Raw genomic sequence first — 185,607 nt, 5'->3', positions numbered from 1 at the left:
ACAGCGGGCATGAGCTTCTTGCGGGCGAGGTCGCCCGTGACTCCGAAGAGCACGAGCGACGACGGTCCGGCGATCCGGTTCAGCCGGCGGTCCCGTGGATCCCGCAGCGGGTTCCCGTTCCTGCCTGCTGACCTTCTGCCGTTCAGGGTTTCTGGCATGGTTGGTTCGGTGCCTTAGCTTTCAGTGGCGGATGTGGCCTGGCCGGCAAGCGCGGAAACGATCTCCTGGAGCTGGGCCACGCCGGCTGCACGGTCGGTGAGGTGCAGGCGCAGGACGGGGCGGCCGTGTTCGCTCAGCACCTGGGCATCCCCTGCTGCCTGCGCCGAGATCAGTTCGCCGAAGGTGAACGGACGGTCCGGAATGGCAAGGTCCTGGCCGGAAGCCGCTGTCACCTGCAGGAAGACGCCGATGGCGGGGCCGCCCTTGTGGAACTGGCCGGTGGAGTGGAGGAAGCGAGGTCCCCAGCCGAAGGTGACCGGACGGCCGCTGACTGCGGCGAGTTCGTCGCGGATGCCTTCGAGGCGTGCGTAGGCCAGCCGGTCAAAGTAGGCCTGCACGCTGAGGTAGCCGTCGCTGCCCAGCTGGCCGAGCAGCGCGGAAACGGCGTCTGCCGCGGTGGCCGAGCCGCCGAGCCAGTCGCCGCCGCGCACTTCAATGGCGCCGTCAACGAAGGCCGCCGGCGTGGGTTCCGGCTGCGCGTCCAGCAGGCCGCGGGCAGCGACCTTGGCTGCTTCGACGTCGGGCTGGTCAAACGGGTTGATGCCCAGAAGCCGGCCGGCCACTGCCGTGGCAAACTCCCACACCATCATCTGGGTGGCGAGCCCGCCCGCGATGGCAACCTCGTTTTCGCCGAGTTCGACGTCGGCATCCGGGCTCACGAGCCGCACCACCACTACGTCTTCGGCTCCGGAGGTAACCTCCGGCGCCGACGGGCCGGCAACCACGGGCAGGACGCCCGTGCCGAGCTTGCCGGTGGATTCGGCGATGAGCTGCTCGGCCCAGTCGGCAAAGCCCACGATCCCCGAGCCGTCCTCGGCGATGACGATCTTGTCGCGCAGCGGGTTGGTCCCGCCGAGTGCCGTCGCCAGGGCCAGCCCGATGTTCTCGGGCGCGTCCTCGTTCAGGATTTCGGCGGCTTCCTCAGCCTCGTCCAGGAAGGACTCGATGTCGACGCCCGCCAGGCCGGAGGGCACGAGCCCGAAGGCGGTCAGGGCGGAATAGCGTCCACCCACATTCGGATCCGCGTTGAAGATGGCACGGTAGCCGGCCTCGCGGGACGCCTTGTCCAGCGGCGACCCGGGGTCGGTCACGATGATGATCCGGCTCTTGGCGTCGATGCCGGCTTCGTTGAACGCGTGCTCGAAGACCCGCCGCTGCGAGTCGGTTTCAAGGGTCGAACCAGACTTCGAAGAAACCACGATCGCGGTCTCGGCGAGACGGTCCGCGAGGGCAGCACCGACCTGTTCGGGGTCGGTGCTGTCCAGCACGGTCAGCTCGACGCCAGCGGTGCCGGCGATGACTTCAGGAGCGAGCGAGGATCCGCCCATGCCGCAAAGGACGATGCGCGTGACGCCGTCGGCCTTCAGGGCATCGCGGAGTTCCAGGATACCGGCGACGAGCGGCCGTGCGACCGTGGCAGCCTCGACCCAGCCCAGACGGACTGCGGACTCGGCTTCTGCATCGGGACCCCACAGCGTATGGTCCCTCGCGAAGATTCGGGTGGCGATCCGGTCCTCCACCAGTGCTGGCAGGTGCTGCTCAAGAGCCTTCCGGGCGGCGCCGGTGGCGTCGTAGCTGAGTGTGCTCATTGTGTACTAGGAAGCCTTCCGTGCGGTGGCGAGGGCGCCCTCAACATCGGCCAGCAGTTCCTTCCAGCTGGCGACGAACTTGTCGAGGCCTTCGGATTCGAGCACGGCCACGACCTCGTTGTACGAGACGCCCAGGGCGTCCAGCGCGTTGAGCGTAGCATTCGCATCGTCGTAGCCGTTGGTGACAGTGTCCCCGGTGACCACGCCGTGGTCGAACGTGGCGTCGAGGGTCTTCTCCGGCATGGTGTTCACGACGCCGGGTGCAACGAGTTCGGTCACGTAGAGGGTGTCAGGGTAGGCCGGATCCTTCACGCCGGTGGAGGCCCAGAGCGGACGCTGCGGCAGGGCGCCTGCCTCGGCCAGCACCGCCCAGCGCTCGGTGGAGAACTGCTCCTCGTAGACCTGGTAGGCGAGGCGGGCGTTGGCGACGCCGGCCTTGCCCTTGAGTGCCTTCGCTTCGTCGGTGCCGATGGCGTCGAGGCGCTTGTCGATCTCGCTGTCCACGCGGGAGACGAAGAACGAGGCCACCGAGTGGATCTTGGAGAGGTCGTGGCCGTTGTCCTTGGCCTGCTCCAGGCCGCTCTGGAAGGCGTTGATGACAGCGCGGTAGCGTTCCAGCGAGAAGATCAGGGTCACGTTGACGCTGATGCCCTCGGCCAGGGTAGCCGTGATGGCCTCCAGGCCTTCGAGCGTGGCGGGGATCTTGATGTGGACGTTGTCCCGGCCGACCTTCTTGTACAGGTGCTTGGCTTCGGCGATGGTTCCGGCGGTGTCCCAGGCGAGGCGGGGATCAACCTCGATCGAAACGCGGCCGTCCACGCCCTTGGTTGCCGCGGCGACGGGAGCGAAGAGGTCGCAGGCGTCCGCGACGTCCGTGGTGGTGATTTCGAAGATGGTTTCCTCGATGGACGCTCCGGCCGCGGCCTGCTTGGCGATGGTGGCGTCGTAGTCGTGGCCGGTGGTGATGGCGGCGTGGAAGATGCTGGGGTTCGTGGTGACACCCACAACGTTCTTCTCTTCGATGAGCTTCTGCAGCGTGCCCGTCTTCAGGCGGCCGCGGGAAAGGTCATCGAGCCAGATGGAAACGCCGGCGTCGGAGAGCTGCTGCGTGGGAGTGGTAGTCATGTCGTTTCTCCTTGAAACTGTAGGTGCTGTCAGGACTGGATTCCGGCGAGGGAATCCTTGGCGGCGGCGGTGACAGCTTCCGCCGTGATGCCGAATTCCTGGAAGAGGCGCTTGTAGTCGGCGGAGGCGCCGAAGTGCTCGAGGCTGATGGAGCGTCCGGCGTCGCCGACGAACTCCTTCCAGCCCAGGGCCAGACCGGCCTCGACCGAAACGCGGGCCTTGACGGCAGCGGGAAGCACTGCCTCGCGGTAGGCGGCGTCCTGCTTGTTGAACCACTCGACGCACGGCATGGAGACCACGCGGGTGGCGATGCCCTCGGCCTGCAGCGCTTCGCGGGCCTCAACGGCCAGCTGGACTTCCGAGCCGGTGCCGATCAGGATGACCTGGGCGTCGACCGTCTGGCCGTCCTTGGAGGCCTCGGCCAAGACGTATCCGCCCTTCGCGACGCCGGCGGTGGAGCCGAAGGTGTCACCCTCGGCTTCGCCCTCGCCGCGGGCATAGGTCGGAATGTTCTGGCGGGTCAGCACGATGCCGGCGGGGTTCTCGTGGTTCTCCAGCATGGTCTTCCATGCCGCGGCGACCTCGTTGGCGTCACCGGGACGGACAACGTCCAGGCCCGGGATGGCGCGCAGTGACGCAAGCTGCTCCACCGGCTGGTGGGTGGGACCGTCCTCGCCCAGACCGATGGAGTCGTGGGTCCAGACATACAGGGACGGCACGCCCATGAGCGCGCCGAGGCGGATGGCGGGACGCTGGTAGTCGCTGAAGATCAGGAACGTACCGGAGAATGCGCGGGTCTTGCCGTGCAGGGCGATGCCGTTGACGATCGACGCGGCAGCGTGCTCGCGAATGCCGAAGTGCAGGACCCGGCCGTACGGGTTACCCTTCCAGGCTTCGGTCTGCTTGGACGCCGGAACGAACGACGGCGAACCTTCGATCGTGGTGTTGTTCGACTCCGCGAGGTCTGCTGAGCCGCCCCAGAGTTCCGGCATGACCGGGCCGATGGCGTTCAGGACCTTGCCGGAGGCCGCACGGGTGGAGACGTCCTTGCCTGCGGGGAACACGGGCAGGGCCGCGTCCAGTTCGGACGGCAGTTTGCGCGCTTCCACGCGCTCCAGGAGTGCGGCCGCTTCGGGGTGGGCGGACTGCCAGGCTCCGAAGGCCTCCTCCCATTCCTTGCGTGCGTGGGCACCGCGGTCCACGACGGCGCGGGCGTGGGCCAGCACCTCTTCGTCGACCTCGAAGGTCTTCTCGGGATCGAAGCCCAGGACTTCCTTCAGTGCCGCTACTTCTTCGGAACCCAGGGCCGAGCCGTGGATCTTGCCGGTGTTCTGCTTCTTCGGCGCGGGGTAGCCGATGATGGTGCGCAGCGAAACGATGGAGGGCTTGGACGTCTCGGCCTGGGCAGCCTGGAGCGCGGCGTGCAGCTCCTGGACGTCTTCCTGGTACTCGCCCGTCTTCGTCCAGTCGACGCGCTGGACGTGCCAGCCGTAGGCCTCGTAGCGCTTCAGGACGTCCTCGGTGAAGGCGATGTCGGTGTCGTCTTCAATGGAGATGTGGTTCTCGTCGTAGATCACCACGAGGTTGCCGAGTTCCTGGTGGCCGGCGAGGGACGACGCCTCGGAGGTGACACCCTCCTGGAGGTCGCCGTCGGAGGCGATGACCCAGATGGTGTGGTCGAACGGGCTGGTGCCGGGGGCGGCATCGGCGTCGAACAGTCCGCGCTGGCGGCGCTGGGAGTAGGCGAAGCCAACCGCGGACGCGAGGCCCTGGCCGAGCGGCCCGGTGGTGATCTCCACGCCGGCGGTGTGCTTGTATTCCGGGTGGCCCGGGGTCAGCGATCCCCAGGTGCGCAGCGCCTGCAGGTCCTTCAGTTCCAGGCCGTAGCCGGAGAGGAACAGCTGGATGTAAAGCGTCAGGGACGTGTGGCCGGGGGAGAGGATAAACCGGTCGCGGCCGATCCAGTCCGGGTTCTTGGGGTCGTGGCGCATCATCTTCTGAAAGAGAAGGTATGCGGCCGGAGCCAGGCTCATTGCGGTGCCGGGGTGGCCATTGCCCACCTTTTCGACGGCGTCGGCGGCGAGGACACGGACCGTGTCAACCGCGCGCTGGTCCAAGCTGGTCCATGTCAGTTCTTGCTCTTTCAAATGTGGCACGAAAACCGGGCCCCTCTCTGTGCTAACGGCAAGCGGTACGGACAGGTCGCGGCAAGGGCACAGGTTGGTGCCCGCTGCGTTTTTGTCTACCAGCCGTTCACCATTGAAACGTTGATCTTCATTCAGTCGCCGGACGGTATGGGAATGCGGTTTCTAGCCGTCTCCCAGTGTGCGCTGATCTGCAGACAGCTTAGCTCTATTCCACACTGCGGGCAGCGAAAATCTCACCAAATGGACGCAATTTCTCTTTTGTGAATCACTCTTTCCGGGACTCTCAGGTGAGGCTGCGTTAATGTGCTCGAAGCGAGCTCGAACGAATCATTTTCAGTGATTTGCCCGAGTCGGGTGGTGCCAACGACGGATGCGGGTCCGCGGTATGATATCGGGAGGCCACCGGCGGACCAGCAGTAACCGCTCAGCGGACTGCCAAGCCCGTCCATCGCCGTTGAGGGATCAATCCGGACCCAGGATTCGGGCAGATCAGTCAGATAACACCGCCAGACAGAACAGAGTGACTGCCAACGTGAGCACAACAGATACGCCGCTGACCTCCGCCAAGGTCCACGGAAAAGCCGGACTAGCCCGCAAGGCGAAGGCGTACCTTGCTCTCACCAAACCGCGGGTCATTGAACTTCTGCTGGTCAGCACGCTCCCCACCATGATCTATGCCCAGCGCGGATTTCCGTCCCTTGGGCTCATCATTGCAACGCTGGTGGGCGGTGCGTTCGCAGCCGGCAGCGCTGGCGCCTTCAACTGCTACATCGACCGCGACATCGACAAGCTGATGCACCGTACCGAAAAGCGCCCGCTAGTCACCGGCGAGGTCACGCCGCGTGAGGCCCTCATCTTTGCCTGGTTGCTGGGCGCTGCCGCCATCGCCATCCTCTGGTTCGGCGCGAATCCGCTGTCCGCCTGGCTAGGGCTCGGGGCGATCGTCTTCTACGTGGTGATCTACACCATGATCCTGAAGCGGCGCACCGCCCAGAACATCGTCTGGGGCGGCGCGGCCGGCTGCTTCCCGGTTCTCATTGCGTGGGCCGCCGTCACCAACACCGTGGAGTGGCCGGCAGTCGTCCTGTTCATGGTGATCTTCCTGTGGACGCCGCCGCACTACTGGCCGCTGTCCATGCGCTACGGCGAGGACTACCGGAACGCCAACGTGCCCATGCTCGGCGCCATTGCCGGCGCCAAGGTGGTTTCCGTGCAGGTGGTCCTCTACGCCTGGGCCATGGTGGCGTGTTCGCTGCTCATGGTTCCCGCCGGCGGCGCTGGCTGGGTCTACACCGCGACCGCCGTTCTCGCCGGCGCCTGGTTCCTGTACGAGTCCCACGCCCTCTACAACCGGGCGCAGGGCGGGGATCTGTCGGACAAGGGTGCCATGAAGGTCTTCCACGGCTCCATCAGCTACCTGACGCTCCTCTTCATCGCCCTGGCCGTGGACCCGTTCGTGGGCTCCGCCATCATGGGCTGACCGGGCACCCCAAGACGCTCTGTCAGCTTTCGCAAGAGATTCGGTAACGCTCCTTCACACCGTGTGGAGGAGCGTTCCTAATTCTGTATTAGCGGCTCCATTTGAGCTTCCGAAGCCGCTGCCGTGTCGGGTTTCCTGACACCCTGCCCCGGTGGACTCCTATAGATTTCCTGGCCTTGGAGGCCTCGCAAAAGAGCGGCTGCCACTTGGCGGATTAGGCTCGTCTCACAGCTTTGCGTGACCTGTTCCTGTTCGCATGCCCAGCGGTTACCGGGTTGCTAGGGAGTGTCTGCGAGCTCTGCAGGGCCGCCAGGCTGATGCTCTTTGTGGTGCGAGCCCATCAAGGGGAGACCTCCCTCTAAATTGCCGAGCCTTCGAGCTCTTGATTAAGACTGAGGCCCTCTGGATGAGCCGGTGTCACGAACGGCTAGTGAGATGGCGGACCAACGAGTCCTGGAATTAGGTCGCCGCGTGCCCCGAACAGGCTCACCCATGACACGGAGAAGAGTTAGGAGCAGGAATTGAACGTGTACTGCGGCCTCGACTGGGCCGAAAATCACCATGACATCGCGCTCGTCAACGAAGCCGGCGAATTGCTGGCAAAGCAACGCATCACCGATGACGCCGCAGGCTACAAGATCCTGCTGGATCTGCTCGCGGCGCACGGCGACACCCCGCAGACCCCGATCCCCATAGCAATCGAGACCAGCCACGGACTCCTCGTAGCCACCCTGCGAACAGGAACCCGCCAGGTCTACGCCGTGAACCCGCTCTCAGCCGCCCGATACCGGGACCGGCACGCCGTTTCCGGCAAGAAATCCGACCACGGCGACGCACTCGTCCTAGCCAATATCCTGCGCACCGATATGGCAGCCCACCGGCCCCTGCCACAGGACAGCGAACTGGCCCGGGCGATCACCGTCCTCGCCCGAGCTCAACAAGACGCCGTCTGGACGCGGCAGCAAATAGCCAACCAAGTTCGCTCGCTCCTGCGCTGCTACTATCCCGCAACGCTACAGGCGTTCCTTGGCAAACAGAATGGCCTCACCCGAGAGGATGCACGCATCATCCTGCCATTGCTCCCACCCCGGCCCGGGCAGCGAAACTCACGACAACACAGCTGCAGTCAGCCCTTCGCCGATCAGGCCGCAGCAGGGGAATCGAGGCAGAAGCAGCCAGACTCAAAGAGATATTCCGCGATAACTACGCCCGACACCCCCAGCCCATCGAGGACGCCATGGGCATGCAACTATCAGCCCTGCTGCTGCAACTGGACGCCGCATGCACCGCAGCAGACCGGCTCGCCCAGGCCGTTGAAGAGGCATTCCTGCAGCACCCAGACGCACAAATTCTCCAGAGCTTCCCAGGCCTAGGCGTCCAACTCGGAGCACGAATACTGGCCGAGGTCGGCGACGACCCCACCCGATTCGTCGACGCCCGAGCGCTGAAAGCCTACGCAGAATCAGCCCCGATCACGCGCGCATCCGGGAAAAAGACCTACGTCGGCCGACGATACGTCAAAAACCACCGGCTGATGCACGCAGGATTCCTCTGGGCCTTCGCCTCCCTCAAATGCTCCAATGGCGCCAACGAACACTACCGACGGCGCCGCGCAGCCGGCGACTGGCACGCAGCTGCCCAACGCAACCTCTTCAACCGATTCCTCGGCCAGCTCTACTACTGCCTTCAAAGCCGGAACCTATTCGACGAGCATCACGCCTTCGCATCTGCCGCCTGACCAAAACCCCATCAAACAACCCAAGACTCTTCAACGGCCGGGATCGGTCGTGATGCTGTGCTGCCGCACTGCGCCTACGGCTCGCGGACGGGTACGGCACCGACTACGGTGACCGGCCTTACCGCTTCTGGCATTAGCCCAGTTCCTCCACCGACGGCACGGCCAAGCTGAATGGCTCTCCACACTCACAATCACGCGTCAGCTAGTCCCACCCCCTAGGGGGAACCCTGACCGGGCCGAAAATTGGCCTCTTCAGCACCTACTGTCCAAGGCGGCCAAGAATGGGCGTTCCAAAGGATTGCAACCCTCTGTGGGACGGTCCGCCCGCGAATCATCGCTGCCCTGAGTGAGGGCTGCCGAATCCGCGACAAAGCTGTCTCCTGAGCGGACTCGTTGGCCAAGAACAGCGGGCTGGGACCATTGGTTTATTGGTGCGCATAGTTCAGGCTTTGAGGATCTGGACAGGACGCATCAGCAGGTTTTCACTAGCGTCTTGTCTGCGTTTTGTGCTTCGGGGAAGAAGAAGACGATGAGCGGGATGGACGATCTCATGGCAGAGTCCAACGACCGTTGGGCAGACGCGATGAGAAGAGCCCAGGGCATAGAAGACAACGGCCTTGGCGAGGCCGTGAAAACCTACTACACACGCTATTTCCCAGCCGGCCTGTTCATCCTGGTCGCGGCCGGAACCATGGGCGGAATCTTGGCTTTCCGAGCCACGCTGGCGGAATGGGCGTCCTTCCTGATGTTCGGGTTTCTCCTTGCAGTGCTGGGTATCTTGATTGGGGGCCTGGTCTACAACGCGAAGAAGGTGGTGCCTGCAGCCAACTTGGGAAAGATCGACGTGCTGCTTTCTCTGGAGAGCGAAGAACAAAAGCAGGTCCGCCGTCAGATCGCAGGGAAAGCACCCATCGATCCGGAACACCTTGAGGTCACCCGGGCCGCCGCAGTGCAGCTGCGAAAGGGCCTTGCCACGCAGATGCTCCTGCAGCCGATGTTTCCGCTTGTCTTCATTCCTCAAGCGATAAACTTCGCCCTGCGCGGCGACAGTCTATTCGCATGGACACGCCGGCCCGCTTTATCACTCATGATCGCTTCTATGGCACGCCTACATCAGCTCTAAAGGCTGCCTTTAGCCAGGTTGACGAGTTTGTTAGATCCCACCCGGAACGCTTCGGAGGGGCCTACTTTAATTTCAACTATTCAGCCATCCACGTGTGGACTGTCGGCGGGTCATGGCAGGATCCCGAATTTGTACGGCTGAGGGAGACGCTGGATCCGAGTGGTGAATTCATCGCTGATGTCGGAACTGGGAAACCGCTGACGTATCTCACTGCGTTGCGGAGTCAGCTTGCGACGAGGTTCCATCCAGGCCCACAGAGCAAGATTGCCGCAGTGATGGTGGACCCGATCTATAACGCTGTCAGAGTCCAAATCAGGTACTCCGAGGGGGACGTTTCTCTGCATCGCATGCCGCTAGCCCTCCAAATTGCATCAGTAGCCCCGGAAATCGTCATTGAAAGCGTAGGGGGAAAATTCACCACCAACTAGAACAAGCGCAGCCCGCTACAGCCGCTGGACGAACCCTGCACGGCACAGTTCGATAGGTCTAGTCCACGTTTCCCCTCTTCGGCTCTTCGGCGCTTCGGCGCTTCGCATAGAATTGTTCACCGCTCCGATCTTGGCCAGGGATGTACGCCGGCTGACCCAGAAAATAGCCGGTTGGGGTTATGCAGTACTTTCCCACCCATCTCGTAATCCGGGGTTCCGGTAGGTGCTGCTGCACGCCAAACTGACTCGGACGTGATTAGCTGCCCCCGACAGAATCAAAAGCGGTAGCAAGGAAACGGCATGGCAGGTAGACGTGAGTATCGATCCGGCCGGCGATCGGCCCCGACCCGACTCCGCTTTGGACAGATACCTTTAGCATTCCTGGAAGCGGCCTTCCGGCTGCTTTCAGGGGATTGGGACTCGTCCAGCTTTACGTACTCGCCCGACCGATCACAGCTGCCTTCCCGGACGAAAGTTCCCGTCAGCTGGCGAAAATCCATAAAACTAGCATCGGAATCCAATGTGTTTTCTGAACACCGCGTGGGCCTCATAATCCGCGGACAAAAAGCCGGCAACTATATTGCTGTTCAACCCTCAAAACGTTACGGATGGGATGTCCAGATTTCTCGGAGGCGGAGCAGCCGGGGTACGAGCGACGCCTACCAACGCATGACAGATGCGCGTCTGCAAACATTGCTTGCGGACTGGGATGTCCGTTGGCTTCCCGTGGGTATTTATGCAGATGCAGTCACTCAGCGGTTCTTTCGCAAGGCAATTATGGGCGAGGACGATCTATAGCGGCGCGCCAGGGATCTGATCAGTTCCGCTGCACCGGCTGTCCCCGCACCCTGAAGCACATAAGTTTTCCGGGCTGGATGTTGGCCGCTGAGGCCGGGGCTGTCCATTGGACTGCGTACACGTTCCTTGGTCGTGAGGCTGATGTTGAATAGCCAAGGCTGGACCATACTGTTCCTATGAGACCAAGGCTTGTTGGTTGCGCGGTCGTTGCTATGTTCTCGATGGTGCTGTCAGCTTGCACCTCGCCCCGGCCACCTGCCGGCGAGCTGCCGCCAGGTCCTACGGAGCAACAGTCCACAACGGCCGCGCCTGGAGAGCTTGTGGGCCGCGGGTTGGTGCGTCAGGAGGGAAATGAGCTGCCTCGATTCTGTATGGGTGGCATCGCAACCTCCGATCCGCCCTTATGCACTGGGCCGCCTCTCCGCGGCTGGGACTGGTCAGTAGCGGACGGCGAAGTGACAGTGGCTAACGTAACCTACGGAGACTTCGTGGTTCACGGGACCTGGGACGGAACCAGTTTCACCGTCACAAGACCCCCACGAAGCATCTCGTCCAACGAATCATGGGGAGAACCGGATCCTCGACAGGATCCACGCAACCCTGGCACCGGGAGCAAAGCGCGCCTGCAGCAAATCCAACGCGAGATATGGGAGACGGAGCGACCCGCGGCAGATACACGGGTCGAAAACGGTTACCTCTTCAGGTACGTTCCCCATGACGACGGATCGCTGCAGAAGGCGATGGATAAGCGCTACGGGCCGGGGATCGTCGTGGTCCGGTCCCAGCTCCGCCCCGCCGACTAAGCCGTCCGCATCCTCAACGGTTGCTGGGACTGTTTTGGCCGCGGGACCAAATCGAATTATTGGCTTACCGAGCCAAATAGTTCAGGATGTGAGCATCAAAGTCAGCAACTCAACAGCAGGATTTTATGTTGTCGGTCCACGTAGGAGCCCCACCAAGAGGAATGGAAAAATGGGCGGAATCGAGGACCTTATGGCGGAGTCCAACGAACGTTGGGCTCAGGCCACCAAGAGAGCTCAGGGGTTGGCGGACCGTGGCCTGGGCAAAGCTGTGAAGACCTACTACACGCGATTCTGGCCAGGCGGCGTGTTCGTCTTGGTCGTAATTGGCTCCGTGGTGGCGGCCCTAGCGTTTGGGGGTTCTTTGGGTGACTGGCCATCCTACCTAGCGTTTGGCTTCATGCTGGCAGGACTAGGCACCATGATCGGAGGCCTGGTCTTCAACTCGAAGAAAGTTGTACCGGCAGCCGACTATGGAAATGTCGACGTGACCCTTTCGCTAACGAGCGATGAACGGAAACACGTTCGCCGTCAGATCGCAGGTAAGACCACAATCGTTCCGGAGCATCTCACGGTAACCCGGGGAGCGGCTGTGCAGATGCGAAAGGCCCTTGCAACGCAGCTGCTGATAATGCCGTTCTACCCCTTGGTTTTCATTCCTCAAGCCCTCAACAGCGCCGGGCGTGATGATCCATTCGGCTGGGTATTTCTAATCGCGGTGTTTCTCCTCATGATCGGGATGATATTCGTCGTACGCGATTTCAGTCGCGCTGGTCGATTCCTCGGACGGACAGCTGGACAACCTTCGGGAATGCGGTAGGGGAACAGCTGCTGGAACAAGCAGCCGGGAAAAATGGTGCCATGACGAGATATACATGCTCTGTTTGCGGATGGCCGGGTCTTACCGAACCACCTCGCTCATCTTCCGGAGGTGGGTCATACGAAATCTGTTGGAGCTGCGGCTTTGAGTTCGGAGTTACTGACGACGACCTTGGATATAGCTATGCGCAGTGGCGCGAACAGTGGATCCAGAAGGGCATGCCGTGGGATGAAGCGAATCGCCGAAACGTTGGGACCCAGTGAAGCAGCTGCGTGGGCTGCAAACGGGGTCTGGCGATTGATCGCAATCGCTTCATGGTCTGAAAGCGGGATATTCACTGGCCGTCTGCCCAAGGGTTATTGGACTCTCTCGCGGCCGCGATAATGGGCAACCTGTCGGCCGTGCCCAACTGCGGCTACGGCACTCGCGTCCCGTCATAACCCGACAGTCGCCCTATCCGCGCGAGCGAAATGTACGGTGAGTGCCATTCGATTGGTATGTCGTGCAGCCAGTCCTGGAGCTCCTCGAGGGTGTCGAACGACGGGTCATACTCGTCGTCGCCGGGACCAGCATTATCCTCATCAACCAGCCAGTAGTCGGCCGTATATGAGAAGTCGGCCGGCACGTACTCATGGTCGAGTGCAGCGTCGCCATGCACCTTGATCAAGAGGTCGTGCCCCACGTACGGCCCGCTGAGTACTCTGCCCGTGAATTCTCGGCGACCTGCGATGAGGGCTTCCCATTGCGGTCCGTATCCGTAGCCTGGCTCGGGCAGTGATTCCAGCTCCTGCACCCGGACTTTCCGAGCTTGCCACTGTCGATCTAATTTCAGACGCGCAGTCCGCCATTTCCACATCCTCCAATGATGCACCGATCCACTGAGCGGCTTAGCCTCCCGCTGGGTCCGCCACTGAGCGATTCTCCGCTTGTGGAACCCGCAGTGGACGATACAGGCCTAGCCTGGTTACTACCCTGAGATTCCGGCTTTGAACTAAGCAGAGCAAGAGCGTGAGCAAGCTGCTCCACTTTGCGGTCCATCGCAGGCAGAACTCCGTTGTATTCGGTTGTTGTCATCGATGCCCGTCATAATGCTGCTGTGAGCAACGACGACCTCTGGCGGCGGGGACCCATGGGAATGGACCCGACACTGGATGACTTTCGGTTGCCTTCCAGCGACCGCTGCTGGTGGTGCGGGGACGTAGCCACGACTGAGGAGCATCGGATCAAGCATTCCACGCTTCGACGGGTCGCCCAGTCCGAGGAAGGCAAAGTCCATCCTGGCAATGTTTTTAAGAAGAGTTCTGACTTCGAGGGGGCGCTGCACAGCATCAAAAAGGGCGCGCAAGTTCGCTGGCGTAAGAATTTGTGCGCCAACTGCAACAACGCCAGGAGCCAGCCCTTCGACCTGGCCTACGATCTCTTCGAGGCGTACCTCGTAGATCATATGGACGACATGATGCGGTGGAAGAGTCTTGACTGGCCGGCTGTGTATGGCAGTGACTGGGAGGAGAAAGCGCGGGACCTCGCGCGCTACTTCGCTAAGCAGGTCGGCTGCATGCTGGCGACGCAGCGGCTGCCTGTGCCGCAAGAGTTGGTCGCCTTTCTTAATGGAGCCGAGCGATGCCCTTCCACGTGATTCCTGCTCTATATCAATTGGCGAGGTGGCGACGCCCACGGAATGATGCGTCGACACGGCGACAAAGACGGGCTGTCTACCTTCGTTGGACTGCTCGACGCCCAGGCGTACCAAAGGCAGGGCGAATTTTCTGGAGTCAGGTACGGCTATCACATCGGCTACGTCTGGATGATCTGCGAATGGTTCGAAGGCACGGATCGGCTCTCCTGGTTTGAACATCCGTCGATCTACCTGCCGCGAATCAATGATCGTTGGAGGGATCGGCTCGGATGGCGAGCCCGCCAGTTCCTGTCGGAGAGCAAGCACTTATTGCACCACTTCGGCGGTACCAAACCTGAAGGCTGACCATTTTCACGTCTTTGCTCTGAGGCACTGGGAGAGAGTTTCGCGGTTGATGCCGATAACATGCCAAGCCTGCAGACGAAGGCTAACGCAGGCTCTCTTTGAGGAACCTCTGCCGGGACGACAGGCGCGCCGCATGCTCTAGCTCGATGGATCGGCTGCACCTCGTCCGGCTTGGACCTGGTCTAAAGCCGTCAGCAGGCCGTGGGCGTCTGGGACGTCAAAAAAGGCTACATTCTGTCCCAGGCCAAGGCTGAAGAAGTCCAGCCCCGTGTTCTGATACATGCCGAACATGCCCATGGCGCCCTGATACCCGAAAGTCACACTCACATGTTGGCCGTCCTTAGACCTGTCCACCTTGGTTGGCATAGCCCTTACGGGGGTATCAGCAACCGACCTGTTCCCTGTGCAAACGATCGCCCGACTGTCTGTGAGTCCATAGGCTGTGGCGACCTTTCGCCGTTTTTTGGCAATGAAACGGCCGAAAATAAAGTAGAGGCCCACCACGACGAATGGAATTCCCCAAATAACGAACAAAGGTGATTCGGATCTAGTGATGGCCATGATTTGCCATACGACCGCAAATCCACCCCAGAGGATGCTGAAAGGCACGAGGAACGCATCAGCGCCTGTAAAGCGAACTCTGGGGTCGGGTTGACCAACCCACAGGAGCCGTTCGCCCTGGCGAAGGAGTGGCAGAATCCGGCTTCTTGGATCGTTCATGCTGAAGTGTTACACAGCCAGTTCCTGCCTGAACAGGGCAAACCTTAGCGAGTAAGTGCCGACGGCGCCTCAATGCTGCAGCTTTTGGAGACAGGCCGAAGACGCCGGACAAGCAGAGCCGGTTTGGGGAAATTCCTGTGACTGTCATTTCAGAATGGCGGTTTTTCACAGTTCAGTTTGACGGCTCGGGTCGTTGCAAAAGAGCAGCCCATAGCGGGATGGTTGCGGCGCGAGCGCGGGAACCGTCATTGAATGAAGGACGCTAATCAGTATGCAGCCTCAAACCCACCGACCATACTAATATCGAGCTGCGCCAAGCACGGCAGTTCTTCACTTCAATCTATGCTGGGGCGGCCCGATGAAGAGCTACACGATGGAAGACAGCTTCACGGTCGCTGAAGACGCCGATCTTCTATCTGGCCGCATAGCCAACCACCTAGCTGCAGTTGGACTGCGGCCAAACCAAACTCAGAACGGTATTGAAGTCCGCGCCGGATCAGACACTCTATTTCGTCTTTTGGGCACCCTCTTGGGCTTCAGACGTTTTCCTGTCGGGCTCGAAGTGGTGGTCAGGTCGGATGAGGAAGGAACCAGGGTCATTTCTTCCGCCTACGACCGCCTCGGGTGGTACGTCACCAAAAAGCTCTTCTGGGGAGAAGACAACCTCAACGGCAGGCTCACCGACCTGCTGAATGAAGTCCGAACCGCAGCCGGGCAGCCCATGCTTTCCCAACGAACCGCAGCCTTTAATCCCACCCATGCTGACGACATGGTCAGCCGGTTCATGAAGCCGGTTGACTCCATTTGGCGCCTGATCTTGGCCTGCGTTCTCGTCTTTGCCGCGTCCTTTGGTTTGTCGCTAGTGGCCATTTGGTTGCTTCCAGCAGGAGAAGTTATTGGAAATATCCTGCGGGGCATTGCGGCCGTCATCTCTGCGCTATTGATCCTGGCATATGCCGGCAGGCAAACGTCCTCGAGTCCTGGAAAACCTCAGAAGAGTATTCGATAGCGTGGCCTCTGAGCCGCAAATCCATTGCCCAGTTCTTGCAACAGCATGTGGCATCGTTCTCCTTTAGGAAGGAACCGTGAGCGGGCAGCAATCCAAATTGTGTAGCCGTTCCCGTCGAGGAAACACTAAGGTGGCCGCATGACGCCTAGATGGCTTGGAATCGCCCTACTCTGTGTGGGTGCAGCAAACGCCCTCATCGGGACCATGTTGGTCCTTCAGTCCACAACGAAAAACATTTGGGCATATTTCATCGTGCTCGGTGGCGTCGTCCTAATGATTTGCGGCTACTTCATCGGAAAGCGCAAAAGCTGGAATTAGGCCCATGGGCACCTTGGCGGCCCAAAGCGGTCCCACGTTCAAGCCGCCGTGGTTCGGCCCGATTCGTACTGAAAGACGCCCTGGTCCTCGAGTCGGGCGTGTCTGTCGGCAACCGACTGCGATGCCTCCGGAGCAGAGGACAGATGAGTAACCAGGCCTGGGTGAAGCCGATATTCGTCCCGTCCGCATAACGTCCCCAAACAGGGTCCTCAAGCCGAAACTCCTCCACCTGACCTGAGACGTTGGAACCTGACCAGGTAAAGCATCCCGCAAGACCAGTCCGACAAACCGTCCGAGGAGGGAGCCCTGTATGCGCACTGTGTTGAACGATTTGTCCGCGGAACAAGGTTCTGTCCTCGACTGGCGCGGACCCCTCCGTCCAGGCAGTCTCAGTAAGGATTGAACATAGTCAGTTGAGGCTGGTCCAGAATCGGGCCGTCTTAGCGGTGCTGCATCACGTTGGCATAGTCAGCGGCAGGACTGGCACTTGACGCCTTGGCACCGTGAGATGTCTAATGCGTGCCGGAAGTGAGAGAGGGTCGGTGGGAAGCGTGCGGGGAGTGAGAGAGGGTCGGTAGAAAAGAGAAGCACCCGGTCGACGCGGACCGAGGTGCTTCTTCTTGTGCAGACTTCTTCTGTGACTATCTACTTCGTTGCGCGCGTGCCCGCAACCGGACGCGCCCCGCAACCGGACGCGCCCCGCTACTTGACGGGACTGTAGCGGGCGATGTCCCAGGCGTTGGTTGCGGCGCTCATCAGCAGCGCAGCGCCGAGCATGTGGGCGCCCACGAGGAGTGCCGGGATGCCGTTGTAGTACTGGGTGAAGCCGATAACGGCCTGCAGCAGGGTGACGCCGAGGAGCAGCAGCACCGCTGTGCGGAACGTACCGGAGATGCCGCGGCGGAACACCAGGTACGCGGCAAAGAGGGTGCCTGCGGTGATCAGGTAGGCGGGCACGGCGTGGATGTGGGAGAAGAGGTCCCAGTCGAGGTTATTGCGGGGCGCCTTGGCGTCGCCCGCGTGCGGGCCGGCTCCGGTCACCACGACGCCCAGCATGACCGCCACCGCGGAGAAAACAGCGACGGCGGTTGTCACCGGCCGCATGACCCCCGGCAGGGACGTCAGCGGGCGGGCAAGGAACCCGCCGGTCCGGCCGTACGCGCGGTTGACCAGCAGGGTGGCGAAGACCACCAGGGCCATCGAGACGAGGAAGTGCAGGCCCACCACCCACGGGTTCAGCCGGGTCAGCACCGTAACGCCGCCGATGATGGCCTGCGCCGGAATGCTCGCGAGCAGCCCCAGGGCCAGCAGGAAGAGGTCCTTGCGCTCCTTGCGAAGGTTCCACAGGTACACCAGCATCATTGCCGCGACGGCCGCGAGGGCGAAGGTCAGGAGTCGGTTGCCGAACTCGATGAAGCCGTGGATGCCCATTTCGGGGGTGTTGACCAGGGACTCGTTCGTGCAGCGGGGCCAGGTGGGGCAACCGAGCCCTGACGCGGTCAGCCGAACGGCACCGCCCGTCACCACCAGCAGCGTCTGCCCGATCAGGGACAGCACCGCGAGGCGGCGGACTGTTGCATCAACGGTGACCGGAAGCCTTGACGCCAGGCGGCCGACGAACTGGGGGAGGCGCGAAGCCGTGCTCACGGTATTTCTCAATTCCACTTGAACCAACGGATGGCCGCCGCGCCGGCGACAACCAGCCACAACAGCAGGATAAGGACAGCGGCACCGTCGACGGCACCGTGCAGGAAGGCATCGCGAAGCCCCTGTCCGAGGGCGCCGGAGGGCAGGAAATGCACCGCATCCTGCGCCGGGCCCGGCAGTCGCGGCGCGGGGATGACGATGCCGCCAAGCGCGCCGAGGAGGATCCACAGCAGGTTGGTGATGGCCAGCGTGGCCTCGGGCCGGACCGTTCCGGCTACCAGCAGGCCGAGGGCCGTGAACGCGGCGGCGCCCAGTATCAGCATGCCCATTCCCGGCAGCCAGCCGGCCGGATCCGGCCGCCAGCCGAGCATGAGGGCAATGCCGGCGACGATCAGGACCTGAAGGAACAGCACCGCGAGGACGGCGATGATCTTTCCGGCGATGAGTCCTGTACGCCCCAAGGGCGTGGTGGAGAGGAAGCGCAGCACGCCGTAACGGCGGTCGAATCCGGTCGAGATGCCTTGGCCCGTGAACGCCGTGGACATGGCGCACAGCGCGAGGATGCCGGGCACGGCCACGTTGATCCGGCTGTCCCCCAGGCCGTCCAGCAGCGGCGTCACGGTGAGGCCCACCAGGGCCAGCAGCGGCAGGACGATCGCAAGGATCAGCTGTTCGCCGTTCCGGAGCATCGTCATGGCCTCGTACTGACCCTGCAGGACGATCCGGCGGAGCAGGGGAGCGGGAGCGCTGCCGGTCACTGTGGTCATCGGACTTCTCTTCCGGAAATGTCGAGGAATACGTCTTCGAGGGTTCGGGCCTCCATGCTCATGGACCCCGGCATCACGCCGTGGGCCGCCCACCAGGCCGTCAGCGCGGCAAGGTCCTCGGGCGTGAGCACGCCGGTGGCCGAATAGCTGCCGGCCCGCGTTTCCCTGATCTCCACCTCGGCGGGCAGGACACCCGCAAAGTCCAGCCCGGGCAGCGCCTCGAAATGCAGCGTCCGGATATGGTCCTTCCGGGTCATGTCGGGCCGGTGCTGGAGGAGTTGGGCGACGGTGCCCTCGGCGACGTTCCTGCCGGCGTCGATGATGTACACGTAATCGGCCAGGCGCTGGGCATCGTCCATCAGATGGGTGGTCAGGATGATTCCCATCCCGCTGTTCCGAAGCTCGGAAATCAGCCCGAAAACGAGCTGGCGCGACTGCGGGTCAAGCCCTGCGCTCGGTTCGTCGAGGAAAAGCACCTCGGGATTGCCGATGAGCGCGGCGGCGAGGGCCAGCCGCTGCTTCTGGCCCCCGGAAAGCCGGCGGACAGTGGTCCGGCTGAATGCATCGATGCCGAGCCGCTGCACCAGTTCGTCGAGCGGCCGAGGATTTCGGTACATGCCGGCGATGTGGCGGAGGAGGGGAAGGGGACGGGCCGACGGCGGGAGGCCGCCGTCCTGGAGCATCACGCCAACGCGGGACCGAAGGTCCGCACCGGCGTTGCCGGGATCCTCGCCCAAGAGGGAAATGGTGCCGCCCGTGCGCTTCTGAAGCCCCTGCGCGCATTCGATGGTTGTAGTCTTGCCGGCGCCGTTGGCCCCGAGCAGCGCCGTCACCTCGCCGCGCCCGGCGACGAGCGAGACGTCGCTCACCACCCTCAGCATCCTGCCATCGAGGGTGGGCAGCGGACCAACGTCCTTAATTAACCCGTTGATGGACAGTACGGGGGATTCGGGGGATCGCACCCCAGCATTCTACGTGAAGTAGTACTGACTCCGATGTGCGCGCCCGGTGCCCCAGGTCAGCCAAGCCTTACTGGATGGGTGGAGTAAATTACGACATGATTGTGTTGTGTATTCCATGACTAAACCCACTTCCCTGCCTCTGGCCGGGCACGGCGCACCGGCTGGTGTGCTGCGCGGTGGAAAGGGCGCTGCCCCGGCGGCGGTGCCGCCGGCAGTCGACGGAGACGAGCGCACGCGCGACCGTGTCCTCAGCGCCGTGCTCGAACACGGGCCCGTGAGCGCCGCTGAACTGGGCGACCTGCTCGGCTTCACCCCGGCCGCAGTCCGCCGCCACCTGGACCATCTGTCCCGTTCCGGAGTTATTGAAGTAAAGCGCGTCGCCCGTGCAGGCGCCGGCGCGGGACGTCCGGCCCGCCGTTATGTCCTGAGTTCACAGGGCCAGTCGACGCTCGGTGACGACTACCTGAATATCGCCAGCACGGCGCTCAAGCAGCTCGAAGAAATGGCCGGCGCTGATGCGGTGCGGACGTTCGCCGTCGAGCGTTTTGCCGAGATGGAACGCCGCTACGCACCCGAAGTCGAAGCGGCCGGGACTGACATCACTGCCCGGGCGCAGGCACTTTCCGCAGCCCTGTCCCGGGACGGCTATGTGGCCTCCACCGCTTCCATCGAAGCCAAGGCGCCGCTGCCGGCAGCGCTTTCCAGCGTCCAGCTGTGCCAGGGGCATTGCCCCATCCAGCAGCTCGCAGCACAGTTCCCGGTTTTCTGCGATGCTGAAACCGAGACCTTTTCCCGGCTGGTCGGCGTCGACGTGCGGCGCCTCTCCACCCTGGCGCGCGGGGGCCATGTCTGCACTACCCACATACCTACAGGCCGTCCGGCCGCAACGGTGGCGGAAACCACCCGAGCCGTTACGGACAACCTGGACGAAGTATCCAACCATCTGCAAGAAAGGCCGTGATGACGGACCAACTATCAGAGAAGACGGTTGCTGAGACTGCTGTGATTTCGGAGATTCTGGAAAAGAATCCCGAGCTCCACGGAATCGGCACCTACGAGTACGGCTGGGCCGACAAGAACGACGTCGGCGCCAACGCACGCCGTGGCCTCAACGAGGACGTCGTACGCGACATTTCGGCCAAGAAGAGCGAGCCGGAGTGGATGCTGGACCTGCGCCTGAAGGGCCTGAAGTACTTCGGCCGTAAGCCCATGCCCACCTGGGGTGCGGACCTTTCCGGCATCGACTTCGACAACATCAAGTACTTCGTGCGCTCCACGGAGAAGCAGGCAGCTACTTGGGAAGACCTCCCCGAGGACATCCGGAACACCTACGAAAAGCTGGGTATCCCGGAAGCCGAGCGCAGCCGCCTTGTTTCCGGCGTGGCAGCCCAGTACGAATCCGAAGTTGTGTACCACCAGATCCGCGAGGACCTGGAAGCCCAGGGCGTCATCTTCCTGGACACTGACACGGCGCTGCGCGAGCACCCGGAGATCTTCCAGGAGTACTTCGGCACCATCATTCCCGTGGGCGACAACAAGTTCGCGTCGCTGAACACGGCCGTGTGGTCCGGCGGCTCCTTCGTGTACGTGCCCAAGGGCGTCCACGTGGACATTCCGCTGCAGGCCTACTTCCGCATCAACACGGAAAACATGGGCCAGTTCGAGCGCACGCTGATCATCGCGGACGAGGACTCCTACGTCCACTACATCGAGGGCTGCACCGCCCCGATCTACACCTCGGACTCGCTGCACTCCGCCGTTGTGGAAATCGTGGTCAAGAAGGGCGCCCGCGTCCGGTACACCACCATCCAGAACTGGTCCAACAACGTGTACAACCTGGTGACCAAGCGCGCGATCTGCGAAGAAGGCGCCACCATGGAATGGATCGATGGCAACATCGGCTCCAAGGTCACCATGAAGTACCCGGCTGTCTACCTCACGGGCGAGCACGCCAAGGGCGAGACCCTGTCCATCGCGTTCGCCGGCGAAGGCCAGCACCAGGACACCGGCTCCAAGATGGTCCACATCGCGCCGAACACCAAGAGCTCTATCATCTCCAAGTCCGTGGCCCGCGGCGGCGGACGCGCGGCCTACCGCGGCCTGGTCCAGATCCGCGAAGGGGCCAAGCATTCGGCCAACACCGTGCGCTGCGACGCCCTGCTGGTGGACACCATCAGCCGCTCGGACACGTACCCGTACATCGACATCCGCGAGGATGACGTCCAGCTGGGTCACGAGGCAACAGTCTCGCGCGTTTCCGAAGAGCAGCTTTTCTACCTCATGTCCCGTGGCATGCGCGAAGACGAAGCCATGGCCATGATCGTGCGCGGCTTCATCGAGCCGATCGCCCGCGAGCTGCCGATGGAATACGCCCTCGAGCTGAACCGCCTCATTGAACTCCAGATGGAAGGATCCGTCGGTTAATGACTGCCGAAATTACTACTGAGAAGGCCCGCATCGGAGCGCCTTCCATCGCAGGTTTCACCGAAGAAGGCGAGGGGCTGGTCTCCGCCAAGGTTGACCACAGCCACAATCACGGCGTGACCGTGATGTCCTCGCGTGCCGAGCGGCTCACGAGCTTCGACGTCGCCGACTTCGCGCTGCCCACCGGCCGCGAGGAAGAATGGCGCTTCAGCCCGGTCCGCGCGCTGGCCAATCTGCTCTCGGATGCCGCAACGGATCTTGATCCCGAGCCGGCCGCCGCCTTCACCGTGGATGCGCCGGAAGGCTATGTCCGCACGCCGCTGGCTCCCGGAGTCGCCCCGCGCGGAACCGTGCTGACCCCGGCCGACCGCGCCGCCGTCGTCGCCTCCGCCAACACGGACGAAGCGCTGCACGTGGTCATCCCGGCGGAAGCCGAACTGGCTGAGCCGCTGCGGATCCTGGTCCACGGCGCGGGCGCCGGCCGCCGCTCCAACGCACACTACGTGCTGGAGGCCGGGGCCAACTCGCGCAGCGTCGTGATCCTGGAGCACACCGGTGCGGCCGACCACACCGGCAACCTTGAAGTCATCGTCGGCGAGGGCGCGAAGCTCACCGTCATCTCGGTTCAGCTCTGGGAAGACGACGCCAAGCACCTGGCACAGCACGATGCGCAGGTGGGCAAGGACGCTGTGTACAAGCACATCGCCGTGTCCCTCGGCGGATCCATCGTGCGCCTGAACTCCAACGTCCGCTTCTCGGGCGAAGGCGCCGAGGCCGAGCTGCTGGGCCTCTATTTCGCCGACGCCGGGCAACACCTGGAGCACCGGTCCTTCGTTGACCACAACGAAGCCAACTGCAAGTCCAACGTGCTGTACAAGGGCGCCCTGCAGGGCAAGAACGCGCACACCGTCTGGGTGGGCGACGTCCTGATCCAGAAGCAGGCCCTGGGCACGGACTCTTACGAGAAGAACCAGAACCTCGTTCTGACGGACGGCTGCCGGGCCGACTCGGTTCCGAACCTCGAGATCGAAACCGGTCTCATCGAGGGCGCCGGACACGCGAGCTCCACCGGGCGTTTTGACGACGAGCACTTGTTCTACCTCATGGCCCGCGGCATTCCGGAAGAGGTGGCACGGCGGCTCGTCGTGCGCGGCTTCCTCAACGAGATCATCCAGCAGATCAAGGTCCCGGCTCTCGAAGAGCGCCTGACCGCGGCTGTTGAACGTGAACTCGCCGCGACCGAAAACTAAGCAGACCCGGAAAGTACAGGACAACGGATGACTGAACAGCCAAAGGGCGAGCTCGTCTGCAACGTGAACGAGATCCAGCCCAAGCAGGCCCTGCGGATCCTGATCGATGACTTCCCCGTCGCGATCGTCAAGGACTCCATGGGAGAGATCCACGCCATCGGCGACACCTGCTCGCACGCCGACATCTCCCTGTCGGAGGGCGAGGTCGAAGGCTGCGCCATCGAATGCTGGGGCCACGGTTCGCAGTTCGACCTGCGCACCGGTGAACCTCTCCAGCTGCCGGCCTACGACCCCGTGCCGGTGTTCGCAGTGGAGATCGTCGGAGACGAGGTCTACGTCGACTTCACCAACGTCATGAACGGCGCGGAAGCCCCGAACTTCAGCTAGCCCGGCCTGTACCAGAACTTAACAACTTCCAGACTAAAAGACCGCACCGCCGCCCCAACGGCACGGTGCAGAGGAGAACAAGACACATGTCTACTCTTGAGATCAAGGACCTGCACGTCAGCATCGACACCGAGCAGGGCACCAAAGAGATCCTGAAGGGCGTCAGCCTGACCGTCCGGACCGGTGAGACCCACGCCATCATGGGCCCCAACGGTTCGGGCAAGTCCACCCTGGCGTCCACCATCGCCGGCCACCCGCGCTACAAGGTCACCGGCGGCACCATCACCCTGGACGGCGAAGACGTCCTGGCGATGAGCGTTGACGAGCGTGCACGCGCCGGCCTCTTCCTGGCCATGCAGTACCCGGTGGAGGTTCCCGGCGTCACCATGACCAACTTCCTGCGGACCGCCAAGACGGCCATCGACGGCCAGGCGCCTGCGCTCCGCACGTGGACCAAGGACGTCAAGGCCGCCATGCAGCAGCTGCGCATCGATGCGGACTTCGCGCAGCGCAACGTCAACGAAGGCTTCTCCGGCGGCGAGAAGAAGCGCGTGGAGATCCTCCAGCTCGAGCTCTTCAAGCCCAAGTTCGCCGTCCTTGACGAGACCGACTCCGGCCTGGACGTCGACGCCCTGAAGATCGTCTCCGAAGGCGTCAACCGCGCTCACGCCGAGGGCAACATGGGCACCATGCTCATCACGCACTACACGCGCATCCTGCGCTACATCAAGCCTGAGTTCGTCCACGTTTTCGTGGACGGCCAGATTGTCGAAGAGGGCGGCCCGGAACTCGCTGACCGCCTTGAAGAAGAGGGCTACGACCGCTACGCCACGGGCGCCGGAGCAGCCACGATCGCTGCTGCTGCCGCAGCCCAGGCCTAGTAAGGACACGCCATGACTGAAATCGACGCAGCCCGCACCGGGCTGGAGGATGTCGAAGAGGCGCTCAAGGACGTCATCGACCCCGAGCTCGGGGTCAACATCGTGGACCTCGGGCTGCTGTACGGCCTGAAGTACTCGGAGGACGACGGCGCCCTGCTCATCGACATGACGCTCACCACGGCGGCATGCCCGCTTACCGACGTGCTCGAGGAGCAGGTCGGCAAGGCACTGGACGGCGTCGTGGACGAGTGGCGCCTGAACTGGGTGTGGATGCCGCCATGGGGCCCGGAACGGATCACCGATGACGGCAAGGACCAGATGCGCGCCCTCGGGTTCAACATCTAGAAATAGTGCCTAAAGAACGACGCCGGCGGGTCACCTTCGAGAAGGTGGCCCGCCGGCGTCGTTCCCCACCGGCCCCTAGCCTCGCAAGCTCGGCCAGGGAACCCCGCCGGCGTCGTTCCCCACCGGCCCCTAGCCTCGCAAGCTCGGCCAGGGAGCCCTGCCGGCGTGGGCCCAGCTTAGAGTGTCCGGGCGCTGAAGGTGTCGCACTGGTTGATGTCGCCGGTGCGGTAGCCCTGGTAGAACCACTTCTGCCGCTGGGCGCTTGACCCGTGGGTCCAGCCCTCGGGCGAGACGCGGCCGGTGGCGGCCTTCTGGATGCGGTCATCGCCCACGGCGGAGGCGGCCGAGAGTGCGTCGTTGAGGTCCTTTTGCGTCAGCGGCTCCAGGAAGGGCAGCCCGGACTTGGGATCCTTCTGGGTGGTGGCGTAGCGGGTCCAAAGCCCGGCATAGCAGTCTGCCTGCAGTTCCACCCGGACGGCGCCGGACTCGGGTCCCTGCGGATCCTGCTGCGCCCTGTCCAGGTCGCCCAGGACGTTCTGGACGTGGTGCCCGAACTCATGCGCCACGACGTACTCCTGGGCCAGCGGACCGCCGGAGGCTCCGAAGCGGTCCACGAGGTCCTGGAAGAAGCCGGGATCGAAGTACGCCGTAGTGTCCGCGGGGCAGTAGAACGGGCCCACTTCGGACGTCGCGGCGCCGCAGCCGGTGCGGGTGCCGCCTTCGAAGAGCACGGTCTTCGGCCGGGGGTACTTGACCTTGTAGTCGGCCAGGTACGCGGGCCAGAACGCATTGAGGCTGTTCACGGTCGCCTTGATGCGGCAATCGAGGCGCTGATCGGCGTCGGCGCCAGTCTTGCATGCCTCCGCAGCCGTGGTCTGGCTGACACCGGGCTGCTCCTGTCCCGTGCCGACCAGGCCCTCGAGCATTTGCGGATTGATGCCGAACAGCGCGGCCAGCAGGAGGACGATGCCCCCGCCGATGCCGCCGCCGATCTTCGTGCCGCGGCCCATTCCGCCGCCGCGGCGGTCTTCCACCTGGGATGGGTCTATCTCGACCCCGTCATTGAAGCTCATGCTGTCACAATAGTCTTCGCCCACGGCGAAGGGCCGGTTCCTGCCGGTAAAGTTGGTCCGATGCCTTTTCTCAACAGACTCCAGCGCTGGGCCGATGACCGCCCCGACGACACCGCCGTCGTCGTGGCAGGACAGCGGCTCACCTGGGCTGCCCTCCGCAACGCGGCGGAGGCGGCGGCCGCGGAGAACACCGCCGAAGTGACGGTGCTCGCGCAGCACAATTCCACGCGGTTCGCGATTGACTTCGCCGCGGCCGTGGCGCGGGAGCGGCAGTGTGCGGTGCTGGATCCGACGTGGCCCCGGCCGATGCGCGATGAAATAGTCGAGCGGCTGGGCGCTGCCGCTGCCGCAGTCCCCGGCGGCGCCGGGGCATCGCTGGCCGACGGGGATCCGGGGTCGTCGTTCCTGATCGGGCTGACGTCCGGCACCACCTCCGTGCCCAAGGCCTTCACCCGTTCCAGGCAGTCCTGGCAGGAGTCCTTCGAGGCCTCCATGGAGTTTTTCGGCCTGAGCCAGGCGGACAAAACCCTGGCACCGGGACCGCTCGCCGCGAGCCTGAACCTGTACGCCCTCGCCGAATGCCTCTACGCGGGATCGGAATTCCACACCCTCGAATCCTTCGACGTCGGGGACGTCCACGCCGCAATCGCCCACGACGGCATCACGCGGCTGGTGCTGGTCCCGACGATGCTGCGGCTGCTCAGCGAACGCGGCCTGACGGGCTGTGTCGACGCCTCGGGCGTGCGGACCATCATCTGTGCCGGCTCAAAGCTGGACGCCCGCACGCTTGAAGCGGCGCGCCGCTGGGCCCCGAACGCCACCATCTTCGAGTACTACGGCGCCTCGGAGCTGAGCTTCGTCTCCGGCACCGGCCTCGCCGCCGGGGAACCGCTCGACGCCGGCGGCACCGGCATCGGACGGCCCTTCCCCGGCGTGGAGGTGCGGATCCTCGATGACACCGGCGCCATGCTCCCGGACGGCACTGCCGGAAACATCAGCGTTCGCAGCGGCATGGTCAGCAACGGTTACCTGTGGGGTGACGACGGCCAGGCGCTGCGCTGCTTCGACGGGTGGTTCACCGTGGGCGACCAGGGCTACCTGGCCGATGGCGAGCTCCACATCCTGGGCCGCCGCGCGGACATGATCATCACCGCGGGCAAGAATGTCTATCCGCACGAAGTCGAGCTGGCCCTCGCATGTGTTCCCGGCGTCGCCTCCGCTGTGGCGGCCGGGATGGCCGACGACGTCCGGGGCCAGCGCGTCGTGGCGGGGATAGTCCCGTCCCACGGCGGTGTCACCGCCACCCAGCTCAAGACCGGGCTCGAGGAGATCCTGGCCCGGGACAAGCGGCCGCTGCAGTATTTCGCCCTCGCCGAGCTTCCGCTGACGGACCGCGGAAAGGTTAGCCGCAGCATCATGCTGGACTGGATCACCGCCCAGGATTCGCGGGCCCGGCGCCTTGCCTGACATGCACATGCCGACGCCGGAGGCCCTTCCTGCTGAGCGGCAGCCGGTGATCATCGCGGCCCTGCGCACGCCCATCTGCCGGGCCAACGGCCAGCTCAAGCATCTCCGAGCACACGAGCTCCTCGCGCCCGTGGTCAATGCACTTCTGGCCCAATCGGGTGCGGCGCCGTCGGAAGTGACCGACCTCGTGATCGGCAATGCGGTGGGTGGCGGTGGCAACGTGGCGCGGCTGGCGGCCCTTGAGGCCGGGCTTCCCGTGACAGTCCCGGGACTCACCGTGGACCGGCAATGCGGCTCCGGGCTGGACGCCATCGTCCTCGCGTCCCGGCTCGTCGCCGCGGGCGGCGGCGTCTATCTGGCCGGGGGAGTGGAAAGCATCAGCACCGCACCGCTGCGCGCGCACCGGAACGACGACGGCGAGCCGGCCTTTTTCGCCCGGGCGCAGTTTGCGCCCCACGGCCTGGGCGACCCGGACATGGGGGTTGCTGCCGAGAACGTCGCGGCCGAGTTCGGCATCAGCCGCTCACGGCAGGACGAATTCGCCCTCCGGAGCCACCGCCGCGCTGTTGCCGCCGCCGCGGACGGCGCCTTCGGCCGGGAAACTGTGCCGCTGCCCTCCGCCTCCGGGATGGTTTCCGCGGACGACGGCCCCCGGCCCCGGCTCACTGAAGCCCTGATGGGCAGGTTTCCCGCGGCCTTCGTCGAATCCGGAACGGTCACCGCCGGAAACTCGTGTTTCGACGCAGACGGCGCCGCCGCCGTCGTCCTCACCTCCCTGGCCCGTGCCCGGGAACTGGGCGTTCCGGATGCGCTGCTCGTACTGGGGACGGACACGGCGGGGGTGGAGCCCCGGCTCCTTGGCATCGGGGCGGCCTCGGCCGCAGAGCGCCTGCTGGCGTCGCAGGCCGTGGGGGCGGACGATGTGGAACTGGTTGAATTCAACGAGGCGTTTGCCTCGCAGACGCTCGCCTGCCTGGGCCGGCTGGGCATCGGGCCGGAGCGGGCCAACGCCGACGGCGGCGCCCTGGCGCTGGGGCACGCCTACGGTGCCTCCGGCGCCGTCCTGGTGACGAGGCTGCTGGAGCAGGCCCGGCGGACGCCGGACCGGACCAAGCTCGCCCTGGCGATGATCAGCATCGCTGGCGGCATGGGCACGGCTGCCCTGTTCCGGTACGTCCGGCTGTAGCCGAAACGTCAATCTCCCCGTCGGCGGCGCGTGCAGCCGCTGCACGCGGGCGCGGTCGTTTAGTCTGGTCGTTGCCGCCGCACACTTGAAGGACAAGAGGATCGCACGCCCTGCCACCAAAGCCCCAGCAAACAAAACGCTCGCCATTCTCACTGCCCTGCTCCTCGCCGGAGGACTTGCCGGGTGCAGCCCGGCCGCATCGGCCGCCCCCGGGGCGCTGAAGCCGGAAGCCGCAGCGGTGGCCATTGCCCAGCTCAGCACCATACCGGTGAAGGGTCGGGCCCCCAAGACGGGGTACAGCCGCGACCAGTTCGGCCCGGCGTGGGCGGACATCGACCGCAACGGCTGTGACACCCGGAACGACATTCTGGCCCGGGACCTGATCGGTGAGACGTTTAAGCCCGGGACGCGGAACTGCGTGGTGGCATCGGGCACGCTGTCCGATAAGTACACCGGCAAGACCATAGGGTTCGTTCGGGGCAATCTGACCAGTTCAGCCGTGCAGATTGATCACATCGTTCCCCTCAGCGACGCCTGGCAGAAGGGCGCCCAGAAGATCGGCGCCGAGTTGCGCAGGCAGCTCGCCAACGACCCCCTGAACCTGATGGCCGCGGACGGCCCCACAAACTCAGCCAAGTCCGACAAGGACGCGGCCACCTGGCTGCCACCGAGCAAGCCCTTCCGGTGCGAATACGTCGCCCGCCAGACGGCCGTGAAGGCCAAGTACAAGCTGTGGGTCACCCAGCCAGAACATGACGCCATAGCCAGCATCTTGAAGACCTGCTCCTGACCCTGACGGGGTTCCGCACCGCGCTTAGCACCCGACCACAAAGGGGCCTCAGTCGTCGTCCGGCTCGCCGAGGCCCCGCGCGGCCAGCGCGTCTCCGGTGTGGCGGGCGTACGCGACGGTAGTGATGAAGACCGGCAGGACCAGCGCGCGGGGGTTGCGTTCCAGGCCCCGGGCCCTGGCCGAATCCCGGACGTCCCCAAAGGCCCCGGCGATGAACGGGATGCTGCGCAGCATGATGGCGATGGTGAGGGCGAACCGCTCAGGATCGGCGCCGAAGCGCTGGAACGGGCGGGCCAGGGACACCACGCCGTCGAGCAGCCGGTGCAGCGGTGTGGTTGCCGTCAGCAGCGACGCCGCCACCACGCAGAGCAGGATGTTCAGGACGATACGGCCTGCCGTGGGCGCCCCGAGCTGCCACCACTGAAACAGCCCGACGGCCAGTAGGACGGGAAGCAGCGGCCGGACCGCCCGGAAAAGGCGGGCCGGCCCCGCACCGCTGATCAGGAACAGCGCGCACATCAGGGCGAGGGCGCCGGCCGCCAGGCGCCAGTCCACGATCAGGAATGAGGCCATGCCGCAGGCCAGCACCACCAGGAACTTGAGCCAGAGCGGCATGCGGTGGATTACCGAAGTCCCCGGTACGTAGTTGGCGAGCAGGACGCCGTTGCCCTTCACCGGGCTTCACTCCTGCCGGATGCGTCGACACTGCCAGCCACGTTACGGCCGTGCGGAACCTCAAGGCTGTTCGCGCACAGGGCGCGGTAATGCGCGACGGCGGCGGCAGCACCGCCGTCGTACGCTATCCGGCCGGCCTCGACCACCAGGACGCGGTCCATGTCGAGGGCCAGCTCAAGGTCGTGGGTCGACATGACGATCTGCTGGCGGAGCCCGGCCAGCGTCCGGCGCAGCAGTTCGCGGTTCCTGAGGTCCAGAAGCGTTGACGGCTCGTCCAGCACCAGCACGTCCGGTTCCACAGCCAGCACGGCGGCGAGGGCGAGGAGCTGGCGTTCCCCGCCCGAGAGCTCGTAGATGCTCTGGTCGGCGAGGTGGAGCAGGCCGAAGCGGCCCAGTGCGTCGTCGGCCTGGCGGCGGCGTTCCGGCCCGTTCCGCACGGAGCGCCGCAGGGACAATTCAACGTCCTCGCGGCCGGTGGGCATGACCAGCTGGGACAGGGGATCGGTGAAGACAAAGCCCACCTGCTGCCGCACGGCCCGGACATTTCGGACGGTATCGGAGCCGTTGACGGTGACCGACCCGCCGGTCGGTGCAACCAGGCCGTTGAGCAGGCGCAGGAGCGTGGACTTGCCGGATCCGTTGGCGCCGATCACGCCGATCCGCTGCTCCGTCAGGCTGAGTGTTACGTCCTGGAGCAGGACCTTGGGGTCCGGGCTGCCATCGACTGCCACCCGGACCTCAACGTCGCTGAGGGAAACGGTGCTCACTGCTGCGGTGCGCCCAGCGGCCGGACCCGGCGGACCAGCAGGTCGGGGAAGGCCTTGTGCAGGGCGAGGGCGACAGTGACGGCGAGGACGTTCTTGATGATGTCGCCGGGGTAGTAGGCGAGGTCTGCAAGGAAGGCTTTGGAAAGCTCCAGCTTGGCGTTGACCATCATGCCGAGCACACCGAGACCGTGGATCACCACGATGCTGGTGACCATCGCGGCCGCGAACAGGAACACGCCCCGGTACTTCAGTGTCCGGCGGATGACGACGGCGGCGAGCCAGCCTACCGCTGCGGCAGCCAGGGGAAACGCCACGATGTAGCCGGCCGACGGGCCGGCCAGAATGCCCAGCCCGCTGCGCCCGCCGCTGAAGATGGGAAGGCCGGCGAGGCCGAGGAGCGTGTAAAGGCCGACGGCGGCGAAGGCCCGGCCGGGGCCGAGCGCCAGTCCGGTCAGGATCACGGCGAGGGTCTGCAGCGTGATGGGGACGCCCAGCCCGCCCACCGGAATGGCCGCGACGAGGGCCGAACCGGCCACCAGCGCGGCGAAGACTGCGATGAGTCCGAGGTCGGTGGCGTTCCAGCGGCTGCGCTTGGTTTGCTGGCCAGTGCTGGCTGAATGGGTCTGGGTCATGGCAGGTCCTGTCGGAGAAGTACAAACAATTATCGGCTGATGTCGACGTTACTGGCCCCGGAATACGGCCATTTTGTAGTGGTCCTACAAGGCTGGGCCGCTTAGGCTGAGGGCACGGCACAAACGGTCGGCGGCGTCCGCAATAAATGGCGTCCGGGGCCTCCTGCGGCGTCCGGTTATGGAGCCTTGCTGCGGCCGGTAGACTTGTAGAGGCCGTTCTCCCGGCCGCACCGTCCCGGCACCCACCAGTTTCCATCCGCTGTGCCGCGGCGTTTCCCTGTTGTGAAAGGCCTTACCTGCTTTGATTACCGTCCAGGATCTTGAACTGCGCGCCGGCGCCCGGCTGCTCATGGACCAGGTGAGCTTCCGGGTCGACAAGGGAGACAAGATCGGCCTCGTGGGCCGCAACGGTGCAGGCAAGACGACGCTCACCCGCGTGCTTGCGGGCGAGGGCCTTCCAGCGGCCGGCAAGGTGACCCGCACCGGCGAGATCGGGTACCTGCCGCAGGACCCCCGCACCCCGGACATGGAGCAACTCGCGCGGGACCGGATCCTCTCTGTCCGCGGCTTGGACGTCGCCGTCGGCAAGCTCCGCGTGGCCCACGAAGAGATGGCCAGCGAGGACGCCACCGTTCAGCGCAAGGCGATGAACCGCTACGACCGCCTCGAATCCGAGTTCCTGGCCGCCGGCGGTTATGCTGCCGAAGCCGAGGCCGCAGCCATCTGCTCGAACCTCGCCCTGCCGGACCGCCTGCTGAACCAGCCCCTCAGGACCCTGTCCGGCGGCCAGCGGCGCCGCGTGGAGCTCGCCCGCATCCTGTACTCGGACGCCGAGACCATGCTCCTCGATGAGCCCACCAACCACCTCGATGCCGATTCCATCGCCTGGCTGCGTGACTTCCTCAAGAACCACCAGGGCGGACTGATCGTGATCAGCCACGATACCGAGCTGCTCGAGGCCACCGTCAACAAGGTGTTCCTGCTGGACGCCAACCGCGCCCAGATCGACTTCTACAACATGGACTGGAAGCGCTACCTGACGCAGCGCGAAACAGATGAACGCGCCCGCAAGCGGGAACGCGCCAACGCCGAAAAGAAGGCCCAGGTCCTGTTCGACCAGGCCAACAAGATGCGGGCGAAGGCCACCAAGGCCGTTGCAGCGCAGAACATGGCCAAGCGCGCCGAACGACTGCTCAGCGGGCTGGAAGCAGTGCGCGAAAACGACCGCGTGGCCGCCCTCCGCTTCCCCGACCCGTCGCCCTGCGGCAAGACCCCGCTCACCGCGGACGGGCTCAGCAAGTCCTACGGCTCACTGGAAATCTTCACCGACGTGGACCTGGCCATCGACCGTGGTTCCAAGGTTGTCATCCTGGGCCTCAACGGCGCCGGCAAGACCACCCTCCTGCGCATGCTCGCCGGCGTGGACAAGCCCGACACCGGCGAAGTCATCCCCGGCCACGGCCTGAAGGTGGGCTACTACGCCCAGGAACATGAAACGCTCGACGTCAACCGCACCGTGCTGGAGAACATGCGTTCTTCCGCTCCCGACATGAAGGACGCCGAGGTCCGCGGCATCCTGGGCTCGTTCCTGTTCTCCGGCGACGACGTCGACAAGCCCGCCGGGGTGCTGTCCGGCGGCGAAAAGACCCGCCTGGCGCTGGCCACCATCGTTGCCTCGAGCGCCAACGTGCTGCTCCTGGACGAGCCCACCAATAACCTGGACCCCGCCAGCCGCGCCGAAATCCTCGGGGCACTGCGGAACTACGCCGGTGCCGTTGTTCTGGTGAGCCACGACGAGGGCGCTGTCGAGGCATTGAATCCCGAGCGTGTTGTTTTGCTGCCCGACGGCGTCGAGGACCACTGGAACGAAGATTACCTGGACCTGATTACGCTGGCATAGCCTCATCCTTTTGGCTGAGTTTCGGCGGCAGGTTGCGTCCGCTGCGCAGCGCGCGTAATTTGCCGCGTGCTCGCTCGTTCTCCCCACCGTCTCCCTAACCTCGCAAGCTCGGCCAGGGAACCCTGACGGCGTGGGCCCACGCCTTTGACGCACGCTACGCAAATCACCCTCGCTGCTTCGCTCGCGCGTTTCTCACCAGTCAGCTTGCCGCTGCTTAGCGGACCGGCATTTCCTTGGCTGCCGTGATCCTTTGCAGGTCTTGGTAGGTGATGGAGAACATCGAGTTGTGGTCTCCGGCTCCTGCCCAGAGGAGATCGTGGTTTTTTAGGGACTCGTCCAGCAGGGTTTTGATCCTTTCTGGGTGGCCGACGGGGGCCACGCCTCCTACTTCCTGCCCTGTGTGGTGGAGGACGAAGTCCGGGGCAGCGCGGCGGATCTTTCCGCCTCCCAGCTGCGAGGCAACCAACCGAACGTCCACTTTCGCCGCGCCGCTGGCCAGGATCAGCAGGGGAGCGCCGTCGAGTTCGAACACCAGGCTGTTGGTGATGGCCGCGACGTCGCAGCCGAGCGCCGCAGCCGCGGCAGCCGCCGTCGGGACCTTGTCCGTCAGGACGGTGACGGTGTCGCGGGCACCGGCCTCGGTCAGGGCGCGCCTCACATTAGCCACGGGATCGGGAAGGATGTCCGTACTCCTGTCGTCAGTAGCCTTGGGCATCCAGGATCGCGTCTTCCTCTTCTTCCGCCGTGGGGTGCTTGCGCTTTCGCGCTACCGGCGGACGACGGCGGGCTCCCGCACTGGCGTCGGAGGGCGCACCGCCGGCGGCGGCTGCTTCGGCGTCCTCGGCATCGATGGCCGCGTTGCGTGCCTGCTGGCGGGCTGCGTAGCCGAAGCCGACAAACATCAGGATGCCGAAAGCGAACCACTGGAGCGAGTAGGACAGGTGCGTCCCCTCTTCAACCGACGGCATGGGGAACGGCTGCGGCATGTCCGCTGAGGGCGGCGTTTCGGAGGCGAGCTGCCCGTAGGCTCCCGTCATGAGCGGGTATCCCAGCTGAGCGGAGTAGGCAGGCAGGTCGATGGACGCGAGCTGGCCGTCTGGCGCACCGCGCTGCAGGGCCGGTTCGCCGTGCTTCAGCCGTACCACCGCGGTGATCTGCCCGGACGGCGGGGCCGGAATGGAGTCCGGGCGCCCCGGGTTGTTGTTGCCAATGGGCAGCCAGCCGCGGTCAATCACCACGGTTTCGCCTGAGACGAGCTTAAAGGGCACCACCACCTCGTAGCCCGGCTGGCCGTTGAGCGGACGGTTACGCACAATCCGTTGCCCCGTGACGTCGTAGCTGCCCCGGAGTTCCACTTGCGTCCACTCATTGTCCGGGTTCAACTGCCGGAAGTCGTCCCTGGCGTCGTTGAAGCTGATGGGGGTGGCCGAGTAATTGGAGGTAACGCGCTGGATTTCGGCGAGCGTTTCAGCCCGCCGGTCCATCTGCCAGCGGCCCAGGAAGACGCAACCGGCGGCAAAGATTGCGGCCAGCAGTAGGTACCCGAGCCATTTGCTCGAGAACAGGAAACGGTACATTCAGCCGATCCCGCCGGTCGCTGTTGTGGCCTGGAGCGGAACTGTTTCCCTCCACAGTCCCCGTGTCTGCAGGTAGTCCTCCAGCCATTCCTTGTGCTCGCCGCACGCTAGCCACGCCTTCCGGCGCTCCGGCGTGTGGATCTTTGGGTTGTTCCAGAGCAGCTGCCACGACGCATCTGCCCGGCAGGCCTTGCGCGAGCACACAGCCGCGGACGCCGGCCCGGCAGTCTCGCCGGTCCCGCCGCCCAAGTTGAAAAGGTTCATGAAGCTTTCTGTCCCCGGTCGTCGTCGTCTTCATCACTGATCAGCTCGCCCTGCAGCACCGTTGGCTGGTCTTCGGGATACCCGGAGTCCTCTGATTCCCCGGTCCCTGGGTCATCCTTTGCTTCCAGTTCAGCGTACGGAGTGTAGTCGAGGAGCGAGTCGCTGTGGATCTCGGCTTTGTCGGAGCCGTTGGCGATCACCACGGCAATCCACGGCAGGAATAGGGCCCCGGCCACCGCAACGAGCTTCAACCAGCCATCCACCACGAAGATCAGAATCAGGCAGACCATGCGGATTCCCATGGCCAGCGCGTACTTGATCATGCGCTCCCGCATGTCCTCGGAATGCGCTGCAGCTGCGTCCGTGATGCTGTGTACCTCCGGATGACCGGATGCGGCGTCACGCTTCTCGGGCATCGGCTGTCCGGGCTGGTGTTCAGGTGTCACGGCTGTCTCATCACGCTCCAATAGCTACCTCAATTCTCTCACCATCCCGGGGAGCCCCCCAAACGGGCGCTAAGATCGGAGGCAGTAAAAATCCAGCCACCACAGCGGAGCCATGCTTCGCGGAAATCCGGAGCACTCATGTCTGAAGCAGCAACCACGGCCCGCAGCGTCCTCATCACCGGCGGGAACCGCGGCATCGGCCTGGCCATTGCGGAGGCCTTCCTGGCCAACGGAGACAAGGTGGCCGTGACGTACCGGAGCGAATCGCAGCTGCCGGACGGCATCCTCGGGGTTAAGGCCGACGTCACCGACGAGGCGTCCGTTGACGCCGCGTTCGCCGAAGTTGAGGCTGCCCACGGTCCCGTCGAGGTGCTGGTGGCCAATGCGGGCATCACCAAGGACACCCTCCTGCTGCGCATGAGCGAGGACGATTTCACCTCGGTAATCGACACGAACCTCACCGGAGCGTTCCGGGTCATCAAGCGGGCCTCCAAGGGCATGATCCGGCTGCGCAAGGGCCGCGTGGTGCTCATCTCCTCTGTCTCCGGCCTCTACGGCGCCCCGGGCCAGATCAACTACTCCGCCTCCAAGGCCGGGCTCGTAGGCATCGCGCGCTCCCTCACCCGCGAACTCGGCTCGCGCGGCATCACCGCCAACGTGGTGGCACCGGGATTCATCAACACCGACATGACCGCCGAGCTCCCGGAAGCTACGCAGAAGGACTACCTCTCCAAGGTGCCCGCCGGGCGCTTCGCCGATGCCTCCGAGGTGGCCAACGTGGTCCGCTGGATCTCCAGCGACGAGGCCGCCTACATCTCCGGCGCCGTCATTCCGGTCGACGGCGGACTGGGCATGGGCCACTAACTGCCGCTGACTTTGCCAGCTTCGCCCGCGCGACGTCGGCGGAAAGTTCTGCCTCCCCCCGGGCGGCAAGTCCAGCCACCACGCCGTCGACGTCGGCGTCGGGCCGGTTCTGGCTGAGTTTGTTCTTTGCCTCGATCCGCGTGATGAGCAGTTCGACGCCCACGATTGCGCGCAGCTGGCCCGAGATGTAACGTTCCGGTGCGTCGTCCACGGTCCACGGCCGCTCGGAGCGTGCTTCGTGGAGGTCGGTCAGCCGCCTGACGTGCCAGCTGAGCCAGTCAGGGTCGTGATGGACCGTGAGCTTTCCGTACACGTGGGCGGTGGAGTAGTTCCAGGTCGGCACGACGCGTCCGTGTTCTGCTTTCGACGCGTACCATGAGGGCGAAATGTAGGCGTCGCCGCCCTCGATGATGACGAGTGATTCGCCCATTGCAGGCTCTGACCACTGAGGGTTGTTCCGGGCGAGGTGTCCCTGCAGCGCGCCGTGCTCGCCGACCGAGGGATCGTAGACGAAGGGCAGCAGCGTGGCGAGGATACCTTGCGGGGTTGCGGTGATGAGGTTGGCCGCTGCCGGCCTCGTAAGAAGGTCCTGAACCGCGTCGGGGCGGGCTGCGAAGTGCTCCGGGGTGTACATGGGGCTTTCCTTTGCTGGGTGAGGGATCGTTCTTGCTGGATGGAGTCCTGTGATCAGCGGATCGTCAGGAATTGTGCGTTGCTTTCGGCGGATTAGCCGGACTTAGCCGCACACGAACCGCGGCGCCGGCACAGAGGATGACCGCCAGGCCGCCGGCCATGGTGTACCAGGTCAGGGCCTCGCCCAGCAGGAGTGCGGCCCAGCAGATGCTCAGGACGGGCTGGACAAGCTGGATCTGGCTAACCTGGGCCATGGGGCCGATCGCGAGGCCGCGGTACCAGGCAAAGAACCCGAGAAACGCGCTGACGACGCCCAGGTAGGCAAGGGCAGCCCACTGCGCCGGTGTGCCGGACGGCGGTTGCTGTGCCATGGAGAGTGTTGTCAGGAACGCCATCAGGGGCGATGCGAGCACGAGCGCCCAGGATACGGTCTGCCATGCGCCGAGCTCGCGTGCAAGCAGGCCCCCTTCGGCGTACCCGACGGCCGCGGCCGCGACGGCGCCGAGGAGCAGCAGGTCCGCCCAGTGCAGCTGCCCTGGGCCACCGGACTGGGCGAAGGCAAAGATGATCGCGGCAAGGGCGCCGACGGCCGTCGCAATCCAGAAGGCCAGCCGGGGACGCTCCCGCCCGCGGAGAACGGCGGCGGTTGCAGTCGCCGCCGGGAGTAGCGCGATGACGACGGCGCCGTGGCTGGCGGGCGCGGTGGTGAGCGCGTAGGACGTGAGCAGCGGGAAGCCGACGACGATCCCGCCGCCCACCACGGCGAGCCGCACCCATTGCCCACCCTGGGGAAGGCGCTGCCGGGTGAGCGCAAGGGCGAAGGCCGCCAGCACAGCGGCCAGGACCGCGCGCGAGGATCCGATGAACAACGGCGACAGGCCTGCGACAGCCATCCGGGTGAACGGAACGGTGAACGAGAAGGCCGCTACTCCGAGGAGGCCCCACCAAAGGCCGCTGGCCTGCCGGGACCGTACAGGCGATATCGCTGGGCGAATAAGAGTAGTAGCGCTACTATTGTCTTTCATGAATAACGATAGCAGTTCGCGGATTGCGATGCGACTCCGAAAGTGGATCGCCGTGGCCGCGCCCGGAGCCCGGCTGCCGTCCACCCGGTCACTCGTTGCGGAGTACCAGGCCAGCCCCGTCACCGTGCAGAAGGCCCTGCAAACCCTGACAACGCAGGGACTGATCGAGAGCCGGCCCGGCGTCGGGACGTTCGTCCGGGCCGTGCGGACCGCGCGCCCGTCGGACTACGGCTGGCAGACGGCGGCCCTGGGTTCGCCGCGCGCACCACTTCGCTATGCTGCCGCCGCGATGCGGAGCGCCCCGAACGACGTCATCGCATTCCACTCCGGCTACCCGGACCGGGAACTCCTGCCGGAGCGACTGGTGCGGGCCGCACTCACCCGGGCGGCCCGCGGCGACGCTGCCTTATCCCGTCCACCTGCGGCCGGACTGCCGGAACTGCAGTCCTGGTTCGCGCACGAACTCGGCGCCTCGACCCCGGTCGGGGTCACCCCGCCAACGCCGAGCGACGTCATTGTGCTGCCGGGAAGCCAAAGCGGGCTGAGCTCCATTTTCAGCGCCCTTGTCGGCCGGGGGCAGCCCCTGCTCATCGAGTCCCCGACCTACTGGGGAGCCATCCTGGCGGCGGCCCAGGCCGGTGTCCGCGTCGTTCCGGTGCCCAGCGGTCCCGACGGCCCGGATCCGCAGGAGCTGTCCCGGGCATTCGAGGAGACCGGTGCCCGGATGTTCTACGCTCAGCCGAACTATGCAAACCCCACCGGAGCGCAATGGGCGCCGGGGCGGGGCGAACAGGTCCTGGACGTCGTCCGCGCGAACGGAGCATTCCTCGTGGAGGACGACTGGGCGCACGACTTCGGCATCACCACCACCCCGGTTCCCGTTGCCGCCCATGACGATTCCGGCCATGTTGTCTACCTACGGTCGCTGACCAAGAGCGTCTCCCCGGCCATCCGCATTGCCGCAGTCATCGCCCGCGGGCCGGCCCGCGAGCGCATTCTGGCCGACAGGAGTGCCGAGACGATGTATGTGAGCGGCCTGCTCCAGGCCGCGGCACTCGACGTCGTCACCCAGCCCGGCTGGCAGACGCACCTGCGCGGCCTCCGCCTGCAGCTTCAGGCGCGCCGGGACCTCCTCGTCACCAGCCTGCGAGAGCACGCGCCGCAGGCCCACATCACCCACGTGCCCAAGGGAGGGCTGAACCTCTGGGCCCGCCTTCCCGACGGGACCGACCTCGAACGGCTCGTCCGCGAGTGCGAAACCGCGGGGATCATCATCGCCGCCGGCACAGATTGGTTCCCGGCCGAACCCGCAGGTCCCTTCATCCGGCTCAATTACGCCGGGCCAAACCCGGGTGCGTTCCCGGAAGGGGCGCGCATCCTCGGCGCGGTCCTGGAGCGCGGCATCCGCTAGGTACCGAGCGCTGCCACGAGCGGTCCCTCGGCTGGTGTGTCCTTCAGCCGGCGTGGTCGTAGGCTTCCCGGAGCCACCCGGCCACCTCGGCGTCGAGGTCAGCGGCCGAGCGCAGCTCCAAATGGTGCAGCCAGAGGGTGGGGGACGTGTGGACGATTTCCTTGAAGCGGCCCGAATCGAGGCGGCGCGGCAGGACAATCGAGAGGACCGCCGGAACGTTGGATCGGATGTACCGGCCCGGATTCCAGACGTAGGCGAATCCCCGCCGGTTGCGGAAGGCGATCTGGCTCTTCGTGATTCGCTCGGAGGCAGGAACCGTCGCCGCCAGCAAGGTACTGACGGCCCGGTACAGCTCCAGTCCCTCGGCAGAACCACGGAAGACTTCCTCCGGTGTGGACGTCTCGCCGCCCGGCGGGTTCATTGCGGTGCTTCCGCCGCTCCGACGACTGTCATGGCGGGAGCGTACGCCGGGGGTGATCAGGCAACAACCCGCGGCGGGGAAACTAGCTGCCCGGACCTTCTTTGTGGCGTTCCGACAATCGGATCGGGGATTTCCGCTGGCATGATGGACTTCAGACCTACAGTGATTTAGACGTTTGGAACAAAAGGAGCTCATATGGGACTGCTGGACAACAAGACCGCCATTGTGACCGGATCCTCGCGGGGTATCGGCGCCGAAGTGGCCAAGATCCTCGCCGGCGAGGGAGCCGCCGTCGTCGTTAACTACCGCCAGAAGGCGCCGCGCGCCAATAAGGTGGTGTCCGACGTCGAGGCCGCGGGCGGCCGCGCCGTGGCCGTTGGCGCAGACCTGACCACGGATGAGGGCGTGCAGGCCCTGGCGAGCGCCGCCATGGAGAACTTCGGCTCGCTGGACGTCCTGGTGCTCAACGCGTCGGGCGGCATGGAATCGGGCATGGAAGAGGGATATGCCCTCAAGCTGAACCGGGACGCGCAGGTCAACATGCTCAACGCCGCCGTGCCCCTCATGAAGGCAGGCTCCCGCGTGGTGTTCGTTACCAGCCACCAGGCCCACTTCATCAACTCGGTGCCCACCATGCCGGAGTACGAGCCCGTCGCACGCAGCAAGCGCGCAGGCGAGGACGCGCTCCGCGAGCTCCTGCCGGCCCTGGCCGACAAAGGCATTTCGCTGGTCGTTGTGTCCGGCGACATGATCGAAGGCACCGTCACGGCTACGCTGCTGGACCGCTCCAACCCGGGCGCCATCGAGGCCCGCCGCGCCGAGGCCGGCAAGCTGTATTCCGTGGCGGAGTTCGCTGAAGTAGTTGCCAGCATGGCCACCGCCGACGTCGAGTCCGGCCACACGGAGTATGCCGGGGGCGCCGACTACTTCGGCAAGGGCGCAGAGTAGCGATTTCCCGCGCCCCGTCCGGGGCCGGTTGTCCTGGCGACAGCCTCGTTTCCAAGAGCTCCGGGCAGTTGTCCTGCCCGGAGCTCTTGGCTGTCGCGACGCCCCAAGTCGCGACGCCCAGCCCGAGCGCCCGGGGCGTTGTCCATAGGGGCAGAGCCGTTTACGGTTTTATGCATGGAACAGCATCGAGAGGTGACCCGCCGAACCTATCCGTCAGGTGTCCCATGCTGGGTGGACACTCAGCAGCCCGACGTTGAAGCCGCCATGGCCTTCTACGGCGGACTCTTCGGGTGGGAGTTCGAGGACACCGCCCCGACCGGTGCCGCCGACAGGTACGTGATAGCCACACTCGACGGCCAGGAGGCCGGCGCGATCGCGGGCACCGGAACCGGCATCCCCGCTTGGCACACCTATGTGTCCGTGGATGACGCGGATGCTGCCGCGCGCCACCTGCTTTCGATCGGCGCCACCCTGAAATCGGCTCCCGCCGACTCTGGCTCAGGAGCAGTGCATGCGGTGCTGGCGGATCCCGAAGGCGCCGAGTTCCGTATCTGGCAGGCCCGGGGGCGGCCCGGGGCGCAGGCGGTCAATCTGCCGGGCGGATGGAACTTCAGTGACCTTCACACAACAAACATCGACGCCGCGGTCGCCTTCTACACCAAGGCGTTCGACTGGCAGTTCGACAACCTCGACTTCGGAACGATGATCCGGCGCCCCGGTTATGGTGATCACCTGGAGGCCACTGTCGACGCCAACATCAGGGTTCGCCAAGCGGGCGATGCCGTCCCCCGCGGGTTCGAGGATGCCGTGGCCTGGCTTGCACCTGCGGCCCCCGGCGAGCGGCCGCACTGGCACGTGACCTTCACTGTCGCGGACCGGGACCGCGCGGCCAAGGACGCAGAGCGCCTTGGCGGCGGCATCCTCCGGCAGGACGATACCGAGTGGACGCGGACTGTCCTGATTCGCGATCCCGGGGGAGCGGTGTTCACCGCGAGCCAGTACACGCCGCCGACCGGCTGAACCGACCCGGCTGAAATGCCCCGGCTCAGACGCCGGCGATGTGCCGCACGGCGTCGAGATACGGCATGTTCACGGCGGCGTCGGCCACGGCGCGCACCGCGGGCTTGGCGTTGAACGCGACGCCGATTCCGGCGGCGCCGAGCATGTCGAGGTCGTTGGCGCCGTCGCCCACGGCTATGGTGTGCTCCATGGCAACTCCCTCGGCGGCGGCCCATTCGCGCAGGTACTTCTCTTTCGCGGCGCGGTCGACCACCGCCCCGAGCACCTTGCCGGTCAGTGCGCCGTCGACAATTTCGAGCTCGTTGGCGATCCAGTAGTCCAGGCCCAGCTCCTCGGCGATCGGGCGCAGGATCTGGTTGAAGCCACCTGACACCACGGCCACCACATGGCCTGCGGCCTTGAACGCCGCCACGAGTTCCGCTGCCCCCTCGCTGAGCTTCACTTCGGCACGGACGGAATCGACGACGGCGGCCGGCAGCCCGGCGAGCACCGCCACCCGGGCGTGAAGGCTTTGGGCGAAGTCCAGCTCGCCGCGCATGGCGGCTTCGGTGACGGCCGCGACTTCGTCGCGCTTTCCGGCGTAGGCGGCGAGGAGCTCGATGACCTCCTGCTGGATCAGTGTGGAATCCACATCCATGATGAGGAATTTGCGCTCGGCCTTCCGCAGCTCCGCGGGCACGATGGCGGTATCCACGCCGCTCCGTCCGGCGTCCTCTTTAGCTGCGGCTACGCGGTGCCGCAGCCCGGCAATGTCGGCCGCGGATCCTGACTGCACGTCAAAGTCAACGGTGCAGACGTCATAGCGGCCGTCGCCGCCGCGCGAGGCCGTTCCAAATGTCGTGCCGGAACCGGCCAGCAGGGACCGGAGGTTTTCCGGTTCCGAAGGGGACAATTTCAGGCCGTAGCTGACCGCGGTCACGTTCGAACTCATGGCTGCAATCTTAGCCAGCGCAGCGGTGCCGCCCGAATTCGTTTCGCGGACCGGCCCCGCTCCGGCGACGTTCTGACGACGCACCGGGGGGAGGCAGCGTTCCGGTTATCAGTCGCACCCCGTTTTGTCCTAGTGTCTACTTCTATGAGTGATGTTCTTGAAATGGCCGCCGTCAGCGTTGTCCGCGGAGCCAAAACGCTCCTGAGCAAGGTTGACTGGCAGGTCAAGGAAGGCGAGCGGTGGGTAATCCTCGGACCCAACGGCGCCGGCAAGACCACTCTGCTCCAGATCGCCGCCGCCAGGCTCCATCCGACGAGCGGCATGGCAGGCATCCTGGAGGAAATCCTCGGCTCGGTGGACGTCTTCGAGCTGCGGCCGCGGATCGGACTTTCCTCGGCGGCCCTCGCCAACCAGATCCCCGAGCACGAGAAGGTCCTCAACGTCGTGGTCACGGCCGCCTACGGAGTGACCGGCCGCTGGCGCGAAGGCTATGAGAAGGACGACGAACGCCGGGCCTTCGCACTGCTGAATGACTGGGGCATGGGTCCGCTGCTGAACCGCGCGTTCGCCTCGCTTTCGGAGGGTGAGCGCAAGCGTGTCCAGATCGCCAGGGCCCTCATGACCGACCCCGAACTCCTCCTGCTGGACGAGCCCGGCGCCGGGCTTGACCTTGGCGGCCGCGAGGACCTCGTGCACCGGCTCAGCCAGCTGGCCCTCGACGACACCGCTCCCGCGATCGTGCTTGTCACCCACCACCTTGAGGAAGTCCCGCCGGGCTTCACGCACGCGATGCTCATGCGCGACGGCGGGGTCGTGGCTTCCGGACCCGTCGAAGAGGTCCTCACCTCCGGCAACCTCAGCGAGACCTTCGGCCTGCCCCTTGAGGTTTCCGTCAACTCCGGCCGTTACTCCGCCACTGCCCGCCGCTAGCGGGGCGGCCCGCACAGCGTGGAGTTATTCAGCGGCATCCTTGTGTTCTTCGCCGGCCTGTGGGCCGGCACCATCAACAGCGTGGTCGGTTCGGGCACCCTGGTCACCTTCCCGGTGCTGATTGCCCTGGGACTTGCGCCGGTCACGGCGTCAATGAGCAACGCCATGGGCCTGGTGGCCGGCGGAGCGGCCGGCGCCTGGGGATACCGCCGCGAGCTGAAAGGCCGCGGCCGGCAACTCCTGAAGCTGCTCCCGGCCTCCCTCCTCGGCGGCATCTCCGGAGCGTGGCTGCTGCTCCATCTCCCCGAAGAAGTGTTCCACTATGCTGCGCCGGTGCTGATAGTGTTTGCGCTGCTCATGGTGGTCTTCCAGCCCCGGCTGCAGCGCTGGGTCCGCAACCGCGAAGAAAACCCCGAGCACGCGCTCCGGGACAAGCACCACAGCGTCCTCCTCGTGGTGCTCGTCTTCCTCGCCGGTGTCTACGGCGGTTACTTTGTGGCCGCGCAGGGGATCCTGCTGGTCGCCATCCTCGGCATCTTCATGACCGGCACCATCCAGAACGCCAATGCGATGAAGAACATCCTGGTGCTCGGCGTTAACCTCATCGCGGCGACGTCCTACCTGCTGTTCGCGTTCGGCCGGATCAACTGGACCGTGGTGGCCATCATCGCCGTCAGCTCGCTCATCGGCGGCCTCGTCGGCTCCAAGGTGGGCCGCAGGCTCTCGCCGCCCGTGCTGCGGGGCGTCATCTTCGCCCTGGGGCTGGTTGCGCTCGGCTTCATGATCGCGAATCTGCTGCAATAATCGGCCGGTGACTTTCCACTATCTCGAGTCCGCGGCCGACCCGCGGGTCTCCGACTACACGCAGTTGACCGACGTCCACCTGCGCAAGCTCCGCGAACCGGCGGAGGGCATGTATATCGCCGAATCCTCCCGGGTCCTGAGGCGGGCGCTGGCTGCGGGCCACCGGCCGCGGTCGTTCTTCCTCGCGGAAAAGTGGCTGCCGGACCTGGCCGATATTTTTGAGCAGTATCCGGACGTGCCTGCCTACATCGGCAGTGCCGGCCTGCTCGAGGAGATCACCGGCTTTCACCTGCACCGCGGGGCCATGGCCGCCATGCACCGGCCGGCTCCGGTTCCGCTGCCCGAGCTGCTGTCCGGGGCCCGCAGGGTGGCGGTCCTTGAAGACATCGTGGACCACACCAACGTCGGGGCCATCTTCCGCTCGGCGGCAGCCCTCGGCGTCGACGCGGTGCTCGTGTCCCCGCGCTGCGGGGATCCGCTGTACCGGCGCAGCGTACGCGTCAGCATGGGCACCGTTTTCCAGGTGCCATGGGCGCGGCTGGAGTCCTGGCCGGGGGACCTCGCCGTCCTCCGGGACCAGGGATTTACCGTGGCTGCCATGGAGCTCACCGGGGACGCCGTGGACCTCGACGATCTGGCCGCCCGGAATCCGGAACGGCTCGCGCTGGTGCTGGGGACGGAAGGTGCCGGCATGAGCGCGGAGACCCTTGCCGCCGTCGACCTTGCAGTGAAGATCCCGATGCGCGCCGGAGTCGACTCGCTCAACGTGGCGGCGGCGTCGGCGGTGGCGTTTTGGGAGCTGCGGCCTCGGGCATGACGGCGTTCGTCAGCCGGCCCCGGATCCGCTATTATTGATAGCTGGCTGCCCTGTGTTTCTTGCTTGCTCTTGCTAGCTCCGGACGCGGACAGCGGCCATTCCATTCATACCTGGCAGCTGGCAAAATCCAGCGCTGCGAACAAAGGTCCCACTATGAAGTCTGATATCCACCCGAAGTACGAAGCTGTTGTTTTCAACGACCTGGCTTCCGGCGTCAAGTTCCTGACCAAGTCCACCGTGTCTTCCAAGAAGACCATCGAGTGGGAAGACGGCAACACCTACCCGGTCATCGACGTCGAAATCTCCTCCGAGTCCCACCCGTTCTACACGGGCAAGCAGCGCATCATGGACTCTGCAGGCCGCGTCGAGCGCTTCAACGCTCGCTTCAAGGGCTTCGGCGGCAAGAAGTAACTTACTTCTCCCCAAGGTTCTTTGGAAAGCCCGCACCGGCAACGGTGCGGGCTTTTTGCGTTCGTGGGGCAGGATGGAACCCATGACTGGCACACCGCTTGACGTATCCGACAACGGCGCCGGGCGCCTGCACGGCGAGTACAAGGTCCCGGGCGGCAAGCTCGTGGTGGTGGACCTTGACGTCGTGGACGGCGCCTTCGCCGGCGTCTCGCTGAGCGGCGACTTCTTCCTGGAACCGGATGAGGCGCTGCTGGACATCAACTCAGCGCTCGAGGGACTCCCGGAAAGTTCGACGGCGGCTGAGATCGCCGCCGCCGTGGAGGCGTCCCTTCCGGCCGAAGCCGTGCTGTTTGGCTTCTCCGCGGGCGCCGTGGCCGTCGCCGTGCGCAGGGCGCTGTCCAAGGCAACCCACTGGAGCGACCACCACTGGAACATCATCGGGCCCACCGTCCTGCCGACGCACCTGAACGTGGCACTGGACGAGGTCCTCACCGAAGAGGTCGGCGCCGGCCGCCGCAATCCCACCCTGCGCTTCTGGGACTGGGAGGAGCCGTCCGTGGTGATCGGCAGCTTCCAGTCGGTCCGCAACGAGGTGCACCCCGACGGCGTGGCACGGCACGGGATCACGGTGGTCCGGCGCATCAGCGGCGGGGGAGCCATGTTCATGGAAGCCGGCAACTGCATCACCTACTCCCTGTACCTGCCGCAGACCCTCGTGGACGGCATCAGCTTCGCGGACTCCTACGCATTCCTGGACGCCTGGGTCATGGCCGCGCTGAAGCAGCTCGGCATCGACGCCTTCTACGTGCCACTCAATGACATCGCCACCGATCAGGGGAAGATCGGCGGCGCCGCGCAGAAGCGGCTGGCCAACGGCGGCATGCTCCACCACGTGACCATGAGCTACGACATCGATGCCGACAAGATGGTGGAGGTGCTCCGGATCGGCAAGGAAAAGCTCTCGGACAAGGGGACAGCCAGCGCCAAGAAGCGGATTGATCCGTTGCGGCGTCAGACCGGCCTGGCACGGACGGAAATCGTCTCGGCCATGATGGACGTGTTCGCGGGCATGTACGGAGCCACTCCGTCGGAGCTCACCGGCGCGGAACTGGAAACCGCCCGGCAGCGGGTGGCGTCCAAGTTCGGCACGCACGAGTGGCTGTACCGCGTGCCGTAGGAAATCCGTTCTGAGCCTTCAAAACGGCAGTTACGGAGCTACCGATGGTGTTTTCCCGGCGAGGGTCTGGGCTGTGAGTGCCTGGGCCGTGAGGGCGCGGTGCAGGTGGTCCCGCTGCTCGATGATGATCCGGCGCAACGCACGTGGCGCGTCCGGGTGGGCCAGCAGCCAGGCGTCAGTGCGGACGACCACCGGGTGATTCTCCGGGGAGCCTCCAGCCGCGGAACCGTCCGCCGGGGCAAGGTGACGGGACGCGGGGTAGAGCCCGCGGACAATCCGGCTGGCGATCTCGATGCTCCGTTCCGCCCACACTGTTTCCAGGCAGCCGAAATACGGTTCCACGAAGGGATCCAGCAGTTCCTCCGGGCCGGTGTTGAACCCGGCGATGGTGGCGCTGAGCAGCTGGTTGGACAGTTCCGTGCCGCGGACCGCCGCGTCCCAGGCGGCAGCCTTGACGGCGGCGTCCGGCCTGGCGGCGAGGGCCGTGGCGTGGCCGGCACGGCCCGACGCCGTGGTGTCGCGCGTCAGCTCGGCGTCGAGTTCGGCCTCGCCGGCGAGGCCGTGGGCCGCGAGGGCGTGCCACAGGCTCCACCGCAGCTCGGCGTCGACGGCGAGTCCGGGCACGGCGACCGTGCCGTCCAGCATGCCGCGGAGCAGGGCCAGCTGACCGGCGTCCGTTCGGCTGAGGGTCGCGAGCGTCCTGGCCCATGCCAGCTGCTGGTCGGAGCCGGGCGCGGCACTGCGCAGCTCCGTGGCCGCGGCGGACGCGAACGCCGCGCGAACCTCGTCACGCTCCTCAGCCGGCACGTAGTATTCCAATGCGGTGGACGCATTCCCGAGGACATTCAGCAGCACGCCGATTCCGGTCTCGGCCGGGGCAAAGCGGCGGACCGCCTCCACGTACAGCGACGCCGGTGTGACGCCGTCCCGGGCTGAATTCCACAGGGCAGTCCAGCACAGGGCACGGGCCATGGGGTCGCTGATCCTGTCCAGCGAGACGCGGACGGTGGCCTCGGAGCCGGGGTCGAGCCGGACCTTGGCATAACTCAGATCCTCGTCATTGACCAGCAGGAGCGCGGGCCGGTCTGCTCCCGCCAGTTCGGGAATCTCCTCCGCTGCCCCGGTCACGCCCGTCTCTACGGAACCCGTGCGGACCAGCATGCCGCCTGCGTCAAAGTTGTACAGCCCGATCCGCAAACGGTGCGGACGCAGCTCCTGCCGGCCGGAGGCGGGGTCGGGCGCGTCCTGCAGCAGGGTCACCCTGTTCAGCACACCGTCACGGGCGTCCAGCTCTACGCCCAGCGTGGAGATGCCGGATGTTTGCAGCCACTGCCGCGCCCACACCGCGAGGTCCCGTCCGGACGATGCGCTCAGCGCACTGAGCAGCTCCGCCAAGGTGGTGTTGCCGTATTGGTGGTCCCTGAAGTACTGCCGGGATCCCGCCACGAAGGCATCGAAGCCGACGTACGCCACGAGCTGCTTGAGCACCGAGGCCCCCTTGGCATAGGTGATGCCGTCGAAGTTCTGCTTGGCGGCCTCGAGGTCGGGAATGTCGGCGACGATCGGGTGGGTCGTGGGCAGCTGGTCCTGGACGTACGCCCAGGACTTGCGGTTGTTCGCGAAGTTGACCCACGCGGTGTCCCAGTCCGTGGCGCGGTCCACCCCGAGCGTTCCCATGTAGTCGGCGAAGGATTCCTTGAGCCACAGGTCATCCCACCACTGCATCGTGACGAGGTCCCCGAACCACATGTGCGCCATCTCGTGCATCAGCGTATTGGCGCGGCCCTGGTACTGCGAGTCGGCTGCCCGTGAGGTGAAGACGTAGTTCTCCGTGAACGTGACCAGGCCGGGGTTTTCCATGGCGCCCAGGTTGTATTCGGGCACGAAGGCCTGGTCATACTTGCCCCACGGATACGGGAAGTCGAACAGCCCGTTAAAGAAGTCGAGCCCCTGCTTGGTGAGTTTGAACAGCTCGCCGGTGTCAAAGGACTTCGCCAGGGAGGCCCGGCAGTAAAGGGCCAGCGGCACGTCAAGCCGCGTGCCGTCATCGAGGATTTTGCTCCATTCGTCCCGGGCCTTGAAGTACGGGCCTGCCAGGACGGTGGTGATGTAGGTGGACATAGGCAGGGTCGAGGCGAAGTCCCAGCGGCTGGCCGCGGCGTCATCGGCCAGCGGTAACCGTGCTGCCTCGGCGCCGTTGGAAGCAACCTCCCACCCGGACGGGGCAATGACGTGGAAGGTGAAGCGAGCTTTGAGGTCCGGCTGCTCGAAGTTCGCGAACACGCGGCGGGCGTCCGCAGGCTCGTACTGCGTGTACAGGTAGCACTGGCCGTCGGCGGGGTCGAAGAACCGGTGCATGCCTTCGCCGGAACTGCTGTAGAGGGCTGTCCCGGTGACGGTCACCTCATTCTCGGCCTGCAGGTTGTCCAGCCGGATCCGGGAACCGTCAACGACGTCGGAGACCGGCAGTGCCGTGCCGTTGAGGACCACGCTGCTCACATTCCGGCACATGAAGTCCAGGAACGTCGAGGCGCCGGGCTGGTCCGCCGAAAACGCGATGGTGCTTCGGCTGGCGTAGCCGGAGACGTCAGGATCCGCCGCGCTGCGGACGTCGAGGAGGACGTCGTAGCTGTGCGTGGTGATCAGGGCCGACCGTGCTGCCGCTTCATTGCGCTGGAGGTTCTCATTCGACACTCAGCTATTGAATCATGAGCAGTGCCGCTCCCAGGCCGAGGGCCGCGATCAGGAACCATGCCACGAGGGCGGCGAGCAGCGCGCGCAGCCCGGTGTGCAGCAGCGTGCGGATCCGCACGGCCGATCCGAGCCCGAAGAGCGCGGCGCCGAGCAGGATGTCCTGCAGCCCGGCCGCCGCGTCGAGCCAGCCTGCAGAGACCCAGCCGGTGGACCGGAGCGCCACCAGCGCCACGAAGCCCACGACGAACAGCGGCACCACCGGCGGCAGCGCCTCGGCAGGGGAGCCGTCTGCAGCGGACGGCTGGGCGGCGGACGTCTTAGCCGCCGACGTCTTAGCCGCCGCAAGGCGTTGCTGCAGTCCGGCCGCGGCCACCATGGGCGCCAGCAGGATCACGCGCGTCAGCTTCACCACGACCGCGATGCCCAGCGCCGCCGGCCCCGCGGTCTGCGCCGTAGCCACCACCTGTCCCACATCGTGCACAGACGCACCCGTCCACGCACCGAACACCTCGGCGCTGAGGTTCAGCGGATGGACCAGCAGCGGCAGGGCCCCGATGGCCAGCGTGCCGCACAGCGTCACCAGGGCCACCGGCAGGACGGTATCGGCGTGCCGGATCCGCCGTACGGCGGCCATCGCGCCAATAGCGGACGCACCGCAGATCGAAAATCCCGTGGCAATGAGCAGGGAGGCCTCCCGCGGAAGCCGGAACAGCCGGGAAATTCCGTAGGTCCCGGCGAAGCTGGCCAGCACCACCGCCGTAATCAGGAGCAGGGACGTCCAGCCGAGCCCCAGGACTTCGGCGACGCCGACCTTCAGCCCCAGCAGCACGATGCCGCCGCGCATCAGGTGCTTGCCGGCGAAGTCCAGCCCCGGCCGTGCGCGCCCGGCCACCCACACCGCCGTGAACGGCAGGTTGGCCGCGAGCAGGCCCAGGGCCACGGCCAGGGTCATGGCAGGCAGGGCCGGAACAGCGGCGTGGACGGCGAAGGCGAGCGCCAGCGCCACCAGGGCCGTCAGCAGGCCCGGCAGAATGCGGGTAAAGTTCTGATGCGTCACCCCGCGCAGCTGCCGCCGCATCGGCGTCGGGAATCGGAAGTCTGGCACGTCCCAACCATGCCGGACACCGGCGGCAAAAGACCAACCGGGAGGACCCCTCCAACACGCCACGGGCGGGTCCGGTAATGAATTCGCAACAAAAAGGTGGTTGGCTTATGCCCATGTCTGACCTATTCCAGGATTACTCCGAGGCGGCCGGCCGCTCCGGCGCCTACGACGAGATGTTTGCCCCTGGGCAAGTGGCCCGCAAGTCCTACGGGCAGGTGGCGGGTGCCCTTCGCGAGCTGTCGCTGGCAGACGTCAGCGCCCGTGCGGACTCCATGGCGCGTACGTTCCTGGACCGTGGCGTGACCTTCGACTTCGCGGGGGAGGAGCGTCCCTTCCCGCTCGACATCGTGCCCCGGGTGATCCCCGCCGATGAGTGGGACGTCCTGGAGCGCGGCGTGGCCCAGCGCGTCCGTGCCCTGGAGGCGTTCCTCAATGACGTCTACGGCAAGATGGCGGTGGTTTCCGACGGCGTGATCCCGCGGCAGCTGGTCACCACCAGCGCACACTTCCACCGCGCCGTGCACGGCTTCGAACCGGCGGGCGGCGTCCGGGTGCACATCTCGGGCATCGACGTCGTCCGGGACGCGGCCGGAACCTTCAGGGTCCTGGAGGACAACGTGCGTGTGCCGTCGGGGGTCAGCTACGTGCTGGAGAACCGGCGTGCCATGGCGAAGGGCCTTCCGGAGGCCTTCGGCCAGCAGCTCATCCGGCCCGTGGAGGAGTACCCGCGCAGGCTGCTGTCGGCCCTGCGGAAGACGGCGCCGACCGGCGTCGACGACCCCACCGTGGTGGTGCTGACCCCCGGTGTCTTCAACAGCGCCTACTTCGAGCACACCCTCCTCGCCGGTCTGATGGGCGTGGAGCTCGTGGAGGGCCGCGACCTCGTCTGCCGCGGCAACCGTGTGTACATGCGCACCACCGCCGGTGAACAGCGAGTTGACGTGATCTACAAGCGCATCGACGACGACTTCCTGGACCCGCTGCAGTTCCGCGCCGACTCCATGCTGGGCTGCCCGGGCCTGGTCAACGCTGCCCGCGCCGGCGGCGTGACCATCGCCAACGCTGTGGGCAACGGCGTGGCGGATGACAAGCTGGTCTACAGCTACGTGCCTGACCTGATCCGCTACTACCTCGCCGAAGAACCCGTCATCGCCAACGTGGACACGTTCCGGCTGGAGGAAAAGGAAGCCCGCGAGCACGTCCTGGACCGCCTCGACGAACTCGTGGTCAAACCGGTGGACGGCTCCGGCGGCAAGGGCCTGGTCATCGGCCCGGACGCTTCCAAGGATGAGCTGGAAGCCTTGCGCAAGCGGGTCATTGCCGATCCTCGCGGCTGGATCGCCCAGCCCGTCCTGCAGCTGTCCACCGTGCCCACGCTTAGCGGCGACAAGTTCGGCCCCCGCCACGTGGACCTCCGCCCGTTTGCGGTCAACGACGGCGACGACGTCTGGGTGCTTCCCGGCGGCCTGACCCGGGTTGCACTGAAGGAAGGCTCGCTGATCGTGAACTCCAGCCAGGGCGGCGGATCCAAGGACACCTGGGTGCTCGCGGATTCCCCGCAGGTACCGGTGGAGCGGCTGCCGCGGCAGTCCGTCACTGTCCGGGAACGCGTCTCCGTGTGGCCGGTGGAGAGCAACTGGCGCGACCGGCAGTCGGAGCAGCAGCAGTGACGCCGCACGTATTCATGCCCACATCCACCACCATGCTCGCGCAGGAGGTAGCCACACATGCTTAGCCGAATCGCCGAGTCCCTATTCTGGATCGGCCGCTACGTTGAACGGGCAGATGGCACAGCCCGCATCCTCGATGTCCACCTTGAACGGCTGAACCACCTGCCCACAGAGGAGCAGCGCAGCGTTGCCCGCGAACTGCTGGCGGTCATGGGGGCGCGCCCGCAGAGCGAGGACTTCGGTCTCGACGAGCTCCTGCATGCCCTCGCCTATGACAAGCACAGCGCAACGTCCATCGCCGGTTCGCTCGGCGCTGCCCGGGAGAACGCCCGGCGTGCCCGCGAGACGGTGTCCTCCGGACTGTGGGAGAGCCTGAACACCACGCATTACGGCCTGAACCAGCACCGCAAGGACGTGGTGGGCACTTACCGGTTCTGCCACTGGGTGCTGGAGCGGACGGCCATGGTCAGCGGCCTGGCGGACACCACTGTCAGCCACGATGACAGCTGGCTCTTCCTGGCCCTGGGCCGATCCCTGGAGCGCGCCGACATGACGGCCCGCATGCTTTCCACCCGCGATGTCCTGTCCGCGGGCATGTCCTGGGTGAACATGCTGCGCTGCGCCGGCGCCTACGAGTCCTTCCTGCGGACCCGCCGTGCCGCCTTCGGCGACCAGCATGCGGCCGAGTTCCTACTGCTGGACAGGCTCTTCCCGCGCTCCATCGTCTACGCCCTGCGCGACGCCGACGAGTGCCTGGCGAAGCTGGATCCCTCGGCCCAGCGCGTCGGCTTCATCAATGACGCCCGCCGGATCGTGGGCCAGGCCCGCACCTTCCTCGAGTTCCACCGGACTGACGACCTGATGTCGGAGCTTCCGGAACACATGGAGCGCGTGCAGAAGGCGGTTTCGCAGGCTTCGGACGCCATTTCCCGTAAGTACTTCAATCAGGCGGACGAACTGGCCTGGGTGGGAGAAGTTTCATGACCCGGCTGAGCATCATCCACAAGACCGGTTACCAGTACAACAAGCGCGTCACGCTGTCCTACAACGAGGCCCGCATGACGCCGCTGACTGATCCGCAGCAAGTGGTGCTGGAGTCGTCCATGAAGGTGTCCCCGTCCCAGGCGGCGGTCAGCAGCTACCGGGACTACTGGGGCACCCGGGTCACCGCCTTCGACATGCAGATGCCGCATGAGCACCTGGAGGTCCTGGCCACCACCACCGTCGAGGTCCACCGGGCCGTCCGGATTCCGTCAGAGGCGGACATCGTGGGCTGGGACGTCATCGCCTCGCCGGAGACGCTCAACCAGTTCAGCGATTGGGTTCCGCAGTCCCAGCTGACCGGCCCGGGGGAGGAAGTGCTCGGCATCATCCCCGGCGTCGTGGCAGGCAAAAACCCGCACGAGGCCGCCATGGCCATTTTTGAGTGGATGCGCGGTGAGATGACCTACATGAAGGGCACCACCGGCGTCACCACCAACGCCGAGGAGGCCTGGAACCAACGGCAGGGGGTATGCCAGGATTTGGCGCACCTGGCCATCGGGTCGCTGCGCAGCTGCGGCGTCCCGGCACGCTACGTCTCCGGTTACCTTCACCCGCGTTCAACGGCGGACATCGGCGAGCCGGTGGCCGGCCAGTCCCATGCGTGGCTGGAATGGTGGGACGGGGAATGGCGGAGCTGGGACCCCACCAACCACAAACCCGCCGGAGACTTCCACGTCACCGTGGCACGCGGCCGGGACTACCGGGACGTGCCTCCGCTCAAGGGCATCCTGTCCGGCGGCGGCGGCTCCACGCTCAGCGTGAGTGTGGAGATCACCCGGCTGGCCTGACGCCTTCCTGGCTGCCGGCGGCGCCCACTCGGGGAAGACCTGCCCCGAGGGCGCCGCCGACGGAGGTGCTGGAGTGCCCTGCGGTGAAGCGGTTTGCCGTCTACCAGGGGCTCGGCTTGTAGTCCTTCAGGAACACGCCGTACTGATCCTCGCCGCCTTCGCCCATGACGATGGGATCGTAGACCCGTGCTGCGCCGTCCACGAGGTCCAGGGGCGCGTGGAAGCCTTCCTCCATCAGCCGGACCTTGGTGTAGTGCGGGCGCTCGTCGGTGATCCAGCCGGTGTCAACGGCCGTCATGAGGATGCCGTCCGTGTCCAGCATTTCCTGGGCGCTGGTCCGGGTCATCATGTTCAGCGCCGCCTTGGCCATGTTGGTGTGCGGGTGCCCCGGTCCTTTGTAGGCGCGGGAGAACTGCCCTTCCATGGCCGAGACGTTCACGATGTACTTCCGGCGGGCCGTTGAGCGCTGCATGGCATCCCGGAGCCTGCTGACCAGCAGGAACGGCGCGGTGACGTTGCACAGCTGGACTTCGAGCATTTCCAGCGGATCCACCTCGTCCACTACCTGGGTCCAGCTGTTGATCGTGGCAAGGTCAGGCACGAGCCCGCCGGCGTCGATGGCGGTCCCGGTCGCGATGCGTTCCAGCGACGCAGAACCGGTGGACAGCGCCAGCGAGGTGATCGCGTCGCCCGCGAGGACCGGATGCTCGGTGACGCTGCTTGCGAGGGCCAGCGGGTGCTTGTCGTGGGCGTGGCCGAAGGTCACGAGCTCGGGCCCTCCGTTGGCGGTTTCGAGGGCCGCCGGCAAGGGCTCGTCCTCGGCGTCCACGAGCGGCTTGTAGGCGTTGCCTGAGCGGCGCACGGTCTGCGCGGCGTTATTGATGATGATGTCCAGCGGCCCTGCGGCGCTTACCGAATCGGTGAGGGCCATGACCTGCGAGGGGTCGCGGAGGTCAATGCCCACGATCTTCAGCCGGTGCAGCCAGTCGGAGCTGTCCTCCATGGCGGCGAAGCGGCGCGCGGCGTCCTTTGGGAAGCGTGTGGTGATGGTGGTGTGGGCGCCGTCGCGCAGGAGGCGCAGCGCGATGTACATGCCGATCTTCGCGCGGCCGCCGGTGAGCAGGGCACGGCGTCCGGTCAGGTCTGTCCTGGCATCACGCTTGGTGTGGCTGAATGCCGCGCATTCCGGGCAGAGCTGGTGGTAGAAGGCGTCCACCTGCGTGTAGTGCCGCTTGCAGATGTAGCACGGCCTGGATCTGATCAGGTGTCCCGCGACCTTGCCGGTAACTGACGGCGCGAGCTTATTGCCGCGGGTCTCGTCGTCGATCCGGTCCGGCGCGGCCGTGGCCGTCTGGGCGATGACGGCGCGGTCGGATTCCGCAATCAGGTCCCGCTTGGTCACGCGCCGGTGCCGCTTGACGGCCTTGAACATTTTGCCCGTGGCCCGGCGGATCGAGACGTAGTCCGGGTGCTCCTCGTCGTAGACGTGGATGGTGTTAAGGACTTTAAGGCAGGCCTGAATCTCTTCAGGCGTCAGATCGGAGGAGCTCATTGATCTGATTTTACAGCCTGCCGAGCCTCAGGCCCGCCTATGAAGCCTTATTGACCGGGACTTCAGGAGCGGCTGTTGATGGTCTGCTGCGCTGGTGCATCCACGCCGACGGCGGAGGCCTGGACCTTGCCGGCCTGCTCCACGGACTCGCGCACGTCCGGGAAGTTCTCGGTGGCGGCCTTCACTGCGTTGGGAACAAGGTGGAGGTTGGCGGCGGAGAGGGCCCGTTCGGCGTCGTCCGGCTCCGGAACGGCCTGGCCCTTCGACAGCACGGTGATCCCCGAGTCCGTGACCTTGAAGCCCCGGGCGCGGTCGAGTTCCGCGTCCAGGCCGATCGCGGCGCCGGCGGGAACCTTGACGTTTTTGTCGATAATGGCCCGGCGGACCACGGCACCCGCGCCGATCTGGACCTTGTCCATCAGCACGGAATCAACCACGCGGCTTGCGGTGCTCACGTACACGTCGTTGGAGAGGACCGAACCCTCCACGATGCCGCCCGAGATGACCACACCGCTGCCCACGATCGAGTCCAGGGCGCTGCCCACGGTGTTGTTCTCGCCGCGGACGAACTTAGCAGGCGGGGAGATGCTCTGGCGCGTGTAGATGGGCCATTCCGAGTTGTACAGGTTGAACACCGGCAGCGGCGAGATCAGGTCCATGTGGGCGTCGTAGAACGAATCGATCGTGCCGACATCCCGCCAGTACGTGCGGTCGCGTTCGGTGGAGCCGGGAATGTCGTTGAGCGTGAAGTCGTACACGTCGGCCTCGCCCTGGTTCACGAAGTAGGGAATGATGTCCCCGCCCATGTCGTGCTTGGTGTCCAGGCGTTCGGCGTCGACGTGCAGGGCGTCCACCAGGGCGTCGGCGTCGAAGACGTAGTTGCCCATGGATGCCAGGAACTGGGTGGGATCGGCGGCCAGGCCGGGCGTCGAGGACGGCTTTTCAACGAAGGCGGCGATCTTCTGGGAGTCTTCGGCGTCAACCTCGATCACGCCGAACTGGTTGGCCATGTTCAGCGGCTGGCGGACGGCGGCGACGGTTGCCTTGGCGCCGCTGCGGACGTGCTGTTCCACCATCTGGGCGAAGTCCATCCGGTACACGTGGTCCGCGCCCACCACGACGACGATGTCGGGGTTGGCGTCATGGATCAGGTTCAGGGACTGGTAGATGGCGTTTGCACTGCCGAGGAACCAGCTCTTGCCGACGCGCTGCTGCGCGGGGACGGAGGCCACATAGTTGCCAAGCTGCGTTGACATCCGCCAGGTCTCGGAAATGTGGCGGTCAAGGCTGTGGGACTTGTACTGCGTCAGGACCACGATCTGGAGGTAGCGGGAATTTACGAGGTTGGACAGCGCAAAGTCGATCAGACGGTAGCTTCCCGCAAAGGGCACGCCGGGTTTGGCCCTGTCCGCCGTCAATGGCATGAGACGGTTTCCCTCGCCACCCGCAAGGACAATGGCCAGGACTTTCTTATTCAACGGCATGTGGTCGCTCCTGTACGCCTTCGTAACTTCCCCAAAAGTCCGGCACGCCCGGACTCCTTCACACTAGAACAGTTCAACCGTAACGACTACCTTGGGTATCGTGCGAATAGACATTGTGACTAAAGAGTTCCCGCCGGAGATTTATGGTGGCGCGGGCGTCCACGTAGCCGAGCTAAGCCGGGTCCTGGCCCAGCACGTCGACCTTCAGGTGCGCGCCTTTGGTGCGCCCCGGGACGCCGACTACCACGGGGCCACGGTGACTTCCTACTCCGTGCCGGAGGATCTCGGGTCGGCCAACGCCGCGGTCCAGACGCTCGGCGTGGACCTGCGCATCGTTCCGGACATCGCCGGCGCGGATCTGGTGCATTCGCATACCTGGTACGCCAACATGGCCGGCCACCTGGCCTCGCTGCTGCACGGCATCCCCCACGTCCTGAGCGCCCACAGCCTGGAGCCGCTGCGCCCGTGGAAAGCGGAGCAGCTCGGCGGCGGCTACGCGCTGTCCTCCTGGGTGGAGAAGACAGCCTACGAGGCGGCCGCTGCCATCATTGCCGTCTCCGAGGGCATGCGCCAGGACATCCTGCGCAGCTACCCCGACGTGGACCCCGGCAAGGTCAAGGTGGTGCACAACGGCATCGACGTCAGCATGTGGAACCGCGACGAGAACGACGACGCCGTCCGCACGCTCGGCATTGACCCCGACCGCCCCAGCGTGGTGTTCGTGGGACGGAACACCCGGCAGAAGGGCGTTCCGTACCTCCTGCGGTCGGCCGCCAAGCTCCCCGACGACGTCCAGCTGGTGCTGTGCCTCGGCGCGGCGGACACCCCCGAACTGGCCGCGGAGACTGCACGGCTGATCGAAGAACTTCAGGCCCAGCGCAGCGGCGTCGTGCTCATTGAGCGGATGCTGCCGCGCAACGAGCTCGTCCAGGTGCTCAGCCACGCCACTGCCTTCGCGTGCCCGTCCATCTACGAGCCGCTCGGCATCGTGAACCTTGAGGCCATGGCCTGTGGCGCCGCCGTGGTTGCCAGCGCCACCGGCGGCATCCCCGAGGTGGTCCAGCACGGCGAGACCGGGCTCCTCGTGGAGATCGAACAGGTCACCGACGGCACCGGCACGCCGCTCGACCCGGAAAAGTTTGTCAGCGATTTCGCGGCCGCCCTGACCGAGGTAGTGTCCGATCCCGAGCGCGCCCGCGCCATGGGCGAGGCCGGGCGGAAGCGGGCGGAAGAGCACTTTTCGTGGGAGTCCATCACGGAGACCACCCTCGACGTCTACCGCTCAGTGCTTAAATAGCGCAAAGCAATCTAATGCCCGACGGCGACGCTCCCCACGCGTGGGGAGCGTCGCCGTCGCGCATTAAGCAGCAGGTTTTGGGAGCGGAAAGCTAACCCTTGGCGGACTGCGTCTTCCGCGCGAGGAGCACCTTTTCATCCACCGGGGCTTGTCCGCTGGCGCGCTGTGCGCGGTAATAGTCCCGCGCCTCGTCCTGCCGCAGCTTCTCTGCGCCCGTCGCAATGGCGGCCCGCAGGTGGTCCGGCCCGTATCCGAAGGCGTCCACCAGATCCATTGCATGCGGGCGGATCTTGGTCAGGAGCCGGTTGATGTATTCGCCCACGGTGCGCCCGCGCTGCATGGAGAGCCTGCCGTTCATCAGGTACCAGGACAGGTTCTTCTCGATCAGGGACAGCCCGAACAGGTCCCTGAGCCAGGTGAGCACCGTCTTGGTGCCCGGATCCTCGACCCCGGCGAGGGCTTCGGTGAACGCTTCCCACTGCAGCAGTTCCGCATGGGCCTGCGCTGCGTCGATGAGTTCGTCCTGATGCCGGTTGAACACCGCAGCAGCCTCTCTCTGGGGGAGTTTGCTGGCGCCCCTGAGGGCACCGCCGGCGTCCGCGACCATGGTCTGGACACGATCGGTCAGCAGCGCGCGCTGGCTCTCCTCGTCCCGCAGCGCGATGGCGGCCTTCTGGGGCAGGCCGGTGTCCGCCACGAACTGCGCCACACCGCGGAGGCCGGTCCGGTGGACGGCGTTCCCTGCAGCCTGGTTCACCACGTACCTGGCCAGGACACCGAAATTGACGCTGCGGAATTCCTTGGCGTAGTCCGCGAGCAGCCGCTTGGCCACCAACTGGAGGAGCACGGTGTTATCTCCCTCGAAGGTGACATAGACGTCGAGGTCGGCCCGCAGCGAGGCGAAGCGGTTTTCGATCAGGAACCCGGCGCCGCCGCAGGCTTCGCGGCACTCCTGCAGGGTGTCGAGGGCGTGCCAGGTGCTGAGCGGCTTGAGGGCCGCGGCCAGTGTCTCGAGGTCCTGGCGGTCCGCGTCGGAGTCGTGCGCACCGGAGAAGACGTCGTCGAACTTCTGCAGCAGCTGTTCGTGGGCGAAGCCGGCGGCGTAGGTGGTGGCCAGGCGGGTGAAGAGCCGGCGCTGATGCCGCTGGTAGTCCAGGAGAACCTCCTCCTCCGTGAGCGAGGAGGAGTTGAACTGGCGGCGTTCGGCGGCATAGGTGATGGCAGTCTTCAGCGCCAGCTTGGACGCGGCCACCGCGGCGCCGTCGAGGCTTACCCGGCCCTGCACCAACGTGCCCAGCATGGTGAAGAAGCGCCGGCCCGGGCTGGCAATCGGGGAACTGTAGTTGCCGTCCGCGTCCACGTCACCGTAACGGTTGAGCAGGTTGGTGCGGGGGATCCGGACGTCGCTGAAGTGCAGGCGTCCGTTGTCGATGCCGTTGAGGCCGCCCTTCACGCCGTCGTCCTCGCCGCCGATGCCGGGGAGGAATTCCTTGGTGGCGGGATCGCGGAGGTTGACGTAGAACGCATGGACCCCGTGGTTCACGCCGCGAGTCACCAGCTGGGCGAAAACAACGGCGCCGAGCCCGTCGATGGCGGCGTTGCCGATGTAGTCCTTCCAGGCCGCACGGAAAGGCGTGTTGAGCACGAACTCCTGCATGCCGGCGTCGTACGTGGCAGTGGTGGCGATGCTGGCGACGTCCGAGCCATGGCCGGTCTCCGTCATGGCGAAGCAGCCCGGGATGTCCAGGTTCATGATGCCGGGGAGCCATTTGCGGTGGTGCTCCCCAGTGCCCAAATGCATCACGGCCGAGCCGAAGAGTCCCCACTGTACGCCGGCCTTGATCTGCAGGGACGGGTCGGCGGTGACCAGTTCCTCGAAGCCCGCAATGTTTCCGCCGTGATCGTCCGAGCCGCCGAGGGCTGCCGGGAAGGCGCGGTGGACGGCGTCGTTCTCCACAAGGTAGCGCAGCTGGCCGAAAGTGCGCGTGCGGTGTTCGGTATGGGTCAGTCCCTCTGTCTTGTGCAGTTCGGGGCGCGCGGCAAGTTCGCGGGCCTGGCGCCGGACGTGCGCCCACTTGCCCAGCAGCTGCTCGCCGAGCGCAGCGACGTCGACGGCGGGCTGGTCCGCGGGGGCGGGACGGGAGGATGTGCCCGTGGGGCGGTCCGCTACTTCGGTCATGTCGATTCCTTCGTTGGTTCTGACAATTGAGGGGTTACTGAACGTCGGGAAGTTCGGGTGCGATGCCTACACACAGCCAGGCGGTGATCTGGCGGGCCATGGTCTCCTGGTCCGGTTTCGCCGGCGAGTCCGGGCTGGCCAGCCACTGCTCGCCCGCATTGCGGACCAGTCCGATCGCCGCGTTCGGCCAGTAGCCGATCACGGCTTCCTTGCCTTCGCCGAGATGCGCGCGCATGGGCCGGGCGATCATGTCTGCGATGGAGTCGAAGAAGTGCCCCAGCGCACCCGCCGTGGCAATGGCAGTGGGGCCGCCGTCGGGATCCCCTGCGGAATAGCGGGTCACGAAGGTGTAGACGTTGGGGCTTGTCTCGGCCATCTGAAGGTACGCGGAGACCATGGCGAACAGCCCTTCGCGCGGGGTCTGCGCGCTTTGGGCCGCTTCCCGGATGCGGCGCTGCATCTGGCTGAGCACCACTTCGCCCACGGCCTGCTGCAGCCCGGCCTTGTCCCCGAAGTACCGGTAGAAGACGGACTTTGACGTGCCGGCTGCCGTGGCGATGTCCTCCATGGAGGCGTCACTTCCCAAAGCGTGAACTGCCCGCCGGGCAGACTTTATGAGCTCCCGCCGGCGCTCCTCGCGGTGGGACTGCCACCTGGAAGCGCGGCCGTCTACGGCCGCGGGTCCGGACAGGGGGTCTCCATCAGTCTGCCTCGTATTCACGATACCCAGCGTATCAGGTACGCTGGGTATCGATAACTAGCCCGGACCCAAGGAGAACGCATGTCCATCGACGGACAGTCAGTAAATGGACCCGAGGCGCCCGCTGCGTCGCGGGCCGCTTCATCCGCACACGCCGTACGCCGCGCCGTGGTGGTGGGCGGCAACAGGATTCCGTTCGCCCGGACGGGTGGCGCCTACACCAAGTCGTCCAACCAGGACATGCTGACGGCCGCCCTAGACGGACTGATCGCCCGCTTCGGGCTGCAGGATGAGCGCATCGGCGAAGTTGCCGCCGGCGCCGTTCTGAAGCACTCGCGGGATTTCAACCTGACCCGCGAGGCCGTGCTGGGCTCTGCGCTCTCTGCTGAAACGCCGGCCTATGACCTCCAGCAGGCCTGCGCCACGGGCCTGGAAACGGTCCTGGGCCTGGCCAACAAGATCAAGCTTGGACAGATTGACTCCGCCATCGCCGGCGGTGTCGACTCGGCCTCCGACGCACCGATCGCCGTCAGCGAGGGACTCCGGGAAGTCCTCCTCGACCTCAGCCGGGCCAAGACGCTGCCGCAGCGCCTGCAGATCCTTGCCCGCCTGCGTCCGAAGGACCTGGCGCCGGACGCACCGAATACGGGCGAGCCGCGGACAGGCCTGTCCATGGGGGAGCACCAGGCCCTCACCACTGCCCAGTGGAAGATCACCCGTGAGGCCCAGGACGAGCTGGCGTACAACAGCCACCGCAACCTTGCAGCGGCCTACGACGCCGGCTTCTTCGACGACCTCCTCACCCCGTACCGCGGGCTCACCAGGGACTCCAACCTCAGGGCCGACACGAGCCTCGACAAGCTGGCGTCCCTGAAGCCGGTCTTCGGCCGGAACCTCGGATCGCAGGCCACCATGACGGCAGGCAACTCCACGCCGCTGACCGACGGCGCTTCCACCGTCCTTCTGGCATCGGAGGAGTGGGCGGACCAGCACGACTTGCCCAAGCTCGCCACCATTCTGGACGGCGTGGCCGCCGCCGTGGATTTTGTGCACGGCAAGGACGGTCTCCTGATGGCTCCGGCCTTCGCCGTGCCGCGTCTGCTGGCGCGCAACGGCCTGACGCTGGATGACATCGACTACTTCGAGATCCATGAGGCGTTTGCCGGCACTGTGCTGAGCACGCTGGCCGCCTGGGAAGACGAGGAATTCGGCCGGACCAGGCTGGGGCTGGAAGGAGCGTTCGGGAAGGTGGACCGTTCCAGGCTGAACGTCAACGGGTCCTCCCTCGCGGCTGGCCATCCGTTCGCTGCCACCGGCGGCCGCATTGTGGCCTCTCTCGCCAAGATGCTGCACGAAAAGGGCGCTCCCGACGGGCGCCCTGCCCTCGGCCTGATCTCCATCTGCGCCGCCGGCGGCCAGGGCGTCGTGGCCCTGCTGGAAGCACAGTAGGGGATCCTCATGACGGACACTTACACACGGATGGTCAGCAAGGGCCTTGGCCGGGATGTTGCAAAGAAACTCGGGCTCCCGCAGCCGGCCTTGCTTCGGCGCCACGAACCCGGCCAACCCCTGGTCAACGGCCCGTTGCTGGTTGTGGGCTCAAGCGCGGGAGCGGACGCCCTCGCCGCTGACCTTCTCGCCTGGGACCTTGACGTCCGGCGCCATGCCGTCCCCCGGGAGAAGCTCGGCGGGATCGTCCTGGTCCTCGACGACCTCGAAAAGCCCGGGGACCTTGAGGAGCCGGTCCTGAGGGCGGCGCCGTCCTTGCGCGACCTTGCTCCTAATGGACGCGTCCTCACCGTTTCGCGCGTGCCCGACGGCGGCACGCCGGCCGCCGCTGCCGCCCGGCAGGGCGTCGACGGGCTGCTCCGCTCGCTGGCCAAGGAACTCCGTGCCGGTGCCACGGGCAACGGCATCCTTCTGGCCGACGGTGTGAGCGCCACCGCTCCGGGAGCGCTGGGCGCGCTCGGGTTCTTCCTTTCCGCGCGGTCCGCGTTCGTGGACGGCCAGTTCGTGCGGGTCGGCTCTTCGGACGGCAGGCTTCCCGACGACGTGGATACGCCGCTCGCAGGAAAGGTCGCCGTCGTGACGGGGGCCGCGCGCGGGATCGGTGCCGCGATCGCCCGCACGCTCCACCGGGACGGCGCGACGGTGGTGGCGGTCGATATTCCTGCCGCAGGCGACCACCTCGCCGAGGTTGCCAACGACGTCAGGGGAACAGCCCTGCAACTGGACATCAGCCGGGAAGACGCCGGCGCCAGGATCATTGACCACGCTGTCGGACGCCACGGGCGCCTGGACATAGTGGTCCACAACGCGGGCATCACCCGGGACAAGCTTCTGGTCAACATGGACCACACCCGCTGGAGCTCTGTGATTGACGTGAATATCGCCGCCCAACTGCGCATCAACGACGTCCTCCTGGCTTCCGAGCACTTCCGGTCGTCGCCGCGCATCGTCTCCGTTGCTTCAACCAGCGGTATCGCCGGCAACCGGGGCCAGACGAATTATGCTGCCTCCAAGGGCGGGGTCATGGGCATGGTGAGGGCCACGGCGCCTCTGTTGGCCCGGCACGGCGGCTCGATCAACGCGGTGGCACCCGGCTTCATCGAAACGGAGATGACCGCCCGCATACCGTTTGCCACGCGTGAGATCGCACGGCGGCTGAATTCCCTCCAGCAGGGCGGGCGCCCCCAGGACGTTGCCGAGGCCATTGCGTTCCTCGCCAGCGACGCCGCCGGCGGCATTTCCGGCGAGGTGCTTCGGGTGTGCGGACAAAACATGGTGGGAGCATGAGCAGCGCCCAGCCCATCATTCTGGGAGAAATGCCGTCCCTCTCGAAGCTCTACGTGAATGCGGCCGCCGCGGCTGCCCGGCGCCGGATCCTGGGCTCACATAACAGCACCGCGCTGCCCCTGGTAAGCCATGAGGTCAGGGGAGTCCTGGCCGACGTCGGGAATCTCACGGCCTATCAGCACCTCCTGGGTGAAAGTGCCAGCGACGTGCTGCCCGCCGGTTTCATCCACGCGCTGGCGTTCCCGGTGGCCATGAGTGTCATGAACCGCGATGACTTTCCGTTGCCGCTGCTGGGAATGATCCATTTGCGCAACGTGGTTGAGCACCGCAGTGCGCTGAGGTTTGCCGACCCGATGGATATCACGGCCTGGACGGAAAACCTTCGGGCGCACCGCGCCGGAACCCAACTGGACATCGTGGCCGAGGTCCGCGGGGCCGGCGAAGGCACGGTCCACTGGCGTGGGGTTTCGACCTATCTGGCGAAGGGTGTTTACCTGCCCGGAATCGATAAGGCGGCGGCCGCGGCCCAGCCTGCGGCGTTCAAGGCTCCGGATCCGACTGGGCTCTGGCAGCTCGGGGTCGACGCCGGACGTGCGTATGCCGCGGTTTCCGGCGACTTCAATCCCATCCACCTCAGCGTGCTCTCAGCCAAGGCCCTGGGCCTGCGCCGTTCCATTGCGCACGGCATGTACCTCGCGTCGAGGGCGCTGGCGGACGTCGGGTCCGCCAAGGGCGAGGCCTTCCGCTGGGAGGTCAGTTTCGAGGCGCCGGTGTTCCTGCCGGCGAGGGTGGCTTTGGACATTTCCACTGTGCAGACGGACGGCGCGGCATGGTTGCGTTCCGACTACGTGGCGTGGAGCCCGCGGTCCGGCCGGAAGCACTTCAGCGGATCCGTGGTGGCGCTGTAGCGCCGTCCGGGACCGGGCAGTCTCACCGGCCGTCCGTACGAGTGACTCGCAGGATCCGGTGGAGGCTCAGCAGAATGGACTCGGCGGCGCTCGGTGCATCTGCGTCGGTGTCCTCGGAGGTGATGCGTACTTCGAGGGCACCGACCGCAGCGTGAGCCGCACGCAGCAGCTCCGCCTGCCGGCCGGCGTCGTCCTCTTCTGCCGAGCGAAGCACTTCGCTGACTGCTGCCAGGGCTTCCGCCAGCGGCTCGCTGTAAGGCAACGGGATGGTGAAGGGCATGTCCTCGCTCCAGATCACGTCCGTCAGCACCTCGGTCATGTCCTGGATGTGGAACGTGATGCGCTCCAGGTCCCGGACGTTGCGGTAGTCCAGGTCCACGTCGCGGGGATGGAAACGGCGCCGGGGGTTGGCCTCCCTGCTGGCATCCGCTTTCTCCACCGCGGCGCGGACGGACCTGGCCGATCCGGCCAGTTCTTCGGACCTGCGGGACCACTCCTGGTGCTCGGGTGGCCATTTTTCGTGCATCGCCTCTCCCATGTCGGAGAGTTGGCGGGCCAGCGCGAGGCGGAGTTCAGCCAGGCTCATCGCGGCCGCGTTGAAGTGGAGGGGCGGGAACACGAGCATGTTCACGACGATGCCAACGGCAACACCCACGCCCATCTGGAGCAGGTATCCGAACGAGAAGTCGTCCGGGTTGTGTCCGCCCACGAGCAGGACCAACAGCGCCGCCGTAGGGATCCAGTCCCGGCCGGCGCCCAGGCGGGGGAGCCCGGCCAGCAGGACACCGAGGGCCATCACCACGCCCACGGTGAGGGGAGTGGCGCCGAAGCTGATCAGGAGGAAGGCAAGGCCGATGCCCGCCGCCAGTCCCACCAGCGTCTGCACGCCTTGGCGCATGGACCCGGCGACGTTTTCGTACATCACCACCAGCGCGCCGAGCGGAGCATAGTACGGATACTGTGCCGCAGCGCCTGGCATCAGCGGAGCGATCAGGAACGCGAGGCCCGCGGCCAGGCCGGCCTTGGCGGCCAGTTGCAGCCGCGGCGCGGCAAGGGCGCGCCCCACCCTTCCTGCAGTGATCTGCCAAAGTTTCCAGGGCAGTGGATCCCGGGCCGTTGTGTCCTGCTTCGAGGTGCTCATCCGGCCCAACAGTAGGGCCGCCGCCCGTGTGCGGCAAGTGGATTAACCGTCAACGCCGGGGGCCCGGTGAGCGTGCGACGCAGGACTCTGCCTTCAGCAGGGGCCGTGTCCCGGGGCCACTTCTTCTCCTGTTTTGACGGGTCCGGGAGGCGTGCCTTCCCCGAAGGGCCGCCCGCCCAGCGCTTCGCGGCCGTGCGGTGTCAGCCACCCGGACAAATCCGGTCCTGCCGGGACGACGCCGGTGGGATTGATGTCTTCATGAACGATGTAATAGTGCTGTTTGATCTGCACGAAGTCGGTGGTGTCCCCGAATCCGGGCGTCTGGAAGAGATCGCGGGCGTAGGCCCACAGGACGGGCATCTCGCTGAGCTTGTTCCGGTTGCACTTGAAATGGCCGTGATACACGGCATCGAAGCGGGCCAGCGTCGTGAAAAGCCGGACATCAGCCTCGGTGATCGAGTCGCCCACGAGGTACCGCCGGGTGCTCAGCCGTTCTTCGAGCCAGTCCATGGCCGTCCACAGCCTGCTGTAGGCGGCGTCGTAGGCATCTTGGGAGCCGGCGAAACCGCACCGGTAAACTCCATTGTTGACCTCGGTGAAGACGCGCCTGTTGACACTGTCAATCTCCTCGCGCAGGTGTTCAGGGTAGAGCTGCGGCGCACCGGGGCGGTGGAATTCGGTCCACTCGGTGGAAAAGTCCAGCGTGATCCGCGGAAAGTCGTTGGTGACCACTGCCCCGCTCGCGACGTCCACCATTGCGGGTACCGTGATGCCGCGGGGATAGTCCGGGAAGCGGCGGAAGTACGCATCCTGCAGGCGCTCTATGCGCAGAACGGGGTCCTTGCCGTCCGGATCCAGGTCGAACGTCCAGGAACGGGCATCGTGTGTGGGGCCGGGCTGGCCCATGGAGATGACCTCTTCCAGACCCAGTAGCCTTCGCACGATCACGGCGCGGTTCGCCCACGGGCAGGCACGAGCGGCTATCAAACGGTAGCGGCCGGGCGCCACGGGCCAGCCGGGCTCGCCGTTCGGCCCCGGGGTGCCTTCCCTGGTGATACGGTCCTCGATGTAGTTGGTGTCCCGGTTGAAGTCGCCACCGGTGACATACGATCCCCTGGTGCTGTGTTGTTCGAGTGTGCTGGGCGTCTCGGTCATTGACCCAGCCTATGTCGCCGCGGCAAGAACCTGCGAGATCGGCTGCCATGCCACTAGCCAGGATGCTGCCACCAGGATGGAAAACAGCACGATCCAGACGCCCGACGGCACCGCGGTGGCACGGTAGAGGATGTAGGCGTCGGAAGTTCTCAGCTGGTCGCGGCGGCGGAGGTGGACGTTGGTGAGCTTGGCCAGGTCACGCACTGCGGCCACGAGCAGCGCCAGCCCCAGAATGATGGCCACGTGCCCGGTAAAAGCAGCGGGCACGGCAATGATCATGGCGGCCGATGCAATGACCGTCGCCAGGAGGATGAACACTCCGGCGACATTGCGAATGAACATCAGGGATGCCAGCAGTATCAGCAGTCCGGCGGACATGGCGGCGGGGCCCCACCCCGTGAAACCGGACCATACGAGGGCCGCGCCCGTGATGCCGGGAACGGGATATCCCCAAAAGCCTGACCACACTGCGGCGAGCCGGCCGCGCGTGTAGGAGGTGGTGGTGCCCGAATGGTTGAGCCGCAGCTGGATGCCGCCAAGCCGCTGGCCGCTCGTAAGGGCGGCAAACGCATGCCCCAGCTCGTGGGTCACTGTCGCGAACAACCCGAAGTACCGCCAGGTGGCGCGCGGGACCGAGAGGATTACGGCAATGACGACGACGGTCAGGAGTTCAGCAATGGATACCGCCGGAATGTCGGACTGTGCGAAGCCTGAAATCAGGCGGTCCCACCATTGTTGCGGGAGGGAAGGCGCGGCTGCTTCGAAGTAAACCATAGGAATCTAGGCTACCGCCGGACTACTTCAGGTTGAGCCGTCCGGGTTTGAGGCCGTCCGCCTTGAGGGCGGTCAATGCCTGCGCGACGCCTGCCGCGGTTCCGCAGCCGGGGTGGTTGGCGTGGGCAATGATGATGTCCCCGGCCTTGGCTGCCGCGACTTCGCCAACAACAGCCGGCGCAGGGTAGGTGGCACCGCCGTCGCCGTTAACGCTGAATGACACAGGGACCATCCCGAGTTGCCTGACGATCGCGGCGGAGGCCTCGTCGAGATAGGCAGTGCCGGGCCGGAAGTACCGGACCGGCTTCCCGGTGAGGCGGTGCAGTGCAGCCTGGTTCACCATGATTTCTTCGTAGACCTCCGACGGGCTGGCCGTGCCTTGGATTCCGTAGGCGCTGCGGCCGGAAACCGAGAGCGGGATGTGTTTGGTGCCGTGGTTGCCGACCTCGAAAAGAGGGTTTTCGGCCAGGGATTTGGCGGCCCCTGGATTTGCCTGGATCCACCGGAAATTAAGGAAGAACGTGGCCCGGGTCCGCGTACGTTGCAGCATGTCGATGAGTTCTTGGTCTACGCCGTTCCCGCCGGGACCGCCACAGCAGTCGAAGGTCAGGGCGATCCTGCGGCCGCCGCCCGTGAGCTTCGTGGCGGTCCCCGGCACGAAGAGGCCCCACGTTCCCGGAGCCTTGCCCGTGAAGTCTGCCACGATGCGGTCCTTGGCCGGCGCCCCGGGCAGCCCGGTGGCGGCAGGGGAGGGCGGGCGTTCGGTGACCGGCGGGACGGTCGGCTCCGCCGCCGGAGGAACCGGCACCCGATCCGGTGCCGGAGAGTCCGGCAGGGGACGCTCAGCGGCAGGAGGGGCCGCAGTCGGAGGTTTTGCTGGAACGGTCGCGACGGGCGGGGCCGCAGTCGACGGTGCAGCGGGTGCCGCTGCGGTTCCGGTGGCGCCGCTTCGGGCCGCAGGACCGCAGCCGTTGAGGGCCACGGCCACTGTGGCGAGCGCGAAAAGCCGGCGGCCAATTTTCGCGTTCCGGCGATTTCGGCCGTGCGGTTCCACGTTGCTCATTCCTCCCCAGACAGGGGTAGCGGCCCCCCCAAACCCCGACAACAATACCCGGAAGATTCTCCCCTTCCGGCTGCGGCATGCCGGTGAAACCGAAAGTAGTGCCGGGCCGACTTCCGCGGGCACGGCCGCTGCGGGCTGCGGGTCCTAGTTAGAACCGGCGCACGGGTACACCATTGGAATACTGAATGCTGTTGAAAGGACGAAAATCATGAGCACCCTGAAGGAACGCCTGCACGCCGACGTCGTTGCCCACATGAAGGACGGCAACCGGGTGGCGCTCACCACGGTGCGAAATGTCCTGGGCGAGATCGAAACGCGCGAAAAGTCCGGCAAGACGCCAATCGAACTGGACGATGCCCAGGTGACCGCCCTCATGCAAAAGGAAGCGGCAAAGCGCCATGACACTGCCCGCATCTACACGGAGGCCGGCCAGGAGGGACGCGCCACGGCTGAATTGGCAGAAGCCGAGGTCATCGAGGCGTTCCTGCCTCAGCCACTGACGGCCGGGGAGGTCGAAAGCATCGTTGACGAGACAATCGAAGCCCTCAGAGCCGAAGGCGCGGAGGTGTCCATCCGCCACATGGGCGCAATAATGAAGCCCGTCACGGCCAAGGTTGCCGGACGCTTCGACGGCAAAGCCGTCAGCGAGATCGTCCGCAGCCGCCTTGCGTAGCTAAGGGGAAACGCCAATTTAAGGCAGCACGACAACGAGCGGAGAACGCGAAGGGCTCCGCGAAGCACAAACCCTGCTAAGCACAGCACAGGGACGATGCCGGCGGATCACGCGCGGCGCTTTTTCCAGGCGCTGCTGTTGTGCCGGGCCAACTCCAAGAACTTGGTGAGCGCCTGTCCCTCATCTTCGTACTCTCTGTCAAAGAGCGCGACAGCCTTCTCATCCGCGTAGTAGACACGCCACCCGGAGTCCACCTTCAGGATGCCGGCCTCATATTCGTGTTGGTAGCGGTCCTCAAACCAGTTGTACTCGACGAGATTTTCTGCATCCAGGATTGCGCGAACGCCTGACCTACTTGCCGTTTGGTCCGACGGCAGCAAAGCGCCGACCGGAGGATCAATTGCTGCTGCTGGCGCAGGCCTGGTGCGTGTTCTGGCCCCGCTGAGCCAGTCGAAGAACTGTTTGAAACCCATTCCGGTGTACCCATCCTGTGCGTGATCGAACTGGCCCCACCGTACCAAGGGCTTGTTGTGGCCAACCCTCGTCCTCGGGCGGTCCGCGCTAAAACCGGCGCAGTAAGCCAGCGAGCAACCCAGTTTTTATCAACATGACAATAATCATGCTAACCTCTTAATTGTCATACTGATAATAACGAAGGGTACATGATGAACGTCTTGCTCGACTGGATGAACTCCGCGGCGATCCCCAGCCTGCTCGGCACCCCCGTGAGCTGGATCGAGATCATCGGCTTCGTCACCGGCGCCGCCTGCGTCTACGGCGTCGCCCGGCAGAAGCTGTGGAACTGGCCCATCGGCATCCTGAACAACCTGGCGTTCACCATACTGTTCCTAGGCGCCGGCCTCTATGGTGAATCTGTCCTGCAAGTCATCTTCGCCGCCGTCGCCGTCTACGGCTGGTACAACTGGGTCCGCGGCAACGCCCGGACCGCAGGCAGGAACGACCTGCCCATCCGGGACGCCTCCCGCACGGAGGCGCTCGTCGCACTTGCGGCCACCGCGCTCGGCACGGCCGGGATAGCCATGATCCTCACCCATGGCACCGACTCCCAGGTGCCCTGGCCCGATGCCTTCGTCCTGACGGCATCCCTGGTAGCCACTTACGGACAGGCCCGGAAGATCTTCCAGCACTGGTACGTGTGGATCCTCATCGACGTCATCTCCATTCCGCTCTATCTCAGCCGGGGGCTGACGCTTACCGCCATTCTCTATGTGGGGTTCTTCGCCCTATGCATCTACGGCCTCATCGACTGGAGGCGCGGCCGCGCCGAAGCGCCGGCGACCCCCCAAACTGTCACCGTCGGAGCCTGACATGTACAGGAACGCCATGGTCATCGGTAAGTTCTACCCGCCCCACGCAGGCCACGCCCACCTCATCGCCAGCGCCGCCGCGCAGTCTGAGCGGGTCTCAGTCCTCGTTCTCGGCAGCCGCTTCGAATCCGTCACGGTCGCCGAGCGGACCAAGTGGCTGCAGGAAGAGTTCGCCAACGCAGATGGAGTCCACGTCATAGGAATGCGTAACGACTGCCCTGAGGACTACCACTCCGACGAGATCTGGAAGGCACAGAACGAGCTCATGCGACTGGCGCTCAAGTCACACGGTGTCGTTAAAATCGATGCGGTCTTCAGCTCCGAGGAGTACGGCGCCCGGCTGGCCGAAGCCTTCGATGCCGAGCACGTCCTCGTCGACCTGTCCCGGACCGCGTACCCCATCAGCGGAACGCTGTGCCGCGACGACCTTGGTGTGGCCTGGCCCTGCATCATCGGCCCGGCCAGGCAGGAATTGGCCACCCGGATCATCGTCGTCGGCGCCGAATCCACGGGCACGACGAGCCTGGTCAAAGCGCTCATGGAGCACTATCGGGCTCGGTTTCCGCGGCTGGCAGACGTGCCTGAATATGGCCGCCGGTACACCTACGAGAAGTTCGACGAGCTGCGGGCCGTGAGGCCGGGCGCTCGACTGGACGAGATGGTGTGGACCGCCGCCGACTTTGCCAAGATCGGCGCCCGGCAGAACGCCCTCGAGAACGCTGCCGCCGACGTCTGCCCGCTGGTCATCGCCGACACTGACGCTCTGGCCACCACCCTGTGGGAGCGGTACTACGTTGGTGAGCGCAGCTACGGCGCGTGCAACTCCCTGGAGCACCTGCCGCGGCGCGACCTGTACCTGATCACCGATCATGAAGGTGTGGACTTCGAAGACGACGGCTGGCGTGAAGGCGAACACCGCCGCGCGGAAATGACCGAATGGTTCAAGGAAACCCTCACGGGGGAGGGCCACTCATGGGTCCTTCTTAGCGGCGATCACTTCCGGCGCATGAAAACTGCGGCTGAGATCATCGATCTCATCCTCGCCCAGCGCAGCGGCTTCACCTCCCCGCCCTGGGCCACGCGCACCGCTATTGAAGGGGTGACCGCATGACCCGCGACACGAAAGGCGAACAGGAATTCCTGGATGCCTACAAGCCGAAGGAATATCCCGCTATCGCCGTGACCGCCGATCTGGTGGTCTTCGCAGTCGGCTCGGGCGCGCTTTACACGGCACTGGTCCGCCGCGGCGGCCACCCCTTCAAAGGTGAACTGGCCCTGCCCGGCGGTTTCGTCGGATCCCGGGAATCAGCGGAACAGGCTGCGTACCGGGAGCTCGCCGAGGAAACCGGACTGGACCTGGGCCACCTGCCGGTCCACGTCGAGCAGTTGGCCACCTACAGCCACCCGGAACGGGACCCGCGCATGCGGGTCGTCTCCGTGGCGCATCTGGCCCTGCTGGCCACCGACGGACATAGCCTTCCGGAGCTGTCAGCCGGCACCGACGCCGCGGCCGCCGAATGGCACCCCGTCCACCGGGTCCTCGAGGAGCCGATGGCGTTTGATCACGCCGCGATTCTTCGCGACGGCCTGGACCGGCTGGCCGGGAAGATGGAGTACACCACCGTCGCAGCCCGGATGCTGCCCCGCGAGTTCACCATGACGCAGCTTCGTACCGTCTACGAGGCGGTCTGGAACACGACACTCGCGGCGGGCAACTTCACCCGCAAAATGACGCCCCAACTGGATGACACCGGGCGCAAGACCCAGGCCGCCGCCGGAGGCGCCCCTGCGTCGCTGTTCACTGCCTCGGACCGGCATATCCACCCACCGTTGGCCAAGCCGCGGACGGGCTGACACTGCGTCTGCTTGCCTGGCGAAGGGTGATCCAGCGATGACGAGATCACGTCACCGTGGCCCGGGCCACTGAACCTTTTCCCCAATGATTTATGGCTGTCGCCCGTCGCTGGCCCGGCTCCCGCATCGAAGAGGGTTGACGTGGCGCCTGAATCGGAAGTAATCGGTAATAGGAAGTAGCCGGCGCGGGGCGACCTCGGTGCCGGTCAACGGGATGTGGCGCAGTTTGGGCGCATCCGGCCGGGAGGGGCCGGGGGCCGCAGGTTCAAACCCTGCCATCCCGACGGTGCGGGCCGGAAACGGCAGAGAACAACCTGGATCAGTGCGCTGGCCGTGTTGGGCGCATGGCTGTTCCAAGTCATACCGGTGATCCAGGTGGCCCGCACTTCGTCCCTGTCACCAGGACGGCCTCAGACACGAAAAAGCCCCCGGAATCCTTGAATTCCGGGGGCTTTTCCCTTTGTGCGCGGAGGGGGACTTGAACCCCCACCCCCTTTCGAGGACTAGCACCTCAAGCTAGCGCGTCTGCCATTCCGCCACCCGCGCAGGTGGTATTTCGGGGACCCGTTCCGCCTTTCAGCGTTTCGCATCTCTCCGAAGCAGCGAGAAAAACTCTAACACGAACTTTGGGCAAACATGGAATCGGGCCGACTGGGTAGGCTGAACCTACGCGTTCCGGCAGCCGAAACCCGCCGCCGCCCGCTTGAATCCGCATCCCCCCGATATTAGGAGTGATCAATGTCTCAGATCCGGCCAGAGGATGAAGTCGTCACCATCTGCCAGGAGCTCATCCGCATCGATTCGTCCAACTTCGGGGACGGTTCCGGGCCGGGCGAACGCGCGGCGGCCGAATACACCGCGGGACTGATCTCCGAGGTGGGGCTGGAGGCGGAGATCTTCGAATCGGAGCCGGGCCGGGGCAGCGTGGTCACCCGGATGGCGGGGGAGGACCCCTCCGCAAGTGCCCTGGTGGTCCACGGGCATCTGGACGTGGTCCCGGCCCTCCGGGAGCAATGGTCGGTGGATCCCTTTGGCGCCGAACTGAAGGACGGGCTGATCTGGGGCCGCGGCGCCGTGGACATGAAGGACATGGACGCCATGATCCTGTCCGTGATGCGCGACTTTGCCCGCACCGGCCGCAAGCCGAAGCGCGACATCATCTTTGCCTTCTTCGCCGATGAGGAGGCAGGCGGCGTCCACGGCTCCCAGTTCGCCGTCAAGCACCGCCCGGAGCTCTTCGAAGGGGCCACGGAGGCGATCTCTGAGGTGGGCGGATTCTCCGCCACCATCGGCGGGCAGCGCACCTATCTCCTCCAGACTGCGGAGAAGGGCATTTCGTGGCTGAGGCTGGTTGCCCACGGCCGGGCTGGCCACGGCTCGCAGATCAGCACGGACAACGCCATTACTCGCCTCGCCGGGGCCGTCACGCGCATCGGGGAATACCAATGGCCCATCGAGCTGACGGCCACCACCCGTCAGTTCCTCGACGGCGTAACGGAACTCACCGGCGTCGAATTCGACCCGGACAATCCGGAGAGGCTCCTCAAGGAATTGGGCACAGTGGCCCGCTTTGTTGGCGCCACACTCCAGAACACCTCCAATCCGACCCTCCTGAGGGGCGGTTACAAGCACAACGTCATTCCCGAATCAGCTGAGGCCCTGGTGGACTGCCGGACCCTCCCCGGCCAGCAGGACCAGGTGCTGGAAATTGTGCGGGAGCTTGCCGGCAGCGGCGTGGACGTCAGCTACGTGCACAATGACGTCTCCCTCGAGGTGCCCTTCTCCGGCAACCTCGTGGATTCCATGATCGATGCCCTGCACTCGGAGGACCCCGGGGCCAAAGTCCTGCCCTACACGCTGTCCGGCGGAACGGACAACAAGGCCCTCAGCAAGCTGGGCATCACCGGGTACGGCTTCGCCCCGCTCCAGTTGCCGGACGATCTGGACTTCACGGGCATGTTCCACGGCGTGGACGAACGGGTCCCGGCCGAGTCGCTGAAGTTCGGCGCACGGGTCCTCAACACTCTCCTCACCAACTATTGAGCCATCCCGTGGATCCCGCACAGCTGCTGCCCGACGATCTGCTCGACCGCATCCGCGGAAGGGCCGCAGGCTATGACGAGAGAAATGCCTTCTTCTCCGAAGATCTTGATGAGCTCGCCGCTGCCGGCTACCTGAAGCTTTTTGTTCCGGAGTCCGACGGCGGATCCGGCTTCGGTCTCGAAGCGGCGGCCAGGTGCCAGCGGCGGCTTGCGACGGCGGCCCCGGCCACGGCGCTTGCCGTCAACATGCACCTGGTCTGGACCGGGGTGGCGCGCGTCCTGGCCGCACGGGGCGACGCGTCGCTCGACTTCGTGCTGCGCGAGGCCGCCGCCGGGGAGATCTTCGCGTTCGGGAACTCGGAAGCCGGCAACGACTCCGTCCTCTTCGATTCCCTGACGGACGCGAGACCCCTCCCTGGCGGCGGCTACTCGTTCACCGGCACCAAGATCTTCACCAGCCTCTCGCCGGCCTGGACCCGGCTGGGGATCTTCGGCAAGGACGGCGCTGCCCGCGGCGGCGAGGGGGAGCTGGTGCACGGGTTCATGGACCGCGGCGCCGCGGGGTACCGGATCCTCGATGACTGGAACACGCTGGGAATGCGGGCCAGCCAGTCCAATACCACCGTGCTGGACGGTGCCGAGGTGCCTGCCGAGCGCATCTTCCGGAAGCTGCCGGTGGGCCCAAACGCGGATCCGCTGATCTTCGCCATCTTCGCGTGCTTCGAGACGCTGTTGGCCGCTGTCTACGCCGGCATCGGCGAGCGGGCCCTTCTCTTGGGCGCCGATGCAGCCAAGCGCAGGACCTCCTTCAAGAACGGGGGACGCAGCCTGGCCCAGGATCCGGATATCCGCTGGAAGGTGGCGGAAGCTGCCATGGCCATGGAGGCCCTCTACCCCCAGCTCGCGGAAGTCGCCAGGGATGTTGACCAGCTGGTGGATCACGGAAGCCTGTGGTTCCCGAAGCTCGTCGGACTTAAAGTGCGTGCCACGGAAACGGCGCGGACTGTGGTGGATCTGGCCATCCGCGTCTCCGGAGGATCCAGCTACTTCCGAGGATCCGAACTCGAACGGCTGTACCGTGACGTGCTCGCCGGAATGTTCCATCCGTCGGACGACGAGTCGGCGCACAATACCGTAGCGAACGCGTGGCTCGGACCGCTCGAAGACTAGCGATCAGGCGCTGAGGCGGGGCCTCCGCGGCATGGATCGGCTAGACGGTCCGCTGCACCTGCGTGACCCGGCGCCGCAGCCAGAAACGCCTGCCGCCGCCCACGTACAGCCGGCTGCGCTCCAGTTCCCACTTGCCGTATTCCGAATGTTCAACCAGCCGGCGGCGTGCTTCGGGCAGTGAATCGTCAGGACTGACCGTCAGTACCAGGTACTCGTACTGCTTCACGTAGTCCCGTTCCCGTAGGACCGAGCTGGTCAGAAAATGTTCCTTCATTGCTCTCCATTTTCGTCCTTTTCCCGCTAACGTGAAGGCATGAGCATCGATCCGCGTGTCGCGCTTCAGTCCTTGACTGCCGCTTTGGAAGAACATCTGGCTGCAGCCTCAGCACGCCGGGGCGATGGTGACCCCTCCGTAGAAGCAGCTTTCTTTGCAGTTGCTGATGCTTTCGAAGTCTACGAGGACGCCCTCTATGAGGCCTACAACGAAGTGACGCCGCTGCAGGTGTTCGACGACGAGGAAGAAGACGAAGACGAAGCCGGCGCAGTGGACGACGACGAGGATCTCGAGATCCTGGAGGACTGACGAAGTCCTGAACCGGTCCAGATCCTGGACGCCTCACCAGGTCCTGGACGCCTCACCAGATCCTAGAGTGCCGGGGAGCCGCTTGAGACGTCCTCGAGCGCCCGGGCAATCTCCGCGGGCAGCGGCGTCAGCTGTGCATCCAGAATCTCCTTGAGCTGCACCGGAGTCCGGGCGCCGACGACGGCGGTGGCCACGCCGTGCCGGGTGAGCAGCCAGCTGAGCGCCACATCCAGTGAAGACCTGCCCAGGCCACGGGCGGCCATGGCAACCGCTTCAACGACGCGCGACGCCGGCTGTTCCAGGTACGGCTCCACGTAGGCGGCAAACCTGGTTCCGGCAGCCCGTGAGTCGGCGGGGACATGCCCGCGGTACTTTCCGGTCAGGACGCCGCGCCCCAGCGGTGCCCAGGCCATCAGGCCGAGCCCGGCATCCTCGACCGCTGGGATCAGCTCGGCTTCGGCGTTCCTGCGCACCAGCGAATATTCGGACTGGTTGGCCACGAGCGGGAACCCGGCCACGGCTGCGGCCTTGGCAGTCTGCCAGCCGTTGTAGTTGGAGATGCCGGCATAGCGGGCACGGCCGCTGCGGACCGCGAAGTCCAGCGCCGACAGTGTCTCGTCCAGGGGAACATTGGGGTCCCAGGCCTGGGCAAACCAGATGTCGACGTAGTCGGTCCCCAGCCGGGCAAGGCTGGCGTCGAGCCCTGAGAGCATCGCGTTCCGCGACGCGTCCACCTTCTGCCGTCCGTCCGACGGCGACACCCCAGCTTTGGTGGAAATGACCACTTCCGTGCGGGAGACGACGTCGCCGAGCAAGGCGCCCAGCAGCGCTTCCGCCTGCCCGTCCGCGTAGGAGGCTGCTGTATCAACGAGCGTGCCGCCCGCGTCCACGAAGGTCCGCAGCAGTTCCGAGGCATCCTGGTCATCCGTTTCGCGGGCCCATGTCATGGTGCCGAGGGACAGGGCCGATGATCGTAGCCCGCTGTTGCCGATGTAACGCTGCTGCATAGCAGCAAGCTTACGGGGAAACCACCATCATCATGACGTAGGGTCTTAGCGTGAACTGGATTGAAGCGGCCCTGCTGGGTCTTGTGCAGGGACTGACCGAATTCCTCCCTATTTCATCAAGCGCCCACCTCAGGATCGTGGGGTCCTTCCTGCCGAATGCGGCGGACCCCGGGGCGGCCTTCACGGCGATCACGCAGCTCGGCACCGAAACGGCCGTGATCGTCTACTTCTGGCGTGACATTGTCCGCATCGTCAAGGCCTGGTCCGGATCCCTGGCCGGGCGCGTGTCCCGGCACGACCCCGACGCCCGGATGGGCTGGCTGGTGATCCTTGGCAGCCTGCCGATCATCGTCCTGGGCCTGCTGTTCCAGGACCAGATCGAATCGGTGTTGCGCAGCTTGTGGATCGTGGCCACCACCCTCATCGTGTTCGGCCTAATCCTCGCCGTCGCGGACGCGGTCGGAAAGCAGAAGCGGGACCTGACACACCTGACGTACAAACACGGCATCCTTTACGGACTTGCGCAGGCCATGGCCCTGATTCCCGGCGTGTCCCGCTCCGGCGGGACCATCACGGCCGGCCTCCTCATGGGCTACACCCGGGAGGCGGCGGCCCGCTACTCATTCCTCCTAGCCATTCCGGCCGTGTTCGGCAGCGGCCTTTACCAGCTGTTCAAAGTGGTGACCAAGGAGGGGGTCAGCGGACCTTACGGACTGCCCGAGACGGCCTTGGCGACGCTCATTGCCTTCGTTGTGGGATACGTCATCATCGGCTGGTTCCTGAAGTTCATTTCCACGCGCAGCTACCGGCTGTTCGTCTGGTACCGCATCTTTCTCGGTCTGGCGCTCTACCTGCTGCTCGGTTTCAATGTCATCAGCGCCTAGCACTAGGCTTGGGCTGTGAAGTCCTGGATATCCCGCCCCGTTCCTGAACTGCCGGGCACAATGCCCGCCCTCCGGCTGTACGACACGGCCGCCGGCGGAGTCGTGACCCTCCAGGCCGACGGCGAGCAGTCAATGTACGTCTGCGGAATCACTCCGTATGACGCCACCCACATGGGTCACGCCGCGAGTTACGTCGCATTCGACCTGCTGAACCGGGCGTGGCGGGACGGCGGCCAGCGGGTTGCCTATGTCCAGAACGTCACTGACGTCGATGACCCGTTGCTGGAACGCGCAACCGCAACCGGCGTTGACTGGCGCGACCTTGCTGCCAGCCAGATTGAGCTGTTCCGGACCGACATGGAAGCGCTGAATGTGCTGGCCCCCGATCACTACGTCGGCGCCGTAGAGTCGATGCCGCTGATCGTCCCCGCCATCGAGCAGCTCCTCCAGGACGGTCTCGCGTATCGCGTCACCGGCACCCCCGGCGAGCCTGACGGGGACGTTTATTACGACGTCGAAGCCGCCGGCAAGCACGCCGTCACCGTCGATGCCTGGACACTGGGTGCGGTGTCCGGCCTGCCGGAGTCCGAGATGCTTGAGCTGTTCGCGGAGCGCGGCGGCGATCCCGGCCGTGCCGGCAAGCGCCAGGCCTTGGATCCTCTCCTTTGGCGCGTCGCCCGCGACGGCGAGCCCAGCTGGGAGGGCGGTCTGCTGGGCAAGGGGCGTCCCGGCTGGCACATCGAGTGCACGGTCATAGCCCAGAAGTACCTGCCGGCGCCGTTTACCGTTCAGGGCGGGGGCTCAGACCTCGTCTTCCCGCACCACGAGATGGGCGCCGGCCATGCTTACTCGCTCTCCGGAGTGCCGTTGGCGGAGCACTTTGCGCATGCCGGAATGGTCGGTCTGGACGGCGAAAAAATGAGCAAGTCCAAGGGCAACCTCGTCCTCGTGTCCAAGCTGCGGGCGGCGAGGGAGGAACCGGCGGCCATCCGGCTAGCCATCCTGGCACATCATTACCGCTCTGACTGGTCCTGGACGGATGAAGGATTTGCGCAGGCCAAGGAACGGCTCGAACACTGGCGCGGGGCGCTGGCGGTCACGCCCGCCGGGTCGGCAGCAGCCCTCATGGGGGCCATGCGCGCGGCGCTCTCCAATGACCTTGACGCGCCCTCTGCCCTGGCGGCCGTGGACGGCTGGGCGGCGCTGGCGACGGCCGGCGGGGCAGCGGCGTCGGCCGCGGACCGGGCCCTGGTGAGAGACGCCGTCAACGCGCTGCTCGGCGTCGAGCTCTAAGGCCTGACCCGCGCTCCAAGCCGAAAGCGCCCAGCAGCACGAGGCGCCGCCCGGCCTAGGGCTTGTCCTTGCCCCTTCGCTTGAGGTAGCGCTCGAATTCCCGGGCAATCGACTCGCCGCTGGCCTCGGGAAGATCGGCGGTGTCCTTCGCTTCCTCCAGCTGCCGCACGTAGGCCGCAATTTCGGGGTCTTCGGTGGCCAGTTCATTGACGCCGCGTTCCCAGGCATCGGACTCCTCGGCCAGCTCATGGGTATCCAGCGGGACCTGCAGCAGTTCCTCGATGCGGTGCAGGAGGGCCAGCTGGGCCTTGGGTGACGGGGCCTGCGCCACGTAGTGGGGCACCGCAGCCCAAAGAGACACGGTGGGAATTCCCGCAAGGAGGGACACCTCGGACAGGACTCCCACGATGCCCACCGGCCCTTCGTACTGCGAGGCCTCCAGGTTCAGCCGCTCGCGCAGGGCGCTGTCATCCGTTGATGTGCTGACCGGGATGGGCCGGCTGTGCGGCACGTCCGCCAGCAGTGCCCCTACCAGAATCACGTAGTCCACGTGGAGGGCTTCGGCGTGCACCAGCAGTTCTGCCGTGTAGGCACGCCACTTATACGACGGTTCGGTTCCCTGGATGAAAATTACGTCCACGTTGGTCCCGGGGGCGCTGGCCTTGTAGATCCGGGTGGACGGCCATTTGATCTTCCGCTCGCCGGACGCCGTACGCCGCACGGTGGGCCGCGTGAACTGGAAGTCGTAGTACTCGTCGGCGTCAATGGAGCCGACCTTCTTGCCGCCCCAGAGCTTATTCAGATAGCGCAGTGCGTCACTGGCGGCTTCCCCGGCATCGTTCCAGCCCTCGAAGGCAGCCAGCATCACCGTGATGCGCTGGCCTTCGGGAACAGGCTGCAGCAGCTGCTCCGTCTCGGGCTCGGTGCCCGGTTCGGTGGTGTCTCCGTCGTCGAAGCTATTCATCCCTTCACCCTACGTCCACAACCGTTCCCGATGCATTGAATGAACCGCCACAGATCGTGACAAGTACCGGGAAAGCGGCGCGGTCCCGAAGGCATATTCGCCGAGGGCGTAGGCCAGGGGCCCTCCCCGGGCAGGGGCAGCCTGGTGGCCCCGTAGACTGGGGACCATGCAATCTTCTGCCGATCAGCCCCTTCTCAAAGCCGTTTTATGGGACATGGACGGCACCATAGTCGACACCGAGCCGTACTGGATAGAGGCCGAACACGGCCTGGTCGAGGCCCACGGAGGAACCTGGTCCCATGAGCAGGCGATGCAGCTCGTGGGCCAATCCCTGGTGCATTCGGCCGGCGTCCTCCAGCGCGCCGGTGTGCAGCTTGAGGTCCGGGAAATCATCGACACACTCACCGCGCAGGTCATCAGCCGGGTGCGGAGCCACGTGCCGTGGCGGCCCGGTGCCCGGGAGCTGCTCGATGAACTTTTCACCGCCGGCGTGCGTTGTGCCCTTGTGACCATGTCAGAGGCGCCCCTTGCCCGGGAAATCGTGGCGAGCCTTCCGCAGCCTTACTTCGAGTTCCTGGTCACCGGCGACACCGTGACGCAGGGCAAGCCGCACCCCGAGGCGTATCTCAAGGCCGTCGAACTGCTGCGGCAGCAGGACCCCGGACTCACAGCGGCCCACTGCGTGGCGCTTGAGGACTCGGCTCCCGGCGTCGCGGCGGCAGTGGCCTCCGGAGCGGTAACAGTTGCGATTCCGCACATCGTGCCGCTGCCCGAAGATCCGCGCCGGGCCATGTGGGATTCCCTGGAAAACCGCACCGTGGCGGACCTTGAGGAGCTGGTTGCGCGCCGGCACGGGTCCGTTGCGGGTGCGTCCACTGTGCCTGCCGCTGCGCTGGACAGCCTCAACTAAGGAGCCCGGCACGTGTCTGACCCCGATACCACCGGACAGCGGCCCCCGCGCCGCAGCCTCCGCGAGGGCATCCCGCTGGGCAGGATTGCCGGCGTGCCCGTCATCCTTGCCTATTCCTGGTTTGTCATCGCCGCCTTCACCGTGGCCGCCTACGGCCCCGTACTGGCCTACAGGAACCCCGCCCTGGGAGCAGGCGCATACTATGTGGCCTTCGCCTACGCCCTGCTGCTGCTGATCTCGGTGCTGGTGCACGAGCTTGCCCACGCCCTGACGGCAAAGTTGTACGGCTGGCCCAGCGAGAAGATCGTCCTCAATCTCTGGGGCGGCCACACCCAGTTCGAGAGCTTCACGGCCACCCCGGGACGGTCCGTGCTCGTGGCGATGGCCGGGCCGGCCGCGAACTTCATGCTCGCAGGCGCTACCTGGCTGCTGGTATCGGCTGTTCACCCGACCGGTGTGGCGGACATCCTGACCAACATCTTCCTCTGGGCCAACCTCGTCATCGGCATCTTCAACGTCCTGCCCGGGCTGCCCCTGGACGGCGGCAGGCTCGTCGAATCTGCCGTCTGGAAGGTCACCGGCAGCCATGCCAAGGGCACCGTTGCGGCGGGCTGGGGCGGACGGATCATTGTCATCGCCCTAGCGCTGTGGTTCGTTGCCCTTCCCCTCCTCCGCGGAGGCGAGCCAGACACCAGCACGCTGCTCATCACCGTGCTGGTGTGCGGATTCCTGTGGATGGGCGCGTCGGGTTCCATCCAGCAGGGCCGCCTGCGCAGCAGGCTGCACCTGGTAAGCGCAGCAGCGCTGGCTGAACCGGCGGTCGGTCTTCCCGAATCGGCGACCGTTGCCGACGTCCTGCAGGTGACAGCGGGCGGAGGGCCCGCCGTCGTACTTTGCGCGCCGGACGGCAGGCCCACCAGTGTGGTTGACCCGGCTGCGCTGGCGGCCGTTCCGGCTTCGGCTGCGGCGGCCACGCCGGCCAGTGCCGTAGCCCCCGTCCTCGGGGCCGGGGCGTATGTCCCGGAATGGTCCAAGGGCCAGGAACTGCTCGAGTACCTCGCCCAGCTGGAGGGCCACGTCTACGCAGTGATTGACCACAACGGACGGGTGACCGGCCTGCTGCGTCAGTCCACGGTGGTGACAGCCATTACAGGCAAGGTACCCCGCGAAAACACGCGGCCGCAGGACCAGAACCGGTAGAGTTACGTGCCGGTCGTGAAATCGGCAGCCGAGACACGGCCCACCCCTGCCGCACCGCCACGGGGCACGGCAACACAGCTTTACAGGAGCGAGGAATCTTCATGAGCAGCGAATCTGCCGCCAACGGGACCAGTATCGGCCATTCCGACGCCGGAGCAGCCGGCGCAGGGGACCAGCCGGTCGGCGCTGCCCGGCGGCGAGGCCCCTTCCGCGAAGGAGAGCGAGTCCAGCTGACGGACGAGCGCGGGCGCATGAATACGATCAGCCTCGAAGCCGGCGGAGCCTTCCACACGCACCGCGGGTTCCTCAACCATGACGAGATCATCGGCAAAGTGGACGGCTCCGTGGTGGTCAACAACGTGGGGCAGCAGTACCAGACGCTGCGCCCCCTGCTGTCCGACTTCGTCCTGTCCATGCCCCGCGGTGCCGCCGTGGTGTATCCCAAGGATGCCGGCCAGATCGTCACCATGGCGGACATCTTCCCCGGCGCCAGGGTGGTCGAAGCGGGCGTCGGCTCCGGTGCGCTCTCCATCTCGCTGCTGCGCGCCGTCGGCGACCACGGTTACCTCCACTCCTTCGAACGCCGCGAGGAATTCGCAGCCATCGCCCGCGGCAACGTGGAAACCATCTTCGGCGGCCCCCACCCGGCCTGGAAAATCTCGCTCGGGGATTTCCAGGAGGAAGTGGTCCGCACAGAAGAGCCCGGATCCATTGACCGGGTGGTGCTGGACATGCTGGCCCCCTGGGAATGCCTCGACGCCGTGGCCACGGTCCTCGCTCCGGGCGGCGTCTGGATCAACTACGTTGCCACCGTCACCCAGCTGTCCCGCACCGCCGAGGCCATCCGGGCGGACGGCCGCTTCACGGAACCGGATGCCTGGGAATCCATGGTCCGCGGCTGGCACCTTGAGGGCCTTGCGGTGCGCCCCGACCACAGGATGGTCGCGCACACCGGCTTCCTGCTGGTTACCCGCCGGCTGGCCGACGGTGTGACCGGCATATCGGTGAAGCGGCGGCCGTCCAAGACGGACTTCAATGAGGAGGACGTCAACGCCTGGACGCCCGGCGCTGTCGGGGAACGCCTGGTTTCCGACAAGAAACTGCGGCGCGCGGCGCGGGACGCCATCGCGGGAACCAACGTCAAGGACGACCCAGAGATCACAAACTAGTCCGTATTTCGGATGTCTTCAGCAGTACCCGCCGACTTGGGGCTATGGTCTTAAGAGAAGCGCAGGAAGGAGCTGATGCATCATGGAGACGCCGAACAATGACTCCGTACCTACGCCGTCCGAGCAGGCGGCCAACGAGCTGTCTGTTGCAGACCGGCAGGTCAACATCCTCCGGGATAAGCTACGGCACATCGACCGTCAGCTGGCGGCTGCCACGCAGAACAACACCAAGCTCGTGGCGATGCTGGAAACGGCAAAGTCGGAGATCCTGAGGCTGAAGAACGCACTCGACCAGGAGGGGCAGCCGCCGTACAGCTTCGGAACCATCCTCCAGCTGAACCCCAGGCGGCAAGCCACCGCCGGCGGCAGCGGCCAGGCCGCCACCGAGGAATCGGTGGACATCTTCAACGCAGGCCGGAAAATGCGGGTGGGCATCAGCCCACTGGTCAACATGAACCAGCTTGCCGTCGGCCAGGAAGTCCTCCTCAACGAGGCACTCCTGGTGGTTGCCGGCCTCGGCTACGAACGCGCCGGGGAACTCGTCACGCTCAAGGAAATGCTGGGCCCGGACCGTGCACTGGTCCTTGGCCGGGCAGATGAAGAGCGCGTCATCCGGCTCGCCGGGCCGCTCCTGGCCCAGAAGCTCCGCGTCGGTGATGCCCTGTCCATCGATTCCCGCACGGGCTACGCCCTCGAAAAAGTCCCGCGGTCCGAGGTGGAAAACCTGGTCCTCGAAGAAGTTCCGGACATCACCTACGAGGACATCGGCGGCCTGGGTCCCCAGATCGAGCAGATCCGCGACGCCATCGAGCTGCCGTTCCTGCACCCCGACCTGTACCGCGAGCACGGGCTCAAAGCGCCCAAGGGCATCCTGCTCTACGGCCCTCCCGGCTGCGGCAAGACGCTGATCGCCAAGGCCGTGGCAAATTCGCTCGCGGCCCGCGCGGCCGAACGTTCGGGCAACATCGATCTGAAGAGCTACTTCCTCAACATCAAGGGCCCGGAACTCCTCGACAAATACGTGGGCGAAACCGAACGCCACATCAGGCTCATCTTTTCCCGCGCCCGGGAGAAGGCCTCGGACGGCAGCCCCGTCGTGGTGTTCTTCGATGAAATGGATTCCCTGTTCCGCACCCGCGGCACGGGCATCTCGTCCGACGTCGAAACCACCATCGTGCCGCAGCTCCTCAGCGAAATCGACGGCGTGGAACGGCTGGACAACGTCATCGTCATCGGCGCATCGAACCGCGAGGACATGATCGACCCCGCCATCCTGCGGCCGGGCCGCCTGGATGTGAAGGTCAAGATCCAACGTCCCGACGCCGAAGCAGCGGCCGACATCTTCAAGAAGTACATCACCCCCGACCTGCCGTTCCATGAGGATGACCTCGTCGAGCATGACGGCGACGTGCACGAGACGGTCGCTGCCATGATCCAGCGGACCGTCGAGGCCATGTACTCCACGGAAAAGTCCAACGAGTACCTCGAGGTCACCTATGCCAACGGCGATACCGAGATGCTGTACTTCAAGGACTTCAACTCGGGCGCAGTGGTGCAGAACGTTGTGGACCGTGCAAAGAAATATGCCATCAAGGATCTCCTGACCACGCAGCAGAAGGGCCTGCGGATCGACCATCTGCTCCGCGCGGTGGTTGATGAGTTCCGCGAGCACGAGGACATGCCCAACACCACCAACCCGGATGACTGGGCACGCATCTCCGGCAAGAAGGGCGAGCGCATCACATACATCCGCACCATCGTCCAGGGCAAGGCCGGACAGGAGCCAGGCAAGTCCATCGAGACGATGCCCAACACGGGCCAGTACCTGTGACAGCCGGTTCCGGGTCAGCGCCGGGGGGAGCCCTGCCCGTAGGCGGCGCCATGCGGGTGATGGGGTCGGAAACCGAATACGGCATTCATGCGCCGTCCGCTCCCGGAGCCAACGCCACCATGATGTCTGCGCGGGTGGTGCAGGCGTACGCCCAGGTCACCCGCCTCAGGGCTGCCGGCGGGGCCGAGACCCGGTGGGACTACACGGACGAGGAGCCACTCCACGACGCCCGGGGCTGGACCTTGGAACGGGGCCAGGCCCATCCGAGCCAGCTGACCGACCAGCCTCCCGTGCTCGACGCCGAAGCGGTGGCGCTGGCCTACGGGCGCGACGAGCTGGAACTTGAGGGGGAGGACGAGTCCGGCTCGCTCCTGATGAACATGGTCCTCGGCAACGGGGCACGGCTATATGTGGACCATGCCCACCCGGAGTACTCCAGCCCGGAGGTGACCAATCCGGCCGCCGCAGTTGCTTGGGATGCTGCCGGCGACCTCGTGGCGCTGTCCGCCGTCCGGCGGCTGGCCGGCGACACAGAGCTCCCGCCCGTGAACCTCTACAAGAACAACACCGACAACAAATCGGTGTCCTACGGCAGCCACGAAAACTATCTCATGCCCCGATCGGTCCCGTTCGGCGACATTGTGCGGGGACTGACACCGTTCTTCGTAACCCGTCAGATCATCTGCGGCTCGGGACGGGTGGGAATCGGCCAGGACAGCTCCCGCCCGGGCTACCAGATCAGCCAGCGGGCGGACTTCTTCGAGGCGGAAGTGGGTCTGGAGACCACCATCCGCCGCCCCATCATCAACACTCGCGACGAACCGCACGCCACAGCGGACAAGTACCGCCGCCTGCATGTGATCATTGGCGACGCCAACCTCAGCCAGGCGTCCAACTACCTCAAGTTCGGCACCACCGCGATGGTCCTGAGCCTGATCGAGGCCGGCCTCGCGCCGAAGATCGAAGTCCACGAGCCCGTGTCGGCCCTGCAGGCCATCAGCCACGACACCTCTCTGACGGCAAAGATCCGGCTGCTGGACGGCCGCCGGGTGACGGCGCTGGATCTGCAGTGGATTTACCACGAGGCCGCGGCAAAGCTGGCGCAGGACACCGGTGTTGCCGATGCCGTGGACGGTGACGGCCACACCCACGCCGTGCTGGACCGCTGGGCCGCGACGCTCACGCAGCTGGACAGCGACCGCACCGCGGCAGCCACCTCCGTGGAATGGCTGGCCAAGCTGTCCATCCTGGAGGGATACCGGCAACGCGACGGCCTCGACTGGAACGATGCCCGCTTGGGGCTGGTGGATCTGCAGTGGGCGGACATCCGGCCCGAAAAGGGTCTGTACTACCGGCTGCTGTCGAGGGGGCGCATGCAACGGATAGTGAACGACGCCGACATCGCCACCGCGGTGACGGAACCGCCGTCGGACACTCGGGCATACTTCCGCGGACGCTGCGTCAGCAGCTTCAGCAAGGACGTGGTGGGGGCTAGCTGGGACTCGGTGATCTTCGATGTGCCCGGATACGGCCGGCTGCAGCGCGTCCCCACGCGCGAGCCGCTTCGGGGCACAAAAGCGCTGACCGGGGCCCTGTTTGCGCGGCACCGTGAGGCCGGTTCCTTCCTTGCGGAACTCCTTGGATCCGCACCGGCTCCGCCACCGGCATAAAGCGTCCCGAAGAGCCGCTTTGCGTGGCACTATTGGCATACAGGATGTCCTGCCGGAAGCGGCGGGACTGTACGAAGGAGATGAAATGGCAGGGCAGGAGCAGCAGCAGCCGCAGCCACGCGACACCGAGGTCGAGGAAGAGGTCCCCGCGCCGCCGGCACCGGCCGAGGGACAGGCGTCCGCATCCACGCAGGGTGTTGACGATCTCCTGGACGAGATCGACGGCGTCCTGGAGTCCAATGCGGAAGAGTTCGTCCGGGCGTTCGTGCAAAAGGGCGGACAGTAGCCCGGCAGCGCCACCACCCCGCACCGGGCACGGAGGCCTGAGGTACCGGACAGCCGCTGAATTACGTTGAAGGAGTGCACCAGTGCAGGAGACAACAGCCAACAAGGTAGCCGCCAACGCGACGTCGTCGTTCACTGAGCATCTCCAACGCGACCGTCCGGAACTGCTTCCCTATAACCGGCCCTTCGAGTACGGCCCCTCCGCCGGTCAGCCGCTGCAGGTGCCGCACGCCACCACCATCGTCGCCATGACGTACGCCGGCGGCGTCGTCATGGCGGGTGACCGCCGTGCCACGATGGGGAACATCATCGCCAGCCGTCACATTGAAAAGGTCTTTCCTGCGGACCAGTACTCTGTGCTCGGCATCGCGGGGACGGCGGGCATCGCCATCGATCTCACCCGGCTGTTCCAGGTTGAACTGGAGCATTACGAAAAGATCGAAGGAACGCTGCTGAGCCTGGACGGCAAGGCCAACAGGCTCGGGGCTATGATCCGCGGAAACCTGCCCATGGCGCTCCAGGGGCTCGCCGTGGTGCCGCTGTTCGCCGGCTTCGACACCGCGGCCGCGGTGGGCCGCCTGTTCTCCTACGACGTGACCGGCGGCCGGTACGAGGAGCAGGAGCACCACGCCGTAGGCTCCGGCTCCATGTTCGCGCGCGGCGCGCTGAAGAAGCTCTGGCGCCCCAACCTCCTGGAGGAGGAAGCCGTGGCGGTCGCCGTCGAGTCCCTGTACGATGCGGCCGACGACGACTCTGCCACCGGCGGCCCGGACCCTGTCCGCCAGCTGTGGCCCGTGGTCTACACCGTCAACCGTGCCGGCGCGAAGCGCGTCGCCGAGCGGGAACTCGCCGCCGTGGCCGGGACCATCATCGAGTCCAGGGCAGCTGCCCGGCGGGAGGCCTGACATGACCCAGCAGTTCTATGTTTCACCTGAACAGCTGATGAAGGACCGTGCGGACTTCGCACGGAAAGGCATCGCGCGGGGCCGTTCGGTGATCGTCGTAAGCTGCGAGGACGGCATCGCCCTCGTGGCCGAAAACCCGTCGCCGTCGCTCCATAAGATCGGCGAAATCTACGACAAAATCGCCTTCGCCGCCGTCGGTAAGTACAACGAATTCGAAAGCCTGCGCCAGGCCGGGGTCCGCTATGCCGACGTCCGCGGGTACTCCTACGACCGCGACGACGTCACCGCCCGGGGCCTCGCCAGCGTCTATGCACAGAGCCTGGGCGCCGTTTTCACCGCGGAGCAGAAGCCTTTCGAGGTTGAGCTCGCCGTGGCAGAGGTTGGTGCGTCCCAGGACCGCGACCATCTCTACCGGCTGACTTTCGACGGCTCCATCGCCGATGAGCACGGCTTCATCGTGATGGGCGGGCAGGCTGACAAGGTTTCCGGAGCTGTCGAGGCCGGCTGGCAGCGTGATCTTTCGTTCGCGGCGGCCATCCGTCTCGCCGTGAAGGGCCTCGGAACTGACAACGAGTCGCCCGAGCTGCCGGCAAAGGCTTTGGAAGTGGCGGTGCTGGACCGCGCCTCGGAAAGCAGCAGGGGGACCCGCCGGGCATTCCGCAGGCTGTCCGACGTCGACGTCATGGAACTGCTGGCTGAGGAGAACTGAAATGGACAAGAGGATCTTCGGTATTGAGACCGAATTCGGCATTTCCTATTCGAGCCCCGATTCGCGCCCGCTCGCGCCCGAGGAGGTGGCACGGTACCTGTTCCGGAAAGTGGTCAGCTGGGGGCGGTCCTCGAATGTCTTCCTCACCAACGGGTCCCGCCTGTACCTGGATGTCGGCTCGCACCCGGAATACGCCACGGCTGAATGCGACGACCTCGCGCAACTGATTGCCCACGACCGTGCGGGCGAACTCATCCTGGACGACCTCGTGGACGAAGCCCAGTCCAGGCTTGCAGCCGAAGGATTCAACGGAACGGTCTACCTGTTCAAGAACAACACAGACTCCGCCGGTAACTCCTACGGCAGCCACGAGAACTACCTCATACCGCGGCGCGGCGAGTTCACTCGGCTGGCCGAAATTCTCATTCCGTTCCTTGTCACGCGGCAGCTCATCGCCGGTGCCGGCAAGATCCTCAAGACGCCCCATGGTGCCACCTACGCCTTCTCCCAGCGCGCGGACCATATCTGGGAGGGCGTCTCCTCCGCCACCACCCGCTCCCGTCCGATCATCAACACCCGGGACGAACCGCACGCGGACGCCGAGTTTTATCGCCGCCTCCATGTGATCGTCGGCGACTCGAACATGTCGGAGACCACGGCACTGCTCAAGGTCGGCACCGTTGACCTCATCCTGCGGATGATTGAGGCCGGGGTGATCATGCGGGACATGCGGATGGAAAACCCGATCCGGAGCATCCGGGAGATTTCCCACGACCTCAGCGGCAGGGCCCTGGTCCGGCTCGCCAACGGGCGCCAGCTCACCGCGCTGGAAATCCAGCAGGAGTACCTCAACAAGGTCACGGCCTTCGTCCAAGAACATGGCGCGCATAACCGGCACGTGCCGCTGATCCTGGACCTGTGGGGGAGGACACTACGCGCCATCGAAAGCGGCGACACGAGCACCATCGACACCGAAATCGACTGGGCCATCAAGAAAAAGCTCATGGACAGCTACCGCAACCGGCACGGGCTGGGGCTCGATGCTCCGCGGATCGCCCAGCTGGACCTTACGTACCATGACATTTCCCGCAGCCGCGGCCTGTACTACCTCCTGCAGGCGCGGGGCGCCGTCCGGCGGGTCACCGATGAGACAGCCATCAAGGACGCGGTGGATGCGCCGCCGCAGACCACCCGGGCGAAGCTGCGCGGTGATTTCGTGCGCAGGGCCCAGGAACTGGGACGCGATTACACGGTGGACTGGGTTCACCTGAAGCTCAACGACCGCGCCCACCAGACCATCCTGTGCAAGGATCCGTTCCGCAACGTTGACGAGCGCGTGGATGCGCTTCTGGATTCTATGGGCTGATACCCAGCTTCAGGCGTTACTCTGGAATAGGCTGTTTTGCGGCCCTGACTGCCCCGCCGTGGGTATTACCTGCCGCGGCAACGCATCCATCTTGCCCCGACGAAAGTTCTTACGTGCGCCGACTACTAGCAATTCTCCTTCCCGGACTGCTTCTGCTGACCGCCTGCGGCGGCCAGCCTGCAGCCCCGGAACCGACCAGCCAGTCCGCGGGTGAGACCGCCAAGCTGGACTCTCTCAAGCTGACGGAAAAGGGCGACAAGAAAGCCCCGGGCGTAGAGTTCACCAAGCCCCTCGACGTCGCCGAGCCCACCGTCAAGGTGGTTACGGAAGGCAGCGGCGAACGGGTCAAGGCCAACCAGGTCGCCGAGATCTCCGTGCTTGCCCTCAACGGCAAGGACGGTGCCACGCTGGACGACAGCTTCCCCCGCGACCCCGAACCGCTCGAGCTGAACGACAAGCTCAAGACCGGCAGCGAAATCGTGTACAACGCTTTTGTCGGAGCCAAGGTGGGCTCGCAGCTCGCCCTGGCCATTCCGGGCAAGGCTGCCGCTGAAGGCGCCGAAGCCCAGCCGACCCAGCTCCTGATCATCAAGGTCCTGTCCGCCAAGGACGCGCCGAAGGTGCTGGAGAAGCCGGAGGGTGACGCCGTCACGCCGCCGGCCGGACTGCCGACCGTGACCGAGAAGGACGGCATCCCGGAGATCTCCGTCAAGGGCGTCGCAGCCCCGAAGAAACTCATCGCCCAGGACCTCATCAAGGGCAAGGGCCCCGAGGTCAAGGCCACGGACACCCTGACCGTCAATTACGTGGGCGTGGCCCTGGCCAGCGGCAAGAAGTTCGATTCAAGCTTTGACCGCAAGGAGACGGCCTCGTTCGGACTGGACAAGGTCATCAAGGGCTGGACGCAGGGCCTGACCGGTAAGACGGTGGGTTCCCGTGTCCTGCTCGTCATCCCCAAGGACCTCGCCTACGGCGATGCCGGCCAGGGGGACGCCAAGGGCGACCTCGTGTTCGTCGTCGACATTCTGGGCACCAAGTAAGTTCGCCACAGCAGTTTCCCAACCAAGCAGAAGGAGCACCCATGTCATTTGGTCAGCGAGACCTCGACCGCCAGAAGCCGGAAATCGACTTCCCTGAAGGCCCGGTTCCCACCGAACTCGTCATCACCGACCTCATCGAGGGTGACGGTCCGGAGGCCAAAAAAGGCGACACCGTCTCAACCCACTACGTCGGCGTTGCCTGGTCCACCGGCGAAGAGTTCGACGCCTCATGGGGCCGCGGCGCCCCGCTGGACTTCCGGGTCGGCGTCGGCCAGGTCATCCAGGGCTGGGACCAGGGCCTGCTTGGCATGAAGGTCGGTGGCCGCCGCCGCCTCGAGATCCCCTCTGAGCTGGCCTACGGTTCCCGTGGCGCCGGCGGGGCGATCGGCCCCAATGAGGCCTTGATTTTCGTCGTCGACCTCGTAGGCGTCCGCTAGAGACTCCTCGCTGCACCGGAAGCGCGGCAACAATCGGATGGAATGTCCGCATTGTTGCCGCGCTTTCGCGGTTTTCCCCGGGCAGCTTTTGGTAACCCGGGCAGCTTTAGTAACGTAACCAGAGTGTCCGCCCAACGAACCGAGCGCTTGCTCAACCTCCTGATCGCCCTTTTGAACTCCAAGTACGGCCTCCGCCGCAGCGAACTTCGGGAGAAGATCTACCACGCCGGCACGGCCAGCGACGCCGCCTTCGGCCGGATGTTCGAGCGCGACAAGAACGACCTGCGTGAGTTCGGCTTTGACGTCGAAACGGTCATGAACCACGGCTGGAACTCCGATGACCCCGCGACCACGCGCTACCGGATCGGCAAGGAATCGAACCGGCTGCCTGATGTGCAGCTCACCCCGGACGAATGGACGGTGCTGCTGCTGGCCTCGCAGCTGTGGGAGCGGGCTGCCCTCGGCGCGGCCGCCACGAACGCCATGCGCAAACTCCAGGCTTCCGGCGGCCTGGCCGACGTTGAGCTGCCGGCCGGGGTCCAGCCCCGCATCAAGCCGGCCGGACAGGCCTTCGAAGACCTCGTTGCGGCGATGCACGCCCAGCATCCGGTCCGCTTCCGCTACCTTGCCGGCAGCACCGGCAAGGAGGAGGAGCGCGTGGTTGAGCCTTGGGGCCTCGGCAGCCGCTTTGGGCAGTGGTACCTGGTGGGTTACGACCGGGTGCGCGGCGACCAGCGGTACTTCCGGCTCTCACGGTTCACGTCGGCCGTCACGGTGCTGGAGAAGGAGGCATTCACCGCCCCTGCAGCCTTCAACGTGCGGGCGGAGCTGGCCGGCCTTCCTGAGCTGCCGCTCACGTCCGCCGTTGTGGACGTCCGGAAGGGGCGGCTGCTGGGGCTGAGGAAGCGGTCCGAACCGGCCGCCGTCGTGGCCGGAGAGGCGCCTGCCGCCGTCGTGGCCGGAGAGGCAGGGGCCGACGGCGACTGGGACCGCCTGGCGGTGCCATACCGCGACGCCGAGCTGCTGGGGGAGGAACTGGCCTCCTACGGCCCGAACGTTAGGGTGGTTGCTCCCGCTGAACTGGCCACCGCCGTGCAGCGCCGGCTGGCGAGTGCCGCCGCCTTCGCCGCCGCGCCGGTGCCGTCCTTCGACTTCGCAGACGCCGCGCCCGGCAAGCGGCCCCGCAAACGGACCTCGGAAGACCAACTCCAGCGGATGCTGCAGCTGGTTCCGTTCCTGGTCCACAACCAGGGACTGCACATTCAGGACGTCGCGGACAGGTTCGGGGTGACCCGCAAGGAACTTGAGAATGATCTGCTGATCCTGATCTGCTCCGGGCTTCCGCAGGGCTACCCCGACGAACTCCTCGACATCCAGTGGGAGGACGACCACGTCTTCATCAGCCAGTCGCTTGAATTGAACAGGCCCGTCCGCTTCACCGTGGACGAGGCCTGCGCACTGCTGACGGGGCTGGAGACGCTGAACGGCCTCCCCGAACTCGCGGAGGGAAGCGCCCTGGAATCGGTCACCCTCAAGCTCATGGCCGCTGCCGGGGAGGAAGGGCTCCGCGCCGGTGCGCTGTCCGGTCCCGAGGTAGGGCCGGACAATTCCGCGAACCTCGACCTCATCCGGAGTGCCATCGAATCCGGGTCGCAGCTGCACCTCGTCTACCTGTCCGCGCAGACGGATTCCCTGTCGGAGCGGGACGTGGACCCGCTGCGCCTCTACTCCATGGACAACACCTGGTACTTCGAGGCGTACTGCCATTCAGCCGTCGGGCTGCGGAACTTCCGCCTCGACCGCATCGAGCACCTGGCCCCGAACGGGAAGCCGGTATCCTCCCCGGTCAAGCCCGACGGCGGGTTCCCGGCAAAACTGTTCACCCCCAACGACGACGACACCCTGGTGACCGTTCAGCTCACCCCCAGGGGCGCCGGGCTTGCGGACGACTATTACGCCGAGCGGACAGCGGTTCTGCCCGACGGCGGGCTGGTTGCGGAGATCAGATTCGGCAACACGTCATGGCTGCCGATGTTCGTGGCCCAGCATGGCGGGACCGTCCGCATCCTGGCGCCCGCCGCCCTTGCCGAGGCGTCCCGGGAATGGATCGACGCGGCCCTGGCCCAGTACGCCAGCTAGACTACTCAGCATGCCTTGGTGGTCTTGGATCCTTATCTGGATTGCGCTGATAGCGCTTTCCCTTCTGTTCTTCGTAGTGATTGGCGTCAGGCTGTTCCGTCAGTTCATGGCCACGGTCAAGGAGCTCGGTGCCGCCGGTGAGAAGCTGGGGCACCTGCCCGCCCCCGTTCCGGAGGACGGCACCCCCGGCGAAGGGACGCCCCACGCCGCCGCAACCCCGCCCGGAGCCGCCGTCTTTGCCTCGCCGCACCGGATGCGACATGATTACCACGCATCCAAGTCTGCCCGCCGGGAATCGCGGCGCCAGCGCCGCGTCCAACGCAAGGCGGAACGGGGCCAGCCCCAGGCGCTGCGCGACATCGAATTCAGATAAACGTAGGATGTATCTAAACGAAAGGAACACCCACCATGAGGCTTGAAGGCTGGCATCTCATCATCATCATCGTTCTTGCTTTGGTGCTTTTCGCGGCACCGAAGCTACCCGGCATGGCCCGGAGCCTCGGCCAGTCGATGCGTATCTTTAAGTCGGAAGTCCGCGAGATGAAGAAGGACGGAAACCCTGAAGCCAAGGACGGCTCAGATCCCGTTGAAGGTAAGGTGGTGAACCACCCGCGTTCACCAATGCCGGACAACCATCCTGCAGATGGCAACGACGTTCCGCCTCCCAACCGCGCCTAGGATTACGTGGCACTAACCATGAGTCGTCGATCCAATCCTGAGGGACGGATGGCTCTGCTGGACCATCTGCGGGAACTCAGGAACCGACTGTTCAAATCCGCCATCGCGGTAGTGCTCGCCACTGCTGCGGGATTCATGGTTTACCAGCCCATGCTCGCGGCACTGATCAAGCCGATCCGGGACCTCAACGAAAACGAGGGACGGCAGGCGTCCCTCAACTTCGACGGTGTCGCTAGCTCGTTCGACCTCATGATCCAGGTCTCCGTGTTTCTCGGTGTGATCCTGGCCAGCCCCGTGTGGCTGTACCAGCTCTGGGCGTTCATCGTTCCTGGCCTGCACAAGAAAGAGCGCAGGCTCGCGTTGTCATTCGTGGCGGCTGCGGTCCCGCTCTTCGTCGGTGGCGTCACCCTGGCATGGCTGGTGCTACCGAATGCCGTGCGTGTGCTCACAGACTTCACCCCTTCGGGCGGCTCAAACTTCATCAGCGCGCAGGTCTACCTTTCGTTCGTGTTGCGGCTGCTGCTTGCCTTCGGCATCGCCTTCCTGCTTCCGGTCGTCCTTGTCGGGTTGAACCTCGCGGGACTGCTCCGGGGCGAACAGCTCGTGAAGAGCTGGCGGATTACGGTCTTCCTCGTCTGCCTGTTTGCGGCGATGGCAGCCCCCGGCGGCGACGCCATGAGCATGTTCTACCTTGCCGGGCCCATGCTGCTGCTCTTCTTCGCCGCGATCGGCCTGTGCGTCCTCAACGACCGCCGGCGCGACCGCCGCGCGGCGAAGCAGGCCGCTGAGACCGAAGCCACTGCGGACATTGCCACTCCGGGCAGTGAACTGAGGAATCTCTAGCGCCGTCCCGGCTAGGCTTGAAGCATGTCCACCACAACCGGTTCACCGTCGCCCTCCGAACGCTACCGGGCCAGCGCCGAACGGACGGCTGAATCCAAAACCCATCTGGGCTCGTTTGCCCGGACCCTGGACTTTGACCTGGATGATTTCCAGCGGCAGGCGTGCAGGTCGCTGCAGGAAGGCCGTGGGGTCCTCGTGGCCGCACCCACCGGCGCGGGCAAGACCATCGTGGGCGAGTTCGCCATCTACCTGGCGCTGGAGCGCGGGCTGAAAGCCTTCTACACCACCCCCATCAAGGCCCTGAGCAACCAGAAGTTCTCCGAGCTCACGGAGAAGTACGGCGCGCAAAACGTTGGGCTGCTGACCGGAGACACCAGCATCAACGGCGAGGCGCCCGTGGTTGTGATGACCACCGAGGTGCTGCGCAACATGCTCTACGCCGACTCCGCCTCCCTGGACGATCTTGGCTTCGTGGTCATGGACGAGGTCCACTATCTGGCTGACCGCTTCCGGGGTGCCGTGTGGGAGGAAGTCATCATCCACCTGCCCAGCGAAGTCCAGGTGGCCTCGCTGAGCGCCACCGTCTCCAACGCCGAGGAATTCGGCGCCTGGCTGGACACCGTCCGGGGGGACACCGACGTCATCGTGTCCGAGCATCGGCCCGTCCCCCTGTGGCAGCACGTGATGGTGGGCAGGGAAATTGTGGATCTGTTCGCCGGAGAGACCACCTTCGACGAAATCGCGCCCGAAGGCGACCCCGTCGCCGCCTCAGCGCTGCCCGCCTCAGCGCTGCCCGCGGCACCGAGTCCCGAAGCCGCCGGACAGCGCGGCTTCGAGGTCAACCCCGAGCTGCTGTCCATGGCCCGGGCAGAAAGCCAACTGAACTTCCAGGGACGCTTCGGCCATGGCGGCCGCAGCCAGCGGCGGCAGCACCGGCAGCGTGCCGACGACAGGTCCCAGCAGACGCCGCCCCGCACGGCCGTCAGGAAGGCCAGCCGGCCGCAGGTGATCGCCAGCCTGGACCGGCAGGACCTCCTGCCCGCAATCACGTTCATCTTTTCCCGGGCCGGCTGCGACGCCGCGGTTTCCCAGTGTGTGGCTGCAGGGCTGTGGCTCACCACCGAGAAGGAGCAGCGGATCATTGCCCAGCGCGTCGACGAGGCGGGCCAGGACATACCCTCGGACGACCTTGAGGTGCTGGGCTTCTGGAACTGGCGTGACGGGCTTCTGAGGGGCATCGCAGCGCACCATGCCGGAATGCTGCCCACCTTCAAGGAAGTCGTCGAAAAGCTCTTCGCCGAGGGCTTGGTGAAGGCCGTGTTCGCCACGGAGACCCTGGCCCTCGGGGTCAACATGCCGGCACGCTCGGTGGTCCTGGAGAAGCTCGACAAATTCAACGGTGAAGCCCACGTGGACATCACCGCGGGGGAGTACACCCAGCTGACCGGCAGGGCCGGACGGCGGGGAATCGACGTCGAAGGCCACGCCGTGGTCCTCTGGCAGCCCGGCACGGATCCCGCGGCGGTGGCCGGCCTGGCCTCACGGCGGACCTATCCGCTGAACTCCAGTTTCAGGCCCACCTACAACATGAGCATCAACCTGCTCGCCCAGTTCGGCCGCCCGCGGGCACGGGAGATCCTTGAGTCCTCCTTCGCCCAGTTCCAGGCGGACCGGTCAGTGGTAGGGCTGGCCAAGCAGGTGCGCAGCCGGGAGGAGTCGCTGGCCGGGTACGCCAAGTCCATGACCTGCCACCTGGGCGACTTCACCGAATATGCGCGGCTGCGGCGGGAGCTCTCCGACGCCGAGAACTTCACGTCACGCAGCAAGTCGAGGGCACGGAAGTCGCTCAACGAAGATTCCCTCAGCCGCCTGCTTCCGGGAGATGTTGTGGACGTCCCGGCCGGCAGGGCACCGGGGGTTGCGGTGGTACTGAGTTCGGACCACAGCTCCCGCGAGCCAAGGCCTGCCGTGCTCACGCTGGAAAGCCAGCTGCGGAGAATCGGCATCGACGACCTCGAAGGGCCCATCTCCCCGCTGACCAGGATCCGGATTCCCAAGTCCTTCAATGCGAAAGTGCCCAAGTCCCGGCGGGACCTTGCCTCCTCCGTCCGGAACGCGCTGCGGGAGAACCGTCCGCCGGTCAGGGGCAGCAGCCGCAACAACGACTTCGGCCTCGGCACGGTGCTTCCGAACCAGGAAAAGAAGATCGCCGAGCTGCGGCGTGCCTTGCGCGCCCACCCGTGCCATGGCTGCAACGAGCGTGAGGACCACGCCCGGTGGTCGGAACGCTGGTGGAAGCTCCGGAAGGAAACGGACGGGCTGGTCCGCCAGATCCAGGGCCGCACGAACACCATCGCCAAAACGTTCGACCGCGTGTGCGACGTCCTGTCCGCCTACGGATACCTGGAAACACCCGAACCTGGTAAGCACAGGATCAGCACCGACGGGCAGCGGCTGCGCCGGATCTACGGCGAGAAGGACCTCCTGATCTCACAGGCACTGCGCCAGGGCGCGTTCGACGACCTCGACGCCGTGGAAGTGGCTGCTTTCGCCAGCGTCCTCGTATACCAGGCCAAGCGGGAGGACCGCGGCCTGCGTCCGCGCATGCCCAGCGTTTCGCTCGAAACCGCCGTGGACATTGTGGTGCGGGAATGGTCGGCACTGGAGGACGTGGAGGAGCAGAACAAGCTTCCCCTCACGGGCGAGCCCGAGCTGGGCCTGATCTGGCCCATGTACAAGTGGGCCCGCGGGCGCCACCTCCAGGAAGTGCTCAACGGCACTGAGCTCGCTGCCGGAGACTTCGTCCGGTGGGTCAAACAGGTGATTGACCTGCTGGACCAGCTGGCCAAGATTCCGGGGCTGGATCCACGGCTTGCCCGGCTGTGCGCCGAAGCCATCAAACTTGTCAGGCGGGGAGTAGTGGCCTACTCCACCGTGGTCTGATTCCCGCACACGAATAACCCCCAAGGAGTTCCACCCCCATGACCGAAGCACACGCGCGCCCCCAGGCCGGTTCCGGACCGTCGAGGGTGACGATGTACCGGAACGGCTCCGTCTACACGGCGGCGGACCCTTTCGCCACCGCCATGCTCGTGGACGGTGACACCATCGCATGGGTGGGGTCCGAACAAGCCGCAACGTCGATCGCCGACAGCTCCATGGACGTGATCGATCTCCGCGGCGCGCTGCTGGCCCCGGGATTCGTGGATTCCCACGTCCACCTGACGGAGACGGGCATTGCGCTGGGCGCGCTCCAGCTGGGCAATGTCCGCTCGGCCCGGGAGCTCCTCGACGCTGTGGCCGGAGCCGGCGCGGCAGGCACCCTCCTGGGACACGGCTGGGACGAATCACAGTGGGATGACCCCACCCTTCCGGAACCCGGCGAACTGGAGCACGCCGCCGGCGGCCGGCAGGTCTACCTGTCACGGGTGGACGCCCATTCGGCGCTCGTGTCCCCGGCGTTGGCTGCCGCGGCCGGCCTGCGGGAACTCGACGGGTTCGCGCCCGGCGGTCACGTCAAAGGCGAGGCACATGCCGCGGCCCGGCTGGCCACCCGGCGCCTTTCGGCTGCCGGGTTGCAGGACCACCAGCGGCGGGCGCTGGCAGAAGCCGCGGCTAACGGCTACGTGGCACTGGCCGAAATGGGCGCACCGCACATCGGGAGCCTGCTCGATCTGCAGCTGGCAGCAGGCTGGAATGACGGGGCTGATTCCGCGCCCGTTCCCGAGGTCCTCGCCTACTGGGGTCAACCGGCGGCGTCGGCGGCGGACGCCGAGGCACTTCTCGCCGAGCTGGGCGTTCCGGTCCGGGGGCTTGCCGGTGACCTGAACATCGACGGTTCCATCGGATCCCGGACGGCTTCCCTTCGGGAGCCGTACACCGACGCCCCTGGGGAGACGGGCACAGCGTACCTTTCCGCGGAACAGGCCGCCGCGCACCTGGCCGCCTGTTCCCTGCTGGGAATCCAGGGCGGGTTCCACGTCATCGGCGACGCCGGCCTCGACGCCGCCTTGGAAGCGCTGGACCTGGCCGCCGCGGAAGTGGGGGAGCAGCGGATCCGTGCGGCCGGGCACCGCTTCGAACACGTGGAAATGGCCGACACCCAGGCTATTGCGCGCCTCGCCAAGTACTCGGTGACGGTCAGCGTCCAGCCGGCGTTTGACGCGGCATGGGGCGGCCCGGGCCGGCTCTACGGCCAGCGCCTGGGTTCCCGGAGCGAGAACATGAACCCGTTTGCGTCCTTCTATTCGGCGGGCGTTCCCATCTGCTTCGGAAGCGACAGCCCCGTGACACCGCTGCGCCCGTGGTCCAGCGTGAGGGCCTGCCTTGAGCACACCAATCCTGACCAACGGATATCCGCCCGGGCAGCATTCCTCGGTCACACGCGGGCAGGCTGGCGGGCGGCCAAGTACGCCAATCCGATGGCCGGGCAATTGGTGCCCGGTGCTCCGGCAACGTTTGCGGTCTGGGATGTCGAGGAGCTCATGGTCCAGGTGGCCGACGGCAGGGTCCAGTCCTGGAGTACCGATCCTCGCGCCAGGACGCCGCTGCTTCCGGCCTTGGACACCGGAACAGACCCGCGCTGCCTTCTGACCGTCCGGAACGGGCTGGAACTGTTCTCCGAAGGGACCCTCCGCGCCTGACAGCGGCCGCTGCAACAAACCGCCTTCCACGCATGATTCTGTGCCGGATTCCCGGCACCGAAGCCGGCGCTGACCTGCGGCGATGCGCGTAAGAGCTGGTCAGGGGCCGGTTGACAGGCAACCGGGGATCCGTAGCATTGAGGGTCAACGGACGGGTGCTTCTGGAGCAGTATCTGTCTGGCCGCCGCTCCACCTTTTGGAACGCGAAAGCCGCCTGGTGGCTCGGGCGGCGGCATTCCGGGGCAGGTCCACAACGCAGCAGAAAACAGTTCCCTTCCCGCCCATCGCGTAGTCCGGAACTGGCCCGCGGCAGTGTGGACCTGCCCGTGGCGTGGGCGGGTGCAGCCTTGGAGCTTCCGCCAGTTGCGGGGAACCGGACAACGGCGGGAATCTGGGCTTTCATGGGCCCGTATAATGGAGAGTTGCACTTTGCGAGTCGGCGGTCCCGCCGTGCTCCACGCGTGCTGACCGCTCCCATCCAGGAAAGGCCTCCCTGTGCGTGTCCTCACCATCATTCCCACCTACAACGAGCTGGAGTCGCTCCCCATAACGCTCGGCCGTCTACGTGCCGCGGTGCCGGCATCCGACGTCCTGGTTGTGGACGACAACAGCCCGGACGGCACCGGACAGCTCGCGGACAGCATCGCTGCCGAAGACAGCCAGGTTCACGTCCTGCACCGCAAGGGCAAGGAAGGGCTGGGAGCGGCCTACATCGCGGGCTTTAAATGGGGTCTCGACGCCGGGTACGACGTCCTCGTCGAAATGGATGCCGACGGATCGCACCAGCCCGAGCAGCTTCCGCAGCTCTTGGATGCAGTGGAACAGGGTGCCGACCTCGCCATGGGCTCGCGGTGGGTGCGCGGCGGAAAGGTGGTTAACTGGCCGCTGTACCGGCAGGCGATTTCCCGGATCGGGAGCACGTATTCGCGCATTATGCTCGGCGTCAAAATCAAAGACGTCACCGGCGGCTACCGCGCCTTCCGGCGCACAACCCTCGAGAAGCTGAACCTCGATCAGGTCGAGTCCGTTGGCTACGGCTTCCAGGTGGACCTTGCCTGGCGCGTCGCCAAAATGGGGCTCACCATTGTGGAACGCCCCATTACCTTCGTGGAGCGCGAGCTGGGCGCCTCTAAGATGAGCGGCATCATCGTCGTCGAGGCCATGATCAACGTCACGAAGTGGGGCCTCATGGCCCGCTGGAACAAGCTGACCGGAAAAGACCGGGCGGACAACCGGTCCTAGGCGCCGGACCGGCCAGCCCGACCGTCCCGTCCCGTCAGTAGGGGAACCAGCCGGACCGGGGAACCTACCGGTCCGCCAACTTGGCACGAAAAAGGCCGGATCGGCTGCGTTGAAGAAACGCAGCCGATCCGGCCTTTCGGCGTCTTAGCCCGGCGCTTTAGTGCCGACTACGCGGAGCGCCGTTCTCCACGGCGTTCGCGCAAAATGGTGAGGCGGTCTTCGAGGATCTGCTCAAGCTCGGGAAGGGACCGGCGTTCCAGCAGCATGTCCCAGTGCGTGCGGACGGCCTTTTCGTTGCTGGTATCGGGGCGTTCACCATCGACGAGCAGCGCTTCCTTGCCGGTCTTGGAGACCCATACAGGGGGAATTTCGGCTTCGGAGGAGAAGGTTACAAACACCTGTTCGCCGTCCTCGCACCGGTACTCAACCCGCTGACGCGGAGCCGGCTCCACACCGGATTCGGTCTCCATGCTTTGTGCGCCAAGTCGCATACCCCGCAGGCTGCGATCGCTCATGATTTCTCCCTCTGGTCGGTTCGCGGAGCCACGCTCCGCGCTAGCCGGAGGCTGAAAAAGCGGCCTCCGGACTACGGTGTGCTCTACGTAGCATCACTAGATGAAACGCTTTGCCAAGCATTGTTGTTCCGCCCGGACTGATCCGGCCGGACAAATATACTATTATACGGGTTCCCTGCACCGACGGCAACGCGGTTGATCATAGACGGCGGTACGAAGAAGGGAGGCACGCCCGGCGGCGTGCCTCCCTTCCTCTGCAACCTGAATTCTGCGGCCTAGGACGCTGGTTGTTTGCCCGCATCCGGGCCGGGCCCGAACAGATCGCCCGAGCGCGGATCCGGGTTGGTTCCGCCCAGCGCGTTGCCAATGCCCTTCAACGCTTCGCCCACTTCGCTCGGAATGATCCACAGCTTGTTGGACGAGCCTTCGGCGAGCTTGGGCAGCGTCTGGAGGTACTGGTAGGCCAGGAGCTTCTGGTCCGGGTTCCCCTTGTGGATGGCGTCGAAGACTTTCTGGATGGCCTGTGCTTCACCGTCGGCGCGGAGGATGGCCGCCTTGGCATCACCCTCGGCCTTGAGGATGGCGGCCTGCCGCTGGCCTTCGGCCGTCAGGATGGCCGACTGCTTGGTGCCTTCGGCCGTCAGGATCGCGGCCCGGCGGTCGCGTTCGGCCCGCATCTGCTTTTCCATCGAATCCTGAATGGAGTGGGGCGGATCGATCGCCTTCAGTTCCACGCGGGAAACGCGGATGCCCCAGCGGCCGGTGGCCTCGTCCAGCACGCCGCGGAGCTGGCCGTTGATCTGGTCCCGCGAAGTCAGTGCCTCCTCCAGGTTCAATCCGCCAACGACGTTGCGGAGTGTGGTGGTGGTCAGCTGTTCCACGGCCTGGATGTAGTTGGCAATTTCGTACGTGGCAGCCCGCGGGTCGGTCACCTGGAAATAGACCACGGTGTCGATGGACACCACGAGGTTGTCCTCTGTGATCACCGGTTGCGGCGGAAACGACACAACCTGCTCGCGGAGGTCCAGGAGCGGCAGCAGCCGGTCAACGAACGGGATGAGGATGGTCAGGCCGGGGTTGAGGGTCCGCTGGTATTTTCCGAGGCGTTCAACCACTCCGGCCCTGGCCTGCGGCACGATCCGTACCGACCGGACCAGCACAATGACGACAAAGACGATCAGGACCAGCATCACGACCGTGACGGCGATTCCTCCTGGGCTATCCATACTTCTCCTTCTCCCCAAATTCAGTGAAGCTCTACCTTGGCGGATCGCCCGCCGCAACTGCTGCGGCCGAAGCGGCTGCAGCAGAAAATTTGTGTTCGCGCTTGTTACTGGACCGCAGTTTCGGCCTGCGGTGCCACCACGGCCGTGGCGCCGTCAATGGCTGCGACAATGACGCGCTGGCCCTCAGTCAGGACGCCGGATTCGGAACGCGCGCTCCAGACGTCGCCGCCGATCTTGACCCGTCCACCGGTGGCGGACACCGCCTCCATGACGAGCGCGGATTCGCCAATGAGGCGATCTACGTTGGTGCGCTGTTCGGCTGGGCCTTTATGCAGGTGTTTGAGGGTGATGGGGCGGACGAAGGCGATCATGAGCAGGGACACGACGCAGAAGACCACGATCTGAAGCCAGAGCTCGGCGCCGGCGAAGTCGGCCACGAGTCCGGCCAGGGCACCCCCGCCCAGCATGATGAAGAAAAGATCGAGGGTCAGCATCTCCACGGCAGCGAAGACCAGGAATACCGTGAGCCAGAGTGCCCACCAGTTTTGGCTAAGCCATTCAAACATCCGTTCCCCCTTGATTCCGGGGGCTGCGGGGCAGTCCCTCCGTAACTTTCTTCCATCCTAGACCGAAGCAGCTGGACCTGGCAGGGAGCGGTCGCCCGGCGTTGGAACGTGGCCAAGACGTTATGGTTCTGGGGTTTTTCGGGGATGAAACATGCTGATCCGGAACTTCCCGGAGACGGCGGTGACGGCGGGAAAACCGGTGAGCCTTGCGGTGAGGGCCAGGCGGTCCGTGTGGTGACCGGCGGGGCCCATGAGCGCCAGGTTCGCCACGTCCTGCGGGGACAATTCGAGGGCCAGGTCGACGTCACGTGCGGACAGTAGCTCAAAGTGGCCCGCGAGCGCGTCGGCCAGCCGTTCATCCTTCTCGGCCTCGATTCCGAGCATGCCGGCCTGGCTGGCGATTTCCGCGAGGTGCCCCGGCCGCGGCGTCACCACTATGAGCCGACCCGAGGGCTTGAGGACCCGGGCGAATTCGGCGGCGTTGCGGGGGGCAAACACCACAGTGACGACGTCGACGGCGGCATCCGCCACCGGGAACGGCTGCCAGACGTCGCTGACCAGGTTCACTGCGTCGGGGTTGAGTTTCGCAGCCCGCCGGAGCGCGAACTTCGAAATGTCCAGGCCGATGGCGGCGATGGGACCGCCGCCGGCGGCCTGTTCCAGGACGGCCCGAAGATAGTGGCCCGTGCCTGTTCCGGAGTCAAGCACGGCAGGTTCGGCTCCCTGCAGTGCAGGGGCCGCCGCGCCGGCGACCGCGGCGGCCAGCGGCCCGTAATGCCCGGCGTCGAGGAAGGCGGCCCGGGCGGCCACCATGTCGGCCGAATCCGGCTGGAAGGCAGTTCCCTTGCCCACCAGCAGGTTGAAATATCCCTGCCGGGCGGCGTCGAAGCTGTGCCCCTCGGCGCAGGCCAGGGCGCGGGGCCGGGCCCCGGCCGCGCCGTCCCCAAAGGCGGGCGTGAGCCTCTTCCGGCAGACGGGGCACAGCAGGGAAGGCAGTCGGGGAGGCATAGCGACAATCCTAGGGCTCCTGCTCCGGCACCGCAGAAGGGGCCCCGTGAGGTGTTTCACACGCCGAGCCGGAAACGCTAGGCTCACGTGGGTGAAGCCTGAACATCTGCCGCTGCTCAAGTCCGTCTCCGCCCCTGCTGTCCATCCTGACGGCACGCGCGCCGTCGTCTCGGTCACGCGTCCCGACTTCGACGCCGACGCCTATGTGGGCCAGCTCTGGAGTGTGCCGCAGGATCCCGAAAAGCGACCGAGGCTGATAACCCGCGGCTTCCGCGACACAGCCCCGGCGTTTTCACCGGACGGGCGGGTGCTGGCCTTCCTCCGGGCCGCTGCCGGCGGCAAACCCCAGCTCCATGTGGTGGAAGCCGCCGGCGGCGAGCCCCTGGCCCTGACCGACCGGGCCCTGGGCGTGTCCTCGTTTGCCTGGTCGCCCGATTCCCAGCGGATCGTTTTCGGTTCCAGGGAGCCGGAGGCCGGACGCTACGGCACGCTGGACGGCGTGAGCTCCGGCGGCGAGGATGCCCGGCTCATCACGGAGTACAAGTACAGGATGAACGGCGTGGGCTACACGCGGGACAAGCCGCAGCAGGTTTTTATTCTGGAGGTGCCGGACCTGGGCGCGGAGCCGGCAGTCCAGCCGGCGGGGCGTGCCCTCAGGGACAGGGACAAGCCCGCGGCGGGCGCCGGGGCAAAGGTGGCCGGCCTTCCCGATGCCCGGCAGCTCACCACAGCGGCGACCGACCACACCGGCGAGTCCTTCAGCAGCGACGGAACTTCCGTGTACTTCGTCGCAGCCCTTCACGAAGCCAGCGACCAGGACCTGGTCAGCGGGATCTACCGCGTTCCGGCCGACGGCGGGGAGCCTGTCTGCGTCCAGGCCACCAACGCCGGACTCCAGACGGTCCAGGATGTCCGGGAATCATCGGACGGACAATGGCTGTTCTTCACGGCGCAGGACCTGGGCGGCTCGGGCCAGGACTTCGTGGCCAAGAACACGGTCCTGCACGTCATGCCCGCCGCGGGCGGAGAGGCGCAGGCGCTCAGCGATGCGGAACACATGGACATCGCGGCGCCGGGCGGGCTGATTGAACTCCGCGGAAGCGACGGCACCCTGGTCCTGAACAACGCGCAAGGCACGGTTGAGCTGTTGGAACTCACTGCCACCGGCGACCATGCACTCCTGGTCCACGGTGACAGGGTTGTCACGGGAGCCGCAGAGGCAGCGGGCTCGGTCTACGTCAGCGTCACTGACTCGGCCACGGCCGGTGACGTCTGTGTCCTCGAGGGCGGCCAGCTTCGGCTGTTGACCGACTTTTCATCGGCGCTACGCACCGAGGCCGGAATCATCGAACCGCAGGAGCTGACGTTCCCCTCGGCCGATGGCTACCCCGTGCACGGGTGGGTGCTGATGCCCCCGGGGAAGGGCCCGCATCCCGTGCTCCTGAACATCCACGGCGGTCCATTCGCCCAGTACACCGTCGGTCTGTTTGACGAGGCGCAGGTGTATGCCGAGGCAGGGTACGCGGTGGTGATGTGCAACCCGCGCGGATCGGCAGGCTACGGCCAGGCGCACGGCCGGTCCATCAAGGAGCGGATGGGCACCGTGGACATGCAGGACGTGCTCGCCTTCCTGGACGGTGCCCTGGAGAAGTTCTCCTCGCTCGATCAGGATGCCGTGGGAATCATGGGCGGCTCCTACGGCGGCTACCTCACTGCCTGGACCATCAGCCAGGTCCACCGTTTCAAGGCCGCCATCGTGGAGCGGGGCTTCCTGGACCCCGTCAGCTTCACCGGCTCATCGGACATCGGCTGGTTCTTCGGCGGCGAATACAACGGCCGGTCCGCAGACGTGGTGGCGGCGCAAAGTCCCATGGCAACGATTGCCGCCGTCAGGACACCCACCCTCGTGATCCATAGCGAAGACGACCTGCGCTGTCCGGTGGAACAGGGCCAGCGGTACTTCACCATGCTGAAGCAGCAGGGTGTGGAATCGGCGTTCCTTGTGTTTCCCGGGGAAGACCATGAACTCTCCCGGTCGGGCACCCCGCATCACCGCCGCCAGCGGTTCGAGCACATCCTGGCATGGTGGGCGCGGTTCCTGCCCACGGCCGGGAATCCCGCCCCTGCCGGCTAGGCTCACGCGTCCGGCGTGCCGGGCACGTCTGCCGCGCCGGGAACATCCTGGCCGCCGAGTGGCTGCCCGGCCATGAAGCCGAGTTCCTGCCGGGCAGTGCCGATGCCCGGCTCCGCCCAGCGTGCGGCGTACTCGCTGTTGGTGCTCAGTGAGCGCAGTTCGGCACGGTCAAGGTAGAGCATTCCGTGCAGATGGTCCGTTTCATGCTGCACGATCCGCGCCTGCCAGCCGGAGAAGTCCCCGCTGGCAGGCTCTCCTTCCGGTGTCACGAAGTCGAGCCGGACACGCTCCGGACGCTCCACCACGGCCTGGAGCCCCGAGACAGAGAGGCAGCCTTCGAAGAACGCCGCAGTGGTGTCTCCCAGCGGCGTATAGGACGGGTTGAGGATGGCGAAGAAGTCCAACGGTGTACGTGCCCGGGCTGCGGCGGTTTCTTCATCTATTTCAAACTGGTCTTCGAGGACCGCCAGCTGAAGCGGAATACCCAGTTGCGGCGCGGCCAGTCCGACGCCCGGTGCCTCGTGCATGACCTTCCTCATCAAGGTTATGAGCTGGCCCAGCTCACCCTGCTCCAGCTGGCCGTCGAAAAGGGCGGACCGCTGCCGCAGAACCGGATGGCCGGCCTGCACGATGGGCGGCAACGTGTCCATGGCGAGCAGTTCCTGCACGAACTCCCGGATCCTGGCCGGGCTGAAGGACGTGGGCGGCGATGCGTGGCTCATGGGGACAAGCCTAGCGGCGTGCCGCCCGCGCGCTCGTTGACCAGCCGGCCGGCTCCGCTCGCCAGGCACTGTTCGCTAGGCACTGTTCGGCGTTGTTCCGAAGGAGGCCACCAAACCGGTCCGCCGCACGGTGGGGGAGTATGTCAAGGGGGAGGGCCGGTCACTGCATGGTGAACCGTCTGGCCACGAATGCGTTGAGCGCAGCCACGGAAGCCACCCGGGCGATCGCCGTGTTTCGGGCACGCAGCACCCCGGCAGGGAGCGGCCTGCCCAGCGCCATGTTCACCTCTGCCTGCCGCCGTGCTCCCGCGGCAGCCCGGCGGCGCGTATCGTCGAAACGGCGAAGCGCAGCCCCCGTCGGCCTGCCTTGCAGGGCGGCAAGGATGACAGGTAGCAGGGCTTCGGCATCGAGCCAGCCAAGGTTCATGCCTTGCCCTCCAATGGGGCTGATTTCGTGGGCGGCGTCGCCGATGAGGGCCGTCCTGCCGGCCACCATGGTGGAGGCTAGCCGTGACCGGACGCCGAAGCTGCTGAGCATGGTGTTGCGGGAGGCGTCCACCGCCACCCCCGTCCTGGCTGCGACGAGCCCGGCGAGTTCCGCAGCGTCGGGACGGACCGGCGGTTGCTCCAGCCTGACCACCCAGCGGCGCACTCCGCCGGGCAGCGGAAAGGACTCAACAATGCCGTCTTCCTCAAGGAACAGTGCGGCGTCGCTGCCGTACGGGCTGGATTCGGGAAAATCGCCCATCAGGTAGTGGTCCGGATACCGCCGTACGCCAGCCGGCACTGAGAGGAGCCGGCGCACCGTCGAACTGGCGCCGTCCGCGCCGACCGCGAGCGCAGCGCACATGCGCGGCGGAACGCCCGCTCCGGCGAGCGAGAACGTGACCCGGCCGCCGTCGTCGTGCATGTCCGTCACCTGTGCCCCGCGGAGCAGCGCGCCGCCGTCCAGCTCGAGAAGCCGCCGCTCCAGGATTGACTCCGTGACCGGCTGGGGGACGGCGAGGACAAAGGGGTAGCGGTCGGAGACCGGCCCGAACGGCATATGCGCGATCTCGCGGCCGGCGCTGACGGCACGGCCGCGGCGAATGGGGATGCCCCGGTCGACCAGCGCCGAGGCCACCCCGATGCGGTCCAGGGCTGCGAGCGCCGGCGGATGGATGCCGATGGCCCTGGTGTGCTTGTTGCGGCCCGCCCGCTTCTCCAGGATCCGGACCGCCACCCCGTGCTGAAGCAACAGAGCACCCAGATACAGTCCCACCGGCCCGCCGCCCACGATAAGGACGTCGGTCATTCCGCGCCTGTGCGGTAGGTGAGGAGGCAATGGAAGGGGGAGTGGGGCTCCGCTGTCCAGCCTCGGGGGACGACGGCGGCGAGTTCCGGAACGGTGTAGCTGCGCCTGATGGAGGTCAGGCCGTCGCGGCGGATGTAGGAGCCCCTGAGCGGCAGCGCGGCGGCTGCGAACAGGGCGTAGGCCGGCGCGCTGCGCCGCAGGTCATTGTGAAACGCGGAGCTTAGGGCCAGCGCGGACGAGTCACTGAGGAGCGACTGCAGTTCGCTCGCGTTCAGATGGTGCAGCACATGGTTCGAAATTACGACGTCGTATACCCTGCCCTCCGCGACGAGCTCGGCGCTGGTGGCCTGGCGGAACTGCACACCCGGCGCCTGCTCGCGGCCCGCAGCAAAGCGGTAAGCCCGCCCATCCGGATCGATGCCGGTGACCCTGAGGTCGATCCCGTCCGCGGCGGCCCAGCGGGCGAACAGCAGGGCCAGGTCACCGCCGCCGCAGCCGACGTCCAGGAGGGTGGCCGGGCCCGTCGTGGAGAGGAGCGGCCGGACCCTGCTGCGATAAAGGCCATGCCAGCCGGACAGAACACGGTTGACCAGCGCAAATTGCCTGTAGGTGCGGTCCAGTCGGTCCGGATCGCAGTCCGGCCGGTCCATTTCCTCGATGGCGTGTGTGTCGCGGGCGCCCAGGATTCCCATGGCGGGTCAGGCGAGGGACGATTCGGCCTCAGCGGCAGCGGGCACCGGGGTGTCCGGCACTGGCTGCCGCACCTTGGTGAATAGTCCAGTCTCCACGGTCAGCCCGGGCCCAAACGCCATCGAGCAGATGCGTTCATCGCCATCCCGCGGCGGGAGCTCGAGGATGTGCTTGAGGACAAACAGCACCGTGGCGCTGCTCATATTGCCGAAGTTCCTCAGCGTTTCGCGGGCCGGGACCAGCTGTTCGTCCGTCAGCTCCAGCCGGGACTGCACCTTGTCCAGGATGCTCCGGCCGCCGGGATGGATGGCCCAGTGGGTGATGTCCCGGTAGGGGAGGCCCCGCAGTGAGGCGTCACGGGCAAGCAGCGGCTCCAGGGCGCCCACGATGTGGTCGTCGATGATGTGCGGCACGTAGTTGCCGAGCACCATTTCAAATCCCTCGTCGCCGATGTTCCAGGCCATTGAGTCCTCACCAACGGGAGTCAGGACGGTCTCGAAGTGGTCCAGATGGAGCAGCGCAGTCGATTCCGGAACCTCACGCGCCGTCACGACGGCGGCCGCGGCGCCGTCCGCAAACAGCGCCGACCCCATGATGGTGTCCGGATCGTTGGATGTCCGGACATGGAGCGAGCAGAGTTCCGCGCACACGACCAGGACGACGGCCTCCGGGTCCGCCTCACAGAAGGACTTAGCGGCACGGAGCGCCGGAAACGCCGCGTAGCAGCCCATGAAGCCCAGGTGGTACCGCTGCACGGCCGGGTTGAGCCCCAGGGCGCGCACGATCTTGTAGTCGGGGCCGGGGTTGAAGAAGCCGGTGCACGAGACGGTGATGAGGTGAGTTATGTCAAGCGGATCGATGCCGGCGCATTTGGCGACGGCCGCATGGGCCGCCTCGATGAAAAGCTTGGTGGCCTCGGCGGCGAAAAGGTCGTTGCGTGCCTTGGTGCTGGGGCTGCGGAGCAGGCCGGTCTCGGGGTCGAAGAATTGCGGATTCTCTGCCCGGGAATCCATAGTCAGCTCCCGCACCGCCGTGTACCGCGTATCTATGGCGGCCGAGTCGAAGCAGGTGGAAACCAGCCGTGTGCCGAGCCGCGTCAGGCCGGGCTGGGCGGCGAAAACGTCACGGGCTTCCGTCTGGATCAGCAGCGTCGGTGGGACAGCGGTTTCGAGGGCTCGCACATAGACCGTCATTGGTTCATTCTTAGCGAGACGGCAGCTTAAGACAATGGAGGCGTGCGGACCGGATGGTCCCGCTGACCAGCACGTATGGCCTGTCGGAGTGGGGTTCCTTGCGCCGCTGGGACGTGATTCGCCGCTGTCTGCGGGACGCCGGCGGCGCTAGACAACACCGGTATGACGTGGCACGATCTCTCGCATGTGACCACCCCGGAGGTGGTCCCCGCGGTGCGCTCCCGCTTACGGGCTCCGCCCGATGAAGACGAACAGCCGACGGCGAAATCGCCATCCGGGGCAATCGGGCTTTCTTCGCCCTTAGCCAAACACATTCGACCAGGCCCACGACCTCAGGAGTGATCATGACCGACTCTTCCACCCAGGGAATCAAGACCGTGTTGCATCCCGTTTCCGACCTGGCGGCGGCCACAGCGGTGTACGCCGCCCTGCTCGGCGTACCGCCGCAAACCGAGGGTCCCGACTACGTCGGCTTCGAGGCCGCCGGTCAGCACATTGGGCTGGTGCCGGGCGGCGGACCGCAGAGCATGACCTCGCCGGTGGCCTACTGGCATGTGGAGGACCTCGAGGCGAAGCTGGCCGAGGTGACCGCCGCGGGCGCCACCGTGAAGGACCCCGCGCGCGGCGTCGGCGGGGGCCGCCGGGTGGCCACGGTCACCGATCCCGACGGCAACGTGCTCGGGCTGCTCGAGGACCGATGATTCTGCGGGGTCCGGAGTCGACGCGGGTCGACGCGAAAGAAGGCCGGACCTGCTGCTCGAAGCTGGTTAGATAGAGCCAGACGACGCCGACGAAGGCCGCGAGGGCGGCCCGCCAACAGATGGAGCCACGATGAGCATTGTCACCAGGCCGGACCCGCAGTCGCCCGCGCTGCATGCTGCCGACAGCCACGATCTGATCCGGGTGCAGGGCGCGCGTGAGAACAACCTCAAGGACATCAGCGTCGAACTCCCGAAGCGCCGGCTCACGGTGTTCACTGGCGTCTCCGGCTCGGGCAAGAGCTCGCTGGTGTTCAGCACGATCGCCGCGGAGTCGCAGCGGATGATCAACGAGACGTATAGCGCCTTCGTGCAGGGATTCATGCCTAATCTGGCGCGGCCCGAGGTGGACCACCTCGAGGGGCTGACGACGGCGATCATCGTCGACCAGGAGCGGATGGGCGCCAACCCCCGCTCCACGGTGGGCACCGCCACGGACGCCAACGCCATGCTCCGGATCCTCTTCAGCCGGCTCGGTCAGCCGCACGTGGGACCGCCCACGGCGTTCTCCTTCAACGTCCCGACGCGGAAGGCCAGCGGGGTGATGAGCACCGAGAAGAGCGGCCGGGTCGAGAAAAGCGTCGTCCAGAATGCCGTCTACCTGGGCGGCATGTGTCCACGGTGCGAGGGCATGGGCTCGGTCTCCGACTTCGACCTCACTGCGCTGTACGACGACACCAAGTCGCTCGCCGAGGGTGCTCTCACGATCCCGGGCTACAGCATGGACGGCTGGTACGGCCGCATCTTCAGCGGCGCCGGTTTCAACATGGACAAGCCGATCGCGAAGTTCACCAAAAAGGAAATGCACGACCTGCTGTACAAGGAACCGACCAAAATCAAAGTCGAGGGCATCAATCTCACCTACGAGGGGCTGATCCCGAAGATCCAGAAGTCGATGCTCTCCAAGGACGTCGACGCGATGCAGCCTCACATCCGGGCCTTCGTGGAGCGCGCCATTACCTTCCAGCCCTGCCCCGAGTGCGATGGCACGCGGCTCAGCCCGGAGGCCAGGTCCTCGAAGATCCAGGGCAGGAACATTGCCGACCTGTGCGAGATGCAGATCAGCGACCTGGCCGCGTGGGTCCGCGAGCTCAATGAGCCTTCAGTCGCGCCGCTCCTCAAAGGGTTGCAGCACCTGCTCGACTCGTTCGCCGAAATCGGGCTCGGGTACCTGTCACTGGAGCGGCCTGCGGGCACCCTGTCCGGGGGAGAGGCCCAGCGCACCAAGATGATCCGGCACCTGGGCTCTTCCCTCACGGACATCACCTACGTATTTGACGAGCCGACCATTGGCCTGCACCCGCATGACATCGAACGGATGAACCAGCTGCTGCTGCAGCTGCGGGACAAAGGCAACACCGTGCTCGTCGTCGAGCACAAGCCGGAGACCATCGCCATCGCAGACCACGTCGTTGACCTCGGCCCCGGCGCAGGGACCGAGGGGGGCCGCGTCTCTTTCGAGGGAAGCGTCGAGGGGCTGCGGGGGAGTGACACCATCACCGGCCGGCACCTCGACGACCGGGCCAGGGTCAAGGAATCTGTGCGCACGTTCGCCGGCACCATGGAGGTGCGTGGAGCCTCGACGCACAACCTCAAGAACGTGGACGTCGACATTCCGCTCGGCGTGCTTTGCGTGCTCACAGGCGTCGCGGGTTCCGGCAAGAGCTCGCTGATCAACGGCTCGGTGGCCGGCCGCGACGGTGTGGTGATCATCGATCAGGGCGCCATCAAGGGGTCGCGGCGCAGCAACCCTGCCACGTACACGGGCCTGCTCGAGCCGATCCGCAAGGCGTTCGCGAAGGCCAACGGGGTGAAGCCGGCACTGTTCAGCTCCAACTCGGAAGGCGCCTGTCCCACGTGCAACGGGGCGGGCGTCATTTTCACGGAGCTGGGCGTGATGGCCACCGTCGAGTCCACGTGCGAGGACTGCGAGGGCAAGAGGTTCCAGGCGTCCGTCTTGGAATACAAGCTGGGCGGCCGCAATATCGCCGAAGTGCTGGCCATGTCGATGAGCGAGGCCGAGGCATTCTTTGACGCAGGGGAGGCCCGCACACTCGCGGCCCACAAGATCCTCAACCGGCTCGTGGATGTCGGGCTCGGCTACCTCACCCTCGGCCAGCCGCTGACCACGCTGTCCGGCGGCGAGCGGCAGCGCGTCAAGCTGGCCACCCAGATGGCGGAAAAGGGGGACATCTACGTCCTCGACGAGCCGACCACGGGCCTGCACCTCGCCGATGTCCAGAACCTGCTGGGTCTCCTGGACCGACTGGTGGAATCCGGCAAATCGGTCATCGTCATCGAACACCACCAGGCCGTCATGGCGCACGCCGACTGGATCATCGACCTCGGCCCCGGCGCCGGCCACGACGGTGGCCGCCTTGTCTTCGAGGGAACGCCCGCTGACTTGGTCGCCGCGCGTTCAACGCTCACCGGCGAGCACCTGGCGGCGTACGTCGGCAGCTGACCGGAGCCACGGCGGTCTGTGCGGCTAGTTCACTGATTGGGGTCGGCCGTGGACGTTGCGTAATCCGGGCGTCCAACAGGCAGATAAGTCTGGATGGTTATGCCCCGGGACGTGGTCCGCGAACTGACCAGATTGAGCGCGATGTCCGGACCGGAATCGGGGAACAGCCGTGTGCCTTGGCCAACGACGACGGGGTACGTGAGCAGGTCGAGCTGGTCGACCAGGCCGTTGGCGAGCAGCCATCGGACGAGGGCGCCGCTGCCGGGCACCAGCAGTTGGCCGTCTCGATGGGCTTTCAGATCACCGACGGCTGCGGCGACGTCGCCGGTCAGGACGGTCGTGCCGGCCCACTGAGGGTCTGTGAGGCTGGTCGATGCCACGTACTTGGGCCGGCTGTTCAGTGCGGCGGCGATGTGGTTCGTGCTCGGGTCGGTCATCGCGCCCCAGTAGCCGGCGAAGATCTCGTACGTCCGCCGGCCGAACAGGAACGCGGCCGCGCCGCCGTAGATCTGGTTAAGATAATCGCCGGTTTCGGTATCGAGAAGAGGTATGGCCCACCCGCCGCGGTCGAAGCCGCCGCTGCGGTCTTCGTCGGGTCCGCCCAACCCCTGCATCACGCCGTCCACCGAGACGTTGGTCGTCGTCGTCAACCTCATGCCGTGGTCACCTCGCCGAACAATCCTGATCTGCGGTTAATGGCTTCAGACAAGCACACTTGCCCTTGTTTATCCACCGTCGAATCGCTCAGCAGATGCGAGGAACCTGCCATTGCCGTTGCCGTTGCGCAACTGGCATGCACGGGAATTCTCGCAGCTACTTCTGCTATCCACTGGTTAACGCCGATAATCTACATTATGTAAAGCTGAATCGTGATGACGGCATCTGATCCAACATCGCCAGCCTCCCCCGGCCAATCAACCCTCAGATGGACGGGTCCTCTCGCGGAGCACGCCGTCCGTCGAGCGATGCGCTGCTGCTGCTCTGAGGTACCACTACGTGAACGGCGTTGCGCTCGACGGTGAAGTCGGCCGGCGTGGCAGTCGCAATCTCGCCGTCGAGGTTCACCGACAACGGCGGCACGGTGACCAGCCGGACACTTCGGCTGGTCAGATGGTACACCCGGTCGTGCTCGACGAAACTTCCGTCCTTGAACAACCGCGCGATCCTCACGTGCTCCCGCAGCGGCGCTGCCAGGATGGCGTAGATGTCAAGAGTGTGGTCGTCGATCCCCGCCGTCGGCGAGACCGTGTTGCCGCCGCCATAATGCCGGCCGTTGCCGACGGCCACCTGGAGCAGTTCCTCGAGTTCCATCGGCTCGTGGTCCCCCTCCGGGAATTCGAGACGGGCTCGGAACGCCTTGTGCCGGGCATAGGCGCCCAGGGTGGCAATGCCGTAGGCCAGCGGCCCGATATGTCGCTTCAGGCGTGGGCTGAGAGCTTCGGTAACAGCCACCGACAGGCCCACGGACGCGACGTTGAGGAACGGCTCACCGTTGGCCCGGCCCAGGTCGATGTCCACCACCTTCCCTTCTGCGACGGCAACGCACGCCTCGGCAAGATTATTCGGTATCTCCAGCGTGCGGGCGAAGTCGTTGGCGGTGCCCAGCGGAAGGACGCCGAGCATGACGTCGGTGCCGGCAACTCGACCGGCGGCGCAGGTCACCGTCCCGTCGCCGCCACCGACAACGACCAGGTCGTGCCCGTCCGCAACCACTCGATCGAGCGTCCCGGCCAGCTCGGCCCCGGACAGTACGTGGTGCACGGAGTTGATCGGCACGCCTGCCTTTCGCATATTGTCGACCGCAAGTTCGTGCGCCGCCGCCCCCCGGCGGGATCCGGCGTTAATCACCACAGCAGCAGAGCGCGCATCTCGGGCAACCTTCATGTGGGACATGTTAGGTCGATGGACCCGAGAAGTCTCTGCAAGCCGCCTCGGCACCCGGAGGACTCCCCCGGCTGCTGGTGATCCTGCTCGATAAAGTCTGGAGTGGAATCCCAAGAAGATCACCCGACGAGGGCGAGCGGTTATCCACGCACCCCGAAAGGTGGAGAAGGTTAGAGGGCCGCGGACTTCGGTGGGGCCCGTCTCCATGGTGCCAGGCTAGTCCTGGAACGCCGGCGACTGCTTTTCAAGCTGGGTCGGCGGCGGATAAAATATTCGTTGCAGACGGTAGGCAGACTCCGTCAAAGTCGTCCCAACGGATAAGGGCGCCGGGTAATCACACTGCGGTGACGGCTGCGGCACCCGAGATTTCGTTGGTCCTTACTCCCAATGACGGGGGTGGCTGTCGTGTCGTGTCGGGCCAATTCGGAAACTCCACCGCCCCACACGGAATTCCGTTTCCCGCGGCTGGATTCGTTGAAGCCTCTCTTGATTGCGTCTGCGAGTAAACGGGCAGCGGCGGTGAGGAAAACTGTCCTTCCGGCGTTCCCCGGCACCCAGCCTGAGCCGCGACATCAGCGCAGGGTACAGGGGCGGGCCCGCCAACCCGCCATTCGGCCCAAGCAAACCGCAGCACACCAGAAGGGCGCAGCCCGTCTCGCGGTGGCACCAGGTCGGTCACGTGCCCGCCCACCGCCATGAACCATCCCGCACGTGACAAGTCCGCTCTAACAGCAAGGATGCGTGATGGGCAGCGCAGTGGTTCCCAACGGAGGGCCGCAGGATTATGAAGGCAGTCCGGATCGGGTCGGTCCAGCGGATGACCTCGCTTATGACGATACTGTCGACTACCGCTATGCCGAAGACCCCGGCGCGACGCAGGCCATAGTTTCTGTTCAGGACACCAGTGGCTACGCCGAGGAAGTCAGCTACTTCGAGGAACCCGGATACGTCCAGGACACCAGCGGCTACACCGAGGAACCCGAATACGTTCAGGACACCAGCGGCTACGTCGAGGAAGTCAGCTACGTCGAGGAAGTCAGCTACGTCGAGGAACCCGAATACGTTCAGGACACCAGCGGCTACGTCGAGGAAGTCAGCTACGTCGATCACACAGGTGCTCACGGTGCTACTTTCCTTGTGGGTGGCTCGGGTGCCGTAACCAGTGAAGTCGTTGTCGCACGCCAAGAGGATCGGTTCGGTGGCATCAAGGTCGGGTCGGCCTTCTTCGGCTTGTTGTCAGCGTTAGGTATTGCAGTTCTGCTGACCGCCTGCGCTGCCATGGCGGGTGTTGCTGCCGGGCTGCTGACAGGCTGGGACGCGAACGTCTTATCCGGCTTGGCGTCTTCACAAACGATAGGAATGACCGGCACGATCGTCCTCTTGTTTATCGTTTTCATTTCCTTTTATTCGGGCGGCTACGTGGCAGGGCGGATGGCCCGCTTCAACGGCGTTGGACAAGGCCTGATGGTGTGGCTGTGGGCAGTCCTCATGGCTGGGGTCGTGGTTGCGCTCAGCATGATCATCGGCAGGAGTGCGAATGTCGGCCCCGCCAGCAACGGTTTTCCCGACGTTGCATTCTTCGGAGGGCAGGTCAGCATCAGCCATCTGATCGCAGGCATAGTCGCTGCCGCCGTAGGCCTGATAGGCGCCGTTTTGGGTGGAAATGTTGGCATGCTTTACCACCGCAGGGTAGATCGTGTGGGTTTTCAGCACCCCCGGAAAATGAGTAGCAGCTCTGGATGAAACAAGGACCCCGCCGCGCCACGCTTAAGGAGAAGTTGCGGATTCTCGGTCCGCGTAGACCTCGACGGTGCCAAGGCCTGTGTCGCGTATAGGGCAATGCGTGTCATGCTCGGTCCGGATGGGCACCACGGCTAGGGCGGCAAAGGTTGCGGGGTTGATCCATTGCGCCCGGGGCAGCGACTCCTCATGGGTTTCGGGGACCAGGAACGGGGCCGTGCCCTTGCCCAACGCTGCCCCGTCAGTGTCAAAGGGCTAAGTTGGCTGAAGACACCTCGCGGCCGCTCGGAAACCACCAGCTCCATCTTGGGCTGGGTGGCATCCCCGGCGCTCCGCCCGGGCAGTGAGGACGTTCCCTTCAACGTTCAGGTCCACGGCGTTGGGCTAGATTCCGTGCAGGTCAAACGCCACCACAAAAATACCCCGTCCTCCTGTCATGCATCCATCGGCATGGTTGCCGGACGGGCTGCTGTTCCGAAGACGCGCTGGGTAAGCCGATCCAGCTTACGGAACGGGTCCGTGCGGATAAGCGTCATTTCCCGCTCCCTTCAGCGTCTGGGTTTCACGGTGACCCACCGCCGGATATCTGTGGCAGCGGATATAGATTTCGTATAGCACTGGTGACAAACTGTTGCAAGAAGAAGATCCAAGCAAAATCGAGGAAAATGCATGGCACACCAACGCAGCAGCGGGCGCGGGCTGTACGCCATTTCGGTAGTGGCGGAACTTCTGGGGACGGGGCAATAAAACATCCGACTCTATGAACGCCGCGGCCTGCTAACCCCGGAACGGACCGAGGGAGGCACCCGCCAGTACAGTGAATCCGACCTCGCGGTGCTTCGCCGTGTCGGAGAGCTCTTGGATGAGGGGCTCAATCTGGCAGGGGTGGCCAAGGTGCTGGAACTGGAAATGGACAACGCTCGGCTGCGGCGCCAGCTAAAGCGCTCCCGCAGCGCCCGTCCGAACGACAGCGTGTGAGGCAACCAGGACACCGTCCGCGCGGCTTACGGCCGGCCGCCGGCGAGAAGACCTGCTCCATGCCTTCTCCGCCTCTAGGACAGGCCCGCAATCCCGGGTTGCTTCCAGAGCGGTTCCCGTCCGGGAATGTTTCGGCTCAGCAGGTCCAGCAGTTCCCCCTGCTCCAGGCCGGCCGCCTCGCTGACCTCGGCAAGGGTGGCATCGCCGGTGCGCAGCAGAGCCGCGGCGGATTCCCGCAGCGTCCGGCACGCCACGTCCAGAGTAGTTTCGGCGGTTGCTATGACCGCCGCCAGCGCCCGCAGCCTCTGGAGTTCTGGGTTCATTTTCGAAGCACCACCCTTCATCTGAATCCCCCGGCCGGACCGGGAGTCCGACGGAATGCCCATGCGTGCACCCGGTGGGACTCGAACCCACGACCCGAGGATTGCAAGTCCGCTGCTGTCCCGGCTGAGCTACGGGTGCCCGCCGCCCTGCGCAGTATCCGTCCGCTTCTCCCCGCTGCCTCATCTCCGATCTATATCAGCCACCAAAGATTTACTAGCACCATCGCATGGCGCGCGCAAGAGTTTTTTCGGTGTGAAAAGCGGTTAAAAACCCTTGCGCGGGGCGACGGCCGGTGCTATTAAATCTATGTCATCGGATATAGATCCGGATCGAATCTGATCAAAGGAGGTATGTCATGTTGATGCTCGATCCGTTCCGTCAGCTGAACCGCCTCGCTGAACAGGTACTGGGCACCGTGGCCCATCCCGCCGCCATGCCGATGGATGCCTGGCGGGAAGGTGATGAATACGTCATCGCACTCGATCTGCCCGGAGTCGAGATCGATTCCATTGATCTGGGCGTTGACAAGAACGTCCTGACCGTCCGTGCTGAACGCAAGGACCCGGCCGGAAAAGACACCGAGTTGGTGGCATCCGAGCGGCCCCGTGGAGTCTTCAGCCGCCAGCTCATCCTCGGGGACGCCATGGAGACAGAGAACATCAAGGCGGGCTATGACGCCGGTGTCCTGACGCTGCGTATTCCCGTCGCCGCCCAGGCAGCGCCACGGAAGATCGAAATCGAGACCAAGGGAGGCCAGCAGCCCCAGATCAACGCGGCCTAACAGACCGGAACTGGGTACCCGTTACACGCTAACGCTGCCTCTTGGGCGGCTGGCATGAGAAAGAGCGCCACCGCGCCTGATAGCGCACATGCAGCAGCTGCGCACGGGCTCCCCCAGACCGGCAGTCCCCGGCCGCCCTGCGGCCGGGGACTGTTTTCCTGCAACTCGGCCGCAGGCAGGCTCACAAATGCTGCCAATCCTTTGCACGGCCTACCCCGCGGTCTGTCCTTACGGCGGAGCTGAGTTGAGGCACGACGTTGTCAGAGGCCCGCGGGCCCGGAACCCGCCAAGCGGCCGGTGGTTGCAGGATGTAAGGATTTGCCCTTGCCGTTCCTAACACTTCAGGGCTGGCCGACCAGGCCCAGCCCTGTTAGGGGGTGCGAGCAGTGCATGATGGCATCCCAGCGGATGGCTGGCAGGGCCGGCAAATCCCGTGAACCAGATCTGTTGGATTTGCCGAAACGGTTAACTCTCGGCGAAAGCAGCATTACCGGCAGGCGGCGTGTACATCCCTTCCCCTTTGGTTCCCGTTCATTCGCCCGGGAAAGGGTTGACACGGCCGGCCACCCGCCGGCGGCAATCACTCAAGCGGAGGTTCAATTTCGTGCACCCGACCCCTAATCCCCAAACCACGCGGTTATCCATGCCCCTTCGCCTAACCGGCGCACTGGCTCTCATAGCTACCAGCGTCATGGTTGGCCCCGCCGCGACCGCCGCTCCCGCCCCGGATGAAGCCGACTGGGCCTCCTCCGCCTATCGAGGAGGCGTCGACGTCGTTAACGCCCCGGCGACGAACCAGCAGACTCTCGATGGCACCGTATTCGATGACAAGAACAGGAACTCCAACCAGGAACCTGGTGAGCCGGGCATGCCCGGAGTGACAGTCTCCAACGGCCGCGACGTCGTCACGACCGACGGCCAGGGTCGCTATGACCTGCCGGCCTTCGACAACATGACCGTCTTCGTTACCCAGCCGCGCGGCTATCAGGTGCCGGTGGACGAGGACAACATCGCCCAGTTCTTCTATCACCATCTGCCCGAAGGCTCCCCTGCGCTGAAGTACGGGGGCATTGCCCCCACCGGAGCGCTTCCGGACAAAGTGAACTTCCCGCTGGCCAAGAGCCACAGCACCCAATCCCCGGAGCAGCACTGCGCCGTCGGCGCCGACGTCCAGACCTACGACCAGAAAGAGGTGGAGTTCGCGCGCAACGGTGTCTTCGCCGACCTGGCCGCCCGCACCGACTACGCCGGCTGCGGCGCCCTGTTCATTGGCGACATCGTGGGCGACGATCTGTCTCTCTACCCGCAGACCCGCGAGCTGACCTCCATGCTCAACGGCCCAGCCCGCTTCCTGCCCGGCAACCACGACCTCGACTTCGACGCCCTCGACGGCGAGCACGAGTTCGACACCTTCCGCGCCCAGTTCGGCCCGGAGTACTACTCCTACGACGCCGGCAAGGCCCACGTCGTGGCGCTAAGCAACATCCAGTACCCGACTCAAATCCCCGCGAAGAAGAGCAGCTACGCCTACGGCCTCGGCGAACGCCAGCTCGAGTGGCTGCGCCAGGACATCGCCTCTGTGCCCAAAGACCGGGCGATCGTGATCGCCTCCCACGCCCCGCTGCACGAGTTCTACTACTCCAACAGCTACACCCACGCCCAGATCGAGGAAATCTACAAGATCCTCAAGGGCCGCGAGGTAGTCTCCCTCGCCGGACACACCCACATGTCCGAGAACCTCCGCCAAGGCGACCTGATGGCAGGCTGGACCGACACACTCGGTGACGCCGGCCTGCCATTCACCCACCTGACTGTCCCGGCAGTGTCCGGCCAGTGGTACAACGGCCGGGTGCTCGAGGAGGGCTTCCCGTCCGCCGTCCAGCGCGACGGGACCCCTCCCGGCGTACTGACCCTGGACATCAAGAACACGGAGATCCACGAGCGTTTCACCGCGACCGGCGACGACGGTTCCGACCAGATGGCCCTGGGCATCAACTCCCCCGCCTACCGTGCCTGGTTCGACGTATACAAGAACCAGCGCGGCAAGGCCCCGTCCCCGGAGAACCCGAACGCTGTGGTCCAGGGCGACCTCGGTGAGTCCTGGCTGACCACCAACTTCTGGATGGGTTCCACCGGCTCCACCGTGAAAGTATCCATCGACGGCGGCGAGACCACCGAGGCCAAGCGCACCCAGACGATGACCGCGGACGACGTCCCGCTGATCGGCGCGGAGTACACCGATCCAGCCGCCACCCTCGAGCAGTTGGTGCACGGCGGCGGCCTCCATGACCGCACCTCCCACCTGTGGCGCCTCGAGCTGCCAGCAAACCTGGCCGTCGGCGAGCACACCGCCACAGTCACCGCGACCGACGTGCACGACCGCGAGTTCACCGAGACGATCACCTTCGAGGTCGTCAAGTAGCCCTCGTCCTAGTATCCGATGGTGGGTGGCTGCGTAACGCTGCCACCCACCATCGGGCGGCTGGCCCCTCTTACCCGAGCGGCACAGCGAGGTTGCAGATTCGGAACTCTCAGCATCTGTAGACATTTTTTCTCCGTAGCCCGCATGGTTGCTTTGCACGCCAGGACGGCGTTCTGGAGGACCATGGGTCTTCCAGCGCGGCCGCGGGGAGGGGCCTCTCCGGCGCCAGATGTAGAGAAAAAGGGCCTCTAAGACCATCTTCCGCCGTCTGAAAATTTCGTTATTTATCAGTTACGCTCCGGCCGCCAAAAAATGGGGACAGGACATATATTCCCATCTATTCTTTGAACTAATGCCGCCGGCCGCGATCTGTGGTTGAGGGAGCAGACACCGCGCTTTCAAGCGCTTTCAGAGGGATTCCAGAAGATGAGTTTCAACCGCTTTGGGATTTATGGTGCAATGACTGTGGCCGGTCTTTCTATCAGCCTTATCCTTTCAGCCTGCGGACCTCAACCGGCAGAGAATGCGACTGCGGAAAGCGCGGCCCCCAGCCTGAGCGCTGCTGCGCCATCGGCGCCCACGGCCTTTGCCACCACTACCGCCACTCCCACATCGCCTGCCACGACCGTTGCCTCGTCTCCTGAGGTTCCCGCACAGCAAGCCACGGCGACCCAGCCGGCACAGACACCACCTGCCGTAACTACTGCGCCGGCTCCTAAGATTCCCGCCCAGCCGGTCGAGCCGGTCCAGCCGACAGTGAAGTCCTTCACGTTCCCCGATGGGCACATTTCCTTCTCCTACCCGGCCGCCTGGTCCGTCAGAACCGAACGGGGCCCGGGCCGGGAGGGGCCTCCGTGGCAGCCCCTGAACGCTATCGTCTCGGACGGAACCGGCGCCGACCTCTTCAGCGTCGCAAGCGGCGCCGACGGCATCGGCTGCGCGGCAGGACCGGCCAACCGCACAGTGCTCGATAGAGCAGCTGTCCCAGGAATGCGTGAAGTTGATGGCACCACGCCCATGTTCGGATTTATCGTGGAAAACGTCGTCGGTGACGACTGGTACGTCATGGCGGTCATGCACCCCCGCAACCTGCAAGAGGGTGACGTCGGGTCGCACTGCACCTTACTCAGAATGGGAAATGGCGGCGCGCAGAACTGGGTCATCTTCAACCAGACGCCGTATCCGAGCCCCAAGTCGGCATTCCCGAGCCGACAGGCGGCAAAAGCGTGGATGGCCACGGCACAGTACGCACAGCTCAAGGCCCTCATAATGAGTCTGAAGTACTCCTAGTGGCCTCGAGAGAAATGGCACCGCGGTCCGCCAAACCGGGTGATCAAGAAGGACGAACATCCTTCTCCCCGTGGATGCAGCTGACTATTAATTCCAAATCCGGCCAATGCATCGTTAGTGCGATGCCATGACAGGCATCGCGATGCGAATACTTGCGTGAACATGCTTCTGCCAATTCACCTGCGTGCCAAATAGAGGCTCATCAGAATTTCGATGTCATCTTCGATTACGGTTCGAGGCGCCCACGCCCGGGGCTGGATAGTTTTCTCGCGGGGCGAACCCCGGGCATGGGAGTGGTTCGAGGCGCCCTGCCCGGGGCTGGAGAAGTTTTCCTTGCGTTGGGCAGACCTTGGCGAAACTTGAGCCGGCATCTAAGCGAGGTACCACTCGTTGACTCCCCCGGCGGGCACCTTGCATGACGGCCTGCTGACATACTCTGACGATGGCCGTTTACTTTGAATGCACAACGCGGACAAGCATGCCCAAATCGGAGCTCTTTGATCTTGCCCGCAGTATCGACGCCCACAAGGTGTCCATGGCGCAGTCTCGTGAAGAGGCTGTAGCAGGAGTCACGTCCGGTCTCATCTCCCTGGGAGAGGAAGTGACGTGGCGGGCCTGGCACTTCGGCATTCCGCTTCGAATGACGAGCCGGATCACACGGATGGAGGAGCCAGACTATTTCGTGGATGAGCAGGTCATGGGTCCGTTCCGGAGCTTCCGGCATGTCCATGAGTTCAATCAGGATTCAGGCGGAACTACGATGGTTGACCGGATTGAGTTCGCGGCACCGTTCGGACCCATCGGGCGTCTGGTCGAGAAGCTGGTCCTGGCGCGCTATCTCCGGGAGCTAATCGAGGCGCGGAATCGCCACCTCACCGGGGATTAACACACCGATAATTTGCGCCGGAAGGTACACGTACACCCCTACGGGCATACCGCTTCGTCCGGGCTCAGCCCCTCGAGGTGTTGCCCGGGTCACATTTTCGACTATTGTTGTCCGGGGCGCCACAGCGTCGTGGCCCCCGCCTCACGGCGCCAAGACTCCCGCGGCCACCAATTCTCCGGAGCGACCGCTACGATCCTGCCGGACTGCCGATCGCACCCACCAGGCCTGGGAGGTGCCGTACTCCCTCACGAATCGAGTGATGGGGGTATCGGCGCAGTTCCTCTGCACCGAGTTTGCCAGTAAGGACTCCGACGCCGGTCACGCCCGCGTTCGCGGCAGCCTGCAGGTCGTTGGCGGTGTCGCCTGCGGCCAGAACGGCCGCGACATCCGTGACGCCGATGCGTTCCATTGCTCGGTGGATCATGTACGGTGCGGGGCGGCCGCGGGGAACCTCATCGGAGGTCACGACGGCGTCCAGCAGTTCACCGTCGCCGACCCGCCAGCCCAGCGTGGCCAACAGCGGCTCTGCGACATCCTTGGAAAAACCGGTGGTCAGTGCCACTTTGATGCCTCTGGACTTCAGCGCCCGCAAGGCATCCTCCACGCCCTCAAGGGCCACCGGTGCATTCGCTGCATACAGGGCTGCCAGAATTTCCTGGAAGCGGACATACGTGTGGGCCTGGGTCCGTTCGCTGGAGTGCTCGCCCTGATCTGCCACAACACGGGCGTCATGGGAAAGCTCTGGGCCGAAGCCATGGAGGAAAGCGACCAGGGCCCTGTCCAGGCCCTCGCCTCTGCCGGTGCCACCAAGCTGCAACAGACCTTCCATGCGAGCATTCCCCTGGTTGTCCCCCAGTTCGTGGGCCTGCTTCTCTACCGGTTCGACGTGAATGTCAGGTCCTCGCTCGTCTTGGGCCTCGTCGGCGCCGGCGGAGTGGGGCTCCTCATCAACCAGGCCATCAAGTCGTTACAGTTCGACCAGATGCTCACGCACATGATCGTGGTGCTCATCCTCATCGTCGTTGTTGACCAGGCGTCAGCCCTGATTCGGCGCAGGCTCTCGGCCTGAGCTCTTTCTGAGGAGCACATGAGTGAGTACTCGAGCAGGACTTTGCCGCCGAGCCATAGCAGCACCCCACGCGAGAAGGTACAACTGAACCATGACGACCTCGCTCCTAGTGCTCGGCCCGATGATGCGGTACGTGGATGAAACCTCAGCGAGTATCTGGGTGGAGACCCAGGGAGCTGCCCGGGTCGCGGTCCGTGCCGGGGGCAGGACGTGGGAGGCCCCCACCTTCGCAGTGCACGGCCACCATTACGCGCTGGTGGCCGTGGACGGACTGGCGGGAGGATCGGTCACGCCCTACACCCTCGAGGTCAACGGGGCGCGGGTCTGGCCCGAACCCATGTCTGAGTTCCCTCCGCCCGTGATCGCGACGCTGAAACCGGGCAAGCCGCTTCGGATGGCCTACGGCTCCTGCCGCACGAGCGTCCCGCACGACGAGTCCGGCAACCGGTCCCACGGCGTCGACTCGCTCCGTGCTTTCGCGGTGGAGATGGCCTCCGGCAACGGCCAGGCATGGCCTGATCTGGTGGCCTTCCTCGGGGACCAGGTGTACGCCGACCTGACCAGCGAGCAAATGCAGGAATTCATCCGCGCCCGCCGCGACATCAAGGCCCAGCCGGGCAAGGAGCTCAAGGACTACGAGGAATACTCCCACCTCTACCATCTGGCCTGGTCCGACCCGGCCAACAGGTGGCTGCTGTCCACCCTTCCCAGCGCCATGATCTTTGACGACCACGACATCCGCGACGACTGGAATGCCTCGCTGAGCTGGCGGAAGAAAATGGAAGCCACCTCCTGGTGGCATGAGCGGATCGTCGCCGGGCTGGCCTCGTATTGGGTCTACCAGCATCTGGGGAACCTGTCGCCGCGGGAACGGGCGGAGGATCCTATCTGGCGGCAGATCGCCGGGCACTCTGGCGAGGCCGAGCTCGACCTGAGCGGGGAACTGGACCGCTTGGCCGAACGGGCGGACCAGGAACCCACATCCTACCGGTGGAGCTTCTGCCGGGATTTCGGCGACACTCGATTGATAGTGGTGGACTCCCGTGCCGCCCGGAGCCTGGCGCCTGGCGACCGTGCCCTGCTTGACGAGGCGGAGATGACCTGGCTGGATGCCCGGATGCGGGGCGGCTTCCGCCACGTAATCGTGGCGACGTCGCTGCCATTCCTATTGCCGATGGGCCTGCACTACGTAGAATCCTGGAACGAGGCCGTTTCTGAAGGCGCATGGGGCAGGCTGGCTGCCAGTGCCGGCGAGAAGCTGCGGCAGGCGCTGGACCTTGAACACTGGGGCGCATTCGAGAAGACCTTCCGGAAGGTGGCGGACATGGTGACCGAGGTTGCCGACGGCAAACGCGGGACCGCACCCGAATCGGTCATTTTCCTCGCCGGAGACGTCCACTACTCCTACGTTTCGGAAGTGGAACGTGCTGCGGGAAGCCGGATCGTGCAGGCTGTCTGCTCCCCCATTCGCAACCCGCTACCGCGGACCATGAGGTCCTTCGCGGCCATCATGTCCTACGGCCTTGCCACGCCGGTGGGGGCCTTGGCCGCGCATTCGGCGCGCGTCCCGGACCCCCCGTTTCGCTGGTCGGGACTCAGGGGCCCGTGGTTCCACAACAACCTGGCCTGCCTTGAGGTGGCACCGGAGGGTCTGAAGCTTTGGTGGCAGACAGGCGTCGTGGACAACGGCGACCAGCAACACCCCACGCTGAAACGCGTTGCTTCCCTGACCCTGGCTCCGAGGAGCGCCGCGGCAGCCCGCAGGCCGTAGCCCTACTACCTTGGTGGTGATTTGCACATGGCGCTCGCAATAGTGATCGGGTGCACCTTTTTGCTGTTGCTCGGACTCCTCGCGGTGATCGGGTGGGGAGGCCATCCGCTTAAGGACCCCGCCCCCGCTTCTGCCTCCATTGAAGCCGGGCCGCCTCCCCCGCGGGACTCTGCAGGTCCAGCGCCGGGCGAGGTCCGCGGTGCGCCGGAGGACCCCTCGGACGCTAAGATTGCTGCGCTCCGGAAGTATCTCTGGTGGGCTAACGTTGCCACCTTCGCGGCCCTGGCCTCCGCATTGCTGGCCGCGTGGCCCGGCGGCCGGCTGATCATGAGAGTCCTCGCATTGACCTCGCCGGACTCGGCTCAGGGCCGGTTGACGGAGGCCCAGGCCAACGTCGGCTTCCCAACCCTTGAAGGGTCTTTGGCCCTGTTCTTCTTCGCCGGACTGCCTGCCGGTTACCTCGTCGCGATCCTGTACGTTGTCCTGCACCGTTGGCTGCCGGCCGGCCGGCTGGCGGGACCCTTGCTTGGGGTCCTCCTGCTCATCTGGCTTGGCGCACTGCTCGATCCCCTGCGTGCGGACAACATTGACTTCAATATCGTAGGACCGGGCTGGCTCGCCGTCGCTCTGTTCACCGGCCTCTCGATCCTGCACGGCGCCGTCGCCGCGGCCGCTGCGGGCTGGTGGAGTGAGCGGCTACCGCTGTGGGCCGACAGGACAGCCAAATACTACGCCCCACTGCTCCTGGGATTCGTGCTCTTCCCGCCTGCGGCCGTCGCCGTGGGGTTGGGTGCCCTTGTGCTCCTGACCTGGATGACGATCTTTCCAGTGGGCTCAGCGGTCGCGCGCGGGAGGGCGCGCCTACCAGCCTGGGCAGGTGCAGGCGTCCTTATTGCCGCTTCGGCTGCAGCCCTTCCAGCTTTCGTCAGCGCAGTGATTTCAATTGCGTCCCGGACAACATGAGGTGACTAGCCGCCGTCGTACGCCTTTTGAAGTTCGGCGATGTCGAGCTTCCGCATGCCCAACATGGCTTGGACGGCGCGCTGGGATCCTGCGGGATCCGGCCCGCCGATGAGCTGGCCGAGCACCGACGGCACGATCTGCCACGAAACCCCGTACCTGTCCTTGAGCCAGCCGCACTGGCTCTCGGTCCCGCCGTCGGTCAGTGCGTTCCAGTACCGGTCGACTTCATCCTGCGAGGCGCAGTCCATCACGAACGAGACCGCTTCGGTGAATGAGAACGCCGGTCCCCCATTCAGCGCCTGGAACGCCTGACCCTCGATGTCGAATTCGACGACGACGGCCTGGCCTACGGGGCCGGGTCCGCCTTCGCCGTAGCGCGAGACATTCTTGATTTTGGCGTTGTCGAACACTGACACGTAATACTCGGCGGCTTCCTCGGCCTCGGTGTCGAACCAAAGACAGGCTGTGATCTTCTGCATGCTGATGTCCATTCCCTGAGATCGACGGGACCGAACGCCGATGGCCCCGATCCGTTGCGGCTTGAGCGTATCCCCCTGCCGGCGCGGAGACAACGGTAGGGGCACGGGCGATTTGTGGTCCGCCGCCGTGCTGCATTTAGCATCGATCATGGCCATCTCCGAAGCAGTCCTTCAGTACGCGCTCGTCGCTGCCCTCCTGACCGTGATTCCGGGGATGGACACCGTTCTGGTTCTGCAAACGGCGATCAGCCGGGGCCACGGAAGGGCGTTTGCCACCGCCGCGGGCATCTGCACCGGCACCGTGCTCTGGGGAGTCGCCGCAGCACTGGGTGCGTCCGCCTTGCTGGCAGCCTCCGAAACGGCTTTCACGGCGCTGAAGGTAGCCGGCGCCTGCTACATGGCCTGGCTGGCCATCAGCATGATCGTGCGCAGCTTCCGTCCCGGCACGGTCGGCGACACAGCAGTCTCGGTCCGGCAGGGCAGTGCTCGCTCTGCATGGCTGTCGGGCATCACCACCAGCCTGCTGAACCCCAAGGTGGGCGTTTTCTACATGGCGATGATTCCGCAGTTCCTGCCGCCGGACGCCTCTCCGCTCCTGATGGGCCTCCTGCTGCCGCTGGTCCACAGCGTCGAAGGAATGGCTTGGTTCGCACTCATCATTCTTGCCACCCACCATGCGCGGCGCTGGCTCCAGTCGGACACCGTGTCGAAAGCGACGGACCGGATTGCCGGCGTCGTCCTTCTGGCCTTCGCCGCAAAGATCGCCACCAGCAAGGCCGCCTGACGGTTACGCTATCCCGGCGGCTCGCCGGCCGGCAGCTGGCTGACCAGTCCCACCGTGTTGCCTTCGCTGTCCTTGATGAAACCCATCCATTCGTCCGTTCCCGCGGGGCCCAGCCTCGAATCCTCGTGGCGGAAGATCACCTGCGGCGCGGCGACCACAGCGACTCCCCTGGCCTCAAGTTCGTCCATGAGCCGCCGGACATCCGGGACGTCCAGGTAGATCAGCGACGGCGGAGCTCCCTTCTCGAGCAGGAGGCGGACGCCGTCGAGGTTGAAGAAGAGCAGTCCCGGCGGATCGTAGACAGCCAGCGGCCGGGTTCCCAGCAGGGCCGAATAGAACTCCGCCGCCCGGTCAAGGTTCTCGGCGCGCTGTGCGACCTGTATGACTCTCACTGGTCCTCCTTCGCTGGGCGTTGCACGGGTCCTGCGAGCATCGTCGGCGATTTTCCCGGCCGAGGCAACAGCGGCCAACGCGGCGCCCGAAACCGATAGGCTCGGAGGCATGCGCTCCACAGAAGAACCCGCGACCCTGCGGTCCACTCCCCGACTCATTGCAGCAACGGCGGCCGCAGACACGGTGCTCATCCTGACGTTCGCCGCCATCGGCCGGGACGCCCATTCCCGGGGAGAACCCGTGGCGGGGGTCCTGCTCACCGCCTGGCCGTTCCTGGCCGGCGCGGCCGCTGCCTGGCTCCTGCTGCGGCTGTGGCGCCGCCCCCTGGCGCTGTGGCCGGCCGGCGTTGCGGTGTGGCTCGGCGCCGTGGGCATCGGGATGCTGCTCCGCGCGTCGACTGGCCAGGCTGTGGTGCTGCCGTTCATCATCGTGGCTCTTCTGAGCCTCGCCGTTTTTCTCCTCGGCTACCGCCTTCTCGTCGCCGGCCTGCTCCGGCTGCGGCGATCCCGGCGGCAAGGCTGATGTACTAGGCTGGCACCACATCGCACACGAGCCGGGCACCGTCACGGCACACCTGATCCGGAAGGGTTCACAGTGATCACCGCATTTGTCCTGATCAAGACCGACGCCTCGCGAATCCCGGAGACGGCCGAGGAGATTTCCGCCATCCAGGGCATCAGCGAGGTGTACTCCGTCACCGGGGAATGGGACCTGATCGCCGTGGCCCGCGTGGCGCAGCATGAGGACCTTGCAGACGTGATTGCTGACAAGCTGTCCAAGGTGCCCGCTGTGGTGCACACCACCACGCACATAGCCTTCCGCGCGTACTCGCAGCATGATCTCGATGCCGCCTTCGCGCTGGGGTTCGAGTAGCCACAGCGTGAAAGAGGGATGGCCCGGCACGTTGGTGCCGGGCCATTCCTTTTTCGGACCTAACCCTGGGTCAGACTGACCCATTTGTCGAGGACGGCGGCAGCGGCGCCGGAATCAACGGACTCGGCGGCCCGCTCCAAGGCCACGCGCATGCGCTCCGTCAGCGGCCCGGCGGCGTTAAGATCGTAGGCCACGAGCCCTGCCGCGGCGTTCAGCAGAACGGCGTCGCGGACGGGCCCGGCCACGCCCGCCAGGACGTCACGGACGACGGCGGCATTCACTTGGGCGTCACCGCCGCGTAGCTCCTCCACAGTCGCGGGACGGATGCCAAGGGCCTGCGGCGAAAACTGCTGTTCCGTCACTTCGCCGTCGCGGATTTCCCACACGGTCGAGGGGCCGGTGGTGGTCAGTTCATCCAGGCCGTCGCTGCCGCGAAACACCAGGCCGCGGCTCCCCCGCCGGGCCAGCACGCCAGCTACAAGGGGAGCCATGCGAGCATTGGCCACGCCGACGGCGGAGGCCTGGACCCCCGCCGGGTTGGTGAGGGGTCCGAGGAAGTTGAACGCCGTCGGTATGGCAAGCTCGCGGCGGGGCACGGCGGTGTGGCGGAACGACGGATGGAACACCTGGGCGAAGCAGAACGTTATTCCTGCCTCTTCGGCATTGCGGGCAACGTCCGGGATAGGAAGGTCCAGCCGCACTCCGAGGGCTTCGAGAACATCAGCTGAGCCCGACGATGAGGACGCCGCACGGTTTCCGTGCTTGACCACTCGTGCCCCGGCTCCGGCGCAGACGAGCGCCGCCATGGTGGAGATGTTGACCGTGTTGAGCTGGTCCCCGCCGGTGCCCACGATGTCGAGCTTCTCGCCGGCAATGTCTATGGGTTTCGCGTGGGCAACCATGGCGTCGACCAGGCCTGCCAGCTCCTCCACTGTCTCTCCCTTTGCGCGCAGCGCAACGAGGAAACCGGCGATCTGGGCGGGCGTCGCTTCCCCGGACATGATGGTGTCCATGGCCCATGCTGTGTTGTCCGCAGTCAGGTCCTTACCGTCCATAAGTGCGGAGATGAGCCGCGGCCAGGTGTTGCCTGCCGCCGGTGCCGATGCCTGAGAAGTCACCTCCTGATGCTATCGAGGTGCGCGTTCAGAAGACCAATGTGAACGGTGCCGGGAACTTTTCAGCGCGATTTCGCGTCTTTGTAGAAAAAGTCTCCCCAAAAGGCGGTTTGCGTTGGGCAGGACGGAGTTTTACAGACATAATGTCTATGTGACATCTGCGACCCATGCCCCCAGTACCCCGGCGCACCCCACGCTGAACCGCCCCAATATGGTTTCTGTTGGAACCGTAGTCTGGCTGTCCAGCGAGTTGATGTTCTTCGCCGGCCTCTTCGCCATGTACTTCACACTCCGGTCTACGTCCGGTCAGATGTGGGCCGAAGAGACAGCAAAGCTCAACTTCCCCTTTGCGCTCGTTAACACCATCGTCCTCGTGGCAAGTTCTTTCACCTGCCAGATGGGCGTTTTCGCCGCCGAGAGGCTCCAGCCCCGCCGCAGCGGAGGTCCGCTGCAGTTCACCCGCTGGGGCATGAACGAGTGGTTCACGCTGACGTTCCTCATGGGCGCGTTCTTCGTTGCCGGCCAGACCATGGAATACGCCATGCTGGTTTCCGAGCACGTGACGCTGTCCTCGAACGCTTACGGCTCGGCCTTCTACATGACCACGGGCTTCCACGGCCTGCACGTCATCGGCGGCCTGATCGCCTTCCTCCTCATCATGGGCCGCTCCTTCGCCGCGAAGAAGTTCGGCCACTTCGAGGCGACGTCGGCGATTGTCACCTCGTACTACTGGCACTTCGTGGACGTCGTCTGGATCGGCCTCTTCCTGGTCATCTATGTACTCCAGTAGTCACCGCTTGACTCTTTTTCTACAAGAGACAGATTTTCAAGAAGCGGCTCCCGGAGCCGACGCACGAACGAATAAAGGAACCACCACGTGAAGGCACTCTCGCAGAAGCGACGTCACCCACTGGCAGCGATTGCGCTGCTGTTGATGGGCCTCCTCCTCACTGGTGGGCTGTACGCCGTTGCCACCAGCGCCAATGAGGCCAAGGCCAGCACCGCCGACTTCAGCGCCAGCGACACCGAGGAAGGCGGCAAGCTGTTCGCCGCCAACTGTGCCACCTGCCACGGCATGGGTGCCGGCGGAACGCAGGACGGCCCCTCCCTGGTGGGTGTCGGCGCCGCCGCTGTTGACTTCCAGGTCGGCACCGGACGCATGCCCATGCAGATGAACGGCCCGCAGGCTTACGAGAAGCCCGCCCAGTTCAACGACGAACAGACCCGCCAGCTTTCCGCTTACGTCGCCTCGCTGGGGCCCGGCCCCTCGATTCCCTCCGCGGAACTCACGGACGCACAGGGCAACGCCGCCGAAGGTGGAGAGCTCTTCCGTGTGAACTGCGCCATGTGCCACAACGCTGCTGCTGCAGGCGGCGCGCTCACCCGCGGCAAGTTCGCCCCGGCCCTGACCGACGTTTCCGGCAAGCACATCTACGAAGCAATGGTGACCGGTCCGCAGAACATGCCGGTCTTCAGCGACTCCAACGTTTCCCCGGAAGGCAAGCGCGACATCATCACCTTCCTCAAGCAGATTGAGGCCAACGGCTCCCCCGGCGGCGCTGACCTCGGTGCGCTCGGCCCGGTCTCCGAAGGCCTGTTCGTATGGATCGCCGGCCTCGGCGTCATCATCGCCTTCACCATCTGGCTGACGTCCCGCACGTCCTAGCCGGACCCGGGCACTGTAAGAATGTCCTGCTGACCGTTCAGCAGGTTCGAAATTGAACATTAACTCGGCGGAAGCCGAGACGAGAGAAGGATGAGGCGAATCATGGGCAACCATAGTGACGGCAGTCCGAACCACTCGGGCACCGTAGCTACGGCTGGTCAGAATGAGGTGGAGAAGTTCCAGGATCCTGGAATTCCCCCGCATCGTTTGCGCCTGGCTGACACGGACCCGAAGGCCGCGAAGCGAGCAGAACGGCAGGTTGCCATTCTGTTCGGCACTTCGGTCGTTGGCACCGTGATCTTCCTGGTGGCGTACTTCGCCATCGATCTGGGCGATGACTCCACCATCGCCACCATCAGGCTCCAGAATGCACTGCTGGGCTTGGGAACTGCGTTCGCCATGCTCGGCATAGGCACCGGCATTGTCCACTGGGCCAAGGCCCTCATGCCGGACCACGAAGTCTCGGAGGAACGTCACCCGATCCGCACGGAAGACGACCGCCAGGCCGCAGTGCGAATCGTCGATGACATCGTCGAGGAGACGGGCATCAAGCGCCGTCCCCTGATCCGGAACACCCTGCTCGGCGCTGTGGCACTTGCACCCCTGCCGGCGCTGGCCGTCTTCGGTGACCTGGGCCCGCGGCCGGACAACAAGTTGGCACACACCATGTGGGCTCCGCAGGAAGGCAAGCTCAAGCGCCTGACCCGCGACCCCGACGGCACTCCTATCAAGGCCTCGGACGTGACCATCGGTTCCGCCTTCCACGTGATCCCGGAAGGCCTCAACGATCTGCACGAAGGCAAGCTCAACGAGAAGGCCAAGGCCGTCGTTCTGCTCATGCGCCTCGATCCTTCCTCGCTGAACCCGTCCGCGGGACGTGAGAACTGGGGCTACAACGGCATCGTTGCCTACTCGAAGATCTGCACCCACGTCGGATGCCCTGTTGCCCTTTACGAGCAGCAGACGCACCACCTGCTGTGCCCGTGCCACCAGTCAACCTTCGACCTCACCCAGGAATGCAAGGTTATCTTTGGCCCGGCCAGCCGCCCCCTCCCCCAGCTGCCCATTGCAGTCGATAATGAGGGATACCTGGTCGCTACCAGCGACTTCAAAGAACCTGTAGGACCAAGTTACTGGGAGCGTGATGAGCATGAGCGCAGCATCAACAGCTGAAGCCCCCGCGTATGTAGCCAACACCAAAGTCGGACGTGTTACTGATTTCGTTGACGAGCGTGTCGGCGGATCCGGAATCCTCCGTGAATTCGGCCGCAAAGTATTCCCGGACCACTGGTCCTTCATGTTCGGCGAGGTGGCGCTGTACTCCTTCGTCATCCTGTTATTGTCCGGGACGTTCCTGACATTCTTCTTCGATCCGTCCATGGCCGAGACGCACTACACGGGCTCCTACACGCCGCTGAAGAACGTTGAAATGTCTGTCGCTTACAGTTCGTCATTGGATATCTCCTTCGACGTGCGCGGTGGTCTGTTCATGCGCCAGGTCCACCACTGGGCCGCCCTGCTGTTCGTTGCGTCCATCGCAGTCCACATGCTGCGCGTGTTCTTCACGGGCGCCTTCCGCAAGCCCCGCGAGCTCAACTGGGTGGTGGGCGGCGTCCTACTGATCCTGGCCATGGCCGCCGGCTTCACCGGTTACTCCCTCCCCGACGACCTCCTGTCGGGTAACGGCCTGCGCATCATCGACGGCGTCATCAAGTCGATCCCCGTGATCGGTACGTACATCTCCTTCTTCCTGTTCGGCGGGGAGTTCCCGGGTACCCTCATCATCGGCCGCCTGTACATGCTGCACATCCTGCTGGTACCGGCATTGATCCTGCTGATGATCGTCCTGCACCTCTTCATGGTGGTTGTGCACAAGCACACCCAGTACCCCGGTCCGGGCCGCAATGACGGCAACGTCGTCGGCTACCCGCTCGGTCCGGTCTACGCGGCGAAGGCCGGTGGATTCTTCTTCATCGTCTTCGGTGTGATCGCCCTGATGGCCGGGTTCTTCACGATCAACCCGATCTGGAACTACGGCCCGTACGATCCCTCGCCGGTGTCCGCCGGCACCCAGCCCGACTGGTACATCGGATTCGTTGACGGTGCCCTGCGACTCATGCCGGGTGTGATCGGCAATTTTCACTTCGAATACGTGATCTTCGGCTATGTTCTGACATTGAATGTGCTGCTGCCCGCGCTGGTTCCGGCAGGCATTATCTTCACTGTTCTATTCATGTATCCGTGGATTGAGCGTTGGATCACCAAGGACAACCGCGAGCACCACGTCCTGGACCGTCCCCGCAACGCTCCGACCCGCACAGCCATCGGCATGGCCGGCTTCACCTGGTACTGCGTCATGTGGGCGGCCGCGGGGTCCGACCTCATCGCGACTCACTTCCACGTGTCTCTGAACGACGTGACCTACTGGTTGCGCACGCTGTTCTTCATCGGCCCGATCCTCGCCTTCGTCGTCACGAAGCGCGTCGCCCTGGCCCTGCAGCGCAAGGACCGCGAGATTGCCCTCCACGGCCGCGAGACCGGCCGCATCGTGCGCCTTCCGCATGGCGAGTTCATCGAAGTCCACGCACCGCTCGACGAGTACAAGCGTTACAAGCTTGTCGGCTTTGAGTCGCCGGTTCCGCTTCCGGCTGTGCCGAACGAACATGGCATCGTCACCCGCAAGGAGAACCGCCGGGCCAAGCTGTCCCAGTGGTTCTTCGAGGACAGGGTTGCTCCGGCAACTCCCGCTGAGCTCGAGGCCGGCCACGGCCACCACGAGGCAGTGGAAGCCGGCGAGGCGCAGAAGACGCTTAGCCACTAGGCCTACCAGCTAGTCCTTATCAATACGCAGAAAGGCCCGGTCCGCTTGGACCGGGCCTTTCTGTGTTCTGTTCGCTGTTCGCTGCTCGTCTGCTGTGTCTCCGACTGCTCGTCCGCCGAATGCCTTGTAGCGGCTCCCTCCAGCCGGTCCGGCTACTGGTGGCGGTAACCCGAAGCGTAGTTTCGCGCAGGCCGGGTGCCGGGACGCTGCAGCGGCACCCAGAGCTTATAGCGGTCCGCACGGTAGTAGGAGACTGAGTAGTCCACCATGGTGCGGGCAACGAATGCGTGCCGCTGGATCTTCAGCAGCGGTGACCCTATTTCAACGTTCAACAGCCTTGCGGTGGAAGGTGAGGCGGCCGTCGCTTCGATCATGTCCTCGCCCCATTCCATGACGAGGCCGAACTGCTCGCTCAGGACGTTGTACAGCGAAGTGGGCGGTTCGCCGTCCAGCAGGCCCGGAACGCGGTGCGCGGGGATGAAGTTCTCGTCCACGCTCATTGGCTCGTTATCGGCCAGCAGGAGGCGCCGGAAGCGCACCAGGGGTGTTCCCTCCTCCAGCTGCAGTTCGCGCGCGAGGAAGGCGCTTGCGGCGATCTGCTCGAAGCTGAGCACCTTGGCCGCCGGAACCATGCCGCGGCGCTGCATTTCTTCGCTGTAGGAGGTGAGCTTGACCTGGAGATCCAGTTTTGGCTTGCGCACGAACGTACCCAGCCCCACCACACGTTCGATGACCTCCTCCCCCACGAGAGCGTCAATGGCTTGCCGGACGGTCATCCGGGCCAGCCCGAAACGCTCCGCCAGGTCACGTTCCGAAGGCAGGCCCGATCCGGGCGGGCACGAAGTGGTGATGTACGTCCTGAGGATCTCGCGAAGCTGGACGTAAATGGGGGTTCCGCTTTTCCTGTCGATCTCGCCGACAATGCCGGAGGCGTTAGCGGCCACGGCAGTTACTCCTGGAATGCATGTTCACATTTCAAGGGTAGGCCATTCACCTGTCAGGTCTAGACCACGCATCGGGCGGCCGTGAGGGCCCTCCGGGGCGGATATTCTTAAGGTCAGACATGAAAGACGACGGCGCCGTTCCGTCCAAGAAGAGGAGTCCCGTTGCCAGTTCGCAAGGCAATTGTCACAGCCGCCATCGGCCTGCACGCCCGCCCAGCTGCGGTCTTCGTGCGTGCCGTGACGGAGACCGGGCTGCCGGTGACCATCAGTAAGGCCGGCATTGACGCCGTAGACGCCCGCTCGCTGCTCGAGGTCATGACAGCCGACTTCGACTGCGGCTGCGAGGTGGAGCTGGGCGTCACCGAGGCGGCTCTTCCGGCCGGCCGGAGCGTGGTGGAGGCAGAATCGGCGTTGTTGGGCCTGGCCGAGCTGCTGGAGTCCCAGAAGGCGGGCTGACACTAACCGCAGGCGGCCATTGCCGCGGCCAACAACATTAACAGCGGCAACAACAGGAAACGACGGCGGGCCCCACCAAAAGGTGGGGCCCGCCGTCGTTCAGGCTGTGTCCTGAGAGTTTAGTGCGCGTGGTCTCCGCGGCTGTACTCGTAGACCCAGCCTACGAGGGCCACAAGGGCCATGCCTGCTGCGATGAAGGTGATCCAGAAGCCAATCGCAAGGCCCAGGAAGCCGGTTGCACAGGCCAGGCCCAGCACCAGCGGCCACCAGCTCCAGGGGCTGAAGTGCCCCTGCTCGCCGGCGCCTTCGTGGATCTCGGCGTCATTGCGGTCCTCGGGACGCATGCCGACGCGCTTGCCGGTGAACCCAAGGTAGGCACCGATCATGCCGGCCAGGCCGCCCACGAGGAGAATGCCCAGGATGCCGACCCACTCACTCCAGTTGGTCAGGAATCCGTAAACGATTGAGACAGGGACGAAGAAGAAGACTCCTGCTCCAAAAATCCATGATTCGATCTTCACTGCGCGGTGTCCTTCTGATCGGCGTTACCGAGCACGGATGCTGCCGGTGCTGGTGACTCAACGGTTTGTGACTGTGACAGCTCGGGGTGGTGCAGATCCAGGGCAGGACGCTCCGAGCGGATGCGGGGCAGGGACGTGAAGTTGTGGCGCGGCGGCGGGCAGGACGTTGCCCACTCCAGCGAAGCCCCGAAGCCCCAGGGATCGTCCACCTGGACCTTCTCCGCGCTCCGTGAGGTGATGTACACGTTCCAGAGGAACGGGATCAGCGACGCGCCCAGCACGAACGAGGAGATGGTGGAGAACTGGTTCATCCAGGTGAAGTTGTCCTCCACCAGGTAGTCCGCGTAGCGGCGGGGCATGCCTTCGACACCGAGCCAGTGCTGGATCAGGAACGTGCCGTGGAAGCCGAGGAACAGGAGCCAGAAGTGGATCTTGCCGAGGCGCTCGTTGAGCATCTTGCCCGTCCACTTCGGCCACCAGAAGTAGAAGCCGGCGAACATCGCGAACACCACGGTGCCGAACACCACGTAGTGGAAGTGCGCCACCACGAAGTAGGAGTCGGAGACGTGGAAATCCAGCGGCGGGGAAGCCAGGATGATGCCGGTCAGGCCGCCGAAGAGGAACGTGATGAGGAAGCCGATGCTCCACAGCATGGGGGTCTCGAACGTGATGGAACCGCGCCACATGGTGCCGATCCAGTTGAAGAACTTCACCCCCGTGGGGACCGCGATGAGCATGGTCATGAATGCGAAGAACGGCAGCAGCACCGAGCCGGTGACGTACATGTGGTGTGCCCACACGGTCACGGAGAGCGCGGCGATGGCGATCGTGGCGTAGACCAGGCCCTTGTAGCCGAAGATCGGCTTGCGGCTGAAGACCGGGAAGATCTCCGAAACGATGCCGAAGAAAGGCAGCGCGATGATGTACACCTCGGGGTGGCCGAAGAACCAGAACAGGTGCTGCCACAGGACGGCGCCGCCGTTTTCCGGATCGAAGATGTGGGCACCGAACCGGCGGTCCGCTCCGAGGGCGAACAGCGCGGCGGCCAGCGGCGGGAAGGCCATCAGTACGAGGATCGCCGTGACCAGCGTGTTCCAGGTGAAAATGGGCATGCGCCACATGGTCATGCCCGGAGCGCGCATGCAGATGATGGTGGTGATGAAGTTGACCGCGCCCAGGATGGTGCCGAAGCCGGAGAGCGCCAGGCCGAAGACCCACAGGTCACCGCCGATGCCCGGGCTGAACGTCGTGTTGGACAGCGGGGCGTAGGCGAACCAGCCGAACGATGCCGCACCCTGCGGGGTGATGAAGCCGGACACCGCGATGGTGGAGCCGAACAGGAAGAACCAGAACGCCAGGGCATTCAGGCGCGGGAAGGCAACGTCCGGTGCGCCGATCTGCAGGGGCATGATGACGTTCGCGAACCCTGCGAACAGCGGGGTGGCGAACATGAGCAGCATGACCGTGCCGTGCATGGTGAACAGCTGGTTGTACTGCTCCTTGGTCTGCAGGACCTGCATGCCGGGTTCGAACAGCTCGGCGCGGATGAGCAGCGCCATCACGCCGCCGAGGCAGAAGAAGATAAACGAGGCGATCAGGTACATGTACCCGATGGTCTTGTGGTCCGTGGAGGTGATCCAGTTGACGACGATGCGTCCCTTGGACTTAGGAACTACGGGAGCCGCAAGGGTCCCGACAGGTGCGGATTGAGTGTAAGTAGCCACGTCGCTCCCCTTACTTTGTTTCGTTCAGGTTCGGGTTGCGGTCGTACTCTTCGCCGAGCAGGCCCGTGTTGCCGTCCTGGCGCAGCTGGGTCAGGTGAGCCTGGAATTCGGACTCGGACACCACCTTCACGCGGAACAGCATTTCGGAGTGGTATTCACCGCAGAGTTCGGCGCACTTGCCGTCGTAGGTTCCCTCTTTGGTGGGCGTGAACCGGATGTAGTTCGTCTTGCCCGGGATCATGTCCCGCTTCTGCAGGAATGCCGGAACCCAGAAGGAGTGGATGACGTCGCGGGAGTTCAGTTCGAGATCAACGGACTTGTTGACCGGCAGGTAGAGCGTGGGCAGCTTTTCCTTGTCCAGTTCCTTGCCGGTAAGGTGCGCCTGGACGCCGGCCTCGTGGACGTCTTCGGTGACGACGTCGCCCTGCTTGTAGTTGAAGTCCCAGGCCCACTGCTTGCCACGGACGTCGACAACGACGTCGGCGGGCTTGGAGCGGTCATCAATGGCCTGCTGGTCACGGTCGGTGAAGTAGAAGAACACCAGCACCATGAAGAGCGGGATGGTCAGGTAGAAGACCTCGAGGGGGAGGTTGAAGCTGGTCTGCCGCGGGAAGCCCACGGTCCCCTTGCGGCGCCGGTAGGCGACGATGCACCAGACGATGAGTCCCCAGGTGATGATGCCCACCACGAGGGCGGCAATCCATGAGTTGACCCAGAGGTCCATGATGCGGTCAGTGTGATTGGTGGTGCCACGCTCGGTGGGCAGCCACCCCTTCGTTACCTCTGGCGAACATCCAGTCAAAACCAACGCGCCGGCAATTGCCAAGCCAGAGATCGAGGTGATCGTTTTGCGTCGGCTGCCGGTTCGGTTCTGCGAACTCACAGACGGCCCTTCCTACTTGTTGCTGTTGCCAAGGCGGCATGAAGCTTCCCGGGCACACTAAAAGTTTTACTACTCGGTGTAGAGCTTACCGCCCCCCGCGGGATTTCGCCCACATGTCTGACCAGTGTGGCGGCGCCGGTTGTCACCGACGCCGCCACAACGGTCTAGAAGGGGCAAAAGTGCCCGTTAGTGGAAGGAATCACCACATGCGCAGGATCCGCCGGCATTGGGATTGTCGATGGTGAAGCCCTGCTTGGAGATGGTGTCTTCGAAGTCAATGCTGGCGCCGCTGAGGTAGGGCACGCTCATCTTGTCGACGACGACCTCGACACCGTCGTAGTCGCGAACAGCGTCTCCCTCAAGGAGGCGCTCGTCGAAGTAAAGCTGGTAAATCAGGCCGGAGCAGCCGCCCGGCTGTACGGCAACGCGGAGACGGAGGTCTGTGCGGCCTTCCTGCTCAAGGAGGCTGCGGACCTTTCCTGCTGCAACGTCGGTCAGCTGAACCTCGTGGCTCGCCAGTTCGTCACTGGCCGTACCGGTGGGTTCGGTGCTGTTTTCATTGGTCGTAGTGCTCATTGGCCTACCTTCTAACGACTGTCCTGGCGGCCCCGCTTGCACGGTGCCTGCCCCTACGGAAACGGTATGGGCTATAGCTACATGCTACGTCGATCACGCCTGTAGCTCTAACTAAAGACGTAACCGAAGCCTTCCCGGACTTGTTCCCGCGCCGTCTCCGGCGGCTCTCCGGGCGCTGCCGAAGTTCCGCGGTTTCGCCGCCGGGACCCATCCGCCGGGGCCCCGAACCGCCAGTTCCTGATGTCAGCGCATATCTTCGGCATTGAGCCGGGCCAGCAGGAGCGCTTCGGCGAGGACGGCGTTCCGGAAGTCCTCCAGGTGCAGGGATTCGTTGGCGGAGTGCGCCCGCGAATCCGGGTCCTCAACTCCCGTCACGAGAATCTGGACAGCCGGGTACACGTCTGTCAGGTCGGATATGAACGGGATGGAACCGCCGATGCCCATCTCCACGGCCGGCACCCCCCAGGCTTCCCCGAGTGCCCAGAGTGCGAACCCCGCGGCAGCGGAGCTTGTGTCCGTCTGGAACGCGTTGCCGCTCTCCCCCGGCGTGAAGACCACTTTCGCTCCGAACGGCGCGTTGCGCTCGACATGCTTCCGGACCGCCTCCATTGCCTCGGACGGGACCTGGCCGGGGGCCAGGCGCAGGCTGAACTTGGCGCGGGCCCTGGGAAGCAGTGTGTTGGAGGCGACATCCACGGCCGGCGCGTCGAAGCCGATGATGGACAGCGCCGGTTTGGTCCACAGGCGGGATGCGATGGTGCCGCTCCCGGCGAGCTGGACGCCGTCGAGCACGGAGGCGTCGGCGCGGTATTCCGCTTCGGTGAGATCGACGTCAACGTCGTCCCGGCTGACCAGCCCGGCCACGGCCACATTTCCCTCAGCGTCGTGCAGCGTGGCAATGAGCCGTGACAGCAGCGTGGGCGCATCCAGCACCGGTCCGCCGAACATTCCCGAGTGCACGGCGTGGTCGAGCACCTGCACCTCGACGGTTCCGTCGATCAGCCCGCGGAGGCTGGTGGTGAGCGCCGGAACGCCCACCTTCCAGTTGCTGGAGTCAGCCACCACGATGACGTCCGCACGGAGCAGTTCGCGGTGGGTTTCAAGAAATGTCCGGAATGTCGGCGAGCCGGCTTCTTCCTCTCCCTCGAAGAACAGGGTGACGCCGAGCCCGAAATCGTCGCCGAGCACCTGCGTCACGGCCCCGTAGGCGGCGATGTGGGCCATGATCCCGGCTTTGTCATCCGCGGCGCCGCGGCCGTACAGCCGGCCGCCACGTTCGACGGCGGTAAAGGGCTCGGAATCCCACAGCGCCTCATCCCCCGGCGGCTGGACATCATGGTGTGCATACAGCAGGATGGTCGGCTTGCCTTCCGCAGCCTCCCGGCGCGCCACCACGGCCGGTCCCCCGGGCGTGCCGTCTTCCTTGTTGCACCGCAGGATACGGACGTCGGCAATACCGGCGTTCCGGACGAGGGCAGCGACGGCCTCGGCACTGCGGTCCAGCGGCGCGGGATCGAAACTTGGCCATGCTATGCCCGGAACACTGACCAGATCCTTCAAGTGGGCAACCGTGGAATCAAAGGATGCACTGACGGCGCTGCGCAGGGCGTCGGAGTCGACGCCCGCCACTGGGTCACCGATCTCTTGCGGGGTCGCCGCTGGTGATGGAGTCATGGCCCAAACACTACCTGTGTCACACACCACAGCAAACCGCGGTTCCGGACTGCCAGGCGCCAGTCCGAGGCACGTGCTGCCTGCCCGCCGGCATGACGGTGGGCCGAGTCCTGCAAGGTATTCTGTTGTGGTGTTCGGACGTAAAAAGGAAGCGCCAACGGCGCAGGACGTAGTAGACCAGCAGGCTGCCCAGGCAGCGGCCCAGAGTGAAGCTTTGGGCAAGGGCGCCCCCACGCCCAAGCGCAAGGCTCAGGAGGCTGCCCGCAAGCGCCCCCTTGTGCCCGAGGACCGCAAGGCCTCCAAGGCGGCAGAGCGTGCTGCCATCGCGGACCAGCGCCTCAAGATGCGCCAGGCCATGGATACGGGCGACGAGAAGTTCCTGCCGATCCGTGACAAGGGGCCCCAGAAGCGCTTTGCCCGCGACTACGTGGATGCGCGCTTCAGCCTGGGCGAGTACCTCATGTTCGGCGCGCTGGTGTTCGTCATCATCTCGTTGGTGGTCCCGTCCACGAGTGAGCAGATGATCTACGTCCTCGGCGGATTCTGGGTCATGTTCCTGGCCGTCTTCGTGGACGTGTTCATCCTCTCCCGCAAGCTCCGCAAGCGGCTCACCGAAAAGTTCGGCGAGGTGGAGCGCGGCACCGTCTGGTACGGCTCGATGCGCTCCCTGCAGTTCCGGAAGCTCCGCCTGCCCAAGCCCCAAGTCCAGCGCGGGCAGTACCCGTCCTGATCAAACCGTTCCTCCAGGCTGGCCCTTTCTGAGGACCGGCCCCGGACCCTCCAGAGTGCAGCAGCCCCCGGCGTAGTTACCGCCGGGGGCTGCTGCGTTAATGCATGCTGCGTTCAGGTCCGGCCAGGTTACGCGGCGCGACGGCTCTTAGCCAGCTGCCTGTTGATGCGGGCTGCCCAGAACGGCCCCTCGTAGAGGAAGGCGGTGTAACCCTGGACCAGGGTTGCGCCGGCGTCCAGCCGGTCCTGGACATCCTCGAACGTCTCCACCCCGCCGACGGAGATCAGGGCGAGCCTGCCCGCGGTTGCCGCCTTCAGCCGGCGAAGCACTTCCAGCGAGCGGCCCTTCAAGGGCGCGCCGGACAGCCCGCCCGCACCGCAGCCCTCGACTTTTTCCGCGGATGACGAGAGCCCGGCACGTCCGATGGTGGTATTCGTGGCGATGATGCCGTCCAGGCCCAGGTCCAGCGCAAGCCGGGCTACGTCGTCGATGTCTTCATCGCTCAAGTCGGGCGCAATCTTGACCAGCAGCGGAACGTGGCGTCCGGCCGACTTGTCTGCTTCCTCCCCCACGGCCTTCAGCAGCGGCCGCAGAGTGTCCACGTTCTGCAGGAGCCGAAGCCCCGGTGTGTTCGGCGAACTGACGTTCACCACGAGATAGTCCGCAGCCGGCGCCAGGCTGCGGGCGCTGATGAGGTAGTCCTCGACGGCGTCGTCGAGCTCCACCGCCTTGCTTTTGCCGATGTTCACGCCGATCACGGGACGGACCTTGGGGTGCCGGAGCTGAAGCGCGGCGCGGGCGGACTTGAGCCGGGGCGCCACGGCGGCGGCGCCGTCGTTGTTGAATCCCATCCGGTTGATGACCGCTCGGTCCTCGGTGAGCCTGAACAGCCGGGGCTTCTCGTTACCAGGCTGGGCACGGCCCGTGATGGTTCCCACCTCGACGTGGCCGAAGCCGAGTTCGGTCAGCGCCTCGATTCCGTGCCCCTCTTTGTCGAAGCCGGCCGCGAGGCCGAATGGCGACGGAAACGTCATGCCGAGGGCAGTAGTCTGCAGCGACGCCGGAGGAGCGGTAAACCGCTCCAGCAGGCGGCCCGCGCCGGTGGTGTGGGCCAGCCGGATGCCTTTGAACCCGATTTTGTGGGCGCGTTCCGCGTCCATCCATGAAAAGGCCAGCCTGAAGAATGTGGGATATACGCGCATGCCTCTAGTTTTCCGTCTCGGGCGGTGCAGACCAAACCCGGCCCGACACAAGCGCCCGGCCACGGCACACCGCGTTGGTGGCCGTGACCCAAGCCACGGCGGCGCGGCGGAAGTCTAGGCTGGTGGCATGGAATGGCAGAGTGACATCCTCGGCGCGGACTTCCAGTCCAGCGCCTTCGCTGCCACGGGCAGTGACGGTGTCACGCGCACCGCGACGCTCGTCCGTTTCCTCCCGCGGAGGGAGGGGACCGGCTCCCGGCCGGCCGGCCGGCGCCGTGCCGTGATGTTCCTCCACGGCTGGAGCGACTACTTCTTCAATACTGAGCTGGCACGATTCTGGGACGGCCAGGGCTTCGAGTTCTTTGCCCTCGACATGCACAACCACGGACGCAGCCTTCAGCCCGATGCCCACGGCGGGTACGTTGCAGACTTGGGAAACTACGACGCCGAAATCAGCACCGCAATCGGGATGATCTCGGCGTCCGGACCGCAGGCGCCGCTGTCCCTCGCCCTGATGGGCCACTCCACGGGAGGTCTGGTTGCCGCCCTGTGGGTGAGCCGGCATCCGGGCGTCGTTTCCCAGCTGGTCCTGAACAGTCCGTGGCTGGAAATGCACGGCAGCACGTTGGTCCGCCGTGCCGCCTGGGCCATGGTGGAACCGCTTGCCCGGATACGGCCAGAGGCAGTGCTGAAGCTGCCGGAGCGGGGCTTCTACTGGCGGAGCATCAGCAGCTCGGCCGAGGGCGAATGGAGCGTGGACGACACCTACCGGCCGCCGATGGCGTTTCCGGTCCGCGCAGCCTGGCTCAGCGCCGTTCTTGCCGGCCACGCCAAGGTCGCGCGGGGCCTCGGCATCGACATCCCCATTCTGGTCCTCCTGTCCGGTGCCAGCGAAAACGGCATGATCTGGACCGAAGCAATGCGCAGCACCGACGCCGTGCTGGACGTCAATGTGATCGCCACCCGGGCCCTGTCCCTCGGCCGGAGCGTGTCCGTGGAGCGCATTGACGGCGCCCTGCATGACGTGTTCCTGTCCCGCGCCGAGGTCCGGGCAGACGCCTACCGGCGGCTGGCGAGGTGGATCCGCGGGTACGCGGCCGGCGACGGACCCGTCGGCGGGGAGCTCCCGTGACGAAGGCTGCGGATCGAAGGAACCCCTACCCTGGCTGTGTGGCGTCCACGGGTTTCGGCGCCGCGTCCACTGCGCCGCCGTAGCGACGGTCCCGCTGGGCGTACTCGAGCACGGCATCCCAGAGGGTGCGGCGGTCGACGTCGGGCCACAAGGTGTCCATGAAGACGAATTCGGCGTACGCCGACTGCCACAGCATGAAGTTGGAAAGGCGCTGTTCGCCAGAGCTGCGCAGAAAGAGGTCGACGTCGGGAAGGTCCGGTTCGTCGAGGTACTTCTGGATGGTTTTCTCCGTGATTGCGCCGGGCTTGAGCCGGCCCGCGGCCACCTCCTGCGCAATGGCGGACACCGCGTCCGCTATCTCCGCACGGCCGCCGTAGTTAACACACATGGTCAACGTGCATGTGCTATTCCCGGCGGTGTACTCCTCGGCCTCTTCCAGCTCACGGATCACCGAGCCCCACAGCTTGGGCCGGCGCCCCGACCACCGGATCCGGACGCCCCACTCGTCCAGCTGGTTGCGCTGACGCCGCAGCACGTCCTTGTTAAATCCCATCAGGAAGCGGACTTCCTCGGGAGAGCGCCGCCAGTTCTCCGTGGAAAATGCGTAGACCGTGACGTATTTGATGCCCAGCTCGATGGCCCCGGCGACGACGTCCAGGAGGGCCGGCTCCCCGGCCTTGTGCCCCTCGATGCGGGGCAGGCCGCGCTGGTTGGCCCAGCGGCCGTTTCCGTCCATCACGATGGCCACGTGTTCCGGCACAAACTCCCCTGGAATGGAGGGCGGTATGGCTCCCGAAGGATGGGGATAGGGGTGCACCACCGGATCGGTCCGGCGCCGTGCGGGGCTGGTCTTCTTTCCCAAGGCCACTGTTAGGTACGCTCCACATGTTTGAGGGATTTCAGGACACGCTCAAGATGCCACTGCAGATAACTGGCCACGAGACCCGCCGCCTCCCGCCGGTGGAGCGGAAGCGAGGAATCCGCCGTCGCCCAGTCCCCGGTGAGTAGCGCGCCCAGCAGCGTCACGGTCTCCGCGGCGGGGGCCGGGGAGCCCGGCGGGCGGCAGTCTCCGCAGACCATGCCGCCCAGGGGCGCAGAGAACGCCGTGTGCGGACCGGCCGCGCCGCACCGCGCGCAACCGGTAAAACTGGGTGCCCAGCCGCCGGTGGAGAGGGCGCGCAGCAGGTAGGAGTCCAGGATCAGTTCCGGAGTGTGGTCCCCCCGGCTCAGGGACGCGAGGGCGCCGACGAGAAGGTTGTATTGCGCTGTCCCGGCTTCGCCGTCAACGTCGGTCAGCTTTTCGGCAGTCTCGGTCATGGCAGCGGCCACTGTGTACCGGCCGTAATCGGCGGCGATATTCCCGCCGTACGCGCCCTTGGCCACAGCCTGCGTAACAATGTCCAGGGACTTTCCGGAGATCAGCTGCAAGTCCGCCACCATGAACGGCTCCAGGCGTGCACCGAAACGGCTGCTTGTGCGCCGGACGCCCTTCGCCACCGCCCTGACCTGGCCGTGATGCTTGGTCAGCAGAGTGATGATGCGGTCGGCCTCGCCCAGCTTGTGGGTGCGGAGCACTACGGCGTCATCGCGGTAGGCGCGCGCTGCAAAGGACTGTTGGACCACGCTTAATCTTCCCACTGTCTTCCGGAAAGTCCTGCTTTCCGGGATTCAGGTGCGCCGCCGGACCGTGCCGGCGGCGCACCGCTCCGAGGCTCAGGCCTGGGCGTCCCGGATGGCGCGGTTCACGGCCGAGATGACGGCCTTGAGCGAGGAAGTGCTGGTGTTGGCGTCGATCCCGACGCCCCACAGCACGCGTTCCCCGACGGCGCATTCGACGTAGGCCGCGGCGAGGGCGCTGCCGCCCTCGGACAGGGCGTGTTCGCTGTAGTCCAGCACGCGGACGTCGACGCCGTCTTCCCGCAGGATGCTCAGCAGGGCGGCGATCGGGCCGTTGCCGGTGCCTGTGCGCTGTACCTGAGTGCCGTCGATCTTGAGCGCTGCGTGCAGCGTCATGGAACCGTCTTCGTCGGTCTCGGTGCTGAACGGGCCCAGGGCGTAGCGTCCCCACTGCGCGTCGGCCGCGCCGGAAGGCAGGTATTCGTCCTGGAAGACCTGCCACAGCTGGGCTCCGCTGACTTCGCCGCCGACGGTGTCGGTCTGCTTCTGGATGACGCCCGAGAATTCGATCTGGGCGCGGCGCGGCAGGTCCAGGTTGTGCTCGCTCTTCAGCAGGTAGGCCACGCCGCCCTTGCCCGACTGGGAGTTCACCCGGATGACGGCCTCGTAGCTGCGGCCAAGGTCCTTCGGGTCGACCGGCAGGTACGGGACCTGCCAGGTGACGTCGGCAATGTCCTTGCCTGCGGCGGCGGCGTCCTTCTCCAGGGCTTCCAGGCCCTTCTTGATGGCATCCTGGTGCGAGCCGGAGAAGGCGGTGAAGACGAGGTCTCCGCCGTACGGTGCGCGCTCGGCCACGGGCAGCTGGTTGCAGTACTCCACTGTGCGGCGGACCTCATCGATGTCCGAGAAATCGATCATCGGGTCGATGCCCTGCACGAACATGTTCAGGCCCAGGGTCACCAGGTCCACGTTGCCGGTCCGCTCTCCGTTGCCGAACAGGCAGCCTTCGATCCGGTCCGCGCCGGCCAGGTAGCCCAGTTCCGCGGCTGCCACGCCGGTGCCGCGGTCGTTGTGCGGGTGCAGGGACAGGATGATGCCCTCGCGCGGGTGCAGGTTGCGGCTCATCCACTCAATGGAGTCGGCGTAGACATTGGGGGTTGCCATCTCCACCGTGGCGGGCAGGTTGATGATGACCTGGCTGTCGGCGGAGGCCTCAAACACGTCCGCGATGGCGTTGCAGACGCGGACGGCGTACTCCAGCTCGGTCCCGGTGAAGGATTCCGGTGAGTACTCGTAGGTGACGTGCGTGTCCTGCAGGGTCTCTTCGTATTTCTTGCACAACCGGGCGCCCTGAAGGGCGATATCCAGGATGCCGTCCTCGTCCTGGTTAAAGACGACCCTGCGCTGCAGGACCGACGTCGAGTTGTACAGGTGCACGATTGCCTGCTTGGCGCCGACCAGGGACTCATAGGTCCGCTCGATCAGGTGCTCGCGGGCCTGGGTCAGGACCTGGATGGTGACGTCGTCCGGGATGTGGTTGCCCTCGATCAGCTGCCGGACGAAGTCGAAGTCTGTCTGTGAGGCGGAAGGGAAACCGACTTCGATTTCCTTGTAGCCCATCCGGACCAGCAGCTGGAACATCTTCAGCTTGCGGGCGGGGCTCATCGGATCGATCAGGGCCTGGTTGCCGTCACGCAGGTCCACGGCGCACCAGCGCGGGGCCTTAGTGATGACTTTGTCCGGCCAGGTCCGGTCCGGCAGCTCAACCGTGATCTGGTCCTGGAACGGGACATAGCGGTGGACCGGCATTCCTGAGGGCTTCTGTGCGTTTCGCATTACTATCGGGGCCTTTTCTGTGATTCTGAGTGAAAGGGTGGCCGGGCAACACAAACTCCGCAGCGAGGGTGGGCCTTGCGCTAGATCGCGTCTGAGGCCTCGCCGCGGCAGCTAAGAAGGAGCAGTTCTGCGCGCACCATTTCACAGTAACACGGGTGCGTAAGATGAAGGAGCAACACCTCCAGCAACGTCCACCATGCAGACGCTGCACCGGTGCCAGCGCCGGCAGCAGCCCGTCATCGAAGGAGCCTCAGTGCCAAATTCGGGGATCGCCCTGTCAAACATCGACCACGGCGTCAGGCCGCAGGATGACCTGTACCAGCATGTGAACGGGGCCTGGCTCAAGAGCACCACGATCCCGGACGACCGCCCGCTGGAAGGAACCTTCACCGCCCTTCGAGACGGCGCGGAGCTGGCGGTCAGGGAAATCATCGAGGAAGCGGCCGGCAAGGGTGCCGAGGCCAGCGGGATTGAGCGCAAGATCGGCGATCTCTACAACAGCTTCATGGACGAGGCCGCCGTCGAAGCTAAGGGAATGGACCCGATTCGCGGGCGGTTGGCCGAGGTCTTTGCCACGGCCACGGTGGGCGAGCTGCTGGCGCTGGCCGGCAGGCTGTTCCGCGCAGACGTTTCCGGCCTGTTCTACATTTACCCTGCCCCGGACGCCGGCAACCCGGAACGCGTCCTGCTCTACACCGGCCAGGGCGGGCTGGGGCTCCCGGACGAATCGTATTACCGCGAAGAAAAGTTCGCGCCACTGGTGCAGTCCTACCGCGGGTACGTCGGCACCATGTTCGGCATGGCCGGCGTTCCGGACCCGGAAGGTGCCGCCGCCCGCGTGGTGGCCTTGGAAACGGCCCTGGCATCGCACCACTGGGACAACGTCACGCTCCGGGATCCGCAGAAGACCTACAACCTGAAGTCCGCCGACGAGGCCAGCGAACTCTTTCCGTTGCTGGACACCTGGTTCGAGGCGGCCGACATCGAGGCGGACAAGCGGCAGGAGATCGTGGTCAGCACCCCGGACTTCTTCGCCGGCGCCGCTGCCCTGCTGGTCTCGGAATCCCTGCCTGTCTGGCAGGAATGGCTGGCGCTGCGGGTCATCAATTCGGCCGCCCCGTACCTGTCCTCTGCTTTCGTTGACGCCAACTTCGCGTTCTACGGCACCACGATCAGCGGCACGCCGCGGAACAAGGACCGCTGGAAGCGCGGAGTCGCCGTCGTCGAAGCGGCCCTCGGCGAGGCCGTCGGCCAGATCTATGTGGCCCGGCACTTCCCGGAGGGCCACAAGGCCCGCATGCAGACCCTCGTCGGGAACCTGATCGAGGCGTACCGGGAGAGCATCACCGGCCTTGAGTGGATGGGCGAGGACACGAAGGCCGAGGCGCTCCGGAAACTGGGGGCGTTCCGGGCAAAGATCGGTTTCCCCGACGAGTGGATCGACTACTCGGCAGTGGTGATCGACCCCGCGGACCTGCTGGGGAACATCGAACGGGCCCACAACGCCGACGTCGACCGCCACCTTGACGAGGTGGGCAAGCCCGTTGACCACAACAAATGGCTGATGACGCCGCAGACGGTCAACGCGTATTACCACCCGATGCTCAATGAGATCGTCTTCCCGGCAGCCATCCTCCAGCCGCCGTTCTTCACCGCGGACGCGGACGACGCCGTCAACTACGGCGGAATCGGAGCAGTCATCGGCCACGAGATCGGGCACGGCTTCGATGACCAGGGCTCGCAGTTCGACGGCACCGGTGAGCTCCGCAACTGGTGGACCGAGGACGACCGCAAGGCCTTCGAGGCTCTGACCACCAGGCTCGTGGCCCAGTTTGAGGTCCTTTCTCCGTATGCGGCCCCTGGGCACAACGTCAACGGAAAACTCACCCTCGGTGAAAACATCGGCGACCTCGGCGGGCTCACCATCGCCCACAAGGCTTACCGGCTGAGCCTCAACGGGGAGGAGCCGCCGGTCCTCGACGGCCTGACCGGCGAACAGCGGTTTTTCGCGTCCTGGGCCGCGGGCTGGCGCCAGGTCATCCGTACGGAGGAGGCCATCCGGCGGCTCGCCACGGACCCCCACTCCCCCAATGAGTTCCGCACCAACGCCATCGCCAAGAACCTGGATTCCTTCCACGCCGCCTTCGGCGTCGTGGAGCAGGACGGAATGTGGATGGCGCCGGAGGAACGCGTCAGCATCTGGTGACAGCAGCAAAATGCCGGGCCAACCCTCAGGTTGGCCCGGCATTTTTGCGTTGGTCTGGCTACTGCTCCACGATCAGCTCGGGGTTGGCCTGCTGGCACACGGTGTCCCCGGCGGTCTGGTTCACGATGTCCTTCGGCACGGTGGTCTTGCCGAATTTGGTTCCGGACGTAAAGTCGGCACCGAGGTACACCTGCACGCCTGAGATTCCGGGTGACGGCGCGATCTGGCCGGCCGGGATGCCCAGCAGAGCGGCGACGTCCGCCGCCACGTCGGCGAATTCGGCACCGTAGTAGACGAAGGTCTTTGCAGCGGGGTCGGCTTCTAGCGGCACCACCTGGGTGAATCCGCCGGCGATCACCGCCTCCGCGATCTCCTGCGTCCTCGTGGGGACACCGGTCCCGTTCGCGACGGTGACCGGCTGAAGCGACTTGTCATACGGGGCGGCGGGCTTGGTGGGCTTTGGCGTTGCAGACGGCTTCGCGCTGGCCGAGGGCGTGGCAGAAGGAGAAGGCGTTGCCTTCCCTTCAGGGTCGGTGAGGTCGATGTCCTTCTTCAGGGCAGCAAACAACTGGGACGCGGCAGGCTGGGCGGGATCCAGCCGGTTCGGATCGCTGGCAGCAGGGGTCGTGGGGACGGCGACAAAGGCCACTTTCCCGACGTCGATCGTCTTGAGCCGGTTTCCGATGGTGATCATCGACGGAACGGACGCCAGCCCTTCATCGACCGTGAGGTTCTGGGTCACCACATCGGCAATGTTGAGCATCTTGGCCGGATCCGACAGGGTTCCGTCGTCTTTGATCTTCCGGGTAAGGGAGGACAGGAACCCCTGCTGGGCTTTGATGCGGCCGAGGTCGCCGCCGTCGGCGAACGCGTGGCGCGTGCGCAGGAAGGCCAGGGCCTGCTCACCCTTCACCTGCGACGTGCCCTTGGGCAGGCGGAGCCGCGAGTCGGGATCGTAGACGGCGTCGCTGATGCAGACCTCGACGCCGCCCACCGTGTTGGAGAGTTCCTTCACGGCGTTGAAGTCGGCCATCATGAAGTGGTCCACCTCCAGCCCTGTCAGCTTGTTGACCGTGTCCACGGCGCAGCCGATGCCCGCCTCGTTCATCGCTTCGTTGATCATGACGCCGGTGCGCGCGGGGTATTCCTTGCCCGTCTTTTGGTCGGTGCACTTGGGAATGTTTACCAGCAGGTCACGGGGGAAGCTGATGACGTTGACGCGCTTGTTGTCCTCGGAGATGTCCATGAGCATCATCACGTCGGAATTGCCGTAGCCCGTCGAATCGTCGGCGTTGCCGTAGGTGGCGTTCTTGCCGTCGCGGGTGTCGGAGCCGAGGATGAGGATCTGCATCCGGCCGGTGGCATCGTCAATGTTGTCCGTGCGGCCGTTTCCGGCGCCGAGTGCGGCCGTGGAGATGTTCGACTGCAGCCGGAAGTACCAGTACCCGGCGAAGGCAAGCCCGCCCAGAAGGGCCACGGAGACGACGGCGGTGGTCACCTTCAGCCATAGCGGCATGTCGCGCACGTTCAAGTGACGGGCAGCGCCCACGCGGGCATCTTCGGCATGCCGGGCAGCTGGCTCGGACCGGGTATTACCCGGCCCTTCTGCGCGGTTGTCGCGGCGTCGCACCACAGGCTGTACCTTTCCTTAAAAATGGGATCCGGCCTATTTTAGGCGCCCTATCTGGGAATTTACCGAAAATGCGGCTGTTTGACGGCGCGCCGGGGCCCGGCCACAGGCACGCAAGGGTCAGAACCCGAGCTTGACCAGTTGCTTGGGATCGCGCTGCCAGTCCTTGGCAACCTTCACGTGGAGGTCGAGATAGATGCGCGTTCCCAGCAGGGCCTCGATGCCTTTGCGTGCATTCGTTCCGACGTCGCGCAGCCTGCTTCCGCCCTTGCCGATGATGATCGCCTTCTGGGAGGGACGCTCCACGTAGAGGTTCACCCGGACATCGAGGAGTTGATTGTCTTCGGCCCGCCCCTCCCGGGGAACGATCTCGTCGACGACGACCGCCAGGGAGTGGGGCAGCTCGTCCCGCACGCCCTCCAGCGCGGCCTCACGGATGAGTTCCGCCACCATGACGGCTTCCGGCTCATCGGTCAGCTCACCGTCGGGGTAGAGCGGTGGCGACGGCGGCATGTGGCTGATCAGTACGTCTGCCACCGTGCCCACCTGGAACCCGTCGGTCGCTGAGACGGGAACGATGTCCTTCCAGCCTTCCTCGCCCAGCACTTCCCGCCCCAGCGCGGCGACGGCCAGCAGCTGTTCGGTCAGCGCCTGGCGGTCCACGAGGTCGGCCTTGGTGACAAGCGCAATGATCGGCTTCCGCCCCACGGCTGCGAGCTGGGCGGCAATGAATTTATCGCCAGGGCCGATCTTCTCGTTGGCCGGGAGGCAGAAGCCAATGGCGTCTACTTCGGCCAGCGTGTCGGCGACGAGGTCGTTGAGCCGCTTGCCCAGCAGTGTGCGCGGCCGGTGCAGTCCCGGCGTATCAACCAGGATGAGCTGGGCGTCCTCGCGGTGCACGATCCCCCGGATGGTGTGCCGCGTGGTCTGCGGTTTCGCGGAGGTAATGGCGACTTTTTTGCCCACCAGGGCGTTGGTCAGCGTCGACTTTCCGGCGTTGGGCCGGCCCACCAGGACGGAGAATCCGGCGTGGTACCCGCCGAAGGGTTCGCCGCCGTCGGCCTTATTCTGCTTGCTCACGTGGAACTCCCTGTTGCATTGATTCGGCCTCGTCGAGAAGGTCTTCAAGGTCAGTATTGTTCGGAATGGCGCCATTGGGAACGGCCGCCGCAATGATGTGGCTGAGGCGGTTTCGGCGGCCTTCAAGCCGCTCGGCCCGCAGCAATACACCATCTACTTGCACGGTGCTGCCGACGATGGGCACGCGGCCGAGCGCCTTGGCCAGCAGGCCGCCGACGGTGTCCACTTCGTCGTCGTCGAGCTCGATGTCGAAAAGCTCCCCGAGGTCGTCGATGCTCATCCGGGCGCTCACCCGGTACGTGCCGTCGTCGAGTTCGGTTGCTTCGGCACTCTCGGTGTCATACTCGTCCACGATTTCGCCGACGATCTCCTCGATGAGGTCCTCCAGGGTGACGAGCCCGGCGGTGCCGCCATACTCGTCGATGACGATCGCCACGTGCGTGGATTCCTTTTGCAGCTCCCGCAGGAGGTCGCTCACGGGCTTGGAGTCCGGCACGTACCGCACCTCGCGGGCGAGGGCGTCCACCACAGGCGGCTCTTCCTCAGGATTCAGGTCGTGAAGGACTGCGGCAACGTCCTTAAGGTAGATAATCCCGAGGATCTGGTCCGTGTTCTCCCCGATGACGGGCATCCTTGAGTAGCCGGAGCGGAGGAACAAGGACATCGCACGGTGCAGGCTTGAGCCGGCGTCGATGGTCAGGATGTCGGTCCGCGGAACCATGACCGCCCGGACCAGTGTGTCACCGAAGTCAAAGACGGACTGGATGAGCTCGGCTTCGTTGTCCTCGATCATGTCCGATTCGGTGGCCCGGTCCACGAACTCGCGGAACTCCTCTTCGCTGAAGAACGCGTCATCGCCGCCCGGCGAACCGGGGGCCACGGAGCTGCCCAGTCTGACGAGCCAGGCCGGTATGGGCCCCAGCGCCCTGGCCAGGAACCTGATGAGCGGAGCTGAAAACAGGACCACTGCCGCCGAGTGTGAACGGCCCAGCTGCCGGGGTGACACGCCAACGATCACGAAGCCAAGGACCGCCATGATCCCCGTAGCCGCGAGGCCGGCAAGCCAGACATTGCTTAGGAGGCTGTAGAGGAGGACGGCCACGGCCACTGCGGACGCGGTCTCAAACCAGATGCGCCAGAAGCGGAGCGCCCGCATGTGCGTCATGGGCTGGTCCAGGATCCTGCGGAGCGCCGTGCCGCGGGTCTTCAGGAGCGCCTGTTCCGCATCGTGCCGCGGCAGGAAGCTGAACGCGGCTTCGGCGGCCGTCAGCAGCGCGGCGGCACCAAGGAACACCAGCGCCATGCAGACGAGGAGAAAGGATGTCACTGGGTGGTCTCGGCCGGAGCTTCTTTGCCGGTGAACGCCGTGAGCAGCTCACGCTGCAGGCCGAACATTTCTGCCTTTTCTTCGGGTTCGTCATGGTCGTAGCCGAGCAGGTGCAGGATGCCGTGCGTCGTCAGCAGCAGCATCTCGTCCTGCGTGGAGTGCCCGGCGTTGCGGGCTTGGACCTCGGCAACCTGGGGACAGATTGCAATGTCGCCGAGCATCCCCTGCGGGGTGGGCTTGTCCGGGGTTCCCGGCGTCAGCTCATCCATCGGGACGGAGAGTACGTCGGTGGCGCCGGGCTCGTCCATGAGTTCCACGTGCAGCTTTTCCATGGCGGGTTCGTCCACCAGCAGAATGGACAGCTCGGCCTGGGGATGAATGTACAGCTGTTCGAAGATGAACCGGGACAGCGCCACCAGCTCGGCTTCGTCTATGTGGACGCCCGATTCGTTGTTTACTTCAATGCTCATGCGTGCTCTCCGCGCCTCTCCCGGGGCACGGAATGCTTGACCCGGTTCCGCTGTACTTCGTCCCAGATGCTGTATGCGTTGACGATGTCGCCGACCAGCCGGTGGCGCACCACGTCCGCGGAGTCCAGGAAGGAAAAATTGACGTCGTCGATGCCCTGGAGGATCTCCTCCACGATGCGGAGCCCGGAGCGGGTCCCGAACGGCAGGTCCACCTGGGTGACGTCGCCGGTCACGACCATCTTTGATCCGAAGCCCAGCCGGGTCAGGAACATCTTCATCTGTTCCGGAGTGGTGTTCTGGGCCTCGTCCAGGATGATGAAGGCGTCATTGAGCGTCCGGCCCCTCATGTACGCCAGGGGCGCCACCTCAATGGTCCCCGCCGCCATGAGCCGCGGAATGGATTCGGGGTCGATCATGTCGTGCAGCGCGTCGTACAGCGGCCGGAGATAGGGGTCGATCTTGTCGCTGAGCGTGCCGGGCAGGAACCCGAGCCGCTCGCCGGCTTCAACGGCCGGGCGCGTGAGGATGATCCGGCTGACTTCCTTCTGCTGCAGGGCCTGCACGGCCTTCGCCATCGCCAGATAGGTCTTGCCCGTGCCGGCCGGGCCGATGCCGAAAATCACCGTGTTGGCATCAATGGCGTCCACGTAGTTTTTCTGGTTCAGCGTCTTGGGGCGGATGGTCTTGCCGCGGCTGGACAGAATGTCGTGGGTCAGCACGTCAACCGGATTCTGCAGCGACTGGCTGCGGAGCAGCAGGACGAGCTGCTGGAGGACGGCGGGTGTGATCACCGTGCCCCGTGCCACCAGGCCCTGCACCTCGGTCAGCAGGCGCATGATCCGCGGTACATCGGCCGCGGGACCGCTGATGGAGAGTTCATTGCCGCGGACATGGAAGCTGACCGCCGGGAACTGGTCCTCGATGAAGCGCAGGGCTTCGTCATGGCTTCCGAGGGACTGGACCATCTGATCAGAGTTGTCGAAGATGACCACCTCCGTCCGGACACCGGGGAGAGTATGCGGGAATTCACCTGTAGTGCGGTCTCCGGTGTTGAGGCGGCGCTTTCCGTTTGCTGATTCAGTCATGGTGCCGGCCCGCAGGCCTCTTGTTCCCTCCAGTTTGAAAAATTACTCTTCAGAGTTCTTCCATCTTACGCCAGCGCCCGCCCGCACTCACCGTCCCTTTGAGGTCACTGAGGCGGCGGATTCCGTGACCGGTTCCCGCAATTAGGTATCAACTTTGTATCGGCCTCATATCGTTCCCGTTGCAGTTCGCCTGCCAGCGGGCAAAGGTGCCCACCGCTCCGGAGCCGTGTGTAATGCTGGAAATGAAGCCACAGGGCATAGGTTCGACCTGCCCGCAGCCACCGCCGCAGACACATCCAGCAGGCAGCATGCCGCTGACACGAAGGGACCACAGATATCAGGCAGCCAGGAACGTCCAGCCGGAAGGTAGCTTTGCGGATGCGCTCCGCGGTGCTGCTTGGGCTGTTCCCTGCCGGTTTGCTGCTGTCCGGCTGCATCGCCGATCAGGACCCCGCCGTCACGTCTTCGAATGTTCCCTCCACGTCCCAGCGCGCCGCGGGAGTGGACGGTGTCCCCACCACCAGCGCCCCGCTGGAGACCATGCAGTCCTCCAATAAGGCACCGGTCTACTGGATCGGCCGGAGCAACAGCAACGTGTTCCTGTACCGGGAGTTCCGCGACGTTCCAGACGAGGAGAACCCGATCACCAGGGCACTGCGCGCCATGATGTCGGAGACACCCCTCGATCCGGACTACTTCACGCCGTGGCAGAACCCCAAGAACCTCGCGACGTCGATTTCGGGCACTAACGTCATCACGGTTGACGTGTCCGCCGATGCGTTCAACAGCAATCTCGACGCCGACATGGCCCAGCGGGCCATCCAGCAGCTGGTGTACACGGCGACGGCGGCGGGCGCGAGTTCCGGCCTAATCGACGCCGGGCAGCAGATTGAAGTGGTGATCCTGGTGGACGGGCACACCGACTACGTGGCTTTTAAGCACGTCAAGCTCGGCTCGCCCACGTCACGCAGCGCCGGGATGGTGGCGCCAGTGTGGATCATCGATCCCCAGCAGGGTGTGGAGGTCGCTGACGGCCGGGTGAAAATCACCGGCCGCAGCACCGTTCCGGGCGGCAAGCTGCACTGGCAGATCCTCAAGGTCTCCGACAGCGGCGACAAGGAACGCTACCTGGCCGGCGAAACCACCGCGGCCGCCGAACCTGGGGCCTCCGGAGTCTTCAACATGGCTGTCAACCTGGGACCGGGCAGCTACGAGATCCGGGTTTCCCAGATCGATCCCGCCCGGGCCGACGACGAATTGAACGTGGACTCCCGGGGCTTCACCGTCCGCTAGCTGTACAGCTAGCTGTCACGAGGCCCGGTCTTCGGTACCCCAACTGTCGGTACGCCGGCAGCAGCGCGGCAGCTACCAGCGGCCCAGCACGTCACTTGCGACGACGACGGCGGCCGGCCCGGCGGTGGAGGACCGCAGCACGTGCGGCCCGAGCAGGGCCGTCACCGCTCCCGCCCCGCACAGCTTGGTGACCTCCCGGGAGCTGATGCCGCCCTCGGGTCCGACGATCAGGAGAATCTCCCTCGGTCCGCCGTCCAACGGCTGGCCGGCGTCACGCCACCCCTCCAGAATCCGGCGGAACGGCCTGACGGCATCCTCATGGAGTATCACGGCAAGGTCCGCGGCGGACACCGCGGCGACAAGGCCTTGGGTTTCGACGGCGGAGCGCACCTCCGGGATCCAGGCACGGCGCGCCTGCTTCGCCGCGGCCGTCACGGCGGACTGCCATTTGCCGTGGGCCTTCGCCGCGCGGTCACCCTTCCACCTGACGATGGAGCGTTCGGCCTGCCAGGGCACCACCGCATCTATGCCGAGTTCGGTTGACGTCTCGATCGCCAGTTCGTCACGGTCACCCTTTGCGAGTGCCTGCACGAGCACCAGACGCACGTCTGGCCGATCTTCAACAGTGACCGAGGCGCACTCGACCGTCAGGGCCGACGGCGCCACGCTGGACACCGTCCCGGTGAGCCTCTTGCCGGCGCCGTCGGCAATATCAACGTTCTCCCCCACCGACAGCCGCTTGACGGTGACGGCATGCCGCGCCTCGGCCCCGTCCAACGTGAAATGGGCACCGGGCACTGCCTCGTCCAGCGCTCCGGCCGTGGTGAAGAATACGGGGTTGCTCACCGCTACAGGTTACCGAGGCGGTCCCGCAGCTTGGCAAAGACGCCTCCGCTGGCTGCGAGCTTGCCTTCGGAGAACTGTTCGCCGCGAAGCTTCGCGAGCTGCCGCATGAGGTCTTCCTGCGCCGGATCGAGCTTCGACGGCGTCTCAACCTGCAGGTGTACCTTGAGGTCGCCTCGGCCGTAGCCCCGCAGGTGCGTGACGCCCAGGCCGCGGAGGGTAATGATCTCGCCGGACTGGGTGCCCGCCTTGACGTCGATCTCCTGTTTCCCGTCGAAGGTGTCCAGGCTGAGTTCGGTGCCCAGGGCCGCGGCCGTCATGGGGATGTTCAGGGTGGCATGGAGGTCGTCGCCGTCGCGGACGTAGGTGGCGTCGTTGTTGACCCGGATCTCGACGTACAGGTCGCCCGAGGGGCCGCCGGCAGGGCCGGCTTCGCCCTGCCCGGAGAGCTGGATCCGGGTGCCGGTGGCCACGCCGGCGGGAACCTTGATGGTCAGGGACCTGCGGCTGCGGATCCGGCCCTGGCCGTTGCACTCGTTGCAGGGATCCTTGATGACCGTTCCGAAGCCTTCGCAGGAACCGCACGGCGCAGCGGTCATCACCTGTCCGAGGATGGACCGCACGGCGCGCTGGACCTGGCCGCTGCCGCCGCAGATGTCGCAGCGTTCGGGGTGGCTGCCTTCGCGGCAGCATGAACCGTCGCAGGTGGGGCAGATAACCGCGGTGTCCACCTCGATCTTCTTGTTGACGCCGAACACGGCGTCGCGCAGCTCGATCCGGACGCTGATGAGGGCGTCCTGTCCCCTGCGGACCCGCGACGCCGGACCCGAGGTGCCCCCGGCGCCGAAGAAGGTGTCAAAGATGTCCTGGAACGCGAAGCCCTGCCCGGCGTAGCCGCCGCCGCCGAAGCCGTTGTCCGTGCCGTTCTCGTTGCCCGTGGTGTCGTAGACCCGGCGCTTCTGCGGATCGGACAGCACTTCGTAGGCATGCGTGACGGCCTTGAAGCGGTCCGAGGCATCCTCTCCGGGGTTAACGTCCGGGTGCAGAGTGCGGGCCAGCTTGCGGTAGGCCTTTTTGATCTCTTCTCCGGTGGCTTCCGGGGAGACTCCAAGAACGTCGTAGTGGCTGCTCAAAGTTCGTATCTCTTCCTCGTTGTACTGCTTGGGGTGCGGGGACCGCCGAGCCGTGGCATCACGGGCCCAGGATCCTCGAAAGGTAGCGGGCCACCGCGCGGACGGCGGCCATGGTTGTGGGGTAGTCCATCCGGGTGGGGCCCAGGATGCCGACCTTGGCGCTGGCATCGGGGCCGTAGCCCGTGGCCACCACCGAAGCCTCAGCGAGTCCGTCGTAGGGATTCTCCCGGCCAATGCTGACGGCCACGCCGCGGGGATCCTGCGCCATGTCACTGAGGAGCCGCAGCATGACGACTTGCTCTTCGAGTGCTTCCAGGACGGGGCCGATGCTGAGCGGGAAGTCCACGTTGGAGCGCGCGAGGTTGGCGGTGCCCGCCATCACCATCCGGTCCTCCCGGCTGCTGTGGGCGAGGGCTTCAAGCGCCCTGCTGAGGGCGAGGGCGGCCGGGCGCTGGGCGGGTCCGCAGCCGGCCAGCACTGCGGCGAGGTGCTGCGGGAGCATGATCAGGGGCGTCCCGCCGACGCCCGCGAGGAACCGCGCACGAAGGTCGGACAGGGCGTCGTCCCCCAGTTCCTGGCCGACGTCGATGACCCGCTGCTCAACCTTGCCGCTGTCCGCGATCAGGACTATGAGGACCTTGCGGGGGGCCAGCAGCACGAATTCGATGTGGCGCACTACGGCGCGGCTCAGGTGCGGGTACTGTACGACGGCGACCTGGTTGGTCAGCTGGGACAGGAGCCTTGCCGTCCGGTCCAGGACGTCGTCAAGATCCTCGGATCCTTCCAGCAGGGACTGGATAGCTCGGCGCTCCGCCTGAGACAGCGGCTTGACGGCCGAAATCTGGTCGACGAAGAGCCGGTAGCCCTTGTCGGTGGGGATCCTTCCGGCACTGGTATGCGGAGCCATGATGAGCCCCTCATCCTCCAGCGCAGCCATGTCGTTGCGGATCGTGGCGCTGGAAACGCCCAAATGGTGGCGTTCAACCAGGGCCTTCGATCCGACGGGTTCCCGGGAATGGACGTAGTCCTCGACAATGGCGCGCAGCACTTCGAGCTTGCGCGGTTCGCTCATAGTCCACCTCCGATCGACCGTTACTGGATAGTCAGGACGGGCGCCCGGCAACCCATTTGTTAGCACTCGACATGCCCAAGTGCTAACAAGTCTAATATGAGTCGGCGCGTTGTTAGCATTGGTACCGCTCCGGGCGAAACTCCGGGCACCACCCGGCCCTGCAGCAGATAGGCTGCCCGGGCGGCATCTTCCTAGTGCAAAGCGGTGTGAACGAATGCAGTACCAGACCTGGGGCCCGCAGGACATCGCAGCGCCCGCAAAGAACGAACTGCCGGAAGTGCCTGCCGAGCGCGGGATGGTGCTGGAGGATGTCCAGTCAGGCTGGGTGGGCGCGGTGACGCGCGTGGAGAAATCCGGCGGGATGCACGTCGTAGCGCTTGAGGACCGGCGCGGGAAGTCGCGGACATTCCGGCTTGGTTTCGGCTTCCTTCTTGAGGGCCAGCCGATCCGGCTGATGCCGCCTGCCCCTGCCCCTGCCGGCAAACCTCCGGGATCCGCGACGCCGGCGCGGACCGCGTCAGGTTCCGTCAGGGTGGAGGGCCAGCGGGCCCAGGTGGCCAAGGCGAGCCGGATCTGGGTCGAGGGCAAGCACGACGCCGAACTCGTGGAAAAGGTCTGGGGTGACGACCTCCGGGTGGAGGGCATCGTCGTCGAGCCTCTTCACGGGATTGACGACCTCGCCGGCGCCGTCGCCGCTTTCCGCCCGGGACCGGGCAGGAGGCTGGGCGTGCTGGTTGACCACCTGGTTCCGGACTCCAAGGAATCCAGGATCGCCGCGGCCGTCATGGCGTCTCCCGGCGCCGCCGGAAACGTGCTGATTGTGGGCCACCCGTATGTCGACGTCTGGCAGGCCATCAGGCCCTCCGTGCTCGGCATCGCGCAGTGGCCGGTAGTGCCCCGCGGAACGGACTGGAAAACGGGCATCCTCGCAGCGTTCGGCTGGCCCCACTCCACGAAGGAAGACATCGGCCTCGGCTGGCAGAAACTGCTCGGCGCGGTGCGCACGTATGCCGACCTCGAGCCCGCCCTGCTGGGCAGGGTGGAAGAGGTCATCGACTTCCTCACTGTGCCATAGGCGGGGCAAGGGGAACTTTGCCGTAGGCAGGCAAGGGAAACATGGCCGTAGGCGGGCACGGGCACTGTGCCGAACGCGCGGCACTCGTGGTGTGCCATGGGTGCAAAACGCGTGCCGTGCGGGAGATTGGTCGTCCATTCAACGCCCGACCCAGTATTCTTGGTACGGCGCCTTGTGCGCTGCCGCCGTCCGGCCCCGCGGGGCCGGTCGCGCCAGCACACCGCAGGCACCGGCAATAACGCAACAACGCAAGTTTAAGGAAGACACGTGGCAGAAGACGCTCGCGACCGCAGGGACACACCGCCCGGCCAGGACCTGCCGCAGTACCATGGCGTTCCCGCCAATGCGCTTCCGCTGACCGCCAGCGAGGACAGGCAGTGGGCCACGCTGGCGCACTTCGGTGGCATCCTGGGCTGCGTGCCGGCCTTGCTGATCTACCTGATCTTCCGTGACCGCGGGCCGTTCACGGCGCAGGAGTCCAAGGAAGCCCTGAACTTCGCGCTGCCGCCCACCATCGCGGCGGTCCTGGCGAATATCCTGGTGCTGCTTCCCGTGGTGGGCAACATCTTCGCTGTGCTTGCGACCCTCATCTGGATTGCCCTGACGTGTTTCTCGGTGTCCGCGGGCATCCACGTCAACCGTGGCCAGCCGCACCGGTACCAGTACAACCTGCGCTGGATCAAGTAACGCCCCGGCGGTCTGGTTGCAGTGCGGCTAGTCCGGTAGGATCCTGCGGACCACGGCATCGGCCAGCAGCCGGCCCTTGAGCGTGAGGACCAGGCGGCCCTGAAAGGCCTCCGCCGGTGACACAAGGCCGTCCGCAATGAGCCCTGCCACAGCGTGCCGGCCCGAGGCGGACAGCGAAGCGACGTCCAGTCCCGACGCCAGGCGGGCCTCGAGCATGACCTTCTCCACCTGGCGTGTTTCGGCGTCGAGGGTCTCGCGTCCTGCCGCCGGGGAGGCGCCCGAGGCAAGTCGGCCGGCATAGGCGGTCGGGTGCTTAACGTTCCACCAGCGCACGCCGCCGACGTGGGAGTGCGCCCCGGGCCCGATCCCCCACCAGTCGTCTCCCCGCCAGTAGGCAAGGTTGTGCCGGCAGGCCTGTTCCGGCGTCCGTGACCAGTTGCTGACTTCATACCAGCTAAGACCCGCTTCGCCGATCAGCTGGTCGGCGAGTTCGTACTTGTCGGCGTGGTCGTCGTCGTCGATGCCCGGGACTTCACCGCGGCGGATCTGGGCGGCGAGCTTGGTGCCGTCCTCAACGATCAGCGCGTAGGCGCTGATGTGGTCGGGCTGGTAGGACAGAGCGGTCTCGAGGGAGTGGCGCCAGTCGTCCAGCGACTCTCCCGGTGTCCCGTAGATCAGGTCCAGGCTCACAGCCAGTCCGGCTTCCCGTGCCCACTGCACCACCTGCGGCACGCGGCTGGGGGTGTGGGTACGGTCCAGGACCTTCAGCACATGGGGCACGGCAGACTGCATGCCGAAGGAAACCCGGGTAAAGCCGGCATCCTTGAGGACGGCAAGGGACTCCGGCGTGACGGAGTCAGGGTTGGCCTCGGTGGTGACCTCGGCGCCGGGTTCCAGGCCCCACTCGTTGATGGCAGCCCCGAGAATCCGGGCCAGATCCTCGGCCGGCAGGAGCGTGGGCGTCCCGCCGCCGAAGAACACCGTGCTCAGCGGCCGGTCCGGAATCCCTGAGTCCCGCAGGACGGCAGCCGCGAAGTCCACCTCGGAGATGGCCGTGGAGGCGTAGGCATCCTGCGACGCGCCGCCGCCCAGCTCTGTGGCCGTATAGGTGTTGAAGTCGCAGTATCCGCACCGGACGGCGCAGAACGGAATGTGCACGTACAGCCCGAAGGCCCGGCCCGCCGCACCGTCCGCTGCCTGGGCGGGCAACAGACCGTCCGACGGCGCCGGGTCGCCGAGGGGAAGAACGCTAGGCACGGGTGCGGCCTCCGGTGGTTCCGGCCACAATCATCACTACTTCTTGGCCTTGTCCTTGGACTCGTCGGTGGTCAGCGCGGCGATGAAGGCTTCCTGCGGGACCTCGACGCGGCCCACCATCTTCATGCGCTTCTTGCCTTCCTTCTGCTTTTCCAGCAGCTTGCGCTTCCGGGAAATGTCACCGCCGTAGCACTTGGCGAGGACGTCCTTCCGGATGGCGCGGATGCTTTCGCGGGCGATGATCCTGGAGCCGATGGCGGCCTGGATGGGGACCTCGAACTGCTGGCGCGGAATGAGTTCACGCAGCTTGCCGGTCATCATCACGCCGTAGGCGTAAGCCTTGTCCCGGTGGGTGATGGCGGAGAAGGCATCAACCTGCTCGCCCTGGAGCATGATGTCCACCTTCACCAGATCCGACACCTGCTCGCCGTCGGCCTTCCAGTCGAGCGATCCGTAGCCGCGGGTCTTGGACTTGAGGATGTCGAAGAAGTCGAAGACGATCTCGGCCAGCGGAAGGCGGTACCGGATTTCCACCCGGTCCTCGGAAAGATAGTCCATGCCGCCCATGACGCCGCGCCGGCTCTGGCACAGCTCCATGATGGCGCCGACGAACTCGTTCGGCGCCAGGATGGTGGCGGACACCATCGGCTCGCGGACTTCAGCGATCTTGCCCGTGGGGTATTCGCTGGGGTTCGTGACGTGGACGACCCTCTTGTCTTCCAGCGTCACTTCATATTCCACGTTGGGGGCGGTGGAAATCAGGTCCAGGTTGTATTCACGCTCCAGCCGCTCGCGGGTAATTTCCAGGTGCAGCAGGCCCAGGAATCCCACGCGGAAACCGAATCCCAGCGCGGCTGAGGTTTCGGGCTCGTACACCAGCGCGGCGTCGTTGAGCATCAGCTTCTCGAGGGCATCGCGGAGCACCGGGTAGTCCGTGCCGTCCAGCGGATACAGGCCGGAGAAGACCATCGGCTTGGCGTCGGCATAGCCGGGGAGCGAATCGGTGGCCGGCTTGGCAAGATTGGTGACGGTGTCGCCCACCTTGGACAGGCGGACGTCCTTCACGCCGGTGATGAGGTAGCCGACCTCGCCCACGCCGAGCCCCTTGGAGGGGGTGGGCTCCGGGGAGCTGACACCGATCTCCAGGAGTTCGTGGGTGGCGCGGGTGGACATCATCTGGATGCGTTCACGCGGGTGCAGCATGCCGTCCACCACACGGACGTAGGTGACGACGCCGCGGTAGGTGTCGTAGACAGAGTCGAAGATCATGGCACGTGCGGGGGCGTCCGGGTCTCCCACGGGGGCGGGAAGGTCGCGAACAATCTTGTCCAACAGCACCTCGACGCCCATGCCGGTCTTGCCGGAGACGCGTAGCACGTCGTCGGGGTCGCCGCCGATCAGGCTGGCCAGTTCCGCCGCGTACTTCTCGGGCTGCGCAGCCGGCAGGTCGATCTTGTTCAGGACCGGGATGATGGTTAGGTTGTTTTCCATCGCCAGATAGAGGTTGGCGAGGGTCTGCGCCTCGATGCCCTGGGCCGCGTCCACCAGCAGCACTGCGCCTTCGCAGGCGGCCAGGGACCGGGACACCTCGTATGTGAAGTCCACGTGGCCCGGCGTGTCAATCATGTTCAATGCGTAGCTGACGCCGTCGAGTTCCCAAGGCATGCGGACGGCCTGGGACTTGATGGTGATGCCGCGCTCTCGCTCGATATCCATGCGGTCCAGATACTGGGCCTTCATGTCGCGCGACTGCACGACGCCGGTGTACTGAAGCATGCGGTCGGCCAGGGTGGATTTGCCGTGGTCAATGTGCGCGATGATGCAGAAATTCCGAATGATGGCCGGATCTGTCGCGGCGGGCACCGGGGCGGTGCGGGCCATGGGAGACACGCAGGGTCCTTACTGTTGGCATTCCGCGGCGTTGTTCAGGCTGAATCTGGCCATCCTGCCACCTGCCGCATATCTGAGCCTCTAGTCTCCCACGTCCTGGCCCGTGGCAGTACATTCTGCGCTGCTATGCCCGGCCGGTGCGCCTCCGCGTCCGGGCCGGTGACCAACGCGGCGGTATCGTTGCGCTCATGGCCATGAACCTACGCACCATCGGCAGGGCGCTACGGGCGCCCCTCCGCTTCCTCAAGGACCTGGGGCGTCCGCAGCGCTCCCGTGCGGCGACAGCAAAGAGCGCCTCCGTCCGGACGTCCGCGCCGGCAACGTCCCGGACCGGGGTCGGCGCCGGGACCGGTGCGGGGGCGCTGACCGGGACTTACCCCGGCGACTTCCGGGGCACGGCAACCATCCGGTATTCCCCCTCCCCCGACGGACGCCCGGACCCGGGCGAAGTGGTGTGGACCTGGGTGCCGTACGAAGAAGACCATTCCCGGGGCAAGGACCGTCCGGTGCTGCTGGTCGGTAGCCACGGGCGGTACCTGCTCGGGCTGATGCTGACCAGCAAGGACCACGACGGTCATCCCCGCGGCCGCCGCGACTATGTCGATATCGGCACCGGGCCTTGGGACCGGCAGTGGCGCCCCAGCGAGGCCAAACTCGACCGCGTCCTCCAGATCCACGCCGCGGACATCCGCCGGGAGGGCGCAATCCTTGACCGGGGCCAGTTTTTCCTGGTGGCCGACGCTCTTCGTCAGCTGCGCGGCTGGAAGTAAATCGCTGGCGCGGCGCGCCTGCACCAAATGGCCACGGTTGACCGAAATCTGATACTATTCATAGCTGTGTGTCCGTGCAGGTCGACGGCCACTGATGGTTGGCCGCCATAGGTATCCCCACGCCGCTCAGTCAATGGCCAACCTGAAAGCCCTCTAGACCATTTCCGCATTAAAAAGAGAGTTCACACGTGGCAAATATCAAGTCCCAGAAGAAGCGTATCCTGACCAACGAAAAGGCTCGCCTGCGCAACAACGCAGTCAAGTCCGAGCTGAAGTCGGCCATCCGCGCCGTCACCACCGCCGTTGCGTCCACCGACAAGGATGCCGCTGCTACTGCGCTCGTTACTGCCAGCCGTAAGCTGGACAAGGCTGTCAGCAAGGGTGTTCTTCACAAGAACAACGCTGCAAACCGCAAGTCGGCGATCTCCAAGAAGGTCAACGCACTCTAAGGTTTTCCAGTTCAACTGAACTGATGCTTGTGGCCGGCACCATTGGTGCCGGCCACATCTCTTTAAGGTGTTGCTGCCAGCCGCCGCTTGGCTGGTCGGAGCCGTGTTGCCGCTTGCTGCTAGCGGCCGCGGGCGGCGGTGGCGATCACGGTCACCGCGTGTTCGACCGCGTACACAGGGTCCCGCGAGAGGCCCTTAACCTGCGCGTCGGCCTCGGCGGTCACTTGGATGGACCGGGCGAGGCCCTCGGGCGTCCACCGGCGGACGTCGCGCTGAGCCTGTTCCACGAGCCACGGCTGCATGCCGAGCTGCTTGGCAATCTGCGCCGATGACCCTTGGGCGCCGGCCACCTTGGCCACCGTTCGCAATTTCGCGGCCAGGGCCGCCACCAGGGGAACAGGGTCCTCGCCCGTGGCGAGGGCGTGGCGCAGCGTGGAGAGGGCGGCCGGTCCGTTGCCCGCCATGGCGGCATCAGCGACCTTGAAGGCAGTCGCCTCGATGCGGCCGCCGTAATAGCGTTCAACCATTTCCGCATCAACGGTTGTGGCGGCATCGGCAATGAGCTGGCTGCAGGCCGCCGCAAGCTCGGACAGATTGGAGCCGACCGCATTCACCAGGGCCTGCACAGCGTCGGGTTCGATCCGCCGCGAAGCCCCCTTGAATTCCGCCACGACAAATGCGGTCTTCTCGGCGTCCTTTTTCAGCGGCTGGCAGTCGACGACCGGCCAGCCCCCGGCCTTGACTGCGTCGAGGAGTTTCTTGCCGCGCACTCCCCCGCCGTGCCGAAGCACCAGCACGGCATCCTGTTCCGGGCGGGCAAGATATTTAAGGCCGTCGGCGAGGAAGGAGTCATTCATCGATTCGAGGCCCTCAACCTCGATCAGCTTGCTCTCGCCGAAGAGCGACGGGCTGACGTTCATGGCCAGCGACCCGGCTTCGTAGGCGCCCGCATTGAGCCGGGTGATCTCCACGTCCGGAGTTGCGGCCCGCACCTGGGATCGGACCCGGTCCATGGCCCGGATGCCGAGATATTCCTCAGGCCCGGTGATCAGCACGATTCCGGCTGGGGTCACATCCCGCCACGTGGCCGAATTGGTGGCCTGTGTCTTGGATCGTTGCGGCTGGGCAGCGGCCACTGTTGGTTCCTCCCGGGATTTGGATTGCAGACTCTAAGCCTGCCACGGCGCAACGGCTGCACCAAGCCGCGGCCGGACCTGCGGGAAGGCCCGGGCCGCATGGACTTTCCTTCCAGGATCCGGTCAAGCACACAGGCCGTCTTGCAGTGGGCGGCCAGCACGAGACGAATGGTTCCGGCGGGATGGGCCGCCGCCCATGCTGCCAGCGCAGTCAGGACGGAGAACAGCACCATGGTGAGCAATCCGAACGGACCCTCAGGCCAGGGCGGGGCCGCGCCCGGAAGGCCGGCCATGAACCTGGCGATGCCGGCCACCCCAGCCGCGAACAGCCCTGCCACGCCGATCAGGGCGGTGGCCAGCCACGGCAGGAGCGGCACCAGCGGGACCGCAGCCGTCCCCAGGATGGTGACCGGTGCCACCAGCGGGGCCACGAGCATATTGGCCAGCAACGAATATGTGGCGAACTGCGGCTGCAGCACCACGATGACGGGTCCGCACAGCAGTTGGGCGGACAGCGGCACGGCGATGCCGGCGGCCGCCCAGCGCGGGACTGCAGGTGGAATCCAGTCCATGATGTGCCGTCCCAGCACGATGATCCCCAGCGTGGCAAGGACAGACAGCAGGAATCCGAAACTGGTGCCCAGTGCAGGATCGATTAGCAGCAGGGCGATGACCGCGAGGCACAGGAAGCTCAGCCCCCTGCCGGCTCTTCCGCCGGCGAGTGATGCCAGCGCGATGGCGCCCATCAGCGAGGCCCTCAGGACACTGGCGTCCGGGCCCACCATCAGCACGAACATGCCAAGTCCGGCCAGGGCGCAAGCGGCAGCCGGCAGCCTGGCCAGGCGCAGGCTGCGGGCGGCCAGCAGCAGGGCCCCGAGGATGAGGCTGCAGTTGGCGCCGCTGACGGCCGTCAGATGAGTCAGGCCCACGGTCTTCATGGCGGCCTCGAGTTGTTCGTCCAGACCGCTGGTGTCTCCGGTCACCATGCCCGGCAGGAGCCCGCGGGCATCAGCATCCAGCCAGCCGGCCGCCGTTGCGAACTGCCGGCCTAGGGCGGCAGGCTGCTGCTGCCAGGGCGCGGCCGCCTCGAGGGTCACCGGTGGCGAAGACGCGGTGAGGACACCGGCTTCAACGTCGCCGGGATCAGGAGGCCGCAGCTTCCCTGTGGCCCGGACCAGCTGTCCTAGGACCGCATGCTCCCAGTCCGGCCCACCCATGATGACGACGGCGGCCTCCGCACGGAGTAGCCGGCCGCCGGTATTCAGCGTCTTGACCATGGCCTTCACCGCCCAACGTTGCGCCAGGGACGAACTGCCCGGCGTTTTGAGCGCTCGAGGGGCGCCGGTAATTTCCACCTCCGCCACGACGGACGCGGATGCGGCGATGGCCCCTGCCACGGGACCGTCATGCCTTTGCGCGGCGGACACCGCGGAATGGGCCGTTGCGGCAGCGGCGAGCACCATGGATGCCGCAACGGTCATCAGGAAGCTCCGCGGAATGCGGCCGCGGGCGTCTCGCCGCCGCAGCACCAGGAGGAGTAGGCATCCTGCCCCGGCGGCACACCCGCAGCACATGCCCAGCAGCCCCATGGGTGTGAGCCACGGGCCGGCGACCGTAGCGGCCCACACGAGCAGTGCCGGCGGCGCCAGACGGATGTCGACCCGCGGCCGCAGCTGGCCGGCGGCCGCCGTGTCCGGCGCATCGGGGAGAAGCCGCCGCCGGACCTTTTCGCGGAAGCTGTGCAGGCCGGCTGCTCCCGCGTGGCCGGCAGCTGCCCGGCCGGGTGCCGATCCGGTTGGCTGCGTCCTTCTGCCGGGCCGGATCTGGTGTGCTGCACCGCCGGCCGCCGGCTGACTGGCCGGACCCCGGCCGGCGGCTTCCGCATTGACCGCCGCCTCAACATACCGGTGCCACCGGCTCCTGGTTCCTTTCCGGTTGCCGTCCATTTCAGATGGTCAGCAGCGGAAGGAGCGCTTCAAGCATTTTCGGACCCACGCCGTCCACGGCGTCGACTTCCTCGACGGTCTTGAACGGCCCGTGCTCCTTGCGCCAATCGACGATGCGCTGGGCCAGCACCGGTCCGACCTTTGGGAGCTCCTCGAGTTCCTCGGCGCCGGCGCTGTTCAGATTCACCTTGCCGCCCGGAGCCGAGCCGCCGCCACCACCTGTCTCCCCGGATGTGGCCGGGCCTCCCGCTCCTCCCTCCGAGGGCGCCCCTCCCACCGCTGCTTCGGGTGACGCTGCTTCACCACGGCTGGGCACATAGATCTTCTGGCCGTCCTCCAGCACGGACGCGAGGTTGAGCCGGTTCAGGTCAGCCGCCGGAGTGGCGCCGCCCGCTGCCGCGATGGCCTGGTGGACGCGGCTGTTCCGGGACAGTTCCACGATGCCGGCCTTCTTGACCGCACCGGCGACGTGCACCACAACCGTTACTGCAGAGTCTCCCTGGCCGTCGGCGGCCGCGGCGGAGCCGTCGCCGACCGTTCCCGGGGCATCCGAGGGAGTCGTTTCTGCTGCATCGCTGGTGACAGCGCTCAGCGGCATGACTTCCGGGCCGGTGGTCGCAACCCTCCACCAGAACCAGCCTCCGGCGAGCAACGACACTACCCCCAGCAGCACCGCGGCACGGATCCCGAGCCGCCATCTGAGCCGCGCGTCCCCCGCGCCGTCGGCCGGCCCCGGGGCAGGTGCGGTTCCCGTCCCGCCGCCGTAACTGAAGCCATGGAGGTCCCCTGTGTCCAGCATTCCGGGAGCGGTGCGTCCAGACGCACGGCCACCTTGGTCGTCCGGCAGCGGCCCGAGTGTTGCCGCGAGCCGCCTCGCTGCACGCCCGTCGGCTGCCCGGCCGCCTGCTACGCGCCCCGCGTCCGATCGGCGTGCTGCAACGGCGCGCGGCAGAGTGCTGGCTGCGGTTCCAGCGCTCCGGCGTGACATACCACCACCGTAGGAGACCGGCAACGAGGCATGAAGGGCGTTCCGCCCCTATGTGGATAGCGCCGGTGGCGCGCTGCCACGTAAACCGGCCAGGTACGACTACTGCTGATACGTGATGTAGGCCTCGTACTGCACGCGCCACTTCTCGGGGGCTTTGGGATCCGGAACGGTGGTGGTGAGGAACTGGACGTGTGTCACCTGGCCTTTAAGGTACTTCAGCCATTTGGTGACTTCGCCGGCAACGTCCTTGTCGAACTGGGCGACGTGGTGCACCTGCATTCCCATGGGAGCCTCCTTGGTCGGTGACCAGACTGTACTACCACCGACCCGGCACAGCCATACCCCGGCCCAAAGCGCATTACCCCTGAGCGGGTTCCTCCGGCCGGTCCCGTTCCTCTTCGCGTCCGGCGTCCGAGGCATTGGGGGAACCGGCCAGCGATGTGCTGCTCTCACCCACGATCACGGCCAGGACGCCGAGGCCTGCGTGGGCCGCCAGCACGGCAGGCAGTGAACTGATCTGCGCCGGCGGAGTGTCCGGCAAGGCGGCCGCCAGCCGGGCCGCGAGGAGCTCGGCTTCCGCCTCGTTGCCGAAGTGGTGGATGGCCACCCTGGCCTCTCCCGGCGGCCGCGCAGCGGCGTCCGCGACCACGATCTCCTCCAGCCGTGCAACGGCTCTGGCAGCGGAACGGACCTTCTCCAGCGGAACGATCTTGCCGCCGTCGACCGCAAGAATCGGCTTGATCGAAAACATGGCCCCCACCAGGGACGCTGCCGCGCCGATCCGCCCGCCGCGGCGCAACTGCTCCAGGCTGGGCACGTAGAAGTACACCCTGGTCTTGGCGGCGCGCGATTCAGCCAGGCTGCGCACTTCGGCTGCACTGCGGCCGTCCGCCGCCGCCACCACCGCACTCTGCACCGCCAGCCCCTGGGCCATCCCCACGGTGCGCGTGTCCAGTACCTCGACAGGGATGCTCACCCGTGCGGCCGCCAGGCGGGCGGCATCCGCCGTGCCGGACAGATCACCGGAAAGATGGACGGACACCACGGACTCGAAGCCGTGCCGTTCGGCCGCCCGGTAGGCCTGTTCGAACTGCCCCGGCGACGGCCGGGACGTCTTGACCGGCGTGGCGGCCGCCAATGCCACGGCAATCGTTTCGGCGATGTCGTCCTCGCCCTCGCCATAGATTTCCGCTCCCACCATGACGGGCATCGGAATAACGGCCAGCCGGCCGTTGATGGAGAAGGCCCTCACCCAGTCGGCGGGAAGCGCCGCGGCGGAGTCGGTCACCACAGCGGTGCGGACGACGACGGCGGGCTCGCCCGAGGCGGGGGCCTGCCCCGGCCGGGTGGCCTGGCGGAGACGGACGAGGTGTTCCTTCAGCCACAGCCAGGCAGCCGGTTCGCGGTCGATCACGGCACACCTCCTGCAGTTCTGGCCGGCCGCCGGCATTGCCGGCGGCCGGAACCCGGCTAGGCCGGGACGATGTTCACCAGTTTAGGCGCACGCACAATGACCGTCCGGATGCCGCGGCCGTCGAGGGCGCGCTGGACGTTTTCCGAAGCCAGCGCAAGCTCGCGCAGCTCGTCCTCGGAAATTGCCGGCGAAACTTCCAGCCTGTCCCTGACCTTGCCCTGGACCTGGACCACAGCCGTGATGGTGTCCTGCACCAGCAGGGCCTCATCGTGGGCGGGCCAGCCTGCGTTGGCCACCGAGGCCGGGTGGCCCAGCACGTTCCACATGTCCTCGGCGGTGTACGGTGCGAACAGGCTCAGGATCACGGCCACCGCCTCGGCCGCTTCGCGGACGGCTGGATCGGCGCCGCCGGCGCCAGCGGCTGCGTCTATGGTTTTGCGGGTGGCGTTGACCAGCTCCATGAGCTTGGCCACAACAACGTTGAACTTGTTGTTGTCCAGCAGTTCCGCGGCGTCCGCGATGGTCCTGTGCGTGACGGTGCGCAGCGCCCGGTCACCCGTGCTGAAGTCCACGCCGGGCTCGCTGGTCACGTCCTGCCCCAGCCGCCAGGCGCGCGCCAGGAACTTGGCGGATCCCGACGGCGAAACATCGGCCCAGTCGACGTCGTCCTCGGGCGGTGACGCAAAGATCATGGTGAGGCGTACGGCGTCCACGCCGTACTTGTCCAGTTGCTCGCCCAGGTCCACGCCGTTGCCGAGCGACTTGCTCATGGCCTTGCCGCCGTTGAGCACCTGGCCCTGGTTCAGCAGCGCGCTGAAGGGCTCGTCCGCAGCGAGCAGTCCCATGTCATGAATGACCTTAGTGAAGAAGCGGGCATAGAGCAGGTGCAGGATGGCGTGCTCGACGCCGCCGACATACTGCCCCACCGGCATCCAGTCGTTGATCTTCGCGGGATCGAACGGACCGTCGGTGTAGTGCGGGGAGACGAAGCGCAGGAAATACCAGGACGAGTCCACGAAGGTGTCCATGGTGTCCGTGTCCCGCTGGGCTGCACGGCCGCAGTTCGGGCACTCGACATTGACCCATTCGGCGGCCGCCGCCAGCGGGGAGGTGCCCCTCGGGGACAGCGCCTCGCCACGCAGGTCCTCCGGAAGGGTGACCGGCAGTTGCTCGTCGGGCACCGGCACTTCGCCGCACTCGGCACAGTGGATGATGGGGATGGGCGTGCCCCAGAAACGCTGGCGGCTCAGCAGCCAGTCACGCAGCCGGAAGTTCACGAACTTCTCGCCGGTGCCCTGTTGGCCGAGGATTTCGACGGCGGCCCGGATGGCCTCTGCCTTGGGCAGGCCGTCGAGCGGACCGGAGTTGATCAGCGTACCTTCGCCCGCCGTTGCCTTGCCGGAGACGGCGGGATCCTCTTCGCCGGTGTCCAGCACCGCGCGCACAGGCAGGCCGAACTCCTTGGCGAAGTCAAGGTCGCGCTGGTCGTGCGCGGGCACGGCCATGATGGCGCCGGTGCCGTAGTCGGCCAGGACGTAGTCCGCTGCCCAGACCGGCAGCTTTTCACCGTTCAGGGGATTGATGGCGTAGCGGCCGGTGAACACGCCGGTCTTTTCGCGCTCGGTGGACTGGCGCTCGATGTCCGAGAGGGCCTTGATCTTTTCACGGTAGGCCATGAGGGCGTCGTGGTGTTCGGGGGTGACCAGGTCCAGGGCCAGGTGCGCGTCCGCGGCCACGACAAAGAAGGTCGAGCCGTACAGGGTGTCCGGACGCGTGGTGAAGACGGTGACTTCGCGTTCGGCGCGTCCGTCGGATGCCTCGATCACGAACCGGACGTGCGCGCCCTCGGAGCGACCGATCCAGTTCCGCTGCATGGCCAGTACCCGCTCGGGCCAGTGCCCCTGCAGCTCGGACATATCGTCCAGCAGCCTGTCCGCGTAGTCGGTGATCTTGAAATACCACTGGTTCAGCGACTTCTTGGTTACGGCCGTGCCGCAGCGCTCGCAGGCGCCGTTGACTACCTGCTCGTTGGCCAGCACGGTCAGGTCCTTGGGGCACCAGTTGACCGGCGAATCCTTGCGGTAGGCGAGGCCGCGCTCGTAGAAACGCTTGAACAGCCACTGGGTCCAGCGGTAGTACTCGGGGTCGGACGTGTGCAGCCTGCGGGACCAGTCAGCAGAGATGGCGTAGCGCTTGAACGAGGCCGCCTGGGTGTCGATGTTGGCGTACGTCCACTCGCTCGGGTGGGCGTTTCGCTTGATCGCGGCGTTCTCCGCCGGCAGGCCGAAGGAATCCCACCCGATCGGGTGCAGAACGTCGTATCCCTGCTGGCGCAGGTACCGTGCCACGACGTCGCCCATGGCAAACGCCTCGGCGTGGCCCATGTGGAGGTCGCCGGACGGGTAGGGGAACATGTCCAGCACGTAGCGGCGCTCGCGGGAGCCGTCGTCGGCCGGTGTGAAGACCTTGAGGTCCTCCCACACCTGCGGCCATTTGGCCTCCATTGCCGCGAAGCTGTAGGCGCCCTCCTCGGGGCTTTCCGCTCCACCTGCTGTTGTTCCGGTCTCGGTCTCCGGCTGAACGCTCACTGCTGCCCTCTTCTGTTCTGTCATGACGTCTGTCTGTCACAACGGTCTGATCCCCTGCCGCCCGCCGGGAATGCGTCCCGGACACACAAAAGCCCCTCGACATGGAGGGGCGGCCGCTCGGTAGTCCGTATATCCGGGATACCGGGCGGCTAGCTAAGCAGGAGGATCGCACGCATAGTTCTACCTTAGCGTCTCCGGGGGAATCATGGTGCACGAACACCGGACCGGCACGCATGCAGGGCCAGCCGCACCGTCTGCGCCAACACTCCTCCCGCCGAAGTCGCAACACCCGGTAGCTTCCGGGCACAACGGCTGCCCGGATCCGTGACAGTTCACGGATCCGGGCTTATCCGCCGGCCTACCTCACGTCCTCGTCCACCCAGTCCATGGCCTTGGTGACGGCCTTCTTCCACAGCCGCAGCTGCCGGTCCTGCTCTGCCGGGTCCATCGCCGGCTCCCACCGCTTGTCCTCGGACCAGTTGGCGGAAAGCTCGCCGAGGTCCTTCCAGAAGCCGACGGCGAGGCCCGCCGCGTAGGCGGCGCCCAGGGCGGTGGTCTCCACCACCTTCGGACGGATGACCGGGACGCCCAGGATGTCCGCCTGGAACTGCATGAGGGCATCGTTGGCGACCATCCCGCCGTCGACCTTCAGCTCGGTGAGCGGCACGCCCGAGTCAGCGTTGACCGCGTCCAGCACCTCGCGGGTCTGGAAGGCAGTGGCCTCCAGCGCGGCCCTGGCAATGTGGTTCTTGTTGACAAACCGCGTCAGTCCCACCATGGCGCCGCGGGCGTCCGAGCGCCAGTACGGCGCGAAGAGGCCCGAGAAGGCAGGAACGATGTACACGCCGCCGTTGTCCGGGACGGCGGCCGCCAGGGTCTCCACTTCCGGGGCGGTGCTGATCAGGCCGAGGTTGTCACGCAGCCACTGGATGAGCGAACCGGTGACGGCGATCGACCCTTCCAGCGCGTAGTGGGTCGGCGCGTCTCCCAGCTTGTATCCGACAGTGGTCAGGAGCCCGTTCTTGGAGTGGACGATCTCCTCGCCGGTGTTGAAGATCAGGAAGCAGCCCGTGCCGTAGGTGTTCTTCGCTTCGCCTGTCTGGAATGCCGCCTGGCCGAACGTGGCCGCCTGCTGGTCGCCCAGAATGCCTGCCACGGGAACCTCGCGCAGCAGCTGCGAGGTGTGGACGGTGCCGTAGACCTCGGATGAGGACTTGATGGCCGGCATCATGGTCACCGGAACCCCGAAGATGCCCAGGATTTCCTCGTCCCACTGCAACGTGTCGAGGTCCATGAACAGCGTCCGGGAGGCGTTGGTGACGTCGGTGACATGCACGCCACCGTCGACGCCGCCTGTCAGGTTCCACAGAACCCAGCAGTCCGTGTTGCCGAAGACAAGGTCCCCGGCCTCGGCCTTGGCCCGGGCGCCGTCGACATTGTCCAGGATCCACTTGATCTTGGTACCGGAGAAATAGGTGGCCAGCGGCAGGCCGACTTTCTGCTTGAAACGGTCCGCTCCGCCGTCGCGTGCCAGCTCATCCACGATCGGCTGGGTCCGGGTGTCCTGCCACACGATGGCGTTGTAGATCGGCTGGCCGGTGGTCTTGTCCCAGACCACCGCCGTCTCACGCTGGTTGGTGATGCCGACGGCGGCGATGTCGTGCCGCGTCAGGTTCGCCTTGGACAGCGCGGAACCAACGACCTCGCGGGTGTTGTCCCAGATCTCGGCGGGGTCATGTTCAACCCAGCCGGCCTGAGGGAAAATCTGCTCGTGTTCCATCTGCCCGGAGGAGACAATACTGCCGCTCTGGTCGAAGACGATGGCGCGGGTGCTGGTGGTGCCCTGGTCGATGGCGATTACGTATTGGCTCATGATGACGTCCTTGTCGTGGTGCTTGCTAATGAGGAAACGTGCGTAAGAGAACTGAAAGCGGTGTGTGGCCGGCGTCGTGCAGTGAATCAGGCGTTATGTGGCCGCGGTGAAGACGATCGGAAGCCACCCGACCAGGCCGGCCAGGGCTCCGCCGATCAGCGGGCCCACCACCGGGATCCAGGAGTAGCTCCAGTCGCTGGATCCCTTGCCCTTGATGGGGAGAACGGCGTGCGCGATGCGGGGCCCGAGGTCGCGGGCCGGGTTGATGGCGTAGCCGGTGGGGCCGCCCAGTGACACACCGATGCCGACGACCAGAAGGGCCACGGCCAGCGGGCCAAGTCCCGACGGCGTTCCGCCGAAGGTGAGGATGACGAAGACCAGCACAAAGGTGCCGATGATTTCCGTGATCAGGTTCCAGGGGGTGGAACGGATGGCAGGGCCGGTGGAGAAAACCCCGAGTTTGTTGGCAGGCTCGGGCTCAGCGTCGAAGTGCTGCTTGTGCGCGAGCCAGGCGACCACGGCACCCAGGAACGCCCCAAGCAACTCCGCGCCGAAGTAGGTGAAGGTGGATGCGAAGTCCACAGGGACGCCGGGGGCATACTCGCTCTTGCGGTTGACCAGCAGGCCCAGGGTCACGGCCGGGTTCAGGTGGGCGCCGGACTGCGCGGCAACGTAGACGCCGGCGAACACGGCGATGCCCCATCCCCATGTGACCATCAGGAATCCTCCGTTGTTGCCTTTCGTGCCTTTCAGCGCAACGTTGGCCACCACGCCGCAACCCAGCAGGGTCAGCATCGCGGTTCCGAATACTTCGGAAAGAAAAACCAATCCAAGAGACATCTTTGACTCCTCTATTTTCTGTTGTCAGTCCTTCGACAGTTGGAAGGACGGTTGTGCCGTCACCGCTTTGGCGCTGACGGCGCTGCCGGGCCGGGTTGACTGTGCGTCGATCCGGCCTGGCACTGGCGCCCGGGCGGCCCGGCCCGGGCGCCGGGATCTGTGTCGATCCTGGCTCAGGAGACGAGGCTGTGGACCTCGACGCCGTGGTATCGCTTGAGCACCTCCTGCGCGTGGTGGATCTCGGCTGCCTGGTCTGCCGCATCCCAGCCGAGCGGGGCCGCCAGGATGTCGGCCATCTCGTTCAGCAGCTCACCGGTGACCAGGCCGCGGAAGGCAAGGGAGGTGCGGCGGATCAGGACATCCACGAGGCGGCCGATCTGCTCGTTGGCTGCCATGTACTCCAGCTCGCGGGCGCTGAGTTCCCGCGTGGAACGCAGCAGGCTGTCAGGACCGCCGTCGAGGTAGCCCATGACCTCGCCGGCGCGGGTTCCGTAGCGGGTCAGGAGACCTGCCACGCGGTCGGCGTCGCGGTCCGCGGTCATGTGCGCCTTGATCCACTTCTGGATTCCGGCGTCACTGTCGGGGAAGCCGGCGCCGCCGCCGATGGCGAGGTCCGCCGTCGAGACTTTACGTTCGATGGCCAGTTCCGCAAGAACGTCGTTGCTCAGGTGTTCGGCCAAGGCCCGGAACGTGGTCCATTTGCCGCCCACGAGGCTGAGGACGACGGCGCCGCTGCCGCCGGCGTCCGGCGCCCGCCGTTCGATGCGGTAGTCCCGGGAAACAAAACCAGGCTGGGTGGCGTCGTGCCTGGGCAGGGGCCGGACGCCCGAGAACGTGTAGACGATCTGCCCCCGGTCGACGGCGACGTCGGGGAAGACGTGGCCGATGAGGTCGAAGAAGTAGTCGATTTCGGCTTCGGTGCAGACGGCGTCCTGGGCCATGTCGGCGTCCACGTCCGTGGTTCCCACCAGCACGCGGTCTCCCATGGGGTAGATCAGGACGATCCGGCCGTCAGTGTGTTCGAAGAAGATCTCGCGGCCGTCGCAGGCGGCCAGCAGCCCGGGGTGGTCCAGCACGATGTGCGAGCCCTTGGTGCCGCCCATGAAGGACGTCGGCGCTCCCATCGCCTGGTTGGTGAGGTCGACCCAGGCACCGGTGGTATTGACGATGACATCCGCGGTGAAGTCAAAGACCTCGCCCGTCAGTTCATCGCGGAGTTCCACCGTGCTGGAACCGGGTCCGCTGGCTTTGATGGAGGCCAGCGAAAGGTAGTTGCTGGCACGGGCGCTGCTCCCCGCTTTCCACGCACCGGCGTTTCCGCCGGCCTTCTCGCCGTCCTGGAGCACGTCGAGGGTGAGGCGCTCAGGGTTATGGACCGAGGCGTCGAAGTAGGTGGCAGCGTACTTGATGCCGGGGTGCAGCATCGGCAACTCGGCCAGCGCCCGCTTGCGTCCACGGAACCTGTGGCGCGGGACGTTTCCGCCGTCACGGGAAAAGGAATCGTAGAGGCTGAGTCCCAGCTTGATCAGGAAGGCCCCGCGCTCCTTGGGTTTGCCGTGCTGCCTGTGTGTCAGGAACCGCAGCGGCGCCGCGAGGACGCCGGAGAAGGTGCTGAAGATCGGAATGGTGGTCTGCAGGGGTTTCACATAGTGCGGCGCAATCCGCAGGAGCCGGTTGCGCTCCACGACGGATTCCCGGACGAGGCGGAACTCTCCGTTTTCGAGGTAGCGGATGCCTCCGTGGATCATGTGCGAGGAGGCGCCGCTGGCGCCCTGGCAGTAGTCACCTCGCTCCACCAGCGCCACGTCCACACCCTGCAGGGCGAGGTCGCGGAAGGCGCCGACGCCGTTAATGCCGCCTCCGATAATGAGGACGCGGGCGTTGGGCCGCTGCCGCAGGCTGGCCACCGAAGCGCGCTCGGACGTGCTCCGTGCGCTGGAATCGAACGGATGGCCGGATGAATCCTTGAATCCCAAAACTGCTCCTTGGGGTTTGGTCCGTGGGCTTTATTTCAGGCGGCGCGCCATGGGACGCGCCGCCGTTCACCACTATTGTTCGAAGCAATGGAAAATGGAGTCAAGCACTATGCACAAACGTGCAGAACGGAAACAGCATGCCGCGTCTACGACATTCCGATGCCCTCCGGGCCGCACAGTTGTATTACCTCCAGGACCTCAAGATGGACGCCATTGCGCGGGAGCTCCGGACGTCCCGGTCCACGGTTTCGCGGCTGCTGTCGACCGCCCGCGAAACTGGCCTGGTGCAGATCCAGATCCGCAGTCCGCTGGACACCGGCCCGGAACTCGAGCGGATAATCCGGACGCAGTACAGGGTGGATGTGCACGTCGTGCCCGTCCTGGACACCTTGAACGAGGCCGAAACACTGGACCGCGTGGCCATGCAGGCCGCCCGCACCATCGGTCCGCTGGTGGACTCCAACGCCATCATCGGCGTTGCCTGGGGTTCCACCCTCAGCGCCGTCAGCAGGCACCTGACCCGCAAAATCACGCACGACAGTGTGATCGTGCAGCTGAACGGGGCGGGCAACATGCAAACCACGGGCATCACGTACGCGAGCGACATCATGCGCCGCTTCGGCAGCGCCTACGGAGCCCGGGTGGAACAGTTCCCGGTACCCGCCTTCTTCGACCATGCTGCGACGAAGACGGCAATGTGGAATGAGCGGAGCGTTCAACGCATCCTGGACCTGCAGACCCGCATGAGCATCGCCATCTTCGGCGTCGGCTCCGTGGACGCCGACTACCCCAGCCACGTATATGCGGGCGGCTACTTGGACGAGGACGATCTGAACATCCTCGCGAGCTCCGACGTTGTGGGAGACGTGGCCACGGTGTTTTTCCGCGGCGACGGCTCCTCGGACGGCATCACGCTGAACGAGCGGTCCACCGGCCCCTCCCTGCACCAGCTTCGCCAGGTCCGCCGAAGGATCTGCGTGGTCTCCGGCGCATCCAAAATCAACGGCCTCCGCGGCGCTTTGGCGGCAGGCCTCGCCACGGACCTGATCCTGGACGAAGCGTCGGCCAGGCGCCTGGTCAGTTTTGACGGCGCGAACTGAGCGTCTGACGCGCGGGTGGCGGCGCGCCTGCGTGGACATAGCCACTCAAAGTGGCGCGGACTTATGCTGGCCACATGGCGGTCCTGCGATCCCTTGCATGGCTCACGGTCTTGCTGCCGGCACTAGTGCCGACTACGGGCTGCGCGAAGGTTTGCCCGGCAATCGCCTGGACCAATTACGTCACTGTGGCCGTGGATGGGGACACCCGCAACGTGTCCTGGGTGCAGCTGTGCACCCCGGACGCGTGTTCCCGGTCGACGGAGCGCCCTACACCGCAGGCCGTACCTCCATCCCCGACCGCAGCTCCAACCGGGGCCAACGGCCTCGGTTTCCCGCCGGGTGGTGGTCCCACCGTGCGTCGCATCACGGTCGAGAAGGTTGGCTCGGATACGTGGCGGTTCGGATTCGAAGTGGATACCCCCGGGTCCGCGACCGTGCGGGCTCTCGACCGCACCGGCGCCACCCGCGCAGAGCAAAAGATGCCACTGCACTGGCAGCGCACCGGAGAGACTGTGGGATGCGGGGGTCCCGAGACCGCCTCCCCCGTCACGCTGACGTTGAGCACGCCTGGTTAGTTGGGCGCAAGGTCTGCTCTTCCGGCGTTGCACCGTCGCGATCACGAGGTTAGCGGCTGGCCCGGCGTCCCGTTGGGCGTGGGCAAAGCCGTCATCCGGTTGCGATGAGTTCGACTTCGAATCCGTCGGAGTTAACAAGGTAGGCAGCGTAATGGCCATCTCCCCCTGCGTTCGGATACTTATCGGCGAAAAGTTGCCTCCAGCCGTGCTCCACACCGCGGGCGGCCATGGCATCCACTTGAGGGCTGGTCCCCGCGTGGAAGGCCAAGTGATTGAGTCCCGGCAAAGTCCGTTCATGCGTTCGGCCGCTTAAATCCGGTGACTCCTCGACGACAATGTAGGTCTCCCCCAGCCGCCAGCTGCACCCGTTCGGCCAGCTCTGGAATGCCCCGTAGCCCAGCTCGGATAGCAGCCAGCCCCATTCGCGGCTCGCCTTCTCAAAATCAGGAACCCAAAGTTCAATGTGATGCAGGACGCCCACCAAATCACGAGTCATCCGTTGAGTCTTACACGGCAGCGGTCGTCTTGATTTTGTGAAATGCCCGGCCGGCAGGGCTGCGGCCCATCCGCCACTGCCGCTGGCGGTTCCACGCGTCCCTGCGCCGTATCGGTAGAGTCATAACCATGATTACCTCACCCCGGCTCAGCCTGAACAACGGCGTGCTGATCGACCAGTTGGGATTCGGGCTCTACAAGGTTCCGCCTGAGGACGCTGCCAGGTTGGTGGCCACGGCCCTTGAGGCGGGATACCGGCACTTCGACACGGCGGCAATGTACGGCAATGAATCCGGCGTAGCCCGCGGAATCGTTTCGCTGTACGGGGTGGAGGCTGCCCGGGGCGGTTCGGGCGAGGCCGCACCGCCCACGTCGCGCGAAGACCTCTTCATCACCACCAAGGTCTGGAACGACGACCACGGCTACGACGCCACACTCCGCGCGTTCGATACGTCCATGGTCAACCTTGGACTCGAGTACGTGGACATGTACATGATCCACTGGCCCTGCGCCAGGCGCGGACTGTTCCAGGAGACCTACCGCGCCCTTGAGACGCTGTACCGCGAAGGGAAGGTGCGGGCTATCGGAGTATCAAACTTCCAGCCACAGCACCTGGACCAGCTGCTGGAGACCGCCGAAGTGATACCCGCGGTCAACCAGATCGAGCTGCATCCCTGGCTGCAACAGGCCGAACTCCGCGAAAAGCACCGGGAGCTGGGAATCCTCACGGAGGCCTGGAGCCCGCTGGGCCGCGGCCAGGTCCTGGAGGATCCCGTCATCCTGGCGCTCGCCGCCGAGCATGACGTGACGGCAGCCCAGGTCATTCTGCGGTGGCAGCTGCAGCTGGGCAACATCGCCATTCCCAAGGCCAGCTCCGCCGACAGGATCCGGGAGAACCTCGATATTTTCCGCTTCGAACTCTCCGCCCTGGACATGGCGGACATCGCCGGCCTGGACCGCGGCTACCGCACCGGCTCCCACCCCGACAACGTCAACTAGGATCCACTCAGCATGCAAACAGCAGACTCCGAGCCGTCCACTACGCCGTCCTTTTTCAGCCGCGACCTTGCAGCCAGAACCACGGCCTCCGACGTCGACCTGCAGGGCACCACTGTGGCGTACTGGACCTACGAACCCGTGCGGACGACGCCACAGACACGCACCATCCTGGTGATCCACGGCTTCCGCGGCGATCACCACGGGCTGTTGCGGGTCGCAGACCAGCTGCCCGAAATGCGGCTGATCATGCCGGACCTCCCCGGATTCGGCAGTTCAGATGCCTTTGCCGACGACGGCCACAGCGTCCGCCGCTACGGTCAGTTCATCAGCGACTTCATGGCGGCGTTGGACCTTGGCCCGGACACCGTGCTGCTGGGACACTCCTTCGGCTCCATCGTGGCGGCCCACTTCGTCGCCAGCCATCCGGGGGCTGTGCGGCCGCTGATCCTGGTCAACCCCATTGCCGCGCCGGCCCTGGAAGGAGCCAAGGGCGCCATGACCAGGCTTGCCGTTCTCTACTACCGGCTCTCGGCCCGGCTCCCCCGGGGCTTGGGCCTGCTTCTGCTGCGGAGCGGGCTCATTGTCAGGGTCATGAGCATGGCCATGGCCAAGACAAAGGACAAGGAGCTCCTGAATTTCATTCACGGGCAGCACCATGCCTACTTCAGCGCCTTCGCCAACCGCGAGAGCCTGCTGGAATCCTTTACGGCATCAGTCAGCAGCAACGTGGCCGAGGTGGCCGGGGAGCTCACCCTTCCGGTCCTGCTGATCGCCGGGGAAAAGGATGAAATCGCCCTGCTGAAGGACCAGCACAAGCTTGCCGCTCTGCTCCCGGACGTCGAGCTGGACGTGATTCCCGGCGTCGGGCACCTGATCCACTACGAAACACCGGAACCGGCCGCCGCTTTCATCCGACGCTTCCTGAAGGACCACCCCGCGTGAAAATTGTCATCGACGCCCGTTT

The 185,607-nt window shown here is 65.6% G+C and carries 172 protein-coding genes, 3 tRNA genes and 3 pseudogenes (1 of these 178 cut by a window edge); 94 read left to right on the top strand and 84 right to left on the bottom strand.

What is annotated here, in order from left to right; all coding sequences use genetic code 11:
- The 4 genes and pseudogenes from CXQ90_RS22865 to tkt all read right to left on the bottom strand — a co-directional run.
- A pseudogene (locus CXQ90_RS22865) lies at positions 1-158 on the bottom strand (glucose-6-phosphate dehydrogenase); the annotation flags it as partial.
- A gap of 15 nt (positions 159-173) precedes the next feature.
- A complete protein-coding gene (locus CXQ90_RS09335; protein ID WP_104138648.1) occupies positions 174-1,808 on the bottom strand; it encodes a glucose-6-phosphate isomerase in 1,635 nt (544 codons plus the stop codon).
- 6 nt (positions 1,809-1,814) lie between these two features.
- Positions 1,815-2,933, bottom strand: a complete 1,119-nt coding sequence (tal, locus tag CXQ90_RS09330; RefSeq protein ID WP_104138646.1) for a transaldolase — start codon at positions 2,931-2,933, stop codon at positions 1,815-1,817.
- A gap of 29 nt (positions 2,934-2,962) precedes the next feature.
- On the bottom strand, positions 2,963-5,080 hold the full coding sequence (tkt, locus tag CXQ90_RS09325; RefSeq protein ID WP_104138645.1) for a transketolase: 2,118 nt from the start codon (positions 5,078-5,080) through the stop codon (positions 2,963-2,965).
- A gap of 520 nt (positions 5,081-5,600) precedes the next feature.
- On the opposite strand from tkt, the gene CXQ90_RS09320 reads away from it, so the two are divergent.
- The 5 genes and pseudogenes from CXQ90_RS09320 to CXQ90_RS09305 all read left to right on the top strand — a co-directional run bounded on the left by CXQ90_RS09320 (position 5,601) and on the right by CXQ90_RS09305 (position 12,267).
- Complete coding sequence (locus CXQ90_RS09320; protein WP_104138643.1) at positions 5,601-6,560, top strand: heme o synthase; 960 nt, start codon at positions 5,601-5,603, stop codon at positions 6,558-6,560.
- A 521-nt stretch (positions 6,561-7,081) separates the two neighbouring features.
- A pseudogene (locus CXQ90_RS09315) lies at positions 7,082-8,298 on the top strand (IS110 family transposase).
- A gap of 529 nt (positions 8,299-8,827) precedes the next feature.
- On the top strand, positions 8,828-9,421 hold the full coding sequence (locus tag CXQ90_RS09310) for a hypothetical protein (RefSeq protein WP_181038499.1): 594 nt from the start codon (positions 8,828-8,830) through the stop codon (positions 9,419-9,421).
- Positions 9,358-9,849, top strand: coding sequence for a hypothetical protein (locus tag CXQ90_RS22105; protein WP_146068870.1), 492 nt, complete (start codon positions 9,358-9,360; stop codon positions 9,847-9,849). The genes CXQ90_RS09310 and CXQ90_RS22105 overlap by 64 nt, the downstream gene beginning before the upstream one ends.
- A gap of 1,689 nt (positions 9,850-11,538) precedes the next feature.
- On the top strand, positions 11,539-12,267 hold the full coding sequence (locus CXQ90_RS09305) for a hypothetical protein (protein WP_258064441.1): 729 nt from the start codon (positions 11,539-11,541) through the stop codon (positions 12,265-12,267).
- A gap of 415 nt (positions 12,268-12,682) precedes the next feature.
- On the opposite strand, the gene CXQ90_RS09295 is transcribed toward CXQ90_RS09305, so the two are convergent.
- On the bottom strand, positions 12,683-13,060 hold the full coding sequence (locus tag CXQ90_RS09295) for a hypothetical protein (protein WP_104138640.1): 378 nt from the start codon (positions 13,058-13,060) through the stop codon (positions 12,683-12,685).
- A gap of 303 nt (positions 13,061-13,363) precedes the next feature.
- On the opposite strand from CXQ90_RS09295, the gene CXQ90_RS09290 reads away from it, so the two are divergent.
- Positions 13,364-13,903 (top strand): hypothetical protein, encoded by a 540-nt coding sequence (locus CXQ90_RS09290; protein ID WP_104138639.1) that lies wholly within the window; start codon positions 13,364-13,366, stop codon positions 13,901-13,903.
- Positions 13,904-13,945: 42 nt separating this feature from the next.
- Entirely contained in the window at positions 13,946-14,248 is a 303-nt protein-coding gene (locus tag CXQ90_RS09285; RefSeq protein ID WP_146068869.1) for a hypothetical protein, read from the top strand.
- A 138-nt stretch (positions 14,249-14,386) separates the two neighbouring features.
- Here the strand turns inward: CXQ90_RS09285 and CXQ90_RS09280 are convergent, their stop codons facing one another.
- On the bottom strand, positions 14,387-14,968 hold the full coding sequence (locus CXQ90_RS09280; protein ID WP_104138636.1) for a hypothetical protein: 582 nt from the start codon (positions 14,966-14,968) through the stop codon (positions 14,387-14,389).
- A gap of 358 nt (positions 14,969-15,326) precedes the next feature.
- On the opposite strand from CXQ90_RS09280, the gene CXQ90_RS09275 reads away from it, so the two are divergent.
- Positions 15,327-15,977, top strand: a complete 651-nt coding sequence (locus CXQ90_RS09275; RefSeq protein WP_104138634.1) for a hypothetical protein — start codon at positions 15,327-15,329, stop codon at positions 15,975-15,977.
- A gap of 1,020 nt (positions 15,978-16,997) precedes the next feature.
- On the opposite strand, the gene CXQ90_RS09270 is transcribed toward CXQ90_RS09275, so the two are convergent.
- The 3 genes from CXQ90_RS09270 to CXQ90_RS09260 are packed head-to-tail and all read right to left on the bottom strand — an operon-like array spanning position 16,998 to position 19,671.
- The gene (locus CXQ90_RS09270; RefSeq protein ID WP_104138633.1) at positions 16,998-17,942 is read right to left on the bottom strand and encodes a heme A synthase; all 945 of its coding nucleotides are present in this window, start codon (positions 17,940-17,942) and stop codon (positions 16,998-17,000) included.
- An 8-nt stretch (positions 17,943-17,950) separates the two neighbouring features.
- On the bottom strand, positions 17,951-18,709 hold the full coding sequence (locus tag CXQ90_RS09265; RefSeq protein ID WP_104138631.1) for an ABC transporter permease: 759 nt from the start codon (positions 18,707-18,709) through the stop codon (positions 17,951-17,953).
- Entirely contained in the window at positions 18,706-19,671 is a 966-nt protein-coding gene (locus CXQ90_RS09260) for an ABC transporter ATP-binding protein (RefSeq protein ID WP_104138630.1), read from the bottom strand. Before CXQ90_RS09260 ends, CXQ90_RS09265 begins: the two co-directional genes overlap by 4 nt.
- A 106-nt stretch (positions 19,672-19,777) precedes the next feature.
- On the opposite strand from CXQ90_RS09260, the gene CXQ90_RS09255 reads away from it, so the two are divergent.
- The 6 genes from CXQ90_RS09255 (at position 19,778) to CXQ90_RS09230 (ending at position 24,958) form a co-directional block, all read left to right on the top strand.
- Positions 19,778-20,632, top strand: a complete 855-nt coding sequence (locus CXQ90_RS09255; RefSeq protein WP_104138628.1) for a metalloregulator ArsR/SmtB family transcription factor — start codon at positions 19,778-19,780, stop codon at positions 20,630-20,632.
- The gene (sufB, locus tag CXQ90_RS09250) at positions 20,632-22,095 is read left to right on the top strand and encodes a Fe-S cluster assembly protein SufB (RefSeq protein ID WP_104138627.1); all 1,464 of its coding nucleotides are present in this window, start codon (positions 20,632-20,634) and stop codon (positions 22,093-22,095) included. Before CXQ90_RS09255 ends, sufB begins: the two co-directional genes overlap by 1 nt.
- Entirely contained in the window at positions 22,095-23,345 is a 1,251-nt protein-coding gene (sufD, locus tag CXQ90_RS09245) for a Fe-S cluster assembly protein SufD (RefSeq protein ID WP_104138625.1), read from the top strand. The genes sufB and sufD overlap by 1 nt, the downstream gene beginning before the upstream one ends.
- Before the next feature lie 27 nt (positions 23,346-23,372).
- Positions 23,373-23,732, top strand: coding sequence for a non-heme iron oxygenase ferredoxin subunit (locus tag CXQ90_RS09240; RefSeq protein WP_104138624.1), 360 nt, complete (start codon positions 23,373-23,375; stop codon positions 23,730-23,732).
- Between the two features lie 86 nt (positions 23,733-23,818).
- Positions 23,819-24,613 (top strand): Fe-S cluster assembly ATPase SufC, encoded by a 795-nt coding sequence (gene sufC / locus CXQ90_RS09235; RefSeq protein WP_104138622.1) that lies wholly within the window; start codon positions 23,819-23,821, stop codon positions 24,611-24,613.
- A 12-nt stretch (positions 24,614-24,625) separates the two neighbouring features.
- On the top strand, positions 24,626-24,958 hold the full coding sequence (locus CXQ90_RS09230; protein WP_003798940.1) for a metal-sulfur cluster assembly factor: 333 nt from the start codon (positions 24,626-24,628) through the stop codon (positions 24,956-24,958).
- A 176-nt stretch (positions 24,959-25,134) separates the two neighbouring features.
- On the opposite strand, the gene CXQ90_RS09225 is transcribed toward CXQ90_RS09230, so the two are convergent.
- Positions 25,135-26,031, bottom strand: coding sequence for a neutral zinc metallopeptidase (locus CXQ90_RS09225; protein ID WP_104138677.1), 897 nt, complete (start codon positions 26,029-26,031; stop codon positions 25,135-25,137).
- 60 nt (positions 26,032-26,091) lie between these two features.
- Here CXQ90_RS09225 and CXQ90_RS09220 point away from each other — a divergent pair, with 60 nt between their 5' ends.
- From CXQ90_RS09220 to CXQ90_RS09210, 3 genes are all read left to right on the top strand, one after another.
- Complete coding sequence (locus CXQ90_RS09220) at positions 26,092-27,498, top strand: class I adenylate-forming enzyme family protein (protein ID WP_104138621.1); 1,407 nt, start codon at positions 26,092-26,094, stop codon at positions 27,496-27,498.
- Between the two features lie 7 nt (positions 27,499-27,505).
- Complete coding sequence (locus tag CXQ90_RS09215) at positions 27,506-28,684, top strand: thiolase family protein (protein WP_104138675.1); 1,179 nt, start codon at positions 27,506-27,508, stop codon at positions 28,682-28,684.
- 85 nt (positions 28,685-28,769) lie between these two features.
- A complete protein-coding gene (locus CXQ90_RS09210; RefSeq protein ID WP_258064438.1) occupies positions 28,770-29,474 on the top strand; it encodes an HNH endonuclease family protein in 705 nt (234 codons plus the stop codon).
- Between the two features lie 48 nt (positions 29,475-29,522).
- Here the strand turns inward: CXQ90_RS09210 and CXQ90_RS09205 are convergent, their stop codons facing one another.
- From CXQ90_RS09205 to CXQ90_RS09195, 3 genes are read right to left on the bottom strand one after another with little or no spacing between them, the layout of a single operon-like run.
- Complete coding sequence (locus CXQ90_RS09205; RefSeq protein WP_104138620.1) at positions 29,523-30,149, bottom strand: energy-coupling factor transporter transmembrane protein EcfT; 627 nt, start codon at positions 30,147-30,149, stop codon at positions 29,523-29,525.
- Positions 30,146-30,916, bottom strand: a complete 771-nt coding sequence (locus tag CXQ90_RS09200; RefSeq protein WP_104138618.1) for an energy-coupling factor ABC transporter ATP-binding protein — start codon at positions 30,914-30,916, stop codon at positions 30,146-30,148. Before CXQ90_RS09200 ends, CXQ90_RS09205 begins: the two co-directional genes overlap by 4 nt.
- The gene (locus CXQ90_RS09195) at positions 30,913-31,548 is read right to left on the bottom strand and encodes a biotin transporter BioY (RefSeq protein WP_104138617.1); all 636 of its coding nucleotides are present in this window, start codon (positions 31,546-31,548) and stop codon (positions 30,913-30,915) included. Before CXQ90_RS09195 ends, CXQ90_RS09200 begins: the two co-directional genes overlap by 4 nt.
- Before the next feature lie 301 nt (positions 31,549-31,849).
- Between CXQ90_RS09195 and CXQ90_RS09190 the strand changes: the two genes are divergently transcribed.
- Positions 31,850-33,448 carry an ABC-F family ATP-binding cassette domain-containing protein gene (locus CXQ90_RS09190; protein WP_104138616.1) on the top strand — a complete coding sequence of 533 codons (1,599 nt, stop codon included), beginning with the start codon at positions 31,850-31,852 and terminating at the stop codon, positions 33,446-33,448.
- 214 nt (positions 33,449-33,662) lie between these two features.
- Here CXQ90_RS09190 and CXQ90_RS09185 read toward each other — a convergent pair whose 3' ends face one another.
- From CXQ90_RS09185 to CXQ90_RS09170, 4 genes are read right to left on the bottom strand one after another with little or no spacing between them, the layout of a single operon-like run.
- Entirely contained in the window at positions 33,663-34,163 is a 501-nt protein-coding gene (locus CXQ90_RS09185) for a YbaK/EbsC family protein (protein ID WP_104138614.1), read from the bottom strand.
- Positions 34,147-35,025: an SURF1 family protein gene (locus CXQ90_RS09180; protein WP_104138613.1), complete on the bottom strand. Its 879-nt coding sequence runs from the start codon at positions 35,023-35,025 to the stop codon at positions 34,147-34,149. Before CXQ90_RS09180 ends, CXQ90_RS09185 begins: the two co-directional genes overlap by 17 nt.
- On the bottom strand, positions 35,026-35,289 hold the full coding sequence (locus CXQ90_RS09175; protein ID WP_104138611.1) for a hypothetical protein: 264 nt from the start codon (positions 35,287-35,289) through the stop codon (positions 35,026-35,028).
- Positions 35,286-35,756, bottom strand: coding sequence for a DUF3099 domain-containing protein (locus tag CXQ90_RS09170; RefSeq protein WP_104138610.1), 471 nt, complete (start codon positions 35,754-35,756; stop codon positions 35,286-35,288). Before CXQ90_RS09170 ends, CXQ90_RS09175 begins: the two co-directional genes overlap by 4 nt.
- 117 nt (positions 35,757-35,873) lie before the next feature.
- Between CXQ90_RS09170 and fabG the strand changes: the two genes are divergently transcribed.
- The gene (gene fabG / locus CXQ90_RS09165; RefSeq protein WP_104138608.1) at positions 35,874-36,599 is read left to right on the top strand and encodes a 3-oxoacyl-ACP reductase FabG; all 726 of its coding nucleotides are present in this window, start codon (positions 35,874-35,876) and stop codon (positions 36,597-36,599) included.
- On the opposite strand, the gene CXQ90_RS09160 is transcribed toward fabG, so the two are convergent.
- Positions 36,562-37,233, bottom strand: a complete 672-nt coding sequence (locus tag CXQ90_RS09160; RefSeq protein WP_104138607.1) for an FMN-binding negative transcriptional regulator — start codon at positions 37,231-37,233, stop codon at positions 36,562-36,564. The two genes, fabG and CXQ90_RS09160, sit on opposite strands and share 38 nt — an antisense overlap.
- Before the next feature lie 64 nt (positions 37,234-37,297).
- Positions 37,298-38,257: a DMT family transporter gene (locus tag CXQ90_RS09155; protein WP_104138605.1), complete on the bottom strand. Its 960-nt coding sequence runs from the start codon at positions 38,255-38,257 to the stop codon at positions 37,298-37,300.
- Here CXQ90_RS09155 and CXQ90_RS09150 point away from each other — a divergent pair.
- Positions 38,256-39,668 carry a PLP-dependent aminotransferase family protein gene (locus CXQ90_RS09150; RefSeq protein WP_104138604.1) on the top strand — a complete coding sequence of 471 codons (1,413 nt, stop codon included), beginning with the start codon at positions 38,256-38,258 and terminating at the stop codon, positions 39,666-39,668. The two genes, CXQ90_RS09155 and CXQ90_RS09150, sit on opposite strands and share 2 nt — an antisense overlap.
- Before the next feature lie 43 nt (positions 39,669-39,711).
- Here the strand turns inward: CXQ90_RS09150 and CXQ90_RS09145 are convergent, their stop codons facing one another.
- Positions 39,712-40,089 (bottom strand): DUF5655 domain-containing protein, encoded by a 378-nt coding sequence (locus CXQ90_RS09145; protein WP_104138602.1) that lies wholly within the window; start codon positions 40,087-40,089, stop codon positions 39,712-39,714.
- 195 nt (positions 40,090-40,284) lie between these two features.
- On the opposite strand from CXQ90_RS09145, the gene CXQ90_RS09140 reads away from it, so the two are divergent.
- Both CXQ90_RS09140 and CXQ90_RS09135 read left to right on the top strand, forming a co-directional pair.
- The gene (locus CXQ90_RS09140) at positions 40,285-41,037 is read left to right on the top strand and encodes an SDR family oxidoreductase (RefSeq protein ID WP_104138601.1); all 753 of its coding nucleotides are present in this window, start codon (positions 40,285-40,287) and stop codon (positions 41,035-41,037) included.
- A gap of 174 nt (positions 41,038-41,211) precedes the next feature.
- The gene (locus CXQ90_RS09135) at positions 41,212-42,057 is read left to right on the top strand and encodes a VOC family protein (protein WP_258064437.1); all 846 of its coding nucleotides are present in this window, start codon (positions 41,212-41,214) and stop codon (positions 42,055-42,057) included.
- 25 nt (positions 42,058-42,082) lie between these two features.
- Here the strand turns inward: CXQ90_RS09135 and serB are convergent, their stop codons facing one another.
- Positions 42,083-42,988: a phosphoserine phosphatase SerB gene (gene serB, locus CXQ90_RS09130; protein ID WP_104138672.1), complete on the bottom strand. Its 906-nt coding sequence runs from the start codon at positions 42,986-42,988 to the stop codon at positions 42,083-42,085.
- A gap of 144 nt (positions 42,989-43,132) precedes the next feature.
- On the opposite strand from serB, the gene CXQ90_RS09125 reads away from it, so the two are divergent.
- The 5 genes from CXQ90_RS09125 to CXQ90_RS09105 all read left to right on the top strand — a co-directional run bounded on the left by CXQ90_RS09125 (position 43,133) and on the right by CXQ90_RS09105 (position 47,127).
- Entirely contained in the window at positions 43,133-43,918 is a 786-nt protein-coding gene (locus CXQ90_RS09125) for an ABC transporter ATP-binding protein (RefSeq protein ID WP_104138598.1), read from the top strand.
- Between the two features lie 18 nt (positions 43,919-43,936).
- Positions 43,937-44,722, top strand: coding sequence for a sulfite exporter TauE/SafE family protein (locus tag CXQ90_RS09120; RefSeq protein WP_104138596.1), 786 nt, complete (start codon positions 43,937-43,939; stop codon positions 44,720-44,722).
- A gap of 7 nt (positions 44,723-44,729) precedes the next feature.
- A complete protein-coding gene (locus tag CXQ90_RS09115) occupies positions 44,730-45,539 on the top strand; it encodes an RNA methyltransferase (protein ID WP_104138595.1) in 810 nt (269 codons plus the stop codon).
- A gap of 153 nt (positions 45,540-45,692) precedes the next feature.
- Positions 45,693-45,950: a type B 50S ribosomal protein L31 gene (locus CXQ90_RS09110; RefSeq protein ID WP_028267311.1), complete on the top strand. Its 258-nt coding sequence runs from the start codon at positions 45,693-45,695 to the stop codon at positions 45,948-45,950.
- 82 nt (positions 45,951-46,032) lie between these two features.
- Positions 46,033-47,127 carry a biotin/lipoate A/B protein ligase family protein gene (locus CXQ90_RS09105; RefSeq protein ID WP_181038497.1) on the top strand — a complete coding sequence of 365 codons (1,095 nt, stop codon included), beginning with the start codon at positions 46,033-46,035 and terminating at the stop codon, positions 47,125-47,127.
- Between the two features lie 30 nt (positions 47,128-47,157).
- Here CXQ90_RS09105 and pepN read toward each other — a convergent pair whose 3' ends face one another.
- Together pepN and CXQ90_RS09095 are read right to left on the bottom strand one after the other, a co-directional pair.
- The gene (gene pepN, locus CXQ90_RS09100; protein WP_104138591.1) at positions 47,158-49,821 is read right to left on the bottom strand and encodes an aminopeptidase N; all 2,664 of its coding nucleotides are present in this window, start codon (positions 49,819-49,821) and stop codon (positions 47,158-47,160) included.
- Between the two features lie 4 nt (positions 49,822-49,825).
- Positions 49,826-50,899, bottom strand: coding sequence for a YeiH family protein (locus CXQ90_RS09095; protein WP_104138590.1), 1,074 nt, complete (start codon positions 50,897-50,899; stop codon positions 49,826-49,828).
- 140 nt (positions 50,900-51,039) lie between these two features.
- Between CXQ90_RS09095 and CXQ90_RS09090 the strand changes: the two genes are divergently transcribed.
- Genes CXQ90_RS09090 through CXQ90_RS09080 form a run of 3 tightly spaced genes read left to right on the top strand, consistent with a single transcriptional unit; the run spans position 51,040 to position 54,428 of the window.
- Entirely contained in the window at positions 51,040-52,596 is a 1,557-nt protein-coding gene (locus CXQ90_RS09090) for a circularly permuted type 2 ATP-grasp protein (RefSeq protein WP_104138588.1), read from the top strand.
- 57 nt (positions 52,597-52,653) lie between these two features.
- Complete coding sequence (locus tag CXQ90_RS09085; protein ID WP_104138587.1) at positions 52,654-53,580, top strand: alpha-E domain-containing protein; 927 nt, start codon at positions 52,654-52,656, stop codon at positions 53,578-53,580.
- On the top strand, positions 53,577-54,428 hold the full coding sequence (locus CXQ90_RS09080) for a transglutaminase family protein (RefSeq protein WP_104138585.1): 852 nt from the start codon (positions 53,577-53,579) through the stop codon (positions 54,426-54,428). The genes CXQ90_RS09085 and CXQ90_RS09080 overlap by 4 nt, the downstream gene beginning before the upstream one ends.
- Positions 54,429-54,528: 100 nt before the next feature.
- Here the strand turns inward: CXQ90_RS09080 and CXQ90_RS09075 are convergent, their stop codons facing one another.
- Positions 54,529-55,980, bottom strand: coding sequence for an SDR family NAD(P)-dependent oxidoreductase (locus tag CXQ90_RS09075; RefSeq protein ID WP_104138583.1), 1,452 nt, complete (start codon positions 55,978-55,980; stop codon positions 54,529-54,531).
- A gap of 62 nt (positions 55,981-56,042) precedes the next feature.
- Positions 56,043-57,464 carry a glucose-1-phosphate adenylyltransferase gene (gene glgC, locus CXQ90_RS09070; protein WP_104138582.1) on the bottom strand — a complete coding sequence of 474 codons (1,422 nt, stop codon included), beginning with the start codon at positions 57,462-57,464 and terminating at the stop codon, positions 56,043-56,045.
- A gap of 100 nt (positions 57,465-57,564) precedes the next feature.
- On the opposite strand from glgC, the gene glgA reads away from it, so the two are divergent.
- Complete coding sequence (glgA, locus tag CXQ90_RS09065) at positions 57,565-58,761, top strand: glycogen synthase (RefSeq protein ID WP_104138580.1); 1,197 nt, start codon at positions 57,565-57,567, stop codon at positions 58,759-58,761.
- A gap of 91 nt (positions 58,762-58,852) precedes the next feature.
- Here the strand turns inward: glgA and CXQ90_RS09060 are convergent, their stop codons facing one another.
- Both CXQ90_RS09060 and CXQ90_RS09055 read right to left on the bottom strand, forming a co-directional pair.
- The gene (locus tag CXQ90_RS09060) at positions 58,853-60,940 is read right to left on the bottom strand and encodes an acyl-CoA dehydrogenase (protein ID WP_104138579.1); all 2,088 of its coding nucleotides are present in this window, start codon (positions 60,938-60,940) and stop codon (positions 58,853-58,855) included.
- Between the two features lie 34 nt (positions 60,941-60,974).
- Positions 60,975-61,661 (bottom strand): TetR/AcrR family transcriptional regulator, encoded by a 687-nt coding sequence (locus CXQ90_RS09055; protein WP_258064435.1) that lies wholly within the window; start codon positions 61,659-61,661, stop codon positions 60,975-60,977.
- Positions 61,662-61,721: 60 nt separating this feature from the next.
- On the opposite strand from CXQ90_RS09055, the gene CXQ90_RS09050 reads away from it, so the two are divergent.
- The 3 genes from CXQ90_RS09050 to CXQ90_RS09040 are packed head-to-tail and all read left to right on the top strand — an operon-like array spanning position 61,722 to position 65,344.
- Positions 61,722-63,089: an acetyl-CoA C-acetyltransferase gene (locus tag CXQ90_RS09050; RefSeq protein WP_104138575.1), complete on the top strand. Its 1,368-nt coding sequence runs from the start codon at positions 61,722-61,724 to the stop codon at positions 63,087-63,089.
- A 9-nt stretch (positions 63,090-63,098) separates the two neighbouring features.
- Positions 63,099-64,436 carry a 3-oxoacyl-ACP reductase gene (locus CXQ90_RS09045; protein ID WP_104138574.1) on the top strand — a complete coding sequence of 446 codons (1,338 nt, stop codon included), beginning with the start codon at positions 63,099-63,101 and terminating at the stop codon, positions 64,434-64,436.
- Entirely contained in the window at positions 64,433-65,344 is a 912-nt protein-coding gene (locus CXQ90_RS09040) for a MaoC/PaaZ C-terminal domain-containing protein (RefSeq protein WP_104138572.1), read from the top strand. Before CXQ90_RS09045 ends, CXQ90_RS09040 begins: the two co-directional genes overlap by 4 nt.
- A gap of 22 nt (positions 65,345-65,366) precedes the next feature.
- Here CXQ90_RS09040 and CXQ90_RS09035 read toward each other — a convergent pair whose 3' ends face one another.
- The 4 genes from CXQ90_RS09035 to CXQ90_RS09020 form a co-directional block, all read right to left on the bottom strand.
- Positions 65,367-66,485 (bottom strand): aromatic acid exporter family protein, encoded by a 1,119-nt coding sequence (locus CXQ90_RS09035; protein ID WP_146068867.1) that lies wholly within the window; start codon positions 66,483-66,485, stop codon positions 65,367-65,369.
- Positions 66,486-66,578: 93 nt separating this feature from the next.
- Entirely contained in the window at positions 66,579-67,640 is a 1,062-nt protein-coding gene (locus CXQ90_RS09030) for a glutathione S-transferase family protein (protein WP_104138571.1), read from the bottom strand.
- Between the two features lie 9 nt (positions 67,641-67,649).
- Positions 67,650-68,414: a M50 family metallopeptidase gene (locus CXQ90_RS09025; RefSeq protein WP_104138569.1), complete on the bottom strand. Its 765-nt coding sequence runs from the start codon at positions 68,412-68,414 to the stop codon at positions 67,650-67,652.
- 22 nt (positions 68,415-68,436) lie between these two features.
- The gene (locus tag CXQ90_RS09020; RefSeq protein ID WP_104138568.1) at positions 68,437-69,477 is read right to left on the bottom strand and encodes a polysaccharide deacetylase family protein; all 1,041 of its coding nucleotides are present in this window, start codon (positions 69,475-69,477) and stop codon (positions 68,437-68,439) included.
- A 208-nt stretch (positions 69,478-69,685) separates the two neighbouring features.
- Between CXQ90_RS09020 and CXQ90_RS09015 the strand changes: the two genes are divergently transcribed.
- Positions 69,686-70,150, top strand: a complete 465-nt coding sequence (locus tag CXQ90_RS09015; protein ID WP_104138566.1) for a GatB/YqeY domain-containing protein — start codon at positions 69,686-69,688, stop codon at positions 70,148-70,150.
- Between the two features lie 107 nt (positions 70,151-70,257).
- Here the strand turns inward: CXQ90_RS09015 and CXQ90_RS09010 are convergent, their stop codons facing one another.
- A complete protein-coding gene (locus tag CXQ90_RS09010; protein WP_104138565.1) occupies positions 70,258-70,623 on the bottom strand; it encodes a hypothetical protein in 366 nt (121 codons plus the stop codon).
- A 189-nt stretch (positions 70,624-70,812) separates the two neighbouring features.
- Between CXQ90_RS09010 and pnuC the strand changes: the two genes are divergently transcribed.
- From pnuC to CXQ90_RS08990, 4 genes are all read left to right on the top strand, one after another.
- A complete protein-coding gene (gene pnuC / locus CXQ90_RS09005; protein ID WP_258064433.1) occupies positions 70,813-71,478 on the top strand; it encodes a nicotinamide riboside transporter PnuC in 666 nt (221 codons plus the stop codon).
- 1 nt (position 71,479) lies between these two features.
- The gene (locus tag CXQ90_RS09000; RefSeq protein WP_104138563.1) at positions 71,480-72,589 is read left to right on the top strand and encodes an AAA family ATPase; all 1,110 of its coding nucleotides are present in this window, start codon (positions 71,480-71,482) and stop codon (positions 72,587-72,589) included.
- Complete coding sequence (locus CXQ90_RS08995) at positions 72,586-73,332, top strand: NUDIX domain-containing protein (protein WP_104138562.1); 747 nt, start codon at positions 72,586-72,588, stop codon at positions 73,330-73,332. The genes CXQ90_RS09000 and CXQ90_RS08995 overlap by 4 nt, the downstream gene beginning before the upstream one ends.
- Positions 73,333-73,542: 210 nt before the next feature.
- A tRNA-Pro gene (locus CXQ90_RS08990) sits at positions 73,543-73,616 on the top strand.
- 179 nt (positions 73,617-73,795) lie between these two features.
- Here the strand turns inward: CXQ90_RS08990 and CXQ90_RS08985 are convergent.
- A tRNA-Leu gene (locus CXQ90_RS08985) sits at positions 73,796-73,878 on the bottom strand.
- A gap of 192 nt (positions 73,879-74,070) precedes the next feature.
- On the opposite strand from CXQ90_RS08985, the gene CXQ90_RS08980 reads away from it, so the two are divergent.
- Together CXQ90_RS08980 and CXQ90_RS08975 are read left to right on the top strand one after the other, a co-directional pair.
- The gene (locus CXQ90_RS08980; RefSeq protein ID WP_104138560.1) at positions 74,071-75,375 is read left to right on the top strand and encodes a M20/M25/M40 family metallo-hydrolase; all 1,305 of its coding nucleotides are present in this window, start codon (positions 74,071-74,073) and stop codon (positions 75,373-75,375) included.
- 8 nt (positions 75,376-75,383) lie between these two features.
- Positions 75,384-76,544, top strand: a complete 1,161-nt coding sequence (locus CXQ90_RS08975) for an acyl-CoA dehydrogenase family protein (RefSeq protein WP_104138559.1) — start codon at positions 75,384-75,386, stop codon at positions 76,542-76,544.
- Positions 76,545-76,584: 40 nt separating this feature from the next.
- Here the strand turns inward: CXQ90_RS08975 and CXQ90_RS08970 are convergent, their stop codons facing one another.
- Positions 76,585-76,818 (bottom strand): DUF5703 family protein, encoded by a 234-nt coding sequence (locus CXQ90_RS08970; protein WP_104138557.1) that lies wholly within the window; start codon positions 76,816-76,818, stop codon positions 76,585-76,587.
- A 39-nt stretch (positions 76,819-76,857) separates the two neighbouring features.
- On the opposite strand from CXQ90_RS08970, the gene CXQ90_RS08965 reads away from it, so the two are divergent.
- Entirely contained in the window at positions 76,858-77,127 is a 270-nt protein-coding gene (locus CXQ90_RS08965; RefSeq protein ID WP_104138556.1) for a hypothetical protein, read from the top strand.
- 62 nt (positions 77,128-77,189) lie between these two features.
- Here the strand turns inward: CXQ90_RS08965 and CXQ90_RS08960 are convergent, their stop codons facing one another.
- Positions 77,190-78,134, bottom strand: coding sequence for an aldo/keto reductase (locus tag CXQ90_RS08960; RefSeq protein ID WP_104138554.1), 945 nt, complete (start codon positions 78,132-78,134; stop codon positions 77,190-77,192).
- 50 nt (positions 78,135-78,184) lie between these two features.
- Here CXQ90_RS08960 and CXQ90_RS08955 point away from each other — a divergent pair, with 50 nt between their 5' ends.
- Together CXQ90_RS08955 and mshC are read left to right on the top strand one after the other, a co-directional pair.
- Positions 78,185-79,018 carry an undecaprenyl-diphosphate phosphatase gene (locus tag CXQ90_RS08955; RefSeq protein ID WP_104138553.1) on the top strand — a complete coding sequence of 278 codons (834 nt, stop codon included), beginning with the start codon at positions 78,185-78,187 and terminating at the stop codon, positions 79,016-79,018.
- Between the two features lie 15 nt (positions 79,019-79,033).
- Entirely contained in the window at positions 79,034-80,311 is a 1,278-nt protein-coding gene (mshC, locus tag CXQ90_RS08950; protein WP_104138551.1) for a cysteine--1-D-myo-inosityl 2-amino-2-deoxy-alpha-D-glucopyranoside ligase, read from the top strand.
- Between the two features lie 55 nt (positions 80,312-80,366).
- Here mshC and CXQ90_RS08945 read toward each other — a convergent pair whose 3' ends face one another.
- Positions 80,367-81,275: a PAC2 family protein gene (locus CXQ90_RS08945; RefSeq protein ID WP_104138550.1), complete on the bottom strand. Its 909-nt coding sequence runs from the start codon at positions 81,273-81,275 to the stop codon at positions 80,367-80,369.
- 166 nt (positions 81,276-81,441) lie between these two features.
- Here CXQ90_RS08945 and CXQ90_RS08940 point away from each other — a divergent pair, with 166 nt between their 5' ends.
- The 18 genes from CXQ90_RS08940 (at position 81,442) to CXQ90_RS08855 (ending at position 102,342) form a co-directional block, all read left to right on the top strand.
- Positions 81,442-82,185, top strand: coding sequence for an HAD family phosphatase (locus CXQ90_RS08940; protein ID WP_104138548.1), 744 nt, complete (start codon positions 81,442-81,444; stop codon positions 82,183-82,185).
- 12 nt (positions 82,186-82,197) lie between these two features.
- Positions 82,198-83,385: a site-2 protease family protein gene (locus tag CXQ90_RS08935; protein ID WP_104138547.1), complete on the top strand. Its 1,188-nt coding sequence runs from the start codon at positions 82,198-82,200 to the stop codon at positions 83,383-83,385.
- Between the two features lie 101 nt (positions 83,386-83,486).
- Entirely contained in the window at positions 83,487-84,554 is a 1,068-nt protein-coding gene (locus tag CXQ90_RS08930) for a tRNA (adenine-N1)-methyltransferase (protein ID WP_104138545.1), read from the top strand.
- Positions 84,555-84,636: 82 nt separating this feature from the next.
- Complete coding sequence (gene arc / locus CXQ90_RS08925; protein WP_104138543.1) at positions 84,637-86,385, top strand: proteasome ATPase; 1,749 nt, start codon at positions 84,637-84,639, stop codon at positions 86,383-86,385.
- A 50-nt stretch (positions 86,386-86,435) separates the two neighbouring features.
- Entirely contained in the window at positions 86,436-88,055 is a 1,620-nt protein-coding gene (gene dop, locus CXQ90_RS08920; RefSeq protein WP_104138542.1) for a depupylase/deamidase Dop, read from the top strand.
- A gap of 85 nt (positions 88,056-88,140) precedes the next feature.
- Positions 88,141-88,341 (top strand): ubiquitin-like protein Pup, encoded by a 201-nt coding sequence (locus CXQ90_RS08915; protein WP_104138540.1) that lies wholly within the window; start codon positions 88,141-88,143, stop codon positions 88,339-88,341.
- Between the two features lie 82 nt (positions 88,342-88,423).
- Positions 88,424-89,245, top strand: a complete 822-nt coding sequence (gene prcB / locus CXQ90_RS08910; protein WP_104138539.1) for a proteasome subunit beta — start codon at positions 88,424-88,426, stop codon at positions 89,243-89,245.
- Position 89,246: 1 nt separating this feature from the next.
- Positions 89,247-89,954: a proteasome subunit alpha gene (gene prcA, locus CXQ90_RS08905; RefSeq protein WP_104138537.1), complete on the top strand. Its 708-nt coding sequence runs from the start codon at positions 89,247-89,249 to the stop codon at positions 89,952-89,954.
- A gap of 1 nt (position 89,955) precedes the next feature.
- The gene (gene pafA, locus CXQ90_RS08900; protein ID WP_104138536.1) at positions 89,956-91,320 is read left to right on the top strand and encodes a Pup--protein ligase; all 1,365 of its coding nucleotides are present in this window, start codon (positions 89,956-89,958) and stop codon (positions 91,318-91,320) included.
- A gap of 113 nt (positions 91,321-91,433) precedes the next feature.
- Entirely contained in the window at positions 91,434-92,360 is a 927-nt protein-coding gene (locus tag CXQ90_RS08895) for an FKBP-type peptidyl-prolyl cis-trans isomerase (RefSeq protein ID WP_104138534.1), read from the top strand.
- Between the two features lie 41 nt (positions 92,361-92,401).
- A complete protein-coding gene (locus CXQ90_RS08890) occupies positions 92,402-92,797 on the top strand; it encodes an FKBP-type peptidyl-prolyl cis-trans isomerase (protein ID WP_104138533.1) in 396 nt (131 codons plus the stop codon).
- A gap of 123 nt (positions 92,798-92,920) precedes the next feature.
- Positions 92,921-94,936: a YafY family protein gene (locus tag CXQ90_RS08885; protein WP_181038495.1), complete on the top strand. Its 2,016-nt coding sequence runs from the start codon at positions 92,921-92,923 to the stop codon at positions 94,934-94,936.
- Between the two features lie 10 nt (positions 94,937-94,946).
- The gene (locus tag CXQ90_RS08880) at positions 94,947-95,309 is read left to right on the top strand and encodes a hypothetical protein (RefSeq protein WP_104138531.1); all 363 of its coding nucleotides are present in this window, start codon (positions 94,947-94,949) and stop codon (positions 95,307-95,309) included.
- Positions 95,310-95,344: 35 nt separating this feature from the next.
- Positions 95,345-95,614, top strand: coding sequence for a Sec-independent protein translocase subunit TatA (tatA, locus tag CXQ90_RS08875; RefSeq protein WP_104138529.1), 270 nt, complete (start codon positions 95,345-95,347; stop codon positions 95,612-95,614).
- A gap of 48 nt (positions 95,615-95,662) precedes the next feature.
- On the top strand, positions 95,663-96,457 hold the full coding sequence (tatC, locus tag CXQ90_RS08870) for a twin-arginine translocase subunit TatC (RefSeq protein ID WP_181038501.1): 795 nt from the start codon (positions 95,663-95,665) through the stop codon (positions 96,455-96,457).
- A gap of 24 nt (positions 96,458-96,481) precedes the next feature.
- Positions 96,482-99,400: an RNA helicase gene (locus tag CXQ90_RS08865; RefSeq protein ID WP_104138526.1), complete on the top strand. Its 2,919-nt coding sequence runs from the start codon at positions 96,482-96,484 to the stop codon at positions 99,398-99,400.
- A 38-nt stretch (positions 99,401-99,438) separates the two neighbouring features.
- A complete protein-coding gene (locus CXQ90_RS08860; protein WP_104138525.1) occupies positions 99,439-101,100 on the top strand; it encodes an amidohydrolase in 1,662 nt (553 codons plus the stop codon).
- A gap of 495 nt (positions 101,101-101,595) precedes the next feature.
- On the top strand, positions 101,596-102,342 hold the full coding sequence (locus CXQ90_RS08855) for a polyprenol monophosphomannose synthase (protein WP_104138523.1): 747 nt from the start codon (positions 101,596-101,598) through the stop codon (positions 102,340-102,342).
- Between the two features lie 167 nt (positions 102,343-102,509).
- On the opposite strand, the gene CXQ90_RS08850 is transcribed toward CXQ90_RS08855, so the two are convergent.
- The 4 genes from CXQ90_RS08850 to CXQ90_RS08835 form a co-directional block, all read right to left on the bottom strand.
- Positions 102,510-102,857: an RNA polymerase-binding protein RbpA gene (locus CXQ90_RS08850; RefSeq protein ID WP_003802221.1), complete on the bottom strand. Its 348-nt coding sequence runs from the start codon at positions 102,855-102,857 to the stop codon at positions 102,510-102,512.
- A gap of 275 nt (positions 102,858-103,132) precedes the next feature.
- Positions 103,133-104,083 carry an SPFH domain-containing protein gene (locus CXQ90_RS08845; RefSeq protein WP_104138522.1) on the bottom strand — a complete coding sequence of 317 codons (951 nt, stop codon included), beginning with the start codon at positions 104,081-104,083 and terminating at the stop codon, positions 103,133-103,135.
- 104 nt (positions 104,084-104,187) lie between these two features.
- Positions 104,188-104,649: an NfeD family protein gene (locus CXQ90_RS08840; RefSeq protein ID WP_104138520.1), complete on the bottom strand. Its 462-nt coding sequence runs from the start codon at positions 104,647-104,649 to the stop codon at positions 104,188-104,190.
- A gap of 120 nt (positions 104,650-104,769) precedes the next feature.
- Positions 104,770-105,657, bottom strand: a complete 888-nt coding sequence (locus CXQ90_RS08835; protein WP_104138519.1) for a methyltransferase domain-containing protein — start codon at positions 105,655-105,657, stop codon at positions 104,770-104,772.
- Between the two features lie 91 nt (positions 105,658-105,748).
- On the opposite strand from CXQ90_RS08835, the gene CXQ90_RS08830 reads away from it, so the two are divergent.
- Positions 105,749-107,791: a S9 family peptidase gene (locus tag CXQ90_RS08830; RefSeq protein WP_104138517.1), complete on the top strand. Its 2,043-nt coding sequence runs from the start codon at positions 105,749-105,751 to the stop codon at positions 107,789-107,791.
- Positions 107,792-107,793: 2 nt separating this feature from the next.
- On the opposite strand, the gene CXQ90_RS08825 is transcribed toward CXQ90_RS08830, so the two are convergent.
- The 4 genes from CXQ90_RS08825 to CXQ90_RS08810 all read right to left on the bottom strand — a co-directional run bounded on the left by CXQ90_RS08825 (position 107,794) and on the right by CXQ90_RS08810 (position 111,690).
- Positions 107,794-108,513, bottom strand: coding sequence for a peptide deformylase (locus CXQ90_RS08825; protein WP_104138516.1), 720 nt, complete (start codon positions 108,511-108,513; stop codon positions 107,794-107,796).
- Between the two features lie 160 nt (positions 108,514-108,673).
- Positions 108,674-109,807 (bottom strand): NAD(P)/FAD-dependent oxidoreductase, encoded by a 1,134-nt coding sequence (locus CXQ90_RS08820; RefSeq protein ID WP_104138514.1) that lies wholly within the window; start codon positions 109,805-109,807, stop codon positions 108,674-108,676.
- On the bottom strand, positions 109,804-110,499 hold the full coding sequence (locus CXQ90_RS08815; RefSeq protein ID WP_104138512.1) for a methyltransferase domain-containing protein: 696 nt from the start codon (positions 110,497-110,499) through the stop codon (positions 109,804-109,806). The genes CXQ90_RS08820 and CXQ90_RS08815 overlap by 4 nt, the downstream gene beginning before the upstream one ends.
- Positions 110,500-110,505: 6 nt before the next feature.
- Positions 110,506-111,690: a type III polyketide synthase gene (locus tag CXQ90_RS08810; protein WP_104138511.1), complete on the bottom strand. Its 1,185-nt coding sequence runs from the start codon at positions 111,688-111,690 to the stop codon at positions 110,506-110,508.
- Positions 111,691-112,034: 344 nt separating this feature from the next.
- On the opposite strand from CXQ90_RS08810, the gene CXQ90_RS08805 reads away from it, so the two are divergent.
- The gene (locus tag CXQ90_RS08805) at positions 112,035-112,391 is read left to right on the top strand and encodes a VOC family protein (RefSeq protein WP_104138509.1); all 357 of its coding nucleotides are present in this window, start codon (positions 112,035-112,037) and stop codon (positions 112,389-112,391) included.
- 130 nt (positions 112,392-112,521) lie between these two features.
- Positions 112,522-114,912 (top strand): excinuclease ABC subunit UvrA, encoded by a 2,391-nt coding sequence (locus tag CXQ90_RS08800; protein WP_104138507.1) that lies wholly within the window; start codon positions 112,522-112,524, stop codon positions 114,910-114,912.
- 29 nt (positions 114,913-114,941) lie between these two features.
- Here the strand turns inward: CXQ90_RS08800 and CXQ90_RS08795 are convergent, their stop codons facing one another.
- Together CXQ90_RS08795 and CXQ90_RS08790 are read right to left on the bottom strand one after the other, a co-directional pair.
- Positions 114,942-115,568, bottom strand: a complete 627-nt coding sequence (locus tag CXQ90_RS08795; protein WP_104138506.1) for a dihydrofolate reductase family protein — start codon at positions 115,566-115,568, stop codon at positions 114,942-114,944.
- Between the two features lie 265 nt (positions 115,569-115,833).
- A complete protein-coding gene (locus CXQ90_RS08790; protein ID WP_104138668.1) occupies positions 115,834-116,796 on the bottom strand; it encodes a lipid kinase in 963 nt (320 codons plus the stop codon).
- Positions 116,797-117,540: 744 nt separating this feature from the next.
- Between CXQ90_RS08790 and CXQ90_RS08785 the strand changes: the two genes are divergently transcribed.
- On the top strand, positions 117,541-118,539 hold the full coding sequence (locus tag CXQ90_RS08785) for a YrzE family protein (RefSeq protein ID WP_104138504.1): 999 nt from the start codon (positions 117,541-117,543) through the stop codon (positions 118,537-118,539).
- A gap of 257 nt (positions 118,540-118,796) precedes the next feature.
- Here CXQ90_RS08785 and CXQ90_RS08775 read toward each other — a convergent pair.
- Positions 118,797-119,072: pseudogene (locus CXQ90_RS08775) on the bottom strand (Hsp20/alpha crystallin family protein); the annotation flags it as partial.
- A 214-nt stretch (positions 119,073-119,286) separates the two neighbouring features.
- Between CXQ90_RS08775 and CXQ90_RS08770 the strand changes: the two are divergent.
- Positions 119,287-119,514, top strand: a complete 228-nt coding sequence (locus CXQ90_RS08770) for a MerR family transcriptional regulator (RefSeq protein WP_308470549.1) — start codon at positions 119,287-119,289, stop codon at positions 119,512-119,514.
- 74 nt (positions 119,515-119,588) lie between these two features.
- Here the strand turns inward: CXQ90_RS08770 and CXQ90_RS08765 are convergent, their stop codons facing one another.
- Positions 119,589-119,837, bottom strand: coding sequence for a hypothetical protein (locus tag CXQ90_RS08765; RefSeq protein WP_104138501.1), 249 nt, complete (start codon positions 119,835-119,837; stop codon positions 119,589-119,591).
- Positions 119,838-119,903: 66 nt separating this feature from the next.
- Positions 119,904-119,976, bottom strand: a tRNA-Ala gene (locus CXQ90_RS08760).
- A gap of 217 nt (positions 119,977-120,193) precedes the next feature.
- Between CXQ90_RS08760 and CXQ90_RS08755 the strand changes: the two genes are divergently transcribed.
- Both CXQ90_RS08755 and CXQ90_RS08750 read left to right on the top strand, forming a co-directional pair.
- Positions 120,194-120,619, top strand: coding sequence for an Hsp20/alpha crystallin family protein (locus CXQ90_RS08755; RefSeq protein ID WP_104138500.1), 426 nt, complete (start codon positions 120,194-120,196; stop codon positions 120,617-120,619).
- Positions 120,620-121,262: 643 nt separating this feature from the next.
- Entirely contained in the window at positions 121,263-123,041 is a 1,779-nt protein-coding gene (locus tag CXQ90_RS08750) for a calcineurin-like phosphoesterase family protein (protein WP_104138498.1), read from the top strand.
- A 509-nt stretch (positions 123,042-123,550) separates the two neighbouring features.
- On the opposite strand, the gene CXQ90_RS22100 is transcribed toward CXQ90_RS08750, so the two are convergent.
- Positions 123,551-123,829 carry a hypothetical protein gene (locus CXQ90_RS22100; RefSeq protein WP_146068866.1) on the bottom strand — a complete coding sequence of 93 codons (279 nt, stop codon included), beginning with the start codon at positions 123,827-123,829 and terminating at the stop codon, positions 123,551-123,553.
- A 202-nt stretch (positions 123,830-124,031) separates the two neighbouring features.
- Here CXQ90_RS22100 and CXQ90_RS22095 point away from each other — a divergent pair, with 202 nt between their 5' ends.
- Together CXQ90_RS22095 and CXQ90_RS08740 are read left to right on the top strand one after the other, a co-directional pair.
- Positions 124,032-124,331, top strand: a complete 300-nt coding sequence (locus CXQ90_RS22095) for a hypothetical protein (RefSeq protein ID WP_146068865.1) — start codon at positions 124,032-124,034, stop codon at positions 124,329-124,331.
- 442 nt (positions 124,332-124,773) lie between these two features.
- Positions 124,774-125,217, top strand: a complete 444-nt coding sequence (locus tag CXQ90_RS08740; RefSeq protein WP_104138495.1) for an SRPBCC family protein — start codon at positions 124,774-124,776, stop codon at positions 125,215-125,217.
- Positions 125,218-125,404: 187 nt separating this feature from the next.
- Here CXQ90_RS08740 and CXQ90_RS22090 read toward each other — a convergent pair whose 3' ends face one another.
- On the bottom strand, positions 125,405-125,935 hold the full coding sequence (locus tag CXQ90_RS22090) for an HAD-IA family hydrolase (protein ID WP_258064430.1): 531 nt from the start codon (positions 125,933-125,935) through the stop codon (positions 125,405-125,407).
- A 12-nt stretch (positions 125,936-125,947) separates the two neighbouring features.
- Between CXQ90_RS22090 and CXQ90_RS22085 the strand changes: the two genes are divergently transcribed.
- The 3 genes from CXQ90_RS22085 to CXQ90_RS08725 all read left to right on the top strand — a co-directional run bounded on the left by CXQ90_RS22085 (position 125,948) and on the right by CXQ90_RS08725 (position 129,020).
- On the top strand, positions 125,948-126,286 hold the full coding sequence (locus CXQ90_RS22085; RefSeq protein ID WP_146068863.1) for an ABC transporter permease: 339 nt from the start codon (positions 125,948-125,950) through the stop codon (positions 126,284-126,286).
- Positions 126,287-126,377: 91 nt separating this feature from the next.
- Positions 126,378-128,057, top strand: coding sequence for an alkaline phosphatase D family protein (locus tag CXQ90_RS08730; RefSeq protein ID WP_104138492.1), 1,680 nt, complete (start codon positions 126,378-126,380; stop codon positions 128,055-128,057).
- 27 nt (positions 128,058-128,084) lie between these two features.
- Positions 128,085-129,020: a hypothetical protein gene (locus tag CXQ90_RS08725; RefSeq protein ID WP_104138491.1), complete on the top strand. Its 936-nt coding sequence runs from the start codon at positions 128,085-128,087 to the stop codon at positions 129,018-129,020.
- A 5-nt stretch (positions 129,021-129,025) separates the two neighbouring features.
- Here the strand turns inward: CXQ90_RS08725 and CXQ90_RS08720 are convergent, their stop codons facing one another.
- A complete protein-coding gene (locus CXQ90_RS08720) occupies positions 129,026-129,499 on the bottom strand; it encodes a VOC family protein (protein WP_104138666.1) in 474 nt (157 codons plus the stop codon).
- 148 nt (positions 129,500-129,647) lie between these two features.
- Here CXQ90_RS08720 and CXQ90_RS08715 point away from each other — a divergent pair, with 148 nt between their 5' ends.
- On the top strand, positions 129,648-130,283 hold the full coding sequence (locus CXQ90_RS08715; RefSeq protein ID WP_104138665.1) for a LysE family translocator: 636 nt from the start codon (positions 129,648-129,650) through the stop codon (positions 130,281-130,283).
- Between the two features lie 8 nt (positions 130,284-130,291).
- On the opposite strand, the gene CXQ90_RS08710 is transcribed toward CXQ90_RS08715, so the two are convergent.
- On the bottom strand, positions 130,292-130,675 hold the full coding sequence (locus CXQ90_RS08710) for a VOC family protein (RefSeq protein WP_104138489.1): 384 nt from the start codon (positions 130,673-130,675) through the stop codon (positions 130,292-130,294).
- Positions 130,676-130,784: 109 nt separating this feature from the next.
- Between CXQ90_RS08710 and CXQ90_RS08705 the strand changes: the two genes are divergently transcribed.
- The gene (locus tag CXQ90_RS08705; RefSeq protein WP_104138488.1) at positions 130,785-131,198 is read left to right on the top strand and encodes a DUF3054 domain-containing protein; all 414 of its coding nucleotides are present in this window, start codon (positions 130,785-130,787) and stop codon (positions 131,196-131,198) included.
- 72 nt (positions 131,199-131,270) lie between these two features.
- Positions 131,271-131,549, top strand: a complete 279-nt coding sequence (locus tag CXQ90_RS08700) for an Lrp/AsnC family transcriptional regulator (protein ID WP_056623968.1) — start codon at positions 131,271-131,273, stop codon at positions 131,547-131,549.
- A gap of 59 nt (positions 131,550-131,608) precedes the next feature.
- On the opposite strand, the gene trpD is transcribed toward CXQ90_RS08700, so the two are convergent.
- Entirely contained in the window at positions 131,609-132,667 is a 1,059-nt protein-coding gene (gene trpD / locus CXQ90_RS08695) for an anthranilate phosphoribosyltransferase (protein ID WP_104138486.1), read from the bottom strand.
- A 112-nt stretch (positions 132,668-132,779) separates the two neighbouring features.
- Between trpD and CXQ90_RS08690 the strand changes: the two genes are divergently transcribed.
- The 4 genes from CXQ90_RS08690 to CXQ90_RS08675 all read left to right on the top strand — a co-directional run bounded on the left by CXQ90_RS08690 (position 132,780) and on the right by CXQ90_RS08675 (position 137,151).
- Positions 132,780-133,454 carry a heme-copper oxidase subunit III gene (locus CXQ90_RS08690; protein ID WP_258064429.1) on the top strand — a complete coding sequence of 225 codons (675 nt, stop codon included), beginning with the start codon at positions 132,780-132,782 and terminating at the stop codon, positions 133,452-133,454.
- Positions 133,455-133,541: 87 nt separating this feature from the next.
- Complete coding sequence (locus CXQ90_RS08685) at positions 133,542-134,330, top strand: c-type cytochrome (protein ID WP_104138483.1); 789 nt, start codon at positions 133,542-133,544, stop codon at positions 134,328-134,330.
- A gap of 102 nt (positions 134,331-134,432) precedes the next feature.
- The gene (locus CXQ90_RS08680) at positions 134,433-135,503 is read left to right on the top strand and encodes a ubiquinol-cytochrome c reductase iron-sulfur subunit (RefSeq protein WP_104138482.1); all 1,071 of its coding nucleotides are present in this window, start codon (positions 134,433-134,435) and stop codon (positions 135,501-135,503) included.
- Positions 135,481-137,151, top strand: a complete 1,671-nt coding sequence (locus tag CXQ90_RS08675) for a ubiquinol-cytochrome c reductase cytochrome b subunit (RefSeq protein WP_104138480.1) — start codon at positions 135,481-135,483, stop codon at positions 137,149-137,151. The genes CXQ90_RS08680 and CXQ90_RS08675 overlap by 23 nt, the downstream gene beginning before the upstream one ends.
- Before the next feature lie 152 nt (positions 137,152-137,303).
- Here the strand turns inward: CXQ90_RS08675 and CXQ90_RS08670 are convergent, their stop codons facing one another.
- Positions 137,304-138,095: a GntR family transcriptional regulator gene (locus tag CXQ90_RS08670; RefSeq protein ID WP_104138478.1), complete on the bottom strand. Its 792-nt coding sequence runs from the start codon at positions 138,093-138,095 to the stop codon at positions 137,304-137,306.
- Between the two features lie 162 nt (positions 138,096-138,257).
- Here CXQ90_RS08670 and CXQ90_RS08665 point away from each other — a divergent pair, with 162 nt between their 5' ends.
- Positions 138,258-138,551, top strand: coding sequence for an HPr family phosphocarrier protein (locus CXQ90_RS08665; RefSeq protein ID WP_104138477.1), 294 nt, complete (start codon positions 138,258-138,260; stop codon positions 138,549-138,551).
- 119 nt (positions 138,552-138,670) lie between these two features.
- Here the strand turns inward: CXQ90_RS08665 and CXQ90_RS08660 are convergent, their stop codons facing one another.
- The 5 genes from CXQ90_RS08660 to CXQ90_RS08640 form a co-directional block, all read right to left on the bottom strand.
- Positions 138,671-139,072, bottom strand: coding sequence for a cytochrome c oxidase subunit 4 (locus CXQ90_RS08660; RefSeq protein ID WP_104138475.1), 402 nt, complete (start codon positions 139,070-139,072; stop codon positions 138,671-138,673).
- Complete coding sequence (gene ctaD / locus CXQ90_RS08655; RefSeq protein ID WP_104138474.1) at positions 139,069-140,796, bottom strand: cytochrome c oxidase subunit I; 1,728 nt, start codon at positions 140,794-140,796, stop codon at positions 139,069-139,071. Before ctaD ends, CXQ90_RS08660 begins: the two co-directional genes overlap by 4 nt.
- A gap of 10 nt (positions 140,797-140,806) precedes the next feature.
- Positions 140,807-141,679, bottom strand: coding sequence for a cytochrome c oxidase subunit II (gene coxB / locus CXQ90_RS08650; RefSeq protein ID WP_104138472.1), 873 nt, complete (start codon positions 141,677-141,679; stop codon positions 140,807-140,809).
- Positions 141,680-141,865: 186 nt separating this feature from the next.
- A complete protein-coding gene (locus tag CXQ90_RS08645; protein ID WP_104138470.1) occupies positions 141,866-142,255 on the bottom strand; it encodes an iron-sulfur cluster assembly accessory protein in 390 nt (129 codons plus the stop codon).
- A 243-nt stretch (positions 142,256-142,498) separates the two neighbouring features.
- The gene (locus CXQ90_RS08640; RefSeq protein ID WP_104138469.1) at positions 142,499-143,929 is read right to left on the bottom strand and encodes a dipeptidase; all 1,431 of its coding nucleotides are present in this window, start codon (positions 143,927-143,929) and stop codon (positions 142,499-142,501) included.
- A 130-nt stretch (positions 143,930-144,059) separates the two neighbouring features.
- Between CXQ90_RS08640 and CXQ90_RS08635 the strand changes: the two genes are divergently transcribed.
- Positions 144,060-144,659, top strand: a complete 600-nt coding sequence (locus CXQ90_RS08635; RefSeq protein ID WP_104138663.1) for a DUF3043 domain-containing protein — start codon at positions 144,060-144,062, stop codon at positions 144,657-144,659.
- A 128-nt stretch (positions 144,660-144,787) separates the two neighbouring features.
- Here the strand turns inward: CXQ90_RS08635 and CXQ90_RS08630 are convergent, their stop codons facing one another.
- Positions 144,788-145,861 (bottom strand): quinone-dependent dihydroorotate dehydrogenase, encoded by a 1,074-nt coding sequence (locus CXQ90_RS08630; protein ID WP_104138467.1) that lies wholly within the window; start codon positions 145,859-145,861, stop codon positions 144,788-144,790.
- Between the two features lie 127 nt (positions 145,862-145,988).
- Between CXQ90_RS08630 and CXQ90_RS08625 the strand changes: the two genes are divergently transcribed.
- Positions 145,989-146,993 (top strand): alpha/beta hydrolase, encoded by a 1,005-nt coding sequence (locus CXQ90_RS08625; protein WP_104138466.1) that lies wholly within the window; start codon positions 145,989-145,991, stop codon positions 146,991-146,993.
- Positions 146,994-147,018: 25 nt separating this feature from the next.
- Here the strand turns inward: CXQ90_RS08625 and CXQ90_RS08620 are convergent, their stop codons facing one another.
- The 3 genes from CXQ90_RS08620 to leuA all read right to left on the bottom strand — a co-directional run bounded on the left by CXQ90_RS08620 (position 147,019) and on the right by leuA (position 150,446).
- Positions 147,019-147,861: an isoprenyl transferase gene (locus tag CXQ90_RS08620; RefSeq protein ID WP_104138464.1), complete on the bottom strand. Its 843-nt coding sequence runs from the start codon at positions 147,859-147,861 to the stop codon at positions 147,019-147,021.
- 2 nt (positions 147,862-147,863) lie between these two features.
- Complete coding sequence (gene recO / locus CXQ90_RS08615) at positions 147,864-148,616, bottom strand: DNA repair protein RecO (protein WP_104138463.1); 753 nt, start codon at positions 148,614-148,616, stop codon at positions 147,864-147,866.
- A gap of 90 nt (positions 148,617-148,706) precedes the next feature.
- Positions 148,707-150,446 (bottom strand): 2-isopropylmalate synthase, encoded by a 1,740-nt coding sequence (leuA, locus tag CXQ90_RS08610; RefSeq protein WP_104138461.1) that lies wholly within the window; start codon positions 150,444-150,446, stop codon positions 148,707-148,709.
- 253 nt (positions 150,447-150,699) lie between these two features.
- Here leuA and CXQ90_RS08605 point away from each other — a divergent pair, with 253 nt between their 5' ends.
- A complete protein-coding gene (locus CXQ90_RS08605) occupies positions 150,700-152,652 on the top strand; it encodes a M13-type metalloendopeptidase (protein WP_104138662.1) in 1,953 nt (650 codons plus the stop codon).
- 58 nt (positions 152,653-152,710) lie between these two features.
- On the opposite strand, the gene CXQ90_RS08600 is transcribed toward CXQ90_RS08605, so the two are convergent.
- The 5 genes from CXQ90_RS08600 to CXQ90_RS08580 all read right to left on the bottom strand — a co-directional run bounded on the left by CXQ90_RS08600 (position 152,711) and on the right by CXQ90_RS08580 (position 158,244).
- Entirely contained in the window at positions 152,711-154,168 is a 1,458-nt protein-coding gene (locus tag CXQ90_RS08600; RefSeq protein WP_258064428.1) for an LCP family protein, read from the bottom strand.
- A gap of 234 nt (positions 154,169-154,402) precedes the next feature.
- Entirely contained in the window at positions 154,403-155,362 is a 960-nt protein-coding gene (era, locus tag CXQ90_RS08595) for a GTPase Era (protein ID WP_104138460.1), read from the bottom strand.
- Positions 155,346-156,689 carry a hemolysin family protein gene (locus tag CXQ90_RS08590; RefSeq protein ID WP_104138458.1) on the bottom strand — a complete coding sequence of 448 codons (1,344 nt, stop codon included), beginning with the start codon at positions 156,687-156,689 and terminating at the stop codon, positions 155,346-155,348. The genes era and CXQ90_RS08590 overlap by 17 nt, the downstream gene beginning before the upstream one ends.
- Positions 156,686-157,159 carry an rRNA maturation RNase YbeY gene (gene ybeY, locus CXQ90_RS08585; protein ID WP_104138457.1) on the bottom strand — a complete coding sequence of 158 codons (474 nt, stop codon included), beginning with the start codon at positions 157,157-157,159 and terminating at the stop codon, positions 156,686-156,688. Before ybeY ends, CXQ90_RS08590 begins: the two co-directional genes overlap by 4 nt.
- Positions 157,156-158,244 carry a PhoH family protein gene (locus CXQ90_RS08580; protein WP_104138455.1) on the bottom strand — a complete coding sequence of 363 codons (1,089 nt, stop codon included), beginning with the start codon at positions 158,242-158,244 and terminating at the stop codon, positions 157,156-157,158. Before CXQ90_RS08580 ends, ybeY begins: the two co-directional genes overlap by 4 nt.
- 378 nt (positions 158,245-158,622) lie before the next feature.
- Here CXQ90_RS08580 and CXQ90_RS08575 point away from each other — a divergent pair, with 378 nt between their 5' ends.
- A complete protein-coding gene (locus CXQ90_RS08575; protein ID WP_104138454.1) occupies positions 158,623-159,537 on the top strand; it encodes a GerMN domain-containing protein in 915 nt (304 codons plus the stop codon).
- A 72-nt stretch (positions 159,538-159,609) separates the two neighbouring features.
- Here the strand turns inward: CXQ90_RS08575 and CXQ90_RS08570 are convergent, their stop codons facing one another.
- The 3 genes from CXQ90_RS08570 to hrcA are packed head-to-tail and all read right to left on the bottom strand — an operon-like array spanning position 159,610 to position 162,585.
- Entirely contained in the window at positions 159,610-160,383 is a 774-nt protein-coding gene (locus CXQ90_RS08570; RefSeq protein WP_104138452.1) for a 16S rRNA (uracil(1498)-N(3))-methyltransferase, read from the bottom strand.
- Between the two features lie 2 nt (positions 160,384-160,385).
- Positions 160,386-161,513: a molecular chaperone DnaJ gene (gene dnaJ, locus CXQ90_RS08565; protein WP_104138451.1), complete on the bottom strand. Its 1,128-nt coding sequence runs from the start codon at positions 161,511-161,513 to the stop codon at positions 160,386-160,388.
- 58 nt (positions 161,514-161,571) lie between these two features.
- Complete coding sequence (gene hrcA, locus CXQ90_RS08560) at positions 161,572-162,585, bottom strand: heat-inducible transcriptional repressor HrcA (protein ID WP_104138449.1); 1,014 nt, start codon at positions 162,583-162,585, stop codon at positions 161,572-161,574.
- Between the two features lie 214 nt (positions 162,586-162,799).
- On the opposite strand from hrcA, the gene CXQ90_RS08555 reads away from it, so the two are divergent.
- Together CXQ90_RS08555 and CXQ90_RS08550 are read left to right on the top strand one after the other, a co-directional pair.
- Positions 162,800-163,660, top strand: a complete 861-nt coding sequence (locus CXQ90_RS08555; protein ID WP_104138448.1) for a DUF3097 domain-containing protein — start codon at positions 162,800-162,802, stop codon at positions 163,658-163,660.
- Between the two features lie 267 nt (positions 163,661-163,927).
- Positions 163,928-164,347, top strand: coding sequence for a DUF4870 domain-containing protein (locus CXQ90_RS08550; RefSeq protein WP_104138446.1), 420 nt, complete (start codon positions 163,928-163,930; stop codon positions 164,345-164,347).
- Between the two features lie 27 nt (positions 164,348-164,374).
- Here CXQ90_RS08550 and hemW read toward each other — a convergent pair whose 3' ends face one another.
- Both hemW and lepA read right to left on the bottom strand, forming a co-directional pair.
- Positions 164,375-165,604, bottom strand: coding sequence for a radical SAM family heme chaperone HemW (hemW, locus tag CXQ90_RS08545; RefSeq protein WP_104138445.1), 1,230 nt, complete (start codon positions 165,602-165,604; stop codon positions 164,375-164,377).
- 36 nt (positions 165,605-165,640) lie between these two features.
- Positions 165,641-167,494 (bottom strand): translation elongation factor 4, encoded by a 1,854-nt coding sequence (gene lepA / locus CXQ90_RS08540; protein ID WP_104138443.1) that lies wholly within the window; start codon positions 167,492-167,494, stop codon positions 165,641-165,643.
- A 188-nt stretch (positions 167,495-167,682) separates the two neighbouring features.
- Between lepA and CXQ90_RS08535 the strand changes: the two genes are divergently transcribed.
- On the top strand, positions 167,683-168,264 hold the full coding sequence (locus CXQ90_RS08535; RefSeq protein ID WP_104138659.1) for a type II toxin-antitoxin system PemK/MazF family toxin: 582 nt from the start codon (positions 167,683-167,685) through the stop codon (positions 168,262-168,264).
- A gap of 188 nt (positions 168,265-168,452) precedes the next feature.
- Entirely contained in the window at positions 168,453-168,713 is a 261-nt protein-coding gene (rpsT, locus tag CXQ90_RS08530; protein WP_104138442.1) for a 30S ribosomal protein S20, read from the top strand.
- Positions 168,714-168,832: 119 nt separating this feature from the next.
- Here rpsT and holA read toward each other — a convergent pair whose 3' ends face one another.
- The 9 genes from holA to CXQ90_RS08485 form a co-directional block, all read right to left on the bottom strand.
- Positions 168,833-169,849, bottom strand: a complete 1,017-nt coding sequence (holA, locus tag CXQ90_RS08525; RefSeq protein WP_104138440.1) for a DNA polymerase III subunit delta — start codon at positions 169,847-169,849, stop codon at positions 168,833-168,835.
- On the bottom strand, positions 169,783-171,795 hold the full coding sequence (locus CXQ90_RS08520; RefSeq protein WP_104138439.1) for a ComEC/Rec2 family competence protein: 2,013 nt from the start codon (positions 171,793-171,795) through the stop codon (positions 169,783-169,785). Before CXQ90_RS08520 ends, holA begins: the two co-directional genes overlap by 67 nt.
- 1 nt (position 171,796) lies before the next feature.
- Entirely contained in the window at positions 171,797-172,783 is a 987-nt protein-coding gene (locus CXQ90_RS08515) for a helix-hairpin-helix domain-containing protein (protein ID WP_258064427.1), read from the bottom strand.
- A 99-nt stretch (positions 172,784-172,882) separates the two neighbouring features.
- On the bottom strand, positions 172,883-173,068 hold the full coding sequence (locus CXQ90_RS08510; RefSeq protein WP_104138436.1) for a hypothetical protein: 186 nt from the start codon (positions 173,066-173,068) through the stop codon (positions 172,883-172,885).
- A 73-nt stretch (positions 173,069-173,141) separates the two neighbouring features.
- Positions 173,142-174,197 (bottom strand): DegV family protein, encoded by a 1,056-nt coding sequence (locus CXQ90_RS08505; protein ID WP_258064426.1) that lies wholly within the window; start codon positions 174,195-174,197, stop codon positions 173,142-173,144.
- A gap of 56 nt (positions 174,198-174,253) precedes the next feature.
- The gene (gene leuS, locus CXQ90_RS08500; RefSeq protein ID WP_104138433.1) at positions 174,254-176,785 is read right to left on the bottom strand and encodes a leucine--tRNA ligase; all 2,532 of its coding nucleotides are present in this window, start codon (positions 176,783-176,785) and stop codon (positions 174,254-174,256) included.
- A 358-nt stretch (positions 176,786-177,143) separates the two neighbouring features.
- The gene (gene glpK / locus CXQ90_RS08495) at positions 177,144-178,658 is read right to left on the bottom strand and encodes a glycerol kinase GlpK (RefSeq protein WP_104138432.1); all 1,515 of its coding nucleotides are present in this window, start codon (positions 178,656-178,658) and stop codon (positions 177,144-177,146) included.
- Between the two features lie 93 nt (positions 178,659-178,751).
- Positions 178,752-179,498 (bottom strand): MIP/aquaporin family protein, encoded by a 747-nt coding sequence (locus CXQ90_RS08490; protein ID WP_104138430.1) that lies wholly within the window; start codon positions 179,496-179,498, stop codon positions 178,752-178,754.
- Between the two features lie 173 nt (positions 179,499-179,671).
- A complete protein-coding gene (locus CXQ90_RS08485) occupies positions 179,672-181,474 on the bottom strand; it encodes a glycerol-3-phosphate dehydrogenase/oxidase (protein ID WP_104138429.1) in 1,803 nt (600 codons plus the stop codon).
- 137 nt (positions 181,475-181,611) lie between these two features.
- On the opposite strand from CXQ90_RS08485, the gene CXQ90_RS08480 reads away from it, so the two are divergent.
- Positions 181,612-182,574, top strand: a complete 963-nt coding sequence (locus CXQ90_RS08480) for a sugar-binding transcriptional regulator (RefSeq protein WP_104138657.1) — start codon at positions 181,612-181,614, stop codon at positions 182,572-182,574.
- A 666-nt stretch (positions 182,575-183,240) separates the two neighbouring features.
- Here CXQ90_RS08480 and CXQ90_RS08475 read toward each other — a convergent pair.
- The gene (locus CXQ90_RS08475; protein ID WP_104138427.1) at positions 183,241-183,645 is read right to left on the bottom strand and encodes a VOC family protein; all 405 of its coding nucleotides are present in this window, start codon (positions 183,643-183,645) and stop codon (positions 183,241-183,243) included.
- A gap of 128 nt (positions 183,646-183,773) precedes the next feature.
- On the opposite strand from CXQ90_RS08475, the gene CXQ90_RS08470 reads away from it, so the two are divergent.
- The 3 genes in view from CXQ90_RS08470 to CXQ90_RS08460 are tightly spaced (at most 12 nt apart) and all read left to right on the top strand, a layout consistent with a single transcriptional unit that may run on beyond the window.
- Entirely contained in the window at positions 183,774-184,643 is an 870-nt protein-coding gene (locus tag CXQ90_RS08470; protein ID WP_104138425.1) for an aldo/keto reductase, read from the top strand.
- A gap of 12 nt (positions 184,644-184,655) precedes the next feature.
- Positions 184,656-185,585: an alpha/beta fold hydrolase gene (locus CXQ90_RS08465; protein ID WP_104138424.1), complete on the top strand. Its 930-nt coding sequence runs from the start codon at positions 184,656-184,658 to the stop codon at positions 185,583-185,585.
- A protein-coding gene (locus CXQ90_RS08460) for a glycosyltransferase family 1 protein (protein ID WP_104138422.1) crosses the window boundary here: on the top strand, positions 185,582-185,607 show its 5' portion. It continues 1,051 nt past the right edge of the window; the window shows 26 of its 1,077 coding nt (coding positions 1-26); it begins with the start codon at positions 185,582-185,584; its stop codon lies off the right edge, out of view. The genes CXQ90_RS08465 and CXQ90_RS08460 overlap by 4 nt, the downstream gene beginning before the upstream one ends.

This window comes from Arthrobacter sp. ZGTC131 (assembly GCF_002929275.1).
Lineage (GTDB): Bacteria > Actinomycetota > Actinomycetes > Actinomycetales > Micrococcaceae > Arthrobacter.
This window is presented reverse-complemented; position numbering and strand designations above follow the sequence as displayed.

Bases quoted from the DNA above. Each gene is read 5' to 3' on its own strand.
- CXQ90_RS09335 (WP_104138648.1), bottom strand. From the start codon at position 1,808: ATGAGCACACTCAGCTACGACGCCACCGGCGCCGCCCGGAAGGCTCTT.
- tal (WP_104138646.1), bottom strand. From the start codon at position 2,933: ATGACTACCACTCCCACGCAGCAGCTCTCCGACGCCGGCGTTTCCATC.
- CXQ90_RS09310 (WP_181038499.1), top strand. From the start codon at position 8,828: ATGAGCGGGATGGACGATCTCATGGCAGAGTCCAACGACCGTTGGGCA.
- CXQ90_RS22105 (WP_146068870.1), top strand. From the start codon at position 9,358: ATGGACACGCCGGCCCGCTTTATCACTCATGATCGCTTCTATGGCACG.
- CXQ90_RS09285 (WP_146068869.1), top strand. From the start codon at position 13,946: ATGATGCGTCGACACGGCGACAAAGACGGGCTGTCTACCTTCGTTGGA.
- CXQ90_RS09280 (WP_104138636.1), bottom strand. From the start codon at position 14,968: ATGAACGATCCAAGAAGCCGGATTCTGCCACTCCTTCGCCAGGGCGAA.
- CXQ90_RS09275 (WP_104138634.1), top strand. From the start codon at position 15,327: ATGAAGAGCTACACGATGGAAGACAGCTTCACGGTCGCTGAAGACGCC.
- CXQ90_RS09265 (WP_104138631.1), bottom strand. From the start codon at position 18,709: ATGACCACAGTGACCGGCAGCGCTCCCGCTCCCCTGCTCCGCCGGATC.
- sufB (WP_104138627.1), top strand. From the start codon at position 20,632: ATGACGGACCAACTATCAGAGAAGACGGTTGCTGAGACTGCTGTGATT.
- sufD (WP_104138625.1), top strand. From the start codon at position 22,095: ATGACTGCCGAAATTACTACTGAGAAGGCCCGCATCGGAGCGCCTTCC.
- CXQ90_RS09240 (WP_104138624.1), top strand. From the start codon at position 23,373: ATGACTGAACAGCCAAAGGGCGAGCTCGTCTGCAACGTGAACGAGATC.
- sufC (WP_104138622.1), top strand. From the start codon at position 23,819: ATGTCTACTCTTGAGATCAAGGACCTGCACGTCAGCATCGACACCGAG.
- CXQ90_RS09230 (WP_003798940.1), top strand. From the start codon at position 24,626: ATGACTGAAATCGACGCAGCCCGCACCGGGCTGGAGGATGTCGAAGAG.
- CXQ90_RS09225 (WP_104138677.1), bottom strand. From the start codon at position 26,031: ATGAGCTTCAATGACGGGGTCGAGATAGACCCATCCCAGGTGGAAGAC.
- CXQ90_RS09220 (WP_104138621.1), top strand. From the start codon at position 26,092: ATGCCTTTTCTCAACAGACTCCAGCGCTGGGCCGATGACCGCCCCGAC.
- CXQ90_RS09215 (WP_104138675.1), top strand. From the start codon at position 27,506: ATGCCGACGCCGGAGGCCCTTCCTGCTGAGCGGCAGCCGGTGATCATC.
- CXQ90_RS09195 (WP_104138617.1), bottom strand. From the start codon at position 31,548: ATGACCCAGACCCATTCAGCCAGCACTGGCCAGCAAACCAAGCGCAGC.
- CXQ90_RS09185 (WP_104138614.1), bottom strand. From the start codon at position 34,163: ATGCCCAAGGCTACTGACGACAGGAGTACGGACATCCTTCCCGATCCC.
- CXQ90_RS09180 (WP_104138613.1), bottom strand. From the start codon at position 35,025: ATGTACCGTTTCCTGTTCTCGAGCAAATGGCTCGGGTACCTACTGCTG.
- CXQ90_RS09175 (WP_104138611.1), bottom strand. From the start codon at position 35,289: ATGAACCTTTTCAACTTGGGCGGCGGGACCGGCGAGACTGCCGGGCCG.
- fabG (WP_104138608.1), top strand. From the start codon at position 35,874: ATGTCTGAAGCAGCAACCACGGCCCGCAGCGTCCTCATCACCGGCGGG.
- CXQ90_RS09160 (WP_104138607.1), bottom strand. From the start codon at position 37,233: ATGTACACCCCGGAGCACTTCGCAGCCCGCCCCGACGCGGTTCAGGAC.
- CXQ90_RS09150 (WP_104138604.1), top strand. From the start codon at position 38,256: ATGAATAACGATAGCAGTTCGCGGATTGCGATGCGACTCCGAAAGTGG.
- CXQ90_RS09155 (WP_104138605.1), bottom strand. From the start codon at position 38,257: ATGAAAGACAATAGTAGCGCTACTACTCTTATTCGCCCAGCGATATCG.
- CXQ90_RS09145 (WP_104138602.1), bottom strand. From the start codon at position 40,089: ATGAACCCGCCGGGCGGCGAGACGTCCACACCGGAGGAAGTCTTCCGT.
- CXQ90_RS09140 (WP_104138601.1), top strand. From the start codon at position 40,285: ATGGGACTGCTGGACAACAAGACCGCCATTGTGACCGGATCCTCGCGG.
- CXQ90_RS09135 (WP_258064437.1), top strand. From the start codon at position 41,212: ATGGAACAGCATCGAGAGGTGACCCGCCGAACCTATCCGTCAGGTGTC.
- serB (WP_104138672.1), bottom strand. From the start codon at position 42,988: ATGAGTTCGAACGTGACCGCGGTCAGCTACGGCCTGAAATTGTCCCCT.
- CXQ90_RS09125 (WP_104138598.1), top strand. From the start codon at position 43,133: ATGAGTGATGTTCTTGAAATGGCCGCCGTCAGCGTTGTCCGCGGAGCC.
- CXQ90_RS09110 (WP_028267311.1), top strand. From the start codon at position 45,693: ATGAAGTCTGATATCCACCCGAAGTACGAAGCTGTTGTTTTCAACGAC.
- CXQ90_RS09105 (WP_181038497.1), top strand. From the start codon at position 46,033: ATGACTGGCACACCGCTTGACGTATCCGACAACGGCGCCGGGCGCCTG.
- CXQ90_RS09095 (WP_104138590.1), bottom strand. From the start codon at position 50,899: ATGCGGCGGCAGCTGCGCGGGGTGACGCATCAGAACTTTACCCGCATT.
- CXQ90_RS09090 (WP_104138588.1), top strand. From the start codon at position 51,040: ATGTCTGACCTATTCCAGGATTACTCCGAGGCGGCCGGCCGCTCCGGC.
- CXQ90_RS09085 (WP_104138587.1), top strand. From the start codon at position 52,654: ATGCTTAGCCGAATCGCCGAGTCCCTATTCTGGATCGGCCGCTACGTT.
- CXQ90_RS09080 (WP_104138585.1), top strand. From the start codon at position 53,577: ATGACCCGGCTGAGCATCATCCACAAGACCGGTTACCAGTACAACAAG.
- CXQ90_RS09075 (WP_104138583.1), bottom strand. From the start codon at position 55,980: ATGAGCTCCTCCGATCTGACGCCTGAAGAGATTCAGGCCTGCCTTAAA.
- glgC (WP_104138582.1), bottom strand. From the start codon at position 57,464: ATGCCGTTGAATAAGAAAGTCCTGGCCATTGTCCTTGCGGGTGGCGAG.
- CXQ90_RS09060 (WP_104138579.1), bottom strand. From the start codon at position 60,940: ATGACCGAAGTAGCGGACCGCCCCACGGGCACATCCTCCCGTCCCGCC.
- CXQ90_RS09050 (WP_104138575.1), top strand. From the start codon at position 61,722: ATGTCCATCGACGGACAGTCAGTAAATGGACCCGAGGCGCCCGCTGCG.
- CXQ90_RS09045 (WP_104138574.1), top strand. From the start codon at position 63,099: ATGACGGACACTTACACACGGATGGTCAGCAAGGGCCTTGGCCGGGAT.
- CXQ90_RS09040 (WP_104138572.1), top strand. From the start codon at position 64,433: ATGAGCAGCGCCCAGCCCATCATTCTGGGAGAAATGCCGTCCCTCTCG.
- CXQ90_RS09035 (WP_146068867.1), bottom strand. From the start codon at position 66,485: ATGAGCACCTCGAAGCAGGACACAACGGCCCGGGATCCACTGCCCTGG.
- CXQ90_RS09030 (WP_104138571.1), bottom strand. From the start codon at position 67,640: ATGACCGAGACGCCCAGCACACTCGAACAACACAGCACCAGGGGATCG.
- CXQ90_RS09025 (WP_104138569.1), bottom strand. From the start codon at position 68,414: ATGGTTTACTTCGAAGCAGCCGCGCCTTCCCTCCCGCAACAATGGTGG.
- CXQ90_RS09020 (WP_104138568.1), bottom strand. From the start codon at position 69,477: ATGAGCAACGTGGAACCGCACGGCCGAAATCGCCGGAACGCGAAAATT.
- CXQ90_RS09015 (WP_104138566.1), top strand. From the start codon at position 69,686: ATGAGCACCCTGAAGGAACGCCTGCACGCCGACGTCGTTGCCCACATG.
- CXQ90_RS09010 (WP_104138565.1), bottom strand. From the start codon at position 70,623: ATGGGTTTCAAACAGTTCTTCGACTGGCTCAGCGGGGCCAGAACACGC.
- pnuC (WP_258064433.1), top strand. From the start codon at position 70,813: ATGATGAACGTCTTGCTCGACTGGATGAACTCCGCGGCGATCCCCAGC.
- CXQ90_RS09000 (WP_104138563.1), top strand. From the start codon at position 71,480: ATGTACAGGAACGCCATGGTCATCGGTAAGTTCTACCCGCCCCACGCA.
- CXQ90_RS08995 (WP_104138562.1), top strand. From the start codon at position 72,586: ATGACCCGCGACACGAAAGGCGAACAGGAATTCCTGGATGCCTACAAG.
- CXQ90_RS08980 (WP_104138560.1), top strand. From the start codon at position 74,071: ATGTCTCAGATCCGGCCAGAGGATGAAGTCGTCACCATCTGCCAGGAG.
- CXQ90_RS08970 (WP_104138557.1), bottom strand. From the start codon at position 76,818: ATGAAGGAACATTTTCTGACCAGCTCGGTCCTACGGGAACGGGACTAC.
- CXQ90_RS08965 (WP_104138556.1), top strand. From the start codon at position 76,858: ATGAGCATCGATCCGCGTGTCGCGCTTCAGTCCTTGACTGCCGCTTTG.
- CXQ90_RS08960 (WP_104138554.1), bottom strand. From the start codon at position 78,134: ATGCAGCAGCGTTACATCGGCAACAGCGGGCTACGATCATCGGCCCTG.
- CXQ90_RS08945 (WP_104138550.1), bottom strand. From the start codon at position 81,275: ATGAATAGCTTCGACGACGGAGACACCACCGAACCGGGCACCGAGCCC.
- CXQ90_RS08940 (WP_104138548.1), top strand. From the start codon at position 81,442: ATGCAATCTTCTGCCGATCAGCCCCTTCTCAAAGCCGTTTTATGGGAC.
- CXQ90_RS08930 (WP_104138545.1), top strand. From the start codon at position 83,487: ATGAGCAGCGAATCTGCCGCCAACGGGACCAGTATCGGCCATTCCGAC.
- arc (WP_104138543.1), top strand. From the start codon at position 84,637: ATGGAGACGCCGAACAATGACTCCGTACCTACGCCGTCCGAGCAGGCG.
- dop (WP_104138542.1), top strand. From the start codon at position 86,436: ATGCGGGTGATGGGGTCGGAAACCGAATACGGCATTCATGCGCCGTCC.
- CXQ90_RS08915 (WP_104138540.1), top strand. From the start codon at position 88,141: ATGGCAGGGCAGGAGCAGCAGCAGCCGCAGCCACGCGACACCGAGGTC.
- prcA (WP_104138537.1), top strand. From the start codon at position 89,247: ATGACCCAGCAGTTCTATGTTTCACCTGAACAGCTGATGAAGGACCGT.
- pafA (WP_104138536.1), top strand. From the start codon at position 89,956: ATGGACAAGAGGATCTTCGGTATTGAGACCGAATTCGGCATTTCCTAT.
- CXQ90_RS08890 (WP_104138533.1), top strand. From the start codon at position 92,402: ATGTCATTTGGTCAGCGAGACCTCGACCGCCAGAAGCCGGAAATCGAC.
- CXQ90_RS08880 (WP_104138531.1), top strand. From the start codon at position 94,947: ATGCCTTGGTGGTCTTGGATCCTTATCTGGATTGCGCTGATAGCGCTT.
- tatA (WP_104138529.1), top strand. From the start codon at position 95,345: ATGAGGCTTGAAGGCTGGCATCTCATCATCATCATCGTTCTTGCTTTG.
- tatC (WP_181038501.1), top strand. From the start codon at position 95,663: ATGGCTCTGCTGGACCATCTGCGGGAACTCAGGAACCGACTGTTCAAA.
- CXQ90_RS08865 (WP_104138526.1), top strand. From the start codon at position 96,482: ATGTCCACCACAACCGGTTCACCGTCGCCCTCCGAACGCTACCGGGCC.
- CXQ90_RS08860 (WP_104138525.1), top strand. From the start codon at position 99,439: ATGACCGAAGCACACGCGCGCCCCCAGGCCGGTTCCGGACCGTCGAGG.
- CXQ90_RS08850 (WP_003802221.1), bottom strand. From the start codon at position 102,857: ATGAGCGATCGCAGCCTGCGGGGTATGCGACTTGGCGCACAAAGCATG.
- CXQ90_RS08845 (WP_104138522.1), bottom strand. From the start codon at position 104,083: ATGGATAGCCCAGGAGGAATCGCCGTCACGGTCGTGATGCTGGTCCTG.
- CXQ90_RS08840 (WP_104138520.1), bottom strand. From the start codon at position 104,649: ATGTTTGAATGGCTTAGCCAAAACTGGTGGGCACTCTGGCTCACGGTA.
- CXQ90_RS08835 (WP_104138519.1), bottom strand. From the start codon at position 105,657: ATGCCTCCCCGACTGCCTTCCCTGCTGTGCCCCGTCTGCCGGAAGAGG.
- CXQ90_RS08825 (WP_104138516.1), bottom strand. From the start codon at position 108,513: ATGAGCCACGCATCGCCGCCCACGTCCTTCAGCCCGGCCAGGATCCGG.
- CXQ90_RS08820 (WP_104138514.1), bottom strand. From the start codon at position 109,807: ATGACCGACGTCCTTATCGTGGGCGGCGGGCCGGTGGGACTGTATCTG.
- CXQ90_RS08815 (WP_104138512.1), bottom strand. From the start codon at position 110,499: ATGGGAATCCTGGGCGCCCGCGACACACACGCCATCGAGGAAATGGAC.
- CXQ90_RS08810 (WP_104138511.1), bottom strand. From the start codon at position 111,690: ATGACGGTCTATGTGCGAGCCCTCGAAACCGCTGTCCCACCGACGCTG.
- CXQ90_RS08805 (WP_104138509.1), top strand. From the start codon at position 112,035: ATGACCGACTCTTCCACCCAGGGAATCAAGACCGTGTTGCATCCCGTT.
- CXQ90_RS08800 (WP_104138507.1), top strand. From the start codon at position 112,522: ATGAGCATTGTCACCAGGCCGGACCCGCAGTCGCCCGCGCTGCATGCT.
- CXQ90_RS08795 (WP_104138506.1), bottom strand. From the start codon at position 115,568: ATGAGGTTGACGACGACGACCAACGTCTCGGTGGACGGCGTGATGCAG.
- CXQ90_RS08790 (WP_104138668.1), bottom strand. From the start codon at position 116,796: ATGAAGGTTGCCCGAGATGCGCGCTCTGCTGCTGTGGTGATTAACGCC.
- CXQ90_RS08785 (WP_104138504.1), top strand. From the start codon at position 117,541: ATGGGCAGCGCAGTGGTTCCCAACGGAGGGCCGCAGGATTATGAAGGC.
- CXQ90_RS08765 (WP_104138501.1), bottom strand. From the start codon at position 119,837: ATGAACCCAGAACTCCAGAGGCTGCGGGCGCTGGCGGCGGTCATAGCA.
- CXQ90_RS08755 (WP_104138500.1), top strand. From the start codon at position 120,194: ATGTTGATGCTCGATCCGTTCCGTCAGCTGAACCGCCTCGCTGAACAG.
- CXQ90_RS08750 (WP_104138498.1), top strand. From the start codon at position 121,263: ATGCCCCTTCGCCTAACCGGCGCACTGGCTCTCATAGCTACCAGCGTC.
- CXQ90_RS22100 (WP_146068866.1), bottom strand. From the start codon at position 123,829: ATGTGCCCATCGGGGAACGTGAAGGACTTCACTGTCGGCTGGACCGGC.
- CXQ90_RS22095 (WP_146068865.1), top strand. From the start codon at position 124,032: ATGCGTGAAGTTGATGGCACCACGCCCATGTTCGGATTTATCGTGGAA.
- CXQ90_RS08740 (WP_104138495.1), top strand. From the start codon at position 124,774: ATGGCCGTTTACTTTGAATGCACAACGCGGACAAGCATGCCCAAATCG.
- CXQ90_RS22085 (WP_146068863.1), top strand. From the start codon at position 125,948: ATGGGAAAGCTCTGGGCCGAAGCCATGGAGGAAAGCGACCAGGGCCCT.
- CXQ90_RS08730 (WP_104138492.1), top strand. From the start codon at position 126,378: ATGACGACCTCGCTCCTAGTGCTCGGCCCGATGATGCGGTACGTGGAT.
- CXQ90_RS08725 (WP_104138491.1), top strand. From the start codon at position 128,085: ATGGCGCTCGCAATAGTGATCGGGTGCACCTTTTTGCTGTTGCTCGGA.
- CXQ90_RS08720 (WP_104138666.1), bottom strand. From the start codon at position 129,499: ATGCAGAAGATCACAGCCTGTCTTTGGTTCGACACCGAGGCCGAGGAA.
- CXQ90_RS08715 (WP_104138665.1), top strand. From the start codon at position 129,648: ATGGCCATCTCCGAAGCAGTCCTTCAGTACGCGCTCGTCGCTGCCCTC.
- CXQ90_RS08705 (WP_104138488.1), top strand. From the start codon at position 130,785: ATGCGCTCCACAGAAGAACCCGCGACCCTGCGGTCCACTCCCCGACTC.
- CXQ90_RS08680 (WP_104138482.1), top strand. From the start codon at position 134,433: ATGGGCAACCATAGTGACGGCAGTCCGAACCACTCGGGCACCGTAGCT.
- CXQ90_RS08675 (WP_104138480.1), top strand. From the start codon at position 135,481: ATGAGCGCAGCATCAACAGCTGAAGCCCCCGCGTATGTAGCCAACACC.
- CXQ90_RS08645 (WP_104138470.1), bottom strand. From the start codon at position 142,255: ATGAGCACTACGACCAATGAAAACAGCACCGAACCCACCGGTACGGCC.
- CXQ90_RS08640 (WP_104138469.1), bottom strand. From the start codon at position 143,929: ATGACTCCATCACCAGCGGCGACCCCGCAAGAGATCGGTGACCCAGTG.
- CXQ90_RS08630 (WP_104138467.1), bottom strand. From the start codon at position 145,861: ATGCGCGTATATCCCACATTCTTCAGGCTGGCCTTTTCATGGATGGAC.
- CXQ90_RS08625 (WP_104138466.1), top strand. From the start codon at position 145,989: ATGGAATGGCAGAGTGACATCCTCGGCGCGGACTTCCAGTCCAGCGCC.
- leuA (WP_104138461.1), bottom strand. From the start codon at position 150,446: ATGCGAAACGCACAGAAGCCCTCAGGAATGCCGGTCCACCGCTATGTC.
- CXQ90_RS08600 (WP_258064428.1), bottom strand. From the start codon at position 154,168: ATGCCGCTATGGCTGAAGGTGACCACCGCCGTCGTCTCCGTGGCCCTT.
- ybeY (WP_104138457.1), bottom strand. From the start codon at position 157,159: ATGAGCATTGAAGTAAACAACGAATCGGGCGTCCACATAGACGAAGCC.
- CXQ90_RS08580 (WP_104138455.1), bottom strand. From the start codon at position 158,244: ATGACTGAATCAGCAAACGGAAAGCGCCGCCTCAACACCGGAGACCGC.
- CXQ90_RS08575 (WP_104138454.1), top strand. From the start codon at position 158,623: ATGCGCTCCGCGGTGCTGCTTGGGCTGTTCCCTGCCGGTTTGCTGCTG.
- hrcA (WP_104138449.1), bottom strand. From the start codon at position 162,585: ATGAGCGAACCGCGCAAGCTCGAAGTGCTGCGCGCCATTGTCGAGGAC.
- CXQ90_RS08555 (WP_104138448.1), top strand. From the start codon at position 162,800: ATGCAGTACCAGACCTGGGGCCCGCAGGACATCGCAGCGCCCGCAAAG.
- CXQ90_RS08535 (WP_104138659.1), top strand. From the start codon at position 167,683: ATGGCCATGAACCTACGCACCATCGGCAGGGCGCTACGGGCGCCCCTC.
- CXQ90_RS08520 (WP_104138439.1), bottom strand. From the start codon at position 171,795: ATGGACGGCAACCGGAAAGGAACCAGGAGCCGGTGGCACCGGTATGTT.
- CXQ90_RS08515 (WP_258064427.1), bottom strand. From the start codon at position 172,783: ATGTCACGCCGGAGCGCTGGAACCGCAGCCAGCACTCTGCCGCGCGCC.
- CXQ90_RS08510 (WP_104138436.1), bottom strand. From the start codon at position 173,068: ATGGGAATGCAGGTGCACCACGTCGCCCAGTTCGACAAGGACGTTGCC.
- glpK (WP_104138432.1), bottom strand. From the start codon at position 178,658: ATGAGCCAATACGTAATCGCCATCGACCAGGGCACCACCAGCACCCGC.
- CXQ90_RS08490 (WP_104138430.1), bottom strand. From the start codon at position 179,498: ATGTCTCTTGGATTGGTTTTTCTTTCCGAAGTATTCGGAACCGCGATG.
- CXQ90_RS08480 (WP_104138657.1), top strand. From the start codon at position 181,612: ATGCCGCGTCTACGACATTCCGATGCCCTCCGGGCCGCACAGTTGTAT.
- CXQ90_RS08475 (WP_104138427.1), bottom strand. From the start codon at position 183,645: ATGACTCGTGATTTGGTGGGCGTCCTGCATCACATTGAACTTTGGGTT.
- CXQ90_RS08470 (WP_104138425.1), top strand. From the start codon at position 183,774: ATGATTACCTCACCCCGGCTCAGCCTGAACAACGGCGTGCTGATCGAC.
- CXQ90_RS08465 (WP_104138424.1), top strand. From the start codon at position 184,656: ATGCAAACAGCAGACTCCGAGCCGTCCACTACGCCGTCCTTTTTCAGC.